Source organism: Nonomuraea sp. NPDC049714 (assembly GCF_044465295.1).
Taxonomy (GTDB): domain Bacteria; phylum Actinomycetota; class Actinomycetes; order Streptosporangiales; family Streptosporangiaceae; genus Nonomuraea.
Genome location: NZ_JBITLM010000012.1, coordinates 55670 through 277751 on the forward strand (window position 1 = coordinate 55670; position 222082 = coordinate 277751).

Annotated in this window: 220 protein-coding genes (2 of these 220 cut by a window edge); 96 read left to right on the plus strand and 124 right to left on the minus strand. The window is 71.2% G+C overall.

Going from position 1 to position 222082, the window contains the following annotated elements:
* From ACIBQX_RS37120 to ACIBQX_RS37150, 7 genes are all read right to left on the minus strand, one after another.
* A protein-coding gene (locus ACIBQX_RS37120) for a rhamnogalacturonan lyase (RefSeq protein WP_397012997.1) crosses the window boundary here: on the minus strand, window positions 1-1357 show its 5' portion. The gene continues 962 nt to the left of window position 1, outside the view; the window shows 1357 of its 2319 coding nt (coding positions 1-1357); the start codon lies at window positions 1355-1357; the stop codon falls past the left edge of the window.
* 175 nt (window positions 1358-1532) lie between these two features.
* Window positions 1533-3161, minus strand: a complete 1629-nt coding sequence (locus tag ACIBQX_RS37125) for a Coagulation factor 5/8 type domain-containing protein (RefSeq protein WP_397012998.1) — start codon at window positions 3159-3161, stop codon at window positions 1533-1535.
* Between the two features lie 104 nt (window positions 3162-3265).
* On the minus strand, window positions 3266-4174 hold the full coding sequence (locus ACIBQX_RS37130; protein WP_397012999.1) for a lytic murein transglycosylase: 909 nt from the start codon (window positions 4172-4174) through the stop codon (window positions 3266-3268).
* Between the two features lie 41 nt (window positions 4175-4215).
* Complete coding sequence (locus tag ACIBQX_RS37135) at window positions 4216-5412, minus strand: site-2 protease family protein (protein ID WP_397013001.1); 1197 nt, start codon at window positions 5410-5412, stop codon at window positions 4216-4218.
* Between the two features lie 75 nt (window positions 5413-5487).
* Window positions 5488-6315 carry an NAD(P)H-binding protein gene (locus tag ACIBQX_RS37140; RefSeq protein ID WP_397013002.1) on the minus strand — a complete coding sequence of 276 codons (828 nt, stop codon included), beginning with the start codon at window positions 6313-6315 and terminating at the stop codon, window positions 5488-5490.
* A 127-nt stretch (window positions 6316-6442) separates the two neighbouring features.
* Window positions 6443-7294: a phosphotransferase enzyme family protein gene (locus tag ACIBQX_RS37145; protein WP_397013003.1), complete on the minus strand. Its 852-nt coding sequence runs from the start codon at window positions 7292-7294 to the stop codon at window positions 6443-6445.
* 100 nt (window positions 7295-7394) lie between these two features.
* The gene (locus tag ACIBQX_RS37150) at window positions 7395-7973 is read right to left on the minus strand and encodes a CGNR zinc finger domain-containing protein (protein WP_397013005.1); all 579 of its coding nucleotides are present in this window, start codon (window positions 7971-7973) and stop codon (window positions 7395-7397) included.
* 37 nt (window positions 7974-8010) lie between these two features.
* Between ACIBQX_RS37150 and ACIBQX_RS37155 the strand changes: the two genes are divergently transcribed.
* Window positions 8011-8889: a hypothetical protein gene (locus tag ACIBQX_RS37155; protein ID WP_397013006.1), complete on the plus strand. Its 879-nt coding sequence runs from the start codon at window positions 8011-8013 to the stop codon at window positions 8887-8889.
* Here ACIBQX_RS37155 and ACIBQX_RS37160 read toward each other — a convergent pair whose 3' ends face one another.
* The gene (locus ACIBQX_RS37160; RefSeq protein WP_397013007.1) at window positions 8890-9231 is read right to left on the minus strand and encodes a VOC family protein; all 342 of its coding nucleotides are present in this window, start codon (window positions 9229-9231) and stop codon (window positions 8890-8892) included. It lies immediately after the preceding gene.
* A gap of 85 nt (window positions 9232-9316) precedes the next feature.
* Here ACIBQX_RS37160 and ACIBQX_RS37165 point away from each other — a divergent pair, with 85 nt between their 5' ends.
* Together ACIBQX_RS37165 and ACIBQX_RS37170 are read left to right on the plus strand one after the other, a co-directional pair.
* Window positions 9317-9646: an ArsR/SmtB family transcription factor gene (locus tag ACIBQX_RS37165; protein WP_397013009.1), complete on the plus strand. Its 330-nt coding sequence runs from the start codon at window positions 9317-9319 to the stop codon at window positions 9644-9646.
* Window positions 9643-10062 carry an SRPBCC domain-containing protein gene (locus tag ACIBQX_RS37170; protein WP_397013010.1) on the plus strand — a complete coding sequence of 140 codons (420 nt, stop codon included), beginning with the start codon at window positions 9643-9645 and terminating at the stop codon, window positions 10060-10062. The genes ACIBQX_RS37165 and ACIBQX_RS37170 overlap by 4 nt, the downstream gene beginning before the upstream one ends.
* Here the strand turns inward: ACIBQX_RS37170 and ACIBQX_RS37175 are convergent.
* The 4 genes from ACIBQX_RS37175 to ACIBQX_RS37190 are packed head-to-tail and all read right to left on the minus strand — an operon-like array spanning window position 10059 to window position 12625.
* On the minus strand, window positions 10059-10271 hold the full coding sequence (locus ACIBQX_RS37175; protein WP_397013012.1) for a hypothetical protein: 213 nt from the start codon (window positions 10269-10271) through the stop codon (window positions 10059-10061). The two genes, ACIBQX_RS37170 and ACIBQX_RS37175, sit on opposite strands and share 4 nt — an antisense overlap.
* A gap of 3 nt (window positions 10272-10274) precedes the next feature.
* Complete coding sequence (locus tag ACIBQX_RS37180; protein ID WP_397013013.1) at window positions 10275-11003, minus strand: alpha/beta fold hydrolase; 729 nt, start codon at window positions 11001-11003, stop codon at window positions 10275-10277.
* Entirely contained in the window at window positions 11000-11611 is a 612-nt protein-coding gene (locus ACIBQX_RS37185) for a LysE family translocator (RefSeq protein WP_397013015.1), read from the minus strand. Before ACIBQX_RS37185 ends, ACIBQX_RS37180 begins: the two co-directional genes overlap by 4 nt.
* An 18-nt stretch (window positions 11612-11629) precedes the next feature.
* Window positions 11630-12625, minus strand: coding sequence for a helix-turn-helix transcriptional regulator (locus ACIBQX_RS37190; protein ID WP_397013017.1), 996 nt, complete (start codon window positions 12623-12625; stop codon window positions 11630-11632).
* A gap of 43 nt (window positions 12626-12668) precedes the next feature.
* Between ACIBQX_RS37190 and ACIBQX_RS37195 the strand changes: the two genes are divergently transcribed.
* Together ACIBQX_RS37195 and ACIBQX_RS37200 are read left to right on the plus strand one after the other, a co-directional pair.
* The gene (locus ACIBQX_RS37195) at window positions 12669-13430 is read left to right on the plus strand and encodes a DeoR/GlpR family DNA-binding transcription regulator (RefSeq protein ID WP_397013019.1); all 762 of its coding nucleotides are present in this window, start codon (window positions 12669-12671) and stop codon (window positions 13428-13430) included.
* Complete coding sequence (locus ACIBQX_RS37200) at window positions 13427-14569, plus strand: MFS transporter (RefSeq protein ID WP_397013021.1); 1143 nt, start codon at window positions 13427-13429, stop codon at window positions 14567-14569. The genes ACIBQX_RS37195 and ACIBQX_RS37200 overlap by 4 nt, the downstream gene beginning before the upstream one ends.
* Here the strand turns inward: ACIBQX_RS37200 and ACIBQX_RS37205 are convergent.
* Both ACIBQX_RS37205 and ACIBQX_RS37210 read right to left on the minus strand, forming a co-directional pair.
* The gene (locus ACIBQX_RS37205) at window positions 14566-15327 is read right to left on the minus strand and encodes a sulfite exporter TauE/SafE family protein (protein ID WP_397013023.1); all 762 of its coding nucleotides are present in this window, start codon (window positions 15325-15327) and stop codon (window positions 14566-14568) included. The genes ACIBQX_RS37200 and ACIBQX_RS37205 overlap by 4 nt on opposite strands.
* Window positions 15328-15398: 71 nt before the next feature.
* A complete protein-coding gene (locus ACIBQX_RS37210) occupies window positions 15399-16157 on the minus strand; it encodes a TetR/AcrR family transcriptional regulator (protein ID WP_397013025.1) in 759 nt (252 codons plus the stop codon).
* Window positions 16158-16202: 45 nt separating this feature from the next.
* Here ACIBQX_RS37210 and ACIBQX_RS37215 point away from each other — a divergent pair, with 45 nt between their 5' ends.
* From ACIBQX_RS37215 to ACIBQX_RS37255, 9 genes are all read left to right on the plus strand, one after another.
* Window positions 16203-17189, plus strand: coding sequence for an ATP-binding cassette domain-containing protein (locus tag ACIBQX_RS37215; RefSeq protein ID WP_397013027.1), 987 nt, complete (start codon window positions 16203-16205; stop codon window positions 17187-17189).
* A 74-nt stretch (window positions 17190-17263) separates the two neighbouring features.
* Entirely contained in the window at window positions 17264-18067 is an 804-nt protein-coding gene (locus ACIBQX_RS37220) for an ABC transporter permease (protein WP_397013029.1), read from the plus strand.
* 216 nt (window positions 18068-18283) lie between these two features.
* Window positions 18284-18514 (plus strand): thiomuracin/GE37468 family thiazolyl RiPP peptide, encoded by a 231-nt coding sequence (locus ACIBQX_RS37225; RefSeq protein WP_397013031.1) that lies wholly within the window; start codon window positions 18284-18286, stop codon window positions 18512-18514.
* 63 nt (window positions 18515-18577) lie between these two features.
* Complete coding sequence (locus ACIBQX_RS37230; protein ID WP_397013033.1) at window positions 18578-21094, plus strand: lantibiotic dehydratase; 2517 nt, start codon at window positions 18578-18580, stop codon at window positions 21092-21094.
* A gap of 1 nt (window position 21095) precedes the next feature.
* Window positions 21096-21950: a lantibiotic dehydratase C-terminal domain-containing protein gene (locus tag ACIBQX_RS37235; RefSeq protein WP_397013035.1), complete on the plus strand. Its 855-nt coding sequence runs from the start codon at window positions 21096-21098 to the stop codon at window positions 21948-21950.
* The gene (locus tag ACIBQX_RS37240; RefSeq protein WP_397013037.1) at window positions 21947-23275 is read left to right on the plus strand and encodes a SagB family peptide dehydrogenase; all 1329 of its coding nucleotides are present in this window, start codon (window positions 21947-21949) and stop codon (window positions 23273-23275) included. The genes ACIBQX_RS37235 and ACIBQX_RS37240 overlap by 4 nt, the downstream gene beginning before the upstream one ends.
* Window positions 23272-24939: a hypothetical protein gene (locus ACIBQX_RS37245; RefSeq protein WP_397013039.1), complete on the plus strand. Its 1668-nt coding sequence runs from the start codon at window positions 23272-23274 to the stop codon at window positions 24937-24939. The genes ACIBQX_RS37240 and ACIBQX_RS37245 overlap by 4 nt, the downstream gene beginning before the upstream one ends.
* Window positions 24932-26854, plus strand: a complete 1923-nt coding sequence (locus tag ACIBQX_RS37250; protein ID WP_397013041.1) for a TOMM precursor leader peptide-binding protein — start codon at window positions 24932-24934, stop codon at window positions 26852-26854. The genes ACIBQX_RS37245 and ACIBQX_RS37250 overlap by 8 nt, the downstream gene beginning before the upstream one ends.
* Before the next feature lie 23 nt (window positions 26855-26877).
* On the plus strand, window positions 26878-28530 hold the full coding sequence (locus ACIBQX_RS37255; RefSeq protein ID WP_397013043.1) for an ABC transporter ATP-binding protein: 1653 nt from the start codon (window positions 26878-26880) through the stop codon (window positions 28528-28530).
* Between the two features lie 328 nt (window positions 28531-28858).
* Here ACIBQX_RS37255 and ACIBQX_RS37260 read toward each other — a convergent pair whose 3' ends face one another.
* Window positions 28859-29476: an ATP-dependent Clp protease proteolytic subunit gene (locus ACIBQX_RS37260; RefSeq protein WP_397013045.1), complete on the minus strand. Its 618-nt coding sequence runs from the start codon at window positions 29474-29476 to the stop codon at window positions 28859-28861.
* A 1-nt stretch (window position 29477) separates the two neighbouring features.
* Window positions 29478-30041, minus strand: a complete 564-nt coding sequence (locus ACIBQX_RS37265) for a ClpP family protease (protein ID WP_397013047.1) — start codon at window positions 30039-30041, stop codon at window positions 29478-29480.
* Window positions 30042-30183: 142 nt separating this feature from the next.
* Here ACIBQX_RS37265 and ACIBQX_RS37270 point away from each other — a divergent pair, with 142 nt between their 5' ends.
* Window positions 30184-31536 (plus strand): sensor histidine kinase, encoded by a 1353-nt coding sequence (locus ACIBQX_RS37270; RefSeq protein ID WP_397013049.1) that lies wholly within the window; start codon window positions 30184-30186, stop codon window positions 31534-31536.
* On the plus strand, window positions 31533-32171 hold the full coding sequence (locus ACIBQX_RS37275; protein WP_397013051.1) for a response regulator: 639 nt from the start codon (window positions 31533-31535) through the stop codon (window positions 32169-32171). The genes ACIBQX_RS37270 and ACIBQX_RS37275 overlap by 4 nt, the downstream gene beginning before the upstream one ends.
* Window positions 32172-32230: 59 nt before the next feature.
* Here ACIBQX_RS37275 and ACIBQX_RS37280 read toward each other — a convergent pair whose 3' ends face one another.
* Together ACIBQX_RS37280 and ACIBQX_RS37285 are read right to left on the minus strand one after the other, a co-directional pair.
* A complete protein-coding gene (locus ACIBQX_RS37280; protein ID WP_397013053.1) occupies window positions 32231-33079 on the minus strand; it encodes a DUF2268 domain-containing protein in 849 nt (282 codons plus the stop codon).
* Window positions 33080-33118: 39 nt separating this feature from the next.
* Window positions 33119-33889, minus strand: coding sequence for a hypothetical protein (locus tag ACIBQX_RS37285; protein WP_397013055.1), 771 nt, complete (start codon window positions 33887-33889; stop codon window positions 33119-33121).
* A gap of 55 nt (window positions 33890-33944) precedes the next feature.
* Here ACIBQX_RS37285 and ACIBQX_RS37290 point away from each other — a divergent pair, with 55 nt between their 5' ends.
* Genes ACIBQX_RS37290 through ACIBQX_RS37305 form a run of 4 tightly spaced genes read left to right on the plus strand, consistent with a single transcriptional unit; the run spans window position 33945 to window position 37435 of the window.
* Window positions 33945-34946, plus strand: a complete 1002-nt coding sequence (locus ACIBQX_RS37290) for an AAA family ATPase (protein WP_397013057.1) — start codon at window positions 33945-33947, stop codon at window positions 34944-34946.
* Window positions 34947-34953: 7 nt separating this feature from the next.
* Complete coding sequence (locus tag ACIBQX_RS37295) at window positions 34954-35889, plus strand: DUF58 domain-containing protein (protein WP_397013059.1); 936 nt, start codon at window positions 34954-34956, stop codon at window positions 35887-35889.
* Window positions 35886-36833 carry a VWA domain-containing protein gene (locus ACIBQX_RS37300; RefSeq protein WP_397013061.1) on the plus strand — a complete coding sequence of 316 codons (948 nt, stop codon included), beginning with the start codon at window positions 35886-35888 and terminating at the stop codon, window positions 36831-36833. Before ACIBQX_RS37295 ends, ACIBQX_RS37300 begins: the two co-directional genes overlap by 4 nt.
* A gap of 11 nt (window positions 36834-36844) precedes the next feature.
* Complete coding sequence (locus ACIBQX_RS37305; protein ID WP_397013063.1) at window positions 36845-37435, plus strand: class I SAM-dependent methyltransferase; 591 nt, start codon at window positions 36845-36847, stop codon at window positions 37433-37435.
* Between the two features lie 103 nt (window positions 37436-37538).
* Here ACIBQX_RS37305 and ACIBQX_RS37310 read toward each other — a convergent pair whose 3' ends face one another.
* Window positions 37539-37619, minus strand: a complete 81-nt coding sequence (locus ACIBQX_RS37310; RefSeq protein WP_397013479.1) for a helix-turn-helix domain-containing protein — start codon at window positions 37617-37619, stop codon at window positions 37539-37541.
* A 101-nt stretch (window positions 37620-37720) separates the two neighbouring features.
* Here ACIBQX_RS37310 and ACIBQX_RS37315 point away from each other — a divergent pair, with 101 nt between their 5' ends.
* The 4 genes from ACIBQX_RS37315 (at window position 37721) to ACIBQX_RS37330 (ending at window position 41053) form a co-directional block, all read left to right on the plus strand.
* A complete protein-coding gene (locus ACIBQX_RS37315) occupies window positions 37721-38260 on the plus strand; it encodes a TrmH family RNA methyltransferase (protein ID WP_397013065.1) in 540 nt (179 codons plus the stop codon).
* A 36-nt stretch (window positions 38261-38296) separates the two neighbouring features.
* Entirely contained in the window at window positions 38297-39097 is an 801-nt protein-coding gene (locus ACIBQX_RS37320; RefSeq protein WP_397013067.1) for a glycerophosphodiester phosphodiesterase family protein, read from the plus strand.
* Between the two features lie 14 nt (window positions 39098-39111).
* Window positions 39112-40548, plus strand: coding sequence for an MFS transporter (locus ACIBQX_RS37325; protein ID WP_397013069.1), 1437 nt, complete (start codon window positions 39112-39114; stop codon window positions 40546-40548).
* A 160-nt stretch (window positions 40549-40708) separates the two neighbouring features.
* The gene (locus ACIBQX_RS37330) at window positions 40709-41053 is read left to right on the plus strand and encodes an RNA polymerase-binding protein RbpA (RefSeq protein WP_189140545.1); all 345 of its coding nucleotides are present in this window, start codon (window positions 40709-40711) and stop codon (window positions 41051-41053) included.
* Window positions 41054-41542: 489 nt separating this feature from the next.
* On the opposite strand, the gene ACIBQX_RS37335 is transcribed toward ACIBQX_RS37330, so the two are convergent.
* From ACIBQX_RS37335 to ACIBQX_RS37355, 5 genes are all read right to left on the minus strand, one after another.
* Window positions 41543-42043, minus strand: a complete 501-nt coding sequence (locus tag ACIBQX_RS37335; protein ID WP_397013071.1) for an FxsA family protein — start codon at window positions 42041-42043, stop codon at window positions 41543-41545.
* A gap of 74 nt (window positions 42044-42117) precedes the next feature.
* Window positions 42118-42861: a polyprenol monophosphomannose synthase gene (locus tag ACIBQX_RS37340; RefSeq protein WP_397013073.1), complete on the minus strand. Its 744-nt coding sequence runs from the start codon at window positions 42859-42861 to the stop codon at window positions 42118-42120.
* Window positions 42862-42863: 2 nt separating this feature from the next.
* Window positions 42864-44456, minus strand: a complete 1593-nt coding sequence (lnt, locus tag ACIBQX_RS37345; protein WP_397013075.1) for an apolipoprotein N-acyltransferase — start codon at window positions 44454-44456, stop codon at window positions 42864-42866.
* A 104-nt stretch (window positions 44457-44560) separates the two neighbouring features.
* Complete coding sequence (locus ACIBQX_RS37350; protein WP_397013077.1) at window positions 44561-44686, minus strand: hypothetical protein; 126 nt, start codon at window positions 44684-44686, stop codon at window positions 44561-44563.
* Window positions 44687-45036: 350 nt separating this feature from the next.
* The gene (locus ACIBQX_RS37355; protein WP_397013480.1) at window positions 45037-47205 is read right to left on the minus strand and encodes a HelD family protein; all 2169 of its coding nucleotides are present in this window, start codon (window positions 47203-47205) and stop codon (window positions 45037-45039) included.
* A gap of 350 nt (window positions 47206-47555) precedes the next feature.
* Here ACIBQX_RS37355 and ACIBQX_RS37360 point away from each other — a divergent pair, with 350 nt between their 5' ends.
* The 5 genes from ACIBQX_RS37360 (at window position 47556) to ACIBQX_RS37380 (ending at window position 54823) form a co-directional block, all read left to right on the plus strand.
* Window positions 47556-48803 carry an ROK family protein gene (locus ACIBQX_RS37360; RefSeq protein WP_397013079.1) on the plus strand — a complete coding sequence of 416 codons (1248 nt, stop codon included), beginning with the start codon at window positions 47556-47558 and terminating at the stop codon, window positions 48801-48803.
* Window positions 48804-48839: 36 nt separating this feature from the next.
* A complete protein-coding gene (locus ACIBQX_RS37365) occupies window positions 48840-50099 on the plus strand; it encodes a 6-phospho-beta-glucosidase (protein WP_397013080.1) in 1260 nt (419 codons plus the stop codon).
* A 77-nt stretch (window positions 50100-50176) separates the two neighbouring features.
* Window positions 50177-51193 carry an N-acetylglucosamine kinase gene (locus ACIBQX_RS37370; protein WP_397013082.1) on the plus strand — a complete coding sequence of 339 codons (1017 nt, stop codon included), beginning with the start codon at window positions 50177-50179 and terminating at the stop codon, window positions 51191-51193.
* A gap of 49 nt (window positions 51194-51242) precedes the next feature.
* A complete protein-coding gene (locus ACIBQX_RS37375) occupies window positions 51243-53525 on the plus strand; it encodes a hypothetical protein (RefSeq protein WP_397013084.1) in 2283 nt (760 codons plus the stop codon).
* 50 nt (window positions 53526-53575) lie between these two features.
* A complete protein-coding gene (locus ACIBQX_RS37380; RefSeq protein WP_397013085.1) occupies window positions 53576-54823 on the plus strand; it encodes a cation:proton antiporter in 1248 nt (415 codons plus the stop codon).
* A 24-nt stretch (window positions 54824-54847) separates the two neighbouring features.
* Here ACIBQX_RS37380 and ACIBQX_RS37385 read toward each other — a convergent pair whose 3' ends face one another.
* The 3 genes from ACIBQX_RS37385 to ACIBQX_RS37395 form a co-directional block, all read right to left on the minus strand.
* Window positions 54848-55318 carry an Lrp/AsnC family transcriptional regulator gene (locus ACIBQX_RS37385; RefSeq protein ID WP_397013086.1) on the minus strand — a complete coding sequence of 157 codons (471 nt, stop codon included), beginning with the start codon at window positions 55316-55318 and terminating at the stop codon, window positions 54848-54850.
* Between the two features lie 23 nt (window positions 55319-55341).
* The gene (locus ACIBQX_RS37390; protein ID WP_397013088.1) at window positions 55342-55935 is read right to left on the minus strand and encodes a GTP-binding protein; all 594 of its coding nucleotides are present in this window, start codon (window positions 55933-55935) and stop codon (window positions 55342-55344) included.
* Window positions 55936-56195: 260 nt separating this feature from the next.
* Window positions 56196-57059: a hypothetical protein gene (locus tag ACIBQX_RS37395; RefSeq protein WP_397013089.1), complete on the minus strand. Its 864-nt coding sequence runs from the start codon at window positions 57057-57059 to the stop codon at window positions 56196-56198.
* A gap of 113 nt (window positions 57060-57172) precedes the next feature.
* On the opposite strand from ACIBQX_RS37395, the gene ACIBQX_RS37400 reads away from it, so the two are divergent.
* Window positions 57173-57313, plus strand: coding sequence for a hypothetical protein (locus ACIBQX_RS37400; RefSeq protein WP_397013091.1), 141 nt, complete (start codon window positions 57173-57175; stop codon window positions 57311-57313).
* A 474-nt stretch (window positions 57314-57787) separates the two neighbouring features.
* Here the strand turns inward: ACIBQX_RS37400 and ACIBQX_RS37405 are convergent, their stop codons facing one another.
* Window positions 57788-58897: a M24 family metallopeptidase gene (locus ACIBQX_RS37405; protein WP_397013092.1), complete on the minus strand. Its 1110-nt coding sequence runs from the start codon at window positions 58895-58897 to the stop codon at window positions 57788-57790.
* A gap of 143 nt (window positions 58898-59040) precedes the next feature.
* On the opposite strand from ACIBQX_RS37405, the gene ACIBQX_RS37410 reads away from it, so the two are divergent.
* Genes ACIBQX_RS37410 through ACIBQX_RS37425 form a run of 4 tightly spaced genes read left to right on the plus strand, consistent with a single transcriptional unit; the run spans window position 59041 to window position 63862 of the window.
* Window positions 59041-60276, plus strand: a complete 1236-nt coding sequence (locus tag ACIBQX_RS37410) for a PP2C family protein-serine/threonine phosphatase (protein WP_397013094.1) — start codon at window positions 59041-59043, stop codon at window positions 60274-60276.
* Window positions 60276-61169 (plus strand): 5'-3' exonuclease H3TH domain-containing protein, encoded by an 894-nt coding sequence (locus ACIBQX_RS37415; protein WP_397013482.1) that lies wholly within the window; start codon window positions 60276-60278, stop codon window positions 61167-61169. Before ACIBQX_RS37410 ends, ACIBQX_RS37415 begins: the two co-directional genes overlap by 1 nt.
* A gap of 29 nt (window positions 61170-61198) precedes the next feature.
* Entirely contained in the window at window positions 61199-62620 is a 1422-nt protein-coding gene (locus tag ACIBQX_RS37420; protein WP_397013095.1) for an RNB domain-containing ribonuclease, read from the plus strand.
* A 39-nt stretch (window positions 62621-62659) separates the two neighbouring features.
* The gene (locus ACIBQX_RS37425) at window positions 62660-63862 is read left to right on the plus strand and encodes a flavin-dependent oxidoreductase (protein ID WP_397013096.1); all 1203 of its coding nucleotides are present in this window, start codon (window positions 62660-62662) and stop codon (window positions 63860-63862) included.
* Between the two features lie 103 nt (window positions 63863-63965).
* On the opposite strand, the gene ACIBQX_RS37430 is transcribed toward ACIBQX_RS37425, so the two are convergent.
* On the minus strand, window positions 63966-64508 hold the full coding sequence (locus ACIBQX_RS37430; RefSeq protein ID WP_397013098.1) for a hypothetical protein: 543 nt from the start codon (window positions 64506-64508) through the stop codon (window positions 63966-63968).
* Between the two features lie 49 nt (window positions 64509-64557).
* On the opposite strand from ACIBQX_RS37430, the gene ACIBQX_RS37435 reads away from it, so the two are divergent.
* Window positions 64558-65022, plus strand: a complete 465-nt coding sequence (locus tag ACIBQX_RS37435; RefSeq protein WP_397013099.1) for a MarR family winged helix-turn-helix transcriptional regulator — start codon at window positions 64558-64560, stop codon at window positions 65020-65022.
* On the opposite strand, the gene ACIBQX_RS37440 is transcribed toward ACIBQX_RS37435, so the two are convergent.
* From ACIBQX_RS37440 to ACIBQX_RS37470, 7 genes are all read right to left on the minus strand, one after another.
* On the minus strand, window positions 65004-67727 hold the full coding sequence (locus tag ACIBQX_RS37440) for a DEAD/DEAH box helicase (protein WP_397013101.1): 2724 nt from the start codon (window positions 67725-67727) through the stop codon (window positions 65004-65006). The two genes, ACIBQX_RS37435 and ACIBQX_RS37440, sit on opposite strands and share 19 nt — an antisense overlap.
* 91 nt (window positions 67728-67818) lie before the next feature.
* The gene (locus tag ACIBQX_RS37445) at window positions 67819-68706 is read right to left on the minus strand and encodes a diacylglycerol/lipid kinase family protein (protein ID WP_397013103.1); all 888 of its coding nucleotides are present in this window, start codon (window positions 68704-68706) and stop codon (window positions 67819-67821) included.
* Between the two features lie 16 nt (window positions 68707-68722).
* Window positions 68723-69580, minus strand: a complete 858-nt coding sequence (gene tatC / locus ACIBQX_RS37450) for a twin-arginine translocase subunit TatC (RefSeq protein WP_397013105.1) — start codon at window positions 69578-69580, stop codon at window positions 68723-68725.
* Between the two features lie 31 nt (window positions 69581-69611).
* A complete protein-coding gene (tatA, locus tag ACIBQX_RS37455) occupies window positions 69612-69959 on the minus strand; it encodes a Sec-independent protein translocase subunit TatA (protein ID WP_397013107.1) in 348 nt (115 codons plus the stop codon).
* Window positions 69960-70022: 63 nt separating this feature from the next.
* On the minus strand, window positions 70023-70190 hold the full coding sequence (locus ACIBQX_RS37460) for a hypothetical protein (RefSeq protein ID WP_397013109.1): 168 nt from the start codon (window positions 70188-70190) through the stop codon (window positions 70023-70025).
* Entirely contained in the window at window positions 70187-71152 is a 966-nt protein-coding gene (locus ACIBQX_RS37465; protein WP_397013111.1) for a helix-turn-helix transcriptional regulator, read from the minus strand. Before ACIBQX_RS37465 ends, ACIBQX_RS37460 begins: the two co-directional genes overlap by 4 nt.
* Complete coding sequence (locus ACIBQX_RS37470; RefSeq protein ID WP_397013113.1) at window positions 71149-72111, minus strand: helix-turn-helix transcriptional regulator; 963 nt, start codon at window positions 72109-72111, stop codon at window positions 71149-71151. The genes ACIBQX_RS37465 and ACIBQX_RS37470 overlap by 4 nt, the downstream gene beginning before the upstream one ends.
* 37 nt (window positions 72112-72148) lie before the next feature.
* Between ACIBQX_RS37470 and ACIBQX_RS37475 the strand changes: the two genes are divergently transcribed.
* On the plus strand, window positions 72149-73249 hold the full coding sequence (locus tag ACIBQX_RS37475; protein WP_397013115.1) for a DUF3866 family protein: 1101 nt from the start codon (window positions 72149-72151) through the stop codon (window positions 73247-73249).
* Here the strand turns inward: ACIBQX_RS37475 and ACIBQX_RS37480 are convergent.
* From ACIBQX_RS37480 to prcB, 9 genes are all read right to left on the minus strand, one after another.
* On the minus strand, window positions 73195-73674 hold the full coding sequence (locus ACIBQX_RS37480; protein ID WP_397013117.1) for a DUF3291 domain-containing protein: 480 nt from the start codon (window positions 73672-73674) through the stop codon (window positions 73195-73197). The two genes, ACIBQX_RS37475 and ACIBQX_RS37480, sit on opposite strands and share 55 nt — an antisense overlap.
* 32 nt (window positions 73675-73706) lie before the next feature.
* Window positions 73707-74396: a helix-turn-helix transcriptional regulator gene (locus ACIBQX_RS37485; RefSeq protein ID WP_397013119.1), complete on the minus strand. Its 690-nt coding sequence runs from the start codon at window positions 74394-74396 to the stop codon at window positions 73707-73709.
* A 32-nt stretch (window positions 74397-74428) separates the two neighbouring features.
* The gene (locus ACIBQX_RS37490) at window positions 74429-74665 is read right to left on the minus strand and encodes a hypothetical protein (RefSeq protein ID WP_397013121.1); all 237 of its coding nucleotides are present in this window, start codon (window positions 74663-74665) and stop codon (window positions 74429-74431) included.
* Between the two features lie 154 nt (window positions 74666-74819).
* Window positions 74820-75680 (minus strand): FKBP-type peptidyl-prolyl cis-trans isomerase, encoded by an 861-nt coding sequence (locus ACIBQX_RS37495; protein WP_397013123.1) that lies wholly within the window; start codon window positions 75678-75680, stop codon window positions 74820-74822.
* A gap of 107 nt (window positions 75681-75787) precedes the next feature.
* The gene (locus ACIBQX_RS37500; RefSeq protein WP_397013125.1) at window positions 75788-76729 is read right to left on the minus strand and encodes an FKBP-type peptidyl-prolyl cis-trans isomerase; all 942 of its coding nucleotides are present in this window, start codon (window positions 76727-76729) and stop codon (window positions 75788-75790) included.
* Between the two features lie 77 nt (window positions 76730-76806).
* A complete protein-coding gene (gene pafA / locus ACIBQX_RS37505; RefSeq protein WP_397013127.1) occupies window positions 76807-78165 on the minus strand; it encodes a Pup--protein ligase in 1359 nt (452 codons plus the stop codon).
* 95 nt (window positions 78166-78260) lie between these two features.
* The gene (locus tag ACIBQX_RS37510; protein ID WP_397013129.1) at window positions 78261-78782 is read right to left on the minus strand and encodes a hypothetical protein; all 522 of its coding nucleotides are present in this window, start codon (window positions 78780-78782) and stop codon (window positions 78261-78263) included.
* 102 nt (window positions 78783-78884) lie between these two features.
* Window positions 78885-79661: a proteasome subunit alpha gene (gene prcA, locus ACIBQX_RS37515; RefSeq protein ID WP_397013131.1), complete on the minus strand. Its 777-nt coding sequence runs from the start codon at window positions 79659-79661 to the stop codon at window positions 78885-78887.
* Between the two features lie 21 nt (window positions 79662-79682).
* A complete protein-coding gene (gene prcB / locus ACIBQX_RS37520) occupies window positions 79683-80531 on the minus strand; it encodes a proteasome subunit beta (RefSeq protein WP_397013133.1) in 849 nt (282 codons plus the stop codon).
* Window positions 80532-80700: 169 nt separating this feature from the next.
* Between prcB and ACIBQX_RS37525 the strand changes: the two genes are divergently transcribed.
* Complete coding sequence (locus ACIBQX_RS37525) at window positions 80701-82068, plus strand: extracellular solute-binding protein (protein WP_397013135.1); 1368 nt, start codon at window positions 80701-80703, stop codon at window positions 82066-82068.
* Between the two features lie 19 nt (window positions 82069-82087).
* Window positions 82088-83140: a DNA polymerase IV gene (locus tag ACIBQX_RS37530; RefSeq protein WP_397013137.1), complete on the plus strand. Its 1053-nt coding sequence runs from the start codon at window positions 82088-82090 to the stop codon at window positions 83138-83140.
* Here the strand turns inward: ACIBQX_RS37530 and ACIBQX_RS37535 are convergent.
* Together ACIBQX_RS37535 and ACIBQX_RS37540 are read right to left on the minus strand one after the other, a co-directional pair.
* Window positions 83101-83796 (minus strand): endonuclease VII domain-containing protein, encoded by a 696-nt coding sequence (locus ACIBQX_RS37535; RefSeq protein WP_397013139.1) that lies wholly within the window; start codon window positions 83794-83796, stop codon window positions 83101-83103. The two genes, ACIBQX_RS37530 and ACIBQX_RS37535, sit on opposite strands and share 40 nt — an antisense overlap.
* Window positions 83797-84143: 347 nt before the next feature.
* Complete coding sequence (locus ACIBQX_RS37540) at window positions 84144-84353, minus strand: ubiquitin-like protein Pup (RefSeq protein WP_327104592.1); 210 nt, start codon at window positions 84351-84353, stop codon at window positions 84144-84146.
* A 150-nt stretch (window positions 84354-84503) separates the two neighbouring features.
* Between ACIBQX_RS37540 and ACIBQX_RS37545 the strand changes: the two genes are divergently transcribed.
* Entirely contained in the window at window positions 84504-84917 is a 414-nt protein-coding gene (locus ACIBQX_RS37545) for a hypothetical protein (protein ID WP_397013142.1), read from the plus strand.
* 624 nt (window positions 84918-85541) lie between these two features.
* Here the strand turns inward: ACIBQX_RS37545 and dop are convergent.
* Window positions 85542-87056: a depupylase/deamidase Dop gene (gene dop / locus ACIBQX_RS37550; protein ID WP_397013144.1), complete on the minus strand. Its 1515-nt coding sequence runs from the start codon at window positions 87054-87056 to the stop codon at window positions 85542-85544.
* Window positions 87057-87141: 85 nt separating this feature from the next.
* Complete coding sequence (locus ACIBQX_RS37555) at window positions 87142-88221, minus strand: acyltransferase family protein (RefSeq protein WP_397013146.1); 1080 nt, start codon at window positions 88219-88221, stop codon at window positions 87142-87144.
* Window positions 88222-88405: 184 nt separating this feature from the next.
* Between ACIBQX_RS37555 and ACIBQX_RS37560 the strand changes: the two genes are divergently transcribed.
* Genes ACIBQX_RS37560 through ACIBQX_RS37580 form a run of 5 tightly spaced genes read left to right on the plus strand, consistent with a single transcriptional unit; the run spans window position 88406 to window position 93303 of the window.
* Entirely contained in the window at window positions 88406-89272 is an 867-nt protein-coding gene (locus ACIBQX_RS37560; protein ID WP_397013148.1) for an ABC transporter substrate-binding protein, read from the plus strand.
* Window positions 89269-90111 (plus strand): amino acid ABC transporter permease, encoded by an 843-nt coding sequence (locus ACIBQX_RS37565; protein WP_397013150.1) that lies wholly within the window; start codon window positions 89269-89271, stop codon window positions 90109-90111. Before ACIBQX_RS37560 ends, ACIBQX_RS37565 begins: the two co-directional genes overlap by 4 nt.
* A complete protein-coding gene (locus tag ACIBQX_RS37570; protein WP_397013152.1) occupies window positions 90108-90869 on the plus strand; it encodes an amino acid ABC transporter ATP-binding protein in 762 nt (253 codons plus the stop codon). The genes ACIBQX_RS37565 and ACIBQX_RS37570 overlap by 4 nt, the downstream gene beginning before the upstream one ends.
* Entirely contained in the window at window positions 90866-92461 is a 1596-nt protein-coding gene (locus ACIBQX_RS37575) for an amidohydrolase family protein (protein ID WP_397013154.1), read from the plus strand. Before ACIBQX_RS37570 ends, ACIBQX_RS37575 begins: the two co-directional genes overlap by 4 nt.
* Window positions 92458-93303, plus strand: a complete 846-nt coding sequence (locus ACIBQX_RS37580) for a serine hydrolase (protein WP_397013156.1) — start codon at window positions 92458-92460, stop codon at window positions 93301-93303. Before ACIBQX_RS37575 ends, ACIBQX_RS37580 begins: the two co-directional genes overlap by 4 nt.
* Window positions 93304-93383: 80 nt before the next feature.
* Here the strand turns inward: ACIBQX_RS37580 and ACIBQX_RS37585 are convergent, their stop codons facing one another.
* From ACIBQX_RS37585 to ACIBQX_RS37595, 3 genes are all read right to left on the minus strand, one after another.
* Window positions 93384-94307 carry a LysR family transcriptional regulator gene (locus tag ACIBQX_RS37585; RefSeq protein WP_397013158.1) on the minus strand — a complete coding sequence of 308 codons (924 nt, stop codon included), beginning with the start codon at window positions 94305-94307 and terminating at the stop codon, window positions 93384-93386.
* Between the two features lie 74 nt (window positions 94308-94381).
* On the minus strand, window positions 94382-96145 hold the full coding sequence (gene arc, locus ACIBQX_RS37590; RefSeq protein WP_397013160.1) for a proteasome ATPase: 1764 nt from the start codon (window positions 96143-96145) through the stop codon (window positions 94382-94384).
* Window positions 96146-96349: 204 nt separating this feature from the next.
* A complete protein-coding gene (locus ACIBQX_RS37595; protein ID WP_397013162.1) occupies window positions 96350-97201 on the minus strand; it encodes a tRNA (adenine-N1)-methyltransferase in 852 nt (283 codons plus the stop codon).
* A gap of 55 nt (window positions 97202-97256) precedes the next feature.
* Between ACIBQX_RS37595 and ACIBQX_RS37600 the strand changes: the two genes are divergently transcribed.
* Window positions 97257-98354 carry a GNAT family N-acetyltransferase gene (locus ACIBQX_RS37600; RefSeq protein ID WP_397013164.1) on the plus strand — a complete coding sequence of 366 codons (1098 nt, stop codon included), beginning with the start codon at window positions 97257-97259 and terminating at the stop codon, window positions 98352-98354.
* Between the two features lie 411 nt (window positions 98355-98765).
* On the opposite strand, the gene ACIBQX_RS37605 is transcribed toward ACIBQX_RS37600, so the two are convergent.
* Both ACIBQX_RS37605 and ACIBQX_RS37610 read right to left on the minus strand, forming a co-directional pair.
* On the minus strand, window positions 98766-100190 hold the full coding sequence (locus tag ACIBQX_RS37605; protein WP_397013165.1) for an FHA domain-containing protein: 1425 nt from the start codon (window positions 100188-100190) through the stop codon (window positions 98766-98768).
* Window positions 100191-100529: 339 nt separating this feature from the next.
* Window positions 100530-101666: a site-2 protease family protein gene (locus tag ACIBQX_RS37610; protein WP_397013167.1), complete on the minus strand. Its 1137-nt coding sequence runs from the start codon at window positions 101664-101666 to the stop codon at window positions 100530-100532.
* A gap of 114 nt (window positions 101667-101780) precedes the next feature.
* Between ACIBQX_RS37610 and ACIBQX_RS37615 the strand changes: the two genes are divergently transcribed.
* The 3 genes from ACIBQX_RS37615 to ACIBQX_RS37625 are packed head-to-tail and all read left to right on the plus strand — an operon-like array spanning window position 101781 to window position 104556.
* Complete coding sequence (locus ACIBQX_RS37615) at window positions 101781-102641, plus strand: RecB family exonuclease (RefSeq protein ID WP_397013168.1); 861 nt, start codon at window positions 101781-101783, stop codon at window positions 102639-102641.
* 59 nt (window positions 102642-102700) lie between these two features.
* Window positions 102701-103876: a sensor histidine kinase gene (locus tag ACIBQX_RS37620; RefSeq protein ID WP_397013170.1), complete on the plus strand. Its 1176-nt coding sequence runs from the start codon at window positions 102701-102703 to the stop codon at window positions 103874-103876.
* Window positions 103873-104556 carry a response regulator gene (locus ACIBQX_RS37625; RefSeq protein ID WP_397013171.1) on the plus strand — a complete coding sequence of 228 codons (684 nt, stop codon included), beginning with the start codon at window positions 103873-103875 and terminating at the stop codon, window positions 104554-104556. Before ACIBQX_RS37620 ends, ACIBQX_RS37625 begins: the two co-directional genes overlap by 4 nt.
* A gap of 34 nt (window positions 104557-104590) precedes the next feature.
* Here ACIBQX_RS37625 and ACIBQX_RS37630 read toward each other — a convergent pair whose 3' ends face one another.
* The 8 genes from ACIBQX_RS37630 to metH form a co-directional block, all read right to left on the minus strand.
* Window positions 104591-105613, minus strand: a complete 1023-nt coding sequence (locus tag ACIBQX_RS37630; RefSeq protein ID WP_397013173.1) for an ABC transporter ATP-binding protein — start codon at window positions 105611-105613, stop codon at window positions 104591-104593.
* Window positions 105610-106635: an ABC transporter ATP-binding protein gene (locus ACIBQX_RS37635; RefSeq protein WP_397013174.1), complete on the minus strand. Its 1026-nt coding sequence runs from the start codon at window positions 106633-106635 to the stop codon at window positions 105610-105612. Before ACIBQX_RS37635 ends, ACIBQX_RS37630 begins: the two co-directional genes overlap by 4 nt.
* On the minus strand, window positions 106632-107645 hold the full coding sequence (locus ACIBQX_RS37640) for an ABC transporter permease (RefSeq protein WP_397013175.1): 1014 nt from the start codon (window positions 107643-107645) through the stop codon (window positions 106632-106634). The genes ACIBQX_RS37635 and ACIBQX_RS37640 overlap by 4 nt, the downstream gene beginning before the upstream one ends.
* An 83-nt stretch (window positions 107646-107728) precedes the next feature.
* On the minus strand, window positions 107729-109495 hold the full coding sequence (locus ACIBQX_RS37645; protein WP_397013177.1) for an ABC transporter substrate-binding protein: 1767 nt from the start codon (window positions 109493-109495) through the stop codon (window positions 107729-107731).
* A gap of 46 nt (window positions 109496-109541) precedes the next feature.
* A complete protein-coding gene (locus ACIBQX_RS37650) occupies window positions 109542-110534 on the minus strand; it encodes an ABC transporter permease (protein WP_397013178.1) in 993 nt (330 codons plus the stop codon).
* 225 nt (window positions 110535-110759) lie between these two features.
* The gene (locus tag ACIBQX_RS37655; protein ID WP_397013179.1) at window positions 110760-111266 is read right to left on the minus strand and encodes a cellulose synthase; all 507 of its coding nucleotides are present in this window, start codon (window positions 111264-111266) and stop codon (window positions 110760-110762) included.
* Window positions 111267-111555: 289 nt separating this feature from the next.
* Window positions 111556-112200 carry an HAD family hydrolase gene (locus ACIBQX_RS37660; RefSeq protein WP_397013181.1) on the minus strand — a complete coding sequence of 215 codons (645 nt, stop codon included), beginning with the start codon at window positions 112198-112200 and terminating at the stop codon, window positions 111556-111558.
* A gap of 153 nt (window positions 112201-112353) precedes the next feature.
* Window positions 112354-115815 carry a methionine synthase gene (gene metH, locus ACIBQX_RS37665; RefSeq protein WP_397013182.1) on the minus strand — a complete coding sequence of 1154 codons (3462 nt, stop codon included), beginning with the start codon at window positions 115813-115815 and terminating at the stop codon, window positions 112354-112356.
* A 147-nt stretch (window positions 115816-115962) separates the two neighbouring features.
* Between metH and ACIBQX_RS37670 the strand changes: the two genes are divergently transcribed.
* Together ACIBQX_RS37670 and ACIBQX_RS37675 are read left to right on the plus strand one after the other, a co-directional pair.
* Window positions 115963-116817, plus strand: coding sequence for a PAC2 family protein (locus tag ACIBQX_RS37670; protein WP_397013184.1), 855 nt, complete (start codon window positions 115963-115965; stop codon window positions 116815-116817).
* An 84-nt stretch (window positions 116818-116901) separates the two neighbouring features.
* Complete coding sequence (locus ACIBQX_RS37675) at window positions 116902-117456, plus strand: hypothetical protein (RefSeq protein WP_397013185.1); 555 nt, start codon at window positions 116902-116904, stop codon at window positions 117454-117456.
* On the opposite strand, the gene ACIBQX_RS37680 is transcribed toward ACIBQX_RS37675, so the two are convergent.
* Both ACIBQX_RS37680 and ACIBQX_RS37685 read right to left on the minus strand, forming a co-directional pair.
* Window positions 117453-118148, minus strand: coding sequence for a sirohydrochlorin chelatase (locus tag ACIBQX_RS37680; protein ID WP_397013187.1), 696 nt, complete (start codon window positions 118146-118148; stop codon window positions 117453-117455). The two genes, ACIBQX_RS37675 and ACIBQX_RS37680, sit on opposite strands and share 4 nt — an antisense overlap.
* Window positions 118145-119320: a uroporphyrinogen-III synthase gene (locus ACIBQX_RS37685; protein WP_397013189.1), complete on the minus strand. Its 1176-nt coding sequence runs from the start codon at window positions 119318-119320 to the stop codon at window positions 118145-118147. The genes ACIBQX_RS37680 and ACIBQX_RS37685 overlap by 4 nt, the downstream gene beginning before the upstream one ends.
* 230 nt (window positions 119321-119550) lie before the next feature.
* Between ACIBQX_RS37685 and ACIBQX_RS37690 the strand changes: the two genes are divergently transcribed.
* Window positions 119551-120033: a peptide deformylase gene (locus ACIBQX_RS37690; protein ID WP_397013191.1), complete on the plus strand. Its 483-nt coding sequence runs from the start codon at window positions 119551-119553 to the stop codon at window positions 120031-120033.
* Here ACIBQX_RS37690 and ACIBQX_RS37695 read toward each other — a convergent pair.
* Genes ACIBQX_RS37695 through ACIBQX_RS37705 form a run of 3 tightly spaced genes read right to left on the minus strand, consistent with a single transcriptional unit; the run spans window position 119969 to window position 121801 of the window.
* The gene (locus ACIBQX_RS37695; RefSeq protein ID WP_397013193.1) at window positions 119969-120256 is read right to left on the minus strand and encodes a WhiB family transcriptional regulator; all 288 of its coding nucleotides are present in this window, start codon (window positions 120254-120256) and stop codon (window positions 119969-119971) included. The genes ACIBQX_RS37690 and ACIBQX_RS37695 overlap by 65 nt on opposite strands.
* Before the next feature lie 28 nt (window positions 120257-120284).
* The gene (locus ACIBQX_RS37700; protein WP_397013195.1) at window positions 120285-121205 is read right to left on the minus strand and encodes a glycosyltransferase; all 921 of its coding nucleotides are present in this window, start codon (window positions 121203-121205) and stop codon (window positions 120285-120287) included.
* On the minus strand, window positions 121202-121801 hold the full coding sequence (locus ACIBQX_RS37705; RefSeq protein ID WP_397013197.1) for a D-glycero-alpha-D-manno-heptose-1,7-bisphosphate 7-phosphatase: 600 nt from the start codon (window positions 121799-121801) through the stop codon (window positions 121202-121204). Before ACIBQX_RS37705 ends, ACIBQX_RS37700 begins: the two co-directional genes overlap by 4 nt.
* Window positions 121802-121976: 175 nt before the next feature.
* Between ACIBQX_RS37705 and ACIBQX_RS37710 the strand changes: the two genes are divergently transcribed.
* From ACIBQX_RS37710 to ACIBQX_RS37750, 9 genes are read left to right on the plus strand one after another with little or no spacing between them, the layout of a single operon-like run.
* Window positions 121977-123605 carry a carbamoyltransferase gene (locus ACIBQX_RS37710; protein ID WP_397013199.1) on the plus strand — a complete coding sequence of 543 codons (1629 nt, stop codon included), beginning with the start codon at window positions 121977-121979 and terminating at the stop codon, window positions 123603-123605.
* On the plus strand, window positions 123605-124585 hold the full coding sequence (locus ACIBQX_RS37715) for a glycosyltransferase family 2 protein (protein WP_397013201.1): 981 nt from the start codon (window positions 123605-123607) through the stop codon (window positions 124583-124585). The genes ACIBQX_RS37710 and ACIBQX_RS37715 overlap by 1 nt, the downstream gene beginning before the upstream one ends.
* Entirely contained in the window at window positions 124582-125688 is a 1107-nt protein-coding gene (locus ACIBQX_RS37720) for a glycosyltransferase family 9 protein (RefSeq protein ID WP_397013203.1), read from the plus strand. The genes ACIBQX_RS37715 and ACIBQX_RS37720 overlap by 4 nt, the downstream gene beginning before the upstream one ends.
* A complete protein-coding gene (locus ACIBQX_RS37725) occupies window positions 125685-126884 on the plus strand; it encodes a glycosyltransferase (RefSeq protein WP_397013205.1) in 1200 nt (399 codons plus the stop codon). Before ACIBQX_RS37720 ends, ACIBQX_RS37725 begins: the two co-directional genes overlap by 4 nt.
* 2 nt (window positions 126885-126886) lie before the next feature.
* Window positions 126887-127435 carry an SIS domain-containing protein gene (locus ACIBQX_RS37730; protein ID WP_397013207.1) on the plus strand — a complete coding sequence of 183 codons (549 nt, stop codon included), beginning with the start codon at window positions 126887-126889 and terminating at the stop codon, window positions 127433-127435.
* Window positions 127435-128781 (plus strand): PfkB family carbohydrate kinase, encoded by a 1347-nt coding sequence (locus tag ACIBQX_RS37735; protein WP_397013209.1) that lies wholly within the window; start codon window positions 127435-127437, stop codon window positions 128779-128781. The genes ACIBQX_RS37730 and ACIBQX_RS37735 overlap by 1 nt, the downstream gene beginning before the upstream one ends.
* A complete protein-coding gene (locus ACIBQX_RS37740; RefSeq protein ID WP_397013211.1) occupies window positions 128778-129452 on the plus strand; it encodes an SDR family oxidoreductase in 675 nt (224 codons plus the stop codon). The genes ACIBQX_RS37735 and ACIBQX_RS37740 overlap by 4 nt, the downstream gene beginning before the upstream one ends.
* A complete protein-coding gene (locus ACIBQX_RS37745; protein WP_397013213.1) occupies window positions 129443-130315 on the plus strand; it encodes a glycosyltransferase family 9 protein in 873 nt (290 codons plus the stop codon). The genes ACIBQX_RS37740 and ACIBQX_RS37745 overlap by 10 nt, the downstream gene beginning before the upstream one ends.
* The gene (locus ACIBQX_RS37750) at window positions 130312-131274 is read left to right on the plus strand and encodes a UDP-glucuronic acid decarboxylase family protein (RefSeq protein ID WP_397013215.1); all 963 of its coding nucleotides are present in this window, start codon (window positions 130312-130314) and stop codon (window positions 131272-131274) included. The genes ACIBQX_RS37745 and ACIBQX_RS37750 overlap by 4 nt, the downstream gene beginning before the upstream one ends.
* A gap of 73 nt (window positions 131275-131347) precedes the next feature.
* Here ACIBQX_RS37750 and mshC read toward each other — a convergent pair whose 3' ends face one another.
* Genes mshC through ACIBQX_RS37775 form a run of 5 tightly spaced genes read right to left on the minus strand, consistent with a single transcriptional unit; the run spans window position 131348 to window position 135261 of the window.
* Window positions 131348-132571, minus strand: coding sequence for a cysteine--1-D-myo-inosityl 2-amino-2-deoxy-alpha-D-glucopyranoside ligase (mshC, locus tag ACIBQX_RS37755; protein WP_397013217.1), 1224 nt, complete (start codon window positions 132569-132571; stop codon window positions 131348-131350).
* A 10-nt stretch (window positions 132572-132581) separates the two neighbouring features.
* Complete coding sequence (locus ACIBQX_RS37760) at window positions 132582-133232, minus strand: NRDE family protein (protein WP_397013219.1); 651 nt, start codon at window positions 133230-133232, stop codon at window positions 132582-132584.
* 23 nt (window positions 133233-133255) lie between these two features.
* Window positions 133256-134020: an SCO1664 family protein gene (locus ACIBQX_RS37765; protein ID WP_397013221.1), complete on the minus strand. Its 765-nt coding sequence runs from the start codon at window positions 134018-134020 to the stop codon at window positions 133256-133258.
* On the minus strand, window positions 134017-134565 hold the full coding sequence (locus ACIBQX_RS37770; protein WP_397013223.1) for a DUF3090 domain-containing protein: 549 nt from the start codon (window positions 134563-134565) through the stop codon (window positions 134017-134019). The genes ACIBQX_RS37765 and ACIBQX_RS37770 overlap by 4 nt, the downstream gene beginning before the upstream one ends.
* Window positions 134566-134574: 9 nt before the next feature.
* Window positions 134575-135261, minus strand: a complete 687-nt coding sequence (locus ACIBQX_RS37775; RefSeq protein ID WP_397013225.1) for an MSMEG_4193 family putative phosphomutase — start codon at window positions 135259-135261, stop codon at window positions 134575-134577.
* 64 nt (window positions 135262-135325) lie between these two features.
* On the opposite strand from ACIBQX_RS37775, the gene ACIBQX_RS37780 reads away from it, so the two are divergent.
* Together ACIBQX_RS37780 and ACIBQX_RS37785 are read left to right on the plus strand one after the other, a co-directional pair.
* A complete protein-coding gene (locus ACIBQX_RS37780) occupies window positions 135326-136273 on the plus strand; it encodes an aldo/keto reductase (RefSeq protein ID WP_397013227.1) in 948 nt (315 codons plus the stop codon).
* A 126-nt stretch (window positions 136274-136399) separates the two neighbouring features.
* The gene (locus tag ACIBQX_RS37785) at window positions 136400-137266 is read left to right on the plus strand and encodes a hypothetical protein (protein ID WP_397013229.1); all 867 of its coding nucleotides are present in this window, start codon (window positions 136400-136402) and stop codon (window positions 137264-137266) included.
* A gap of 26 nt (window positions 137267-137292) precedes the next feature.
* Here ACIBQX_RS37785 and fabI read toward each other — a convergent pair whose 3' ends face one another.
* A complete protein-coding gene (gene fabI / locus ACIBQX_RS37790) occupies window positions 137293-138057 on the minus strand; it encodes an enoyl-ACP reductase FabI (RefSeq protein WP_397013231.1) in 765 nt (254 codons plus the stop codon).
* Between the two features lies 1 nt (window position 138058).
* Window positions 138059-138754 carry a 3-oxoacyl-ACP reductase FabG gene (gene fabG, locus ACIBQX_RS37795; RefSeq protein ID WP_397013233.1) on the minus strand — a complete coding sequence of 232 codons (696 nt, stop codon included), beginning with the start codon at window positions 138752-138754 and terminating at the stop codon, window positions 138059-138061.
* 77 nt (window positions 138755-138831) lie between these two features.
* Between fabG and ACIBQX_RS37800 the strand changes: the two genes are divergently transcribed.
* Both ACIBQX_RS37800 and ACIBQX_RS37805 read left to right on the plus strand, forming a co-directional pair.
* A complete protein-coding gene (locus ACIBQX_RS37800; protein WP_397013235.1) occupies window positions 138832-140325 on the plus strand; it encodes a TldD/PmbA family protein in 1494 nt (497 codons plus the stop codon).
* Window positions 140322-141692 carry a metallopeptidase TldD-related protein gene (locus ACIBQX_RS37805; RefSeq protein ID WP_397013237.1) on the plus strand — a complete coding sequence of 457 codons (1371 nt, stop codon included), beginning with the start codon at window positions 140322-140324 and terminating at the stop codon, window positions 141690-141692. Before ACIBQX_RS37800 ends, ACIBQX_RS37805 begins: the two co-directional genes overlap by 4 nt.
* A gap of 43 nt (window positions 141693-141735) precedes the next feature.
* On the opposite strand, the gene ACIBQX_RS37810 is transcribed toward ACIBQX_RS37805, so the two are convergent.
* Window positions 141736-142746, minus strand: a complete 1011-nt coding sequence (locus ACIBQX_RS37810) for a linear amide C-N hydrolase (protein ID WP_397013239.1) — start codon at window positions 142744-142746, stop codon at window positions 141736-141738.
* 53 nt (window positions 142747-142799) lie between these two features.
* A complete protein-coding gene (locus ACIBQX_RS37815) occupies window positions 142800-143012 on the minus strand; it encodes a dodecin (RefSeq protein ID WP_397013241.1) in 213 nt (70 codons plus the stop codon).
* Between the two features lie 98 nt (window positions 143013-143110).
* Between ACIBQX_RS37815 and ACIBQX_RS37820 the strand changes: the two genes are divergently transcribed.
* Entirely contained in the window at window positions 143111-143425 is a 315-nt protein-coding gene (locus tag ACIBQX_RS37820) for a DUF3099 domain-containing protein (RefSeq protein WP_397013243.1), read from the plus strand.
* A gap of 311 nt (window positions 143426-143736) precedes the next feature.
* Here ACIBQX_RS37820 and ACIBQX_RS37825 read toward each other — a convergent pair whose 3' ends face one another.
* The 3 genes from ACIBQX_RS37825 to ACIBQX_RS37835 all read right to left on the minus strand — a co-directional run bounded on the left by ACIBQX_RS37825 (window position 143737) and on the right by ACIBQX_RS37835 (window position 145971).
* Window positions 143737-143994, minus strand: a complete 258-nt coding sequence (locus ACIBQX_RS37825; protein WP_397013245.1) for a DUF6457 domain-containing protein — start codon at window positions 143992-143994, stop codon at window positions 143737-143739.
* A 103-nt stretch (window positions 143995-144097) separates the two neighbouring features.
* Window positions 144098-145087 carry a GTP 3',8-cyclase MoaA gene (gene moaA, locus ACIBQX_RS37830; RefSeq protein ID WP_397013246.1) on the minus strand — a complete coding sequence of 330 codons (990 nt, stop codon included), beginning with the start codon at window positions 145085-145087 and terminating at the stop codon, window positions 144098-144100.
* A gap of 89 nt (window positions 145088-145176) precedes the next feature.
* The gene (locus ACIBQX_RS37835; RefSeq protein WP_397013248.1) at window positions 145177-145971 is read right to left on the minus strand and encodes a phosphotransferase; all 795 of its coding nucleotides are present in this window, start codon (window positions 145969-145971) and stop codon (window positions 145177-145179) included.
* A gap of 105 nt (window positions 145972-146076) precedes the next feature.
* Here ACIBQX_RS37835 and ACIBQX_RS37840 point away from each other — a divergent pair, with 105 nt between their 5' ends.
* Both ACIBQX_RS37840 and aroQ read left to right on the plus strand, forming a co-directional pair.
* Complete coding sequence (locus ACIBQX_RS37840) at window positions 146077-147231, plus strand: RtcB family protein (protein WP_397013250.1); 1155 nt, start codon at window positions 146077-146079, stop codon at window positions 147229-147231.
* Window positions 147232-147278: 47 nt separating this feature from the next.
* Complete coding sequence (gene aroQ, locus ACIBQX_RS37845) at window positions 147279-147734, plus strand: type II 3-dehydroquinate dehydratase (RefSeq protein WP_397013251.1); 456 nt, start codon at window positions 147279-147281, stop codon at window positions 147732-147734.
* Here the strand turns inward: aroQ and ACIBQX_RS37850 are convergent.
* The 7 genes from ACIBQX_RS37850 to ACIBQX_RS37880 all read right to left on the minus strand — a co-directional run bounded on the left by ACIBQX_RS37850 (window position 147721) and on the right by ACIBQX_RS37880 (window position 154027).
* The gene (locus tag ACIBQX_RS37850; RefSeq protein WP_397013252.1) at window positions 147721-148998 is read right to left on the minus strand and encodes a ferric iron reductase; all 1278 of its coding nucleotides are present in this window, start codon (window positions 148996-148998) and stop codon (window positions 147721-147723) included. The genes aroQ and ACIBQX_RS37850 overlap by 14 nt on opposite strands.
* Window positions 148999-149061: 63 nt before the next feature.
* A complete protein-coding gene (locus tag ACIBQX_RS37855) occupies window positions 149062-150207 on the minus strand; it encodes an alanine racemase (protein WP_397013254.1) in 1146 nt (381 codons plus the stop codon).
* Between the two features lie 273 nt (window positions 150208-150480).
* A complete protein-coding gene (locus ACIBQX_RS37860) occupies window positions 150481-152178 on the minus strand; it encodes an endo-1,4-beta-xylanase (RefSeq protein WP_397013255.1) in 1698 nt (565 codons plus the stop codon).
* A 270-nt stretch (window positions 152179-152448) separates the two neighbouring features.
* On the minus strand, window positions 152449-152940 hold the full coding sequence (locus tag ACIBQX_RS37865; RefSeq protein WP_397013257.1) for a hypothetical protein: 492 nt from the start codon (window positions 152938-152940) through the stop codon (window positions 152449-152451).
* Window positions 152937-153554, minus strand: a complete 618-nt coding sequence (locus ACIBQX_RS37870) for a TIGR00645 family protein (RefSeq protein ID WP_397013258.1) — start codon at window positions 153552-153554, stop codon at window positions 152937-152939. Before ACIBQX_RS37870 ends, ACIBQX_RS37865 begins: the two co-directional genes overlap by 4 nt.
* Window positions 153555-153704 (minus strand): hypothetical protein, encoded by a 150-nt coding sequence (locus ACIBQX_RS37875; protein ID WP_397013259.1) that lies wholly within the window; start codon window positions 153702-153704, stop codon window positions 153555-153557.
* A 116-nt stretch (window positions 153705-153820) separates the two neighbouring features.
* Window positions 153821-154027 (minus strand): hypothetical protein, encoded by a 207-nt coding sequence (locus ACIBQX_RS37880; protein WP_397013261.1) that lies wholly within the window; start codon window positions 154025-154027, stop codon window positions 153821-153823.
* Between the two features lie 242 nt (window positions 154028-154269).
* Here ACIBQX_RS37880 and ACIBQX_RS37885 point away from each other — a divergent pair, with 242 nt between their 5' ends.
* Genes ACIBQX_RS37885 through ACIBQX_RS37910 form a run of 6 tightly spaced genes read left to right on the plus strand, consistent with a single transcriptional unit; the run spans window position 154270 to window position 160305 of the window.
* On the plus strand, window positions 154270-155361 hold the full coding sequence (locus ACIBQX_RS37885; protein ID WP_397013262.1) for an ABC transporter ATP-binding protein: 1092 nt from the start codon (window positions 154270-154272) through the stop codon (window positions 155359-155361).
* A complete protein-coding gene (locus ACIBQX_RS37890; protein ID WP_397013263.1) occupies window positions 155354-156442 on the plus strand; it encodes an ABC transporter ATP-binding protein in 1089 nt (362 codons plus the stop codon). The genes ACIBQX_RS37885 and ACIBQX_RS37890 overlap by 8 nt, the downstream gene beginning before the upstream one ends.
* Complete coding sequence (locus ACIBQX_RS37895) at window positions 156439-157401, plus strand: carbohydrate ABC transporter permease (RefSeq protein WP_397013265.1); 963 nt, start codon at window positions 156439-156441, stop codon at window positions 157399-157401. Before ACIBQX_RS37890 ends, ACIBQX_RS37895 begins: the two co-directional genes overlap by 4 nt.
* A 5-nt stretch (window positions 157402-157406) precedes the next feature.
* A complete protein-coding gene (locus tag ACIBQX_RS37900; RefSeq protein WP_397013266.1) occupies window positions 157407-158225 on the plus strand; it encodes a carbohydrate ABC transporter permease in 819 nt (272 codons plus the stop codon).
* A gap of 2 nt (window positions 158226-158227) precedes the next feature.
* Entirely contained in the window at window positions 158228-158512 is a 285-nt protein-coding gene (locus ACIBQX_RS37905; protein ID WP_225277217.1) for a DUF2160 domain-containing protein, read from the plus strand.
* A gap of 14 nt (window positions 158513-158526) precedes the next feature.
* A complete protein-coding gene (locus tag ACIBQX_RS37910) occupies window positions 158527-160305 on the plus strand; it encodes an ABC transporter substrate-binding protein (protein WP_397013268.1) in 1779 nt (592 codons plus the stop codon).
* A 90-nt stretch (window positions 160306-160395) separates the two neighbouring features.
* Here ACIBQX_RS37910 and ACIBQX_RS37915 read toward each other — a convergent pair whose 3' ends face one another.
* On the minus strand, window positions 160396-161934 hold the full coding sequence (locus ACIBQX_RS37915; RefSeq protein WP_397013483.1) for an MFS transporter: 1539 nt from the start codon (window positions 161932-161934) through the stop codon (window positions 160396-160398).
* A 143-nt stretch (window positions 161935-162077) separates the two neighbouring features.
* On the opposite strand from ACIBQX_RS37915, the gene ACIBQX_RS37920 reads away from it, so the two are divergent.
* The 7 genes from ACIBQX_RS37920 to ACIBQX_RS37950 all read left to right on the plus strand — a co-directional run bounded on the left by ACIBQX_RS37920 (window position 162078) and on the right by ACIBQX_RS37950 (window position 168713).
* A complete protein-coding gene (locus tag ACIBQX_RS37920) occupies window positions 162078-162656 on the plus strand; it encodes a TetR/AcrR family transcriptional regulator (protein WP_397013269.1) in 579 nt (192 codons plus the stop codon).
* Between the two features lie 173 nt (window positions 162657-162829).
* Window positions 162830-163723, plus strand: coding sequence for an STAS domain-containing protein (locus tag ACIBQX_RS37925; protein ID WP_397013271.1), 894 nt, complete (start codon window positions 162830-162832; stop codon window positions 163721-163723).
* Window positions 163723-164088 (plus strand): STAS domain-containing protein, encoded by a 366-nt coding sequence (locus tag ACIBQX_RS37930; protein ID WP_397013273.1) that lies wholly within the window; start codon window positions 163723-163725, stop codon window positions 164086-164088. The genes ACIBQX_RS37925 and ACIBQX_RS37930 overlap by 1 nt, the downstream gene beginning before the upstream one ends.
* Window positions 164085-164486 (plus strand): anti-sigma regulatory factor, encoded by a 402-nt coding sequence (locus ACIBQX_RS37935; RefSeq protein ID WP_397013274.1) that lies wholly within the window; start codon window positions 164085-164087, stop codon window positions 164484-164486. Before ACIBQX_RS37930 ends, ACIBQX_RS37935 begins: the two co-directional genes overlap by 4 nt.
* The gene (locus ACIBQX_RS37940; RefSeq protein ID WP_397013275.1) at window positions 164487-165488 is read left to right on the plus strand and encodes an ATP-binding protein; all 1002 of its coding nucleotides are present in this window, start codon (window positions 164487-164489) and stop codon (window positions 165486-165488) included.
* Complete coding sequence (locus ACIBQX_RS37945) at window positions 165485-167140, plus strand: ATP-binding protein (RefSeq protein WP_397013276.1); 1656 nt, start codon at window positions 165485-165487, stop codon at window positions 167138-167140. Before ACIBQX_RS37940 ends, ACIBQX_RS37945 begins: the two co-directional genes overlap by 4 nt.
* Window positions 167133-168713 carry a SpoIIE family protein phosphatase gene (locus ACIBQX_RS37950; protein WP_397013277.1) on the plus strand — a complete coding sequence of 527 codons (1581 nt, stop codon included), beginning with the start codon at window positions 167133-167135 and terminating at the stop codon, window positions 168711-168713. The genes ACIBQX_RS37945 and ACIBQX_RS37950 overlap by 8 nt, the downstream gene beginning before the upstream one ends.
* A gap of 31 nt (window positions 168714-168744) precedes the next feature.
* Here ACIBQX_RS37950 and ACIBQX_RS37955 read toward each other — a convergent pair whose 3' ends face one another.
* On the minus strand, window positions 168745-169077 hold the full coding sequence (locus ACIBQX_RS37955) for a YnfA family protein (protein WP_397013279.1): 333 nt from the start codon (window positions 169075-169077) through the stop codon (window positions 168745-168747).
* Window positions 169078-169125: 48 nt separating this feature from the next.
* Window positions 169126-169467: a YciI family protein gene (locus ACIBQX_RS37960; RefSeq protein WP_397013281.1), complete on the minus strand. Its 342-nt coding sequence runs from the start codon at window positions 169465-169467 to the stop codon at window positions 169126-169128.
* A 175-nt stretch (window positions 169468-169642) separates the two neighbouring features.
* Here ACIBQX_RS37960 and rfaE2 point away from each other — a divergent pair, with 175 nt between their 5' ends.
* Window positions 169643-171103: a D-glycero-beta-D-manno-heptose 1-phosphate adenylyltransferase gene (gene rfaE2 / locus ACIBQX_RS37965; RefSeq protein ID WP_397013283.1), complete on the plus strand. Its 1461-nt coding sequence runs from the start codon at window positions 169643-169645 to the stop codon at window positions 171101-171103.
* A gap of 5 nt (window positions 171104-171108) precedes the next feature.
* A complete protein-coding gene (locus ACIBQX_RS37970; RefSeq protein WP_397013285.1) occupies window positions 171109-172257 on the plus strand; it encodes a glycosyltransferase family 9 protein in 1149 nt (382 codons plus the stop codon).
* Window positions 172258-172318: 61 nt separating this feature from the next.
* On the opposite strand, the gene ACIBQX_RS37975 is transcribed toward ACIBQX_RS37970, so the two are convergent.
* Window positions 172319-172522, minus strand: coding sequence for a cold-shock protein (locus tag ACIBQX_RS37975; protein ID WP_189140445.1), 204 nt, complete (start codon window positions 172520-172522; stop codon window positions 172319-172321).
* A gap of 322 nt (window positions 172523-172844) precedes the next feature.
* On the opposite strand from ACIBQX_RS37975, the gene ACIBQX_RS37980 reads away from it, so the two are divergent.
* Entirely contained in the window at window positions 172845-174905 is a 2061-nt protein-coding gene (locus ACIBQX_RS37980; protein WP_397013287.1) for an ATP-binding protein, read from the plus strand.
* On the opposite strand, the gene ACIBQX_RS37985 is transcribed toward ACIBQX_RS37980, so the two are convergent.
* Window positions 174802-175953 carry an acyltransferase family protein gene (locus ACIBQX_RS37985; protein ID WP_397013289.1) on the minus strand — a complete coding sequence of 384 codons (1152 nt, stop codon included), beginning with the start codon at window positions 175951-175953 and terminating at the stop codon, window positions 174802-174804. The genes ACIBQX_RS37980 and ACIBQX_RS37985 overlap by 104 nt on opposite strands.
* 70 nt (window positions 175954-176023) lie before the next feature.
* On the minus strand, window positions 176024-176965 hold the full coding sequence (locus tag ACIBQX_RS37990; protein ID WP_397013291.1) for an alpha/beta fold hydrolase: 942 nt from the start codon (window positions 176963-176965) through the stop codon (window positions 176024-176026).
* A gap of 247 nt (window positions 176966-177212) precedes the next feature.
* Here ACIBQX_RS37990 and ACIBQX_RS37995 point away from each other — a divergent pair, with 247 nt between their 5' ends.
* Entirely contained in the window at window positions 177213-178001 is a 789-nt protein-coding gene (locus ACIBQX_RS37995; protein ID WP_397013293.1) for a lytic polysaccharide monooxygenase, read from the plus strand.
* Between the two features lie 79 nt (window positions 178002-178080).
* On the opposite strand, the gene ACIBQX_RS38000 is transcribed toward ACIBQX_RS37995, so the two are convergent.
* Window positions 178081-179358 carry an ROK family protein gene (locus ACIBQX_RS38000; RefSeq protein ID WP_397013295.1) on the minus strand — a complete coding sequence of 426 codons (1278 nt, stop codon included), beginning with the start codon at window positions 179356-179358 and terminating at the stop codon, window positions 178081-178083.
* The gene (gene xylB / locus ACIBQX_RS38005) at window positions 179351-180772 is read right to left on the minus strand and encodes a xylulokinase (protein WP_397013297.1); all 1422 of its coding nucleotides are present in this window, start codon (window positions 180770-180772) and stop codon (window positions 179351-179353) included. Before xylB ends, ACIBQX_RS38000 begins: the two co-directional genes overlap by 8 nt.
* A gap of 90 nt (window positions 180773-180862) precedes the next feature.
* Between xylB and xylA the strand changes: the two genes are divergently transcribed.
* The 3 genes from xylA to ACIBQX_RS38020 all read left to right on the plus strand — a co-directional run bounded on the left by xylA (window position 180863) and on the right by ACIBQX_RS38020 (window position 183631).
* A complete protein-coding gene (gene xylA, locus ACIBQX_RS38010) occupies window positions 180863-182038 on the plus strand; it encodes a xylose isomerase (protein WP_397013299.1) in 1176 nt (391 codons plus the stop codon).
* A 249-nt stretch (window positions 182039-182287) separates the two neighbouring features.
* Window positions 182288-182599 carry an STAS domain-containing protein gene (locus ACIBQX_RS38015; protein ID WP_397013301.1) on the plus strand — a complete coding sequence of 104 codons (312 nt, stop codon included), beginning with the start codon at window positions 182288-182290 and terminating at the stop codon, window positions 182597-182599.
* Between the two features lie 240 nt (window positions 182600-182839).
* Complete coding sequence (locus ACIBQX_RS38020) at window positions 182840-183631, plus strand: CAP domain-containing protein (RefSeq protein WP_397013303.1); 792 nt, start codon at window positions 182840-182842, stop codon at window positions 183629-183631.
* A 150-nt stretch (window positions 183632-183781) separates the two neighbouring features.
* Here ACIBQX_RS38020 and ACIBQX_RS38025 read toward each other — a convergent pair whose 3' ends face one another.
* From ACIBQX_RS38025 to ACIBQX_RS38075, 11 genes are all read right to left on the minus strand, one after another.
* On the minus strand, window positions 183782-184189 hold the full coding sequence (locus ACIBQX_RS38025) for an Atu4866 domain-containing protein (RefSeq protein ID WP_397013305.1): 408 nt from the start codon (window positions 184187-184189) through the stop codon (window positions 183782-183784).
* Window positions 184190-184264: 75 nt separating this feature from the next.
* Window positions 184265-185008: a hypothetical protein gene (locus ACIBQX_RS38030; RefSeq protein WP_397013307.1), complete on the minus strand. Its 744-nt coding sequence runs from the start codon at window positions 185006-185008 to the stop codon at window positions 184265-184267.
* An 82-nt stretch (window positions 185009-185090) separates the two neighbouring features.
* Window positions 185091-185912 carry an SAM-dependent methyltransferase gene (locus tag ACIBQX_RS38035; protein WP_397013309.1) on the minus strand — a complete coding sequence of 274 codons (822 nt, stop codon included), beginning with the start codon at window positions 185910-185912 and terminating at the stop codon, window positions 185091-185093.
* Between the two features lie 75 nt (window positions 185913-185987).
* Window positions 185988-187097: a pyridoxal phosphate-dependent aminotransferase gene (locus ACIBQX_RS38040; protein ID WP_397013311.1), complete on the minus strand. Its 1110-nt coding sequence runs from the start codon at window positions 187095-187097 to the stop codon at window positions 185988-185990.
* A gap of 102 nt (window positions 187098-187199) precedes the next feature.
* Entirely contained in the window at window positions 187200-188243 is a 1044-nt protein-coding gene (locus tag ACIBQX_RS38045) for a LacI family DNA-binding transcriptional regulator (protein WP_397013313.1), read from the minus strand.
* Between the two features lie 233 nt (window positions 188244-188476).
* Complete coding sequence (locus ACIBQX_RS38050) at window positions 188477-189271, minus strand: ABC transporter permease (RefSeq protein ID WP_397013315.1); 795 nt, start codon at window positions 189269-189271, stop codon at window positions 188477-188479.
* On the minus strand, window positions 189268-190152 hold the full coding sequence (locus tag ACIBQX_RS38055) for an ABC transporter ATP-binding protein (protein ID WP_397013317.1): 885 nt from the start codon (window positions 190150-190152) through the stop codon (window positions 189268-189270). The genes ACIBQX_RS38050 and ACIBQX_RS38055 overlap by 4 nt, the downstream gene beginning before the upstream one ends.
* Window positions 190149-190505 (minus strand): hypothetical protein, encoded by a 357-nt coding sequence (locus ACIBQX_RS38060; protein WP_397013319.1) that lies wholly within the window; start codon window positions 190503-190505, stop codon window positions 190149-190151. The genes ACIBQX_RS38055 and ACIBQX_RS38060 overlap by 4 nt, the downstream gene beginning before the upstream one ends.
* A gap of 198 nt (window positions 190506-190703) precedes the next feature.
* Complete coding sequence (locus ACIBQX_RS38065) at window positions 190704-191207, minus strand: hypothetical protein (protein WP_397013321.1); 504 nt, start codon at window positions 191205-191207, stop codon at window positions 190704-190706.
* Window positions 191208-191366: 159 nt separating this feature from the next.
* Window positions 191367-192752, minus strand: coding sequence for a hypothetical protein (locus tag ACIBQX_RS38070; RefSeq protein WP_397013322.1), 1386 nt, complete (start codon window positions 192750-192752; stop codon window positions 191367-191369).
* Window positions 192753-192838: 86 nt separating this feature from the next.
* Window positions 192839-194680, minus strand: a complete 1842-nt coding sequence (locus ACIBQX_RS38075) for an AMP-dependent synthetase/ligase (protein ID WP_397013324.1) — start codon at window positions 194678-194680, stop codon at window positions 192839-192841.
* A gap of 138 nt (window positions 194681-194818) precedes the next feature.
* On the opposite strand from ACIBQX_RS38075, the gene ACIBQX_RS38080 reads away from it, so the two are divergent.
* The 4 genes from ACIBQX_RS38080 to ACIBQX_RS38095 all read left to right on the plus strand — a co-directional run bounded on the left by ACIBQX_RS38080 (window position 194819) and on the right by ACIBQX_RS38095 (window position 197639).
* Window positions 194819-196309, plus strand: coding sequence for a peptide MFS transporter (locus ACIBQX_RS38080; RefSeq protein WP_397013325.1), 1491 nt, complete (start codon window positions 194819-194821; stop codon window positions 196307-196309).
* Between the two features lie 11 nt (window positions 196310-196320).
* A complete protein-coding gene (locus ACIBQX_RS38085) occupies window positions 196321-196929 on the plus strand; it encodes a trimeric intracellular cation channel family protein (RefSeq protein WP_397013327.1) in 609 nt (202 codons plus the stop codon).
* Between the two features lie 70 nt (window positions 196930-196999).
* Window positions 197000-197236 (plus strand): hypothetical protein, encoded by a 237-nt coding sequence (locus tag ACIBQX_RS38090; RefSeq protein ID WP_397013490.1) that lies wholly within the window; start codon window positions 197000-197002, stop codon window positions 197234-197236.
* A gap of 19 nt (window positions 197237-197255) precedes the next feature.
* Window positions 197256-197639 (plus strand): type II toxin-antitoxin system VapC family toxin, encoded by a 384-nt coding sequence (locus ACIBQX_RS38095; RefSeq protein ID WP_397013484.1) that lies wholly within the window; start codon window positions 197256-197258, stop codon window positions 197637-197639.
* On the opposite strand, the gene ACIBQX_RS38100 is transcribed toward ACIBQX_RS38095, so the two are convergent.
* On the minus strand, window positions 197623-199053 hold the full coding sequence (locus tag ACIBQX_RS38100; protein ID WP_397013328.1) for a PLP-dependent aminotransferase family protein: 1431 nt from the start codon (window positions 199051-199053) through the stop codon (window positions 197623-197625). The two genes, ACIBQX_RS38095 and ACIBQX_RS38100, sit on opposite strands and share 17 nt — an antisense overlap.
* Window positions 199054-199115: 62 nt before the next feature.
* On the opposite strand from ACIBQX_RS38100, the gene ACIBQX_RS38105 reads away from it, so the two are divergent.
* A complete protein-coding gene (locus ACIBQX_RS38105; protein WP_397013330.1) occupies window positions 199116-199718 on the plus strand; it encodes a YitT family protein in 603 nt (200 codons plus the stop codon).
* Window positions 199719-199856: 138 nt separating this feature from the next.
* Complete coding sequence (locus ACIBQX_RS38110; protein WP_397013331.1) at window positions 199857-201644, plus strand: glycoside hydrolase family 15 protein; 1788 nt, start codon at window positions 199857-199859, stop codon at window positions 201642-201644.
* Here the strand turns inward: ACIBQX_RS38110 and ACIBQX_RS38115 are convergent.
* Entirely contained in the window at window positions 201616-202482 is an 867-nt protein-coding gene (locus ACIBQX_RS38115) for a hypothetical protein (RefSeq protein ID WP_397013332.1), read from the minus strand. The two genes, ACIBQX_RS38110 and ACIBQX_RS38115, sit on opposite strands and share 29 nt — an antisense overlap.
* A 41-nt stretch (window positions 202483-202523) precedes the next feature.
* Window positions 202524-203417, minus strand: coding sequence for an LD-carboxypeptidase (locus tag ACIBQX_RS38120; RefSeq protein ID WP_397013334.1), 894 nt, complete (start codon window positions 203415-203417; stop codon window positions 202524-202526).
* 154 nt (window positions 203418-203571) lie between these two features.
* Here ACIBQX_RS38120 and ACIBQX_RS38125 point away from each other — a divergent pair, with 154 nt between their 5' ends.
* Window positions 203572-204456, plus strand: a complete 885-nt coding sequence (locus tag ACIBQX_RS38125; RefSeq protein ID WP_397013335.1) for a sulfotransferase — start codon at window positions 203572-203574, stop codon at window positions 204454-204456.
* Here the strand turns inward: ACIBQX_RS38125 and ACIBQX_RS38130 are convergent.
* From ACIBQX_RS38130 to ACIBQX_RS38155, 6 genes are all read right to left on the minus strand, one after another.
* Window positions 204428-206317 (minus strand): ABC transporter ATP-binding protein, encoded by a 1890-nt coding sequence (locus ACIBQX_RS38130; RefSeq protein ID WP_397013336.1) that lies wholly within the window; start codon window positions 206315-206317, stop codon window positions 204428-204430. The two genes, ACIBQX_RS38125 and ACIBQX_RS38130, sit on opposite strands and share 29 nt — an antisense overlap.
* An 80-nt stretch (window positions 206318-206397) precedes the next feature.
* Complete coding sequence (locus ACIBQX_RS38135) at window positions 206398-207231, minus strand: enoyl-CoA hydratase/isomerase family protein (protein WP_397013338.1); 834 nt, start codon at window positions 207229-207231, stop codon at window positions 206398-206400.
* Window positions 207232-207348: 117 nt separating this feature from the next.
* Entirely contained in the window at window positions 207349-207564 is a 216-nt protein-coding gene (locus ACIBQX_RS38140) for a helix-turn-helix domain-containing protein (protein ID WP_020547488.1), read from the minus strand.
* 113 nt (window positions 207565-207677) lie between these two features.
* Complete coding sequence (locus ACIBQX_RS38145) at window positions 207678-209276, minus strand: ABC-F family ATP-binding cassette domain-containing protein (RefSeq protein WP_397013339.1); 1599 nt, start codon at window positions 209274-209276, stop codon at window positions 207678-207680.
* 253 nt (window positions 209277-209529) lie between these two features.
* Window positions 209530-210549 (minus strand): LacI family DNA-binding transcriptional regulator, encoded by a 1020-nt coding sequence (locus ACIBQX_RS38150; protein WP_397013341.1) that lies wholly within the window; start codon window positions 210547-210549, stop codon window positions 209530-209532.
* Window positions 210550-210648: 99 nt separating this feature from the next.
* On the minus strand, window positions 210649-211302 hold the full coding sequence (locus ACIBQX_RS38155; RefSeq protein WP_397013342.1) for an acVLRF1 family peptidyl-tRNA hydrolase: 654 nt from the start codon (window positions 211300-211302) through the stop codon (window positions 210649-210651).
* Window positions 211303-211421: 119 nt separating this feature from the next.
* Here ACIBQX_RS38155 and ACIBQX_RS38160 point away from each other — a divergent pair, with 119 nt between their 5' ends.
* Together ACIBQX_RS38160 and ACIBQX_RS38165 are read left to right on the plus strand one after the other, a co-directional pair.
* Window positions 211422-212447 carry an EAL domain-containing protein gene (locus ACIBQX_RS38160; protein ID WP_397013344.1) on the plus strand — a complete coding sequence of 342 codons (1026 nt, stop codon included), beginning with the start codon at window positions 211422-211424 and terminating at the stop codon, window positions 212445-212447.
* Between the two features lie 64 nt (window positions 212448-212511).
* Window positions 212512-213807, plus strand: a complete 1296-nt coding sequence (locus ACIBQX_RS38165) for an aminotransferase class V-fold PLP-dependent enzyme (protein WP_397013345.1) — start codon at window positions 212512-212514, stop codon at window positions 213805-213807.
* Window positions 213808-213912: 105 nt separating this feature from the next.
* On the opposite strand, the gene hisG is transcribed toward ACIBQX_RS38165, so the two are convergent.
* The 10 genes from hisG to sufB all read right to left on the minus strand — a co-directional run.
* Window positions 213913-214758 carry an ATP phosphoribosyltransferase gene (gene hisG / locus ACIBQX_RS38170; protein WP_397013347.1) on the minus strand — a complete coding sequence of 282 codons (846 nt, stop codon included), beginning with the start codon at window positions 214756-214758 and terminating at the stop codon, window positions 213913-213915.
* A 59-nt stretch (window positions 214759-214817) separates the two neighbouring features.
* Window positions 214818-215081 carry a phosphoribosyl-ATP diphosphatase gene (locus ACIBQX_RS38175; RefSeq protein WP_397013349.1) on the minus strand — a complete coding sequence of 88 codons (264 nt, stop codon included), beginning with the start codon at window positions 215079-215081 and terminating at the stop codon, window positions 214818-214820.
* Between the two features lie 228 nt (window positions 215082-215309).
* Window positions 215310-217103, minus strand: coding sequence for a DEAD/DEAH box helicase (locus tag ACIBQX_RS38180; protein WP_397013351.1), 1794 nt, complete (start codon window positions 217101-217103; stop codon window positions 215310-215312).
* 316 nt (window positions 217104-217419) lie between these two features.
* Window positions 217420-217779, minus strand: coding sequence for a metal-sulfur cluster assembly factor (locus ACIBQX_RS38185; RefSeq protein WP_397013353.1), 360 nt, complete (start codon window positions 217777-217779; stop codon window positions 217420-217422).
* Complete coding sequence (gene sufU / locus ACIBQX_RS38190) at window positions 217776-218216, minus strand: Fe-S cluster assembly sulfur transfer protein SufU (RefSeq protein WP_397013355.1); 441 nt, start codon at window positions 218214-218216, stop codon at window positions 217776-217778. The genes ACIBQX_RS38185 and sufU overlap by 4 nt, the downstream gene beginning before the upstream one ends.
* A 2-nt stretch (window positions 218217-218218) precedes the next feature.
* Window positions 218219-219481: a cysteine desulfurase gene (locus ACIBQX_RS38195; RefSeq protein ID WP_397013357.1), complete on the minus strand. Its 1263-nt coding sequence runs from the start codon at window positions 219479-219481 to the stop codon at window positions 218219-218221.
* On the minus strand, window positions 219478-220224 hold the full coding sequence (gene sufC, locus ACIBQX_RS38200; RefSeq protein ID WP_397013359.1) for a Fe-S cluster assembly ATPase SufC: 747 nt from the start codon (window positions 220222-220224) through the stop codon (window positions 219478-219480). The genes ACIBQX_RS38195 and sufC overlap by 4 nt, the downstream gene beginning before the upstream one ends.
* Window positions 220225-220229: 5 nt before the next feature.
* The gene (locus ACIBQX_RS38205; protein WP_397013361.1) at window positions 220230-220550 is read right to left on the minus strand and encodes a non-heme iron oxygenase ferredoxin subunit; all 321 of its coding nucleotides are present in this window, start codon (window positions 220548-220550) and stop codon (window positions 220230-220232) included.
* Window positions 220547-221671: a Fe-S cluster assembly protein SufD gene (gene sufD / locus ACIBQX_RS38210; RefSeq protein WP_397013363.1), complete on the minus strand. Its 1125-nt coding sequence runs from the start codon at window positions 221669-221671 to the stop codon at window positions 220547-220549. Before sufD ends, ACIBQX_RS38205 begins: the two co-directional genes overlap by 4 nt.
* A protein-coding gene (gene sufB / locus ACIBQX_RS38215) for a Fe-S cluster assembly protein SufB (RefSeq protein WP_397013365.1) crosses the window boundary here: on the minus strand, window positions 221671-222082 show its final stretch. The gene runs 1001 nt beyond the window's last position; only the last 412 of its 1413 coding nucleotides appear in the window; the start codon falls outside the window, past its right edge; its stop codon occupies window positions 221671-221673. Before sufB ends, sufD begins: the two co-directional genes overlap by 1 nt.

Below are 222082 nucleotides of genomic sequence, written 5' to 3' on the forward strand. Positions count from 1 at the left end.
CGCTGTCGACGTACCAGACCTCCTTCAGCCTCCGGCCGTTCCAGTCGTAGGCCACCAGCGTGGCGCGGGTGTAGTAGCCGCGGGCGAAGATGGCCGACGGGCGCTTGCCGTCGAGGTAGCCGACGGCCGACAGGAAGCGGTCGACGCGGTTGCCCGGCTCGATCCGGGACATCGCGTAGTCGCCCCACAGGAGGCCGTCGTCGCCACGGGCGGGCTTGTACGGGATCGTCTGCAGCTCCCTGCCGGTGGCGCCGTGCAGCACCGACAGGTACTCCGGCCCGGTGATGACGAAGCCGGCGAACTCCCGCAGCCGGTTGTTGCCGCTGCGGCCCGGGGCGTAGACGTCGACGAAGTAGGTGGCGAGCTCGGTGGCGGCCTGCCGGGAGAGCGGGTAGTCGTGCGCGGGTTCGATGCCGAAGGCCTGCTCCAGCGTCGCCGGCCAGCGTCCGGCGACCACCTCGGGATGCTCGTGCCAGCCCAGGAACATCTCGACGACGTGCTCGAAGTAGTCCTCGGCGCTCTTGCGGTGGTCGTCGGTGTGCGCGTGCCCCGCCTTGACGTCCTGCCTCGGCAGCGTGATGTGGCGCTCGGAGACCACCTCGCCGCCCGGCGCGTACCGAATGATCTTGGTGCCCGGGGCGGTCTTGACCATCATCTCCGAGCGGCCGTCACCGTCGAAGTCGTACACGAGGAACTGCGTGTAATGGGCGCCGGATCGGATGTTGACACCCAGGTCTAGCCGCCAGAGCAGGGTGCCGTCAAGGGTGTAGGTGTCGAGATAGGTATTTCCGGTGTAGCCGCGCTGGGAAACGTCCTTGGCATTCGACGGATCCCATTTGACGACGAACTCGTAGCGCCCGTCGCCGTCGGCGTCACCGACGCTCATGTCGTTGGCCGCGTAGGTGTAGGCCTCCCCCGCCGGCGTGACCCCGTCGGCCGGTTTCCGCAGCGGCAGGTCATAAAACGATTCAAGCCACGGCGCGACCGGAGCGCTGCGCCGGCCCTCCCTACCCTGGACGACGGGGGCCACGCGGTACTCCGCGGAGCCGGTGCCCGCGGCGTCGTGGTAGTTGGTGCCGCCGGTGACGGTCGCGATCGGCCGGCCGTCGCGGTAGACGCGGAAGTCCGGCCCCGTCATGCCGTCGTCGCCGTGCCCGGTCACCTCGTCGCCGAGCAATCGCCAGCTCAGGAAGACGCCCTCGCCGGTGGAGGCGGCGACCAGCCCCCGGTCGAGACGCTCCATCCGCGGTCCGTGCCGCCCCCCGGCCGCCGCGTCCGCCGGAACGGCCGGCGGCGTCGTGCAGAGCAGGGCGGCCACGGCGGTGACGAATGCGCGACGGATGCTGGGGCGGCTCATGGCACAGGCTCCTCGCGTCCCAAAAGGATTGAATCGATATAAGCAGACGGGACGCTATTGGCGTGTCACGCCCCTGTCAAGGGCCCAGTCATCGGCGTTGTTCACGGTGATGAACGTGCCGCGCTTATGCCTTCCGGCCGATTGACGCGGCCATTGACGGTCGTTCGGGTGAATGTCAGAAGGATTCCCCGGTCAAACGCCCTGACGCGGCGGCGGGCCGGGTTGCGGCCGCCTCCCAGGTGCGCAGGTAGGACTCGGCTCCCGCTGCCAGGTCCTGGACGATCTCCGGACCGGCGAGAAGCCGCATGTCCTCGATCCAGTCGGGCACCAGTCCGTAGTGGGCGACGCCGTCGGTGTTGACGTCCCAGACCCGCTCGCCGGTGCGCTGCCGGTCCAGACGCACGCTGCCGTCGAAGGAGGTGAAGGGGTACGTGACCGGGCCGACGGCGCCAGGGGTCCGGGGGCCCGGCAGCCGGCCCATGCCGTTGACGTCCAGGCCGTAGCCGTAGCCGGCGACCTGGTGCGCCTGCCGGAGCGGCTCGGTGCGCCGCCATTCGGCGACGAAGTGCTCCGAGTCGTGCCCGTACTGGGTGATCATGCCGCCGAGGGCGTAGATCCTGCCGAAATAGCCGGGATCGGCCCAGCTGTGGGAGGAGATCACGCCGGGGTAGTCCGCGGCCTCCAGGAGGTCGAGGGCGCGGTCGGCGGCCTTCACGCTCATGTGGTCGATCTCCACCAGCATGCCGCGCCGCATCATCCCCTGCACCATGTGCTCGCCGAGCCCGCTGAGCCCTCTGGTGTTGCAGTGCGGGGCGGGGGGATACAGCGGCAGCGAGACCCCCGGCGGCAGCAGCCCGGCGAGCTGGTCGGGCAGGACCCCGCCGGGCTCGATCGGGTTGTCGTGCTCGGCCCCCGTGCAGGTGCGGGCCTGCCAGAAGGAGCCGGTGCTGAGCAGGTTGCCCAGGTTGACGATGGCGCCCTGGGTGCCGGAGTCGAAGCGGACGCCGCACAGCGCGTTGTCGTACTTGTGGCAGACGTACATGCTGCGCACGCCCAGCTCGTACAGCTCGTCCAGGCCGCGGTCGATCTGTGCCCTGGTGCAGTGCGGGATGCCGAAGGTCTGGCGGCAGCCGAACGGCTCGGAGGCCTCGACGCCCAGGACGACGGCGAGCTTGCCGGCCGCGACGGTCCGCCTGGCCTCCGCCGCGTCGTGCACGATCCTGAACCAGCCCAGGCCGGGCCCGCCGTGCTCGGCGTCGATGTGCTCCTGCAGCTCGCGGGCTCGCTGGGCCTGGAGTCTGAGGGTGTCCATCTCGTCGCAGGAGTTGCGCCTGAGCGGGTAGATGGCGCACAGCTGGCGGTTGGCCACCAGGTGATTCACCATGATCCGCAGCCCGCCGCGCCAGGCCCGTTCCACCCAGGTGTAGTGGGCCTGCTGGTGGGTCAGCGAGTCGTGGGCCGGCCAGTCCGCGAAGGTGGGCCAGCCCACCGGGTCGTGGGTGCCGGTCGGCGAGCCGGTCCTGGTGAAGTTCTCGAACCAGGCGAGCTCGCCGTTGGGGTGGTGGTCGGCGCAGTCCTTCAGCGCCTCCTCGATCCCGTCGGGGTCGAACGGCCTGCCGCACATCAGCCTGCCGCCGAATGCCTCGTAGGAGAACAGGTGGCTGTGCGCGTCGACGAACCCACGGACCTCCGCGGCGGCCTGCGCCGGGCCCGCCTGCGCGGTGGCGCCCGTGGACCCGGAGACCAGCGAAGCGGCCAGGAGGAGCACGACGGCGAGTGTCCTGGCGGCGGAACGACGACACATCACGGACACCTCACCGGGCCGGGTATCAATCCGCCGCCAGCATCCCCTGCCTCAGTGGGCCCGGCAAGACCCAAACATGAGCCTGTCTCAGCCGGGCCGCCGGCTCACGGACCGGTCAGGCGGCGCTCCCCGTCCGTGGTCAGGACGAACACCTGCCAGTTGTAGTAGACGTAGTAGTTTCTGGCGTCCCGCTTGATCTGGCGGGCGTGCAGGAGGATGGCGTCCACGTACGCCTGCGACGGGTTGTAGGCGTGCAGCGCCCGCTGATAGTCGCGCGGCGCGCCGGTGGCGCGCAGATAGTTGGCGGCGGCCATGACGGCGTCGCGCGGGTCCTGGATGTCACCGCCCAGGCCGTACGCCTTCCAGGTCGCGGGCATGAACTGCATGGGGCCCTGGGCTCCGGCGTGGCTGTCCGACTTCACCCTGCCGAACTTGGTCTCGGCCAGCATCACCGCGGCCAGCACCTCCCATTCCACCCCGAAGCGGCGCTCGGCCTTCTTGAAGTGGCGCAGCAGGTCGGCGGCGGGCAGCGCGGGCTGGACCTTGAAGGTGGCCGAGCCCTTGATGGGCCGGGCCAGGGCGAGCAGCTCCTGGATGGCCGCGGTCTCGTCCTTGGACTGGGCGGCGAGCGTGCGCGGCAGCTTGGCGAAGGCCTTGGCGGCCACCTTGGGGTGGCGGGCGGCATACCGGAGAATGCGCTGATGGTAGAGCGCCAGGAGCTCGACGTCCTGCGGCGGCTTCTCGCTGTCGCCTTCGGTCCACGCGTCGATGGCGTCGTAGAGCGCCTCGGCGGTCGTCTCCAGCGCCTCGGCCAGCCGCGCCGCGTCCTTGGGGATCACCTCGTTGGGCCCGGGGAGCGCCACCGCCGGATCGGTGGTGGCCGACGGCAACGCGGACGCGAGCGACGGCGAGGGGACGGCTACGGGCTGCGGCTCCTGCCCGCCGCAGCCCGCCACGGCGACGAGGGCCGCGACCGCCACGGCGGTTATCCGGTCAAATGGACGTTGCTCCATGACCGCCCAACTTACCCGGTCGAGATCTCCCAGGAGCCGGGTCAGACCGCCCGGCCATGATCATCGTGGTACGGCCCGGCGAGGTCGGCGCCGCGTGTTCTCAGGGCCGGGTTCCCCCCGTGCAGCTCGGCGGTCTGGATCATCCGGCTGATGTCGGTGGGGGTGAGCAGCCCGACCAGGCGGCCGTCGGAGTCGAGCACCACGGCCCGCCCGTCCGCGCTGCCGCTCATCCGGGTCAGCAGCTCGGTCAGCGCCTCCTCTGGCCGGGCCCGCGGCACCTGATCGGGCGGGCAGGCGATGTCCCGCAACCTCAGGGAGGCCCGCCGGGCGGGGGCCACCTCACGGATGCGGTTGAGCGTCACCAGCCCGGCGAAGCCGCCGCCGGCGTCGACGAGGGGGTAGGTGGACAGGCGCTCGCGCATCACCACCCGGTCGATCAGCTCGTCCACGGTCTCGTCGGGATCGGCCACGATGGGCCGCGCCGTCATCGCGTCCGCGACCCGGACCCCGTACAGGGCGGTGCCGATCCTGCTCTGCTGCTCCTCGGCGCTGGCCGCGTTGACCAGGAAGAGGCCGATCAGGGCGAGCCACAGCCCCTCGAAGCCCAGACCGCTGACGACCTGCATGAAGCCCAGGGCGATGAGGACGTAGCCGAAGACGCGGCCGGCGCGTGCGCTGGCGATCGCCGCCCTCGCCCTGTCCCCCCATCGCGCCCACAGCGCCGCGCGCAGCACCCTGCCGCCGTCCAGCGGCGCGGCCGGGATCAGGTTGAACACCGCCAGCAGCACGTTGACGCCCGCCAGGTAGCCGAACATGCCGGCGACCAGGGGCGGGCCCACGGCCGCCGACAGCAGCGCCAGGCCGCCGAAGACCACCCCGGCCGCCAGGCTCGTCAGCGGGCCCACCACGGCGATCTTCAGGTCGGCGCCGGGCGAGCGGGGCTCTCCGCGCAGCTCGGCCACACCGCCGAGCAGCCACAGGGTGATCTGTGACACCTCGATGCCGTGCCGCCGGGCCGTCAGCGCGTGCGCGAGCTCGTGCGCCAGGAGCGAGGCCAGGAACAGCACCGCCGACGCCAGCCCGGCGAGCACGTAGGCCACCGGGGACAGGCCCGGGTACACGGCGGGGAAGCGCCCGAAGGCCAGCCCGAACACCAGGATCACCACGATGAACAGCACGCTGATGTTGAGCCCGACCGAGACGCCCCCGATGCGGCCCAGACTGATCGACGAGCGCATCTCTCCTCCACGGATATCCGAGTCAGCTCCCATTACCCCCATTCGGGGGCAACACGCGAGGTCGGAGGAGGTTCGTCACGGGCCGCCGAAAGCGGCGGCGTGCTCCCGGACCCACTGCGCGAACGTCCGCGCCGGCCTCCCGGTGACCTCTTCCACCGTCGGCAGCACGGTGTAACCGGCCACCGGCGGATCGGTGCGCATGGTCAGGAAGAACTCGACGTCCTCGTCCGAGTAGCCCGCCTGCCGCCACTCCTTGACGATCTCGTCACGACTCAACTCGACATAACGCACCTCACGCCCGAGAACCTCGGCGATGGTGCGTACCTTCTCCGGCGGGGTGAGCGCCTGCGGACCGGTCAGCCAGTACTCCCGCCCCGCGTGCCCGTCCCCGGTCAGCGCGACGGCGGCCACCGCGGCGATGTCCGCCTCGTGGATCATGGCGCTCCTGGCGTCCGGGAACGCCTCACGCACCACCCCCTCGGCCTTGACCGACCCGGCCCACTCCAGGGCGTTGGACATGAACTCCACCGGGGCGAGATGAGTCCACTCCAGACCGCTCGCCTCGATCGCCTCCTCCAGCGGGCCCTTGGTCACCTCGCCCCGCAGCACCGTCACCTTGCGCACGCCGGCCTTCATCGCCTGGTCCACGATGTCGGGGCCGTTGGCGAGCGGGCTGAAGTCCGCGCCGTTGAAGCCGATCAGGTGCACGGCGGTGGCGCCCTCGAAGGCGGCGGCCAGATCGGCGGTGGCCGTCAGATCGGCCGCCACCACCTGCGCGCCCGCCGGCAGGCTCGCCCTGGCGGGGTCACGGGTGAGGGCGCGGACCTGATGCCCGGCGACCAGCAACTGCTCGACGAGAGGGCGTCCGACGTTGCCGGTGGCGCCCGCCACGACAATGGTCATGGAGATCTCCTTCCGTTTCGGCACGACGTTAGGACGAATCGCGGTCAAGTCGTGTCCGCGATCGGTTACGAGCCTGGTTCCGGGGATGGAGACTTCGGCGCTGCCGCTCCGCTTGCTCGCCCCTCACTCAGCCAGGGGTATCCGGCCCTTCGCGATCGAGCGCCGCTCTGATCTGGTCGAGCCACTCTGTGCCCAGCCGGCGCCCGTTCGGGAGCTGGTCGTCCCGGTCCCAGCGCCATGCCGTGATCATCGCCAGCACGAGGATCCGGCACTCGCGCAGCAACTCCTGATCGACACCCGGATAGTGGGCGCCGACCTCTTCGGGCGCATGGGCGAGGTCGAATTCGACGGGCCCGCGGCAGCACGTCTCGAAATCTATGAACAGCGGCCCGTCCCGCGTGGTGAGCAGGTTGCCAGGGTGCGGCTCGCCGTGCAGCAGTTGTTCGGCGCCGCCGCGCTCGCCGATCGTTCGCCTCAGGCGTCGTAAGGTCCCGGCGAGCAGCTCACGGTCCGCGTCGGCGAGCGCCGGAGTGCGGTCGGGGCTCGCCACGAGTCGCCGGGCCTGCTCGACTCGATCCATGAAGTGCGGCGTCGGGACATCGAGCGTGCGCATGCCGGCGTGCAACCGCTCGAGCGCCCCGGCGTAGTCGGCCGGTGGGACCTCTTGAGGTGATCCGGGTTCGTAGTAGGTCCACAGGGTGACCTCGAAACCATCACGCTCATGGACACCTGGCGGCACCCGAGGCTCCAGGGCGGCCACGGGGCACCCGGACTCGGCGAGCCGCTGAGCGAGCTCGACCTCGAACCGCAGGACCTGATCGCCCGCATGGGCCACCCGGGCGAGCACGTCACAGGGCAGCAGACGCAGAGCGAGCTTGTTCGAGTCGTGGAGGACGATGGCGTCGTCGACCGTCAGATCGAGTGATGAGGCCGTCGACATGGCCGCGGCCATCGCACGCGAGACATCTGACGCCCGCATCGTCGCCCGGCCACCTCTCCCTTGAACGCTTCCGGGACTCTCCCAGCGTGCCGCCTGGGCACCCTACCAAGTCGCCGACGATGACCGCCGACACGGGCGATCAGGCTCTGCGGCGGGCCCGGTAGGCGCTGGCCTTGGCGCGGTTCTGGCAGGACAGGCCGCAGAACCTGCGGGAGGCGTTGCGGGTGACGTCGAAGAAGACCAGGTCGCATCCGTCCGCCTCACACGAGCGGAGCCGTACCCCCTGACCGACGCCGATCACCATGGCCAGGGCGGTGGCCGCGCTCGCGGCCCAGGCGTCGACCAGGCCGGCGTCCTCGCGGTGGAAGGTGAGCACCGGAGGATCCCCCTGGACGTGGGGGACGGCGTCGTGCCGGGTCAGGGCCGCGTTCAACGCGTCCAGCTCCGGGGCCGGGCCGAAGACCGGGCGCAGCTCCGCCGCCACCTCCGCCAGCCCGTCGGCGTCGGCCGCCGTCAGCGGCCCGCGCGGGCTCAGCTCGCCTGCGTTGTCGCCGATGGCGGACAGGCGGGCGGACCGGTCGGCGGGCGGCTGGACCAGGCGGCCGTGCGCCCGGTCGACGGTCAACGTGTTGATCAGCGTGACCGCCACCTCCACCCAGCGGCCGACATAACTGTCTATTTGGGATTGACCAGTGATGCGCCACGCCTCTATCGTCACTGTCATATCTTATCTAGACAGTGAGGGATTTTTCGCGATGTCTGATGTTTCGCGGCTCGCCCGCAGCATGTGGCACCAAATGGAGCCGATCCACGCCGTGTTGTATTTCTCGCCGGAGGGCTTCGAGGAGGCCGCGGCGCTCGGCTACGACGTGGAGACGCGCTGGCCCAGCTACTTCGCCTACCGCACCGCACCGCTGGGGGCCGTGGGCCTGAGAGCGACCGCCGCGGCCTGCTACAGCTTCAGCCCGAGCATGATCCAGGAGCACGTGACCGGCCTCTGGGACACCGCCTCGCCCGCCCAGGTCCTGCGGGCCAGGCTGACAGCGGTCGAGCGTACGTACCGCGCGCTGCTGGGCGATCGGATGGCGGGGCCGGAGGTGGCGGAGGCGGCCGAGCTGGCCAGGCGGGCCGCCGAGAGCACGGCCGTGGCCGCGCGGCCGTTCGCCGCCGCCAACCTCGACCTGCCCTGGCCCGAGGAGCCGCTGCTCGCCCTCTGGCACGCGGCCACGGTGCTGCGCGAGCACCGTGGCGACGGCCACCTGGCCGCGCTGCTGACGGCGGACCTGGATCCGTGTGAGTCGCTGGTCTCCTTCGCCGCGATCGGCGCGGCCCCCGTGGCGAACTTCGCCGGGCGCGGCTGGAGCGAGCAGGAGTGGGCCGAGGCGCACGAGCGCCTCACCGCGCGCGGCCTGGTCGACCCCTCGGGGCAGGCGACCGAGCGGGGGCGGGCGCTGCGCGACCAGGTGGAGCGGATGACCGACGAACTGGCCGCAGCACCGTGGCGGGCCCTGGGCGAGGAGCGCGCCCAGCGCCTGGCCGTACTCGCCGGGCCGGTCCTGGGCGCCGTCTTCGGCGCGGGCCTGCTGCCGATGACCAGCACCCTCGGCATCGCGACCGTCAAGGCCCCGGACTGATCACGCGAACCCGGGGGCCGGCTGCCAGAGCCCGATGACGGTGCCCTGGTCGTCGGTGCAGGTGCAACCGCGGCCGGATTTGCTGTCCAGCATCTCCCCTGTGGTGCCGCCGAGCCGGCGCGCCCGCTCGGCGGACGCGTCGATGTCGGCCACGTGGTAGTAGAGGTTGGGCTGCGACGACGGGCCGCCCGCGGTGAAGCCCATGGGCACCGCCGTGTTGGTGACGTGCAGGTACGTCTCGTGCTCCCGGCTGAACTCCCAGCCGAACAACGCGCCGTAGAAGGCCGCCGCCCGGTCGAGGTCGCCGACGGACAGGGTGTAGTAACCGAGCTCGACGGCCATATGGTTCCTCCGCAATGATTAGCGCTATCGTGAACTATTAACACCATAGCGAAAGCAGTCAACGATTAACAGCAACGTTAACCATGTGGACGCGACCCTGGCCGCGCTGGCCGATCCCACCCGGCGCAAGGTGATCGACCTGCTGCGCGACGGCCCGCGCCCGGCCGGCGAGCTGGCCCAGGCCGTCCAGATGAGCGCGCCCGCGCTGAGCAGGCACCTGCGCGTGCTGCGGGCGGGCGGCCTGGTGCGGGCGGAGGCCGGCGGTGACGACGCCCGCCTGCGCCTGTACTCCCTGCGGCAGGAGCCGTTCACCGCCTTGCAGGCGTGGCTGGACCAGGTGCAGGCGTTCTGGTCCGAGCAGCTCGGCTCGTTCAAGGACCACGTCGAAGCCGCCCGGGAGGGCGATGCGCGATGAGCTCGGTCCAGGCCGTCGTCACCGTGCCGGTCGACCCCGGCACCGCCTTCCGCGTCTTCACCGACGAGATCGACCGCTGGTACGTACGCGGCCCGTACAGCTGGACCGACCCGGAGCGCGCGGTCGGGATCCGGTTCGAGGACGGGTTCCTCCGCGAGATGTGGTCGGACGGCGGCCATGTCGACACCGGCCGGATCGTCGCCTGGGAGCCGCCGCACCGCCTCGTCTGGGCGGACCTGCTCAACCCGACCGGCCGGATGGAGATCGAGGTCGCCTTCACCGCCGTCGAGGGCGGCACGCGGGTGCTGCTGGAGCACCGGGGGCTGGACACGCTGCCCCCCGCCGTGGCGGCGCGGATCAGGCGCGGCTACTCCTGGAACATCGTGCTCGGCTGGTTCGCCGGGCAGTGGAGCTAGCGTTTGCCGTACTTCTTGTGCACGGCCTGCTTGCTCACCCCGATCGCGTTCGCGATCTGCGCCCAGGCCAGGCCGGCCACCCGGGCCCGCCGCACGTGGACGGCCTCGATCCGCTCGAGCTCGTGGCGCAGCGCGGTGGTGGCCTCCAGCGCGCGCAGCGGATCGTCGTCCTGGGCCTGCCGCATCAGCGTCGCCAGATCGCTCGTCATGCTCTAAAGGTAGTCCAGCAGCAGCCCGGTGACCTCCGCAGGCCGTTCCAGCGCGGGCAGGTGGCCGGCCCAGTCCAGCTCGACCAGCTCGGCGTGCGGCAGCTCGGCGGCGATGTGGCGGGCGCTGCGCCGGAAGAACTCCAGGTCGTACGGGCCGGTGACGACCAGCGCGGGCGCCTGGACAGAGCCGAGGTCGTAGCCGGGCCGGAACTGCGACGGCTCGGGGTCGGCGGCGAGCTGCATGGTGAAGGCGTGGTGCTGCATGGCGATCACCCGCCGCCTGGTCTCGTCGTCGGCCTCCGGGCCGAGCCAGGTGCGGGCGTTCAGCTCGGCGGCGCCCTGCGCGTCGCCCGCCTCCAGCAGCCGGTCCTCCTCCTCGGCGAACGCCGTGAGGTCCGGGGTCCTGGGCAGGTCGGAGCCGGGATTCATGAGCACCAGCCGGGTGGCGAGGTGGGCCAGCTCCAGGGCGACGGAGCACCCGTACGACGCGCCGACCAGCGCGGCCCGCGACACGCCGAGCTCGGCGAGGACCTCCGCCACGTCACCCGAGTCGCTGTACGGCTCCGCAGCCGCGTAGGGCGTGTGGCCGAATCCGCGGTAGTCCACTCTGATCACCCGGAAGCGCTCGGCGAGCGGCTGCCACTGCGCGTCCCACATGCCGGCGTCGGCCGCGCTCGAAGCCAGCAGCACCACCGGCTCGCCGGAGCCCGCCTGTTCGTACCAGATCGTCACTTGGCCTCCAGGACCAGTCGTATGCCGAAACCGATGAGCACGACGCCCGAGACGCGCTCCAGGCGGCGCCTGACCTCCGGGCGGCCGAAGAAAGCCTTGGCCGTGGCCACCGCCCAGATGAGCGCGGCGTACCAGAGCAGGTCGACCAGCACCCACACGACGGCGAGCACGGCCAGAGTGAGGGGGATGTTCTGCCCCTGCGGCACGAACTGCGGCAGGAACGACATCGCGAACACCGCCGCCTTGGGGTTGGCCAGGCAGGTGCCCAGCCCGACGAGGTAGGACCTGCCCCGGCCGGGCACGGCCAGGGGCTCGGCCGCCGGCCGGTCCTTACGCGCCTGCCAGAGTGCCTGCGCGCCCATCACGACCAGCACGATCGCGCCGACGACGCGCATCAGGTCGTAGGCCGCCTGCGAGGCCAGCAGGAGCGCGGACAGCCCGAAGGCGGCGGCCAGCCCCCACAGCAGGATGCCGCTCTCGTTGCCGAGCGTGGCCGCCAGGCCGGAGCCGCGCCCGGCGCGCAGCGTCTGTCTGAGGATGATCGCGGTGCTGACGCCCGGGACCATGGCCACCAGCAGGCACGCACCGATGAAGGCGACGAGGTACATGCCGGGCATCGTTTCAGATCAGGCCGGGATTCCCCCATACATTTTTCCGAGCTCCGCGACCGACTCGGCCATGAGGGCGCGCAGTTCGGGCGGGCCGAGCACCTCCACGCTCGCGCCCATGCGCAGCAGCAGCCAGCGGGCGTAGGTGAGGGACTCGACGGGCACGGTCAGGGTCCGCCAGCCTTCCGCGTCGGGCGCTGTGTCGGAGGCTGTGCCGTCGGCCAGCGCCGCGGCCACCACGTCGGCGCCCATCGTGTAGGAGAGCAGCTCCTCCATGCCGGGGGCCAGCTTGATCTGCGCCGTCGCGGTGTACATCCGCTCGCGGAACTCCGCCGCGTACGCCTTCCAGAACTGTCCCAGCTCGAAGTCCGGCGGCGGGTCGAAGTGGCCGGGCAGCGTCCGCACGGTGAGGACGCGCGCCACCCGGTAGGTGCGCGGGCTCGCGCCGGGCGGGGCGGCGACCATGTACCAGGAGCCGCCCTTGAGCACCAGCCCGTACGGGTGGACCACCCGCTCGACCTCCTGCTTGCCCCAGCGCCGGTAGGTCATCAGCAGCGGCCGCTGCTCCCACACCGCCTCCGACACCTCGCTCAGATGCGGCACGTCGTCGGCGCTGCGATACCAGCCCGGCACGTCCAGCAGGAACCGCTCACGCATCCGTGCGGCGTGTGAGCGCGGCTCGGGCGGCAGCGCGGCCAGCAGCTTCAGCTCGGCGTTGGCCGCCACCTCCGCGAGCCCCAGCTCGGCGGCCGGCCCCGGCAGCCCGGCCAGGAACAGCGACGACGCCTCCGCTACCGTCAGGCCGTTCAGCCTGGTGCGGTAGCCGTCGAGCAGCTGGTAGCCGCCCGCGGGCCCCCGGTCGGCGTAGACCGGCACGCCGGCCGACGACAGCGCCTCCACGTCGCGGTAGACCGTCCGGACCGACACCTCCAGCTCTTCGGCCAGCTCGGGCGCGGTCATGCGGCCGCGCGTCTGCAGGAGCAGCAGGAGGGAGAGCAGACGGCTGGCACGCATGCTGTCATTGTATTGCGCACATCGCCTGTGTTTATATGAACATATGGATCGTTTACATCTCATCATGAACAGGCTGCGCACCAACGACACCGTCTCCGTCGCCGAGCTGGCCGAGGAGCACGGCGTGTCCGACATGACGATCAGGCGTGACCTGGACGAGCTCGCCCAGCAGGGCGTCGTCCGCCGGATCAGGGGCGGCGCGCTGTCGCTGCTGCTGCGCGGCGAGGAGCCGCCGTTCGGCATCCGCGAGCGGGAGGCGGTCGAGGCCAAGCAGCGGATCGGCGCCGAGACGGCCGCGTTGATCGCCGACGGGGAGGCGGTGGTACTCGACGGCGGCACGACCGCGCTGGAGGTGGCGCGCAGCCTGGTGGACCGCCGCCTGACCGTGCTGCCGCTGGCGTTGCAGGCGGTGTCGCTGCTCGCCTCCGCGCCGCGCGTGCGGCTCGTCCTCCCAGGAGGAGAGGTACGGCCCGGCGAGCTGAACTTCATGGGCCCGCTCGCCGAGAGCTCGATCAGGGCGCTGCGCTTCGACACGGCGGTCATCGGCTGCTGCGGGCTGTCGTCCGAGCACGGGCTGACCGCGCACGACCTGCCCGAGGTGGCGGTCAAGCAGGCGGCCATCGCCGCCGCCCGCCGGGTGATCGCGGTCTGTGACTCGGGCAAGTTCACCCGGACGGCGTTCGGCGCCGTGTGCCCCATCTCGCGGCTGGACGTGGTGGTGACCGACGACGCCGTCCCGCGTGACCAGCACGACGCGCTGCTCGCCGCGGGCGTCACCGTGCGGCTGGTCAAGGAGCTCGCGTGACGCCGCTGCGGCGGGCCCGCGTCGCCGTCTATCTGCTGTTCCTGCTCGCCGGGGCGGCCGTCGGCACCTGGACGGCCCGGATCCCGGCCATCAAGGAGGGGCTCGGGATCGGCGACGGGCAGCTCAGCCTGGCGCTGCTGGCCATCGCGGCCGGGGCCGTCGCCGGCATGCAGGGGGTGGGCCGCCTGGTGGACCGCTACGGCAGCTCCCATGTCATGCTCCCCGCCGCCCTGCTGCAGGGCGTGATGCTGGTGCCCGCCGCCTACGCGCCGAACCTGCTCACGCTGGCGGTGGCGTTGTTCGGCTTCGGCATCGTGCACGGGGTGCTGGACGTGTCCATGAACGCCAACGCCGTGGAGGTGGAGCTGGCGTGGGGAAAGCCGATCATGTCGTCGTTCCACGCCGTGTTCAGCATCGGCGGGTTCGCGGGCGCCACGCTCGGCGGCGTGTCCGCGCATGTCGGGCTGTCCCCCGCCGCGACGTTCTGGACGGGCGGCCTGGTGATCGCCGCGCTCGCCGCGTGGGCGGCCCGCTGGGCACTGCGCTCGGCCCCGGCGCGCACGGCCACGGCGGGAGAAGGGGCCGGGCATCCCCGGGGGATCGTGTTCCTCGGCGTGCTGGCGTTCTGCTGCCTGGTGGGCGAGGGCGCGGCGGCCGACTGGAGCTCGGTCTATCTGCGCGAGGACCTGGGCTCCTCCGCCGGGTTCGCCGCCGCCGGGTACGCCGCGTTCGCCGCCATGATGACGGCCGGGCGGCTGGCCGGGGACCGGCTGGCCGCGCGGTTCGGCCCGGTGCCGCTGGTGCGGGCCTGCGGGCTGCTGGCCGCCTCCGGGCTCGGCGTGTCACTGCTGGCCGGGCATCCGGTGGCGGCGGTGATCGGGTTCGGCTGCTTCGGCGCGGGCCTGTCGTGCATCGTGCCCCAGGTGTTCTCCGCCGCCGGCCATCGCGAGCCGGCGTACGCGGGCAGGGCGCTGGCCAGGGTGGCGAGCATCGGCTATCTGGGCTTCCTGTCGGGGCCGGTGCTCATCGGCGCCGCCGCCGAGCTCACCGGCCTCCCGCGCGCCCTGGCCCTGCCGGCGCTGCTGGCCGCTTTCGTGGCCCTGGCCGCCACCGCGCTGCGCGCACCGGTGCGGGCCTAGCCGAACTGCTGCCAGGCCATCCTGGTCACCATCGCCGCCACCACGCACAGCAGGATGATCCGGACGAATCCCGTACCGCGTCTGATGGCCATCCTCGCGCCGAGCTGCGCGCCCGCGATGTTGAACGCGGCCATACCCAGTCCCAGGCCCCACAGGACGTGCCCCTGCGCCCCGAACACGAAGAGCGCGCCCAGGTTCGTCCCGGTGTTGATGATCTTCGACGTGGCGGACGCGGACACGAAGTCGAGCCCGAGGATCGTGGTGAACGCGATGATCAGGAACGTCCCCGTACCCGGCCCCATGATCCCGTCGTAGAACGCGATGCCGACGCCCGCGACGGCCACCGCGACGGCGACCCGCGCGTTGGTGCGCAGGTGCGGATGCGCCACCGCGCCGAGCGCCGGCCGCAGCGTCACGAAGGCGGCCACGCCGAGCAGGATCACCATCACCGCCGGCCGCAGCACCTCGGCCGAGATCGCCGCCGCGGCCGAGGCGCCGAGCCCGGCGCTCAGCATCGCCAGCCCGGCTCCCGGCAGTGCCACCTGCCGGTCGAACTTGGCGGTCAGCGCATAGGTGACGGCCGCCGAGGCGGTCCCGAAGACGGAGGAGAACTTGTTGGTCGCCATGGCCTGCACGGGCGGGATGCCGGCCACCATCAGCGCGGGCAGTTGCAGCAGCCCGCCGCCGCCCACGACGGCGTCCACCCATCCCGCTCCCGCCGCCGCCACCAGCAACACGAGCACCTGTTCCAGCGGCACGCGACTCTCCGATTTCCCCCGATAAACCCCCAAGAGACCCTATAGCCCCTCCTTTTTTCGCCGGATACCGCCTAGGGACGTCGTGCGTTGAGCGCCTCGATCCCGTCGAGCAGCAGGTTGAGGCCGAACACGAAGTCGGCGTCCTCCACCCAGCCCTCGGCTCCCCGGAAGACCCCTGAGTGCACCGCGGCCGACAGGGCGGGATAGCTCAGCGGATCGAGCACCTCGGCCAGCACCTCGCCGTATTCGGCCGCCCCGCCGATCCCGCCCTCGTCCGGCCCGCCCGCCTCCGCGTTCATGCCGTGCGCGCTCATGCCATGCGCGAGCGTGGCGTCGGACAGCGCGTAGCCGGTCAGTGCCGTGGCCGCCCTCACCTTCTCCCCCTCGTCGAGCGCGGTGCCGGCGAGCGCGTCCAGTGCCCGGTCCAGCCACAGCATGCGCCTGGGCCCCACCGGCGGGGTCATCCGGTCGAGGGACAGCAGCCACGGGCGTTCGAGCAGGAAGTCGCGGTTGGCCCGCGTCCACAAGGCGAGATAGTCACGCCAGGGCAGCTCGCCGCGCTCGGGCGGCGCGGGGACGGCGCTGTCGGCCATCACGGTCAGCAACTCGTCCTTGCTGCCGACGTACCGGTACAGCGCCATGGTCGCCACGCCCACCCTGGCCGCCACACTGCCCATGGAGACCCCGGCCAGCCCCTCGGTGTCGGCGAGCTCGATGGCGGCGGAGACGATCCGGGCCAGGTCCAGCCGTGGACGCGGCCCCCGGCGCGTCAGCGGCTCCCGCCCCCACATGCGCGCCACGACGGGTGGCAACGCGCGCTCCTGTGCCATCTGACTCCCTTCACAGAACTGCGTACGTCATATAGCTTAGTATCTATGTACGACATACACAGTACGACGCACGCAGTAGGCGGGGCGGCGATTCAGGCCCGCGGCCTGCACAAATCCTTCGGTGCCACCCACGTCCTCAACGGCGTCGACCTGACCGTCCCGGCGGGCACCCTGCAGGCCCTTCTCGGGCCGAACGGGTCCGGCAAGACGACGACCGTCCGGATCCTGACGACCCTGCTCGCCCCCGACCGCGGCACCGCCACCGTCGGGGGCCACGACGTCACCCGTGACAGCGCCGCCGTGCGCCGCGACATCGGCCTGACAGCCCAGCAGGCCACCGTCGACGGCCTGCTCACCGGCAGGGAGAACCTGGAGTTGTTCGCCGGCCTCTACCACCTGGGCAGACGCGAGGCCCGCCGCCGGGCGGCCGAACTCCTCGACCGCTTCGACCTCGCCGCCGCCGCCGACCGCCGGGCCGCCACCTACTCAGGCGGCATGCGCCGCCGCCTCGACCTCGCGGCCAGCATGGTCGCCGCCCCCAGGATCCTCTTCCTGGACGAGCCCACCACCGGCCTCGACCCGCGCAGCCGGGCCGAGCTGTGGTCGGTGATCCGCGAACTGCTCGCCGCCGGCACCACCATCCTGCTGACCACCCAGTATCTGGAGGAGGCGGACCAGCTCGCGGACCGCATCGCGGTGATCGACGCCGGCCGCGTCGTCGCCGACGACACCCCCGCCGCGCTCAAACGCCAGGTGGGCTCCGAACGCCTGGCTCTCCGCCTGGCCCACGCCGACGACCTCCCCCGCGCCGCCGCCACCCTGACCTCGGGCGACGCCGGCCCGCACCTCGACCCGGACGCCCGCGAGCTCACCCTCGCGGTCCAGAACCCCGACCACCTGCGCCACACCCTCGACCTCCTCCACCGGGCGGGCATCACGGTCGACCAGGTGGAGCTGCGCACCCCCACCCTGGACGACGTCTTCTTCGAGCTCACGGCGGCCACCACTCCCCTGACCTCCGCTACCCCATGACCCTGACCGCGTGACCCGCTCGCACGAACCCGCGTCGCACCACCCTCTTCCCGCCAACCCGAATCGGAGCCGGCATGACCACCACCACGGCGCCCAACCGCGCCCCCTCCCTGGCGGCGAGCCTCGCCGACCTGCGCCGCCTCGTCACCCGCACACTGCGCCACGAGGCCCGCACGCTGGACGCCCTCATGGTGAACATCGCCCTGCCGGTCCTCATCATGATCATCTTCGTGTACGTCTTCGGCGGCGCGATCACCACCGGATCCAGCGGCCTGGCGTACATCGACTTCGTCGTCCCCACCGTCCTGCTCATGGCCGGCGGTTACGGCGCCGCGCTGTCCGCCGTCAACATCGCCGAAGAGATGACCGGAGGCATGATCGACCGCTTCCGCACCCTCCCCATCAGCGCCTGGACCCTCCCCGCCGGCCACGTCATCGCCTCACTGGTCCGCAACGTGGCCGCGACCGCGTGCGCCCTGACCGCGGCCGTCCTCCTGGGCTTCCGCCCCAACGCCTCCGCCACCGACTGGGCCCTCGTACTGGCCCTCATCACCGGCTACATCCTGGCGGTGTCCGCCATCGCGATGCTGTGGGGCCTGCTCGTCACCTCACCGCAGGCGGCGGGTGCCTTCAGCTTCGTCGTCATCTTCTTCCCGTACCTGTCCGACGGCGTCGTACCGGCGGAGACCATGCCGCCACTCCTGCGCGGCTTCGCCGAGCACCAGCCCACCACCCCCATGGTGGAAACCCTCCGAGCCCTGCTGCTCGACCTGCCCCTGGGTGACGCCGGCTGGCTATCGGCAGCCTGGCTGACTGCGGGCGTGGTCCTCAGCATGCCCATCGCCGCCTTCCTCTTCCGCCGCCGCACCACGACATGACACCCACCCGCTGGGCGATGGCCTCGGCGTCGGCATCGCTGAAGTCAGGCTTTGGAGAGCGTAGGCACACAGAACCAGCTGGTTCGTCTGCCGGACCCCTGGACCCCGGGGTGTGGACTACCCCCATAGCGCCGCCATACCTCTGACATACCGCCGGTCCCTAGCATCGGCAGCGCACGAGCTCACATTCCGGCTAGGTGAACAAGAGGGGTATCGATGCCACCCGTTCCGACGCTCGACTTCGATGTGCACGATCTTCCGATGGACGTGTTCGACCTCACCGTCAGTGGGTTGGAGGTGCAGACCCTCACGCTCGGCCGCGGCTATGACGTCGTGGCGTCCTGCGCGGCGACCAAGTGTGCCGGACCCAGCGGCTGCGGGTGCTGCTCGGGGTGTACGGATGACCCGTACTCCGAGCCCGATGCCGACGTAGACGCCGAGGAGTAGCGGACAGCGCCGCGGGCTGTCTTGGGAGCAGGACAGCCCGCGGTTCATCAGGTGAGGTGAGGGATGATCGCTGTTCCATTGATCCGGCTGGCCGGCCTGCCGGCCGCTGTCCTGCGGGAACTGCGTTTCCACGAGGTGGGACAGGCCGTGCAGGACCGGCTCTCGGTGCGGCGGTGGGTGCAAACCGAGGGTGCGACGCTGAGTGACGAGCTGTACCAGGTGATCGCACGTGTGGCGGCGCACCCGGCCAGGCCGCAGCTGGTCGGCCTGCGGCGGGCCGTCTACCAGGGGCGCAGGCCCACTGCGCGCGAGTGGAGCCCGGCGACGCGGGAGCTGCTCAGCTGCGACCTCGCGGACAGGGTGCGCCGCTGGCTGACCGCTTGTGACGAGTGGCGTGGCGGCGGGCAGGATCTGGACGAACTGATCAGATCGGAGACGGCGGTCTTGGAGAGCCGGCTGCGGGACCTCGCGTCCGCCCCGGTCTTCCGACGGGCGCTCCTGCAGGCGAGCCCCGATCTCTCCGCGGACCTGGACAAGTGGCTGGCCGACCCGGGCCGCGCCACCCGGCGGCTGGCGCCCGCCCTGGCCAAGTACCTGGTCCGGGCCACGGCGAAGACCAGCCCTTTCAGCACGTTCATGGTGACGGGACGCGGTACGTGGACGGACGACGATGCGGCGGTCCGTCAGTGCGCAGACGGCCTGGGCGGCGTGATGGGCGTGCTCGACCTCGGTCATGTCGCGCGGTCAGAGCTGCACGCGGCACTGGTCACGGGCGGACGGCTGCGGCACGGCATGATCACCCGCGTCAATCCCAGTGTGGTCGCCGCCGGTGACCGGCTGCGTTTCCTGGGTCCTCCTCCGGCGGAGGCGATGCTCACGATCGATGGCACCCCGGCGATCCGCGCCTGCCTGAAGCTGATCCCCGACGACGCCGCGATCACCTTCGGTGAGCTCGCCGGCGAGCTGGAGGTGGCGGGAGACGCCCAGCCCGCGCAGGTGGAGGCCTTCCTTGATCATCTCGTCGAGATCGGCTTGCTGCAGATCGTGCCGCAGCCGGGCGGGCAGATCACCACGCCGGGCGAGGCGGGGCACTGGTTACGGTCACTCGGTGCGGAGTTCGCGCAGGAGGGCTCACTTCTCCTGGCCGTCGACGAGGCCGTGCGCGCGGCCGTACCGGTCGAGGATGTCGCATTGCATCGGCGGCGACTGGATTCGGTGCGCCAGGCGGTGGGCAGCCTGTCCGGCCACCTGGGGCAGCCGATCACGAGCCTGACCTTCGACACGGCCGTGGCCCGGGAGCCCTTGGCCGAGTGCGGCCGTCGCGCGTGGCAGCCGGTGCTGGCCGACCTGCAGGTCATCCGCCGGTGGCTGGCGCTGTTCAGCTTCGGCCAGGACTTGAAGATCGCGCTGAACTCCTGGTGGGGGCAGCGGCCCCCGACTCCTTTTCTGGCCTTCTACCACGAGGTCATGAAGGAGATCGCCAGCGGTTCTCCGGCGGGCAGGGAGATCGGCCGGTTATGGCATTCGTCCGGAAACGGGCGAGCAAGCGTGTTCGACCGCATCCACGAACTGCACACCCTGCGCGACACCGCGGCCGACCTGCTGTGGCGGGACGCCGGACCTGACGGGGTCGTCAGCGTCGATCCCGGCGAGCTGACCGACGCGGTGGCCGGATTCCCCCACTGGCTGGACGACCTGCACTCGGTGGGGGTGTACGGGCAGCCGCTGGCGGACGAGTCAGGCCCCGCATTCGTGATCAACAACATCTTCACCGGATACGGCAAGGGCCACAGCCGCCTGGACCACCTGACCGGTGTCCGCACCGAGGCGTGGGCACAGCCTCCCGGCGACTATCCGGTGTTCGCCGCTCTCGGCGGGTCACTGGGAACCTCACTGAACGTCCGGGAGCCCTGCGCTCCGTACGAGATCACCTATCCGTGGCACGGTGACGTGCGGCCGGGGGCCGGCCGGCTCGATCTGCGCGACCTGTGGGTGGAGCGGGACCACACGCGCGAACTGCTGCGACTGCGGTCAGGAAGGCTCGACCGGCAGGTCTGGCCGCTGCATCTCGGCAGCAGCGCCCCATGGACGCTTCCGCGCGCCGCGCACCTGCTCGTCAGGGCGTTCGGCGAAGAACCTCCCCAGCCCGTCATGGGCATCGCGCCGCGGGGACACTGGACGGCCACGCCCGAGGTGACGGTGACCCCGCGGGCGCGGGTGGGGCGCGTCGTGGTGCGCCGGGCGAGCCGTCACATGACGCCGGCGAACATCCCCGCGCGGCGCGCGAACGAGCCGATGGCCGGATATCTCGTACGGCTGACCGCCTGGCGGCAGGAAGCGGGCATTCCGGAGACGTGCTTCGTCAAAAGCTTCGCCAGAAAGCGTCCCCATGAGCACAAGCCGCTCTACCTGGATTTCGCCAACCCTTTCCTCATGCATGCCTTCAACGAATTGTTGCGACAGCCGAACGAAGCGGTCCTCTTCGAGGAGGCACTGCCCGATCCGATGTCAGCACACGAGAACTACGGCGGGGACCACGTCATGGAGATGGTGATCGATGTCGCGGCGTGGAGCGATTGACGTGGGCCACGACGAGTGGGTGAGCGCGCATCTCTTCTATCACGGCGACCAGGATTCCGTGATCGTCCATGTGATTCCCCCGATCGTGGCGGAACTGGCGGACGGGGGCGACCGTCCGGACTTCTTCTTTCTCCGCTACTGGGACGCCGGACCACACGTACGCCTGCGCGTGAGAGCGAAGCCGGGCGACCACGACCGGGTACGGCGCGTCATCGAGGCCCAGTGCCGTACCTTCTTCCGTGCCCGCCCCTCCGCCGGCACCATGCGCCAGCAGGAGTATGAGAAGACGGCCGCTCTGCTGGCCCACGGGGAAGGGATGGCGGGCTTCACCCGCGAACTGGCGCCGAACAATTCCGTGTCGTTCATTCCCTACCGCAGGGAGAATCGGCGCTACGGGCGAGCCGCGATGGCGGCTGTGGAAAAGCACTTCGTGGATTCCAGCAGGATCGTCCTGTCCATGCTCTCGGCAGGGGTCACGCCCAGGCAGCGGATTACCGCCGTCGTGGCGATGTACCTCATCGTCTGGTTCCGGCTCGGGAGAAGCGCGCTGCGGGAGGGGGATCACGCCGACCTCTTCGCGCGGCAACGCGACATCCTGCTGCCCCTGGGCCGGCGCATGCGGGCGCTGGTCGAGCAGACGGATCGGATGCCGCCGGACGACGGTTTGGCGGGCTGGTCGCAGACCATGGCGGGGTTGCAGAAGGAGTTGGACCTCCGGCGGCAGCCCGCGGTGATGACGACGTGCGCACACCTTGCGGCCAACCGCCTGGGGGTCGACCTGCTGTCCGAGCGGTACGCCTCCTCCCTGGCCACGCGGACCGTCCTGGACATGTGTGAGGGAGAGCAGCCGGCATGACATCGCAGATCGAGGAAAGCGTCCGGATCCGCCCGGGCGTGTCGGGGGGCGTTACTCCGGACAGCTCTTACTACCTGCTCAGCTGGCCGCACAGCACGGCGCTGGGTCGCTTGAACACGGCGCAGCAGGCTCTGCTGCACCGGCTGGCCCAGGAACCGGTCCCGGTGGAAGAGCTGGTGGAGCAGGACCTGAGCCTGCTGCGGAGCGAGGGGTGGCTGCACGCCACCGTGACCTGGTTCGGGAAGGACATCTACACCGTGGAGCCGGAAGGACCGGAGGACCTGCCCAAGGGTGAGATGCCCGAGGACCTGGTGCTGTCGCGGTTCGCGGTCGCCCGCAGCGACGGGAGCGAGGTGGTCCTGGAGTCTCCGCGCTCATGGTGCCGCGTGCGGCTGCACGACTCTCGTGCCCTGGCCTGGCTCGGGCCGTCGCGGCTGGCCGACGACGACGTCCCGGCTCTGCGCCGGCTCCGCCGCGACCTGTGGGCCGGTGGCATGGCGGTCGCCCGGGCCGACGACGAGGACGACCGGTTGTCGACCTGGCAGCCGCACGAGCTGTGGTTCCATCACCGCAGCCGCACGCGTCTGCCCGGCATCCCGTACGGCAAGGGCGACTGGGCCGCCGGGAGGTCAGCCCCGCAGGCGGCCCTCCGCGAGCCGTTCGACGGCGAGATCGTCGAACTCGCCCGCCCCGATCTGAGTCGCGTGCGCGCCGGCGACCTCGGCCTGACCACTGTGCTGGAACAGCGGCGCTCGATTCGCCGGCATGACGGGTCGAACCCGCTGACCGCGGCGGAACTCGGGGAGTTCCTCTACCGCTGCTCGCGTAACCGGGACGTCTACCGCGTCGACGGCGTCGACCATGTGAGCCGGCCCTATCCCAGCGGCGGGGCCTTGCACGAGCTGGAGATCTACCCGGTGGTCCGGCAGGTCTCCGGGCTGGAGCAAGGGCTCTATCACTACGATCCGCAGCACCACCGGCTGGAACGGATCTGCGGCGCCATCCCCGAGGTGCGGCGGCTCCTGCGCACCGCTGCCGCATCGGCGACGGTGCGCCAGGAGCCGCAGGTGCTCCTGGTGATCGCGGCACGGTTCGGACGCGTCATGTGGAGCTACCAGTCGATGGCGTACTCGCTGATCATGAAGAACGTCGGCGTCCTCTTCCAGACGATGTACCTCGTGGCGACCGCTATGGAGCTGGCGCCCTGCGCGCTCGGCGGCGGGAACGCCACCGCGTTCGCGGCGGCCACCGGCCTGGACGCGATGGAAGAAGGCTCGGTGGGCGAATTCACACTCGGCTCCGTCCCGCGGGGAGCGAAGCGATGAGGCTGCGGTTGCGTGACGACGTCTACCTGGCCCCGACCGGCGACGGCGTCCGCATTCTCACGCATCGCGGGCTGGCACGGATCGATGGGACAGCAATCGCTAGATGGGTCGATCGGCTCACGCCGTTTCTCGACGGCACGTACACGATCGAGGAATTGACCGCCGGGTTGCCGCCCGACCGGGAGAAGGCGGTGACGCAGGTCATCGAGCTCCTGCGGACCTGCGACGCCCTCGAAGAGGAGCGGGATGCCCGCTACGTCGAACGCGCCGTGGTGGTGGCGGGCGTCGAGCCGATGCTGGGACAGCTGCACCGGGCGGCGTCGGCGTCCGGCTTGCGGGACATCACGGTGCTGGACCTCTCCTTCACTGCGGTGACCGATCTGCCCGAGGGCATCGACCTGGTGTTCTATGCGGGCGACGGGCCGACTGCCTTACCGCTGCAGCGCGCCTGCGAAGAGCGCGCGATCCCCCTCGCCCTGATGGTCCTCACGGGCGATGCCACCTGGCTGCTCCCGCCCGGGGCGCCGGGGTGGGACGATGCGAGCCGGCGGATGGGCGCCGCCGCGGCGGAGCAGGGCGGAACCGCGCCGCCGGGAGCGGCCGCGAGTCTGGTCCAGGCCGCTTACCGTGAGCTGACCGGCGCCATGCCGCCCGCCGAACGCGGCCGCGTGGTCCGGATCGAGCAGGGTACGTGGCGGCGTACGCGGCACTCGTACCTGCCCCACCCCCTCGCCCGCCCGGCGTCCGCGCGTTCCCGCGAGGAGTTCCTTCAGCGGGTACGGGAACTCCTGACAGGCGAACACCTCGACCACGGCTCGTTCCTGCGCAGGATCGCCCCCTGCGTCGACGAGCACCTGGGGGTCGTCAGGCTCACCGATGCCGACGCGCCGCAGGTGCTGGTGAACCTGTGCCGAGCCGCACTGCCGGACGGGGAGGCCGAGATCGGCTCCGGATTCGGCCATGACGCCGCGCACCGCGACGCCGCGCGCCGGGCGCTGGCCGCCTACGGAGCGCGCACAGTGGATCCCCGGAGGCTGATCGGATCCGACGTCTGGGCGCACGAGATCGACCGCCCGGAGAGAGCTCGGTTGATCCCGGCCGCCGACGTGTTCGGGAGTGGACGCGCCGGGCTCGCGGCCGGGGACAGCTGGGAGCACGCCCTCGGCAAGGGACTGGCCGGCCGGTTCCTGCATATGATCACGGCCGGCCTCGCCTCGCGCGCCGAGCCTTTTCCGCGGATCGACGTCACGGCCGTCGACCTGCACGAGGAGGGGCGCAGATGCCGCGATGTCCTCGCCCGCCTCAACGAACTGCCCGAAGTGTACGACCTCACTGGTTCGCTGGGGATCCCGGCCTTCGCGTACTGCGCCGGCGAGGTCACGATCGGCTACTTCGCCGACCTGGACCCGGCCGAGGCACTGGGAGAGGGGCTGAGGTCCGCGCTCGTGCGCGTGCAATCCACCCTGTACGGCCAGGCGGAACCGCTGCCGGCTCGGTTGCGCGGCCCATGGCGACGAACCCCGACCCCGGCAGGAGACCTGGCAGAGGTGGCGTCGCGGCTACGCGCCGGCGGGCGGGTGGCGCTGGCCGTACCTCTTGATCATGATCAGGAAGTAGCCGCGATCATGCCCTATCTGACCCGGGTGGTGGTGGGTGATGCGTGAGGTGGCGCTGATCGGGCGCGGGCTGATGCGCGACGCGATCGCCGATCAACTGGCGGCCGGCCGGCAGGTCAGCTGTCATGACACGGCGGCGCAGGTGTCCGGCGGCCCGTGCCTGCTGATCGCGGCCGACGACAGCTGGAACACCGCTCGCACCGCGGAGATGCGGGCGGCCGCCACCGCGCTCGCGGTGCCCTGGCTGCGCGTCCGCGCGGAGGTCGGCCAGGTGGTGATCGGCCCCATGGAGACCCCAGGTGACGCGGGCTGCGTGTCCTGCGCCGAGCGGCGACGGCGCCGCGTCCGTGCCGACCAGGAGGGGCACCGAGTCATCTGGCGAAGGCACGGCCAGGCGCTGCGCGAACGCCCGTCGTCCTGGCTCACCCGGCTCGCCGCCACGCAGGTGGCCGAACTCGTCGCGGCCGAGGTCGCCCTGCTGTCAGAAGGGGCCACGCCCCGAACGCGCCAGGCCCTTCTCCTGGTGAATCTGGAACGCCTGGATGTCAGCGTGCACCCGTTCCTGCCGGATGCGTTCTGCGGCACCTGCGGTGACGCGCCGCATGACACCGCCCAGCTGGCAGACCTGGTCCTGGAACCACGGCAGATGCATCGCGAAGGGAGCTTCCGGACGCGAGAGGTCACCGAAGACCTGGAGGCGCTGTATGTCGACCCAGAATGTGGACTGATCGGCTCGATCTCGGAATGGGTGGCAGGCGTACTGGCCGTCGCATCGGCCAGCGTGGGCGGGCGCGTCGGCAAGGTGGCGGGCTACGGGCGCGCGGAGACGCGCGCCGCCGGCAGGCGCATAGCCGTGCTGGAAGGACTTGAGAGGTACGGCGGGGCCCCGGGCGCACGCAGGCAAGCGGTGCGCGCGAGCTTCGCCGAGGTGGCCGGGCACGCACTCGATCCGCGAACCCTGGGCCTCTACCCCCCGGAACGGTACCGCCTGCCCGGCTTCCGGTATCGGCCGTTCGACGTGAGCGAGACCTACACCTGGGTGTGGGGCTACTCCTTCGCCCGGAAGGAGCCGATCCTGGTGCCGGAGTCCTGCGCCTACTACCAGAACGGGCACGAGCTGGTCTACGAGATCTCCAATGGATGCGCGCTCGGCGGCTCCCTCGAAGAGGCCGTCCTGCATGGCGTCCTGGAGGTCGCGGAGCGCGATGCCTTCCTGCTGACCTGGTACTGCAGGATGCCCGCACCGCGCATCGAACTGGCCGGGGTCGCCGATCGCCGGCTGCTGTTGCAGCACGCGTCCGTGGAGGCGGAGACCGGATACGACGTGTCCTTCCACGACATCAGCGTCGAGCAGCAGATCCCTTGTGTGTGGGCCATCGCCGTGAACCCGGTCGATGACGGCCGGGCGGCGACGATCTCCGCGGCCGGGTCCAGCCCCGACCCCGAACGCGCCATGGCCAACGCGCTTTCGGAAGTCGCGTCGAGCATCGTTCCCGTAGGTGAGAAGTACGCCGAGCACAGTGATCGGGCGCGGCAGATGGTGGCCGATCCCGGGCTCGTCCGGGACATGGAGGACCACGCCCTGCTGTACGCGCATCCGGCCGCCGCGCAGCGGCTCGGCTTCCTGACCGAATCGCCGGGCCGCCGCACGCCGGCCGACATCGGAGCCGCGCGGGCCTTCACCGGTACGGACCTGACGAGTGTGCTCACCGAGACGGTCAAGCGCTATCTCGACACCGGGCTCGATGTGATCGTGATCGACCAGACCGGCTCCGAGCACAGGGCCGGCGGCTTCGCCTGCGTGAAGGTGCTGATTCCCGGCACACTGTCGATGACCTTCGGGCACGACCACCGCCGTCTCGACGATCTGCCCCGGCTGCTGACGGTGCCGCGGCTGCTCGGTCATCGTGACCGGGACCTGGCGCCAGAAGAGCTCACCTCCGACCCGCACCCCTTCCCATGACGGCCACCGCCGTACTCCGGCGCATGCTCACCTGGTTCCGCCCGCATCGGTGGCGGATGGTGGCCTCGCTGATCATCGTGGTGATCACCGTGCCGCTGGGAGTGGCCAACCCGCTGCTGACCCGCATGGTCATCGATCAAGGGCTGCTCCAGGGCGACGTCGTGCTGCTGACGCTGCTATGCGCGCTCATGGTCGTCCTGGGGGTCGCAAGCAGCGCTCTGGACGTCGGCAACGTGGCGCTCACCAACATCATCGGCCAGCGGGTGACGACCACCCTGCGCGCCACCGTGTACGGCCGAGCCCAGTCGCAGGAGCTGGCCTTCTACACCGAGGAGAGCACCTCGGAAGTGCAGGCCCGGCTGGTCAGCGACATCGAGGGGATAGACCGGTTCGTCACCAGCACCGTGCAGCAGGCACTGGGCTCCTTCACCGCGCTGGCCGCCTCGGGCATCGCGATGCTGGTGCTGAGCTGGCAGCTGGCTCTGCTCTCGTTCGCCATGGCGTACATGCTGGCGCTGCTCAACCACCGCTTCGCCAAGCGGCGCCAGGACCTGGCCAGGCAACGGCAGCGCCACATCACTTCACTGCTGCGTTTCGCCGCCGAGGACCTCAGCCTGGGCGGGGTCATCCTGGGCCGGACGCTGCATCGTTCGGGCCGACAGCTCGAACGGTTCGTCGAGGTGTGCCGGCAGCTGAGTGAGATCACGGTGCGGCAGCGAGTCGTGGGCGCCACCGCCTACGTGATCATCGGGGCGTCGTTCGCCTGTGTGCCGCCCCTGGTGTTCTGGGTGTCCGGTACGGCGGTCTCCGGACTGAGCATCGGAACCGTGATCGTCATGGTGATCCTGCAGATGCAGTTGGCCCAGCCCATCCAATCTCTTCTGCACCTGTCCAGCAGCCTGCATGTCTCGCTGGCCAAGTTCGAGCGCGTCATCCAGTACCTCGACCTGCCGGAGCCGCTGTCGATCCACGAGGGCCCGGCCCCCGTGCCGGGCACCGGGATCAGTGTGACTCTGCGCGAGGTGGGCCACCGGTACGGCGACGACGGGCGGACCGTGCTCAGTGGAATCGACCTGGACCTGCCCGCAGGATCCGTCACCGTCGTGCGGGGACGCACCGGGTCGGGCAAGAGCACTCTGGGGTTGATCGTTGCCGGTCTCCTGCGCCCGGCCACCGGAACCGTCCAGGTCGACGGCGCCGGCGGCGCGGAGTTGCGCGATGTGGCGACGATCGTGCCGCAGCACACCACCCTGTTCGACGCATCGATACGGGAGAACCTGATGTTCGCCCGCGACGCTGTGACCGAGGAGGACATCGTCCGGGTGATCGCCGCCGTCCGTCTGGACGACCTGGTGTCCAAACTGCCGCACGGCCTCGACACCCCCATCGGCGTGGAGGGGCACCAACTGTCCGGCGGCGAGCGTCAACGGCTGGCGGTGGCCAGGGCACTGCTCGCCAGTTGGCAGGTGCTCATCGTCGACGAGATCACCAGCGCCCTCGACGGCGTCACCTCGGACGAGGTGTACGACGCCCTCCGGGCGCACTGCCGGGGGAGAACCCTGGTGATCATCGCGCACCGGCTTCCACGCATCCAGCCAACAGACCAGGTGGTGCTGGTGGACCATGGACGCATCATCGATCATGCGGTGGAACGGCCGTCGGTGCCAAGACCTTGACTGCGCCCGGGCCGGATCGCCGGACGGGCGCAACCCTGGACGAGGGTCACCCAAGCGTTCCTCCGGGACCGCGGCGGGCATGGAGATCTGCCAGGCGACGAATCCGGCCCCGGTGCGAGTCGGGCGTCCCACCGTCCGAGATCCTTCTGCCTGATGTCACTCCGCCGCAGATCTACCCGCCGCCCGCCCCGGCACCGCATCCAGCCTCTGTGTCACGTCAGTCCCGGCCGGGGCCGGCGCCATCGGACCAGACGTGGGGTGACCGGGGGTGTCTCGATGGGCAGGCGTCCGGGGCGTTCACGAGCGCGTGGAGGCGGGCGCGAGGGGGTCAGTGGGTGGTCGTCAGGGTGCGTTTTCTGGAGGCGTAGATGTCATCGATCAGGTGGTAGGTGCGGGCCTGCTCTGCCGTGAAGATGCGGTCTCGTTCGATGTCCTTGCGGATCTCCAGTGGGGTGCGGCCGGTGTTTCTGGCCAGGATCTCCTCCTGCTGGTCGCGCATGCGGAGGATCTCTCTGGCGTGGATCTCCAGGTCGCTGGACTGGCCGCGGCCGCCTTCCGTGGCGGGCTGGTGGAGGAGGATGCGGGCGTGGGGCAGGGCGGCGCGTTTGCCGGGGGTGCCCGCCGACAGCAGGACCGCCGCCGCCGAGGCCGCTTCGCCGATGCAGACGGTGTGGATGTCCGGCCGGATGAACTGCATCGTGTCGTAGATGGCCGTCATCGCGGTGAACGATCCGCCGGGCGAGTTGATGTAGAGGTTGATGTCCTGGTCGGGGTCGATCGACTCCAGGGTGAGCAGCTGCGCCATCACGTCGTTGGCCGCGGTGTCGTCGATGGGGCTGCCGATGAAGATGACCCGGTCCTCGAAGAGCTTGTTGTACGGGTTCATCTCCTTGATGCCGTAGGAGGTGCGCTCGGTGAAGGAGGGCAGCACGTAACGTCCGCTCATGTCAGTTCATCCCTTCGGCGATGTGGTCGACGAAGCCGTACTCCAGGGCCTCCCGGGCGGTGAACCAGCGGTCCCGGTCGGAGTCGGCCTGGATGCGCTCCAGCGGCTGGCCGGTGTGGTGGGCGATGAGCTCGGCCATCAGGCGCTTGGTGTAGAGGAGGTTTTCGGCCTGGATCTGGATGTCGGTGGCCGAGCCGCCGATGCCGCCGAGCGGCTGGTGCATCACGACCCGGGCGTGGGGCAGGGCGTAGCGTTTGCCAGGAGCACCGGAGCAGAGCAGGAACTGGCCCATGGACGCGGCGAAGCCCATCGCGACCGTCGCCACGTCGCAGGGAATGAACTGCATCATGTCGTACAGCGCCATCCCGGCGGGCACGGAACCGCCCGGGGAATTGATGTAGAGAGTTATGTCCGCCGTGGGATCCTCGGCCGCCAGCAAAAGGAGCTCGCCACACAGCTTGTTGCAAATATCGTCGTCGACCTCCTGGCCGAGAACGAGGATGCGCTGCTGCAGCAGGCGCTGACTGAGCTGGTCAGGCCACTGCGGGCGCAGAGTCTCCGTCATGGGCATCGCCTTTCCGTGGATCAATTACACCGATGACGCTAGCCCCGGACGTCGCGCATAAAGGAATCTTTTCGCTGGCGGCGCATTTCTCTCAAGGCGCATTACTCCATGAGCGAATTAAGGTCGACATACAATCACTGCTGTGAGATGGAACCTCTTGCTGGCCCGGCGCTGGGCATGCCTGATCCTGGGCGGAGCCCTGTTGATGCCGTACATGATGGCGGGGGTCCTCATCTCAGGGCTGGCGCAGGGCGAAGCGGCCAACCTGCTGTTGCCCACGCAGATCGGCGTCTTCGGCGCGGTGCTGCCCGTGGTCGCGCTCACCGGGCTGTTCCTGCCGGTGCGCTCGCTGGAGGTGAACGCCGCCCAGGGGCTGCTGGGCGCCCGTGTCGAGTTCGCGTCCGGGCCCGCGCACGGTCGCCGGTCGTGGCAGGAGCGGCGGCGCACGGCCGCCTGGTTCACGCTGCACCTGGCGATCGGCGGTCTGGTCAGCGGGTTCACGCTGGCGGTGGTTCCGTTCACCCTGTTCTCCCTCTCGCTGCCGTTCGTCAGCCTGTCCACGGAGGTGCTGGGCCTGGCGGTGGAGCCCGGCTGGCCCGGGGTCGGCTGGGCGCTGCTCGGGCTGGTGACGCTCGGGCTGCTGGTCGTGGTGGCGGCCGGAGCCGGGGCGCTGCTGGCCCGGCTCGCTCCCGCACTGCTCGGCCCCACGCCCGCCGAGCGGCTCGCCACCGCCGAGGAGCACGCCCGCACCCTGGCCGAGCGCAACCGGCTGGCACGGGAACTGCACGACTCGGTGGGTCACGCGCTCAGCGTCGTCACCCTGCAGGCCGCCGCCGCGAGCCGCGTCCTCGACCGAGACCCGGCCACCGCGAGGACCGCCCTGGCGGCGATCGAGCAGTCCGCCCGCGCCGCCCTGGAGGACCTCGACCACGTCCTGGGCGTCCTGCGTGCGGGCGAGGATCGAGACGGGGACGTGCGAGGCGAAGGCGGGCAGCGGGGTGGCTCCCCCACCGCCGAAGACCGTCCATCAGGCGCTGCCGAAGAGGGCCGTGGAGGCCGGGGCAGCGGCGAGCCGGTGTCACAGGGCAGGGCGCCGCAGGCGACGCTGGCCGATCTCGACGCGCTCGTCGCCGCATCGGGCGCCGAGGTGCGGCGGGAGGTGAGCGACCTGTCCGGCGTCCCCGCCATGGTCTCCAGGGAGGCCTACCGCATCGTCCAGGAGGCACTCACCAACGCGATCAAACACGGTCAAGGTCCGGTGGACCTGACGGCCGGCGTACGAGAGGACGTGCTGGACCTCCAGGTGACCAACGCGACAGGCCGCTACGCTGAAGACGGCGCCGAGCATGACGGCGGGGGCCGCGAGCTCAGGGGTGGCAGGGGGATCACCGGGATGGCGGAGCGGGTGCGGCTGCTGCGCGGTGAGCTGGACGCCGGCCCGGTGGAGGGTGGCTGGAGGGTGTCGGTGCGCCTGCCGCTACGGTCGCTGTCATGACAATCAGGGTCGTGATCGCCGACGACGAGGACCTCATCCGCACCGGTCTGCGCATCATCATCGACTCCGAGCCCGGCCTGAGCGTGGTCGGCGAGGCCGCTGACGGCGCGGCGGTGCTGCCGGTGGTGCGCCGCGAGCGGCCCGACGTGGTGCTGATGGACGTACGGATGCCGGCGGTGGACGGCATCCAGGCCACCAGCCGCCTCATGGAGCTGGAGGCGCCGCCGAAGGTGCTGGTGGTGACCACGTTCGAGAACGACGACTACGTCTACGACGCGCTCCGGGCGGGCGCCGACGGATTCCTGCTCAAGCGCACCCGGCCGGACGAGCTGGTGCGGGCCGTCAAGCTGGTGGCCGCCGGCGAGTCGCTCCTGTTCCCGGCCGCGATCCGCACACTCGCCGGCCGCCGGCCCGTCGCCGAGGTGCCCGGCATCGGCCGGCTGACCGGGCGCGAGGGTGACGTGCTGCGCCTGATGACCAAGGGGCTGTCCAACGGCGAGATCGCCGCCGAGCTGGTGGTCAGCCCGGAGACCGTCAAGACGCACGTCGGGAACGTGCTCACCAAGCTGGGCGCCCGCGACCGCACCCAGGCGGTCATCGCCGCTTACGAGTCCGGCTTCGTCTCACCCCGCTGACGTCCCGGGGGGCGAACCGTACAAGGGGCACGCGATCCGTACGGGCCGGAACCCCGCGACTACCTCCGCACGAGCTCCGCGACCGGCAGTCCCGTGGCCTGTGCCGCCGTCATGCCGGTGGCCGCGAGGTGCTCCTCCACCAGGCGCAACCCCACCGCATATCCCGACATATCCGGAATGCCGCGCGGCTCTTGGCCGAACAGCCGCATCGCGCTGTCCCCCAGCACGTACGCGGACGTGTGCTGCATGCCCGCCAGCTCGAAGTCCGCCATGATCAGCTCGTAGGCCCGGTCGTACTCCTCCCCCCGCACCATGCCCGACCAGGGTCCCATGGCCTCCGGCCCGGACAGCTCCCTGACGAAGGCCTCCGCCAGCCCTTCCGCCACGACGTGTTCGCCGACCGTCACGGTCGCCGGGTTCCACTCGACGTTGGTGTAGCGAACGTTGTGGTGGAACTCGTGCACGGCCAGGTGCGCGATCCGGCCGATGATCTCCTCGTCGGGCCAGGCCAGCAGGTACAGCCAGCCGGGCGCGCCGCCCATGCCGTAGTAGCCGCCGCTGACCTTCATCAGGTGCTCGTCGTCCGGGTTCCCCAGCACGAACATCACCTGCAGCGTCTCGGCCTGCTTCAGGTGGCTCAAGGCGCCGGCGGCGCGGGTCAGCTCCCGCTCGACCTGCCCGAGCACGTCGGCGGCGGCCAGCCGCTGGACGGCGTCGAGGTAGCGTGGGTCGTCGGCGTCGACGCGGAAGCCGCCGCCCTGGTGGTGGATGTCGACGATGTCCCCCGGCATCGGGATGGCGGAGCGGATCGGCGCGAGCAGCTCGCGGAGCGCGTCGGGCCGCCGATCCAGCGGCAGCCGCAGCAGTCCGGCCATGGCGGCGACGGTGTCGTGAACGATGAATCTCATGCCGTGGACGCTAGAGCCTCACGTCACGGGAGGCTCAACTCACAATTGCGGCTCCTGCGGCGGCTGGTCCCCCGGCGACCGTCCGGGCGTCGGCTCGCCACTGCGCGGGGGCGACGGGGACGGCGACGGCTCCTGCGGGTAGGGCGTGGTGGGGATCGGCGGCGGCGTCGGCAGGAAGACCGTCGGCGGCAGCTGCCTGGGCATCGGATCGCTGCCGGACCTGCCCAGCAGCATCAGCAGCACGATCGTCACCAGGAGCAGCAGCAGCGCCAGGAGCACGGCCGTGGCGATCAGCACCCGCCGCCGCGTCTCGGTGAGCGGCCGGCGGCGCACCGGCGGCGCGAGCGCGGGAGCCCGGTCGGTCAGCCAGTAAGGGACGAAGTCGGGGCCGTGCGCGACGCCGATGAGCGTCCCGCCGACCATCACCGGCTCCAGGAACCGCTCGGCGCCCGGCCTGCCCGGCACGTACGCGACCGCGACCCAGGGCGCGTGCCCGGTGTTCATGTCGAGCACCGGCGGCGCGTCCTCGGTGACGGTCGCCCGCGTCCTCGCGCCCAGCCCGAGCCAGCTCCGCACGCCCGACCGGTCCCCCGCCGGCGCGGCCTCGCGCAGCGCGGTCACGAACCGCTCGCGGGCGGCCGCGTCGATCGCCGCCCCCCGGGTCAGTACGGCCAGCGAGACCGCACGCCCGTCGGGCGCCTGGCCGAGATAGACGAACCCCGCCGGGGCCGATTGCAGGCGGGCCTGCACCACGAACGGCCCCAGCCGTGGCGGATCACCGTACTGCAGCGGACTTGCCACATCTGCCATGAAAGCACAGACGTGGCGTCGTGCACGTTTGCGGCACGTTTGGTGGAATAGCGTCATGAGCGTCGCCGAAGAGCAGCCAGGCGGAACGGACGCGGCTCTGCTGCGTCAAACCCTCGACGAGGTACGGCGTGTCATCGTGGGGCAGGACCACATGGTGGAGAGATTGGTCGTCGCCCTGTTGGCGCGCGGCCACTGCCTGCTGGAGGGGGTGCCCGGTGTGGCCAAGACGCTGGCCGCCGCCACCTTGGCCACGGTCGTGGGCGGCACGTTCGCCCGCATCCAGTTCACCCCCGACCTGGTGCCCAGCGACATCGTCGGCACCCGTGTCTTCCATCCCTCCACCGAGAAGTTCGACGTCGAGCTGGGCCCGGTGTTCGTCAACTTCCTGCTCGCCGACGAGATCAACCGCGCCCCGGCCAAGGTGCAGTCGGCACTCCTGGAGGTCATGGCCGAGCGTCAGGTCACGCTCGCGGGTGTCACCCACCCGCTGCCCAGGCCGTTCATCGTGCTGGCCACCCAGAACCCGATCGAGTCCGAAGGCGTCTACCCGCTGCCGGAGGTGCAGCGCGACCGCTTCCTGTTCCGGGTCCGGGTGCCCCATCCGAGCGCGCACGAGGAGCTGGAGATCCTGCACCGGATGAGCGTCACCCCGCCCACGCCCGCGCGGGTGCTCGACCCGCAGCAGCTGATGGCGCTGCAGGCGGCGGCCGAGCAGGTCTCGGTGCACCAGCTCGTCGCCGACTACGTGGTCCGCCTGGTCATGTCCACCCGCGCCCCCGCCGAGTACGGCCTGGCCGACCTGACCGACACCATCGAGATCGGCGTCAGCCCGCGCGCCACCCTGGGCCTGGTCGCGGCCGGGCGCGCGCTGGCCGTACTGCGCGGCCGCGACTATCTGCTGCCCGACGACGTGCGCGACGTGGCCGTGGACGTGATGGCGCACCGCCTGATGCTCACCTTCGACGCGCTGGCCGACGGCGTCGATCCCGAGCAGGTCGTCAAGCAGATCCTGCACGCCGTGCCGCCGCCCCTCGTCGTCTGGAACCAGAACCGGTGAGCGACCTATGAATACCGCCGAGCAGGCGCTGCGCCGGCTGGAGCTCACGGTGACCAGGCGGCTGGACGGCCTGCTGCACGGCGCGCACCAGGGCCTGCTGCCCGGCACCGGCAGCGAGGCCGGCGACAGCCGCGTCTACGTGCCCGGCGAGGACGACGTGCGCCGCATGGACTGGGCGGTCACCGCGCGCACGACCGTGCCGCACGTCCGCGACCTGATCGCCGACCGCGAGCTGGAGACGTGGGCGCTGGCCGACCTGTCGCCCAGCATGGACTTCGGCACCGCCGACACCGACAAGCGGGATCTGGTGGTGGCCGCGGTCGGCGCGATCGGCTTCCTGTCCAGCAGGATGGGCGACCGGTTCGGGGCGCTGGTGCTGCACGACGAGTTCCTGCACCGCATGCCGGCCCGCACCGGCAGGCCCGCGCTGTACGGGCTGCTGCACTCGCTGATGGACGCGCCTCGCGGCCAGGTGGTGCCCGACCCGCCCGACCTGGCCGAGGGCATCGACGTGCTGTCGGCCTCGCGCAGGCGGCGGGGCATGCGGGTGGTGGTGTCGGACTTCCTCGACGCGGAACCGAGCCTGGACCCGGAGGTGGAGCGCCCCTGGGAGCGGCCGATCAGGCGGCTGGCCGCCCGTCACCAGGTGCTGGCGGTGGAGGTGATCGACCCGCGCGAGCTGGAGTTGCCGGACGTGGGCCGCGTCGCGTTCGCCGACCCCGAGACCGGGAAAGTACGCGAAGTGCACCTTTCACCCAAAATCCGCCACGCGTACGCCGAGGCCGCCGCCCTGCAGCGGGACGGCACCCGGATCGCCCTCCGCCGCGCCGGCGTGGCCCACCTCGTGCTCCGCACGGACCGGGACTGGGTGTTCGACATCGCGCAGTTCGTCATGCGCCAGCGGCGCACCCGCCACCTGGCACACCGGAAGGTGACCTCTTGACTTTTCTGTCGCCTGGCTGGCTCTGGCTGTTCGCCCTGATGGCGTTGCTCCTGGCCGGATATGTCGCGGCGCAGTTCGCGCGGCGCCGCTACACCGTGCGCTTCACCAACCTGGCGCTGCTCAACCTCGTCGCGCCGGCCGGCCCCGGCTGGCGGCGGCACGTGCCGCCGGTCCTGTTCCTGCTCATGATGTCACTGCTGGTCGTCGGCGCCGCCAGACCCGCCGACGAGGTACGCGTGCCGCGCGACCGGGCCACCATCATGATCGCCCTCGACGTGTCGCTGTCCATGGACGCGGCCGACGTCGACCCCGACCGGATCAGCGCCGCCAAGGCCGCGGCCCAGGCGTTCGTCGAGGAGCTGCCGGACCGGTTCAACGTCGGCGTCGTCTCCTTCGCCCGCTCCGCCAACGTGGTCGTCTCCCCCACCACCGACCACCAGGCCGTGGCGACCGCGATCGGCAACCTGACCACCCGGCCCGGCACCGCGATCGGCGAGGCGGTCTTCAACTCGCTCGACTCGGTGCGCTCCTTCGACCAGGACGCCGCCACCGACCCGCCGCCGGCCGCCATCGTGCTGCTGTCCGACGGCGACAACACCTCCGGCCGCTCGGTCAAGGAGGCCACCGACGCGGCCCAGCAGGCGAGCGTGCCGGTCAACACGATCGCGTACGGCACCCAGGAGGGCACGGTCTCCATCGACGGCCGGCCGGTGAACGTACCGGTCAACAAGCAGACCCTCCAGGCCCTGTCCGACGGCACCAGCGGCCGCGCCTACAGCGCCGAGTCGGGCAGCGAGCTGCGCGACGTCTACGAGCAGATCGGCACCTCGCTCGGGTTCAAGCTGGTCAACCAGGAGATCACCCAGCAGTTCATCGTGGCCGCGATCATACTGGGCCTGCTGGTCGCGGGCGCCGCGGTCCTGTTCGGTACGCGTATCCCGTAACGTTTTCCCACGTGGCCCATTACTTCTCCGAGGACCCGGCGACCGCGAGCCGCCCCGGCTCGGTCGACCTGGTCCTGCCCGACCTGCACCTGCGGCTGGAGACCGACAGGGGCGTGTTCTCGCCCGAGCGGGTCGATCTCGGCACCCGGGTGCTGCTGGAGACGGTGCCGCCGCCGCCCCAGCACGGCGACCTGCTCGACCTGGGCTGCGGTTACGGCCCGATCGCGCTGACCATGGCGACCCGGGCTCCCGAGGCGACCGTCTGGGCCGTGGACGTCAACCGCCGCAGCGTGGAGCTGACCGAACGCAACGCACGGGCCGCCCGCCTTTACAAAGTACGGTCGGTGCATGTGGATGAGATGCCCCCGGACGTCACGTTCAAGGCCATCTGGTCCAACCCCGCCATCCGCATCGGCAAGGCGGCCCTGCACGACATGCTCACCAGGTGGCTGTCGCGGCTGACGCCCGACGGCGTCGCCCACCTGGTCGTCCAGAAACATCTCGGCTCCGACTCCCTGCAGCGCTGGCTCGGCGAGCAGGGCTGGCAGGCCTCCCGCGAGGCCTCCCGGGCCGCCTACCGAATCCTGAAGGTGCACCGTTGACTTCCTCCCCCTCGTGAACGAGGCGGATTCCCACGGTTGCCCGCAGGGTTTCCTGCTTCACCGCCGACTGCCCGCCAGAGAGGACTCTCTGTGAGGTCTTACGTCAGCTCCACAGGCGTTGCTCAGAGGTCGGGTAGAAGCGGTACTTGAACGCCCGCTTCACGAGCTGCGCCACGCCTCGCATCGTATCGCGCGATCACCTGACAGTCGCGCGTTTGTTCGAGGCACCGTCCCACGTTTCCTCCCCGCCCTGAAGGACGGGGTCTCCGAGCTCAAGGAGATTCGATGAGAAGGCAACTGCGCCCCACCGACGTCAAGCGGCTCAACCGCACCTGGCGCAGAAACACCGGGAACAGGCTCGCGCTGATCCTGGAGTCGGTCACCGGCCCGTTCAACGTCGGCTCGATCTTCCGCAGCGCCGCCGCGTTCGGCGTCGACACGATCTGGCTGGCCGGCAACGCCACCCCGCCGACCAACCCGAAGGCGGGCAAGACCGCGCTCGGCACCGAGCGCCTGGTCACCTGGCACGACGCGGTGCCCGCCACCGAGGCCGTCAAGGCCGCCAGGGACGACGGCTACACCGTGCTGGCCATCGAGCTCACAGGCGACGCCGTCCCGCTGCACCGCGCGGACCTGGCCCGCGACGTGTGCCTGGTGGTCGGCAGCGAGGACCACGGCTGCTCCCCCGCCCTGCTGGACGCCTCCGACGGCGTCTGCTACATCCCGCAGGTCGGGCGGGTCGGCTCGTTCAACGTCTCGGTGGCGGCGGCCATCGCGCTCGCCGAGGCCCGCCGTCAGGAATGGCAGAATCTCCCTGATTCGTAACCTCATTGTTCACCCGCGAAAGGCATACTGCAGACCGTGCTCAGCCGTCGATTCTCCTTTCTGGACCACCCGGGCCCGCTCGCCTTCGCCCACCGCGGCGGCGCCGCCGAAGGCGCCGAGAACTCGGCGGCGGCGTTCGAGCGGGCCGTGCGGCTCGGCTACACCCACCTGGAGACCGACGCGCACGCCACCGCCGACGGGGTGTTGCTCGCCTTCCACGACCACACCCTGGACCGGGTGACCGACCGCCGCGGCCGCATCTCCGAGCTGCCCTACAGCGCGGTCAAGCGGGCCCGCATCGGCGGCACGCACGAGATCCCGCTGCTGGAGGACCTGCTCGGCACCTGGCCGGACATCCGCTTCAACATCGACGTCAAGGAGGCCGCCGCCATCGCGCCGCTGGCCGAGGCGGTCAGGCGCACCGACTCCTACGACCGGATCTGCCTGACCTCCTTCTCCGACGAGCGCCTGGTGCTGGCCAGGGCGGCGCTCGGCCGCGAGGTCTGCTCGGCGCTCGGCCCGCGCGGCGTCGCCACCCTGCGCGCCGCCGCCACCACCTCCGGCTACGGCCGCCTGCTGGCCCGCCTGTCCCGGGCGGGCATCCCGTGCGCCCAGGTCCCGATGGGCTTCCGCGGGCTGCGCGTGACCACCCGGAGCCTGGTCCGCACGGCGCACGCCGTCGGCATGCAGGTGCACGTCTGGACGATCAACGACGCCGCGCAGATGGAGCAGCTGCTCGATCTGGGCGTCGACGGCATCATGACCGACAACATCACCGGGCTGCGCGACGTGCTCGAGCGGCGCGACCAGTGGCATCCCGGCCGCATGGCCGCTTAGGAGCGACTCGACACATGCCCACCACCGCACCCCCCGCGGACCCCACCGCCGAATCCCCCGCGGCACGCAGGCGCGAGCAGCGTGGCTGGTATCTCTACGACTGGGCCAACTCCGCCTTCTACACCACGATCATCTCGGTCTTCCTCGGCCCGTACCTGATCCCGGTCGCCAAGACCGCGGCCTGCGCCAAAGACTTCCCGCAGATCGCGTCCGCGACCTGTGTGGCCGGCTTCGACGAGCTGGCCGTGCAGAATCCCGGGCTCGGCTACGTCGACGTGCTCGGCATGGACATCAGGCCGGCCGCGTTCTTCGGGCTGATCACGACCGTGGCGGTGCTGGGGCAGATCCTCATCCTGCCGATCGTGGGCGCGCTGGCCGACCACATCGGCCGCAAGCGGGAGATGCTCGGCGTCTTCGCCTACGCGGGCGCGCTGGCGGCGATGGGCCTCTACTTCGTCGAGGGCGACCGCTACATGCTCGGCGGGGTCCTGTTCGTCCTGGCCAACCTGGCCTACGGCGCCTCGATCGTGGTCTACGACTCGTTCCTGCCGCAGATCTCCACGCCGCAGGAGCGCGACCACGTCTCCTCGCGGGGCTGGGCCATCGGCTATCTGGGCGGCGGCCTGCTGCTGGCCCTCAACCTGGCGCTCTACCTCAACCACGAGGGTCTCGGCCTGACCGAGGGCGAGTCGGTGCGGATCAGCATGATGTCGGCGGGGCTGTGGTGGGCCACGTTCACGATCGTCCCGCTGCTGAGGCTGCGCAACCGGCCGGTCCCGGCGCACGAGCACACCACGCGGGCCGCGGTCGGCGGCAGCTTCCGCCAGCTCGGCCGCACGCTCAAGGGACTGCGCCAGTATCCGCTGACGCTGCTGTTCCTGGTGGCCTACCTGGTCTACAACGACGGCATCCAGACCGTCATCGGCAACAGCGCGGCCTTCGCCTCGGAGGCGCTCAAGCTGGACCGGACGGTGCAGATCAGCGCGATCCTGATGGTGCAGTTCGTCGCCTTCTTCGGCGCGCTGCTGCTGGGCACGCTGGCCCGCCGGTTCGGCACCAAGCGCACGGTGCTGGCCAGCCTGGTGCTGTGGACGGTCATCGTGGTGATGGCGCTGTTCGTACGCGAGGGCGACGCGCTGCAGTTCTATCTGATGGCCTTCGCCATCGCGATCGTGCTCGGCGGCAGCCAGGCGCTGTCGCGTTCGCTGTTCTCCCAGGTGATCCCGAAGGGCAAGGAGGCGGAGTACTTCAGCCTCCTGCAGATCAGCGACAAGGGCTCGGCCTTCATCGGCGCGCTCACCGTGACGATCGCGCTGCAGCTCACCAACAGCTACCGCATCGCGATCCTGTCGATGATCGTGTTCTTCGTGCTGGGCTTCGTCCTGCTGGCCCTGGTCAACCTGCCGAAGGCCATCCGCGCCGCGGGCAACGAGGTCCCCGAGGGGATCTGAGGCCGGGATCTCGACGCCTCAAGAGCCCCCGCCGTCCAACTGCTAGCCGGTAGCGCGATTGGATCACGCCGTGGATGGGAATCCCATCACGGTACCAAGCGTTACACACCGTGGGAGACAGACCCCCCACGCATGGGGGCCCTGTAGGAGGCATTTAAACATGGGCGAGCGCGCGCTTCGTGGCACCCGGCTCGGGGCAACCAGCTACGAGAACGACCGTAACACGGATCTGGCCCCCCGCCAGGAGGTGTCCTACACCTGCCCAAAGGGTCATCACTTCGACGTTCCGCTTGCCGCCGAGGCCGAGATCCCCGCTACCTGGGAGTGCCGCATGTGCGGCGCGACCGCGCTGCGGGTGGACGGCGAGCAGCCGGAGTCGAAGAAGACGAAGCCCCCGCGGACACACTGGGACATGCTTCTAGAGCGGAGGTCCATCGAGGACCTGGAAGAGGTGCTCAACGAGAGGCTGGCGGTCCTGAGGGCCCAGCGTCGCAAGAGCGCCTGACGACATCTCACGGTGAAAACCCCCGGGCCCATGGCCCGGGGGTTTCTCTCTGCCGTGACCACGTGCCGGTCGCCGGATAGGTGTCTCGGGTGAGGCGCGTGGGGCGGCCCAGGTGGGACCGTTCGCTCACCGTGCGGCCGGCCGAAGAGCCGCCCGGCCAGGTCGACGCCCACGATCGCGCCGCCGTCGTCGCGGGTGAAGAAGCCGCGCTGCCCCTTCAGACCGCCCTCGGTTCTTGGTCACCGAGGCCAGTTGGAACAGCGTCCGCTCATCGGCCGGCAGTGGATTGTCCAGGCTCGTCACACCGTGGGACGCGTAGGCTCCCGGCCGCCCGTCAGCACCCCGGCGGACACCCCCGGCACGAGATCGGACAGCTTCTCCTGCGACATGAATGCCCGCCCTCCGCCACTTGGACTATGTACAAGTGGCGGCTACGCAGACCTCGAACAATGTGCAAGTAGCTGCTTGAACCTTGTTCGAGCTGGGCGGTCAGGCGTCGCGGTCCTCGCGGATGACCTCGCCGTGCACGACCCGGCCCTGCGGCGACTCCGCTCGCGCGGCGCCCGCGGGCGCCGCACCGGGCGGCGCCGGGAAGAGGTTCGCGTACGGCGAGGCCGCCGCCATCCTCTTGACCCGCCGGTCGAAGAACCACATGCCGAGCCGCCGCATCGCCGGCCGGGTGAACGGCATGATGCACAGCAGCCCCAGCACGTCACTGAAGAAACCGGGCGTCAGCAGCAGCACGCCGCCCACCAGGATCAGCCCGCCGTCGGCCAGCTCGCGGTCGGGCATCCGGCCCGCCTGCAGCGAGCTCTGCAGGTTGTTCCAGGCCCTGCGCCCCTCGCGGCGGACCAGCCAGGTGCCCAGCAGGCTGATGATGACCAGCAGGCCCACGGTCGGCCAGCCGCCGATCACCGTGCCCACCTGAATGAGCAGCCAGATCTCCAGCACGGGGATCAGCAGGAAGGCCAGGAAAAGCAGGAGCCGCATCGTCGCCTCGCTTCAGCATTCGTCTACATCAAGGACAACGCCCGGTGCGGCCGATGCGTTCCGGAGGACCGGGATCAGACCCGCCGTCTGCGCAGCCTGGCCGGCAGGCCGGTGATCCCCCACTGGGTGACGCGCCAGAACGCCTCGGCCATGACCCGGCCGCTCATCTTGCTGGTGCCGACGGTGCGCTCCACGAACGTGATCGGCACCTCGGCCACCCGCAGCCCGTGCCGGGCCGTACGCAGGGTGAGGTCGACCTGGAAGCAGTAGCCCTGCGACTCCACATCGGCCAGGCCGACCTTGTCCAGGGTGGCCGCCGGGTAGGCGCGGAAGCCCGCCGTCGCGTCGCGGACCGGCAGGCCGAGCATGATCCGCGTGTAGAGGTTGGCGCCCCTGGACAGGAACTCCCGCGAGGCCGGCCAGTTGGTCACCCGGCCGCCGGGGACGTAGCGCGAGCCGATCGCCAGGTCGGCGCCGTCGACCAGGGCCGCGAGCAGCTTGTGCAGCTCCTCGGGCTGGTGCGAGCCGTCGGCGTCCATCTCCACCAGCACGTCGAAGCCCTCCGACAGGCCCCAGCGGAATCCGGCGATGTAGGCGGCGCCCAGCCCCTGCTTGGCGGGCCGGTGCAGGACGTGGACGTGATCGTCGCCGGCGGCGAGCGCGTCGGCGATCTCGCCGGTGCCGTCGGGGCTGCTGTCATCGGCCACCAGCAGGTGCGCCTCGGGCAGCGCGGCCCGCAACCGCTCGGCGATCTTCGGCAGGTTGTCGCGCTCGTTGTAGGTCGGGACGACGACCAGCACCCGCCCAAGAGTCTCCATCGTCACTCATTCCCCATCCGGTCGTGCCGCCGCCTGCGCCATACGGCCGCGAAGGCCGCCGCCGCTCCCAACCCGATCAATGCCCACTCGGGTGCCGCTCCGACCTTGGTGGCGACCGTCATTTCGGTCCGCACCGGCACCTTCACCACGGTCATGTCCGCGACCAGCTCGCGAGTCTGCCAGGAGACTTTACCGTCAGGGGTGACAAACGCGGATATACCGGTGGTTGCGGCGGTGACGAAGGCCCTGTTGTGCTCGACCGCCCGCAGCTTTGACATGGCGAGTTGCTGCGCGGGCAGATTGGTCAGCGCGTAGGAGGCGTTGTTGGTCTGCACCACCATGGGCGTGGCACCGGTCCGCACGGTCTCGCGCACGGTGTCGTCGTAGGCGACCTCGTAGCAGTTGACCGCGCCGATGGTGACCGGCCCCAGCTTCAGGTCGCCCGGCCCCACGCCGGGGACCGACTGCCTGCCGACCATCGCGGCCCGGTCGTACAGGGCCATCACGAGGTCCTTGAACGGGGTGTACTCGCCGAAGGGGACCAGCCGCTGCTTGTCGTAGTAGGCGCCCGGTCCGGTGGCCGGGTCCCAGACCAGGCTGCGGGTGGCCCGGTGTTCCTCGCCGACCGCCACCACGGCGCCGACCAGCGTGGGCACGCCGACGTCCTTCACCGCCTCGTCGATCGTCCGGTAGGCGGAGGCGTCGCGGTAGGGGTCGATGTCGGTGGAGTTCTCCGGCAGGACCACCACGTCGGGCTTGGGCAGCTCGCCGGCCCGCACGGCCCGCGCCAGCCGCTTGGTCTCCTCGGCGTGGTTCTTCAGCACGACGGCGGGCTCGTCGCCGAGGAAGTACATGCCCCGGCCGGGCACGTTGCCCTGGACGATGCCCACGTTGACGGTGCGCCCCTCGTCGCCGTGCCGCGGCACGGCCAGGCCGAGCAGCGGCACGGCCAGGGCGAGCGCCAGCGGGATCGCCTGCCGCAGGCCAGCGGCGGGCCGCAGGAGCGCGTAGGCGAGCAGGGCCCCGCACAGGGCCACGGCGAACGACACCAGCGGCGCGCCGCCCAGCGCGGCGTAGGGGGTGAACACCGACTCGCCCTGGCTGAAGGCGATCCGCGCCCAGGGGAAGCCGCCGATCGGCACCAGGCCGCGGATCCACTCCATGGCCACCCAGAGCGCGGCGAAGTAGACCGGCCACAGCCGCAGCCTGAACACCAGCGAGACCGGCACCGCCAAGGCGGCGTAGAACAGGCTCTCGACGCCCACCAGCATCAGCCAGACGTCGTCGCCGATCGGCCGCACCCAGGACAACGCCGGCAGCAGGAACACCACGGCGCCCACGTAAGCCACCCAGGCCGCCCGTCCGGGCCTGGCGCCGTAGAGCGAGGCCACGACCAGCCCCAGCCCCAGCGGGGCGCACAGCCACCAGTCCAGCGGCGGGAAGGACAGGAAGAGCAGCACGCCCCCGGCGACGGCGGCGGCCACCCGGCCGGACAGGATCCACCTCGACTCGGGAGCAGGCGCGCGGCGACGCGGCTCGGCGGCAACCGAACCGGGCGCGAGGGTGGGCGATGTGCCCGTCTTTTCCTGCACCACTCAGGCTCTCCTCGCGACTCGCACGCCTTCTCAGCGAAAACGCTACCGCCCCGGGGCCGCGCTCAGGTCACGGCACGACGAAGGGATCCGGCCGTCATCGGCCGTCATCGGGCGGTGTCGTACCGGATCGGGCTCCGGCGAGCGGCGCGCGGCGAGACGCCGGGCGCGAGGAGCGGCAGGGTGATCCCGTCGCTGACGAGATCACCCGGCGCGCTGACGATCCCGCGCACGAGAGCGGGAAGAGGGCCCGAGAACCCTTCGGACCGGATCCGTCTCGTCGGCGGCGAGCGCGAAATTCCGTTGTCTACTGGGCTCCCGGGCCCGTCCCGGGTCCAACCCCCCGCCCGGCTGGGGTGCCCCGACTCGACGGACCGACGGCCCTGCACCTGGCTGTGTGGACGGAGCTCGCTCCGTCACGGGCGCAGGATCCGACGATGTCAGAGACGGCCAACCGGCCAAGTCCCGTGCTGGACTGGGCAGCAAACTACCGACTCCACCTCAGATGTCAACCGTGTCCCGATCAGCGAGAACATCAAGTTTTCGCAGGTGGGAGCGTCTGGGCCAGCGCCACTAAAGCACGTTAATCACCATTTGCAGGCCCGTTCGAGCGGCTTGGCAAGCCGCTCAACGCCTGCGACAGGGGCCGTTCGTGGACGACTCCGAGCCGTTGCGTGGCACGGGTGAGAGCGACGTAGAGGTCGCTCGGCCCGCGCGGCGACTGCCCGGCGATGAGGTCGGGCTCGGCGACGATCACCGAGTCGAACTCCAGCCCCTTGGCGTCGGCCACCGCGAGCACGGCCACCGGGGCGTCGAGCGCCGCCGCGCCGTGCGCCCGGCCCGCCCCCGGCGCGATCACCACCGCGCCGTCGACCGCGCCGAGGACCGCCTCGCCCAGCTCGGCGAGCATCGCGTCGGGCACCACCACGGCCACCTTGCCGCCCTCCCCGACCTCCGCCTTGACCAGCTCCGGCAACGCCGCCAGCGGCGCCGACCAGGGCTCGACACCGCCTTCGCGGACCGAGGTCGGCGGCTCCAGCTCCGGATCGATGGTGGCGAGCACCCGGGAGGCCAGCGCCATCAACTCCACCGGCGTGCGGTAGTTGACGCTCAGCCGTTCCTGCCGCCAGCGCCCGGCCACGTACGGGTCGAGCACGTCGGCCCAGGAGCGGGCCCCGGCGGTCGAACCGGTCTGCGCGATGTCGCCGACGATCGTCATCGAACGGGTGGGGATGCGGCGCATGATCGAGCGCCAGGCCATCGGCGACAGCTCCTGCGCCTCGTCCACGATCACGTGCCCGTAGGCCCAGTTGCGGTCGGCCGCCGCGCGCTCGGCGGTGGTCAGATAGGGGCCGTCACCGCGGTGCCGCTCGGCGAGGCGTTCGGCCTCCATGACGTCCGACAGGCCCGTCAGCTCCAGGACCTCGCGGGCGTAGGCGAGTTCGGCCTCGCGCTCGTGCTCCTCGGCCTCCCGGGCCGCGGCGAGCTCCTCCTCGGCCTGCATCGCGCTGGCGCGCAGCACCTGCTCGTCGATCTCGCCCAGCAGCTCGGCCGCCTCGTCGAGCAGCGGCACGTCGGACTCGGTCCACTCGGCGGCCCCGTCGCGCCGCAGCAGCTCCCGCTCCCGCGGGGACAGCGCCGAGGCGGCGTGGTCGAGCCGCTCCGCCGAGCCGTACAGGCTCAGCAGCAGGCGCTGCGGGGTGAGATAGGGCCACAGCCGGTTGAGCGCGGCTCTGACGACCGGCTCGGTCCGCAGTTCCTCGCGCAGGTCGGCGAGCTCGTCGTCGTCGATCAGGCCCTTGCCGAGCTTTCTGGCCACCTGCCTGGCCAGGGCGTTGAGCAGGGACCTGACGAAGGTGGCGCGCGCCTGGTTGTGCGGGCGGCGGGACCGGGTGGCCTTGCCGCGTGCCGACTCCAGCATGTTGCGGTCGATGGTGAGGGTGTAGCGGCCCAGGTTCAGCTCGACGGGCTTGCGGGGCACCCGCTGCCGCTCGCGCACGGCCTTGGCGAGTACCTCGGCCATGCGCAGGTCGCCCTTGAGCGCGGCCACCTCGGGCCGCTCCCTGGCGCCGGCGACCAGGCCGGGGTAGAGCTCGCCGACGGTGGACAACAGCACGTCCGTCTCGCCGAGCGAGGGCAGCACCTGCTCGATGTAGCGCAGGAAGGTGAGGTTCGGGCCGAGGATGAGCACGCCGCGGCGCTCCAGGCGCTCCCGGTGCGTGTAGAGCAGGTAGGCGGCGCGATGCAGGGCGACGACGGTCTTGCCGGTGCCGGGGCCGCCCTGGACGACGAGCACGCCGTTGAGGTCGGACCTGATGACGCGGTCCTGCTCGGACTGGATGGTGGCGACGATGTCGCGCATCCGGCCGGTGCGCCGCTCGTCCAGCGCGGCCAGCAGCGCGGCCTCGCCGTTGAGCGTGGCGCGGTCGTCGTCGGTGAGCGCGTCGAAGTCGAGCAGGTCGTCCTCGACGGCCTTGACCACACGTCCCTTGGTCTGCAGGTGGCGGCGCCTGGTCACGCCCATCGGCGCGGACGGGGTGGCGCGGTAGAACGGCTGCGCGATCGGCGCCCGCCAGTCGATGAGCAGCCGCTCCTGCTCGTCGTCGCTCAGACCGAGCTTGCCGATGTAGAGCCGGCCCTCGTCGACGTGGTCGAGCCGGCCGAAGGCCAGCCCGCGCTCCACCGCCCACAACCTGGCCAGCCTGGTGGCGTACATCTCGGCGAAGGTGTCACGCTCCGACCTGTTCTGCATCGTCCCGACGGCGCCGGCCGCCAGCACGTCCTTGAGTTGCCCCTGGGTGCGCTCACGCAGCACGTCGAGACGGTCGTAGAGGCGGGTGACGTACGCCTGCTCCTTGGCGAGCTCTGTTTGACGCGTTGCCGCCAGACCATTAATGTGGGTAATGGGACACTCCGGGCTATTCTGCTTGTTGTTACGACAAACGATGACATTAGCATGCCCGTCGAGGGACGCCCACTCTTTCGCGTGATCCCCCCTTCCGCCGGTGATCACGGCTCGGTTTCGACTCTTGACCGAACCCCCTCGCACTCCTTACGTTCCTTTTCGTTAGGAAAGTTTCCTAACGTTGCGAAGGGGTGACAGTGAGCGCTCCCGTACCGGGCACTCCCAGTCTGCTACGCGCCATCAATGATCGCGCCGCTCTGCGCGTGCTTCTGGAGCGCGGCCCGCTGACCCGCCCCGAGATCGGCACGCTGACCGGCCTGTCCAAGCCGACGGCCTCCCAGCTCCTGTTCCGGCTCCAGGAGGCGGGCCTGGTGGTCCTGGACGGCGTCCGGCACGGCCTGCCGGGCCGTACGGCCGAGGTCTACCGCATCAACCCCGCGGCGGCGTACGCGGCGGCGCTCGACGTCACCGCCACCCGCGTCGAGGCCAGGGTGGCCGACCTGTCCGGCGCCGTCGTCGGCGAGCACACCCTCGCCACCGGGCCGCGCCCGCGCGGCACCCTGATCGACCGGTTGCGCGCGGCGCTGGCCGGCGCGAACCCGCCCGCGCCGCCGCGCCGCGTGGTGATCGGCGTCGAGGCGGCGCTCGACCCCGCCACCGGCAGGCTCGGGTACGCCACCGCGCGGGACATGCCGGGATGGCACATCGACGACCTGGAGCCGGCCCTCACCGAAGGGCTGGGCGTGCCGGTCTCGGTGGAGAACAACGTCAACCTGGTGGCCCTGGCCGAGCAGGCGCACGGCTCGGCACGCGGCACGCCCGACTTCGTGCTGCTGTGGGCCGACGAGGGCATCGGCGCGGCCATCGTGCTCGGCGGCCGGCTGCATCGCGGCGCCACCGGCGGCGCGGGCGAGGTCGGTTACATGCCCGCGCCGGGCGCGCCCACGGCCCGCGAGACCGGTCAGTACGCCGACCACGGCTACCAGGCGCTCACCGGCGGCGCGGCCGTGCTGCGCGTGCTGCGCTCCCACGGCGTGCCGGGCGCCGACCTCCGCCAGGCCGTCGCCCACGCGGCGGCCGCGGCCGCGGGCCCCGCGACGGTCAGCCCCACAACGGTTCGCCCCACGGGGGTCGGCCCAGCGACGGTGGGGGCCGAGGTGGCCGGGGTGGCGTTGCGGGAGGTCGCGGCGCGGCTGGCGGTGGGGCTGGCCGCGATCACGTCCGTGGTGGATCCGGGGCTGATCGTGCTGACCGGCGGGGTCGTCCTGGCCGGTGGGGAGACGCTGCGCGGGCTGATCGAGGAGGAGCTGCACGCGCTGACGATCGCCCGGCCCCGGGTGCGGTTGTCGGCGGTGCGGGGGAACCCGGTGCTGGCCGGGGCGCTCGACCTCGCCCTGGCGACCGTCCAGGACGAGATCTTCGACTCCACGGGGCCCAGACGGTGAGCCTCCCGGGAGCGCGACCATGACAGGAGTGAACGGGTGAGACTGGCTGTGGTCGGGGGCGGTTCGACGTACACGCCCGAGTTGATCGACGGTTTCGCGCGGCTCAGCGATGAGCTGCCCGTCACGGAGATCGCCCTCATAGATCCCGATGGATCGAGACTCGACGTGGTGGCGGGGATGGCGCGGCGGATGCTCGCCCAGGCCGGGCATCCGGCCCGGATCGTGGCCACCTCCTCGGTCGAGGAGGGGGTCGCGGGAGCGCGCGCCGTGCTGTTCCAGCTCCGGGTCGGCGGCCAGGCCGCTCGCGACGTGGACGAGACGCTGCCGCTGCGCTGCGGCTGCGTGGGACAGGAGACGACGGGCGCGGGCGGCCTGGCCAAGGCGCTGCGGACGGTCCCGGTGGTGCTGGAGATCGCCGACGTGGTCCGGCGCGAGGCCCCCGGCGCCTGGATCGTCGACTTCACCAACCCGGTCGGCATCGTGACCAGGGCGCTGCTGGACGCGGGGCACCGGGCGATCGGGCTGTGCAACGTGGCCATCGGCCTCCAGCGGCGTTTCGCCGCCACGCTGGGGGTCGAGCCCGCGCGGGTTTCGCTCGGCCACGTCGGGCTCAACCACCTGTCCTGGGAGCGGGCGGTGTTCCTGGACGGGCGGGACGTGCTGCCGTCGCTGCTGGCCGGCCACGCCGAGGAGATCGCGGCCGACGTGGGCCTGCGCGCCGGGCTGCTGCGCAGGCTCGGCTCGGTGCCGTCCTACTACCTGCGGTACTTCTACGCCCACGACGAGGTGGTGGCCGAGCAGCGCGTCAAGCCGTCGCGCGCGGCGGAGGTGGCGGCGATGGAGAGGCGGCTGCTGGCGATGTACGCCGACCCGGCGGTGGTGACCAAGCCCGAGCTGCTGTCGGAGCGGGGTGGCGCCTTCTACTCCGAGGCCGCGGTCGCGCTGATCGCCTCCCTGCTGGGCGATCGGGGTGACACCCAGGTGGTGAACGTGCGCAACGGCGGCACGCTGCCGTTCCTGGACCCGGAGGCGGTGATCGAGGTGCCGGCGACGGTCAGCGCGTCGGGGGCCGCGCCGCTGCCGGTGACGCCGGTGGAGCCGCTGTACGCGGGACTGATCGCGCATGTGTCGGCGTACGAGACCCTCGCGCTGCGCGCGGCCCTGCACGGCGGGGCGGACCGCGTGCGGGACGCTCTGCTGGCGCACCCGCTGGTCGGCCAGGACGCGGTCGCGCAGGAGCTGACCGGCCTGCTGCTGGAGGCCAACCGCGACCACCTGCCGTGGGCGGTGGGCTAGTGGCGGGCTCGCGGGACGCTGCCTTGGGCGCTGGGGTGGCGGCGGGCTCACGGGACGCTGCCGCGGGCGGTGGGCCGGTGGCGGCTCGCCGGCTGCTGCTGGCGGTGGACGGCGGCAACAGCAAGACCGACGTGGCGGTGGTGGCCGAGGACGGCGAGGTGCTGGCGACCGGCCGCGCAGGCCCCTTTCTCCCGCAGAGCGCGGGCGTGGCGGCGGCGGTCGACGTGGTGGAGCAGGCGCTGGCCGCCGCGCGGGCGGACGGTGGGCCGGCGGGGGCGCTGTCGTCGGCGTGGCCGGGTGGGGTGGCGTTCGATCATGTGGCCGCGTTTCTGGCGGGGGCGGATCTGCCGGTGGAGGAGGAGGCGCTGGCGCGGGAGTTCGCCGCGAGGGGGTTCGGCGCCGACGTCGTGGTCCGTAACGACGCCTTCGCGTTGCTGCGCGCGGGTGTGTCGGGTTCGTGGGGTGTCGCGGTGGTGTGCGGGGCGGGGATCAACGCGGTCGGCGCCTCCCCCACCGGGCAGGTCGCCCGCTTTCCCGCGCTCGGGCGGCTCAGCGGCGACTGGGGCGGCGGCGAGGGCCTCGGCCAGGAGGCGCTGTGGCACGCGGTCCGCGCCGAGGACGGCCGGGGCCCGGCGACCGCCCTGGCCGAGCTGGTGACGACCCACTTCGCCGCCGCCACGGTCGAGCAGGTCGTCCTGGCGATGCACTTCGGCGAGCTGGACGTGAACCGGCTGCACGAGCTCGCCCCCGGGGTCTTCGCCGCCGCCGAGGCGGGTGACGAGGTGGCGGGCGCGCTGGTGGACCGGCTCGCGGACGAGGTGGTGGTGCTCGCGGAGGTGTGCCTGCGCCGCCTGTCGTTGCTGGACACGCCCGCGCAGGTGGTGCTGGGCGGCGGGATACTCACCGCCGGGCATCGGCGGCTGACGGGCCGTCTGGAGGCCGCGTTCGCGTCCAGGGCGCCGAAGGCGGAGCTGGTGCCGGCGCGGCTCGCGCCCATCGCCGGAGCCGCGCTCAGCGGCCTGGACCACCTGGGCGCCACGCGGGCCGCCAAGGCGCGGCTCCGCGCTCACTACGCCACCGGGGGCTCCCGGTGAATGGGCGATTGTGCGGCGCGAGTGCCCTGACCGGCGTCATCCTGCGGTCATGGACGGGTTTCTGGACACCAGCACCGCGGGCGTGACCGAGTTGCGCGTGCACGGCGTCTCCGGCACGCCGCCGAACTCGATGCTCAACCATCCCTATCCCCGGCCGGTGGCCGGCGACCGGACCACCGGGTTCTACCGCCGCTGGTGGCCGTCCGGCAGGCCCGCCGGGCGGGACGCCGACGTGCCGGGCGTGCGGCATCGGGAGGCGTACGCGTGGGGCGGGCTCACCTCCGGCGGGCGGACCATCGCGCTGTGGCTGCTCCTGCTGCCGTTCTCGATGGCGAACCTGGCGTACTTCATGCTGCCGCGACCGGAGGGCGGGCGGCGGCTGCGCCATGCCGTCGAGGCGGCGCAGCGGCTGTTCGCGCTGCTGCTCACCGGGACGCTCGTCGGCGCCCTGGTCCGGGCGAGCGTCGATCTCGTCGGCTGGCAGTGCACGGCGGCCGGGCGGGCCTGCTCGCGGGAGGGCGCGCCGGTGTGGGTGCACTGGATGAGCCAGTTGTGGGGGACGGAGGAGTCCCGGCGGCTGGCCGTCACCGCGCTGGTGCCGCTCGTGGTCGTCGGGGTGCTGTGGGCGATCGCACGGCGTACGTGGCGGCGGGACGAGCGTACGGTGCTGCCTCCCGACGGGTTCGGGCATCCGGGGGTGCTGCTGGCCCGGCGGCGGCTGTGGCACGGTGGCGCCCCGGTGTGGCGGCTGCGGAGCGTGCACATCGCCTTCGCGCTCGGCGCGATCGGGCTGGCCGTGTCCGCGCCGTTCGCCCGTTCGGCGGGCGGGGCGGCGCTGACCGTGGCGAACGCGGCCGTCCAGGTGGCCGCGGTGGTGCTGGTGGTGCTGCCGGGGATCGGCCGCCGGGTGGATCCCGAGGCCGGCGACGCGGACGGCGGGTGGCTGGCCCGTGCCTGCCGGGCGCTGGAGATCGCGGCGCCTGTGCTTTTCCTGGTGACGTTCGGGTGCGCGCTGGCCGGGCTGCCGCTCGGCGTGCCGCGCGAGGCGCTGAGCGCGCAGCTGCCCGGGGTCGGGGCTGGAACGGTCCAGCTCGGGATGACGATGGTGCTGGCGGTGGCCATCGGGGCGGGGACCTGGGCGCTCGCCCGGATGGACCGGCCCGCCGGTCGTGCGGCGGACCGGATCGGCCGGGCGGCGGATCCGGGCGAGCGGCGCGCGATGGGCGGGATGGCAAGCTGGTTCACGCTGATGGCGGCCGCGGGCAGCGCCAATGCGCTGGCGCTCGGCCTGATGTTCTGGACGGCGTCCTTCTTCGGCATCCCGGAGTCCCCCTCCAGGCCCGCGGACCTCGGCACCGACCTCTTCCTCGACGACCCGGTCTGGTGGACGGCGGCGCTGGTCCCGGTCATGGTGGCGGGCGTCGTCCTGGTCGCGGTCGTGCTGTGGCGGATCCGCGAGGCGGCCACCGCGAAGCTGGCCCCGAAGCTGGCGGCCTCCTACGGGCCGCACGCCGCCGAGGTGGCCGGGAAGTGGTCGCTGGCGGCGCTCTCCGATCGGGCCGGGCTGCTGCTGGGGCTGCTGGTGGGCACCGGGCTGACCGGGTTCGCCGTGGTGACCGTGATCTACCGGTTGGGGCTGGTCACGCCGGTGGAGGGCACCGCGGGGCTGTTCGCGACCCTGGGCAGCTGGGCGATGGCGGCGTTCGCCGTCGGTCTGGTGCTGCTGGGGCGGCGCACGTACAGCGACTCCCGGCTGCGCAGGACCGTCGGCATCCTGTGGGACGTCTCCACCTTCTGGCCGCGCGCCATTCACCCGCTGGCGCCGCCCTGCTACACCGAGCGGGTCGTGCCCGAGCTGGTCGCCCGGCTGGACGCGCTCACCCGGGACGAGGAGGACCAGGTGCTCATCTCCGGACACAGCCAGGGCAGCGTCATCGCCGCCGCCGTGGTGCTGCAGCTCAGGCCGGCCGTACGGGAACGGGTCCGGCTGCTCACGCACGGCTCGCCGCTGCGCCGGTTGTACGCCTCGTTCTTCCCCGCGTACTTCGGCCCGGCGAGCCTGTCGGCGGTGCGCGACGCGGTGCGGTGGGTGAACCTCTACCGGCTGAGCGACCCGATCGGCGGTCCCGTCTTCGACCGGGCCGACCCGTTCGGGCCGGAGGGTGAGCCGGAGGGCGGGCGGGAGCGGGGTGAGGGGGAGGTGGACGTGTTCTGCTGGGACCCGCCGCTGTGGGAGGCGGGCGAGCCGCTCGCCGCGGCGCGCTGGCATGTCGGCTACTGGTTCGACCCGCCGTACGACGAGGCGCTGGGCCGGCTGACGAGCCGATCCTGAAATTTCCCCCATAGGGGATGTGCGGTGATCTATGGGGCACTAGGTCATCGATGCCGACACCAGACCTCCTCCTCGCCATCGGCGGCGGTGCCGCCCTGCTCGCCGCCCTGCTGCCCGGCATCCTCGCCAAGCGGGCGATCTCGCTGCCGCTGGCCTATCTGATCGGCGGCGTGCTGCTGTTCCTGCTGCCGATCGGGTTACCCACGCCCGATCCGATCGCGTACCGGGTGGCGCTGGAGCACATCACCGAGCTCTGCGTCGTCATCTCGCTGATGGGCGCGGGCCTGGCGATCAACCGGCGGACCGGGCTGCGCGGCTGGGCCACGACGTGGCGGCTGCTCGGCTGGGCGATGCCGCTCACCATCGCCGCCGTCGCCGCCGCGGCCCTGTTCCTGCTGGGCTGGCCGATCGGGGCGGCGCTCCTGCTCGGGGCGGTGCTGGCGCCCACCGACCCGGTGCTCGCCTCCGACGTCAACGTCGGCGAACCGGTCGACGCGGCCAACGCCGACGACGAGGTCCGCTTCTCGCTGACCTCGGAGGCCGGGCTGAACGACGGGCTGGCCTTCCCGATCGTGTACGCGGCCATCGCCGTCGCGGCGGTCGGCGGCGTGGGCTGGGTGGGCGAGTGGGCCCTGGTGGACGTGCTGTACCGGACCGCCGCCGGGGTGATCTGCGGGCTGTTGCTGGGCCGCCTGCTCGGCCGGCTCTTCTTCCACGCCGGGGTGGAGAAGCTGCGGCTGGCCGAGCACCGCGACGGCTTCGTCGCCCTGGCCGCCACCCTTCTCACCTACGGCCTGACCGAGCTCGTGCACGGCTACGGCTTCGTCGCGGTCTTCGTCACCGCGTGCACCATCAGGAGCGCCGAGCACGGCCACGGCTACAACAACGTCCTGCACGGCTTCGTGGAGCAGATCGAGCGGCTGCTGACCGCCTGGCTGCTGCTCCTTCTCGGCGGCTTCGCCGCGACCGGCGGGCTGGCGGCGCTCACCTGGCGGGGCGCGGCCGTCGGCCTCCTGCTGGTGCTGGTGATCCGGCCGGTGGCGGGGTGGCTGACCCAGCTGGGCGGCGCGGCCGGGCCCCGGGAGCGCATCGCGATCTCGTTCTTCGGCGTGCGCGGCGTCGGCTCGCTGTTCTATCTGGCCTACGCGCTGGGTCAGGCGGACTTCGGGGTGGCGGCGGAGGAGCTGTGGGCGGTGGTGGCCTTCGCCGTGCTGGCCTCCGTGGTGCTGCACGGGATCACCGCCACCCCCGTCATGAACCGCCTGGACAACATCCGCGACGGCCGGGCCGGCGGTTGAGCACGGCCCTCGACACCCGGCGCGTCACTCCGCTTCGGGCGGTTCGTCCGTGCCCTTCACGTCGGGGGCGCGGTGCTCGTACGGGGTGCTGAGCACGACCGTGGTGCGGGTGGAGACGTTGGCGAGGGCGCGGATCTGCTGCAGCAGCTCCTCGAGCCCGACCGGCGAGGCGACCCGCACCTTGAGGATGTAGCTCTCGTCGCCCGCCACGCTGTGGCACGCCTCGATGGCCGTCAGGTGGGACAACCGGTCGGGGGCGTCATCGGGCGCGGCCGGGTCGATCGGCTTGATCGACACGAACGCGGTCATCGGCAGCCCGACCGCGTCGTAGTCGATGATCGCGGCATATCCCCGCAGCACGCCGCGCTTCTCCAGGCGGCGCACCCGCTGATGCACCGCCGAGACCGAGAGCCCGGTCTCCCTGGCCAGCTCGGTGAAGCTCATCCGGCCGTCCTCGGCCAGCAATGTGACGATCCTGCGGTCGATCTCCTCCATCGGTCAAAGGTAGCCGGTAGAGGTCACGACATCGTCCCGACCGGGGAGGCGCCCATGCGCAGCGCGTGCTCCACGAGCGTGACCAGGACGTCCCTGCTGGAGTCGCGCCTGCGGGCGTCGCAGCGCACGATCGGGACACCCGGATCCAGGCCCAGCGCCTGCCGCACCTCGCCGACGGTGAACGGGCGGGCGCCGTCGAAGCAGTTGAGCGCCACCACGAACGGCTGGCGGCGCTTCTCGAAGTAGTCGATGGCCGGGAAGCAGTCGGCCAGGCGGCGGGTGTCGGCCAGCACCACGGCGCCGAGCGCGCCCATGGCCAGGTCGTCCCAGACGAACAGGAACCGCTCCTGACCGGGGGTGCCGAACAGGTAGAGCATGTAGTCGCCGCGGATGGTGATGCGGCCGAAGTCCATGGCCACGGTGGTGGTCGGCTTGGCCTCGACGCCGGACAGGTCGTCGATGTGCCGGCCGATGTGGGTGAGCGCCTCCTCGGTGCGCAGCGGCCGGGTCTCCGACACCGCGTCCACCATGGTGGTCTTGCCCGCGCCGAAGCCGCCCGCGATCAGAATCTTGATCGGGGTGGGCAGCCTCCACCGCTCAGAGCGACCGAAGTCCATCCAGCACCGCCTGCACTTCCCTCCACGTCCGCGCGACCCTCAGCCTGCGGTGCCGTGGTCAGTGGCTTCTGTCAAGGCGTCGAGAAGATTGATCCACTTGCCTGGCATCGAGACACCCTAGCAACGCGACATATTCCACTCAAGCGCCCAAGACCCCCGGGACATCGATATGTCACCGTTTGTCGTCTATAACCTCTTTGGTGGGGCAAAAATGGGCGCTGGTTAAAACGAGTTGTCATGCTATCTGACATCTCGGTTACTCATAGACGTCCATAGTCCGAAATGTTGTTATATCCAGCGTTAAAACCCATTTGTCGCCATAAGTAGTCGGCTGCACGCGGGCTACGTTGCCGTACCCCGTCGATCAGCTCGGCCGCCTCGCCCGCGAGGCCGGCCATCGCGTCCGTCACCTCGCCCCTGCTGACGCCCAGCGTGAGCACGTTGAGATCGCCCCAGCTCACGTCCCGCCGGTAGGAGGCCAGGTCGCCGAGCAGGTGCAGATAGCGCTGCACCCGCTCGCTGGCCGCCCGCAGCTCCTCCAGGTGCCCCTTGGCCCACGCGTCGCCGGCGTAGATCCAGTGCGACAGATCCACGAAGCAGGTGCCGCGGCTGTCGGCGTTGCCGACGAACCGCGCCAGCGTGATCTCGGCCCGGGTGTCCCGCCACACCCAGGCCCTGGCCATCCCGGCCAGCATCCTGGCGAGCTGGTCCCGCCAGAGCCGGTGCAGCTCGGCGAACTCCTCGACGGTGGCCAGTTCGTCACGCAGATCGGCCAGGAAACGGGTGACGGCCGCCCGCGGCGTCCCGCCGTCGGCGACCGCCAGGCAGTCGCGGATCAGCGTGTTCACCTGCTCCAGGCCGGCGGTGGTGTGGTCCACGAGCCGGTCCAGGGCGAGCACCCACAGCGCGGTACGGCCCGCCATCTTCAGCCGGTCGGCGCTCGCCCAGGGCGCGCAGAACGCGGCGGTCAGCGAGTGCGCGGTGTAGAAGTCGCCGTCGAAGGTCGCCGCCGGGAACAACCCGGCGTACATCTCGGCGCAGCGCCGCAGGTCCCTGCCGCACTCGGCGGCCAGCGCGCACGTCCTGCCCAGCTCGAACGCCTCGTCCGGCAGGCCCCCCGGCATCCTAGGTCCGCTCGATCGGCACTCGGATCATGCGAGACCCCCCAACACCCGCGGTTACCCCTTTGTGATTAATTGTCACATGATCACAAGCCCCCGATCAAGGTGACAGCAGGGTGGCCGGATCCCCGCCGCCGGCCCTGGGCGTACGACGCGGGTGGCCGGCCTGGACCCTCGCCACCGGGCCGGCCATCACGCCGGAGACCACCGCGGCCGCGCCGGGGAGGTGGCGAGCGTCGCGTACGGGCGCGCAGTGAATGTCCCAGGGTGTGCTCGCGCGACCGCTCGGCCCGTTCGGACAGCGGCCGCCCGGAGACTGCCGACCCCTCCGGCGGCAACTCCGGCGCACCTGCCGGGTCGGCTCCCGGCTCCCTGGGATCTCCCGCCCGTCGCTCACCGCCTCCCTGGCGTCGTCCTCAAGGCGGCGAGCCTCCCCAGGCCCGCCGCCTCCCCGGCACCCCCGCGGCCCGGCCGGGGTGAGGGTGCGGCGTGTCAGGGCCGATCCCCACCGCCGGCCCTTCGATCACCACCGTGCGCGCGGCTTCGTCCCGGGCCAGGCGTGGCGCCGCGCACGGCGAGGCGACAGACGCCATCCGTCCGACGCGCATCCCGCCTCCCTTGCCCTCGCACTCTCAGAGCGCGCGGCGCCGGATTTGATACACCGGAATGCCGGCGAAGTACGACGGAACTTTCCCAGAAGGCGAAAACGGGAGCGGCGGCGTCACGAGCGCCTAGACGATCACCAGCTCGCGGGTGGTGTTGTTGAGGCGCTCCCCGCCGGACTCGGTGCACACGACGATGTCCTCGATGCGCGCGCCGTGCCGGCCGGCCAGGTAGATGCCCGGCTCGACGGAGAAGGCGAACCCGGCCTCCATCGGCTCGCCGTTGCCCGCGACGATGTACGGCTCCTCGTGCGTCTCGATGCCGATGCCGTGGCCGGTGCGGTGGATGAAGTGCTCGCCGTGGCCGGCGTCGGCGATGATCTCCCGGGCGGCGGCGTCGATGGACTCGCACGGCACGCCGGGCCGTACGGCGTCGCAGGCGGCGGCCTGGGCGCGGCGCAGCACCTCGTAGTAGGCGGCGAAGTCGGCGGGCGGCTCGCCGACGCTGTAGGTGCGGGTGGAGTCGGAGCAGTAGCCGTTGTGCAGCTGGCCGCCGATGTCGACGACGACCGGCTCGCCCGGCTGGATGACCCGGTCGGAAACCTCGTGGTGCGGGCTGGCCCCGTTGGGACCGGAGGCGACGATGACGAAGTCGACCGTGTCGTGGCCGGAGGCCAGGATGGCCTCGGCGATGTCGCGGGCGACCTCACGCTCGGTGCGTCCGGCGCGCAGGAACCCGGGCACCTGCCGGTGCACGGAGTCGATCGCCTCGCCGGCCTCGCGCAGCGCCGCCACCTCGCCGGGGGACTTGCGCATCCGCAGCTCCCGCAGCACGCTGCCGGCCAGCACCTGCTCGGCGCCGGGCAGCGCGTCGCGGAAGCGCAGGGAGGACATCGCCCACATCCGGTCGGCCAGCCCGACCCTGGCCACCTCGCCGAGGCGGCGGGCGGCGATCCGGTAGGGGTCGTCGGTCTCGTCCCAGGCCACGAAGTCCAGGCCGAGCCTGGACGCGGGCGAGGCCTGCGCGGCCGGCAGCTCCAGGCGGGGCACCATCATGTACGGCTCGGCGGTGGCGGGCACCACCAGGCACGTCAACCGCTCCAGCGGCTTGGCGTCGTAGCCGCTGACGTAACGCAGGTCGGGGCCCGGGGTCAGCAGCAGCGCGTCCAGTCCGGCTTTGGCGGTGGCCTCCTGGACGGCGGCGAGGCGGGACACGGGGTACAGGTCTGAAGCGGTCACAGGCCCCAATCTACTCGGATCGCGCATCCTAAAATCCGCGAAAAGCTCTCACAACACGGCAAGCTCTAGCTACACTCCGTTGAGGATCGATCACGTATTGTGAGGTCAATTGTCCTGTTCCCGCGCCGTTTGAGAGTGAGATCATGGTCGATGCCATCGGAGGTCACCAGCACGGTCACCGGCATCGCCCGATGAACGCGGCGACCGGGGTCGGCGGCCACATCGACTCCGAGCTGCTCGCGGTGCGGCTCGCGCACGCCCAGCGGCTGGGCAACATGGGCTGGGCCGAGTGGAACCTGCGCACCGGCTGCATCATCTGGTCCGACCAGGCGTACGCCATCTTCGGCCGCGATCCGGACGACGGGCCGCTGTGCCTGTCCGAGCTGGCCGACTACGTCGAGCCCGCCGACCTGGCCGCGCTGGACGAGCTGCTGTGGACGGTCGGGCAGGGCGTGGAGCCGGTGCAGGCGGAGTTCCGCATCAGGCGCGGCGCCGGCGACGTGCGCAACCTGCGCATGGTGCTGGAGCCGCTGATGGCCCCCGGTGGGCCCACCGGCGTGCACGGCGTGATCCAGGACATCACCGGCCGCCGCCGCGCCGAGCGGATCATGTCCGAGTCGCGCCGCCAGCTCCTGGAGGCCCGGGTGCAGGCGGCCGAGGAGCGGCACGTGATGCTCGCGTTGCGCGAGGCGATCCTGCCCGAGCCGGTCGGCTGCCTCGATCTGCCGCGCACCCGGATCGCCGTCCGGTACGTCCCGGCGGAGAAGACGGCCAGCCTCGGCGGCGACTGGTTCGAGGCCGCGGCCCTGCCCGACGACCGGGTGCTGCTGGCCATCGGCGACGTGTCCGGGCACGGCCTGCCCGCCATCGCGCACATGGCGCAGCTCCGCCACGCCCTGATCGGCCTGACCATGACGGGCGCGCCGCCCAACCGGCTGCTGGCCTGGCTGAACGACCTGGTGCTGCACCGGCTGGCCGACACCACGGCCACCGCGATCGTCGGGCATCTCGACACCGCGGCCGGGGTGTTCACCTGGGGGCAGGCGGGCAACCTGGCGCCGATCCTGGTGCGTGACGGCGTGGCCTCCCAGCTCACGCCGCCCAGAGGGGTGCTGCTCGGCGCCGCCTGCGACCGGCCGTACCGGCTGGCCACGACCGAGCTGCGCGACGGCGACCTGCTGCTGATGTTCACCGACGGGCTGGTGGAGCGGCGTGACCGCGACATCGACGAGGGCCTGGACCTGGTCATGACGGCGGCCTGCAAGCTGCCGGGCTGCGATCTCGACGAGGGGCTGGACCGGCTGCTGACCGACATCGGCGGTCCCAATCCGGAAGATGACGCGTGTTTGCTGGCGGTGGGCATACTGGGCTGGTGCTGATGCTTCTGGACACCCCGTCGCTGTACTTCCGGGCCTTCTACGGCATCCCGGAGTCGATCACCGCCCCGGACGGCATGCCCGTCAACGCCGTGCGCGGCCTCATCGACATGATCGCCACGCTGGTGCGCGGCCACTCCCCCAGCGAGCTGGCGGCGACCATGGACGCTGACTGGCGGCCTGCCTTCCGGGTGGCCGCGATCCCCACGTACAAGGCGCACCGGGTCGCCCACGGCGACACCGAGGAGGTGCCCGACCTGCTGGTGCCGCAGATCCCGGTGATCGAGCAGGTGCTCGACGCGGTCGGCGTCGCCCGGCTGGAGTCGCCCGGCTACGAGGCCGACGACGTCATCGGCACCCTCACCCACCAGGCGTCCGGCGCGGTCGACATCGTGACCGGCGACCGTGACCTGTTCCAGCTCGTCGACGACGCCCGCCCGGTCCGCGTCCTCTACACCGCCCGCGGCCTGCGCAACCTGCAGCTGGTCGACGAGGCGTTCGTGACGGCCAAGTACGGCGTGCCCGGCCGTGCTTACGCCGACTTCGCCACGCTGCGCGGCGACCCCAGCGACGGCCTGCCCGGTGTCGCGGGGGTGGGCGACAAGACCGCGGCCGCGCTCATCACCCGCTTCGGCTCGCTGGACGCGCTGCTGGCGGCGCTCGACGAGGGCGTCACCGACGGCTTCCCGGCGGGCAGCCGGACCAAGCTGGCGGCCTCCCGCGACTACCTGGCGGCCGCGCCCGCGGTGGTCCGGGTGGCGCCCGACGCGCCGCTGCCGGACGCCGACCTGACGCTGCCGGTCAAGCCGCGCGACCCGGAGGCGCTGGTGCGCCTGGCCGACCGCTACGGCCTGGACGGCCCGCTCAACCGCCTGCTGGAGGTCCTGGGGCGGTAGGCGTGCGACCCCGGTTGTAGGTTGAGCGCGTGTCGAGTACGAGCATCCACGTTCCAGGCGAGGTTCCCGCCCGCCTCGAAGACGGTTTCGACCGCGTCCGCCGCGAGCTCAAGCTGCCCGCGGACTTCCCCCAGGCCGTGCTCGCCGAGGCGGAGTGGGTCGCCGAGGTGCCCCGGCTCAGCGGCCTGGACCTGACGGACCTGCCGTTCATCACCGTCGACCCGCCCGGCTCGATGGATCTCGACCAGGCCCTGCACCTGGAGCGGCTGCCCGGCGGCTATCGCGTCTGGTACGCCATCGCCGACGTGGGCGCGTTCGTGCGGCCGGGCGGCGTGATCGACGCCGAGGCCCACGCCCGGGGCGCGACGGTCTACCTGCCGACCGGCAACGTGCCGCTGCATCCCCGGGTGCTGTCGGAGGGCGCGGCCAGCCTGCTGCCGGGCGCGACCAGGCCGGCCGCGGTGTGGCGGGTCGACCTCGACCCCGACGGCCGCACGGTGGGCGCGGACGTGCAGCGGGCGCTGGTGCGCAGCCGCGAGCGGCTGGACTACGCGTACGTGCAGGCGGCCGTCGACACCGGCACCGCCGACGGCACGCTCGGCCTGCTCGCCGAGATCGGCCGGCTCCGGCTGGAGCTGGAGCGCGAGCGGGGCGGGGTCACGCTGCCGACGCCGGATCAGGAGATGGTGCCCGCCGAGGGCGGCTACCGCCTCGAATACCGGCTGCCGCTGCCGGCCGAGGCGTGGAACGCCCAGCTCTCCCTGCTCACCGGCATGGCCGCGGCCGCCATGATGCTGGACGCGGAGATCGGTGTGCTGCGGGTGCTGCCCGCGCCGCGCCCGGCCGACCTGGCCAAGGTCCGGCGGGTGGCCGAGGCGCTGGAGGTGCCCTGGCCCGAGGGGGCCGCCTACGGGTCCGTGGTGCACGACCTCGACGCGAAGATCCCGCAGCAGGCGGCGTTCCTGCACGAGGCGAGGGTGCTGCTGCGCGGGGCCGGTTACGTGGCCTTCGACGGCGCCCCGCCGAAGCTGGCCGACCACGCCGCGGTCGCCGCGCCGTACGCGCACGTGACGGCGCCGCTGCGGCGGCTGGCGGACCGCTACGCGACGGAGGTGTGCCTGGCGGTCGCCGCCGGGGAGCCGGTCCCGGCGGACGTGCGGGCGGGGCTGGCGGCGCTGCCGGAGGCGATGTCGGTGAGCGGGCGGCGGGCGGGGGCGGCCGAGCGCGCCTGCGTGGACCTGGTGGAGGCGTTCCTGCTGCGCGACCGGGTCGGGCAGGCGTTCAGCGCGATGGTGATCGACACCGACGAGCGGGGCGGCGGGCTGGTGCAGCTCGCCGATCCCGCGGTGATCGCGCGCTGCGACGGCGAGCTGCCGCTGGGCGAGCGCGTGACCGTGCGGCTCGTCCAGGCCGACCCGGCGGCCCGTGCGGTCCGCTTCACACTCTCTTGATCGAGCTCCTGTGCTCCTCACACCGATTACGGCAATGTCATGGCCGTCCAAACGGGAGGTGTTCTCATTCGCATTCTTGTCGCGGGAGCCGGTATCGGCGGGCTGACCACAGCCCTGAGCCTGCACGCGGCCGGTTTCACCGACGTCGTCGTCCACGAGTCCGTCAAGGAGATCCGCCCGCTCGGTGTCGGCATCAACATCCTGCCGCACGCCGTACGCGAGCTGACCGAGCTCGGCCTGGGTGAGCGGCTGGCCGCCATCGGCGTGGCCACGGCAGATCTCACCTTCGTCAACCGCTACGGCCAGGCCATCTGGTCGGAGGTGCGGGGGGTGGCCGCCGGCTACCACTGGCCGCAGTACTCCGTCCATCGCGGGCGGCTGCAGTTCATGCTGCTGGAGGCGGTCAAGGAGCGGCTCGGGCCGGACTCCGTCGTCACCGGCTCGCCGGTCACCGGGCTCGACCACGACGCCGACCTGCTGGTGGGCGCCGACGGCATCCGCTCGGCCGTGCGGGCGGCGATGTTCCCCGAGGAGGGCGAGCCGCTGTGGAGCGGCCAGGTGTTATGGCGCGGCACCACCATCAGCAAGCCGTTCATGACCGGCAGGTCCATGCTGATGGCCGGTGACGACGTGCAGAAGGTCGTCGTCTACCCCATCGCGCCGCCGGACGAGGACGGCAACGTGCTCATCAACTGGGCCATCCAGCGCCAGGCCGAGGAGACCGTGCCGCGGGGCGACTGGAACCGGGAGGTGTCCATCGACACGTTCTTCCACCACGTGGCCGACTGGCGCTTCGACTGGCTCGACATCCCCGCCCTGGTGTCGAACGCGCAGGCCGTCTACGAATATCCGATGGTCGACCGCGACCCGCTGCCGCACTGGTCGACGGACCGGGTCACGCTGCTCGGCGACGCCGCGCACCCCATGTACCCCACCGGATCCAACGGCGGCACGCAGTCCATCGTCGACGCCCGCGTGCTGGCCAACGCCCTGGCCGGCGGGCGAGGGCTCGACTTCTACGAGGAGCAGCGCCGGCCCATGTGCACCGCCATCGTGCACGCCAACCGCAAGGACGGCCCGGAGGTCGTCATGCGGCTCGCGCACGAGCGCGCCCCGGAGGGGTTCGACGACATCGACGAGGTCATACCCCTGGCCGAGCGTGAGGAGATCGCGCTGCGTTACAAGCAGATGGCCGGGTTCGATCCGGCCACGCTGAACGAGCGCGCGTCCTGGTCGGTCTGAACGGCCCGTACCCGCGGGAACGAGCCGCGCGCCGGGCGGCGCGCGGCTTCGCCTCTCCGGGAAGCGGAGCGAGCGCTGCCTCCGGGAGGATCGCCTTCTACGCTCACGCCACCGGCCGGTCGACCCGCGGGCGGCCGTCCAGCATGAGGCGGCGCCCCACGCCCGTCATCCAGATGAAGGTGAAGGCGATGACGGTGGGATTCTTCACCGAGACGAGCACCGCCGTGACGAGTTCGCGCCGCTCCTCGGCGACCCACTGTGCGATGGCCAGGCCGGGCAGCACGTCCAGCAGGACGAAGGCCAGGCCGAGCACGGCGAACTGCACGGCGAAGCCGAGCCGGCCACGGTCGATCCCGGCGCCCAGCCGCTGCCAGAGGGCCTGAAGGGTGAGCCCCCGCAGCTCCGGCTCGGACCGTACGGCCAGCCGGAGGATCACGTACAGCAGCACGAGGCGGGTGGCCCCGGTGAGCACCTCGGCCGCGACGTTGACCGCGCCGGGGAGCTCCGCGCCCCAGCGGACGGCGACGAACCGCTGCACCGTGGGGATCAGCGACAGCCCGAAAACCAGGAGGAAGTGCCGCGCGTACAGCCGCCCTCCCCAGACGGCGGCGTCACGGGACAGGGCGAGTCCGGCTCGAAGAGTCATACCCGCTAAAATACTTCATTGGATTGAATTATTCACTACGTTGAATCATATGGGGAGCGGCATGGACGGCGCGGAGATGGGATGGGAGCTCAGCACGGCGGTCGTGCTCTTCCACGAGGCGGTCGCGCGCAGGCTCGGGCTGAGCGCCGTCGACCACAAGGCGCTCGGCGTGATCAGCCGCACCGGGCCGCTGCCCGCCGGGGCGCTCGCCGCGCGGCTCGGCATGAACGCCAGTGCCGTCACCGCCCTGGTCGACCGGCTGGAGCGGGCGGGCCACGTCCGCAGGGTCCCCGACCCCGGCGATCGCCGCCGCGTGCTCGTCGAGGCCGCCCCCGGGCGCCGGCCCGACCTCGCGGGCGTCTTCGCCGAGCTGGGCAAGGAGATGAACGCCTTCATGACCCGCTACGACGAGGACGAGCTGGCCGCGATCGCCGACTACCTCACCCGGACGATCGCGGTGCTCAGGGCCCAGACCGAGCGGCTGGCCGAGGATCCTCAGGTCAGCGACGAGTAGGCGACCACGCCCCGGCGCATTCCGTCCATGGCCTTGGCCGCCGTCTGCCTGATCTTGCTGCCCTCCGGGGCGGCGCCGCCGAGCTGACCGAGCAGGTCCATGAGCTGCTTGATCCACCGGACGAAGTCACCGGCCGCGAGCTCGTTGCCGTTGACGCCGTCCATCAGCACGGCGTCCAGGTTGTGGCCCTTGGTCCAGCGGAACGCCGCCCAGGCGAAGCCCAGGTCCGGCTCGCGGATGGTGGACAGCCCGTGGTCGGACTCGATGCCCTCCAGCTCCGCCCACAGCCGCGTCATCGCCGTCAGCGCGTCCTGGGCGCGACCGGCCGGGATCTTGGGCCGCCTGGCGTCCTCCGACTGGCGCGACTCGAACACCAGCGCCGACACGCACGCCGCCAGCTCCGCCGGCTCCAGCTCCTCCCACAGCCCGCTGCGCAGGCACTCGGCGGTGAGCAGGTCGAGCTCGGTGTAGATGCGGCCCAGCCGGCGGCCCTCGTCGGTGACGGCCTCTTCCTGCAGATAGCCGAGCTGCTCCAGCACCGAGCAGATCCGGTCGAAGGTGCGCGAGATGACGTGCGAGCGGCCCTCCACCCGGCGACGCAGCCCCTCGGTCTCGCGCAGCAGCTTGTGATAGCGCTCGGCCCAGCGGGCGTGGTCCTCCCGCTCGTCGCAGCCGTGGCAGGGATGCTGCCGGATGCGCCGCCGCAGCTCGTTGATCTCGTCGTCCTCCATCGCGTGGTCGCGCGCCCTGGCCGGCTTGCCCAGGTCACGGTCGCCGATCTTGGCGAGCAGCGTGGAGACGAGGTTGGCGCGCTCCTTGGGGGCGCGGGCGTTGAAGTTCTTCGGGATGCGCAGCTTCTCGATCGGCTCGACCGGGACCGGGAAGTCCGCCGGGTCGAGCTTCTTGACCTGCTTGCCGATCGTCAGCACCAGCGGGTTGGGGCCGTTGCCACGCGGGTTGCGGCCCGGGTCGAGCACGATCGCCAGCCCCGCGCGCCGCCCGCCCGGCACCCGGATCACGTCGCCCGGCTGCAGCGCCTCCAGCGACCGCACGGCCGCCGCCCGGCGCGCGGCCCCGCGCTGCTTGGACAGCTCCGCCTCGCGGTCCGACAGCCGCCTGCGCAGCCCGGCGTACTCGGTGAAGTCGCCCAGGTGGCAGGTCATCGCCTCCTGGTAGCCCTCCAGCGCCTCCTCGTGCTTGCGCAGCTGCTTGGCCAGCCCGACGACCGCCCGGTCGGCCTGGAACTGCGCGAACGACTCCTCCAGCAGCGCTCTGGCCCGCTCGCGGCCGAACTGGCCGACCAGGTTGACGGCCATGTTGTAGGAGGGCTGGAAGCTGGAGCGCAGCGGGTAGGTGCGGGTGCTCGCCAGGCCGGCCACCGACAGCGGGTCCATGCCCGGCTGCCACAGCACCACGGCGTGGCCCTCGACGTCGATGCCGCGCCGCCCCGCCCGGCCGGTGAGCTGGGTGTACTCGCCCGGGGTGAGGTCGGCGTGGGTCTCGCCGTTCCACTTGTCGAGCTTCTCGATCACCACGCTGCGGGCGGGCATGTTGATGCCCAGCGCCAGCGTCTCGGTGGCGAACACCGCCTTGACCAGGCCGCGGGTGAACAGCTCCTCGACGACCTCCTTGAAGGCCGGCAGCATGCCCGCGTGGTGGGCCGCCAGCCCGCGCTCCAGGCAGTCGCGCCACTCCAGATAGCCCAGCACCGCCAGGTCCTCGTCCGGCAGGTGCGCGGTCCGCTCGTCGACGAGCTGCCTGATCTCGTGCCGCTCCCGCTCGGTGGTGAGCCGGATCCCGGCGTACAGGCACTGCTTGACGGCCGCCTGGCAGCCCGCCCTGGAGAAGATGAACGTGATCGCCGGCAGCAGCCCCTCGGCGTCGAGCTTCTCGATCACCTGGGCCCGGTCCGGCGGCCCCGACCTGCCCGGCCTGCTGTAGCCGCGCCGCCCCCGGCCGCCGTTGAGCCGCTCGGCGTCGCGCGTCACCCGCATCAGCGTCGGGTTGATGCGCGGGGTCTCGTCGTCGGTCATGAACAGGTCGTAGATCCGGTTGGCGATCATCATGTGCTGCCACAGCGGCACCGGCCGGACCTCGTCGACGATCACGGTCGTGTCGCCGCGCACCTCGCCGAGCCACTCGCCGAACTCCTCGGCGTTGCTCACCGTCGCCGACAGCGCCGCCAGCCGTACCGACTCGGGCAGGTGGATGATGACCTCTTCCCACACCGCGCCGCGGAAGCGGTCGGCCAGGTAGTGGACCTCGTCCATGACGGCGAACCCCAGCCCCGTCAGCGTGGCGGAGCCGGCGTAGAGCATGTTGCGCAGCACCTCGGTCGTCATGACGACGATCGGGGCCTCACCGTTGACGCTGTTGTCGCCGGTCAGCAACCCCACCTTGGCGGTGCCGTACCGCTTCACCAGGTCGTTGTACTTCTGGTTGGACAGCGCCTTGATGGGGGTGGTGTAGAAGCACTTGCGGCCCTGCTCCAGGGCGAGGTGGACGGCGAACTCCCCGACGACCGTCTTGCCCGACCCGGTGGGCGCGGCCACCAGCACCCCGTCGCCGGCCTCCAGCGCCCGGCAGGCGTCGATCTGGAAGTCGTCGAGCTCGAAGTCGTACAGGCCCCGGAACGACCTGAGAGCGGCCCCGTCGTCGGCGTATCTCTGACGGAAGGCCGCGTAGCGTTCCGCTGGCGTTGTCATAACCGCCAGCCTACCGAAATCGGTATTCCGGTCGGCCCTCACGGGCCTGTTGAGATCATCCTCCCGCCCCGACGCCTTTACAAAGTACGGCTCAGGTCAGGACGCGTAAGGCGCCTGGCCGGATCTCGCACGTGACCGGGACCGGCCCGATGCGTTCCCCGTCGGCGTAGGCCACCACGCCGGGCGCCTCCAGCGTGACGCTCCTGGCCTGCCACACCGACACGGCCGGGTGGGCGATGTGCGAGCCGCGGTAGACGCTCGGGAACACTCGCAGGAACTGCCGCTTGGACACCGCCTCCACCATCACCACGTCCAGCAGCCCGTCGTCGGGCAGGGCGCCGGGGCAGACGCGCATGCCGGCGCCGTAGGAGCAGGTGTTGGCCACCGCGACCATCATGGCCTCCCGCTCGATCGGCTCGCCGCCGTCCAGCGTGACCCGGAACGGCACGGGCTCGAACGCCCGCAGCTCCCGCACGGTGGCGACCAGGTAGCGGGCCATCCCGGGGGGCCAGGTGAGCGCGTTGGCCCGCTCGTTCACCCGCGAGTCGAACCCGCCGCACAGCACCCCGGCGAACAGCTCCCACCCGGCGCCGGAGCTGACGGACGCCGCGTCGACCACCCGCGGCCGCATCCGCAGCACGGTCCTGGCCGCGGCGATCGGATCCCGGCCCGGCAGGCCGAGCGCGGTGGCGATGTCGTTGCCCGTCCCGGCGGGGATGATGCCGAGCGGCACGTCGGTGCCCGCCACCGCCTGCACGGCCAGGTGGACCAGGCCGTCGCCGCCGAAGGCCACGAGCGCGTCGGGCCGCTCGGCCACCGCGGCGCAGGCCCGCTCCAGGGCGTCGGCGGCGTCCACGCCGACGATCACCGAAAGCTCGGCGCCGCCCGCGCGCAGGCGGCGGGCCACGGGATCGAGCAGGCGGAGCGTCCTGCCGCCGCGGGCGGCGGGGTTCACGAGCAGGGCTAGGTGAGGGGCCACGCCCGGAACTTATCGCCTATCGAGTGGAACTGGAATCCTCTTCTAGTGGCGAGGCCTCGTCATCGTCCAGACCGGCGAACTCGTCGGCCGGCAAGCGCCTTTCGCGGACGTACATGAACAGCTCCGCCACGAAGTACAGAGCGATCATGGGCAGGGCGAGAGCGATCATCGCGAACGGATCGCCGCCGGGCGTGATGACCGCGCCGAAGGCGAACATCGCCACGATGATGGTGCGCCGGTGCTTGGTCACGGTGGCCCGCGACAGCGCGCCGATGACGTTGAGGAACACCAGCAGCAGCGGCAGCTCGAACGAGATGCCGAAGATCACCAGCATGATGAGGACGTAGTTGACGTAGTCGTCGATCTGGATCGTGGCCACCGCGTCGCTGGGCGAGAAGCCCAGCATGATCGCCAGGCTGGTGTCCATGATCAGGTAGGCCAGCACGGCGCCCAGCAGGAACAGCGGGATCGCCACCGCCAGGAACGTCAGCGAGTAGCGCTTCTCGTTGCGGTAGAGGGCGGGGGTGACGAAGGCCCAGAGCTGGTAGAGCCAGACCGGCGAGGAGACGACGAGGCCCACCATCGCCGAGACCTTCAACGTCAGGAAGAAGGACTGGAAGATGCCGCTGTAGGTGAGCGTGCAGGTGCCCTCGCGCAACTGCTGGGCCTGCGGCGTCTCGCAGAAGGGCGCCTTGATGAACGCCCACACCGGGTCGAAGACGAACCAGCCGACGATGATGCCGACGACCACGGCGATCGTCGCGATCAGCAACCGGTTACGCAGCTCACGCAGGTGCTCCATGAGCGGCATGCGACCCTCGGGGTCGGCGTCGGCGGCCGGTGCTTGTGGTCGTGACCGTTTGAGCAGCGCCATCTAGCGGTCCAGGTGATGAGGAGGGATGAGGTCAGGCTTGCTTGTTGGCCTGCCCGGCCCCGGCGCGCAGCCTGGCCGCCTGCTCCTCGAGCTGGCGGGCCTGCTCCTCGGCCGAGACCACCGGCGCGGCGGCCGGGATCTGCTGGGGCGCGGCCGGCTGCGGCTGCGGGGTGGTGGTCTGCGTGGCCTGCACGGTGGGCTGCGCCTGCGCGGCCGGCTGGGCGTCATCGTCGTCGTCGCGCAGCTTGGCGGTCTCCGACTTGAAGATGCGCAGCGACCTGCCGACACCTCGGGCCACGTCCGGCAGCTTCTTGGCGCCGAACAGCAGGACGAGCACGCCTGCGATGATCAGAAGTTCGGGAACTCCGAGTTGCGACATGGGACGTCCTTATGATGCGAAGGCTCTTATCAGCCACGATCGTACGCTGCCCTGGGGGTGGTCTCACCCCTGAGGGCCGCCCGATCTGACCTGCCTCGGCTCGAGCTGAGCCCGCGCCTCGGCTATTTCTCTGTCAAGAGTACGTGCCGCGACCGCCACACGGCCACCCGCGATCGCGAGCACGACGAGTCCCGCCACGCCGAGACCCGTCGCCAGGAAGATCACCGTCATGCCTGATGAGCGTACAGGGACAGGGCCCGCTCGGCCTCCTGCCGCACCCGGACGGCCATCGCGGCGGGCGCCACGACCCTGCCGGTGTCGCCCAGCCGCAGCGCCAGCTTGACGATCCAGTCCTCGTCCCGGGCGCGCAGCGTGATCCGCAGCCGGCCCTCGCCCAGCTCGGTCACCTGCTCGCAGGGGTAGTACTCCGCCACCCACCGCCCGGCGGCGGTGACCTCCAGCTCGACCAGCTCGTCGGTCGGCGACGGCCGGAAGACCCCCTGGGCGACGTCGATGGGCTCGGCCCCCGCGGGCGGGTCGGCCGGCACGTCCAGCACCTGCACGCCGAGCATCCGGTCCAGCCGGAACAGCCGCATCGCCTCGGCGCGGTAGCACCAGCACTCCAGGTAGGTGCGGCCGTCGGCGACCACGATCCGCATCGGGTCCACCTCGCGCGGCGTCACCTCGTCGCGGCCCGGCACGTAGTAGGACAGGGACAGCCTGCGCCGCAGGGTCAGGCCCTCCCGCACCCGCGGCAGCGCGTCGGGGGCGGCGTCCACGTCCACCGCGACCTGGTTGCTCACCTGGGCGGCGCCCTCTCCGGCGGCCTGCTCCAGCTTGGCCACCACGCGGGGCAGCGCGTCGCCGCGCACCTCGGCGAGGTCCGGGCTGGCGGCCAGCATGCGCAGCGCCACCAGCAGGGCGCTGGCCTCGTCGATGCCCAGGCGCAGCGGCCTGGCGATGGTGTCGGCGTTGTCGATGAGGATCTCACCGCCGTCCCACGACACGTCGATGAGGTCGCCGGGGGTGTGCCCCGGCAGCCCGCACATCCACACGAGCTGCAGGTCGTCGATGAGCTGCTTCTCGCTCAGCCCGAACACCTCGGCCACCTCGCCCACCTGCGCGCCCGGGTGGGACATCAGGTAGGGGACGAGCGCGAGGAGTCTTGGCAGCCGGTCGGCGGATCCACTCACGCCAGCGCCCCCTTCAGTCGGCGGATGACGGCTTCGCGGGCGTCCGGCGGCTCGACCACCTCGACGTCCGCGCCCAGGCTGGCCATCCATCCGGCCAGCCGGTCCGGGTCGGTGAAGGACAGCTCGGCCTCGTCCCACCCGCCGGCACCCGCGCGCACGGCGCCGGACAGCTGGCGCAGGCCTTCACAGGTGCCCTGCCGGACCCGCACGAGCGCGGTGCGCGCCCGCGCGGGCTCGTCCGGGAAGTTCACCATGGCCCGCAGGTCGACGCCCTGTGGCACCTCGACGGCGCCGCTCCTGCCCACGGTGGAGACCGGGCCGGTGATGCGGCTCAGCCGGAAGGCCCGCGGCGCGTCGCGGCCCCGGTCGAACCCGGCCAGATACCAGCGGCCGCGGCGGCTCACCACGCCCCACGGCTCGACGGTGCGGGTGTGCACGTTCTCGCTGCCCGCGCCGCGATAGTCGAAGCGCACCACCCGCCGGTCGCGTACGGCCTCCCACAGCGCGGGGAAGGCCGGATCGCGGGTGTCGACCCGCAGCTCCAGCGCCCCTCCCCCGACGCTCCCGCCGACCGTCTCGTCGGTGGCGACGCCGCCGGCGCGCAGCTTCAGCAGCGCGCCCGAGGCGGCCTCGGCCAGGCTGGCCCGCTGCCACACCTGCGCGGCCATGCCCAGCACCGCCGCCTCGTCGGGCTCCAGGACGATCTCCGGCAGCTCGTAGGACTGCCGCTCGATGCGGTAGCCCGGCTCGTCCTCCCACGGGTCGCGCACCACGTCGATCGGGATGCCGATCTCGCGCAACTCGTTCTTGTCCCGCTCGAACATCCGCTGGAACGCCTCGTCGCCGTCGCGGTCGTAGCCGGGGACGGCGTGCCGGATCTGCTCGGCCGACAACGGGCGGCGGGTGGCGAGCAGGCAGATCACCAGGTTCAGCAACCGCTCGGTCTTACGGCGCGACATCTGCTCACTCCTCCTTCGACGACGCTACCCTGCCCCCGTGATCAGATGGCGCAAGGGCGAGGTTGTGCGGATCCGGCGCGAGTGGCCGGGAGCGATGGAACTGGATGTCGCCGTCCCCGAAGGGGACAACCCGCCGGGCGTGGAGCCCGGCGCGTTGTACCGGGCACTGGCCTATCCAGCGTTGGTGGGCCGCCCGGAGCCCGGCGACGAGGTGCTGCTCAACACGACGGCACTCGCAATGGGTCTCGGTACGGGAGGTTACGCCATGGTGGTGGCCGTGCCGAACCGTTTGCCGCAAGATCCGCAGGGCCCCGGTCATCTGGTGAAGGCCCGCTACACGCCGCTGCAGGCCACCGTGCTGGGCGCGGACGAGCAGGACTCCCCGTTCCATGACCGGTTGCGCGAGGCGGACAGCGTGGACGGGATGCCGGTCGTGGTCGCCGACCTGCACTCGGCGCTGCCGCCGATCCTGTGCGGGCTGTACGACGCGGCCGCGCGGGACCTGCGGGTGGCGTACGTGATGCTGGACGGCGGGGCGTTGCCCGCGTGGTTCTCCATGGCGGCCGCCCGGCTGCGGGAGATCGGCTGGCTGTCCGGGGTGGTCACGGTCGGGCAGGCGTTCGGCGGCGACGTGGAGGCCGTCACCACCCACACCGGGCTGCTGGCGGCCAGGCATGTGCTGGAGGCCGACGTGGCGATCGTCGCCCAGGGCCCCGGCAACCTGGGCACGGGCACCCGCTGGGGGTTCTCCGGTGTGTCGGCGGGCGAGGCGGTCAACGCGGCGTCGGTGCTGGGAGGGCGGCCGGTGGCGGCGTTGCGGGTGAGCGAGGGCGACCTGCGCGAGCGTCACGTCGGCGTCTCCCACCACTCGCTGACCGCCTACGGGCGGGTGGCGCTGACGCGGGCGCAGGTGCCGGTGCCGATGCTGCCGGGCGCGTTCGGCGAGCGGGTCAGGGACCAGGCGGAGCTGCTGGCGGTCCGGCACGAACTGGTGCCGGTGCCGATCGACGGCCTGCACGAGGCGCTGCGCGCCTCGCCGGTCAGGCTGTCGACGATGGGCCGGGGGCTGGAGGAGGACCTGGCCTACTTCGTGGCCTCGGCGGCGGCGGGCAGGTTCGCCGCTTCGCTGCTGGCGTAGGAGTCCTTGAAAGTGAACGCCTCGGGGCCCGGCCCCTCGGCCCTGAGGCGTTCGAGGCGGCGCATCCCCTCGTCGAGCGCCGGGATGTGGCCTTCGGGGATCCACCACATCACGGTGTACGGCTCCGCCACCCGGTGGAACCACTCCCGGCGGCGGCGAAGCACCTCCAGGTGGCCGCTGCGGTAGACGTAGTTCCACAGCGCGTCCCGGGACTCCCACACCGAGAAGTTGACCAGCAGGTGGTCGCCGTAGTCGTGCGTGACGGTGGCGGTCGGGTCCTCTTCGCTCTCCTTGAGCCGCCACACGAAGCCCGGGGACCGGTCGGCGAGGTCGTTGAGGGGCTCGAGCAGGGCGACGAACTCGGCGAGCTCGGCGGAGTCGATGGGCGCGCGCAGGTGGCCGATGTTGAGCTGGGCGAGATGCATGACGCTCAGCACACCACCCCCCGCCTTCTATGTCAATCCTCATTTGTTTTAGAGAGGATGACGCAGCACTCCCCCGGGCGCGGATCCAGCCGCGCCCGGCCGGGATCCTCGCCGAGCCCCTCCAGCAGCCCCTGGCACAGGGCCAGGTTCATCGAGCACACCAGCAGCGGCTGCTCGTCCGACAGCACGTGGAAGGGGCAGTTGCGCATGCGCAGGGCGCCGTTGTCGGAGTACGGCTCGTAGCCGCGCCCGCGCAGCACCGACTCCACCGACTCCGCCGCTTCCCCCGGCTCCCCGGGCTCCCGGTCCTCCCCAGGCCCGCCGCCGTGCCGCCCGGCCAGCCGCCGCCCCGCCCTGCGGGCCGCCCGCTCGGCCCGCTCCTCGGCGCCCAGCTCGTCGACCACCTCGGCCAGCACCGCGGCCAGCGAGACGTAGTCGCGCGGCGGCAGGCTCACCACCCGCTCGCCCGCGGCCCTGCGGTAGACCTTGGCGGGGCGGCCGCTGCCCGGCCCCTTTCGCTCCTGGGGGCGGAACCCGCTCTCCAGCAGCCCCGCCTCGACGAGCTTGTCCAGGTGGTGACCGGCGAGGGCCCTGGACACCCCGGCGGCCTGCGCCGCCTCCGTCCGGCCCACCTCGCCGCCACGGGCCGCCACGGCGTCGTACAGGCTCCGCCGGACGGGATCCTGCAGCAGCCCCAGCGCCTGGAGGTCGTCGTCGCTCACAGCCGCAGTCTAGGGGAGCCCGCGCGACGGGCTCAGAGCCGCTTCTGGATCCCCTTCAGGACGCAGGCGCGGCTCGGCCTGGCATCCGACGCGCCGTACTCACGCCGGCACACGCCCTTTTTGATCACGTAGATGGTCGCTCCCGGCGGCGCGCCGTACCTCTTGTGCACGGCCCCGGCGTTGCGGAGCAGACGCGCGGCCACCGAGCGGCCCGTGCGCCGGGAAGTGGCGGCGTGCACCCACGTCCAGCCCGCGTCCCCGCCCACCACGCGGGAGCGCACCTTCGCGCAGAAACGGCGGCGGCGCGGCGGCCGAGGCGGCGGGCGTCAGGCCGAGCACGAGCGCACAGGCGGCGAGCACCGCCGCCAGGACACGGATCGTGCCGCCCCTTCGACCCCGGTCATCCAGAATCGCGCAAGAGGCTCAGTACGCCGCCAGGACGTCGACCACGAAGACCAGGGTGTCCTGCGGGCGGATGCCGGACGGTGGGTGGCCGGAGGCGCCGTAGCCGTCGGCGGGCGGGACGATCATCAGGACGCGGCTGCCCACCGGGACGCCGAGCAGAGCCCGGTCCCAGCCTCTGATCACGCTCCCGTCGCCGATCGTGAAACTCTTCGGCCGGCCGGTGCTCCAGGTGGAGTCGAAGACCCGCCCGCCGTCCCAGATCGCGCCCGCGTACTGGGCGACGAGGTGCTGCCCGGTCTGCGTGGCGGGGCCGGTGCCGCGGGACAGGACCGTGGCGGCGAACCGGGCGGGGGCGGCCGTCCTCGGCACCGTCAGCCGCGGCCGGGAGTCACCGGTGACGCGTACGCCCGCCAGCGACCCGCCGTCCGCCTCCACCGTGGCGTCCGCGCCGTGTACGCCGAGGATGTCGACCACGTAGACCAGCTCGTCGCGCAGGCCGTCACCCGGCGGGATGGCGGCGACGACGCGGCTGCCCACCCTGCGCCCCCGCAACGCCCGGTCCAGGCCGGGCAGCAGGCGGCCGACGGGGAACGCCGCCGGGGCGCCGCGGTTGAAGCTGGAGTCCACGAGCCGGTTCGCGCCGCCGTCCCACACGTGCGCGGTGTACTGGACGATCGCCAGGTCATCCTGCTCCAGCGTCGCGCCCTGGCCCGCGGCGAGCTCGTGGATCCGCAGCCCGGCCGCCGGCCTGCCGGCAGGGAAGACGACCGTGGGCCGGGCGCCGAACGCGCCCGCCACTGTCGGCTCGGGAGGCGAGCCGGTGCACGCCCCCTGAGCCAGCAGCGGGATCAGCAGCAACGCGATGGTGCGGCGGCGCATCGGCGACCTCCCGTGCGGCGAGGCCCGGCGGCGTCATGCCACCGGGCCTCGCGATGCTACCGCTCGCCGTGACCGCCGGTCAGCAGACCGCCGTCAGTAAGCGCCGATCAGTAGGCCGACAGGATGTCCACCACGAACACCAGCGTGCTGTTGGCGGGAATGCCCTGCTGCTCCTGAGCTCCGTAGCCGAGGTCCGGCGGGATGCTCATCACGACCCGGCTGCCGACCGGCACCCCGGCCAGGCCCTTCTGCCAGCCCTGGATGACGTTGCCCAGCGGGAACGCCGCCGGCTCGCCCCGGGTCCAGCTGGAGTCGAACTCCTTGTCGGTGCCCCAGATCTTGCCGGTGTAGTGGACGGTGAGCGTCTGCGTCGCCTTGACCTTCTCGCCGGTGCCCTTGATGAGGGTCTTGACGACGAGCTCCTTCGACGGCTTGTCACCCGTCTTGGTCGTCAGGGTGGGGGCCTTGTCGCCGCCCGGGTTGTCGACCTTGACGCCCTTGAGCTTGTCGCCGGTCTCCTTGCCGGTGGCGGCCTTCAGCGCCTCCGGCGGCGCGCCGACCACGTCCAGCACGAACACCTTCGTCGGCTGCGCGGGCACGCCCGCCTGCTGCTGCGGAGCGGAGTCACTGGCCATCACGGCCAGCAGGCGGCCGCCGTGCTTCACCTTGGTGAAGCCGTCCCGCAGCACCTGCGGGAGCTGCTCGTTGACCGGGATGGTCTCCGGAGCCTTGGTGTCGTAGGAGGACCCCTGGAAGGCGTTCTGCTTACCGTCCCAGTTGTAGACGGTCAGGTTGACGATGACCTTGTCACCGGCCTTCACGGCCGGGCCCGTGCCCGCCGTCAGCACCTCGAAGGAGGACTTGGTGGCGGGCGAGCCGGAGGGGAAGGTCACCGTGGGCTTGGCACCCACCTCACCGGCGACCTTCACCCCCGCGCCGGCCGCCGTGGACGAGCCCCCGGCGGCCGGAGCCGCCGGGGTGTCGGAGCCGCACGCGGCGGCGAAGAAGATCAAAGGCACGGCGGCCAGGACGGCCAGAGCGCGGCGCATGGACTTCCCTCGGAAAAAGACGTCAGATTCGCGTCACACTATCTGACTCCCGGTAGGGCTGAGGTAAACCGCTTTCTTTACATGCCCGCGATGAGTTTGTCGACCCTTTCGTCCACAGATCGGAACGGGTCCTTGCACAGAACCGTTCGCTGCGCCTGGTCGTTGAGCTTGAGATGCACCCAGTCGACGGTGAAGTCGCGCCGCTTCTCCTGCGCCTTACGGATGAACTCGCCCCGCAGCCGCGCCCTGGTCGTCTGCGGCGGCACCGACTTGGCCTCGAAGATCTTCAGGTCGGAGGCCACCCGCTCCACCGAGCCGCGCTTCTGCAGCAGGTAGAACAGGCCCCGCTTACGGTGCACGTCGTGATAGGCGAGGTCGAGCTGCGCCACTCGCGGCGACGACAACGGCAGGTCGTACTTCTTGCGGTAGCGCTCGATCAGCTGGTATTTCGTCACCCAGTCGATCTCACGGGCCACCAGGTCGAGATTGCCCGTCTCGACCGCGCGCAGCGTACGCTCCCACAGCTCCAGCACCCGGCGGGCGATGGCGTCGCCGCCGCGCCGGTCGACGAAGTCCTGCGCCTTCGACAGGTACTCCTGCTGGATCTCCAGGCTGGAGGCCTCCCGGCCGTTGGCCAGGCGCACCCTGCGCCTGCCCGTCATGTCGTGGGAGACCTCCCGGATGGCCCTGATAGGGTTCTCCAGCGACAGGTCCCGCATCACCACGCCCGCCTCGATCATGCGCAGCACCAGGTCGGTGGCGCCGACCTTGAGCAGCATGGTGGTCTCGCTCATGTTGGAGTCGCCCACGATGACGTGCAGGCGGCGGAACCGCTCGGCGTCGGCGTGCGGCTCGTCCCGGGTGTTGATGATCGGCCGGGACCGGGTGGTGGCGGACGAGACGCCCTCCCAGATGTGCTCGGCCCGCTGCGACACGCAGTAGACGGCCCCGCGCGGGGTCTGCAAGACCTTGCCGGCGCCGCAGATGATCTGCCTCGTCACCAGGAACGGGATCAGCACGTCGGCCAGGCGGCCGAACTCCCCATGCCTGCCGACCAGATAATTCTCGTGGCAGCCATAGGAGTTTCCGGCCGAATCGGTGTTGTTCTTGAACAGATAGATGTCCCCGGCGATGCCCTCTTCGCGCAGCCGTTTCTCGGCGTCGACCAGAAGGCCCTCGAGGATGCGCTCACCGGCTTTGTCGTGCGTGACGAGCTCGATGACGTTGTCACATTCAGGTGTTGCGTATTCAGGGTGGCTGCCCACGTCGAGATACAGGCGTGCGCCATTGCGGAGGAAGACGTTGCTCGATCGGCCCCAGGACACGACCCGCCGGAACAGGTAGCGCGCGACCTCGTCCGGGGACAGCCTGCGCTGTCCCCTGAACGTGCAGGTCACGCCGTACTCGTTCTCCAGCCCGAAGATGCGACGATCCATCACCTCACACTATGCCCACGGATCGGCCAGCGGGAGAGATCTCCCCGGGTGTTTTCCGCGCGCCCCCGCCCACCTGCGGTTACGCCCCCTGGCCGTCAGGGCGTGAAGATCTCCTGCAGCTTGACGATCTTGCCCTGGTGGACGGTGATGAGCGCCGGCCGCCGGCCGTCCTTGGACCGCTTGATCAGGTCCGCCCTGGAGCAGCGCTTGCTGCCGAGCCCGCTCCTGCGGTCGACCGTCAGGCTGGTCATCTTCGACCCGCAGCCCAGCGCCGACAGGAAGACCACGTCCTTGGCGATGGGCGAGGCGTAGGCCCGCACGTCGCCCTCGGCCGGGCCGACGAACTGGCCCTCGGTCACCTTGCCCTTCTTCCACCTGATGGGCTCGTACTCGGCGACGGAACCGCGGAGATAGGTGATCCAGCCGCGCAGGACGCCGTTGTGCCGGGGACGGATCCGCTTGGTGAAGTCGTGCTTCGGATCGGCCTGGAAGCTCGTCCCGAAAATCTTCGGGGCCTTGTACTTCGGGATGGCGGCGGCATCGGCAGCCCCACCGGACGTCAGGATCATCGCCGCGGCGGCACCGGTCGCGAGGAGGCTACGCGTAAGAGTCTTCACGGATCATTCGATGGCCGCCCGTGTCGCCGGGTTCAGCTCGAACATAGTGATACAAATCACACTCGACGGGCCGCCGGCACCTCGATGCCGGCGGCCAGGGACCTACAGCGGCGAAGAGCCGTCGTCCACGTCGCCCTCGGGACCGGTGGGCGGCGGCTTCTCGCCCTCCTCCGCGGCGGGCGCGGGCGCCGCGGCGTCGGACGAAGGCAGCAGACGCTCCAGGCGCGAACCCGCCAGACGCTGGAACTTACGGTGCTCGCGATTGCGATCCAGCACCGCCACCTCCAGCTGCGTCGCCGGCGGCCGCTCCCCACCGGGCTCGGTCAGGGCCGCCAGCGCCACCTCCAGCGCCGCCGACAGCGACATCGACTCCCGGTAGCGCTCCTTCAACCGCGACGACACCGCCTCCGCCTGTCCGCCCATCGCCGCGAACCCGTGCTCGTCGAACACCGAGCCGTCGAACGTCAACCGGTAGATGGCGTCACCGTCGGGCTCGTCACCCACCTCGGCCACCACCACCTCCACCTCCAGCGACTTGATCGAGTCGGTGAAGATCCGGCCCAGGTTGGAGGCGTACAGGTTGGCCAGGCCACGGCCCGTCACATCGGAGCGGTCGTAGGTGTAACCGTTGATGTCGGCGTAGCGGATGCCGCCGAGCCGCAACTCCTCGAACTCGTTGTAGCGGCCCACGGCCGCGAACCCGATGCGGTCGTAGATCTCACTGATCTTGTGCAGCGCCTTGGAAGGGTTGGGCGCGACGAACAGGATGCCGTCGACATACTGCAGCACGACGACGGAGCGGCCCCGCGCGATCCCCTTGCGCGCGTAGTCCGCCTTGTCCCGCATGATCTGCTCAGGGGACGCATATCCGAAAGGCATCGACACGTGGGGTGGTCCTTTCTAACGCAGCGGGGCGATGGGGCCGTCAGGGGAGATCAAGCGATCCTCGAGCATCCGCTCGACATAACCGGTCACCTGCTCCTCGCTCAGGCGCCGGAAACCGTCGGCGTCGACCACCGACACGATCGGCCAGATCTTCCGCGTCACATCAGGACCACCGGTCGCCGAATCGTCGTCCGCCGCGTCGTACAGCGCCTGGATCAGCGTCATCGCCATGTCGTCGGCCGAGGCGCCGTCACGGTAGAGCTTCTTCAGCGAACCCCGCGCGAAGATCGAACCAGAGCCGATCGCGTCGAACCGCTCCCGCTCGTAAGGCCCGCCCGCCACGTCATAGCTGAAGATCCGCCCGGCGTCGGCATCGGGGTCGTAGGCGGCGAACAGCGGCACCACCACCAGCCCCTGCATCGCCATCGCCAGGTTGCCCCGGATCATCGTCGCCAGCCGGTTGGCCTTACCGGCCACCGACATGGTGCGGCCCTCGAGCTTCTCGTAGTGCTCCAGCTCCACGCGGTAGAGCCTGGCCATCTCGATGCCGGTGCTGGCCGTGCCCGCGATGCCCATGCAGGAATAGTCGTCGGTGCGGAACACCTTCTCGACGTCACGCTGGGAGATGATGTTGCCCGACGTCGCACGCCGGTCACCGGCCATCACCACACCCCCGGCGAAGGTCGCGGCGATGATCGTGGTCGCGTGCGGGACCTGGTCGCCGATCGGCGTGGCCAGCATCTCATTCCGAAGCGGCAACAGCTCTGGCGCATATGAGCCGACGAAATCGGTGAACGAGGAACTCCCTGTGTTCTGGAAAAGCTGGTTTCTCAAGCCGGCGGGCAGATCCCTGTGCGATGCCACGCGACTCCCTCCAATGTCAGTGTCCCTGAAGCGACCCTACTGTTCTTGCGTCGCTGTCTGCACTTCCCACGATCAGCTCACGGCGAACCGATCACCAGATCGTTTCTTTACGCCCACGACAGCCCGTGCGATCGTCGATATGTCCGGACATCCTCAACAGGAGGCCGCCATGCGACTCCCGAGCCGCTTCGCGACGATCGCGGCCATCGCCGTCCTGGCGCTCACCTCCTGCGGAACCGGCACCCCCGCCCAAGGCGGCGGCATCACCCTCACCATCGCCGCCAACTCCATCTCCGGCGGCAAGAACTCCGAATCCGCCGACTGGATCAAACAGTGGGTCATCCCCCAGTTCGAGAAGACCCACCGCAACGTCAAGGTGCTCTTCCAGCCCAGCGGCGTCGACGACGAGCAGTACAAGACCAAGGTCGCACTCGACCTCAAGGCCGGGACCGCCGCCGACGTCATCGACCTCGACGGCATCTGGATCGGCGAATTCGCCCAGGCCGGCTACATCGAACCGCTCGCCGACGTCGGCGGCGCCACCGTCGACTCCTGGAGCGGCTGGTCACAGATCCCCCAGGCGGTCCAGGGGCTCGGCGTCTTCGACGGCAGGAAGTACGGTCTGCCCCAAGGCACCGACGGCCGCGTCCTGTTCTACAACAAGACCCTGTTCGCCAAGGCGGGCCTGCCGGAAACCTGGAACCCCGACAGCTGGCAGGACATCATCGACGCCGGCACCGCGCTCAAAGCCGCGGGCGTGCCCACCCCCATCCAGATCAACGCCGGCAGCGCCATGGGCGAGGCCACCACCATGCAGGGCGTCCTGCCGCTGCTCGCCGGCGCCGGAGCGGAGATCTACGCCCAGGACAAATGGACCGGCAGCGGCCAGGCCCTGAAGGACGTGCTCCGCTTCTACCAGCAGATCTACGGCGGCAGCGGCCTCGGCGACCCCGAGCTCCAGCAGGAGGCCAAGGGCCGCGACAAGTCCTTTGCCCGGTTCGCCGACGGCAAGATCGCCATCCTCGCCGAAAGCGACTACTTCTGGCGCTCCGTCATCGAACCAGGCGCCGGCGTCGCCCCCATGAAGGACCGCGACCAGGCCGTCGGCTACACCAGGATCCCCGCCAGGACGCCCGGCGCCGGCATCCGCGGCCAGGACCACGTCAGCATGTCGGGCGGCGCCGTACGCGTGCTCAACCCGTCCTCCGAGAACCCCAGACTCGCCTGGGAACTGCTGTCCTTCATGCACTCCGCCGAGGCCACCACCTCCGAACTCGCCGGCCGGGCACGCGTCAGCTCCCGCACCGACGTCAACGACGAAGTCCTCGCCGGCGACCCCATGCTGAGCTACATCGCCGACGAGGTGCTGCCCGTCACCGCCTACCGGCCCGGCCTCGCCGTCTACCCCCGGGTCTCCGTCCTCCTGCAGGAAGCCACCGCCGCCATCGTCAGCGGCAAGAGCCCCGACGAGGCGGCCGCCGCCTACCAGCGGGATCTGGAGGACCTGGCCGGCGCGGCCCACGTCTCCACCTCCTGACCAGGTGATACTGGACAGCATGAGGGACTGGATCCTGCACCTCGACCTCGACCAGTTCATCGCCGCCGTCGAACTGCAACGCCACCCCGAACTCCGCGGCAGACCCGTCGTCGTCGGCGGCGACGGCGACCCCACCCGCCCACGCACCGTCGCCGCCACCGCCACCTACGAAGCGCGCGAACACGGCGTCCACTCCGGCACGCCCCTGCGCACCGCCCTGCGCCGCTGCCCCGACGCCGTCTTCCTGCCCAGCGACCCACCCGCCTACGACGCCGCCTCCGCCCGCGTCATGGCCACCCTGCGCGACTTCCCCGTCGACGTCGAAGTATGGGGCTGGGACGAAGCCTTCATCGGCGCCCGCACCGACCGGCCGGAGACCCTCGCCACCGCCATCCAGCGAGCCGTGCGCGACCGCACCGGCCTCGACTGCTCCATCGGCATCGGCGACAACAAACACCAGGCCAAACTCGCCTCGAACCTCGCCAAACCCGCCGGCGTCCACCGCCTCACCAGCGACAACTGGGCGCACGTCATGAACGACCGGCCCACCGACGCCCTCTGGGGCATCGGCGCCAGAACCTCGGCCAAACTCGCCGAGCTCGGCCTGCGCACCGTCGCCCAGCTCGCCGCCGCCGACCCCCGCGACCTCGCCGCCCGCTTCGGCCCCACCAACGGGCCCTGGCTCCGCTACCTCGCCCTAGGCAAGGGCGAGACCGAGGTCGTCACCACCCCGTGGATCCCCAGGGGCCACAGCCGGGAGACCACCTTCACCCACGACCTCACCGAGGCCGCCGACATCACCGCCGCGGTCGCCGGCCTCGCCGAACAGGTCGCCGCCGACACCGCCGACGCGGGCCGCCTCGCCACCCGCGTCACGGTCAAGGTCCGCTTCACGCCCTTCCTCACCCGGACCCGCCAGACCACGCTCCCGGCCGCCACCGCCGACCCGGCCACTCTCACCCACGCCGCGCTCACCGCACTCGGGCGCTTCGACCTCACCCGTCCAGTGCGCCTCCTCGGCGTCGCCGTCGCCTACGACATGCCCGAACAGACCCGCACGGCCCGCTCGTAGAACGCCGACCGCGCCTCCTCCTCAGCCGCGATCAACGCCCGCACCTCCTCATCGAAGACCTCGGGCGCCTCGTCGAGCTCTAGCGAGGCCTCCACGTACGCCAGCGCCCGCCATACGACCGCCGGGTCATCCCTGAACTGCCCGATCCCGGTGTTGCACGGCAGGCAGAGCGCGTACCGCACATCCCCGGTCCGATGACAGTGATCGACATGCTCGGGCGGCCGGACCCAGCACACCACGCACAACCCGTGCTGCCCGGCCACCATCCGCTCGACATCCTCATGCCGCATCCGGTAGCGCCGGGCCAGGTGATAGGACCGGGTGCGCGCCACCGCCCCCTCCGGCCCCCGCTCGGGCGGCACCACGAACTCCGGCCAGAGAATCTCCCCCTCCAGGTAGAGGGCGGCCCGCTCCAGCACCGCCATGTCGTCCTCGAAGTGACCGAGCCCGTTGTTGCAGTTGAAACAGAGAACGCCGCGCACCTGCCCACTCGCATGACAGTGATCGACGAACGTCCCCGGCACGGCCTTGCAGATGGCGCAGAGACCGCCCTGCTGAGCGAGCACCCGCTCGAAGTCGTCCTCGCTGATGCCGTAACGGTAGCGAAGGAGGTAATTCCGCTCGCTACCGTGCTTTTTGATCTTGTTTTCCCGCATGACGGAGGTGTGGCAGGCTCGGCAATAGTTCGTCAGCCCATCCCGTGTGGCACGGTTGCTCCCGAACTCTGCCTTCGTCAACACCTCCTTGCAGCGAGGACAGTGCTTGAACCCTTCTGCCACCTGCACCGCCTCGCGCACCGCCTTGCCCTGGGCAGCCATGCGCTTGCGATAGCTCTCCGTAGAACGCTTCCGAAAGCAAACCTTGCAATACCGCGCGCGCCCATCACCCATGCGCCTATTGACCCCGAACTCAGAGACCCCCTTCCCCTCCCCACAGTCCGGGCAGACCTTCACTCCCTCCGGCGTTTCCACCCGATCCACCCTTTAAGTCTGTCCGCTTTGCCCTACTCTCCGCCCTTCTGGACGTAGCTGCGCACGAATTCCTCTGCGTTCTCTTCGAGAACTTCGTCGATTTCGTCCAGAATCGAGTCCACGTCGTCAGTGAGCTTCTCCTGACGCTCCTGCACCTCCGGCGCCGCCGACGCCTCGGTCTCCTCGACCTCGGACTCACGCCGACCGGTCTGCTTCTGTCCGCCGGTGTCCTTGCTGGCCATGTCCTACCTCCACGGTGGGGGACTACCTCTCTAGCCCATATCTTCCCCGAACGGGGCGACATTTCGCGCCGATCGTCCCGCGATCTTGCCGACTTGACTGGATAGTCCGGCTATCCAATACTGGAACCCCGCCCCACTAGGAGGTTCACCATGTCACCGCTGTCCCCCGCATCCCTGAGCACGGCCGGTGTGCTCCTCATCACGGTCCCGACGATCGCCTTCGGCGGCGTCTCGCTGCTGTCGTTCCTCATGCGCGACGTCCCCGGCTACCTGGACAACCCGGTCCGGCGCGGCCTGTGGCGGGCCGGGCACGCGCACGCCGGCGTCCTGGTCCTGCTCAGCCTGGTGGCGATGCTGTACGTGGACCAGGCCGACCTGTCCGGCGCCTGGAAGAGCCTGGTGCGGACGTCGGTCGTGGCCGCCCCGATCCTGATGCCCCTGGGCTTCTTCCTGTCGGTGGCCCGCCCGAGCGACACCAAGCCCAGCAAGCTGATCTATCTGACGATGGCAGGCGGGGTGTGCCTGGCGGCGGGCACGCTGACCCTCGGCATCGGCCTCATCTGACGCCGCCTTTACGATGTAGATCAACCTGTGGGCAACAGTCCGAAGCGCGCCAGGTGACAGTACGGCCGAAGCACCTACGAGTCCTGGCGCTCCCTGACCATGGCGTACGTCAGACCGGGTGTGTTCTCGCTCGCACCGAGCGCAGCGGCGCCGTCCCGGCGAGGGCTGCCATGAGCGCCTCATGCGGGCCGCCGCCCAGGCGAGGGCGCCGAGCGGCCCGGAACCACGGTCCCGACCGGAGGCGCCGGACCGCAGAGACCCACCCACAGGCGCCACCCGTAGGCGCCCCACCCGCAGGGCGCCTGGCCCACAAGTGCCGAACCCGCAGGCGCCAGACCCGCAGGCGTCAGACCTAGCCTCCGCTGACGCTCCGCTCACGCAGGGTCCGTACGCCCGCGACGGGATGTACGACGGCGTCGAGGCCCACGCCTGGCGGTTCGGCAGGCGGCCGCGGTCCCGGCTCGGCCAACGCCGGTCGGGGGCGGGGATACTCGATCGGTGGCGTAGGACGGAAGCCAGCCGTTGTATCGATCAGGGGCCGATGGGACGCAGGTGGCCGATGAGACGGAAGCTAGCCGATCGGTGGGTGCCCGATGGGACGGAAGTCGGCCGGTGGGACGGGGGCTAGTCGCCTCCGGTGAGGGCGGCGACGAGGTCGGCGGCCGTGCGGCAGCGGTCGAAGAGTTCGCCCACGTGTGCCTTGGTGCCGCGCAGTGGCTCCAAGGTGGGGACGCGCTGTAGCGACTCCCTGCCGGGGATGTCGAAGATGACGGAGTCCCAGGAGGCGGCGGCGACGGATTCGCTGTACTGGCGCAGGCAGCGGCCGCGGAAGTAGGCGCGGGTGTCGGTGGGCGGGTTCTCGACGGCCCGGTCGACCTCGTCCTCGGTGATGAGGCGGCGCATGCGGCCGCGCGCGACGAGCCGGTTGTACAGGCCGCGGTCGGGGCGGATGTCGGAGTACTGCAGGTCGACGAGGCCGAGGCGGGGGTGGGACCAGTCGAGGCCGTCGCGGCTGCGGTAGCCCTCGAGGAGTTCGAGTTTGGCGACCCAGTCGAGCTCGCCGGCCAGTTGCATGGGATCTTCGGCGAGGCGGGTGAGGACGGACTCCCAGCGGTCGAGGATGTCCTTGTTCATCTCGTCCTGGGCGGTGCCGCGCTCTTCGACGTACTTGCGGGCCTGTTCGAGGTATTCCATCTGCAGCTGGATGGCGGTGAGCTTGCGGCCGTCGCGCATCGGGATCTCGTAGCGGCAGGTGGGGTCGTGGGAGACGGCGCGCAGGGATTGGACGGGATTGTCGACGGCGAGGTCGCGGGTGAGGAAGCCGTCTTCGATCATGGCGAGGACGAGCGCGGTCGACCCTAGCTTCAAATATGTCGAAATTTCCGACATGTTGGCGTCACCGATGATCACATGGAGGCGCCGGTACTTCTCCGGGTCGGCGTGCGGCTCGTCCCGGGTGTTGATGATCGGCCGCTTCAGCGTGGTCTCGAGACCCACCTCGACCTCGAAGAAGTCGGCCCGCTGGCTGATCTGGAAGCCCTCGCCGCGCGAGTCCTGCCCGATGCCGACCTTGCCCGCTCCGACGACCACCTGCCGGGAGACGAAGAACGGGGTGAGGTGGCGCACGATGTCGGCGAAGGGCGTGGCCCGGCGCATGAGGTAGTTCTCGTGGCAGCCGTAACTGGCGCCCTTGGCGTCGGTGTTGTTCTTGTAGAGCTGGATCGGCGCGTTGGCGGGGATGGCGCTGGCCCGCTGGGCCGCGTCGTACATGACCCGCTCGCCCGCCTTGTCCCAGATCACGGCGGCCCGCGGGTTGGTGCACTCGGGCGTGGAGTATTCGGGGTGGGCGTGGTCGACGTAGAGCCTGGCGCCGTTGGTGAGGATGACGTTGGCCAGGCCGAGGTCCTCGTCGGTGAGCTGGGTCGGGTCGGCTACCTCTCTGGCCAGGTCGAAGCCCCTGGCGTCACGCAGGGGGTTCTCCTCCTCGAAGTCCCAGCGCGCTCTGCGTGCCCGGGCGGCCGAGGCCGCCAGGTAGGCGTTGACCACCTGTGAGGAGGTCACCATCGCGTTGGCGCCTGGCTGACCTGGTACGGAGATGCCGTACTCGGTCTCGATGCCCATCACCCGACGCACCGTCATGCGCACCCTCTGTTCGTCCGGATCTGTCTATCCGCCGTTTATATGCCCGAGCCTATGCCCTTCACAGTGCCCCAGGGTCACAGAGTTATGGCACCGACGCCTTTTCATCCCGTACGACCGGCGTTGATGTGATTTGAGGTGTTCTGCGGGGCTTGAGTAGCCGCTGGATGGGGCGTTCGGCAAAGAAGTAGACGGCATACGACAGCAGGACCGCCACGAGCGTGGTGACCGAGGCCACCACCCAGGGCGGCAGATCGCCGACCAGCAGGGGGATGAGCGCGACCGCGATCGTGGAGTGGAACAGGTAAAGCGGGTAGGTCGTGGCGCCGAGCGCGGTGAGCCAGCCGCGCGGCCGCACGCGTAACAACCCGAGGGCGACCAGGGCCATCACGGTGAAGATGACCGTGATGGTGATGATCACGCTCAGGTCGGTGACGGGCATGTTCCTGAACCCGGCGAGCTCGATGCGCCCGTGCACGCGTTCGAGCGCCGAGTGCAGGGACATGGCCCAGCCGGCGACGACGTAGACCCACGGAAGCCAGGCGCTGCCGTGCTTGTGGATGAGGTAGAGGGCCATGCCGGCGACGAAGTACGGCGCGTAGCGGGGCATGACGATCTCGTTGAGCAGCGGGTCGCCGAGCAGTTCGGCGCCGAGCGCGGCGGCCAGCCAGACGCCCCCGAAGACCAGGACGCGGCCGTAGGTGACGCCCACCAGCACCAGGATCGCGATGAGCAGGTAGAAGCGCAGCTCGGCCCAGAGCGACCAGTAGACGCCGGCGGCGTCGGTGACGTTGAACAACCGCTGGAGCATGCTGGCGTTCACCAGGTAGTCGGCTGGTGAAAGTTTTGGATTGAGCGCGGTGGCGCCGGTCAGCCCGTAGAGGGCGGCGACGGCGATCAGGCTGAGCCAGTAGGCCGGGTAGAGCCGGACGAGCCGGGAGCGGGCGAACGCGCCGAGCCCGCGCCCCCAGGCGCTCATGAGGATGACGAAGCCGCTGATGATGAAGAACAGCTCGACGCCGAGGATGCCGAGCCCGGCGATGGGGGCGACGGCGGGGAAGAGCTCGGCGGGCCGGTCTCCCCAGACGGAGGCGTACGCGATCAGGTAGTGGAAGGCCAGCACGGCCAGGGCGGCGGCGAACCGCAGAAGGTCGAGCTCGGCCAACCGGCCGTCTCCGTGAGCGTGCTTCGGCCGGTTGGGATGGTGCACGGCCACTTAGACGCCCCATAGATCACTTCGGTTCCCCTCATTCACATCTGGCACAGCGAGCATCGATGTTTTCGTCGCTGAGAGCCGTAAGGCATCACGATCGTTGGGCTCCCGGACATCCGCTCGTCACCATGTCGCCATGCGAAATCACCTGGTCATCGCGTTGGTGGCGGTCTCCCTGATCGGGGCGGGCTGCGGCAGGTCCACTTCTGGTACGGCGGCGCCGTCCGCCCCTCCCCCGAACGGCACAAGCACGGAGCTGGTCCCCGAGGCGATCCGCGCCTCGGGGGTGCTGCGGGTGGCGACGGCGGAGGGGTATCCGCCGATGGAGATGTACAAGCCGGGCACGCAGGAGCTGACGGGCGTGGACATCGACCTGGCGAAGGCGATCGGGAAGCGGCTGGGGCTGACGACCCAGGTGACGAACGCCGCGTTCGACGGGCTCATCCCCGGCCTGCAGGCCGGGCGGTGGGATCTGGCCGTGTCGTCGATGAGCGACACCGAGCAGCGCCGCAACGCGGTGGACTTCGTCGACTACTTCCAGGCGGGCGGCTCGATCCTGGTCAAGAAGGGCAACCCGGAGGGCATCAAGGGCCTGGACGACCTGTGCGGCAGGAAGGTCGTGCTGGCCAAGGGCAGCTCCAACCTGGACATCGGGCTGCGGCAGAACGACAAGTGCGACAAGAAGATGGAGATCCTGCAGAGCGAGGACGCTCCGACGGGCCTGCTGACGATGGACTCGGGCCGGACCGTGGCGACGATCGTCGACTCCCCCGTCGGCCACATGTACGCCAAGGAAACCGGCAAGTACGAGGTGCTGGCGGAGCAGTACGACGCGGGTCCCTGGGGCATCGCGATCGACAAGAAGAACACCGGCCTGCGTGACGCCGTGGCCAAGGCGCTGCAGGAGCTGATGGACGACGGCGAGTACCAGAAGATCCTCGACGGCTACGGCGTCGGCGCGAACGCGGTGCCCAAGGTCACGATCAACACGGGCGTGTCGTGACGGCTCCCGAACTGCCGATCGACGCGGTCCGTCCGGGCCGTCCCGGCAGGCTGGCCGCGGCCGGCCTGGCGGGGCTGGTCCTGGTCTGGCTCGCGTACACGATCATCGTCAACGAGAACCTGCATTGGGACGTGATCGCCGCGTTCCTGTTCGACGGCCGGATCCTGAACGGGTTGTGGATCACGATCGCGCTGACGATGCTGTCGATGGTGGTCGGGGTGGCGCTGGGCGTGGCGGCGGCGGTGATGCAGCTGTCGGACAGTCCGGTGCTGCGCGGCGCGGCGGGCCTGTACACGTGGTTCTTCCGTGGCACGCCGCTGCTGGTGCAGCTGATCTTCTGGTTCAACATCGGGCTGGTGTTCCCGGTGATCGGGATCGGGGTGCCGTTCGGCGGGCCGATGCTGGTGGAGTGGCAGGCGAACGCGCTGATCACGCCGTTCGTGGCGGCGGCGCTGGGCTTGACGATCAACGAGGGCGCCTACATGGCGGAGATCGTCCGGGCGGGCATCCGCTCGGTGGATCCGGGCCAGCGGGAGGCGGCGGAGGCGCTGGGCATGTCGCACCGGCAGATCCTGCGCCGGGTGGTGCTGCCCCAGGCGATGCGGGTGATCATTCCGCCGACCGGCAACCAGTTCATCTCGATGCTGAAGACGACGTCGATGGTGTCGGTGATCGCGGGCGCCGAGTTGCTGACGGTGGCGCAGCGGATTTATCTGGGGAACTTCGAGGTGATCGCGCTGCTGGTGGTGGCGTCGATCTGGTACGTGGTGCTGACGAGCGTGGCGAGCGTGGGCCAGCACTTCCTGGAGAAGCGGTTCAGCCGTGGGGAGGCCGAATGAGCGGCATGGTGCGGGTCCGTTCGGTGCGCAAGCGGTTCGGCGCGCTGGAGGTGCTGAAGGGGGTGAGCCTGGACGTGCCGGAGGGCGGTGTGGTGTGCGTGGTGGGCCCGTCGGGTTCGGGCAAGTCGACGTTGCTGCGGTGCGTGAACCGGCTGGAGAGCATCGATTCGGGGCGGATCTGGGTGGACGGGGAGCTGATGGGCTTCCGTGAGGTGGGCGACCGGTTGCATCTGCTGAGCCCGGCGGAGCTGTGCCGCCAGCGTCGGAAGATCGGCATGGTGTTCCAGCGCTTCCATCTGTTCCCGCACATGACGGCGCTGGAGAACGTGATGGAGGGGCCCTGCACGGTGCAGGGTGTCTCGCGGGCGGTGGCCTCCCGCCAGGCCGGTGCGCTGCTGGACCGGGTGGGGCTGGCGGATCGCGCGCACCACTACCCGGCGCAGCTCTCGGGCGGGCAGCAGCAGCGGGTGGCGATCGCGCGGAGTCTGGCGATGGAGCCGAAGGTCATGTTGTTCGACGAGCCGACGAGCGCGCTCGATCCCGAGTTGGTGCAGGAGGTGCTGGGGGTGATGCGGGATCTGGCGACGAGCGGGATCACGATGGTCGTGGTCACGCACGAGATGGGGTTCGCCAGGGAGGCGGGCGATCATCTGGTGTTCATGGACGACGGGATGATCGTGGAGGAGGGGCCGCCGCGCGAGGTGCTGGCCCATCCCGCTCACGAGCGCACCCGCGCCTTTCTTGGGCAGGTGCTTTGAACGCCGAGGTGCTGATCCGCGGCGGGCTGCTGGCCGACGGCACGGGCGCCCCGCTGCGCCCCGCCGACGTGGCCGTGTCGGGCGGGCGCGTGGTCGTCCTGCCCGCGAGCCCGGACGACGGTACTGGCGGGTCCGGGGCGACGCGTGAGGTGGTGGACGCGACCGGGTCGGTGGTGGCGCCGGGGTTCATCGACGTGCACACCCATTCCGACGCCGTCACCCTGCTGGGTGAGCGGGCGTGGGAGCTGGCGGTGGCGCCGGTGCGGATGGGCGTGACGACGGAGATCTGCGGCAACTGCGGCTCGGGCCTGTTCCCCGGGTTGCCGGAGCGGCTGGCGGAGATGAGGGGATCGAGCCGGGTCACCTTCGGCGGCCAGGTCCCGATATTTCGTGACTTCGAGGGGTTCGCGGAGGCGCATCGGGCCGCCCCCCGCTCCAACCATCTGAGCTCCCTCGTCGGCCACGGCACGCTGCGGGCGGGCGTGGTCGGCTACGCGGACCGGCCGGCCTCGCCGCGGGAGCTGGACCTGATGTGCGGCCTGCTCGGCGACACGCTCGAAGCGGGCGCCACCGGCCTGTCCACGGGCCTGATCTACACGCCAGGCACCTACGGCGGCACCGACGAGGTCGTGGCCCTGGCGGCGGTGGCGGCCCGGTACGGCAGGCCGTACGTGACGCATCTGCGTGACGAGATGGCGCGCGTGGAGGAGGCGCTGGAGGAGGCGGTGCTGATCGCCCGCAGGAGCGGCGCGGCGCTGCACGTCTCCCACCACAAGACGGCGGGCCGGCACGCGTGGGGCAGGACGGAGCGGACCCTGGCCAGGATCGCCGGCCTGCGCGCCGACGGCATGGACATCACCTGCGACGTCTACCCCTACACCGAGGCCAGCACGTCGCTGTCTGCGATGCTGCCGCCGTGGGCCAACGACGGCGGCACGCGCGCGCTGCTGGACCGGCTCAAGGACGCCGGGCAGCGGGAACTGATGCGGCACGCGATCGCCGACGGCGTGCCCGGCTGGGAGAACACCGTGGGCAACGGCGGCTGGGACCGCATCTCGGTGGCGTGCGCGCCCCGCAACCCGGCGGTGGAGGGCCGTACCATCGCCGAGCTGGCCGGCGATCCGGTGGACGCGGCGGCGGAGCTGCTGCTGGCGGAGGACGGCGAGGTGACGATCATCAGCCATTCGATGCGGGAGGACGACGTGCGGCGGGTGCTGGCGAGCTCGTTCTCGATGATCGGCTCGGACGGGGTGCCCAAACCGGGCCACCCGCATCCGCGGCTGGCGGGCACGTTCCCGCGTGTTCTGGGCCGGTACGTGCGCGAGCAGGGATTGATCTCGCTGGAGGCGGCCGTGCACAAGATGACCGGGATGGCGGCGGCCAGGTTCGGCCTGCGCGACAGGGGGGTGTTGCGGGACGGGGCGCACGCGGACCTGGTGGTCTTCGATCCGGCGACGGTCGCGGACGGCGCCACGTACACGGACCCCCTGCTGCCGCCGTCGGGCCTGAGCCTGGTGATGGTGGCCGGCGAGGTGGCCGTGCGTGACAACGCGGTCACCTCCGCCCGGCCGGGAAGGATCGTCACGCCATGACGGCCCTGGCGCGGATAGCCGCCGCCTCCCCCGGCACCCTGGCCGTCGCGGTACGGCCCATCGCGGTGCCGCCCGTCGCGGTGCCGCCCCTCGGGGAGCCGCCCCTCGCTCCGGGGGATCTCGCGGCCCCTGCCCGTCCGCCCGGCGGTCTGAGCCTCAACGAGGACGTGGAGCTGCCGCTGGCGAGCGTGGGCAAGCTGCTGCTGCTGGCCGAGGTGGCGATGAGCGTGGACGGCGGCATCCTGGACCTTGAGGAGCCGGTGGTCCTGCACGAGGACGACTACTGCGGCGGGTCCGGCCTGCTGCCGAGCCTGGCGGCGCGGACCTGGACCGCCGGCGACCTGGCGCTGCTCACGGCGGCGGTGAGCGACAACACGGCGACGAACGCGCTGCTGCGCCGGATCGGGCTCGACCGGGTGAACGCCGCCGCGGCGGCGCTCGGGCTGACCCGGACCCGGCTGCTGGACCGGATCAGGGAGCCGCGCGGGCCCGGACACCCGCCGACGTTCGCGCTGGGCACCGCCGGGGAGCTGGCGGGCCTGGCGGCGCTGGTGGCGGGCGAGGAGGGCTGGCAGGTGCTGATGCGCGGCTGGATGCTGGCCAACACCGACCACGGCCTGGTGCCGGCGCTGCTCGGGCATGACCCGGAGGGCGGCCGGGTGGCCAACAAGACGGGGACCGACGACGGCACCCGGGCCGATGTGGGCCTCATGGGCTCGCTGGCGTACGCGGTGCTCGCCTGCGGCCCGCCGGGCTCCGACACGGGCCTGGTGCGGGCGGTCCGCAGGGCGGGCGTGCTCATCGCCACCCAGGCGGGAGCGCTGACGCACACCCGGCCCTGAGTGACAGGGCCACGAATGACCCCGCTCGGACCGACCCGCTCCGAGCGACCCGCCTCGCATGACGCCGCGCCGGGACCGCGTCAGCGCAGCATGGGGTCGAGGGAGTTGCGGAGCTGGGCGGAGGCGGTGCGGAGGTAGGCGACGAAGGAGCGGGCCGCCGGGTTGGGGTTGGTGGGCCGCCGCGCGACGCCGATGCGGCGGAACAGCTGCGCGGTCTGGAGGCGGCGCAGCTGGACGCCGGTGACGCCCTGCAGGCCGAGGCTGGGCACCAGGGCCACGCCGAGCCCGGCCCTGACCAGCCCGACCGTCACCTCGTAGTGGTCGCTGCGGCAGCGGATCCGCGGGGTGAAGCCTTCGAGCGCGCCGGCCCGCTCCAGGATGGAGACGGGATGCTCGGCCCCGAAGGTGGTGATCCACGGCTCGTCGGCCAGGTCGGCGAGGCGGACCCGGGGCCGCTGCCCGGCCTGGTGGCCGTTGGGGACGACCAGGAGCTGCGGCTCCTCGAACAGCGGGAGCACCTCCACCCCTTCCGGCGGCGTCCACGGGTCGAGCGCGTGCTCGAACACGACGAGGATGTCCAGGGCGCCGCGTTCGAGGTCGGGCAGCAGCTCGAACGGCTGCCCCTCGACGAGGTCGAGCGCGACGCGCGGGTAGCGGGCGGCGAACCTGGACAGGGCGAGCGGCAGCAGCCGGTATCCGGCGGAGGCGAAGAACCCGATCCGCAGCCCTCCGGCGTCGACCCGGGCCTGGGCGCCCAGGTCCTGCTCGGCGGCCTCGATGATGTCGACGACCTCCTGCGCCCGGTGCGCGAGGCGCAGCCCGGCCTCGGTGAGCCGCAGGCTCTGCGCGTTACGTTCGACGAGGCCGACGCCGGCCTCGTCCTCGAGGCGGGCGAGCTGGTGGGAGACGGCGGAGGGAGAGAGTTTCAGCACCCGCGCCGCCGCGGCGATGCTGCCGGTGCGGAAGACCTCAAGGAGGACGCGGAGCCGGTTGCTGCTGAGCACGCCCCCACATTATGAGCCCGCGACCAGCGATGATGACGCCGGAAGGGGCTTTTCGGCCCCTTCCGGCGACGGTGCTACAGATACTGGCCGGTGTTGGCGACGGTGTCGATCGAACGACCGGCTTCGGCGCCCTGCTTGCCGGAGACGAGCGTGCGGATGTAGACGATCCGCTCGCCCTTCTTGCCGGAGATGCGGGCCCAGTCGTCGGGGTTGGTGGTGTTGGGCAGGTCCTCGTTCTCGGAGAACTCGTCCACGCAGGCCGTGAGCAGGTGCTGCACCCGCAGGCCCTTCTGGCCGCTCTCCAGGAACTGCTTGATCGCCATCTTCTTGCCCCGGTCGACGATGTTCTGGATCATCGCGCCGGAGTTGAAGTCCTTGAAGTAGAGGACTTCCTTGTCGCCGTTGGCGTAGGTCACTTCGAGGAAGCGGTTCTCTTCGCTCTCGGTGTACATGCGCTCGACGACGCTCTGGATCATGCCGTGGATGGTGGCCTCACGGGAACCACCGTGCTCGGTCAGATCTTCCGGATGGAGAGGCAGCTCGGAGACGAGGTACTTGGAGAAGATGTCCTTGGCCGCCTCGGCGTCCGGCCGCTCGATCTTGATCTTGACGTCCAGGCGGCCGGGCCGCAGGATCGCCGGGTCGATCATGTCCTCGCGGTTGGAGGCGCCGATGACGATGACGTTCTCCAGGCCCTCGACACCGTCGATCTCCGACAGCAGCTGAGGGACGATGGTGTTCTCCACGTCGGAGGACACGCCCGAGCCGCGGGTGCGGAAGATCGAGTCCATCTCGTCGAAGAACACGATCACGGGGGTGCCCTCTGAGGCCTTCTCGCGAGCACGCTGGAAGACCAGGCGGATGTGCCGCTCGGTCTCGCCGACGTACTTGTTGAGCAGCTCGGGACCCTTGATGTTGAGGAAGAAACTCTTGCCGGACTGGCCGGTCTTCTCCGCGACCTGCTTGGCCAGGGAGTTGGCGACGGCCTTGGCGATGAGCGTCTTGCCGCAGCCGGGCGGGCCGTAGAGCAGGACGCCCTTGGGCGGGCGCAGCTTGTGCTCGCGGAACAGGTCGGCGTGCAGGTAGGGGAGCTCGATGGCGTCCCTGATCTGCTCGATCTGCCGCATGAGGCCGCCGATCTCCTCGTAGGAGATGTCCGGGACCTCTTCGAGCACGAGCTCTTCGACTTCGGACTTGGGAATGCGCTCGTAGACGTAACCCGAGCGAGGCTCGAGCAGGAGTGAGTCGCCCGCCCTGATGGGCTGGCCGACCAGCGACTCGGCCAGTCGCACGACGCGCTCCTCGTCGGCGTGCGAGATGACCAGGGCGCGCTTGCCCTCGTCGAGCAACTCCTTGAGCATCACGATCTCGCCGACCTCTTCGTAGCCGAGAGCCTCGACCACGTTGAGCGCCTCGTTGAGCATGACCTCCTGGCCACGCCGCAGCGAGTCGACGTCGACGGCTGGGCTGACGTTCACCCGCAGCTTGCGGCCGCCGGTGAACACCTCGATCGTGCCGTCTTCTCTGGTCTCCAGGAAGGTGCCGAATCCGGATGGCGGCTGCGCCAGCCGGTCGACCTCCTCCTTGAGAGCGACGATCTGGTCCCGGGCCTCCTTGAGTGTGGACACCAGGCGTTCGTTCTGGCCGGTGACGGCCGCGAGGTTCGCCTGTGCCTCATGGAGACGTTCTTCCAGGACCCTGGCCTGACGGGGTGACTCGGCCAGCTTCCGCCTCAGCGCGGTGATCTCCTCCTGGAGGAAGGAGACCTGTGTTGAAAGATCAGCGACCTCCCGTTCGCGCTGCGCGGCTCGAGCCTCAGCATCATCGCGAGCTGCCACGCCCCGTCACCTCCTTCCCAGTCGAGGGCGACTACTAAGGACCTTACCTATCTCGGGCCCCTCCGTAACCTGGCCGGGCAGTGTTCGTAGAGTGACAATCAGTATTCGGTGAATAATCCCCAATAGGGCGTTTAATACTTCCAGCATATGAACACGGCGAAGTGTTCCCGTGTCACGCACCAACGCACCCTTGTGGCCAAATTGTCATAGTTCTTCGGTGGTTCCCTTCGGTCGTCGACGGCGCGGCGGCGGGGTGACGCCGTCGGCCATGCGGCGGGCGGTGACGAGGAACCCGGTGTGCCCGATCATCCGGTGATCGGGCCGAACGGCGAGCCCTTCGACATGCCAGTCGCGAACCAGGGTCTCCCACGCATGAGGCTCCGTGAAACTCCCGTGATCGCGAATCACCTCGACGGTTTTCGACAGCTGGGTCGTCGTGGCCACGTAACAGCAGATCACGCCGCCCGGTGTGAGGGCCTTGGCGACGGCGTCGACGCACTCCCAGGGAGCGAGCATGTCCAGGATCACCCGGTCGACGTCGGAGGTGTCCAGGGCGGACACCAGGTCGCCGACGACCAGGCGCCAGTTGTCGTCCATCGAGCCGCCGTAGAACTTCTCCACGTTCGTGCGGGCGATGTCGGCGAAGTCCTGGCGGCGCTCGTAGGAGGTGACGTGTCCCTCGGGACCGACGGCACGCAGCAGGAAGCACGTCAGCGCGCCGGAGCCGACGCCCGCCTCGACCACCCGGGCGCCGGGGAAGATGTCGGCCATGCCGACGATCTGCGCCGAGTCCTTCGGGTAGATCACGGCCGCGCCGCGCGGCATCGCCAGGGTGTAATCCTGCAGCAGATGGCGGAAGGCGAGATAGGCCGTGCCGCCGGAGGAGCGGACCACGGAGCCTTCGGGCTGCCCGATCAGTTCGCTGTGCGGGATGGCGCCCTTGTGGGTGTGGAAGACGCCGTCGTCCTTGAGCGTGATCGTGTGGCGCTTGTTCTTGGGGTCGGTGAGCTGCACCTGATCCCCCGCCTGAAACGGCCCATGCCTGCGGAAACCCATGGCGGCAAGGTTATAGGGCTTTCGAGTACGTCTTGACGCGCGATATCTATGGGGGATGTTCCCGCGTGAAGTGATCGCCGTCGGCCCCCTGATACTCCGTCCCCCGGTCGATGACGACGTGGAGGCCATCGTGGCCACCTGCGACGATCCCGTGACGGCCCGGTTCCTGCCGCTGATCCCGTCGCCGTACACCGCGCAGGACGCGCGTGAGTACGTACGCAGCTCGCGGGCGAAGTGGGACGGCGGCGGGACGGAGTACTCGATCACCGAGGACGGCCGCTACATCGGCTCCATCGGCACGAGCGCGCCGTCCGCGTGGGGCTCGGTCGAGCTCGGCTATCTGGTGGCGCCGTGGGCGCGCGGCAAGGGCGTGGCCGGGGCGGTGGCGCGCGGGCTGGCCGAGTGGCTGCTGGACCGGGGCGTGGAGCGGGTGGAGCTGATGGCCGAGGTGGCGAACCTGCCCAGCCTGCGGGTCGCGTACAAGGCCGGTTTCCGCGAGGAGGGGCGCAAGCGGGACGCCAAGGCGCTGCGCGACGGACAGCGGGTGGACCACGTGATGTTCGCCAGGCTCGCCCGCGACGCGGGCGAGGCGGTGGAGCCCTATCTGCCGTTCTTCGAGGGCGGCGAGCTGAGCGACGGCGTGGTGCGGCTGACGCCGCTGGACGAACGGGACGCCGCGGACTTCCACCGGATGATGGCCGAGCCGAGCGTCGCCCAGTTCGGCATGGGCCCGCTCGGCACGCTGGAGGACGACGAGCGGCGCTGCCGGTGCACCGGCTACTTCTGGCTGTCGGGGCAGCGGGTCGAGCTGGTGGTCAGGGACGCGGCCACCGGCGAGTTCGCCGGCCACCTGCAGCTGACGCGGATCGTCCCGGCGTTCGGGGAGGCCATGGTGGGCTACTCCCTGGTGCCGCGTTTCCGCGGCCGCGGGTTCATGACGCGCGCGGTCGGGCTGCTGGGCGACTGGACCTTCGCCCGCACCCCGTTGCACCGGCTGGTCGCCGGGACCGACGTGGCCAACGCCGCCTCGCAGGCGGTGCTGCGCCGGGCCGGGTTCGTCCAGGAGAGCGTGCGCAGGCAGGTGTTCCCCAAGCCGGACGGCTCCCGCTCGGACGAGATCGAGTGGTGCCTGCTGCGCCCCGGCACTCCCTGAGCGGGGCGCGACGCGCCTCCCGCTCCGAGCAGGCGCGCCTCCGGCGCCGAGCGGCGCGGCTCCGGCTCCGGCTCCGGGCTCCGAGCGCGTGGCCCGCCTCCGGCAGGCCCCTGGAGGCCTCCAGGGGCTGGACGCCGTCCCCTGGCTCCCGCTCCGGCGCGCGGGCCCTCATCGGGCGCGCACGGCCCTTCTGGTACGTGCGCGGCCGTCCTCTGCGCGGCGTATGCCGGCCACGCCATCCGGCCACGCGATCCGGCCGCACGCGCCCGGCGCCAGGGCTCGCTTCCTCGCCCAGGCGCCTCCAGGGGACGCTCAAGCCGGAAATGTCATCTCCTGCGCTGTGAACCGGCGGCGATGACGTACCGGCAGATCAAGGAAGGACTCCCGCGCCCCGGGCGGGGCGCGGGGTGGTCAGCCGCGGTGCGCCTCGAAGCGCAGGGTGCGGGAGACGCCCACGCGCACGGTGGTGCCGGGCGCGATGGTCACGGGCTCGTTGGGCGGGATGTCGTAGAAGTTCGGGTCGCCGGGCGGCTGGATCTGGGTGCCGTTGACGGAGCCGAGGTCGACCAGGTTGACGTCCCAGCCGTCCAGGGCCACCCGCAGGTGCCTGCGGGAGACCGACCCGTCGGGGCTGGTGACCTTGGCGGGCCGGGCGGTGCCGCCGGCCACCTCGGGGGCCCGCTCGGGGTCGCGGCCCAGGAGGTAGTCGCTGTCGAGCGGCAGCGCGGTGCCGTCGTCCAGGACGAGGACGCCGAGCGGCGGGCGCGGCCCCTTGTAGGGGACGAGCGTGCGCTGGACGAGGGCGATGCCGCACACCGCGCAGTAGGGGGCGCGCGGATCGTTGAAGTGGTCGTTCTTGCAGTCGACTCCGTAGACCAGTGGCCGGTCGCCGTGGTCCTGCTGCTCCTGTGACGCGGGCGGCGGGCCCTGCTCGAAGTGCTCCTGCGGGGGCGGCCCCATGAGCGGCGGCGGGCCAGGGTCCTGCGTCGGCGGGCCCATGAGGGGCGACGGCCCGGGGTCGAAGTGGTCCTGCGGCGGCCCCATGGGCTGGTCGTACGGCTCGGGGACCGTGCCGTTGCCTGCGGGGGCGGGCTCGTCGTAGGAGGGGAAGGAGACGGGCTCCGGCGGCGCGGGGGGCTGCTCCAGCACGGGCTGCGGCTGGAACTGCGGGCCGGAGACCGGCTGCTGCCGCAGGGGCGGCTGCTGGTCGGCTCCGGACATCGGGTAGGGGGGCGCCTGGACGGGCTGCGGCGACGGCCGGCTCGGCGGCTCGGCGCGCGGCGGCAGCAGGTCGGCCTCCATGTGGTAGGCCGTGTTGGGCATCTCCTCGGTGAGCGGCCGGGACGGGCCGGCGGAGGCCCGCTCGCCGAGCCGCGCGGCTACGCCGCCGCCGTGCACGACGCCGCCGCCGTCGAAGCGGACGGCGGGGTGCGGGCTGCCGGCGCCGGGCAGGCTCAGCTCCACGCTCTCGACGGGACCGCCGATGAGCCGGTCGGCCCAGGTGAGGGAGTCGCTGCCGGCCAGGCGGGTCTGGCCCGCCGGGGTGGTGATCGTGGCCGAGGCGGAGCCGCTCACCAGGACGGCCACCCCGTCGCCGACGGGGCCCGCCACGGCGCAGGTGGCCGGGTCGCGCGCCATGTTGGCGGCGAGCACCTGGGCGGCCCGCCGGGCCAGGGCCCTGCCGTCGCCGCCGGAGGCGGCCGTCTCGCGCAGCGCCTCGAGCAGGCCGGTGTCCGCGGTCTCGTCCGCGTCGCACACCAGCAGCAGCCCGCCCTCATAGGCGACCAGCCCGTTGCCGGGAAGCGGGCGCACCGCTTGGAAACCCTGGTCCGTCATGAGTCCTCCCTCATGACCGTGCTGCGCTCATCGGTGCCCTCGCTGCGCTCGGTCACTCAACTCTCCTCCCCGGAAGCCGGCGATGTGGCGGCACCCGCACCGCCGTGCCGGCCCAGCCATACGCATACCCAGACGACGGGGCGGTGTCGCGGTCGCCCCATCTCGATTCGGTGAACCGGCGGGCCACGGCAAACCCCCCACCTGTGCAAGCTTGGCCGAACAGCACACTATCGGCCAGAGGTCACATCTTCGAATCGCCGGGGGTGTGAACGGGCCGCAGCGTCCTGATCACTGGACATGACATTAGCCGGGGGCCGCCGCTAAGACGAGTGGGACAAATCAGACGCCGGTGAAGACGCGGTTGACGTCTGCGGTGGCCAGCACCCCGTAGATCTCGCCGCCCCGCTCCACGAGGAGGTACTCCCCCGCCGGGGCCTCGCGCATGGCGTCGATCAGCGGCTCCCCCACCAGGTCGGCGGCGAGCACCAGGGACGGCTCCAGGGACTTGGCCATGGAGCCCACGTTCACCCAGGGGCGGCGGTGCTCGGGGGTGGCCTGCACGGCCGACTCGTTGACGATGGCGAGCGGCCGGCCGTCGTGGTCGACCACGACCAGGGCTCCCGCCCCGCTCTCCGCGGCCTGCCGCAGCGCCTCGGCCAGCGGTGTCTCGGCCGTCACCGGGATCGCCCTGCGAGCCAGGTTACGCGCGTTGACCTGCGGAATCCTGGCGCGGACACGGGCGACGCGGAGCGACTGGGTGGCGCCCATCCAGATGAAGGAGGCCAGCACGAGCGGCCAGATCAGGTCGCGGTAGTCGACCTCCCGCCCGGCCGACAGCGCCATGGCGAAGGGGGCCGCGATGAGCAGCACCGCGAGCACCCGGCCGCCCCAGGCCGCGGCGACGGTGCCGGTGCCGGGGTTGCTGGTGAGCTTCCACACGCCGGCGCGCAGCATCCGGCCGCCGTCCAGCGGCAGGCCGGGCAGCAGGTTGAAGACGCCGACGATGAGGTTGGCGACCCAGAGCTGCCAGATCAGCACCTCCGGGATGCCGCCGCCGTTGATGAGGAAGACGTCGGCGAGCCAGCCCGCACCGGCCAGGCCGAGCGACAGCAGCGGCCCTGCGGCGGCCACCAGGAACTCCTTGGCGGGCGTCGGCGGCTCCTTCTCGATCTCCGACACGCCGCCGAGGAGGTAGAGGGTGATCCGGCGGACCGGCAGCCCGTAGGCCTTGGCCAGGACGCTGTGCGCCAGCTCGTGCAGCAGCACCGAGAGGTACAGCAGCACCGCGAAGGCGAAGGCGACGGCGTAGGCGGCGGCGGAGGACAGCTCGGGCAGCATGGCGCGCACGGTGTCGCCGAAAAGCCAGGTGATGAAGGCCGCGACGATGAACCACGTCCATGACACGTAGACGGGAATGCCGAAAGGACTGCCCATCCGGATGCCGGAGAACTCCTGTCGGGGGCTCTGCTCGCTCACCGCGCTCCTTGCCGTTCACCAGTGCCTGTCGCTGCCTTGATGCTACGCGCCGGAGCGAGTGATCCCGGACTCACGAGCCCGGTTATGTCGGGCCGGTGACCTAGAGTGCCGTGCATGACGTTGACCGATCCGGTGATCATCGGAGCCCTCTCCCCGTCCCGGGCGGGCGACTTCATGACCTGTCCGTTGCTCTACCGGTTCCGGGTGATCGACCAGCTGCCGGAGAAACCCTCGCAGGCGGCGGTGCGCGGCACGGTGGTGCACGCGGTGCTGGAGCGGCTCTACGACCTGCCCGCGCCGCGCCGCTCGGTGGAGGCGGCGCTGGGGCTGCTGGAGCCGCAGTGGGAGCGGCTGCTGGCCGAGGACCCCGCCTACGCGGAGATGTTCGCCGACGACACCGAGCGGGCCGAGTGGCTCTCCCAGGCGCGGGGGATGCTGGAGCGCTACTTCACGCTGGAGGACCCGACCCGGCTGGAGCCGGCCGAGCGGGAGCTCTACGTGCAGGCGGTGCTCGACGGCGGGCTGATGCTGCGCGGCTACGTCGACCGTCTGGACGTGGCGCCGACCGGTGAGGTGCGGGTGGTCGACTACAAGACGGGCAGCGCGCCGGGGCCGGACTTCGAGGCCAAGGCGCTGTTCCAGATGAAGTTCTACGCCCTGGTGCTGTGGCGGCTGCGCGGCGAGGTGCCCAGGCTGCTGCAGCTGGTCTATCTGGGCGGCCGCGGCGAGGTGCTGCGCTACGCCCCCGACGAGGCCGACCTGCTGGCGACCGAGCGCAAGGTGCGGGCGCTGTGGACGGCGATCGAGCGGGCGCTGGAGACGGGCGAGTGGCGGGCCAGGCCGAGCCGCCTGTGCGACTGGTGTGATCATCAGGCGCTCTGCCCGGAGTTCGGCGGCACTCCCCCGCCGGTGCCGGCGCGGCAGCCGGGTGACACGGTGCGCAGCAACCGGCGTTCGGCCACCGACGAGCTGTAGCCGCGTTCTCCTCCTTGGGGAGGAGGTTCCCGGCTCTCACCTGGGCCTACAGTGAAGCGGTGCGCGCAGACCGAACCACGTTCCACGACTCGGTCCTGGCGGTGCTGGTGGCCGCGGTCTCCGTGGTGCTGTTCCTGGCGCAGGACGCCGAGCGGCTGGAGCCGCCGGGCCTGTTCCCGGCGGAGGTCCGCGCCCCCGACGCGGTGGGCGTCCTGCTCGTGCTGCTGATGTGCGTGCCGGTGGCCGTGCGCAGGCGCTGGCCGCTGGCCGGGCTGTGCGCGAGCCTGGTGCCCGAGACGCTGCTGTCGGCCCTCGGCTACGGCATCGGCCTGGCGGGGGTGGCCGGCGTGGTGCTGCTGTACTCGGTGGCGTCGCATCGCGGGCTGGCGGCGGCGCTGGGCGGGCTGCTGCTGTCGCTGGTCGTCTACGGCGTGGGCGTGTCGGCCGGTCCGCTCTCCACGGCCCGCTGGAGCGATCATGTGGCGGCGATCGTGGTGCTGGTGGCCGTCTGGGGCGGCGGTCGCAGCCTGCGGCTGCGCCGCGCGTACCTGGAGGAGCTGAAGGACCGCGCCACCCGCCTGGAGCGGGCGCACGCGGCCGACACCCGGGCGGCCAGGGCGGAGGAGCGTTCGAGGATCGCCCGCGAGCTGCACGACGTCGTCGCCCACCATGTGAGCGTGATGACGGTGCAGGCGGCGGCGGCGCGCAAGGTGCTGGCCGCCGATCCGGAGCTGGCCCGTGAGGCGCTGTCGGCGATCGAGTCGACGGGCCGCACCGCGATGGCGGAGATGCGCGACATCGTCGGCGTGCTGCGCGCGGACGCCCGTGCCGAGCTGACGCCGCAGCCGGGCATGCGGGACCTGCCCGCCCTGGTGGAGCAGATGCGGGAGGCCGGCCTGATCACCACGCTGTCGGTGGAGGGCGAGGCGGAGCCGGTCCCCGCCGGGGTGGACCTGGCCGCCTACCGCCTGGTCCAGGAGGGCCTGACCAACTCCCTGCGGCACGCGGGCACGGGCGCGCGGGCCGTGGTGACCGTGCGGCGCGGGCGGGACGAGCTCGAGGTGCGGGTGGAGGACGACGGGCTGGGGGCGGCCGCCTCACCGCGGCGGCCGGGCCATGGTCTGGTGGGGATTCGCGAGAGGGTCGCCCTCTATGGTGGAATCCTGACCATCGGCCCGAAAGCCGGAGGCGGTTTCAAGGTGCGGGCGACGTTCCCGTTGAAGGACGGACAATGACCATCAGAGTGCTGCTGGTCGACGACCAGCCGCTGCTGCGTACGGGGTTCCGCCTGATCCTGGAGGCCGAGCCCGACATCACGGTCGTGGGCCAGGCCGGCGACGGCAAGGTGGCGCAGGAGCAGACACGGGCGCTGCTTCCCGACGTGGTGCTCATGGACATCCGGATGCCGGGTGTCGACGGCATCGAGGCGACCCGCAGGATCGTGCGGGAGGCGGCGCCGAGCGCGCACGTACCCAAGGTGCTGGTGCTGACGACCTTCGACCTGGACGAGTACATCGTGGAGGCGCTGCGGTCCGGCGCGTCCGGGTTCCTGCTGAAGGACGTGCCGCCGGACGAGCTGGTGCAGGCGATCAGGGTGGTGGCGGCGGGTGACGCGATCGTGTCTCCGAGTGTGACCCGGCGGCTGCTCGACCGGTTCGCCGCCAGGCTGCCGTCGGCCTACGAGCAGAGCACGCCCGCCCGGGTGGACCGGCTCACCGAGCGGGAGCTGGAGGTGCTGCGGCTGATCGCCAAGGGCATGTCCAACGCGGAGATCGCGGCCAAGCTGGTGGTGAGCGAGACCACGGTCAAGACGCACGTCGGCAACGTGCTGACCAAGCTGGGGTTGCGCGACCGGGTGCAGGCGGTGGTGCTGGCCTACGAGACCGGCCTGATCACCCCGGGCGCCCTGTCCTGAGCCGACGGCCAGGACAGGGCCGGGTGGGATCCCGTCAGGCCTTGGCCGCGTCCTCGGAGGCGACGGCGACGGGCACGTTCTCCGGGAAGTGGCAGGCGACGCGGTGGCCGCCGGCCAGCTCCTCCAGCGGAGGCTCGACGGTCTTGCAGATCTCCTGCGCCTTCCAGCAGCGGGTGTGGAAGCGGCACGCGGGTGGCGGGTTGAGCGGGCTCGGCACGTCGCCGGTGAGGCGGATCCGGTCGCGGTCCCTGCGCGCCTTGGGGTCCGGCACCGGCACCGCCGACAGCAGCGCGTTGGTGTACGGGTGCATGGGCGCGGTGTAGAGGCGCTTGCGGTCGGCGATCTCCACGATCTTGCCGAGGTACATGACGGCCACTCTGTCGCTGATGTGGCGCACCACCGACAGGTCGTGGGCGATGACCACGTACGTCAGGTCGAGCTCGCTCTGCAGGTCTTCGAGCAGGTTCACGACCTGGGCCTGGATCGACACGTCGAGCGCGGAGACCGGCTCGTCGGCGATGATGAGCTTCGGCTTGAGCGCGAGCGTGCGGGCGATGCCGATGCGCTGCCGCTGACCGCCGGAGAACTCGTGCGGGTAGCGGTTGTAGTGCTCCGGGTTGAGGCCGACCATCTCCAGGATGTCCTGTACGGCCTTCTTGGTGCCGTTCTCGGTCTTCACACCCTGGATGCGGAACGGGGCGCCGACGATGGCGCCGACGGTGTGCCGCGGGTTGAGCGACGAGTAGGGGTCCTGGAAGATCATCTGCATGTCGCGGCGGAGCGGGCGCAGCTTGCCCTGGCCCATGTGGCTGATGTCGCGGCCCTCGAAGACGATCTTGCCTCCGGTGGGCTCCAGCAGCCTGGTCACCAGCCGGCCGGTGGTGGACTTGCCGCAGCCCGACTCACCCACCAGGCCGAGCGTCTCGCCCTTGATCACGTCGAAGCTGATCCCGTCGACCGCCTTGACGGCGCCGACCTCCCGCTTGAACAGGCCTTTGGTGACGGGGAAGTGCTTCTCGAGGTTCTGTACCGAAAGAAGCGGCTCGTTCTCGCTCACTGGATCTCCAGCACTGGCTTGATCTCGGTCTCCCACAACGTCCGCCGTTCGGTCCTGCTCATGTGACAGCGCACCAGGTGCCCGCGCTCGGTCGGGGCGAGGTCCGGCACCTCGGTGGAGGCGCGGCCGTCGGTGCGGTCGGCGTACGGGCAGCGGGGATGGAAGGCGCAGCCCGGAGGCACGTTGATGAGGGACGGCGGAGAGCCCTTGATCGGCAGCAGCCGTTCGGTGCGCTCCCGGTCGAGGCGGGGCATGGAGCTCAGCAGACCCCAGGTGTAGGGGTGCTCGGGCTGGTAGAAGATGTCCTCGGCCTTGCCGTACTCGATGCACTTGCCGCCGTACATGACCAGGATGTCGTCCGACAGCTCCGCCACGACGCCGAGGTCGTGGGTGATGATGATCAGCGCGGAGTTGAACTCGCGCTGAAGGTCGCGCATCAGGTCGAGGATCTGCGCCTGTACGGTCACGTCGAGCGCGGTGGTGGGCTCGTCGGCGATGAGCAGCTCGGGGTCGCACGACAACGCCATGGCGATCATCGCGCGCTGGCGCATGCCGCCGGAGAACTCGTGCGGATAGCTGTCGACACGACTGGCCGGCGTGGGGATCCCGACGCGGCCGAGCAGGTCGATCGCGTGCTTGCGCGCCACCTGCTTGCTGACGTCGTGGTGGATCCGGTAGGCCTCGATGATCTGGTGGCCGACGGTGTAGTAGGGGTGCATCGACGACAGCGGATCCTGGAAGATCATCGCCATCTTCTTGCCGCGCAGCCCACGCACCGCCTCGGCCGAGGCGCCGACGAGCTCCTCGCCGTCGAGCCAGATCTCTCCGGAGATCTGGGCCCGGCGGCCCCTGTGCAGGCCGAGGATGCCGAGGCTGGTCACGCTCTTGCCGGAGCCCGACTCGCCGACGATGCCGAGGGTCTGGCCGCGCTCGATGCTGAAGGTCAGGCCGTCGACGGCTCTGACGATCCCGTCGTCGGTGGGGAACTGGATCCGCAGATCCTTGACGTCCAGGAAGCTCACGACAACCTCACCCTCGGGTCGACCACCGCGTAGAGGAGGTCGACGACGAAACTCGCGACCACCACGAAGCCGGCGGCGAACAGGACCACGCCCATCACCTGGGGCAGATCCTGGTTTCTGATGGCCAGGATGGCGAACTGGCCGAGTCCGGGCAGAGTATAGGTCGTCTCGGTCAGGATGGCGCCGCCGATCAGCAGTCCGAAGTCGATGCCGAACAGGGTGAGGATCGGTGTCAGCGCGGCGCGCAACCCGTGTTTGACCACGACGTCGCGTTCGCGCAGGCCTTTGGCCCGGGCGGTGCGGATGTAGTCCTCACCCATGGTCTCCAGCATGCCCGCGCGGGTCAGCCTGGCGTAGGTCGCCGCGAACAGGAACGCCAGCGTGATCCAGGGCAAGAGCAGGTTGTACGCCCATTCGGCGGGATTCTCCGTCAGGTCGGTCCACGCGCCGCCCGGCGGGGTCCAGCCGAGGCCGTAACTGAAGACGACCAGGGAGACCATGCCGGTGAAGAAGATCGGCAGCGACACCCCGGCGAGCGCGGTGCCCATCGACAACCGGTCGAAGAAGGTGCCGCGTCGCAGCGCGGAGAGCACGCCGACGGACACGCCGAAGACCACCCACAGGAAGGCCGCCCCGATGGCCAGGGAGAAGGTCACCGGCATACGGTCGAGCAGGTCCGGCCAGACGGGCTGGCCGCTGATGAAGGAGTAGCCCAGGCAGGGCGCCGGGCACTGCTCGACGCCGGCTCCGTAGTCGTACTCGGCACCGGTGAAGATGCCCTTGAGGAACCGGCCGTACTGCACGACGATCGGATCGTTGAAGCCCAGCCGCTCGGCGACCAGGTGCACCGTCTCGGGTGTGGCCGCGCGGCCGACGTACCGCGAGGCGAGAGCCTCCGGGGAGGAACCGGCCCACTGCGGCACCACGAAGAAGATGCCGAAGGTGACCATGCTGATGACGATCAGCATGGCGATGGCGCCGATGACTCGTCTGATGATGTATGTGAACACCGCGTCGGCCGGATGGCCTGCCCGTCTCCGGACAGGCCATCCCTGCCTTCACCTTCCTTCGTTAGATCCCGGACCGCGCCTGGTCACTCGACGCCGAGCAGCACGTAGTCGTACATGCTCTGGCCCTCGTTGTAGGCGACATTGGTCACGCCCTGGCCGCGCAGCAGCAGCGACTTGGCCCAGACCACCGGGAGGAGGGAGGCGTCCTCCATGACGGCCTTGTCGACGTCGACCCACAGCTTGTTGCGGGCGGTCTCGTCGAGCTCGGCGGAAGCCTGGTCGATCAGACCGTCGACCTTGTCACTCTTGACGCTCAGGTTGTAGTTGCCGGCGTCGCGGATGGTGCGGCTGTCGACGATGGCCTGCAGGAAGCCGTAGCCGTCAGGCCAGTCGGAGCCCCAGCCGTGGGTGGCCAGGCCGATGCCGTTCTTCTTGACGTACGCGGTGTTGCCGGCGTAGTCGGAGAAGTAGCTGGAGGCCGGGAAGCCCTTGAGGGTGAGCTTGATGCCCACCTTGGACAGCGCCTGCTCCATGGCCTCGGCCAGCGCCTTCTCACGCGGGCGGTCGGCACGGAAGGTCATCGTGGTGGCGAAGCCGTTGGGCTGGCCACAGGCGGCGAGCGCCTCCTTGGCCTTGGCGATGTCGCCCTTGTTGCCCTCGGACGGGTAGATGTCGAACTTCTCCTGGCCGACGATGGGCGGCGGCATCACGTTGGTCGCGATCTCGCCACCGGCGACCTCGCCGCCGAAGGCGGTCTGGTTGGCGACACGGTCCGCGGCGAACATGACGGCCTTGCGGCAGTCGATGTTGTCCAGGGGCGGGTTGTCCGGGATGACGGAGACGTACCAGAGCCTGGGGATCGTCGGGTTGTCCGTGCGGGCCTTCAGGGCCGGGTCCGGCAGGACCTTGCCCAGGGCGGCCGGCTGCATGCCGGTGCCCGGGATGTCGAGGTGGATGTCTCCGGCGATGAGCTGGTTGTCCAGGTCGTCGGCGTTGACGTTGAGCTGGACCTCGATCCGGTCCGGCAGCGCGGGACGGTTCGGGTCGGTCGCCGGGTCCCACTGGTCGTTGCGGACCAGCGCGAACTTCTTGCCGATCTCGTTCGACTCGAACTTGTACGGCCCGGAGGAGATGACCTTCTCGCGGTACTTCGCGCCGGTGTCCTTGTCCTTCGGCACCGGGGCGGTCATCGGCATCTGGACGATGTAGTCCATGGACGCGAACGGCTTCTTCAGGTGGAAGACGACCGTGGTGTCGTCCGTCGCCTCGACGGCCGACTTGTAGTCGACGTCAGGGGTCTTGTAGACGCCCTTGAAGTCCTTCGGCCAGTCCAGCAGCTCGTTCAGGTAGGACGGGCCGTGCGGGAAGGTCTCCTTGTCGAAGGTCCTGGCCACCGCGTAGGCGACGTCCTTCGCCCCGATCGGGGTGCCGTCCTCGAACTTCAGACCAGACTTGATCTTGTACGTCCAGGTCTTGCCCCCGTCGCTCGGCTCACCCAGCGACTCGGCCAGGTCGGGCACGACGGTGTTGCCGTCGGGGCCGGGGCCCGTCTTGTACATCGTCAGCGTCCGCCAGTAGAGCCGGCCGAAGTTGAACGAGTAGCCGTAGTAGGTATCGCCCGGGTCGAGGCTGTCCCAGTCGGCGGAGTGGGCCGCCTTGAGCGTGCCGCCCTTCTTGGTGGAGGGGTTGAAGATCTCGGTCAGCGCGGTGTTGGCCACGGGTTGCGCGGCAGCGCCCGAAGCGGACTGGGCGGGCTGCTGGGTTGTGCCGCCCCCTCCGCCGCCACAGGCGGAGAGCACCAGGGCCAGCGCCGCTGTCGCGGCGGCGGCCAGTGCGGATTTCCTTCTCATTGACTACCCCTTGTTAGTGGAGATGGGGATGGAGCGTGGGCGAAGGTCAGTGCGCCCGTGGGTCGAAGGCGTCCCTCAGACCGTCGCCGAACAGGTTGAACGCCAGGACCGTGATGAAGATCGCCAGGCCGGGGAAGATCACGAAGTGCGGGAGCGTGTAGAAGCGCACCGCCTCCGAGAGCATGCCACCCCAGGTGGGGGTGGGCGGGTTGATGCCGACGCCGAGGAACGACAGGGCGGCCTCGAACAGGATGTTGGCCGGGATGAGCAGCGTCGCGTAGACCAGGATCGGCGCGATCAGGTTGGGCAGGATCTCGCGGAACAGGATGTAGCCGTTACGGGCGCCCAGGCTCCGCGCGGCGTCGACGAACTCGCGCTCGCGCAGGGACAGGGTCTGGCCACGGACGATGCGGCCGATGCTGGGCCAGCTGAAGAAGCCGATGATGAAGATCAGCATGGCGATGCGCAGCCCGTTGCCCTCCAGGCCGAACCCCTTGTCGGGGACGACGCCGGCCAGCGCGATGGCGAAGACCAGCAGCGGGAAGGCGAGGAAGACGTCCATGAGGCGGCCGATGATCTGGTCGACCCAGCCGCCGAAGTAGCCGGCGATGACGCCCATCACGGTGCCGATGAGGACCGACACGAGCGTGGCCAGGAAGCCGATCAGCAGCGAGACGCCGGCGCCGGCGACGATCCGGCTGAAGATGTCACGGCCGTTGACGGGCTCGACGCCGAGCAGGTATTCGGAGCCCATGCCGCCGAAGTCGCCCTTGGGCAGCAGCGTGGACGAGTCGATCATGTCCTGGTGGAACTCCAGGGGCGGATGCCCGAACACCGCGATGATCGGTGTCGCGAAGACGGCCACCAGGATCAGCAGGACCACCGTGATCCCGCCGGCCAGCGCGATCTTGTCTCGCCGCAGCCGCATCCAGGCGATCCCGGTGAGGGATCGTCCCTGTACAGCTTGGCCCGCTCCCGAGAGCACGACCTCCGGCTGCGCTTCGGAAGCCGAACCGGAAACGTCTAGCGGTGCGGTCATGCCGGAATGCCCCCTGATTTTCAGACGACGTTGTCTGTGAGTTCTTGATACAGACCGCTCGTCGCGACCTCAGGAGGCAGGATCTATGGCCTGAGCTGCGCTGACTAGTCCCTAGGGCACCTATGTGGCTCAACTGTGATTGTCGCGAAACTCATTCGTATCGATCTTGAGGGGTTTGTCTGGGACCAGTCTCGGTTACGTCCCGGAACTGTGACACAGCGGGCTTCAGCTGATGCCCCGCTTCTTGAGGATGTCCTCGATGTCGGAGAAGTCGTCGTCGGCGCTCTTCTTCTTCGACTCGACCGCCGGCTTGGGCGCAGACTTCGGCGCGGACTTGGCCGCCGCGGGTCCCGCCGCCGGCGACTGCCGTCCGGAAGGGGCCTCGGCCGCCGCGTCGCCGGCCTTCTTGCCGCCGCCCGCCTTGGCCAGCTTGCGCCCGCGCAGCACCCCCGACACCACGAACAGCACCACCGACAGCCCGGCCACGGCCACGCCCGCCCACACCAGCGGGTTGAACACCAGGCTCGTCACGAAACCCACGAGGGTCGAGCCGATGGTCCACAGCGCCTGCAGCGCGTTCGTCAGGTAGGCCGCCAGCGGCAGCAGCGCCCACGCCATCATCCGCATCCCGGACGCCGCGCCCCGGCGCCGGAACGCCATGAAGCTCAGCACCAGCCCGGCCACGGTCAGTCCCACGCACAGCGGGAACCATGCGATCTGGTCAAAAGGCATTCGGGGTCACCCCTCCGTCTTCGGCTACGCCTCCATCCTGGCACGCGATATGGCGCGTGTTCCTCCTCCGCGAGAACCACCCTTCCCCTAGGGGACGGACAGGCCATCCCGTACGGGGCCCAGGTCACCGTACGGCTCGCCAACGTCACGCACGGTGAGCGGGGCGGGCCCCGGAGGTCAGGACCCGGACCAGCAGGAAGGGGCCCCGGACGTCAGGATCTGGACCAGCAGGACGGGCTTCGGGCTTCGGGCTTCAGGGCCCCGGGCCAGCGGGGCGGGAGGGGGCGCGTCAGACGGGGACGTGGGCGCGCAGGGTGGCGACGGTGACCTCGGTGAGGGAGGGGACGACGAGGCGGCCAGGGGCCGCCTCGATGGGCAGGAGGCTGGGCACCGCCACCACGGCGCAGCCCGCCGCCGTGGCCGCGGCCACCCCGGTGGGCGAATCCTCCAGGACCACGCTGTGGACCGGCTCCGCGCCGAGCAGGCGGGCGGCCGTCAGGTAGGGCTCCGGGTCAGGCTTGGGACGGACCACGTCGCCGGCCGTGACGATGGCGTCGAAGCGGTCCCGGCCGACGCTCTTGAGCACCGCGTCGGCGATCTCCGGCAGGGACGAGGTGACCAGCGCCACCGGCACCCCCTCGTCGCGCAACGCCTCGAGCAGCTCGTCCGCGCCCGGCATCACCCGCACGCCGCCCGCCAGCCGCGCCACCATGCCGGTGATCATCGACTCGCGCACCTGCGCCGGGGAGACGGAGGAGCCCGACACCGCGAGCATGTAGCCGACGGTGCGCTCCATGGAGCCGCCGACCAGGTGCGTCTGGTGCTCCGGCGTCCACTGCCCGCCGAGCCCCGCCATCACCTCGGTCTCGACCTCCAGCCACACCCTCTCGGTGTCGACCAGAAGCCCGTCCATGTCGAAGAAGACCGCTTCCATACATCCCCCGATCGCCCGCACCCTCGGACCCACTGGTGGACCCGCTGGTGGACCCGCTGTCGTATCCACTGTCCTGTGGATCCACTGTCCCGCCCGGACCGTCCACACCGGCCGGACGCTCACCGCCTGCCCGGCTCGCCGGGCAGGCGGACGTCAGACGTTGAAGTACTTGGCCTCGGGGTGGTGGACGATGAGCGCGGAGGTGGCCTGCTCGGGGTGGAGCTGGAACTCCTCCGACAGGGTCACCCCGATCCGCTCCGGGTCGAGCAGCTGGAACAGCTGCCGCTGGTCCTCCAGGTTGGGGCAGGCAGGGTAGCCGAAGGAGTAGCGGCAGCCCTGGATGTTGACCTTGAGCATGTCGTCGAGCGACTCGTCGCCGCCGATCCCCCACTCCGACCTGGTCCGGGCGTGCCAGTACTCGGCCAGCGCCTCGGTGAGCTGCACCGACAGGCCGTGCAGCTCGAGGTAGTCGCGGTAGGCGTCCTTGGCGAACAGCTCGGCCGTGGCGTCGGAGATCTTGCTGCCCATGGTGGCCACCTGGAAGCCGACCACGTCGACCTCGCCGGTGTCCTTGCCGCGGAAGAAGTCCGACAGGCACAGGTGCCGGTCGCGGCGCTGGCGCGGGAAGGTGAAGCGGGTGCGCTCGTCGCCGTCCTCGTCGAGGATGATGAGCGAGTCGCCGTCGGCGACGCACGGGAAGTAGCCGTAGACGACCGCCGCCTCCAGCAGCCCCTCGGTCTGCATGCGCTGCAGCCACATGCGCAGCCGGGGGCGGCCCTCGGTCTCGACGAGCTCTTCGTAGCCGGGGCCGTCGCCGCCCCTGGTCGGCTTGAGCCCCCACTGGCCCAGGAACAGCGCCCGCTCGTCGAGGAAGGCCGCGTAGTCGTTCAGCGGGATGCCCTTGACGATGCGGTCGCCGTGGAAGGGCGGGCGGGGCACCGGGTTGTCGGCGGCCACGTCGGAGCGGGACGGCAGCTCCTCGACCGGGGTGCGGGCCAGCACGGCGCCGGTCTTGACCCGGCGCTCGCGCAGCGGCGGCAGTTTGGCGCCCTCGACGCCGCGCTTGACGGCCATGAAGGCGTCCATCAGGCGCAGTCCCTCGAAGGCGTCGCGGGCGTAGCGGACCTCGCCGGTGAACACCTCGGCCAGGTCCTGCTCGACGTAGGCGCGGGTGAGGGCGGCACCCCCGAGCAGCACCGGGTAGTCGGACATGCCCCTGGAGTTCATCTCCTCCAGGTTCTCCTTCATCACGACGGTGGACTTGACCAGCAGGCCGGACATGCCGATGACGTCGGCCTTCTGCTCCTCGGCCGCCTCCAGGATGGTGGTGACGGGCTGCTTGATGCCGAGGTTGACCACCTGGTAGCCGTTGTTGGACAGGATGATGTCGACGAGGTTCTTGCCGATGTCGTGCACGTCGCCCTTGACGGTGGCCAGCACGATGCGGCCCTTGGTCTCGCCCTCGACCCGGTCCATGTACGGCTCCAGGTAGGCGACGGCGGTCTTCATCACCTCGGCCGACTGCAGCACGAACGGCAGCTGCATCTGGCCGGAGCCGAACAGCTCGCCGACCGTCTTCATGCCGTCGAGCAGCACGTCGTTGATGATCTCCAGGGCGGGGCGCTGGGAGAGCGCGTCGTCCAGGTCGGCTTCGAGGCCCTTCTTCTCGCCGTCGATGATGCGCCGCTTGAGCCGCTCCCACAGGGGCAGCGCGGCGAGCTCCTCGGACCTGCCGGCGCGCACCGCCGCCGCGTCGACGCCCTCGAACAGGTCCATGAAGCGCTGCAGCGGGTCGTAGCCCTCGCGGCGGCGGTCGTAGACCATGTCGAGCGCGACCTGGCGCTGCTCGTCGGGGATGCGCGCCATCGGGACGATCTTGGAGGCGTGCACGATGGCGGAGTCGAGGCCGGCGTTGACGCACTCGTTGAGGAAGACGGAGTTGAGCACCACGCGGGCGGCCGGGTTGAGGCCGAAGCTGATGTTGGACAGGCCCAGCGTGGTCTGCACCGCCGGGTAGCGGCGCTTGAGCTCGCGGATGGCCTCGATGGTCTCCAGGCCGTCGCGCCGGGTCTCCTCCTGGCCGGTGGCGATGGGGAAGGTGAGGCAGTCGACGATGATGTCCTCGACCCGCATGCCCCAGTTGCCGATGAGGTCCTCGATCAGGCGGGAGGCGACGCGCACCTTCCAGTCGGCGGTGCGGGCCTGGCCCTCCTCGTCGATGGTCAGCGCGACGACGGCGGCGCCGTGCTCGCGCACCAGCCTCATGATCTTCTGGAAGCGGGAGTCGGGGCCGGTGCCGTCCTCGTAGTTGACGGAGTTGACGACCGCGCGCCCGCCCAGCATCTCCAGCCCGGCCCGCAGCACCGCGGGCTCGGTCGAGTCCAGCATGATCGGCAGGGTGGAGGCGGTGGCGAGGCGGAAGGCCAGCTCCCTCATGTCGGCGACGCCGTCGCGGCCGACGTAGTCGATGCACAGGTCGAGCATGTGGGCGCCGTCGCGGGCCTGGTCGCGGGCGGTCTCCACGCAGTCGTCCCAGCGGCCCTCCAGCATGGCCGCCTTGAACGCCTTGGAGCCGTTGGTGTTGCAGCGCTCGCCGATCGTCAGGTAGGAGGTGTCCTGGCGGAACGGGACGGTCTGGTAGAGGGAGGACGCGCCGGGCTCCGGGTGCGGGCGGCGGGCCACGGGCTGCCGTTCGCGGACCCGCTCGACCACCTGGCGCATGTGCTCGGGGGTGGTGCCGCAGCAGCCGCCGACCAGGGACAGGCCGTAGTCGCGGGTGAAGGTGTCGTGCGCGCCGGCCAGCTCCTCGGCGCTGAGCGGGTAGTAGGCGCCGTCGGAGGTCAGCACCGGCAGGCCGGCGTTGGGCATGCACGACAGCTTCAGGCGCGAGTGGCGGGCGAGGTAACGCAGGTGCTCGCTCATCTCGGTGGGGCCGGTGGCGCAGTTGAGGCCGAGCACGTCGACGCCGAGCGGCTCGATCGCGGTGAGCGCGGCACCGATCTCGGAGCCGAGCAGCATCGCGCCGTTGGTCTCGATCGTCACCTGGGCGATGATCGGCACGTCCCGGCCGGCCGCCTCGATGGCCCGCTTGGCGCCGACGACGGCGGCCTTGACCTGGAGGAGGTCCTGGCAGGTCTCGATGATCAGCGCGTCGGCGCCGCCCGCGATCAGGCCGGCGGCGTTGTCGCGGTAGGCGTCGCGCAGGCTCTCGTAGGGCAGGTGGCCGAGGGTGGGGAGCTTGGTGCCGGGGCCCATCGAGCCGAGCACGAAGCGCGGCTGCTCCGGCGTGGACCAGTGGTCGGCCCGCTCGCGCGCGATCCGCGCGCCCGCCTCGGAGTATTCGAACACCTTGGCGCCGATGTCGTACTCCGCCAGGGCGGCCAGGTTGGCGCCGAAGGTGTTGGTCTCCACGCAGTCGACGCCCACCGCGAAGTAGGCGTCGTGGACGCCCTGCACGATGTCGGGCCGGGTGACGTTGAGCACTTCGTTGCAGCCCTCGTGGCCTTCGAAGTCGTCGAGCGTCGGGTCCTGGGCCTGAAGCATGGTCCCCATCGCGCCGTCGGCGACGATCACGCGCTGGGACAGTGCTGCACGGAAGGACGTGGAGAGGCTCATGCGGCAAGCTTATCGGCTGCGCCGAGGCCATCCGGCGACGCCCGTGGCACCGCCGACCTCGGGCGCCCGCGGATCGCGGTCACCACGTGACACGAGTACCACCTCAACGCATAGGCTTAGCGTGATGGCTGAGACAGGAGGCGACACGTGATCGAGCTCGAAGGGCTCCCCGAGCTCGTCGACCCGGTGCTCATTGCCGCGTTCGAAGGGTGGAACGACGCGGGCGAGGCCTCGAGCGGTGTGATCGCCCATCTCGAGTCCGCCTGGAAGGCCGAGCCGCTGGCCCAGCTCGACCCTGACGACTATTACGACTTCCAGGTGACCCGTCCCCTGGTGGAGATGGGCGAGGGCCTGACGCGGTCGATCGTCTGGCCGACGACCCGGCTGCTGCACGCCCGCCCACCCGGCGTCGAGCGCGACGTGGTGCTGCTGCGCGGCATCGAGCCCAACATGCGGTGGCGGTCGTTCTGCGCCGACATCGTGGCGGTCTGCCGCGAGCTGGGCGTCGAGTTCGCGGTGATGCTGGGCGCGCTGCTCAACGACTCGCCGCACACCCGCCCGGTGCCGATCCTGGGCAGCGCCACCGACGAGGCCCTGGCGCGCTCGACCCATCTGGAGCTCAGCCGTTACGAGGGCCCGACGGGCATCGTGGGGGTGCTGCAGCACGCCTTCGGCGAGGCGGATCTCGACGCCATCACGCTGTGGGCGTCGGTGCCCCACTATGTGGCCCAGCCGCCCAACCCCAAGGCCACGCTGGCGCTGCTGCGCCGGATGGAGGATCTGCTGGAGATCCCGATGCCGCTGGGCGATCTGGACGAGGAGGCCCGCGCCTGGGAGCTGGGCGTGGACGAGCTGGCCTCGCAGGACACCGAGGTGGCCGAGTACGTCAAGGAGCTCGAGGAGCGCAAGGACGCCGCCGAGCTGCCCGAGGCCAGCGGCGACGCGATCGCCGCCGAGTTCGAGCGCTACCTGAGACGCCGGGACCGCGACACCGACAGCTGACCCCACAAAATCCCCGAAGGCCGTGCATTTACGGCAATTGGGGTCATAATCGAGTTTTACGTGTCTGCGCACGTTAGGCGGATCATGGCGACTTCCCCCGGTGACCCGCACCAGACCGGCCAGGACACCAGACGACGCGTGCTCCAGATGGCCGTCCCGCTCAGGGAGAACCGCGTCGACGGCTCGGTCGACCACTTCCTCGCCCTGCTCCAGGACCGGCTGCCGCTCTGGATGCGGATCCTCAACGAGCTGACGCACCGCGCCGGCAAGGGCCGGGTGCCGGACAACCTGGTCCCGGTGGCGCGGGCGGGCATCGACTACTACCTGGACGTGCAGTCGGCGGCGCTGCCCGCCTTCACCTCCCCGGCGGTCACGGTCCGCTTCCGGCAGGCGCTCAGGGACAACGGTCTCGGCCCGCCCGCGGAGATCAGGCCGCTGGCCGCCTACCTGGTGGCCGAGCAGCGGCTCGGCCGCGTCGTGGCGCGGGTGGATCCGGAGGCGAGCGCCCGGCTGCTGCTGGCGGGCTGCTTCCACCACGCCTACATCGAGATGTTCGTGGGCGCCGACGCGGGCCCCACGCGCGACGCGTGCGCCGAGGAGATCGTCCGCGAGCTGCGCCTGGAGCCCGTCCCCGGCTAGGAGATGAGCCGGGTGGCGAGCCGCCTGGCCTCGTCGTGGCGGCGCCAGACCAGGGCCGCCACGGCGGGATCGGCGCCGAGGGGGGCGCTGACCAGGTCGGCGCCCGCCGCGCCCAGGCGGGAGTGGAAGTGGCCGGGTGCCAGCAGGTAGGAGGCGACGGCCACCCGGGCGGCCGGGCCCGGGCGGAGGCGTTCCATGGCCTCCTCCAGGGTCGGCGCGCCCGCCGAGGCGAACGCGGCCGTGACCGGGCGGCCCAGGCGTAAGGCGAGCAGGTGCGCGGCGGCGCGCACGTCGGCCAGCCCGGCCGGGTCGGAGGAGCCGGCCGCGCCCAGGATGACGGCGTCGGTGGCGCGCAGGCCGGAGCGTGCCAGCGCGCGGGCGAGCGCCTCCGTGAGCAGCGGGTGCGGCCCGAGCTTGGGGGCGATGAGCGCGTCGGGACGGTGCTCGGCGATGGCGTTCGGCAGGTCGATGTGGACGTGGTAGCCGCCCGCGAGCAGCAGCGGGACCACGACGACCGGGCCGGGGACGGCGGGCAGCACCCGCGCCAGCGGCGGTGAGCTGATCTCCAGGTAGCTCAGCTCGACCCGGTGGCCGGGGCGGCCCCGCCTGACGGCCTCGGCCAGCGCGGCCAGGGTCCGCTCCCCCTGCTCGCTCCTGGTGCCGTGGGCGGCCAGCACGAGGGTGGGCGTCACGGGCCCGCCTCGAAGCCGTAGGCGCAGGCCAGGCGGTAGCCGCGCTTGACGACCGTCTCGACGATCCCGGAGGCGCCGAGGGCGCGGCGCAGGCGGGTGATGGCCATCTCGACGGCGTGCTCGGCGGTGTCCCTGGCGATGCTGCCGGGCAGCACGAGGCGCAGGTCGGCGCGGGACACGACGTGGCCGGGCTTGTCCGCCAGGCGTTTGAGCACCGACATCGGGGCGGGCGGGAGCGGCCGGAGGTCGCCGTCGACGACCACGGCGTGGCCGCGGATCTCCAGCCGGTGCCCGCCGGCTTCGAGGCGGGTGACGGACCGCTCGGGCAGGTGCCTGGCCAGCGAGCGGGCCAGGGCGCCGAGCCGGGCGCGCTCGGGCTGGAGCGTGGGCACGCCGCGTCCCTCCAGCGGGGCGGCGGTGACCGGGCCGACGCAGGCGGCCACCACGGACCCGGAGAAGGCGGCGATCAGCGCGTCCTCCACGCCTTCGGCGCGGGCCGCGCCGAGCATGGCGTGCACGGCGGGCGCGCTGGTGAAGGCGACCGCGTCGACCGCGCCCGAGACGGTCTGGGTGATCAGGCGGCGCAACGGCGACGGGTCGCGGTACGGCAGCCACCGGTAGACCGGGATCTCGATCACCTCGGCCCCGGCTCCCCGGAGGTCGGCGACGAAGTCGGTCAGCGGCTCACCGTGCTGCTGCACCGCGATGCGGCGGCCGTGCAGGTCCTGGGCGAGGAGATACTGCTTGACCTCTTCGCACGATTCGGTGGCGGGGGTCCAGTGGTCGTTCAGCCCGGCGGCGCGCACGGCTCCCCTGGCCTTGGGCCCGCGGGTGAGCAGGCGGGCCTTGGCCAGGTGGTCGCCCAGGTCGCCGGACAGGCCCCAGCCCTCCGCCGCCGCCATCCAGCCGCGAAAGCCCACGCCGGTGGTGATGACCACGTCGTCGACGGGGCGTTCGAGGCTCTGCCGGGTGGCGGCGAGCAGGTCGGTGTCCTCGGCGAGCGGCACCAGCCGGATCGCGGGGGCGCTCAGCACGCGGGCGCCGCGCCGTTCGAGCAGCGCGCCGAACTCCTCACGCCGCCTGGTGGCGGTGACGCCCACGGTGAAGCCCGCCAGGGCGTCGGGCGCGGTCTCCGGTGAGGAGGCGGCCCCCTCGATGGGTTGCGCGCTCATGCGAACTCCTCGTCATGGGGGACGCCTGGCCGGGCCCCGAGCACCCGGCCAGGCATCACAGGCACGTGAGCCGATAGTGAGATCACGCACCCGATAGTGCTTTCGGGGGGTTTCCGGGTTGGGTCCCTTCTGTTACCGCTGTGCTACAAGCCGGATCCCGCACGGTTGGCGAGCCCCGGGGGCGGGAAACCACTCCGGTGTGCGACCGGTGATCTCTCGGGGAGTTGCGGGTGACAGAGCCCATTCGGACGTTCGACGACCCGGTGCTGCGGACGGTGGCGACGCCGGTGCGGGACTTCGATCGTGAGCTGCGCAGGCTCGTCAAGTCGCTGACGTTGACGATGCGCGCCGGCGCGGGCCGGGCCGGGCTGGCCGCACCCCAGCTGGGGGTGCCGCTGCGGGTGCTGGTCTACTCCTACGACGGCGCGTCGGGCCATCTGGTCAATCCGCGGCTGGAGCTGTCGCAGCGGCGGATCACGGCCGACGAGGCGTGCCTGTCGGCGCCGGGCGTGTGGTGGCCCCTGGAACGTTCCTACATGGTCACGGCGCGTGGCCGGGACATGTTCGGCAAGCCCGTGACCGTGCGCGCGCTGGGCGTGCTGGCCAGGGTGCTGCAGCACGAGGCCGACCATCTCGACGGCGTGCTGTTCAGCGACCACCTCGAAGCGAGCGAGCGGGAGCGGTTCCTGGCGGCGGCATTGCCCTCGGAATGAGGGTCCGGCGCTGTTCGGGGTCGGTTCCGCCCCAGACGCCGTGGGTCTGGCCGCTGCTGATGGCGTAGTCGAGGCAGGGGCGGCGCACCGGGCAGCCCCGGCACACGGCCTTGGCGCGTTCGACCTGCGACTGGCCGGCGCCTTGGAGTGAGATCGGAAAGAACAGCTCTGGGTCCAGGTCCAGGCAGGCGGCGCTGCGAGACCATTCCAGCTTCATCACCATGGTCCGCGCCTACCCACGCGAAATCGGGTCATACCTCTTCGAGGAGGCGGTCCCAGTCATCGTGGAACCTGGCGAGCCCGTAGCGGGCCAGCGCGGCGGCCCGCGCCGCCTTGCCCGCCTGGGATGCGCGCTCGGGGTCGTGGACGAAATCCGCCAGCGCCCGTTCGAGCACGTCGGTCCTGGTGGAGATGACGCCCGCCTCGGGTGGCACCGCCTCGATCGCCTCGGTGGCGGCCAGCGCGACCACGGGCATGCCGAGCGTCATCGCCTCGATGAGCGCCAGGCCGAGCGAGGTCCACCGGTAGGGGTGCAGGTAGGCGCGCCGCCTGGCGAGCTCGGCGTGCATCCGCGCCTGCGGCAGGTCCTCGTAGGTGCCGTACGGCAGGCCCTGGACCTTCATGCCGAACACGTCGAGCGGCACGCGGGCGGCGAACCGCGGCAGCAGGTCGGTGCCCGCCACGCGGGTGCGCCGGACGGGCTCGTTCACCACGACGCCGGCCCTGGCCAGCTCGCCGGTGTAGAGGTGGCCGGGGTCGGGGACGCCGTGCTCGATCACCCGCGTGGGCGCCCTGCCGTTGTCCCAGAACAGCTCGTTGAAGTGGGTCACGTGCACCAGGGGGATGTCGTCCCGGCCGGCCAGGGGGTGCCTGGTGCGGGGCACGTCGCCGACGGGGGTGTTGTGCTCGACGTAGACGCCGGGCAGGTCGCGGCCCAGCCATTCGCGGGCCAGGTCCAGCTCGTGCGGCCGCTGGTAGACGACCAGGTCGAGGGGCTCGTCGCGGAGCCGGTCCCAGGGCACCTCGCGGGCGGTGGGCGGCCAGTCGTAGGTGGCGGCCCGTCCCCGGCCGTCGGGCCCGCGGCCGGGGACGAGGGGCAGCGTGCAGTCGTGGCGGCCGCGTACGAACGAGGTGGTCCACGAGCCGTGGACATGCCACAGCAGGATCCTCACCAGCGGCTCCAGCCTGTCGTCCGATCCCAGGTGGCGGAGGTCCCCGCGGTGACGGGGGTGGCGGTCACGGTGCCGGTCAGCACCCGGTCGACGGCGTCGAGCAGGTCGTCGGCCACCTCCGGGGCGCGTCCCACCTCCTCGCGCAGCGTCTGCGGGGTCGGCACCAGGATGCCGCGGGCGCCTGCGGCCCTGGCGGCGTCCATGTCCCGGCCGATGTCGCCCACCACCACGCAGTCGCGCGGGCTCACGTCGAGCACGGCCGCGGCCCTGATCACCAGGCCCGGCGCGGGCTTGCGGCAGGTGCAGCCGTCGTTGTCGTCGTGCACGCAGATGGCCCAGGCGTCGAACGGCCCGAGCAGCTGCTCGACCCTGGCGTTCACCTGCTCCATCTCGTCGGCCGTCAGCAGGCCCTTGGCGACGCCCGACTGGTTGGTCACGACCGCCACCGGCACGTCGGCCCGCCGCAGCCTGCCCAGCGCCTCCTGCGCGCCCGGCATGACCTCCACGCGCGCCGGATCGCCGTTGTACGGGACATCCCTGATCAGGGTTCCGTCCCTGTCGAAGAGCACGGCTCCGGGACGTCGTTGTTCGAACACCACTCACCTCCGGTCGCGTCCTCGCCAGCTACCCGGCGGGTCCTCCGGCAAACAACGCTACTTTCCGTGACCGACCCCAGACGGTTCAGCCCTTTCACGCACCTCAGGAGCCTCCCCGGTGTTTGAGAGTCGCTTCTCTCGGTAGCGGTTCTCCCATGCTCAGGGGGAGGGACCAATGAGATTTCTCGGCATCAACGCGATCTTCCACGACCCGGCCGCCGCCCTGGTGGCCGACGGGAAGGTGGTCGCCGCCGCGGAGGAGGAGCGCTTCAGCCGGCGCAAGCACGGCAAGCGGCCGCTGCCGTTCTCGGCGTGGGAACTGCCGGAGCAGGCGGCCGCCTGGTGCCTGCGCGAGGCGGGGATCGGGCCCGAGGATCTGGACGCGGTCGCCTACTCCTACGATCCGGCCCTGGTCCGGCAGCGTCCCGACGGCGACTGGGAGGATCTGCGCACCAGGTACGCCGTGCGCGCGCCGCTGTTCCTGTCCACGGCGCTGCCCGGCCTCGACCCGGCGCGGGTGCGTTTCGTGCCGCACCACGTGGCCCACGCCGCCTCCGCGGGGCTCGCCTCGCCGTGGCGGGACTGCGCGGTGCTGGTGTGCGACGGCCGCGGCGAGGACGTCTCCCACCTGGCCGGCCGCTACCGCGACGGCGAGCTGGAGGTGCTCGCCGCGCAGCGGCTGCCGCACTCCCTCGGGCTGATGTACGAGGACGTGACCGAGCATCTGGGATTCCTGCGCTCCTGCGACGAGTACAAGGTGATGGCGCTGGCCTCCTACGGCCGGCCCCGGCATCTGGAGGCGCTGCGCGAGCTGATCCGCCCGACGGACGACGGCGGCTTCCGCGTCGAGGCCGTCGACTGGAACGGCTACGCCAAGGCGCTGGCCCGAGGCGAGCCGTGGACCTCCGACCACGCCGATCTGGCCGCCAGCGTCCAGGTCCGGCTGGAGGAGGTGCTGCTGGAGCTGGTCCGCTGGCTGCACGAGCGCACCGGGGAGCGCCGGCTGGCGCTGGCGGGCGGGGTGGCGCTGAACTGCGTGGCCAACACCCGGCTGCTGGCCGAGGGCCCGTTCGACGAGGTGTGGGTGCAGCCGGCCGCCGGCGACTCCGGCACCGCGCTCGGCGGCGCGCTCCACCTCGCGCAGGCGCACGGCGAGCCCGCCGCCCCCATGCCGGGCGCGGCGCTCGGCCGTGGGTTCACCGACGAGGAGCTCGGCGCCTGGCTGGACGTGGCCAAGGTGCCACACTCGCGGCCCGCCGACCTGGCCGCCGCCGTGGCCGCCGAGCTGGCGGCCGACCGGATCGTCGCCTGGTTCCAGGGCAGGTCGGAGTACGGCCCACGGGCGCTGGGCAACCGGTCGCTGCTGGCCCATCCCGGTCACGCCCGCAACACCGAACGGCTCAACGACGTCAAGGGGCGCGAGCAGTTCAGGCCGATCGCGCCGATGGTGCTGGAGTCGCGGGCCACCGAAATCTTCGGCCGGGGCCCGACGCCCTCCCCGTACATGCTGTTCGTGCACGACGTGCAGCCGTCGTGGCGGCCGCGGATCCCCGCGGTGGTGCACGTGGACGGCACCGCCCGCGTCCAGACGGTCTCCCCCGCCGCCCACCCGCTGCTCGCCCGGGTGCTCGCCGAGTTCGAGTCGCGCACCGGCCTGCCGGTGGTGGTCAACACGAGCCTCAACACCGCCGGCCGGCCCATGGTGGACGACCCGCGTGACGCGCTCGAATGCTTCGGCTCCTCCCCGGTGGAGGTGCTCGCCCTGGGGCCGTACCTGGTGCGGCGCGGGGAGGTGTTCGCCTAGTGATCACCGTCGTGATCCCGACGATCGGCCGCCCGAGCCTGCGGGCCACGCTGGCCGCGCTCGGACCGGACGTGCCGGCCGTCGTGGTGGACGACCGCCCGGACGCGCACGCCGCGCCGCTGGAGGTGCCGGAGCACGTACGGGTCGTCCGCTCCGGCGGTCACGGGCCCGCGGCGGCGCGCAACGCCGGCTGGCGGGCCGCCGACACGGCGTGGGTGGCCTTCCTGGACGACGACGTGGTGCCGGAGGCCGGGTGGGCGCAGGCCGTGGGGAAGGACCTGGCGGACCTGGCCGACGACGTGGCCGGCAGCCAGGGGCGCATCGTGGTGCCGCTCCCCCGCGACCGCCGCCCCACCGACGCCGAACGCCACACCGCCGGACTGGCCGGCGCGGACTGGCCGACCGCCGACATGGCCTACCGCCGCACCGCACTGGAGCGGGTCGGCGGGTTCGACGAGGGCTTCCCGCGCGCCTACCGGGAGGACGCCGACCTGGCCCTGCGGATGTTCGAGGCGGGCTACCGGCTCGTCAAGGGGGACAGGGTGACGGTCCACCCGGTGCGGGCGGACGGGTTCTGGTCCAGCGTGCGCTTCCAGCGGGGGAACGCCGACGACGCCCGCATGCGCCGCCGCTTCGGCCCCGGCTGGCGGGAGGCCATCGGCGGCGGACCCACCCGGCTGCGCCGCCACGCGCTCACCACCGCCTTCGGCCTCACCGCCGTCGCGGCCTACGCCGCCTGCGCGCTCACCCCCGTACGCCGCCCCCGCACAGCTCCGATCGCGATCCCGGTTTCCAAGGCGGTCGTCGCGACGGCCGCCGCCGCCGGGTGGGCCGTGCTCACCGCGGAGTTCGCGTGGGCCAGGGTGGCGCCCGGTCCCCGGACCCCCGGGGAGGTGCTGCGGATGGTGGTCACCAGCGTGGTGATCCCGCCGGTCGCCTGCGCGCACCGGCTTCGGGGGGAATGGAGGGCACGGCGATGAACGGTCGCTTGGGGGTGCTGTCGCGGCCCAGACCGGCGGCGGGTGAACAACCGGCCGCCCAGCGGTCGCGGCGCCGGGAGCGGGTGCTCGTGGCCCGGCTCGACGACGCGGGGGACGTGCTGCTGGCCGGACCGGCCGTACGGGCCGTACGGGAGGGCGCGCGTGAGGTGGTGATGCTGGCGGGGCCTAACGGCAGGGCGGCCGCCGAGTTGCTGCCCGGCGTGGACCGGGTGATCGAGTGGCGGGCCCCGTGGATCGACGGCGACCCGCCGCCGGTGGACGTCGACCGGGTCACCGAGCTGGTCCAGCAGCTCAGGGGGTTCGGCGAGGCGCTGATTCTCACCTCCTTCCACCAGTCGGCGCTCCCGCTGGCGCTGCTGCTGCGGCTGGCCGGGGTGCGGCGGATCGCCGCGATCAGCAACGACTACCCGGGCTCCCTGCTCGACGTCCGCCACGTCGTGGACGAGAGCGTCGACGTGCCCGAGGCGGAGCGGATGCTGACGCTCGCCCGCGCCGCCGGATTCGAACTGCCACCCGGCGATGACGGCAGACTCGCAGTTCGCAGGCCCCTTCCGGATATCGGCCGGGATCTGGGGCAGTCCCTGGGCGTCGGCGGCGCTGCCGACGCAGGCGCGTATGTCGTGGTACACCCAGGGACTTCCGCTCCCGCCAGGACCTGGCCGGCCGAAAGGCACCGGCAGGCCGTGCGGGAGCTGGTCGAGGACGGCCATCGGGTCGTCGTCACCGGCAAGGAACGCGAGCTCACCGCCTTCGTCGCCCACGGGGTCGCCGTCGACCTGGGCGGCAGGACGACGCTGGGCCAGCTGGCCGCCGTGATCGAACGCGCCGGTGTGCTCGTGGCCGGCAACACCGGCCCCGCGCACCTGGCGGCGGCTGTCGGCACCCCCGTCGTGAGCCTGTTCGCGCCGGTCGTCCCCGCAGCCCGGTGGGCCCCGTACCGCGTGCCGACGGTGTTGCTCGGCGACCAGCAGGCCCCCTGCCGGTTGAGCAGGGCGCGCAGCTGCCCGGTAGCCGGGCACCCGTGCCTGTCCGAGGTGTCCAGTGAGCAGGTGGTCAAGGCAGTGAGGGAGTTGATGCAGTGAAGATCGACCTCGTCTCCGAGCACGCGGATCCGCTGGCTGCCATCGGCGGCGTCGACTCAGGCGGCCAGAACGTGTACGTCGCCAAGCTGGCCGCCGCGCTGGGAGCCCGCGGGCACACGGTGGTCGTGCACACCCGTCGCGCCGATCCGATGCGGCCCGCCTCGGTGTGGCTCGCGCCGCGCGTCACGGTCGCCTACGTCCCGGCCGGTCCGGCCGCGCCGCTGCCCAAGGACGAGTTCCCGCAGTACATGCCGGAGTTCACCGAGCGCTTGGCGGATCACTGGGCCCGCCGGCGGCCGGACATCGTGCACGCGCACTTCTGGATGAGCGGCCAGGCGGCGCTGCGTGCCACGGAGAGAATCGTGGTGGGAATTCCGGTGGTGCAGACCTTCCACGCCCTCGGCACCGTGAAGCGGCGCTGGCAGGGCGACGCCGACACCAGCCCGGCGCACCGGATCGAGACCGAGCGCGAGATCGGCAGGCGCGCGGACGCGGTGCTGGCCACCTGCGGCGACGAGGTGGACGAGCTGCGCGCCATGGGGGTGCCCGAGCGGCGCATCACGGTCGTGCCGTGCGGCGTCGATGTGGACATGTTCCGCCCGGACGGTCCGGTGGCACCGCGCACCGGCGGGCCGATGGTGCTCAGCATCGGCCGCCTGGTGCCGCGCAAGGGCGTGGACACGGTGATCGCGGCCCTGCGGCAGCTGCCGGACGCCGAGCTGGTGATCGCGGGTGGCCGGGCCGACGACGAGGAAGCCGTGCGGATGCGGGAGCTGGCCGCCGGATACGGGCTCGGCCACCGCGTGCACGTGATCGGCAGTGTGCCGCGCGAGCAGGTGCCGCCGCTGATGCGCGCGGCCGACGTGCTGGTCACGGTGCCGTGGTACGAGCCGTTCGGCATGGTCCCGGTGGAGGCGATGGCGTGCGGCGTGCCGGTCGTGGCGTCGGCGGTCGGCGGGCACCTGGACACGGTGGCGGGCTGCGGCCTGCTGGTGCCGCCGCGTCGGCCCCGGGCGCTGGCCAGAGCGCTGAGGGAGGTCCTGGACGATCCGGGCAGGCGGCGGGCGCTCGGCGCGGCCGGGGTGCGCCGGGCCCGTGAGAGGTACGCCTGGCCTCGGGTGGCCGAACGCATCGAGACCGTGTACACGCAGGTCATCGACGGGCAGCTGAGCCGTCTGACCGCACTGGGGGGTTAGCCATGGACGCGCATCTGCGGAAGCTCCGTACCGCCCTGACCCAGGTCGACGACCACGCGGTCACGATCCGCGTCTGGGGAGGCAAGCTCGCCGGCGTGCTGTCCGCCGGAGGCAGGCTGCTCGCCTGCGGCAACGGCGGCTCGGCGGCGGAGGCCCAGCATCTGACGGCCGAGCTGGTCGGCCGGTTCCGGGCCGACAGGCAGCCGTACGCGGCGATCCCGCTGCACGCCGACAGCTCCTCGATGACCGCGATCGCCAACGACTTCGGCGCCGACGAGGTCTACGCCAGGCAGGTGCGCGCCCACGGCCGCCCCGGTGACGTGCTGGTGTGCCTGTCGACGAGCGGCGGCAGCGCCAACGTGATCGCCGCCGCCCACGCGGCCCTGGAGCACGGCATCCTCGCCTGGGCGCTCACCGGCCCCGCGCCGAACCCGCTGGCCGGCCTCTGCGACGAGACGGTCGCCGTCCCCGCCGACGACACGGCCACCGTGCAGGAAGTGCACCTGGCGTTGATCCACATGCTCTGCGACGCGGTAGAGGAGGCGCTGTGATGAATCCCGCGCTGGGGCCGCTCGTGGTCATCGGGGACACGCTGCTGGACGTGGACGTCGAGGGGGACACCGACCGGCTGTGCCCGGACGCGCCCGTGCCGGTGGTGGACGTCGCCGCCGAGCACGCCCGGCCCGGCGGCGCGGGCCTGGCGGCGCTGCTCGCCGCCCGCGACGGCGCCGAGGTGGTGCTGATCACCGCGATCGGCGACGACCCGGCCGGCCGCCGCCTGTGCGGCCTGCTGTCGAACGAGCTCGATCTGGTACGGCTTCCGCTGCGCGGCGGCACCGTACGCAAGACCAGGATCAGGGCCAGGGGCCAGACGCTGCTGCGCGTGGACACCGGCGACGGGACGGTCACCCGGCCCCCTGAGCACGCCAAGGCCGCCGAGGCGGTGGCGAGGGCGGGCGCGGTACTGGTCGCCGACTACGGCAGAGGCGTCGCCCGGCTGGCGCGCGCGCTGCTGCCCGGCTGCCGCGTGCCGATCGTCTGGGACCCGCACCCACGAGGAGACACCCCCGTGGACGGGTGCACGTTGCTGACCCCGAGCGAGGCGGAGGCCAGGCTGCTGTGCCCCGCCCCCTACCCCGGCCCCGACCGGGCGGCCCGCCGCCTGGCGCGGGAGCTGCGGGCCGGGGCGGTGGCCGTCACGCTGGGCACGCGCGGCGCGGTGCTGGCGCTGGCCGACGGCTCACTCACCCGGATCCCCGTTCCCGTACGGGCCACCGGCCAGGACGTGTGCGGAGCCGGCGACCGGCTGGCGAGCGCGGCGGCGCTCGCGCTGCGCGCCGGGGCGAACGTGGAGGAGGCGGTCACCATCGGGGTGGGCGAGGCCTCCCGGTTCGTCGAGCGGGGTGGCGCCGCCGCCGTCCGCATCCAGGAGCAGCGGCTCGGCGACCGGCCGCGCACCGCGGTCGAGGTGGCCGAGCTGACCCGGGCCTCCGGTGGCCGGCTGATCGCCACCGGCGGCTGTTTCGACCTGCTGCACGCCGGGCACGTCAGCCTGCTGCGGCGGGCCAGGGCGCTGGGCGACGCGCTGGTCGTCTGCGTCAACTCCGACGACTCGGTCCGCAGGCTCAAGGGCCGCACCCGGCCGGTCGTGGACGCCCTCGACCGGGTGGAGGTGCTGCGCGCGCTGAGCTGCGTGGACGCGGTGCTGGTGTTCGACGAGGACACCCCCGCCCGCGCGATCGAGCTGCTCCGCCCCGACGTGTGGGTGAAGGGCGGCGACTACGAGGGCGAAGACCTGCCCGAATCCGAGGTCCTGGACCGGCTCGGCGCGGAAACGGTCGTGCTGAGCCTGCTGCCGGGACGTTCGACCACCAACCTGATCAGGGAGATCCGATGAACGTTCTCATCACCGGCGGCGCCTCCGGGCTCGGCCTGGCGACCGCCGAGGCCGTGGAGAAGGAGGGCTGGCGGCCGCTGGTCGTCGACGTGCGCGCGGGCGACCAGCGCTTCGAGCACGTCACCGCCGACCTGGCCGACCGGGGCCAGGCCGAGCGGGCGGTACGTGAGCTGGCCGAACGGGCCGGCGGCCTCGACGCCGTGGTCACCGCGGCGGGCATCGACGCGTGCGGCCGGCTGGAGGACGTGCCGCCCGACGACTGGGAGCGGGTGATCCGGGTGAACCTGCTGGGCACGGCCGCGGTCGTGCGCGCGGCGCTGCCGTACCTGAAGCGGACCCGCGGCCGGGTCGTCACCTGCGCCTCCACCCTGGGCCTGCGCCCGCTGAGCGACGCCTCCGCCTACAGCGCGTCGAAGTTCGGCGTCGTCGGTTTCACCAGGGCGCTGGCGGTGGAGCTGCGCGGCGAGGTGGGGGTGACCCTGCTGGTGCCCGGCGGCATGCGCACCGCCTTCTTCGACGGCCGGGCCGAACAGTACAAGCCGGGACCCGAGGCGGGCCTGAACGACCCCGCCGACGTCGCCGCGACCGTGGTGTTCGCGCTCGGCCAGCCGGCCGGCTGCGAGATCAGGGAGCTCGTCATCTGCCCCGACACGGAGACGTCATGGCCCTAGAACTCCTGGCACTGCGCGGGCTGGGGCTGGGCGACCTGCTCACGGCCGTCCCGGCGCTGCGCGCCCTGCGCCAGGCCTTCCCCGAGCACCGGGTCACGCTCGCCTGCCCGTCCGCGCTGGACGCGCTGCTGCCGCTGATCGGCGCGGTGGACGACCGTCTCGACGTGTCGGGCCCCGGCCCGGTGCCGTTCGAGCGGCCCGACATCGCGGTCAACCTGCACGGCAAGGGCCCGCAGAGCATCGACGCGCTGCGCCGTACCGAACCCGGCACGCTGATCAGTCACGGTTCGGGACCGCCGTGGCGGGACGGCGTGCACGAGGTGCGGCGCTGGTGCGACCTGCTGGAGTGGTACGGCATCGCCACCGACCCGGAGGACCTGACCCTGGGCACCTCCGACAGGTCGGGGCCGGTGATCGTGCATCCCGGCGCCGCCTTCCCCGCCCGCCGCTGGCCGCCGGAGCGCTTCGCCAAGGTCGCCTCGGTGCTGGACGACGTGGTCGTCACCGGCAACGCCGAGGAGGTGGGGCTGGCCCGGCGGGTGGCCGAGCTGGCCGGGCTGCCGGACGAGCGGGTGCTGGCCGGCCGCACCGACCTCGCGCACCTGATCGACCTGGTCAGCCGGGCCCGGCTGGTCGTCTGCGGCGACACCGGCGTCGCGCATCTGGCCACCGCGTTCTGCGTGCCGTCGGTGGTGCTGTTCGGGCCGGTGTCACCGGCGCTGTGGGGGCCGCCACCGGGCTGGCGGCACGTGGCCCTGTGGGCGGGCCGCAAGGGGGACCCGCACGGGGCGCGGACCGATCCGGGACTGCTGAAGATCGAAGTATCCGAAGTCGTCGACGCGGCAATGGAGGTCACGTCATGAAGGCGCTTGTCACCGGCGGAGCCGGGTTCCTCGGCTCCCACCTGTGCGAGCGGCTGCTGGACGAGGGGGCGGACGTGGTCTGCATGGACAGCTTCCTCACCGGTGGGCCGCGCAACGTGGAGCATCTGATCGACCGGCCGTCGTTCCGCATCATCGAGTGCGACCTGACCGGGTACGTGCACGTACCGGACCGGCTGGATCTCGTGCTGCACTTCGCCTCGGCCGCCTCGCCGGCCGACTACCTGCGCTACCCGATCGAGACGCTGCGCGTCGGCAGCGTCGGCACGCTGCACGCGCTCGGCCTGGCCAGGGAGAAGGGTGCCCGGTTCGTCCTCGCCTCGACCAGCGAGGTGTACGGGGATCCGCTGGAGCATCCGCAGCGGGAGACCTACTGGGGCAACGTCAACCCGGTGGGCCCGCGCAGCGTCTACGACGAGGCCAAGCGCTTCGCCGAGTCGCTGACCACGGCCTACCGCCACTCGCGCGGCACCGACACCGGCATCGTGCGGATCTTCAACACCTACGGGCCCCGGATGCGGCCCTTCGACGGCCGGGCCATCCCGACGTTCATCCGGCAGGCGCTGCTGGGCGAGCCGATCACCGTCACCGGCGACGGCTCGCAGACCCGCTCCATCTGTTACGTCGACGACACGGTGCAGGGGATTCTGGCCATGGCCGAGAGCGGCTTCGACGGCCCGGTGAACATCGGCAACCCGGGCGAGCTCACCATGCTGGAGCTGGCCACGATGATCAAGGAGCTGAGCGGGTCGTCGTCGCCGATCGAGTTCATCGACCGGCCGGCCGACGATCCCCGGGTGCGCAGGCCCGACACCGCGCTGGCCGGCGAGCGGCTCGGCTGGCAGGCGCGGGTGCCGGCGCGGGAGGGTCTGCGCAGGACCATCGAGTGGTTCTCGGCGGAGCTGACGGGCTACCGACGACTGACCCCGGCCCCCGCCTGACACCCGCCCGACACCGCGCCGGGCCGGCCAGACCGAGGTCGGGCCGGCCCGGCGCGGGCGGCGGGTCAGCCGGTCAGAGTTTCAGGCCGAGCAGGGCGTCGGCCAGGTCGCGCACGAGGCCGGGCGCGGAGGCGGCCGTGCCCTGGCCGGCCGTCGCCCGCTCCGCCCAGGCGTCGATCGCGGCCAGCGCGCCCGGCGCGTCCAGGTCGTCGGCCAGCCGCTCACGGACCTCGGCCAGCAGCTCGTCCGCGGGCGGGGCGGCGGCGAGCGCCGTCGCGGCCCGCCAGCGCGCCAGCCTGGCCTCGGCCGCGGCGAGCTGATCGGGGGTGTAGGCCCAGTCCTCGCGATAGTGGTGGGCGAGCAGGACGAGCCGGACGGCCATCGGGTCGTGCTCGGCCCGCAGCTTGGAGACGAACACCAGGTTGCCCTTGGACTTCGACATCTTCTCGCCGTCGAGCGCCACCATGCCCGCGTGCGTGTAGAACTTGGCGAACGGCCACTCCCCCGTGGCGGCGTGCCCCTCGGACGCGCCGCACTCGTGGTGCGGGAAGATCAGGTCGGTGCCGCCGCCGGCCACGTCGAAGCCGGCGCCGAGGTTGTCCAGGGCGATCGCGGTGCACTCGACGTGCCAGCCGGGCCGGCCCCTGCCGAGCGGGGAGTCCCACGCGGGCTCGCCGGGCCGCTCGGCCCGCCAGAGCAGCCAGTCGAGCGGGTGGCGTTTGCCGGGCTTGTCGGGGTCGCCGCCGCGCTCGCCGAACAGGTCCAGCATCGTCTGCTCGTCGTAGCCGGACACCTGCCCGTACTTGGGGGCGTCGGCGACGCTGAAGTAGACGTCGCCGTCGAGGGTGTAGGTGACGCCCTTGGCCGCCAGCTCGGTGATGAGCCCGGCCACCCGGTCGACGACCTCGGTGACGCCGACGTACTCGCGGGGCGGCAGGATGCGCAGCGCCTCCATGTCCGTGCGGAACAGCTCGATCTCCCGCTCGGCCAGGCTCTGCCAGGCGACGCCGGTCTGCTCGGCCCGCTCCAGCAGCGGGTCGTCGACGTCGGTGGCGTTCTGCGTGTAGTGGACCTCGTGGCCCGCGTCCAGCCACAGGCGGCCGACCAGGTCGAAGGCGAGGTAGGTGTTGGCGTGGCCCAGGTGGGTGGCGTCATAGGGGGTGATCCCGCACACGTACATCGTCGCGACCGGCCCGGGGTCGCTCTGCCGCACCTGGCGGGCCGCCGTGTCGTAGAGCCTCAGCGGGACGCTGGCGCCGGGCAGGTGGGGGACGTTGGGGGCGGACCACGATCTCATGTCTTTGAGCCTATCCGTCCTGATCAGATGTCATGTCGGTGAAGTCGTAGTTGACGCCCTCCGGAGTGAGGGTGAGCAGCGTGACGGAGAGTGTGGCGAAGACGCGGCCGTCGGGCAGCTCGTGCCGGACGATCAGCGCGCCGGGGTCGGCGGAGGGCGGGTCGGTGATCAGCTCTCGCCAGTCGGTGTCGCCGGCGAATCTCGGCCGGAAGGCGGCCACCCGGTCGTTGGCCGGGTCCAGCCCGGTGTTGACGATCATGGTGGTGCCGTCGGGCAGCTCGGCGGCGCTGAGCCGTACACCGTCCCAGCTGAACAGCCGTGTCCGGGTCAGGTCGGCGAGCACGAGATGGAAGGGGTCGTAGCGGGTGAAGTCCAGGTCGGGGAGTTCGCCTGTGGTCACGGCGAGCAGTGGCAGCCCGCCGCGGGAGATCTTCGTCGCCTCGGGGGCGGCCTGGCCGTGCCCGTTGAGCAGCGCCGCCGCGCGTCGGGCGGCGGGGTCGACGGCGAGCCAGGTGCCGCCCGCCTTGAGGTCCAGGCCGCCGATCACGCCCGGATGGTCGGGCCAGTGCTCACCGGGGCCCTCCCAGGGCCGGTCGGTGAACTCGTCCCGCACACCCATCAGGGTGAGCGGCTGCCCTGTTCTCACGATCACCGTGCACATGGGGCAAAGCGTACAAAATCGGTTTAGATGGGTGGCCAGGGGATGGCAGGCCAGCCTTCCGAGGGGGACGGATGCACGCCGGTGTCGAGCAGCCGGCGCACCCGCTGCCAGGTGGCCTCCACCTCCGCCAGCGTCAGCAGGTCGCGCAGCCTGCGGCCGAGCGAGCCGGACTCCAGGTCGCGCTCCAGCTTGGCGAGCACCGCCACCGCCTCGCGGGCCAGCGGCTTGCCCCGCCACTGCCACAGCACCGTGCGCAGTTTGTCCTCGGCGGCGAAGCAGACGCCGTGGTCGACGCCGTAGACGTGGCCGGTGGGCAGCGGCAGCAGGTGACCGCCCTTGCGGTCGGCGTTGTTGACCACCGCGTCGAACACCGCCATCCGGCGCACCACCGGGTTGCGGCTGCGCACCAGCCGCATCAGGTCGACCTCACGCTCGGTGTCGATCCACAGCTGGCACATACCGGGCCCGAACGGCCCCTCGCGGTAGACCGTGGGCGGCACGATGTGCCAGCCGGTCGCCTGGGACACCTCGAACGCGGCCACCTCGCGGGCGGCCAGGGTGCCGTCGGGGAAGTCCCACAGCGGGCGCTCGCCACGCACGGGCTTGTAGACGCAGGCCGCGCTCCGCGTGCCGAGCTTGACCGAGCAGTAGAGGGTCATGTTGGTGGCCTCGACGAGCCGGCCGGCCACCTCCAGGGTGCCGTCGCGCAGCAGCTTGAGAGTCTCCTCCTCGTCCATGGCCGAAGGGGGGGCGGGCCTGATGGCCGGCTCGCTCTCGGGAGCGGTCATGAAGCCGCCTCACCTCCGCGGTAGCCGTTGAGTCGGACACAGACGTGGCCCCCGGCGTCCAGGGGTTGCGCGCACAACGGGCACGGCGGGCGGCCGGCCGCGACGACCTTGAGCGCCCGCTGCGTGAACGCGCGGGCGGCCCCGGCGCTGATCCGCACCCGCAGCATCGCGGGCTCGGGCGCCTCGAGGTCCTCCTCGTCGATGACCTCCTGCGCCTCGATGACCACCTGCGCGGTGTCGGGGTCCCAGGCGAGCGCCATGGTGCCCACCCGGAAGTCCTCCGCCAGCGGGGCGTCGAGGGGCGCGTCGTCGGAGAGGTCGGCCGGCGCCATCGCGGGCACGTGGGCGGTGCCACCGCTGCGCCGCAGCACCTCGTCGAGCAGCTCGTCCAGCCTGCTCGCGAGCGCGGCCACCTGCAGCTTCTCGAGCGCCACCGTGGTCAGTCTGCCCTCGGCCCTGGCCTGCAGAAAGAAGGCGCGCGCGCCTGGCTGCCCGAGGGCGCCTGCCACGAACCTCTCTGGTGGGTCGTAGTCGAAGACCGGCATAGCCTGACCTTACGTGGTTCCGGGCCCGCCGCCGACGGCGGCATCGCTCCCGGTGGTGTTTTCTCCCCCGTCTTTCTCCTCCGAATCCTCGGGGAGCCGCAATTCCCCCATATCGTTAAGCCTGATAACAAAGGGACGCAAGGGGGCATAGCGAATCACGGTGAGCGCCGCCGGATCAGCAGTAATCCGCTGAAAATGATCGAGGTGGAGCCCCAGCGCGTCGGCGACGATCGCCTTGATCACATCCCCGTGACTGCACGCCAGGTAGACACTCTTCTCCCCCAGGCGGCTATTCCACTCCCGGACCGCGGCGACCGCCCGGTGCTGCATCGCCGCCATCGACTCCCCTTCGGGGAAGGTCGCGGCGCTCGGATGCGCCTGCACCACTCCCCACAGCGGCTCCTTGGCGAGCTCCTTCAGCTCGCGGCCGGTCCATGAGCCGTAGTCGCACTCCAGGAACCGCTCGTCCGTCGTCACCGTCATGCCGCGCCCCCCGGCGATGGCCTGGGCCGTCTCCTGGCAGCGCTCCAGGGGGCTGGAGACGATGGCGTCGAGCCGTACGGCCGCGATCCGCTCGGCCAGGGCGGCCGCCTGTGCCCGGCCCGCCTCGCTGAGATGGACGCCGGGGGTGCGGCCGGCCAGGACCGGCCCGGTGAGGTCGGTGAGCCCGTGGCGGGCCAGTAGCAGGGTGGTCACCGGACAAGTGTCTCAGGCGTGGATCACGGCGTTTCCCCCACCCGGACGGTAACCTGGCGGGATCATGGAGCAGCGCTATGTCGGCCGCAGCGGCCTGTCGGTGTCCCGGATGGGCCTCGGCACGATGACGTGGGGGCGTGACACCGACGCGGACGACGCGGCGGCGCAGCTGCGCACGTTCATGGACGCGGGCGGCACGCTGGTGGACACCGCCGACGTCTACACCGGCGGCGACGCCGAGCGGCTGCTCGGCCGCATGATGCGCGACTCGGTGCCGCGCGCGGAGCTGGTGATCTCCACCAAGGCCGTGGTGACTCCGCTGGGCCACCGGCCGCGCGACGCCTCCCGGCGTCACCTGATCGCCGCCGTCGACGACTCGCTCAACCGGCTCGGCCTCGACTACGTCGACCTGTGGCAGCTGCACACCTACGACTCCGAGGTGCCGCTGGAGGAGACCATGGCCGCGCTGGACGCGATCGTCTCCTCGGGACGGGCCGTCTACGCGGGCGTCTGCGACTACACCGGCTGGCAGCTCGCCGCCGCGGCCGTCACCCAGCGGGCGATCCCCGGCCGCATTCCCATCACGGCCGTGCAGGCCGAATACTCCCTGCTGGCCCGCGAGCCCGAGCGTGAGCTGCTGCCGGCCGCCCACCACACCGGCGTGGGGGTGCTGGCCTGGTCGCCGCTCGGCCGGGGCGTGCTGACCGGTAAGTACCGCACCGGCATCCCGGCCGACTCGCGGGCCGCCACCCCGCACTTCTCCGAGTTCGTCCGCCCCTACCTCGACGAGCGCAGCCGGCGGGTGGTGGAGTCGGTGATGACCGCCGCCGAAGGGCTGGGCGTCTCACCGCTGGCGGTGGCCCTGTCATGGGTGCGCGACCAGCCCGGCGTGGCCTCGGCCATCGTCGGCGCCCGCACACTCGCCCAACTCAAGGGCACACTCCTCGCCGAGGACATAGTGTTGCCGATAGAGATTCGAGAGGCTCTGGATGACGTGTCGTCGCCGGACTGACGGTCAACGAGAGTCACACTCACGTGTCACTAGTCGATACCGAATCGCAACTTTAGCGGGAAATCGCCTGCATCATATGGCCCAGTCCATCAGGATTTCCTCCGGAGGCGACGCAGGAGGGGACGGATGGGGAGCAGGACCGCGATCTCGGCCGGGATTCTCGCGGTAGCGCTGGCGACCGTCGCGGTGGCCGCGCCGCCCGCGATGGCCTTAGCCGGAGACTGCGAGCGCGGCGGCGGCCTGCTCTCGGGAGTGACCGACGGCCTGTGCGACACCCTCGACGCGGTCACCGGCACGGTAGACGACCTGACCGGCGGCCTCACCGAGCCCGTGACCAAGGGCCTCGACAAGACCACCGACACCGTGCTCGGCAAGGTCGGCGAGGCGGTGCCGACGTCGCGGCCCTCCTCCAGGCCGGACCGGCGCTCGCCCCGGCCCAGCGACTCGGCCGAGCCCAGGCGGACCGAGCTGCTGCCGGAGACGCTCGGCGAGGTCTGCCTGCCGGTGCTGGCCTGCGAGGACCAAGCCGTGCTCGACGGCATCGCCACCCCCACCCCCACGCCCACACCGGACTCGCGGCGGTCGGACCGGGCCACCCCGTCGCCGGAGGCCGAGCGTGAGCGCGGCGACGACCGCGAGCACGCCGACGTGCTGGCGACCGACGCCGCCACCCCGCCCGACACCCGGCCGCACACGCTGGACGAGCGCGAGCCGGCCACCGAGCGGCGGGCGGACCCCGAGGACCTGCGGTTCGACCTGCTGTGGCCCAACCCGTTCGCCGACGAGCTGGCGCTGCCGGTGCAGAAACAGCGCATCGTGCGGCCGAGCGCCCCCGCCTCTGACGTCGTCGGCACGGCGCTGACCATCATCCTGCTGGCCACGGCGGTGCTGGCCACCCGCATCGTGCAGCAGCGCAAGCAGCGCAGCGAGCAGCCGGACTCCATCCCGTTCGAGCCGGCCAGGCAGGGCAACAGCCGCCACCGCCTGGCCTGAAAGGCGCCCGGCGCTCCGCGGAGCGGCTAGCCGCCGATCGCGTGAACGCCGCCGTCCACGTGCACGATCTCGCCCGTGGTGGCGGGGAACCAGTCGGACATCAGCGCCACGCACGCCCTGGCGGCGGGCAGGGTGTCGGACAGGTCCCAGCCGAGTGGGGCCTTCTCCGGCCAGCTGTCCTCGAACTCCTTGAAGCCCGGGATCGACTTGGCCGCCATCGTGCGCAGCGGACCGGCGGCCACGAGGTTGGCGCGGATGCCGTGCTTGCCCAGGTCGCGGGCGAGGTAGCGGTTGCAGGACTCCAGGCCGGCCTTGGCCACGCCCATCCAGTCGTAGACGGGCCAGGCCCTGCTGGCGTCGAAGTCGAGGCCGACGACCGCGCCGCCCTGCTTCATCAGCGGCAGGCAGGCCACCGCCAGCGACTTGTAGGAGTAGGTGGACACGTGCAGGGCGGTCGCGACGTCCTCCCACGTGGTGTTGAGGAAGTTGCCGCCGAGAGCGGTCTGCGGCGCGAACCCGATCGAGTGCACCACGCCGTCAAGGCCGTCGACGTGCTCACCGACGCGGGTGGCCAGGCTGTCGAGATGCTCGGTGTTCTGTACGTCGAGCTCCAGCACCGGCGCCTTCTCCGGCAGCCGCTTGGCGATCCGCTCGACCAGGCTCAGCCTGCCGAACCCGGTGAGCACCACGGTGGCGCCCTCCTGCTGGGCCAGCTTGGCGACCGAGAACGCGATGGAGGCGTCGGTCAGCACACCCGACACCAAGATCCGCTTACCTTCGAGTATGCCCATGTCAGTGCCCCATTCCGAGTCCGCCGTCGACGGGGATCACGGCCCCGGTGATGTAGGAGGCGTCGTCGCTCGCCAGGAAGCGAACCACGCGCGCCACCTCGCCGGGGGTCGCCTGCCGCCCCAGCGGGATGTTCTTGACGATGGCCTCGGTGTCGAGGTCGGCCGTCATGTCGGTCGCCACGAACCCGGGCGAGACCACGTTGACGGTGATGTTGCGCGAGCCGTACTCGCGGGCCATGGAGCGGGCGAAGCCGACCAGGCCGGCCTTGGAGGCGGCGTAGTTGGTCTGCCCGGCCTGGCCGGACAGGCCGACGACCGAGGAGATGAGGATGACCCGGCCGCGCTTGAGCTTCATCATGGGCCGGATGGCCCGCTTGGCGACGCGGTAGGCGCCGGTCAGGTTGGCGTCGATGACGTCGGTGAAGGTGTCCTCCTTCATCATCGCCAGCAGGGTGTCCTTGGTCATGCCGGCATTGGAGACCAGCACCTCGACCGGGCCCTGCTCGGCCTCGACCTTGTCGAAGGCGGCCTCGACGTCGGCCATGCTGGTCACGTCGCACCTCACCCCGAACAGGCCGTCCGGCGGCTCTCCCGATCGATAGGTGACGGCCACGGAGTCGCCGGCCGCGGCGAGTTCGCGGGCGATCGCGAGGCCGATGCCGCGATTGCCTCCGGTGACGAGTACTGAGCGTGCCATGACACACGACGCTATCTCCTACCCGCCGGTATGCGCTTGTCCGGGGGATACAAGATCACGGCGCTAGGATCGTGGACATGCGCCAGATCGATTCCGATTTCCTCGCGCTGCCGCTCAGGCGGCTCGCGGACGCCGCCCTGCAACGCGCACGCGAGCTGGGAGCCGAGCACGCCGACTTCCGGCTGGAGCGTGTCAGAGCCGAGACGCTCAGCCTCTACGACACCCGGTTGGAGGGCGCCTCCGACGCCGATGACCTGGGCTACGCCGTCCGGGTCGTCAAGAACGGCACCTGGGGGTTCGCCTCCGGCATCCACCTGACCCCCGAGGCGGCCGTGCGGGTCGCCGAACAGGCGGTGCGGGTGGCCGAGGTGAGCGCGCCGATCAACACCGAGCCCATCGAGCTCGCGCCCGAGCCCGTGCACGCCGACACCACCTGGGTGTCGGCCTACGACGTGGACCCGTTCGAGGTGCCCTCGGCCGACAAGGTCGCGCTGCTGGCCGACTGGTCGGCCGGGCTGCTCAAGGGCGCCGACCACGTCTCGGCCCGGCTGCTGCAGGTCAAGGAGCAGAAGTTCTACGCCGACACGGCCGGCACCGTGACCACCCAGCAGCGGGTGCGGGTGCATCCGAAGCTCAACGCGATGAAGGCCTCCGAGTCGGGCTTCGACGACATGTCGACGATCGCGCCCCCGGTGGGCCGCGGCTACGAATACCTCACGGGCACCGGCTGGGACTGGGCGGCCGAGCTGGCCAAGCTGCCGGAGCTGCTGGCGGAGAAGCTCGCGGCGCCGTCGGTGGAGGCGGGCGACTACGACCTGGTGGTCGACCCGTCCAACCTGTGGCTGACGATCCACGAGTCGATCGGCCACGCCACGGAGCTCGACCGGGCGCTCGGCTACGAGGCCGCTTACGCCGGCACCAGCTTCGCCACCTTCGACCAGCTCGGCGAGCTGGTCTACGGCTCCACCCCGATGAACGTGACCGGCGACAGGACCGTCACCCACGGGCTGGCCACGATCGGCTTCGACGACGAGGGCGTGCAGGGGCAGAGCTTCGACATCGTCAAGGACGGCATCCTGGTCGGCTACCAGCTCGACCGCCGGATGGCGCTGATGAAGGGCCTCGGCAGGTCCAACGGCTGCGCCTTCGCCGACTCCCCCGGGCACATGCCGATCCAGCGGATGGCGAACGTCTCGCTGGCGCCCGCCCCGGGCGGACCCGACACGGAGGAGCTCATCTCCGGCGTCGAGCGGGGCCTCTACATCGTCGGAGACAAGAGCTGGTCGATCGACATGCAGCGCTACAACTTCCAGTTCACCGGGCAGCGGGCGTACAAGATCTCGCACGGCCGGCTCGCCGGGCAGGTGCGCGACTTCGCCTACCAGGCGACGACGACGGACTTCTGGCAGTCCATGGAGGCCGTCGGCGGCCCGCAGACCTACGTGCTGGGCGGCGCCTTCAACTGCGGCAAGGGCCAGCCGGGCCAGGTCGCGCCGGTCAGCCACGGCTGCCCCTCCGCGCTGTTCAGGAACGTCCGGATCCTCAACACCGTTCAGGAGGGCGGAAAGTGACTCCCCAGGAGATGGTGGAAAGGGCCCTGGAGCTCTCCACGACCGACGGGTGCGTGGTGCTGGTGGACGAGGAGTCCACGGCCAACCTGCGCTTCGCCGGCAACACCCTGACGACCAACGGTGTGGCCCGCTCCAGCCGGCTCACCGTGATCTCGATCGCCGGGCAGGGCGTGGGCGTGGTCTCGCGCGCGGCCGTGCGCCCCGAGCAGCTCGCCGACGTGGTGGCCGCCGCCGACGCCACCGCCCGCGACGCGCAGCCCGCCGAGGACGCCCGCCAGCTCGTCGAGGGCGGGCCGGCGAGCGCCGGCTGGGACGCGCCGGTGACGCCGACCGACATCGAGGTGTTCCAGGGCTTCGCGCCCGCGCTCGGCGAGACCTTCGCCACCGCCAAGGCCGGCGGCAGGAAGCTGTACGGTTTCGCCGAGCACACGCTGACCTCCACCTTCCTCGGCAGCTCCACCGGCCTGCGACTGCGCCACGACCAGCCGACCGGGCGGCTGGAGCTCAACGCCAAGTCCGCCGACCTCAAGCGCTCGGCGTGGACCGGGGTGGCCACCCGCGACTTCACCGACGTGGACGTGGCCGTGCTCGACGCCTCGCTGGCGCAGCGCCTCGACTGGGCCAAGACGCGGGTGGACCTGCCGGCGGGCCGCTACGAGACGCTGATGCCGCCGAGCGCGGTCGCCGACCTGATGGTCTACCTGTTCTGGTCGGCGCAGGCCAGGGACGCCGTGGACGGCCGCTCGGTCTTCGCGAAGCCGGGCGGCGGCACCCGGGTGGGTGAGCGGCTCGCCACCATGCCGGTGACGCTGTCCAGCGACCCGGCCGCGGCCGGCATCGGCTGCGCGCCGTTCGTCATGGCGCACGCCTCCAGCCGGGGGAGTTCGGTGTTCGACAACGGGCTGCCGCTGGGGGCGACCGACTGGATCAGGGACGGCCGGCTGGAGGCGCTGCTGCAGACCCGCTACTCGGCCGAGCTGAGCGAGCTGCCGGTGACGCCCGCCATCGACAATCTGATCATGAAGGGGCCGGCGGACGGCCGCTCCCTGGAGGAGATGATCGCCTCCACCGAGCGCGGCCTGCTGCTCACCTGCCTGTGGTACATCCGCGAGGTCGATCCGCAGACGCTGCTGCTGACCGGCCTGACCCGGGACGGCGTCTACCTCGTCGAGCACGGCGAGGTGGTGGGCGAGGTGAACAACTTCCGGTTCAACGAGAGCCCGGTCGACCTGCTCGGCCGCCTGACGGAGATCGGCTCGGCCGAGCCGACGCTGGCCCGCGAGTGGGGCGACTACTTCACCCGCACCGTCATGCCCGCCGTGCGGGTGCCCGACTTCAACATGTCGACGGTCAGCCAGGCGAGCTGAAACACGCCGACGGTCAGCCCGGCGGGCCTGACCACATCGACGGTCAGCCGGGCCGGCCGACGGTGAGCTCGTGCACCCGGCTCCACCGCTGGCCGGTGACGAGCCGGGCGGTGCCCGCCTTCATGTCGTAGACGATCGACCAGCGGGTGTGCGGCTGAGCCACCTGGCGCAGCAGGTCGAGGGCCTCGGTCTCGGTGCCGATGCCCTCGGCCAGCCTGCGGTAGCGCGCGTCGGCCATGCGGGTGCGGCGGTCGGCGCCGGCCATGGTGATGTTGGTGAGGATCCGGTCGTCGATGACGTGCAGTTCGCCGCCGCCGTACTCGACGACGACGGATCGGCCCGACCGGTCGGCGATCAGATAGTGCACCTGCGGGCCGTCGGTGAACTCCACGTCGTAGCGGCGCATGAGGGCGACGGCCTCGTCCACGGTGGCGGCGCGGTCGAGCATCAGCCGGATGATCCGCGTGGTGCCCACCAGAGTGCGGCCCGGGGTCCTGGCGGGCAGCTCGGCGTCCGGCACCTGGGCCAGGCCGACGGTGAGGCCCTGGTCGTTCATGCCGTCGAACGGCAGGAGCACCGCGTGCCCGAGCCGCCGCCGGTCGGCGGCGTCCTTGAGGTCGGGCGCGCCGCCGTCGAGCACGTACGAGACGTCCGACAGCGACAGGGAGGCGTAGCCGCCGGGCGGGCTGACGTGCACCACCATGGCCGGGTTCGGGTCCCAGTCGAAGTTTCTGCCGAACTCGGCGCCGCGCACGAACAGCGAGCACGCCCAGTCGTCGTCGCGGCGGGCGAGCTCCGCGTCGGTGAGCGGCGCCTCGGCGTCGTAGCCGCCGTGATAGGTCATCTCGTACAGCGGCAGGTCGTCGACCTGCCGCAGGCTGCTCACCGTACGAGCGATCTCGTCGGAGTTCTGGCGTAACACCCCTTGCCCCTGCTCGTGCGCGGACTTCTGGGCCGGGTCGCCGGCTGCGGGTGTCCCTCCCGAGCAGGCCATGACCGCGGGCATGATGAGGACGAGCAGTGCCGACAACACCCCTGCCGTACGGCTACGCATATTGGCAGTTTGTCGTCTGAGGTGTCATCTGTCACCCATGCGGCGCAGGATGCCTAGGAGTCCTCCAGCCGGAACCCCACCTTCATGCCGACCTGAAAGTGGGCCACCTCTCCCCCTTCGATGTGTCCGCGCACCTCGGTCACCTCGAACCAGTCGAGGTGGCGCAGCGTCTCGGAGGCCCGCCTGATCCCGTTGCGGACGGCCTGGTCCACGCTCTCCGACGAGGTGCCGACGATCTCGGTCACCCGGTATGTGCGATCCGTCATCTCCACATCCTCCTTACTCCCCGGCCATGATCGCATGACCTGCGCCGATGACCGGGAGCGCCGTCCCGACCGGCTGGTCCGAGGTCTACGGTGGAAGTATGAAAGGTTGGCGGAGGAAAAGGGATGTCCACCAGGTCACGGACGCCAGGCCGTCGCTGACCGCCGACATCCGCCGGCGCGAGATCAGCTACCTCATCAAGATGGGGATACGCACGATCTGCCTGATCCTGGCGGTGGTGCTGCCCCTGCCGTGGCCCTACCGCATGCTGTTCATCGCGGGCGCAGTTCTTTTGCCATACATAGCCGTAATCGGGGCCAATGAGAGGGGCCAACCCGCCCCTCCTCCCACCTTTCACAGCCCTGATCCTGACCAAAGTGAGATACCGCTGCACCGACGCGAGATCGGGTCGTGACTAAGTCTTGACGCATCCCACGGGTTGTAGGTGTACGCTTTAGACAAGCGCTCCGGTCCCCCGTCGGAGCGCTGGTGCCGGCGTTCCGGGCCCCCGTCGGAACGCCGATGAAGCGACGCCGGGTGGTTTGCCCCCGTAACCACCCGGCGTTGCCCCTTTTCCGGGAAAATCTTGGATCTAAATGATCTGTCCCGTTACGGGGCGCAGTCGGATAGGGCCGCTTTCCCGAAATCGTTTACACCCCGCCTTCCCCACATTTCACAGGAAACGTTCAGGTTCGGGCGGGGTTGACACTGATAGTTCGTCATATGTCAGCTGTCAGTCAGTGTCTCCTTCGTCGCCTGGCCCCAGTTGCCGGCCAGCGTCGTCAATCGCGCCACCGCGTCGTCGGGGGCGGTGCCCGATCCTTCGGCCAGACCCAGCAGATAGGCGGTCAACGGCGCAGCCGGCCTGGCCACCCCGTGTGCCACCTCCTTGGTCAGCTCCAGGATCACGTCCCGGTCCACCCGGGCGGGGTCGATGCCCAGCTCCTTGCAGGCCAGCGCGGTCCACTCGGCCAATACGTTCATACGAGCCTCCTCCAGATGTCCCTAGTGTCGCAGCCGGACCAGGTCGGCCCGAGCGTCGGCGGCAAGGACACCATGAAGATCAGGGGCCGAGTGGGCCGGCAGGCTAGCCGCCGATCGCGGACATGGGGCGGGAGGGCTGGAGGAAGGCCGGGTCGTCGATGCCGTGGCCGGCCTTCTTGCGGGAGACGGCGGTGATCCACCGCTCGGCCAGCTCGTCGTCGGTGGCGCCCGCGCGCATCGCGGTCTTGAGGTCGGACTCCTCGGTGGCGAACAGGCAGTTGCGGATCTGCCCGTCGGCGGTGAGGCGTACGCGGTCGCAGGCGCCGCAGAACGGCCGGGTGACCGAGCCGATCACGCCGACCCGGCCGGGGCCTCCGTCGACGAGGAACCGCTCGGCGGGGGCGCTGCCGCGCTCCTCCAGGTCGTCGGCCGCCAGGTCGAACGAGGCCGACAGCAGCTTGAGGATCTCGTCCGCCGTCACCATGGTGTCGCGGCTCCAGCCGTGCTGGGCGTCGAGCGGCATCTGCTCGATGAACCGCAGCTCGTAGCCCTGTTCCAGGCAGAAGCGCAGCAGCGGCACGGCCTCGTGCTGGTTGACCTCGCGCATCAGCACCGAGTTGACCTTGACGGGGCGCAGGCCGGCCTCGTGGGCGGCGGCCAGGCCGGCGATCACGTCGGGGAACCTGTCGCGGTGCGCGAGCCGCTTGAAGGTGTCGCGGTCGAGGGTGTCGAGGGAGACGTTGACCCGGTCCAGCCCGGCGGCGGCGAGCGGCGCGGCGACACGGGCCAGGCCGATGCCGTTGGTGGTCAGCGACACCTGCGGCCGGGGTTCGAGCGCGGTGGTCCGGCCGACGATGTCGACGAGCTCGCGCCGCAGCAGCGGCTCGCCGCCGGTGTAGCGGACCTCGTGGATGCCGAGCCGTTCGACGCCGATCGTCACCAGCCTGACGATCTCGTCCGCGGTGAGGAGCTGCGCGTTGGGCAGCCACTCGAGTCCTTCGGGGGGCATGCAGTAGGAGCAGCGCAGATTGCACTTGTCCGTGAGGGACACCCGCAGATCCGTCGCCACCCGTCCGAACGAGTCTCGCAACATGGGGCGTCACCTCCTGTCGTTCTTCAGACGGCCAGCCTACGTCTCCCGGCCCTCCTGTCCCAAAACGGGTATATGGCCGCGACTTCCGTTCAATCCGGGCGCAGGAGTCCGGCGTGCGCCGTGACGTGCCGGGCGTCGCGAAGGTAGAGCTCATGGTGGCCGTCTGCGAGGTGGCCCGCGAAGGCGGCGCTGCCGGCCGCCGCCCGCTCGCGCATGAACGCCACCAGCGCGTGCAGCCGCTCGACGACCGCCTCGGGCAGGGCCCGGCGGTCACCTGGTGCCAGGTCGTAGGCGTCGCAGAGCAGCCGCAGCCGCCGCGCCTGCTCGGTGACCGGCAGCGCCGCCTCCCCGTTGCCGTCCACATCACCGTCGCCGGCGGCGCAGGTGAGCGGCACGAACCGGTAGGCGGCGTAGGCCACGTCCCACAGTCTCGGGCCCGGGTGAGCGGTGTCGAAGTCGATGAAGGCGACGGGCAGGCCGTCGCGGAAGACGCAGTTGTACGGCGCGACGTCGCCGTGGCAGATCACCTCGGCGGGCTCCCGGGCGGGAAAATACCAGGTGGCGTCGTCGGCGGGCGTGTGGCCGGCGGTGGCGTCGTGATACTCGCGCAGCAGCGTGGCCAGCCGTCGCAGGGCGCCGTCGCTCCGCAGGTGGCCGGGCATCGGGTGGTGACCGACGACGCCGGGCACGAAGTCGAGGATCTCGCGGCCGCGCTCGTCCAGGCCGTGCGCCCGCGGCGCGCCCGTGAAGCCCCGGGCAGCGAGGTGGCCGAGCAGTCCGTGCACGGCGGGCGTCCACGGTCCCACCGGCCGCCGCACGGTCGCGCCGACCCGTACCACCTCGTTGACTCCCCCGCCGGTGAGGATCTCCTCCCGTTGCGTCACGAACCGATCGTACGAGGCGGGCGTAAAGCACGCGACGGAGATAAATGAGTGGGCATTTACCCACGACGGCGGCAGACTTGGATCAAGGACGAACGAGGAGTTCTCATGCCGAACCAGCCCGCACCCAACCTGTTGTCGTGGGCCAGCGAGATCGACGAGGGCACGGTCATGCAGGCCGCGCGCGCCGCCCGGATGCGGATCGTGTCCGGCCACGTCGCTCTCATGCCCGACGCGCACGTGGGCATCGGCGCGACCGTCGGCTCGGTGATCCCCACCGAGGGAGCGATCATTCCGGCCGCCGTCGGCGTCGACATCGGCTGTGGCATGGTCGCGACCGAGACGACGCTGACCGCGGCCGACCTGCCGGACACGCTCGACGCGCTGATGCGGCTGGTGGAGCGCCGGATCCCGGCCGGCGTCGGCAAGGGGCACGAGGACCCGTCCGTCGACCGGGCGCTGAGCGAGCTCGGCAGCCCGCACACCGCCCTGACCGGCAAGCAGGAGACGACGGTCGCCCGGCAGTTCGGCACCCTCGGCTCCGGCAACCACTTCGTCGAGGTCTGCCTGGACGAGCGGGACCGGGTCTGGACGGTGCTGCACTCCGGCTCGCGCGGCATCGGCAACCAGCTCGCGACCCGGCACATCGTGGACGCGAAAAAGCTGATGAAGCATCAGGCGATCGGCCTGGAGGACCCGGACCTGGCTTACCTGGTGCAGAACACCCCGGAGTTCGACGCCTACATCGCCGACATGCTGTGGTCGCAGCACTACGCGATGGCCTCGCGTGCCCGCATGGACAAGGTGCTGATCAACGCCCTGTTCGGGGTGGTCGGCCACGGCTCGCGGGTCCGCACGATCAACTGTCACCACAATTTCACCCAGCTGGAGACGCATCACGACAAGCGCCTGTGGATCACCCGGAAGGGCGCGATCAAGGCGGACACCGGTGACGAGGGCGTCATCCCCGGCTCGATGGGGACGCGCTCGTACATCGTCAGCGGCCGGGGCAACCCGCTGTCGTACAACTCGTGCGCGCACGGGGCGGGCCGCCGGATGTCGCGCAGCAAGGCCAAGCGGCAGCTGTCGGCCACGTCGCTGAAGGCGGCGATGCGCGGCCGTACGTGGAACTCCGACCGCGCCGACGCGCTGGTGGACGAGCACCCGGAGGCCTACAAGCCGATCGACGTCGTGATGGAGGACCAGAAGGACCTGGTGATGGTCCAGCACACGCTGCGCCAGGTGTTCAACTACAAGGGCTGAACCGGCGGTAAGATCGTCGACCAGTCCTGGCGAACGGAGCGAGCGGCGTGACATCGGTCTACGTGTTCAACGGTCCCAACCTCAACCTGCTCGGCACCCGCGAGCCGGAGATCTACGGGACGACCACGCTGGCCGACGTGGAGACGATGTGCCGCGAGGAGTGCGAGGCGGCCGGCCTGGAGCTGGTCTTCGGGCAGTCCAACCACGAAGGCCAGCTCATCGACTGGATCCAGGAGGCGGGCGCCGAGGTGAAGGCGGGCCGGGCGATCGGGGCGGTGTTCAATCCCGGCGCCTTCACCCACACGTCGGTGGCGCTGCACGACGCGATCGAGGGGGTGGAGCTGCCGGTGGTGGAGGTGCACATCTCCAACGTGCACCGGCGCGAGCCGTTCCGGCACCGCTCCTACGTCTCGCCGGTGGCGCGCGGGATCGTGGTCGGGTTCGGCGTGTACGGCTATGTCATGGGGCTTCGGGGGCTGCGGCACGCGGTCACGGCGGGCTGACGCGCCAGGCGGGCCGCTCGCCGGTGTCGACCAGGTTCCAGCGGCCGTCCGGGTTCAGGCGGTCCTCGTAGTAGTAGGTGGTGGCGGGCAGGGGCACGGCGGCGCCGCCGTGCGCGGCGAACGCCTCGCGGGCGGCCTGCCTGAGCCGCTCCGGCGGCACGCCGAGGGTGTCGGCGGCGACCTGGGCGAGGCGTTCGAGGGCGTGGTGGCCCATGAAGCTGTCGTAGGTGAGGCTGAGGACCCGCTCACGCGGCTGCCGGATGTCGCGGGAGATGACGTTGACCGGCGGCAGCTCGCGGTTCAGGCCCCGCTCACGCCGGATCAGCGGGTCGACGTAGACGCCGCAGTCACGATAGAGGATCGCGGTGCGGCGGGCGTCGGGGTCGAAACCGAAAAGGGTGTTCTGGCCATGGAGTTCGAGCGTGCACCCGGTGCGGGTGACGGCTCGCAGCCACAGCCGGACCATGGGGGTGACGACCCGCCGCGCCAGCCAGCTCGCCGGGTCCTCGCGGCTGCGGGCGACGAGCTGCTCCAGCAGTGTCGGGTCGCCGGGGCGCCGGACGTCGCCGCCGTACAGCGCGAACAGCGGCACGGTGTGGTGCGGCGGGCCGGCCCCGAAGCCGGGCTCGTCCGGCAGGTCGCCGTCCGGGCCGGTCGCCGTGCCCGAGCGCGGCCGGGACTCGCGGATCAGGAAGCCCCACGCCTCCTCCGGCCGGTCGCCGAGCACGCCGCCCCCGACCTCGGGCAGGACGGGCAGCCCGGCGGCCAGCAGTTCCTCGGCGGCCCACAGCTGCACGGAGATGATCGGCCGGCGCAGGCGGCGGGTGAAGCGGGACAGGCGCTTCGGGTAGTGCAGCTTGACGAAGTGCGGCTCGACGGGGTCGCCGCCGATACGCTCGACGAAGACGGTACGGGCGTTGGCGGAGGGCACCACCACCAGGTCCGGCCCGCGCTCACGCAGGGCGTCGCGGCCCGGCAGGCCGGGGAAGGCGAGCGTCTCGGGGTGGACGGGCAGCAGGAAGGTGTCGCCGCCCCGATACAGCTTGGTCAGGGTGGACTCCACCGCGTTGCTCAGGAACGTCCCCTCCCCTGCCGCCACCCTGAACGTCGGCACCACGAACCGCTCGGAGCCGCGCTGCGGATGGTAGGGCTCGGAGATCTCCGAGTCGCCGGAGAACCTGCTGTAGGCGCGGGTTCCCACGCCCAGGTAGCGCTCCGCGTACTGCCAGGACGGCAGCGGATCCGATGCGTCGTCGAGGATCATTCAGTGGATTCCATCCGGCTAATGTCGAAATCGGGTACTTACCCGCGCCTGCCCGCTCGACGCCTACGGGCCGTCCACGTAGTGGAACGAGGGCTGCGGATGCATGAGGAAGTCGTGGTGGGACAGGTTCCAGGCGTAGGCGCCGGCCAGGCCGAAGGCGACCAAATCGCCCACCCGCAGGCCGTCGACCTCGGCGTTGCGGTTGAGCACGTCCTTGGGTGTGCACAGCTGGCCGACGAGGGTGGCCGTCCCGGTCAGGGCGGGGCCGGACGTGGCCCGGTGGATGACGGTGAAGGGCTGGTCGTGCCCCCTGGCGACGGGGGTGCGCAGGTGGTGGGTGCCGCCGCGGAGCACGGCGTAGTGGCGGCCGTGGGTGCGCTTGACGTCCAGGACGTCGGTGACGTACCAGCCGTCGTAGGCGGTCAGCGAGCGTCCCGGCTCGATCCGCAGCCGCGCGGAGCCGCCCAGATCCGCCAGGGCGGCGCTGTAGGCCTTCCAGTCGAACCGGGTGTGCGGGGCGCCGTAGTCGACCCCCATGCCGCCGCCGAGATCCAGCTCCGGCTCGGTCACCTCCGGCAGGTGCTCCCGCAGCCAGGGCAGCGCCCAGGCGGCGACCCGGCGGGCCAGATCGGCCATCGCGGGGGCGTCGTGCCGGCCCCAGGTCAGGTGGGCGTGGATGCCGTGCGGCGTGATCCGGGGCGCGTCACGCAGCAGCCGCACGCAGGCGGCCAGCCCGTCCGGGTCCATGCCGAACGGGCTGTCCGCCGCCTGCCGGACGTCCTCCCCGGGCAGGTCGGGGTTGGCGCGCAGCAGGATGTCCAGCCGGGCGCCGGTGGCGATCAGCCGGGCCAGCTCGCCGGGGCTCTCCACATGCAGCCGCTCGACGCCCGGATCCAGGGCCAGCGCGAGCTCGGCGTCGGTCTTGCCCGGCCCGCTGAACACCACCGGCGCGTCCGGCAGCAGCTCCCGCACGAGGGCCAGCTCGCCGCCCGAGGCGACCTCGAAGCCGTCCACGAAGGGTCGCAGCGTCCGCAGGATCTCGGCGGCGGGATTGGCCTTGACCGCGTAGAAGACCTCGGCGCTGCCGGCCATCGCCGCCTGGACGGCGCCGGCGTGCGCGCGCAGCCCCGGCAGGTCGTAGACGTAGGCGGGCAGGTCTCCCACCGCCGCCAGCCGCACCGCCCGCGCCCGCACCGACTCCACCACCATCGCGCCCCCGCAAGACCAGACATCTCGTACGGAACCGTACGGACTTCATCCCGTATGGGAAAGCCCTCGGTACGAAACCGTACGAGAGATGACAAAACTAGGCGTGAAGGGCGAATGGCTACTTGCAGCAATCCGTACGTCCGCAGGCGGCGGATCTCCTACGGGTGGAGGGCGGAGGCGCGACACCGTCTGCCGCGCCTCCGCTGATTCCGCGCGGGCCGTACGGCACCCGACTGCCGCTCCTCCCTCGGCCCGCGCGGAGCTTGTCAGGTGTCAGGGTGAGGCGCAGGTGTAGCCGGAGGGGGTCTGGGTGTTGCCGCCGGGCCGGCTCACCTGGAAGCCGAAGCTGGTGGCGGCCCCCGCGGCGAGGGTGCTGTTGTGGTTCACGCTCTTGGCGGTGACCGTCTGCCCGCTGGTGGTGATGGTGGCGTTCCAGGAGCCGGTCAGGGAGTGGCCGGCGGGCAGGGTGAAGGTGACGGTCCAGCCGTTGATGGCAGAGGTTCCGGTGTTGGAGACGGTCGCGGGCTGCACGACGTAGCCGTTGTTCCACTGGGTCTGCACGGTGCCGGTGGCGGTGCAGGGTCCGCCGGGTCCGCCGCCGCCGGAGGTGGTGGTGAAGGTGGCGGTGGCCGACGGGGTGGACAGGTTGCCGGCGCCGTCCCGGGCTCGCACGTAGACCTGGTACTGGGTCTGCGGGCTCAGGCCGGTCAGGGTGATGGAGTTGGTGGAGCTCTGGCCGAGCTGCTGGTCGGTGCTGCCCTGCTCACGGTAGACGGTGTAGCCCGCCAGCCCGCTGCCGCCGGAGTCGGTGGAGGCCGTCCAGGTCAGCGTGGCGGAGGTGCCGGTGATGTTGGCCGCGGAGGGGGTGCCCGGCGTGGTGGGCGCGGTGTCGTCATCTCCCCCGCTGCCACCGGCCAGCGCGTCGTGCACGGCGGTGTAGGCGGGTTTCTGCTGGTAGTTCTCGTTGTAGATCAGCGCGGCGCCCTCCCCGCTGAAGGTGTCGGGCACCCAGGAGTGCTTGTCGGTGAAGCCCCAGATGGTGACCCCGGCGCAGGCGGTGACGGCCATGCAGGCGTTGACCACGTTGCGGTAGTAGGTGGCCTGGGTGGCGTCCTTCGAGGAGTCCCTGGGCATCTGCATGCGGATGTCCACCTCGGTGATCCGCACCTGGACGCCGAGGTCGGCGAAGCGCTGCAGGTTCTGCTGGAGGTCGTTGGGGAAGCCGTACTGGATGGCCAGGTGGCTCTGGAAGCCGACGCAGTCCACCGGTACGTTCTGCTGCCTCAGCGTCCGGACCAGGTTGTACATCGCGGTGCTCTTGGCGTTGATGCCCTCGACGTTGTAGTCGTTGATGCACAGCCGCGCGTCGGGGTCGGCGGCTCGGGCGGCGCGGAAGGCGTCGGCGATGAAGCTCTGCCCGAGCGTGTTGTACCAGAACGAGCTGCGCATGCCGCCGTTGTCGTCGAAGACCTCGTTCACCACGTCCCAGGAGACCACCGTCGGGTTGTCGGCGTAGCGGCCGACGACCTGGCTGATGTGGTTCTGCATGGCGGTGCGCATCGCGGTGGCGCCGAGGCCCTGCACCCAGCCGGGGGTCTGGTTGTGCCAGACCAGCGTGTGCCCGTGCACCTCCTGGTCGTTCTGGGTGGCGAAGTCGACGATGGCGTCGGCGCCGGAGAAGGTGAACTGGTTCTGGTTCGGCTCGGTGGACTCCCACTTCATCGCGTTCTCGGCGGTGATCTGGTTGAACTCGGTGGCCGCGATGTTCCTGTACTGGGTCTCGTTGGACAGCGGGCCGGTGGCCAGCGCGGTGCCGATGAACTTGCCGCGACTCGCGGCGTGCTGGCGCAGGGGCGCCGAGGCGTCGGCGGGGGTGACCGGCATCAGGAACACGACGAGCAGCCCGAGCAGGGCGGCCGCGGCGAGAGTCCTGGTGCGGGCCCCGGATCTGACGAGCGATGACGAAAGCACGAGCACCTACCTCCGGAAGCGTGCCATGACTCGATCCCGAAACTTTCGACCCCTTCGGGATCCATGTCGGGACGGTATTGACATGCAGTGGAACGGGTCAATGCCGGAAGCGGGACGGCGCTGTTTGGGCAGGTGGCGAGCGGAAATTATCAGACCTTACGTGAAACTTTCAGATGCCGGGCGGAAACGCCGCGTGCCCGCCTCGCTGGGGGGGCGGGGGCGGGCACGGTCCCGGGAGGTACCCGGCCTTCCGGGAGAATGGGGTGGCGCTCAGGCGTCGTCGTCGGACACCCGGGAGGCGTCCTGGCAGACGTTGCCGCCACCTTTCGTGAGCACCGGCAGCAGGGCCCCGCAGGTGCTCACCGGCGCGGACACGGGCTCGACGATCTCATCGTTGAAGACGATCACGTCGCCGATGACTGGCGGCGGCCCGGCGGGCGCGGCCGGCTCGACCGGCTCAGGCGGCTCCGCCGGTTCGGCGGGCTCGGCGGCAGGCGCCGGCTCGGCCGCCTCCGCCGCAGGCGCCGGCCCGGCCGCCTCGGCGGCGGGCACGGCGGGGACGACCGTCTCCGCGGCGGGCGGCGGCGCGACCGCCGCTGACGCAGGCGGAGGCGCGACCACGGATGAGGCGCGCGGCGCAGCCGCCGCCTCGGCGAAGGGCGCGACGGCCGCCGAGGCGGGCGGGGGTACGGCCGTTGTGGCCGGGGGCTGGGGTACGGCCGCCTCGGCCGGGGCCGCCAGTGCCAGCAGGCCGGCGATCATGCCACCGACACCCGCGACGGCGCGTTTGCCGGTCCGCCCGCCTGTTGCCCGAAACGCCCGGGACGTCCGCCCAGCATGATGCGATCGATGATCGCGAGCGCCACCGCCGAGAGGATGAAGGTCAGGTGGATCAGTGTTTTCCATAGGAGTTCCCTGTCGGTCACGGCCGGTCGCGCCGCGTTGATGAAGATCTGGAGAAGGTGAATGGAGGAGATGCCGATGATCGCCATGGCGAGCTTGACCTTGAGCACGTTGGCGTTGACATGCGACAACCACTGGGGCTGGTCCGGATGCCCCTCGATGCGCAGTCGCGAGACGAACGTCTCGTAACCGCCGACGATCACCATGATCAGCAGGTTGCTGATCATCACCACGTCCACGAGGCCGAGGACGATCAGCATGACGGTGGTCTCCGCGGGCTTGCCGCCGAATCCGAGCTGGACGAGGTGGATCAGCTCAGCCATGAACCGCCATACGTAGACCACCTGGGCCACGATGAGACCGAGATAGAGAGGAGCCTGGATCCAGCGGCTCAGGAACATGACATAGCCGAGGCGCCGTAGTGGACTGCGATACCCGTTCGGCGGGCCACCCACGGACTGTAGCTGGTGCATCTACGACGTGAACACGTTCACATGCTGGATGACGGTCTCCATGCCGAATAGCGCTTTCTCACCGGTCAGCTCGGCCACCACGGGCGGCAGCGTGCCGGCGGCGACCGTGACGGCGGCGGCGATCGCGACGGTCAGGGCTCGAATGCTCAATGCGACTCCTTCGGTATCTGTTCGGATGCTCCCGTCAGGATTCAGGGGAGCCTGGAGGCCGGGGCGGCACGGCGGCGATCAACCGCGCCGCCCCTACCCGTGGCCGGTCGGCAGGGTCAGGGCGCCAGGCAGGCGGTGGCCGGGATCTCGGTGGGGAGGCCGGGGGCGGTCGGGTCGACCAGCGAGCCCACGTCGGCGGCGCTGCTGGTCAGGCAGCCGATCACGGTGATCGGGTCGACGACGGCGTGGGCGGCGGGGGCGACGGCCATGAGCAGCCCGCCGGCCACCAGCGTGGCCACGGTGAGGCGGCGCGTGCGGTGCATGAGACCTCCTGGGTCTGGTGTCAACGTTGGGCACTCAACGTATTGCTTCGGTAACGCTAAGTACAGGATGAGCCCACGCCTTCACCCAGAGTTTCTCTATTGTTTCCCTGCGTTACACCAAAAGGGCTGGGCCATATCCTCTTATGCGGGCCCTTTGCACTCCTATCTAGATCATGTTAGATGGATGAGTAAGGGTGCCTATCGTCGCGATATCCGACATGCTCCGGGAAGGACCGGGCACAGTGACGCTGATCATCGATGGCGTCTCCGTACGGCAGCGCGGGGAGATCTGGCTCGACGACATCCGTCTCGAGTTACCGAGTGGGATGACGACGCTTCTCGGCCCGATGGCGGCGGGGAAGACGACATTGATGCGGGTCGCCGCGGGCCTGTTGCCCCCCGACCGCGGGCGCGTGGCGGTGAACGGGCGCGACGTCACCTCGGTCTCCGTACGCAAGCGCTCGGTCGCCTTCGTCTACCAGCAGTTCATCAACTATCCCTCGCTGTCGGTCTACGAGAACATCGCCTCGCCGCTGCGCCTGGACGCCTCCTTCCCCAAGGGCGACGTGGACCGGCGGGTACGCGAGGTGGCCGAGCTCATGGGCATCGGCGGCCTGCTCGGGCGCAGGCCCGCCGAGCTGTCGGGGGGCCAGCAGCAGCGCACCGCCATCGCGCGGGCGCTGGCCCGGCCGGTGGACGTGCTGCTGCTGGACGAGCCGCTGGCCAACCTCGACTTCAAGCTGCGCGAGCAGCTCAGGGCCGACCTGAAGAGCATGTTCGCCCAGGCGCCCGGCGTGGTGCTGTACTCCACGGCCGACCCGAACGAGGCGCTGTCGTTCGCGGCGCCCACGGTGGTGCTGGGCGAAGGGCGGGTGCTGCACACCGGTGACGTGGCGGACATGTACGCCGAGCCGCCCACGCTGGCGGTCGCGGCGACGCTCAGCGACCCGCCGCTGAACCTGCTGCCGGGCGTGGTGCGTGAGGGCAGGATCGACTGCCTCGGCGCCTCCTTTCCCGCGCCGGGGGCGCACGGGGACGGCCGGAGCGTGGTGCTGGCCGTACGCCCTCATCAGGTGAGCATCGAGCGCGGCGGGCCGGACATGCTGGAGTTCCCCGCGGAGATCCGGCTCGCGGAGGTGACCGGGAGCGCCACGTTCCTGCACCTGGTGCCGGTCGGTGGCAGGCACCTGGTCGCGCATCTGGAGGGGACGCGGCTGTTCGACCCCGGCGAGCCGGCGACCGCGTTCGTGGATCCGGCGCACCTGTTCGTCTTCGACGAGGTCGGCGGCCGGCTGCTGGCCACGTCCGCGGCGGAGGTCGACCTGCATGGCTGACATCCGGCTGGAGGGCGTGGGGCACAGCTATGACGGCGGCCGGACGTGGGCGCTGCGCCCGATGACGTGGACGTGGCGGGCCGGCCGGGCGTACGCGCTGCTCGGCCCGAGCGGGTGCGGGAAGACCACGCTGCTCAACATCATCTCCGGCCTGCTCTCCCCCACCGTGGGACGCGTCTGGTTCGGCGACCGCGAGGTGACCGGCGTGCCGACCGCGGGCCGCAACATCGCGCAGGTCTTCCAGTTCCCGGTGCTGTACGAGGAGATGTCCGTCTACGACAACCTGGCCTTCCCGCTGCGCAACCGCCGCTTCCCGAAGGCGGACGTGGACCGGCGGGTGCGCGAGGTGTCGCGGCTGCTGGGCCTGGAGGAGCACCTGCGGCGCCGGTCGCGGCGGCTGGACCCGGGCCGGCAGCAGATCGTCAGCCTGGGCCGCGGCCTGGTGCGCGCGGACGTGGCGGCGGTGCTGCTGGACGAGCCGCTCACCGTCGTCGACCCGGCCATGAAATGGACGCTGCGCAGCAAGCTCAAGCAGATCCACCGCGACACCGGGCACACGCTCATCTACGTCACCCACGACCAGACCGAGGCGCTGACCTTCGCCGACGAGGTGGTGGTGCTCAACGACGGGGCGATCGTGCAGGCGGGCGAGCCGAGTGAGCTGTTCCTGTCGCCCGCGCACGAGTTCGTCGGCCACTTCATCGGCTCGCCCGGCATGAACGTGCTCCCGGCCGAGCTGGTGGACGGCGTGGTGCGCCTCGGCGACGCCCCGCTCGGGCGGGCGTCCGGCGACCTGCCCTCGGGACCGGTGCGGGTCGGGGTCCGGCCGGAGTTCGTACGGATCGAGCAGGACGGCGCCGGGCCGGCGGCGCGCGTGACGGGCGTGGACCGGATGGGCGCCTACAACCTGGTGCACGCCCTGGTGAACGGGGATCCACTGATCGTCAAGACCGATGCCGGGGCCAGGTTCGACCCTGGCGCCACGTGTGTCCTGCGCTTCGCCGAGGGCCGCGCGTTCCTGTTCAGGGACGCGGTCAGGTGCGGCGTGATCGAGCCGCTGGACGGGAGGGCCGGGGCATGAGCGAGCGGACGGCGACCGTCGGCGCCGACGACCCACCGGCAGAGGAGGCGGCGGCAGAGGCGGCGAGGAAGGCGGAGGCCGGAGAGCGGCGGGCCGACCCCAGGCGCAGGAACAACCGGGCCTGGCTGCTGGTGCTGCCGGTCGTCGTGTCGGTGGCGTTCACGGCCGTGATCCCGCTGATGACCGTGGTGAACTTCTCCGTGCAGGACATCTTCAGTCCCAGCGACCGGCTCTTCGTCGGGCTGGAGTGGTTCCGGTCGGTGGCGCGTGACCCGGAGGTGCGGGCCGCGTTCGTGCGCACGCTGCTGTTCTCGGCGCAGGTGCTGCTGCTGGAGATCCCCCTGGGCGTGCTGCTCGCGGTGTCGATGCCGCGCCGGGGCGTGTGGGTGTCGGTGTCGCTGGTGCTGGTCGCGCTGCCACTGCTGATCCCGTGGAACGTGGTGGGCACCATCTGGCAGATCTTCGCCCGCCCCGACATCGGGCTCGGCGGCTGGGCCGTCAACAACGTGCTGGGGCTGGACTTCAACTACACGCTGGACGCCACCGACGCCTGGATCACCGTACTGGCCATGGACGTGTGGCACTGGACGCCGCTGGTGGCGCTGCTGGCCTACGCGGGACTGCGCTCGATCCCGGACCCGTACTTCCAGGCGGCGCAGATCGACGGCGCCTCCGGCTGGGCCACCTTCCGCCACATCCAGCTCCCCCGGCTGCGCGGCGTGCTGACGATCGCGATCCTGCTGCGCTTCATGGACAGCTTCATGATCTACACCGAGCCGTTCGTGGTGACGGGCGGCGGGCCGGGCAACGCCACGTCCTTCCTCAGCATCCTGCTGTCGAAGATCGCCGTCGGGCAGTTCGACCTGGGGCCGGCCGGGGCGTTCTCGCTGCTGTACTTCCTGGCCGTGCAGATCGTCTCCTACGTCTTCTTCACCGTGCTGACCAGGACCGGGAGGTGAGCGCGATGGCGCGGGGCGACAGGCGGCTGCCCTGGGCGCGGACGGTGTTCTGGCTCTACGGCATCACGCTGCTGCTGCCGCTGCTGTGGATGTTCGGCATGTCCATCCGCCCCAACCAAGACATTCTCGGCAGCTTCTCGCTCATCCCGCAGCGTGTCACCTTCGACAACTACGTCACGTTCTTCACGAACTCGGTGTGGTACTCGAGCTACCTCAACTCGATCATCTACACGTCGATGAACGCGGTCATGTCGCTGGTGGTGGCGCTGCCCGCCGCCTACGCCTTCTCCCGGTTCAGGTTCGCCGGCGACAAGCACCTGTTCTTCTGGCTGCTGACGAACCGGATGGCGCCGCCGGCGGTGTTCCTGCTGCCGTTCTTCCAGATCTATCAGGCGGTGGGCCTGTTCGACACGCATCTGGGGGTGGCCATCGCGCACATGCTGTTCAACGTGCCGCTGGCGGTGTGGATCCTCGAAGGGTTCATGTCGGGCATCCCCCGCGAGATCGACGAGACCGCGGCGATCGACGGCTACTCGCTGCCGCGGTTCTTCGTCAAGATCTTCCTGCCGATGATCCGCTCCGCGATCGGCGTCACGCTGTTCTTCTGCTTCATGTTCAGCTGGGTCGAGCTGCTCATCGCGCGGACCATCACCTCGGTGAACGCCAAGCCGATCGCCGCCACCATGACGCGCACGGTCAGCGCGGCGGGCGTCGACTGGGGGCTGCTGGCGGCGGCCGGAGTCCTGACGATCGTGCCCGGCGCGATCGTGATCTGGTTCGTCCGCAACTACATCGCCAAGGGCTTCAGCTTGGGGAGGGTCTAGCCGTGCTGCCAGGACTGGAGTGGATGGTGTGGACCGGGCCCACGGCGGCCGTCTTCATCGGGCTCGGGCTGCTGCTGTGCGGGATGGCGGTCTGGGCGAAGATCTCCCCGCCGGTGGCGCGGCGGGGGTTCCTGCGCATCGAGACCGATCGGGGGGACCGGCTGTACATCGGCCTCATCAGCGCGGCCGTCGTACTCGCCGGATGGATCGCGGTCACCGACCTGTCCATGTGGCTGGCGCTGGCCTGCGCGTTCCTGGTGGCGCTGACGATCGGGTTGTGGGGCTGACGAAGGAGGCGGCGATGCCGTTCGACAGGAAGATCCCCTACAGGAGCACGGCCTGCGCGGCGGTGCTCATGCTGCTGGCCGCGGCCTGCTCGCAGGGCGGAGGCGGTGGTGGCGGCGGCGACTTCCGGGAGGCCGACGCCAAGGCGGCCGCCCAGCGCTGGGTGTCCACCGAGTTCACGCCGAGCACCCTGTCCAAGGAGCAGCAGCTGGCCGAGATGGACTGGTTCATGAAGGCCGCCGCGCCGTACCGGGGCATGGAGATCAACGTGGTGTCGGAGACGATCACCACGCACGAGTACGAGTCCAAGCAGCTCGCCAAGGCGTTCACCGAGATCACCGGGATCAGGCTCAAGCACGACCTGATCCAGGAGGGCGACGTGATCGAGAAGCTGCAGACGCAGATCCAGGGCGACCAGAACATCTACGACGCCTACGTCAACGACTCCGACCTCATCGGCACGCACTCGCGCGGCGACTACGTGGTGCCGCTGTCGGACTACATCGCCGGGGAGGGCAAGGCGGTCACCTCGCCCACGCTGGACCTGCAGGACTTCATCGGGATCAGCTTCACCACCGGCCCCGACAAGAAGATCTACCAGCTGCCCGACCAGCAGTTCGCCAACCTCTACTGGTTCCGCTACGACTGGTTCACCGATCCGGAGGTCAAGAAGCAGTTCAAGGACGCCTACGGGTACGAGCTCGGCGTGCCGGTCAACTGGGCGGCCTACGAGGACATCGCCGACTTCTTCACCAACAAGGTCAACGGGGACGGCACGATGGACGGCAAGAAGGTCTACGGCCACATGGACTACGGCCGTAAGGACCCCTCGCTGGGCTGGCGTTTCACCGACTCGTGGCTGTCGATGGCGGGCAACGGCGACCCGGGCCTGCCCAACGGCCTGCCGGTGGACGACTGGGGCATCAGGGTGGAGAACTGCCGCCCGGTCGGCTCGTCGGTGACCCGCGGCGGCGACACCAACGGCCCGGCTTCGGTGTACGCGCTGACGAAGTACGTGGACTGGCTGAAGAGGTTCGCGCCGAAGGAGGCGGCCGGGATGAACTTCAGCGAGTCCGGCCCGGTGCCCGCCCAGGGCAACATCGCCCAGCAGATCTTCTGGTACACGTCGTTCACGGCCGACATGACCAAGGACGGGCTGCCGGTCGTCAACGGCGACGGCACGCCCAAGTGGCGCATCGCGCCGAGCCCGCACGGCGCGTACTGGAAGGACGGCAACAAGCTCGGCTACCAGGACGCCGGCTCGTGGACGCTGCTGAAGAACACGCCGAAGGAGCGGCGGGCGGCGGCCTGGCTGTACGCGCAGTTCGTCACGTCGAAGGCGGTGTCGCTGAAGAAGTCGATCACGGGTCTGACGTTCATCCGCGACTCCGACATCAGGAGCGACTACTTCGAGCAGAACGCCGAGAAGTACGGCGGACTGATCGAGTTCTACCGAGGGCCGGCGCGCGAGCAGTGGACGCCGACCGGGACGAACGTGCCGGACTATCCGCGGCTGGCGCAGCTGTGGTGGCAGAACGTCGCCACCGCCGTCACCGGCGAGACCACTCCGCAGCAGTCCATGGACAACCTGGCCAAGCAGCAGGACGACATCCTGTCGCGGCTGGAGCGGCGAGGGTACGGCGGCGCCTGCGCGCCCAAGCTGAACCAGGAGCAGGACGTCCAGTACTGGCTGGACCAGCCGGGCGCCCCGGCTCCGAAGCTCGCCGACGAGCGGGGCAAGCCGGAGACGCTCGACTACGACCGGCTCGTCGCCCAGTGGAAGAAGGCCGACTGAAGCGCGGATCAGGTTGAGGCAGGGTCAGGCTCTGGCGCGGATCAGGTTGAGGCAGGGTCAGGTTGAGGCGAGGTCAGGCGGAAACGCGGGTCAGGCTGAGCGCGCCGGTTCGCCATCGGTGACCGGCGCGGCCGGCTCCAGGTCGAGGGTGTCGCGCAGCTTGACGGGCGGCAGGAACAGCGCCGCGATGACGCCCACCGCGGCGATGCCCGCCGAGACGAGGAAGATGTGCCCGGTGGCGTCGCCGTAGGCGACCTGGACGATCGCCCTGATCGGCGCGGGGAGCGCCGCGATGTCGAGGCTGTCGCCGCCGGAGCCGGAGACCGGGATGCCCGCCTTGGTCAGGCCCTGCGCGATGCCGGTGGCGACCTGGCCCGCCAGGATGGCGCCGAGGACGGAGACGCCGATGGTGCCGCCCAGCGAGCGGAAGAAGGTGATCGCACCGCTGGCGGCGCCGAGCTCGTTCAGCGGGACGGTGTTCTGGATGGCCAGCACGAGGTTCTGCATGGACAGGCCGACTCCGGTGCCGACCATCAGCATGCCGACGCTGATGACGAGCAGCGACGTGTCGTGGTCCATGGTGCCCATCACCAGGAATCCGGCGGTGAGGACGAGGGAGCCGGTGACGATGTACGGCTTGACGTTGCCGCTGCGGGAGATCATGCGGCCGCTGATCGTCGAGGAGAGCAGCACGCCGGCCATCAACGGGATGGTGAGCAGGCCCGCCTCGGTGGGGGTGTAGCCGCGGCCGACCTGGAAGTACTGACCGAGGAAGACGGCGCCGCCGAACATCGCCATGCCGACCGCGAGGCTGGCCACGATCGCCAGCGCGGGGGTACGGCGGCTGATCACCTTGAGCGGCACGACCGGCTGGGCGGCCCGCGCCTCGACCAGGGTGGCGATCACCAGGATGGCGACGCCGCCACCGGCCATGGCGGCCGTCTGCCAGGAGAGCCAGTCGAAGGAGTTGCCCACGAAGGTGACCCAGATGAGCAGCACGCTGACGCCCGCGGCGATCAGGGTCGCGCCGAGGTAGTCGATCTTGACGTCGGTGCGGCGCACGGTCGTGACGTGCAGCGTCTTGTGCAGCAACGCGAAGGCGGCCAGGGTGAACGGCACGGCGACGAAGAAGCACCAGCGCCAGCCGAGCCAGGAGGTGTCGGCGATGAGCCCGCCGAGCAGCGGGCCGCCGACGGTGGCCACGGCCATGACGCCGCCGAGGTAGCCGTTGTAGCGGCCGCGCTCCTTCGGGCTGATCATCGCGGCGATCACCACCTGCACGAGCACCTGCAGGGCGCCCATGCCGAGCCCCTGGATCGCGCGGAAGGCGATCAGCTGCTCGGTGTTCTGCGCGAACCCGCAGGCCAGCGAGCTCACCATGAAAATCCCGATGGAGATCTGGAGCAGCAGTTTCTTACTGAACAGGTCGGCGAGCCGGCCCCAGATCGGGGTGGCGGCCGTGGCGGCCAGCAGCGAGGCGGTGACCACCCAGGTGTACTGGGACTGACTGCCGTCGAGCGCGCCGATGATCTGCGGCAGCGCCACCGAGACCACGGTGCTGCTGATCATCGCGACGAACAGGACGAGGAGCAGGCCGCTGAGCGCTTTGAGGACCTGCTTGTGGGTCATCGGCTCGGCGGTCGTGCCGGCGGTTGCGCTCACGCGCGTCCTCCAAAAGGGGGAGTTCCATAACGAACTGGGACACTCTACATGCCCACTGGGCAACTTTGCGCATTGAGCATGTATGCCCAGCCGGTAGAGTTGTCCGCACTATGGACAGCACGCTGGGACTCCGTGAGCGCAAGAAGGCCGAGACGCGTCAGAGCGTCCATGAGGCGGCCGTGCGCCTGGTGGAGGAGCACGGCCTCGACGCCGTCACGGTCGAGGCCATCGCCGACGCCGCCAACATCTCCCGGCGCACCTTCTCCAACTACTTCGACGGCAAGGAGGCCGCGATCCTCTGGGGCGAGGAGCGGCGCTTCCACACCCTGCTGGCCGAGGTCCGCGCCCAGCCGTCGTCCGTTCCCGCCTGGCAGGCGCTGCGCACCGCCGTCCAGGACCTCAGCGTGCGCATGGGGCCGCCCGGGGGCGAATGGGCCACACGCACCCGGCTGGCCAAACGGCACCCCGCGCTGCTGGCCAGGCAGCTCGCCAACCACGCCGCGCTCGAACGCGAGCTGGCCCAGGCCATCTCCGAGCACCCCGGCCCCATCCAGCCACGGGTGATGGCGGCGGCCTGCCTGAGCGCGCTGCGCGTCGCCGTGAACGCGTGGGTCGAGGAGCAGCAGACCCGCACGCTCGCGGAGGTCTGCGACGAGATCTTCGAGGAGATGGGGCGCTCGTTCACCTGAGCGGTGCACGGCGAACGCGCAGGTGGCGCCCGTCCCGAGAGTTATTCGCCGCGTTGGGGGAATCCCCTCTAGCGGAGCACGCGCTCGCGGCATGCGCGGCAGACATGGTCGCCCCGGCATCGCTTGGGCAAAATGCCGCATCTGTACCTGGGCCCAGCACAGCCGCCAATAGCATGCCCGTCAGTACCGTCGCCCACTTCATCCAGGAGTCACCTTTGACCGTCCAGTCCGATGCAGCGAAGCGACGCATCGAAGAGCTGCTACGCACTGACGAGGAGCAGATCCTGCCCCGGTGGCACGCGATCGCCAAGGCACCCGTCGACGAGCTCCAGGAGATTTACCACGCCCTGCTGTCGGCGTTGCAGGAGGGCGAGGACCTGGCGGAGGTCCGGGGCGCGCTCGCCGAGCTGTCACGCACCCGCGCCCGGCAGGGCTACACGCCCTCCGACACCGCCAGGGCGGTGTTCGGCCTCAAGGAGGCCGTCTACGGGACCGTCGAGCGCGATGGGACGGCCGAGGCGCTGCACGGCTTCACCTGGTTCTCCCGGCTGATCGACGATCTGGGCCTGTTCACGTTCGAGAGTTACGCCACCGCCCGCGAGAAGATCATCATGGATCAGGCCGAGCAGCTCCTGGAGCTGTCGACCCCGGTCGTCAAGCTCTGGGACGGCATCGTGGCGGTGCCCCTGGTCGGCACGCTGGACTCCGCCAGGACCCAGGTGGTGATGGAGAAGCTGCTGCAGACGCTGGTCGACACCGGCGCCGAGCACGCCGTGATCGACATCACCGGAGTCCCCGCGGTGGACACCCAGGTGGCCCAGCACCTGCTGAAGACCGTGGTCGCCGCCCGGCTGATGGGCGCCGAGTGCGTCATCTCCGGCATCCGCCCGCAGATCGCCTACACCATCGTCACCCTCGGCATCGAGTTCGGCGACATCGTGACCAAGGCCTCGCTGGCCGACGCGCTGGCCTACATGCTGCGGCGCCGCGGCATCGAGATCAGCCAGACCGGGCAGACGAGGCAGACCGGGCAGACCCGCGTCGCGGTGCGGGCGGAGGACCGCTGATGGAGCGCATCCCCATCCTCAAGCTCGGCGACACGCTGATCGTGTCCATCCAGGGGGACCTGGAGGACCAGAGCGTGCTCGCCCTCCAGGAGGACCTGGCCGACAAGGTGGTCGCGGCCGGCGCGCGGGGCGTCATCATCGACATCTCCGCCGTCGAGATCGTCGACTCCTTCATCGGCAGGATGCTCGCCACCATCGCCGACATGCTGCGGGTGCTCGACGCCGACACCGTTGTCGTCGGCATGCGCCCGGCCGTGGCGATCACCCTCGTGGAGCTCGGCCTGTCGCTGGGCGGGGTGCGCACGGCCCTCAATCTGGAGAAGGGCGTGGCGCTGCTGAACCACGTCAGGAGCATGCCACGATGATCAGCGGCGGGCCGCTGCCCATCGGCAGCAACGCCGACATCGTCGCGGTCCGGCAGCAGGTCAGGACCGCGGCCGTGGAGTCGGGGTTCTCCCTCATCGACCAGACCAAGGTGGTGACCGCGGCGAGTGAGCTGGCCCGCAACGCGCTGGTCTACGCCGGAGGCGGCCAGGTGAGCATCGAGATCGTCGAGGCCGGCCGGCGACGCGGTCTGCGGCTCGAGTTTCGCGACGAGGGACCGGGTATTCCCGATGTTGACCAGGCCCTCACAGACGGCTGGACGACCGGGACCGGCCTCGGACTCGGTCTCAGCGGGTCGCGGCGGCTGGTCGACGAGTTCGACCTGACCTCCGTACCAGGAGAGGGCACGACGGTGACCGTGACGAAATGGGCCAGATAGGTGGACCAGGTCAGGCAGACCCGAGATGACGTCTGGGTGCGCGCCGAGGACTCCAGCGCGGTCGGCGCCGTGCGCAGGATGGCCACCCACCTGGCCGAGACCTCGGGATTCAGCCCCGAGCGCACGGGGCAGATCGCGGTGGCGGTCACCGAGGCCGTCTCCAACCTCGTCAAGCACGCCGTCCAGGGCATGGCCCTGGTCCGGCCGTGCCCCGGAGCCCCGGCCCTGGTCGAGCTGATCACCCTCGACCGGGGGCCGGGGATGCCCGACGTCGCGCGCGCCCTGCGCGACGGCTACTCCACCTCGGGGACGCTGGGCATCGGCCTGGGCGCGATCGCCCGCATCGCCTCCCGCTACGACGTCCACTCCGTTCCCGGCGAGGGGACGGCGCTGGCCATGCAGTTCGCCGACGGCGATCTGCCCGCGCTGCCACCCGCCAGCGGCCTGACCCGCCCCATCGGCGAGGAGGTGGAGACGGGCGACTCCTTCGCGATCAACGTCGGCGACGAGGCCACCACGGTGATGGTGTGCGACGGGCTGGGCCACGGGCCGCTCGCCGCGCGGGCCTCCCATGAGGCGGTCGAGCTGTTCCTGGGGGCGCCGGACGACGACCCGGCGGCGATCCTGCGCAGGCTGCACCACGGGCTCGGCCACACCAGGGGCGGCGCGGCGGCGGTGGCCCGCGTCACCGCCGGCTCCGTGACCTACACCGGCATCGGCAACATCTCCGGCTGGATCGTCCACGGCGACCACCGCCAGGGCATGATCTCGGCGCCCGGCATCACCGGCCACCAGGGACGGCGGCCCCGGCAGTACGTCTACGAGCTGGACGCGCACGCGACCGTGGTGCTGCACTCCGACGGCCTGACCGACCGCTGGAACCCGGCCGCGCTGCCCGGCCTGTTCGCCCGCTCCCCCGCCGTGGTCGCCGCCACGCTGCTGCGCGAGGCGGGCAGCCGCCGCGACGACGCGTGCGTGGTGATCGTGAGGCCTCGGTCATGACCGCGACCGAGCTGGCCAGGATGCGCCTGTCCAGGGAGCAGGACGTCTTCGCGCTGCGCCGGCTCGGCCGGGCCGTCGCCGAGCTGAGCGGGCTGGAGGCGCAGGACCAGATCCGGGTCGCCACCGCGCTCAGTGAGATCGGCAGGGAGGTGGCCGCTTCCGGGGCGGGGGTCGTCTTCACGCTGGACCGCGGCGAGCTGCGCATCGCCATCGAGCACGCCGCCTCGACCGACCCGCGCGGCTGGGAGGGGCTGGCGCTGGCCGGCCGCCTGGTGGACTCGGTCACCACGGACACCGAGCCGGGGCGGATCACGATCACCAAGCGGCTGCCCGCCCACCCGTCCAGGCCGCCGGCCGAGCACATCCACGAGCGCCTGGCCCACCTCGCGCCGATCACCGCGCTCGACGAGCTGCGTGAGCAGAACAAGGAGCTGGCCGAGACCCTGGAGGACGTGCGGCGGCTCAACGCCGAGCTCCAGGAGACCAACCAGGGGGTCATGGCCCTGTACAACCAGCTCTCCAGCGAGCTGGAGGAGACCAACAGGGGCGTGGTCGCGCTGTACGCCGAGCTGGACGAGAAGTCCAGCCAGCTCCGCCAGGCGGCCGAGGCCCGCAACCGGTTCTGGACCACGGTCAGCCACGAGCTGCGCACCCCGCTCAACTCCATCATCGGCCTGGTCAGGCTGCTGGTCGGGCCGGGCGGCGAGCCGCTGACGGAGGAGCAGACGCACCAGGTGGGACTCATCGGCGGCTCCGCCGGGACGCTGCTCTCTCTGGTCAGTGAGCTCCTTGACATGGCCAAGGCCGAATCGGGACGCCTGCGCCCCGAGCTGGCGACGGTGGACCTGGGCAGGCTCGTGCACCAGCTCCACCTGACGATGCAGGCCACCAGCGACGTCGCCCTGCGCACCGAGGTCACCGACGAGGTCACCGAGATCTACACCGACGAGGTGATGCTCACCCGCGTCCTGCGCAACCTGCTGTCGAACGCGCTGAAGTTCACCCGGCAGGGCGAGGTTCGGCTGAGCGCCCGCCTGGACGAACCGGCCGGCCAGGTGGTCATCACCGTCGCCGACACCGGCATCGGCATCCCCCAGGAGTACCTCAGGCAGGTGTTCGAGGAGTTCTTCCAGGTCCCGTCCCCGGCACAGGCCGAGAGCAAGGGGACGGGCATCGGGCTGTCGTACGCGGCCAAGCTCACGGAGATGCTGGACGGCGCGCTGGAGCTCGCCAGCACCGTCGGGGAGGGCACGACCGCGACCGTGCGGCTGCCGTACCACGGAGGACGTCCCCAGGTCGGGCGGTTGCTGATCGCCGACGACGACGAGGGCTTCCGCGCCGCGGCCCGTAGAATGCTGTACGGGTTCGCCGGGCAGGTGGACGAGGCCGCCGACGGGGTCGAAGCGCTCGAAGTGATGAAGGACAGACGCCCGGACGTCGTCGTGCTCGACATGCTCATGCCCCGCCTCGACGGTAACGCTCTGCTGCAGCGCATGTCGGAGGACGATGATCTGAGGGAGGTGGCGGTGGTGGTGGTGACGGTGGCGCCGGGCAAGGCCGCGGAGGGGCATCCCGTGCTGTCCAAGCTCGACCTCCGACGCGAGGAGCTGCTGCGCGCGGTGCTCCAGGCGGCCGGGGCCGACCGTGCCTGAGTCCACCGCCTGTGTCCTGGTCGTGGACGACACCCCCACCAAGCGTTACGTCCTGTCGAGCTGGCTGCGGCGGTCGGGCCACCGGGTCATCGAGGCGGCCGGCGGCCAGGAGGCGCTGACCGTGCTGCGGGAGCAGCGCCCGGACCTGGTGGTGCTGGACGTCCTGCTGCCCGACCTCAACGGCTTCGAGGTGTGCGAGCGGATCAAGGCGAACCCGGCGACGGCCTCGATCCCGGTCATCCAAGTGTCGGGCAACGCCATCACCGTGGCCGACCGCACCGAAGGGCTGGAGCGCGGCGCCGACGCCTATCTGGCGGAGCCGATCGAGCCGAGCGAGTTCGCCGCCACGGTGGAGGCGACGCTGCGCTACTCGCGGGCGCGCCGGCAGGCCGAGGTGATGGCCGACCGGCTGGCCATGCTGGCCGAGGTGACCTTGCGGATCAACCGCGCCGACTCCTTCGAGCGGCTGCTGACCGTGGCCGTCCAGGGCACGGTCGACATCATGGGCCGCCACTCCGGCGCGCTGGCGGTGCCCGCCGACGGCCGGCTGCGCAACTACCGCGCCCGCCCCGGCGAGGCCCCCAGCAGTAAGAGCGCCACGCCCAACCTGCTGGACCGGCTGTGCCGGCTCGCCCTGGGCGACGCCGCCGGGGCCGAGGTGCTCACCGTCGAGACCGGCGAATGGGTCACGCTGATGCCCGACATGGAGCTCAGCCGGCCGATCACCGGCGTGCTGTGCCGGACCAAGAAGGGCAGGCCGCCGGTCTTCCTGGGGCTGGAGGCCGCCCCGGAGCTGGACGCCGACGAGCTCAACCTGCTGCTCCAGCTCTCCCAGGAGCTGGCGCTCGCGGTGGACGCGCTGCGCGCCTACACCGAGGAGCACACGATCTCGCTGACCCTCCAGCGTAGCCTGCTGCCCTCGCGGGTGCCGGACGTGCCCGGTCTGACGATGGGCCTGCGCTACCAGCCCGCGGTGGACAACATCGAGGTCGGCGGCGACTTCTACGAAGTGCTCATGATCGACCACCGGGTGCTGGTGGCGATCGGCGATGTCATGGGGCATTCCCTGCACGCCGCGACGATCATGGCCGAGCTGCGCCACGCGCTGCGGGCCTCGTTGATCGACGGCGTGGACCTGGCGGCCTCGATGGACCTGCTGAACAAGATACTGCGCCGCTACCACCCCGGCATGACGGCCACCGTGTGCATACTGCTGCTGGACCCGAGGACGGGCGAGATCGAGCTGGCCAACGCCGGGCACATCCCGCCGCTGCTCGCCGGCCCGCAGGGGCACTACCACGGCCTGGGCAACCTGCTGCTCGGCGTGACCACCGAGGACTACAAGGTGGAGCACCTGCTGCTGCCGCCGGGGGGCACCCTCATGCTGTTCACCGACGGGCTGGTGGAGGACCGCCACATCCTGCTGGACGACAGCCTGGAACGGGCCAGAACGCTGGCGGAGACGGTCGAGGACGACCTGGAGGCGTTCTGCGACCGCATCCTGGCCGCCTTCGGCTCGCGGGAGGACGACGTGGCCTTCGTCGTGCTCCGCCGCGACGCGGCTCAGCCCTGACGGGCGGCGGCGGCCGGGCCGGGCCGGCCGGTCAGCCGCGCGGGGTGTACATGATGACGAGCACGCCGACCAGGCAGATCGCGGCGCCGATGAGGTCCCAGCGGTCAGGCTTGAAGCCGTCCATCAGCATCCCCCACAGCAGCGAGCCGGCCACGAAGACGCCTCCGTAGGCGGCCAGGACACGGCCGAAGTTCGGGTCGGGCTGGAAGGCGGCGACGAATCCGTAGGCGCCCAGGGCGAGGACGCCGCCGGCGATCCAGAGCAGGCCGCGCTGCTCCCGCAGTCCCTGCCAGACGAGCCACGCGCCGCCGATCTCGGCGACGGCGGCCAGCACGAACAGCAGCAGGGACTTGACGATCGTCATGGGACGACTGTACGCAGCCACCCGGCATGGCAGGCGATCAGCGCCGGATCAGCCGGGCCGCATGGTCTGGAAGCCGATCAGCGGGCGGACCTCCACGCCTCCCCTGACGATCGGGGTGAGCTCGGCGAGCTTGACGGCGTGGTCGTGATCCCGGGCCTCGAGCACGAAGACGCCCGCCACCGCCTCCTTCGTCTCGATGAACGGGCCGTCGGTCACCAGGCCCCCGCGCACGGTCGTCGCCGTCTCGGGCTGTTCCAGCGCCAGCCCCGCGACGATCCGGCCGCCGTTCTCGGCGATGAGGTCGGGCAGCCGGTCGTGCGCGTGCTGGACCTCCGATGGAAGGTCGGCCGGCGCCACGGCCTCGTAGATGAGCACCGCGTACTGGGTCATCACGCCACCTCCTCGTGAGGGGAGAAGCTCCTCAGCCTTCCGTCCTGCCCCTGCGGGAAGACCCATCACCGGATCAAGGCGACGGAAGACCATAAAGATGGATATTTACGGACTGCACGCGGGTCAGCCCCGCGACCGTTTGTTTGAGAGTCGTCTCTCCAGGTAGTCGCCCGGTATGGACAGCGACATCATGGACGGCGACATCGACGCCGTGGTCGTGGGAGACGTGATGCTCGACTCCTGGCTGCGCGGGCCGGTCAGGCGGATCGCGCAGGAGGCCCCTGTGCCCGTGGTCAGCGTCGAGGCCACCGAGGAGGCGCCCGGCGGCGCCGGCAACACGGCCGCCAACCTGGTCGCGCTCGGCGCCCGGGTCCGGCTGGTCGGCGCGGTCGGGGACGACGCCTGCGCCGACCGGCTCGGCCAGGCCCTCGCCCTGCTCGGCGTCGAGGCGCGCACGGTGACCGTGCCGGGCCGCCGTACCCCCCACAAGCAGCGGCTCATGGTCGGCGAGCAGCTCATCGCCCGTTACGACGAGGAGGACCGCGAGCCGATCGCCGGTGAGGCGGAGGCGCGGATCCTCGCCGAGCTGGAGCAGGCGCTCCCGGGCGCCGACGTGGTGATCGCCTGCGACTACGGAGGCGGGGTCTGTACGCCCGCCGTCCGGGAGGCGCTGGCCGGGGTGCCCCTGCTGGTCGTGGACGCGCACGCGGTCACGCCCTGGCGCGCGTGCGGGCCCGCCGTCGTGCTGCCGAACTACGGGGAGGTACTGCAGCTCCTGCGTGAGGACGGCGACGTGGCCGACCGGGTGAGCTTCCTCACCCGGCGCTCGGCGCGGCTGCTGGCCGCGTCCGGCGCCGGCATGGTGGTGACGACGCTCGACGGCGAGGGAACGCTGCTGCACCGGCCGGGGCGGCGGCCCTACCGCACATATGCCGAGCCCGCGCCCGACCACATGGCGACGGGGGCGGGCGACACCTACACGGCCGCCTTCGCGCTGTGGCTGGCGGGCGGCGCCGCTCCCGAGCAGGCCGCGGAGGCGGCGCAGGCCGCCGCGGCGGTGGTGGTGCGCCGGCCCGGCACCGCCACCTGCACCCGGCAGGAGCTGCTACGGGAGCTGCGCAGGGCCGGCGGGCACGAGGACGGGCTGGTGCAGGCCGCCGACCGGCTGGCGCAGCGGCTGGACGGGCACCGGCGGCGCGGGCAGCGGATCGTGTTCACCAACGGCTGCTTCGACGTGCTGCATCGCGGGCACGTGAGCTACCTGGAGGAGGCCTCGCGGCTCGGGGACGTCCTGGTCGTGGCGGTCAACAGCGACGCGAGCACGGCGCGGCTCAAGGGGCCGGGACGGCCGATCAACTCCTGCGAGGACCGCATGTCGGTGCTGGCCGCGCTCACCTTCGTCGACTACGTGACCAGCTTCGACGAGGACACGCCCGAGCGGCTGCTGCGGATGGCCCGGCCCGACCTGTACGTCAAGGGCGGCGACTACACCCCGGACATGCTGCCCGAGGCCCCGCTGGTCAGGGCCATGGGGGGCGAGGTCAAGGTGCTGGAGTACGTCTCCGACCGGTCCACCACGGCCCTCATCGAACGCGTGCGCTCGCTGCCCGCACCGGGCTCTCCGGGATCTCTGTGACCGGCATGGGCCACGGTTCGCGCGCCGGTGACGAGCGTGCCGGGGACGCCGGGGGCGGGCGTGCCGGGGGCGGGCGTGCCGGGGGCGGGCGTGCCGCAGCGGGTGGGAGCGCGAGGCTGGACGGGATCGAGCGGATCGTGGTGCTGCGCGCCAACGCGCTGGGCGACTTCCTGCTGGCGCTGCCGGCCCTGGAGGCGATCAGGAACGCCTGTCCGGGCGCCACGATGACGCTGCTCGGGACGGCGTGGCACGCCGCGTTCCTGGACGGGCGTCCCGGACCGGTGGACGAGGTGGTGGCGCTGCCGCCGATCACCGGCGTGTCCACCATGGCGGCCGGTCATCGGGCGCCGCCGGAGCTGTTCGAGCGGTTGCGGGAGCGCCGGTTCGGGCTGGCGGTGCAGATCCACGGCGGCGGGCGGCACTCCAACCCGTTCGTCCGCGCGCTGGGGGCCCGGACGACCGTGGGCCTGCGCACCCCCGACGCGGAACCGCTCGACCGCTGGGTGCCGTACGCGCCGTACCAGCATGAGACGTTGCGTTTCCTGGAGGTGGCGGCGCTGGTCGGCGGGGTCGCGGACCGGCTCGAACCGCGGGTGGCCCTGACCGGGGCCGACGCCGCCGAGGTGGCGGCGGCGCTCGGCGAGCCGCCCGCCGGTCTGGTGGCGCTGCATCCCGGCGCCATGGATCCGCGGCGGCAGTGGCCGGCGGAGTGCTTCGCGGCGGTCGGCGACCGGCTCGACCGGCCGATCGTGGTGACCGGCACCGAGGCGGAGCGCGGTCTGGTGACGCGGGTCGTCAGCGCCATGCGGCGTCCGGCGGTGCCGCTCGTGGGCGCGCTCGGCGTCGGCGGGCTGGCCGCGCTGTACCAGCGGTGCGAGCTGCTGGTCGCCAACGACACCGGGCCCCGGCACCTGGCCGCGGCCGTCGGCACGGCGACGGTGGGGATCTACTGGTGCGGCAATCTGATCAACGCCGGACCGCTCACCAGGGCCCGGCACCGGCCGCTGGTGTCCTGGACCGCGGCCTGCCCGGTCTGTGGCGCGAGCGGGCTCGATCCCGACGCGGAGCGCTGCGAGCACGACCCGTCGTGGGTGGCGGACATCCCGGTCGACGCGGTCGTCGAGCAGGCCCGGGAGCTGCTGGGCGGGGCGTGACAGCACGAAGGCCCGCACCTTCGGGAAGGTGCGGGCCCCAGGTCGTGCAGGTGCGTCGTCCTTAGACGGGAACGATGTTCTCCGCCTGCGGGCCCTTCTGGCCCTGGGTGACGTCGAAGCTGACCTTCTGGCCTTCCCGCAGCTCGCGGTAGCCCTGAGAGGCGATGTTGGAGTAGTGAGCGAAGACGTCGGCGCCGCCGCCGTCCTGCTCGATGAAGCCGAAGCCCTTTTCGCTGTTGAACCACTTAACGGTGCCAGTCGCCATGTCGATCTCCTTCATAGGCGCAAAAGACGGAATCCGCAGGTCACGAACTCCATGTCGCCGCAATCGACCCATCCGGAAATGACCGGCGAAAAGACAAATGCGCCCGAGGGCTTACATCCCGTCAGGCGCACACGAAATCCATGGGTACCAGAACTGCGAACACAGGACCAGCTTACCACGACCTCCCCTCCCCCACGCCACCTCGGCAAGTGACCAGTTCAGGGGACCGAGATGGCGCCCAAGCGAACAAATGTCGAAAAATATACAAATGTGTCGCTGGTTTACGCAATCCTGACCAGAAGCGAAAAGTTAGGGTTGCTGCATGTTGTCCAGTCTTGACGGGGAATATTCATCGCTGGGGCAGCGCATACAGGCCGCACGCGACCGCGCGTTCGTGGGACGCGGCGAGGAACTGGCGCTTTTCCGGGCGACGCTCGGCACGGACGGATCGTTCGGCGTGCTGTACGTCCACGGCCCTGGCGGCATCGGCAAGTCGGCGCTGTTACGGCGCTTCGCCGCCGAGGCCAGAGCGGCCGGCCGGCGGGTGGTGACCGTGGACGGGCACACCGTGGACCCCTCGCCCGCCGCGTTCGAGGCGCAGGCCGGCGAGGTGCTGACCGGCGAGCGAGTGGTGCTCCTGGTGGACACCTTCGAGCTCTGCCAGGGCTTGGCGGGCTGGCTCAGAGAGCGCTTCCTGCCGCGCGTGCCGGTGGGGGCGCTGGTCGTCGTGGCCGGGCGGAACCCGCCCGACCTGCGCTGGCAGGCCGACCCGGGCTGGGCGGAGGTGCTGCGGGTGATCCCGCTGCGCCCGCTGGCGCCGGACGAGGCCATGGAGCTGATCGACGCCCGCGGCGTGGCGTCCGAGCTGCGCGAGCCGTTACTCGCCTTCGCCGGCGGCCACCCGCTGGCGCTCTGCCTGGGCGCGGCGGTCGCGGCCAAGGACGAGCGGGCGTCGGCGCGCTGGACGCTGCGCAAGGACGTCGCGGAGACGCTGCTGGACCAGCTCGTCGGCGAGGTGCCGTCGCCGGCCCACCGCCACGCGCTGGAGGTGTGCGCGCACGCCCGCACGACCACCGAGGAGCTGCTGCGCGCGGTGCTGCCGCAGGACGCCGGGCCGCTGTTCGAGTGGCTGCGCAGGCTGCCGTTCATCGAGGCGAACAGGCACGGGCTGTTCCCGCACGACGTGGTCAGGGACGCGCTGGAGGCCGATCTGCGCTGGCGCGACCCCGAGGGGTACGCGGACATGCACCGCCGCATCCACGCGCACCTCGCCGGGCAGGTGCGGGTGGCCTGCGACCAGGCCGCGCCGACGGCCATGGGCTCGCTGTTCTACCTGCACCGCCACGACGGGGTGACCTCGAAGTTCCAGGGCTGGCGGGGCGACGGCGAGGTGCACGAGGAGCCGTACCGGCCCGAGGACAGGGCGCAGCTGCTGCGGATGGCGGCCGAGGCGGAGGGCCCGGAGTCGGCGGCCGACGCCGCCTTCTGGATCAGCAGGCGACCGGAGTCCTTCTGGGTGCACCGCGACACCGAGACAGGCGAGCCGGTCGGCCTGATGTCGTGGATCGTGATGGCGGAGCCCAGCGAGGAGGAGCTCGCGGCCGACGTGATGCTGGGCCCGGCCTGGGAGCACATCCGGGCCACCGCCCCGCTGCGGCCCGGGGAGTACGTCGCCTTCTGCCGCGCCTGGGTGATGCCCGCCCATCAGGGCCCCTCGCCGGTGATGGACCTGGTCCAGTGGCGCGCCATCGGCGAGTGCCTGCGGGCCGACCGGCTGGCCTGGGCGTTCATGGTGATGCGGGACCCGGAGTCCTGGCGCCGTTACCTGCGCCACCACGACCTGCACGACCTCGCCGTACGCCTGCGCCGGGGCAGGGAGACCTACGGCCTGTTCGCGCACGACTGGCGCACCACGACCGCGGAGGCCTGGCTGGAGCGCATGGGCCGGCGCGGGCAGTCCGGGCCCCGGGCGGCCCCGCCGCCGGAGCCGCCCGGCCTGCTGGTGCTGTCGCGGCCGGACTTCGACTCCGCGGTACGCGATGCGATGCGCAGCCTGTCGCGGCCGGGGGCCCTGATCGGCAATCCGCTGACCCGCAGCAGGCTCGTGGCCGACCACCCTTCGCCGGATCCCGCCCAGGCGCTGCGCGAGCTGCTGGAGGAGGCGGTCGAGCAGGTCGGCAGGGATCCGCGGGCGGCCCGCCAGCATCAGGCCGTGGTCTCGGCCTACCTCAGCCGGGTCCCCACCCAGGAGGCCGCGGCCGAGCGTCTCGGCCTGCCGATCAGTACGTTCCGCCGCCACCTGGCGGGCGGGCTGGAGCGAGTGGCGGAGACGCTGTGGCACCGGGAGGTGTACGAGGCTCCCGAGGCCCTGCCAGACGCCTGATCAGCGGGCCGATCGGCCGTTCCACCCAGCGGTTCACCGCGTAGGCGGCCAGGCACATCACCGCGATCAGCGCGGCCAGCACCACGTACCGGTTCACCGCGTCGCCGACCAGGTTGATCAGGATGAACCCGATGTGGGCGTGCAGGAGGTAGAGCGGGTACGTCAGCGCTCCGGCGGTCGCCTGCCAGGGCCGCGCCAGCCGCCGGAGCGCGCGCAACGCGATCAGCGTCATGACGAGGAAGATCGTCGCGACCACCGCGACGATCACCACCGGGTCGTACTCCACCCCGTAGCGGGTCCCGACCGCGTCGGCGTAGCCGATGCCCCGGTAGACGGCGTTGCCCAGGCAGAGGGGGATGATCAGGGCGAGCTGCCAGTTGATCCCGTACTCGTACAGCAGGAACAGGGCCATCCCGGCGATGAAGTAGTGGGAGAACTCCGACTGCACGACCAGGTCGGCGACCCCCGGCACCGGCGCGAACTGGACCAGGGCGGTCAGGCCCAGCCATCCCCACAGCATGATCATGACCCGGGTCCTGGTCATGCCGACCAGGGTCAGGAGGCCGATGAGGAAGTAGAACCGCATCTCGGTCCACAGCGTCCAGTAGACGACGTCCACGTTGGCCACGTTCGGCACGGCCTGGAACATGGTCAGGTTGACCAGCACCTGCCCGATCGAGACGTCGAACAGGCCGGCTCCGAGCGTCACGGTCACCAGCGTGGTGGCCGCGATCCCGACCCAGTAGGCCGGGTAGAGCCGGGCCAGCCTGGACACCGCGAAGGCGCGGGGGCTCCTCCCCCACGCGCTCATCAGCACCACGAATCCACTGATCAGGAAGAACAGGTCGACGCCCAGATAGCCGTACTGCGAGAGGCCGGCGAGCTCGGGGAACGCCACCGTGGTGGTCTCGCCCACCGGTCCCGAGAAGGTGTAGTGGAACACCACCACGCACAGCGCGGCCAGCAGCCGTAACCCGTCCAGCTCGTACAGCCTGTCCGCTCGCCGCCTCCGGCTGACGTACGGGACTTGTTCTCTCCCCCTGATCACGGAGGTCAGGATGGGACCGATCGGCTCTCAGTTCCCAGACCGTTTCGCTACCAATGTGCGCTCAGTCCGCTCACTCCCAGCGTCCGGCCACCGCCGCGTAGGCCTCGGGCAGCTCCAGCGGCAGCAGGTGCCCGGCGTCCTCGAACACGTGCCGGTCCCAGCCGGGCCGCCGGGTGCCCGGCTCGCCGAACGAGCCGTCGACCGTCAGCTGGTCCTGCCCGCCCAGGCACAGCAGCGTCGGCATGGTCAGCCTGGCCATCATTGCGCGCACCGGGCGCTGGTCGACGTACACGGCCGTCAGGAGCGAGGCCACGGCCGTGACGGCGTGGCCGAGCCGGTCGGGCCGGGCGCTGCGCAGCTCGGCGGCCAGCAGCGAGGCCATGTCCGGACTCAGCCGGGAAAGGTCACCGCCGAGGAGCTCGTTCGTCCGCGCGCTGCGCTCGGCGTACACCCTCAGCTTGTAGTCCAGCAGCGGACGGGCGGTCAGGCGCAGCGCGGCGCGGGCGAGAGGCGCCCCGGCGGCCATGATCAATCTTCCCTCGGTACGCCACCACCGCGCCTCCTCCTCGGACAGCGGGCCCGGCAGCGGCGGCGTGACCAGCAGCAGCCGGTCGACCCGCGCCGGCGCCAGGTCCGCGAACATCAGCGCGACCAGGGCGCCCATGGACCATCCGTGGAGGATCACGCCGTCGAGGCCCAGCCTGGCGGTGAACGCGCGCAGGAAACGCGCGTTCGGCTCGGCCCTGGCGGCGCGGGGGTGCGGGGTGCCGGTGTGCCCGAAGAGCGTGCCGGGCAGGTCGGGAGCGATGACCGTGCCCAGCCGGGCCAGCGGGGGGATGGCGTCGAGCCACAGGGTGGCGCTGCCCGCGAGCGGGTGGACGAGCAGATGGGTGGGTCCGTCGGCGGGCCCGTCGGCCCTCAGGTAGTGGACGGTCGTGCCATGGACCTCGGTCTCCTCACTGCGGACCCCGGCCCAGCGGGGGGACAGGACACTCCAGTCGGCGTGGCGCATGCCCGCATTATGATCCCGCCCACGGCGTGACGCGCGGGGCTTGATCGAATCGGCCTCGCGCGGACGCGCGCGCGGGCCGAACCGGCCTTGGCCGGCGCCCGGTCTGTCGCGGCCGCGCCCTCGGCCTTTCCGCCCCGTTCTCTCCCACCCGGTCGAGGACCGCGTCACTCCGTGCCCTGGTGAACTTGTACGACAGGCGGCTCGTACCTGTTCCCGACGGGTGTTGACTCGCTGAGGGGGCTTCGACGTGGCCGTGCGACACCGGATCGTGGGCATGGTCGCCACCGTGCTCGGCGCGGGCCTGCTGCTGCCCGTCTGGGCCACCGGGGCGGCCGGGGCGCACGGGGCACACGGGGCGTTGGAGCGTCCTGTCAGCCGGGCGGCGGCCTGCGGCGCGGAGAGCGGGCTGAAGGCGGGGCCGGCCTGCGTGGCGGCCGCCGGGGTGAGCGGTCCGGGGATGGCCGAGCGATGGGACGACCTGCGGGTGGCCGACGTCGCGGGCAGGGACCGCGAGCTGATCCCCGACGGGAAGCTGTGCAGCGGCGGCCTCGTCCGGTTCAGCGGCCTCGACCTGGCCCGCGCCGACTGGCCCGCCACCGAGCTGACGCCGGGCGCGGACTACACCTTCCGGTATCGGGGCACGATCCCGCATCAGGGGACCTTCCGGATGTACGTGACGACGGACGGCTACGACCCGTCCCGGCCGCTGGCCTGGTCGGACCTGGAGCGGAAGCCCTTCCTCAAGGTCACCGATCCACCGCTGACGGACGGCTCGTACGCCATGGAGGGCCGGCTGCCCGCCGGCAAGACCGGCCGCCACCTGATCTATACGATCTGGCAGAACTCCGACACACCAGACACCTACTACTCCTGCTCCGACGTGATCTTCGGCGACGCCGCCGGGCCGGGTGCCGAGCCCGCCGCCACGGGCGCGCCCGCCGTGCGGGACGGCGACCTGGTGTGGGTGATCGGCGCGGCGGCCCTGCTCACCGCCGCCACGGCGGGCGCGATCGTGGTGCTCCTACGCCGCCGCTGACGACCTCACGTCGCCGTCTCCGTCTCGGCCTTCGGAGGCGTACGCCCCGACGAGCCGAGTGGCACAGGGCCGGGGACGGTCAGGACCACAGGGCGGCCGGATCCTCCAGGATGGCGCGGACCGTGACCAGCGCCGCGCCCAGCAGCGGCCCGCGCCTGCCCAGCTCCGAGACGGTCAGCGCGCCGGGATCCCACGAGCGTACGGTGACCCGCTCGGCCAGCTCGCGGCGCATCGACGGCAGCAGCCACGTGCCCAGCTCGGCGTAGGCGCCGCCGAGCACCACGGCCGCCGGGTCGAGCAGGTTGACCGCCCCGGCGAGCGCCGTCCCCAGCGCGGTGCCCGCCCGGTGCAGCGCGTCCAGCACCAGGGGCTCCCCCTCCCCCGCCCGGACCGCCAGCGTCTCGATCACGTCATACCGCCCTCCGGAAGCCTCCCGCTGAGCGAGACCCCCGGCGTCAGCGGCCAGGCCCGCCATGCGGAGGACCGCCGACTTGCCCGCGTACTGCTCCAGGCAGCCACGGGCGCCGCAGGTGCACGGGTGGCCGTCCGGGTGGACGGGCATGTGACCGAGCTCGCCCGCCAGCCCCCGCGCGCCGCTGAACAGGCGCCCGCCGACGACCAGGGCGCCGCCGATGCCGCTCTCCGCCGAGACGTGCACGAAGTCGGCGGCCACCGGATGCGCCCACAGCTCGGCGAGCGCGCCCAGGTTGGCCTCGTTCTCCACCCGGAGCGGCAGCTCCCCCGGCCACAGCTCGGCGACGGCGACGTCGTGCCAGCCGAGGTTGGGGGCGTGGTCCACGCGGCCCGGCGCGTCGCCGACCAGGCCGGGCACCGCCACGACCGCCGCCACCGGCCGCAGCCCGAGAGAGGCGGCCTGGCGGGTGGCGTCGTCGGCCAGGGCGGACAGGCGGGTCAGCGCCTCGGCGGGGGTGAGGGCCGCGTTGGCGCTCTCCACCCGTGTCCAGACCCGGACCTCGCCGCGCAGGTCGGTGACGCAGGCGCCGAGGTGTTCGACGCCGACTTCGAGGCCGAGCCCGGCGGGACCGCGCTCGCTGACCGCCAGCGCGCTCCCCGGTCGCCCGACCCGGCCGTTCGAGGCGGGTCCGAGCTCCGTCAGCAGCCCGCCGGCGAGCAACTCGTCCACCAGGCTGGACACGGCCGCCCTGGTCAGCCCGGTCCGCCCGGCGACGGCCGCCCTGGAGACCGGACCGTCGGCCGCGACGGTGCCCATCACCAGGGCGAGGTTGTGCTGCCGCATCCCCTGCTGCGAGGCGGGCCTGCCCGCCGGACGCCCGGAGCCGGGCCGTACGCGCAGGATTGTTGAACGATCCGGTTCGGCCCCGGTGGGGTCACTCATGCCCAGGCGCGGCGAAGAGCTGTCCGGCCCGGGGCAGCGTGGCGGCGATCCGCTCCACCGTCTCGACGTCCCTGGGCAGCGGGTCCAGCAGCTCCCCTCGCGCGGTCCCCCAGCGGCGGGACACCTCGTCCGCCGCCTCGCCGGTGAGCAGCGCGGCCGCCTGCGCCGCGGCCCCCAGCGCGACCAGCTCGCCCGCCTCGGGCACCAGCACCGGCCGCCCCGACAGCCTGCGGATCGTCTGGCGCCAGGCGGTGCCCTTGGCGCCGCCTCCGATGAGCAGCAGCGGCACGTCGTGATCCGGCTGCTCGCCGCCCGCCCGCAGGACGTCGTCCAGCGCGCCCAGCAGCGCGGCCGCGGCGCCGTCGTAGGCCGCCTGGAGCAGCTGCCCGGCGGTGGTGTCGTGCCGCAGGCCGTACAGCAGTCCGGCGGCGTGCGGCAGGTTGGGCGTCCGCTCGCCGTCGAGGAACGGCAGCACGACCGCCTCGCCGCCGGGCTCGACGGCCTCCCGGTCACGCCCCAGCAGCTCGGCGATCTTGTCGACGGCCTGGGTGCAGTTGAGGGTGCAGGCGAGCGGCAGCCAGTTGCCGAGCGCGTCGGCGAAGCCGGAGACGATACCGGTCGGATCCTGCGGTTGCCGGCGGGAGACGGCGTAGACGGTGCCCGAGGTGCCGAGGCTGAGCACCGGCGTCCCCGGCCGCACGCCGAGGCCGAGGGCGGCGGCCATGTTGTCGCCGGTCCCGGAGGCGACCCGGGTGCCCTCGGCCAGCGGACCGCCCGCCCGCACGGTGCCCGCCAGGCCGGAGACCACGCGCGGCAGCATCGCCGGGTCCAGCTCGACGTCGCGCAGCAGCTCGGCGTCGTAGCCCTGGGACGTCCACCAGCCGGTGCCGGAGGCGTCGCCCCGGTCGGTGACGGCCTCGCCGGTGAGCCGCTCGGTGAGGTAGTCGTGCGGCAGCCGGACCGCCGCGACCCTGGCCGCCGCGGCGGGCTCGTGCTCGCGCAGCCACATCCATTTCGCGATGGTGAACGCCGCGGTGGGCACGCTGCCGGTGCGCCGGGCCAGCTCGTCCGCGCCGTACTTGACGGCCAGGCTCGCGGCCTGGTCCGCGGAGCGGACGTCGTTCCAGAGCAGCGCCGGGCGCACCGGCGCGCCGTCGGCGTCCAGGGTCACCAGCCCGTGCTGCTGGCCGCCGACGGAGACCGCCTGGGCGTCCGCGGCGTGCCCGGTGCCCTCGACGGCCGCGCACAGCGCCTGCCACCACTGCTCCGGGTCGCTCTGCCTGCCCGCCCCCGAGCTCACGACGTGCGAAGCACGTCCCTCACCCAGAACCTCGCCGGTGTCCACGTCCACGGCGAGGGCCTTCGACGACTGGGTAGAGCTGTCAATGCCGATGACGACGCGCTGTGCCGACATGCCTCACTCCTCACGATCATGGGGGGTGGTCTTCCCACCACCACCCTTCGCATATTAATTTGTTTTCTGCCCTTACGAATAGGAGTCCCGATGACTGACAGTCTCACGCCCCGCCCGGAACACAAGTTCACCTTCGGCCTCTGGACGGTCGGCTGGCAGGGCCGCGACCCGTTCGGCGACGCCACCCGCCCCGCCCTCGACCCGGTCGAGAGCGTCAACAGGCTCGCCGAGCTCGGCGCGTACGGCGTGACCTTCCACGACGACGACCTGATCCCCTTCGGATCCACCGAGGCCGAGCGGGAGAACCACATCAAGCGGTTCCGCCAGGCCCTGGACTCGGCGGGCCTGAAGGTGCCGATGGCCACCACCAACCTCTTCACGCACCCGGTCTTCAAGGACGGCGGGTTCACCGCCAACGACCGCGACGTGCGCCGCTTCGCGCTGCGCAAGACCATCCGCAACATCGACCTCGCCGTCGAGCTGGGCGCTCAGGTCTACGTCGCGTGGGGCGGCCGTGAGGGCGCCGAGTCCGGCGGCGCGAAGGACGTGCGCGTGGCGCTCGACCGCATGAAGGAGGCCTTCGACCTGCTCGGCGAGTACGTCCTCACGCAGGGCTACGACCTGCGGTTCGCCGTCGAGCCGAAGCCCAACGAGCCGCGCGGCGACATCCTGCTGCCGACCGTCGGCCACGCGCTGGCGTTCATCGAGGAGCTGGCCCACCCCGAGCTCGTCGGCGTCAACCCGGAGACCGGCCACGAGCAGATGGCCGGCCTCAACTTCACGCACGGCATCGCCCAGGCGCTGTGGCACGGCAAGCTCTTCCACATCGACCTGAACGGCCAGACCGGCGTCAAGTACGACCAGGACCTGCGCTTCGGCGCCGGCAACCTGCGCGACGCCTTCTGGCTGGTGGACCTGCTGGAGACGGCCGGTTACGCGGGCCCGCGGCACTTCGACTTCAAGCCGCCGCGGACCGAGGACATCGACGGCGTCTGGGCGTCGGCCGCCGGCAACATGCGCAACTACCTGGTGCTCAAGGAGCGCGCGCTGGCCTTCCGCGCCGACCCCGAGGTGCAGGAGGCGCTGAAGGCCTCCCGGCTGGACGACCTGGCCAGGCCCACCCTGGGGGCCGGCGAGTCGCTGTCCGACCTGCTCGCCGACCGCGCCTCCTACGAGGACTTCGACGCCGACGCGGCGGCCGCCCGGGGCATGGCCTTCGAGCGGCTCGACCAGCTGGCGATGGACCACCTCATGGGTGCTCGCTAGGCGGATCACGCCCCGGGCCCGTCTCCTCCTGAGGCGGGTCCGGGCGCCGGCCCGTCCCGGAAGAACTAATGCGAATCGCACCGGAAAGGTCGCTTTCCGTAACGGACGGGGAAGACCGGTAATAGAAACTCGTATATGAGATGACTTCGCCAGAGATTCCGGCGCTGAACCGGTTTCGACGGTACGTGCCCGAGCAGTCACGTATGAACTCGGTGCCTGCCGGCCCCGATCGGCGAAGGAGGAATCGACATGGACGTGGTGTCGGTCGGCACGGTGACGGACGGCACGCTTCCGGTGGTGTTGCGTGGCGAGCTCGACTACACCAACGCGCCCCGGGTCCGGGAGACGATCTCCGCCGCCATCGCCGGGCAACGGCCCTCGGCGGTGCGCGTCGACATGGCCGCGGTGGTGTTCCTGGACTCCTCAGGCGTCGGGGTGCTGGTCGACGCGATGAAGGCGGCCTGGGAGGTCGGGGCCTCGTTCCAGGTGGCGGAGCCCACCCCGAGGGTCCACGACCAGCTGCGCATCGCCGGGCTCCTGAACGCCTTCGGCCTGTCCTGATCGGGCCATTAGACGCCTCTCCTGACACTTTGGTTTACCCCAATATCCGAAATTTCAGGACAGAGGCCTTACCTACTCGACAGAATGCGGATTCCATCCAGCGTCTACCGCAACTGGAGGGATTCCCTTATGCGTAGACCCTTAGGGGTACTCGCGTGCCTCGTAAGCGTTGCCGCACTGTCGGCGCCCGTCGCCACGGCTCACGCCGCGACGGTGCCGCAGGCCGCGTGTCGCGTCTCCGTGGCCAAACCGCTCGTCAACGACGACGGCAGGATCCAGGCGACCGCCACCCGGCGTGGCTGCCTGTTCAACGCCGTCGTCCGGGTCCGGGTCAAGCGGGCCCAGCCCGGCGCGGACCCGGTCGTCAAGAGCGGCGCCAGGAAGTCCCGCAACGCCCGGGTCACCATCGCCCTGCCCTGCAAGCCGGGCGTCTACTACGCGGTGGCCACGGACTATCGCGGCCACAGCACCAAGTCCCGGCCGGTCAGGCTGTCCTGCCACCCCACGGACACCCCCACGGACAGCCCCTCGCCGTCCCCCACGGCCACGTCGGTCCCCACCCCCAAGCCGACCACCACGCTGACCCCCCGGCCGATCCCGACGCCGACGAAGACCTCGACCGCGCCTCCGTCGGACACGGTCGGATCAGCCGAGGAGAACGAGGTCGTCCGGCTCACCAACGCCGAGCGCGCGAAGGACGGCTGCCGGCCGCTCAAGCATGAGGCGCAGCTCCGTAAGGCCGCCTTCGGCCACTCCTCGGACATGGCCGTCAAGAACTACTTCAGCCACACCTCTCAGGACGGCCGCAGCTTCCTGGACCGCATCAGGCAGGCCGGCTTCACCGGTGGCTCCGGCTGGGCGGAGAACATCGCCAAGGGCCAGCGGACCCCCGCCGACGTGATGCGCAGCTGGATGAACAGTTCCGGCCACAGGGCCAACATCATGAACTGCAAGTACAACCTGATCGGTGTCGGCGCGGTCAAGAACAGCCAGGGCCAGATCGTCTGGACCCAGGTCTTCGCCGCTCGCTGACAGAACCTGCACGATGGCTCCCCGCGCCTGATGCGGAGCCCCGGCGACGCCTCGCGGCCCCCTGGCCGCGAGGCGTCGCGCTCGCCCGCGACGGTCAGCGCTCGTACGGTCAGCGCTCGTACGGTCAGCGCTCGTACGGAGCTCGTACGGTCAGCGCTCGCGGTGCATGACCATGCCGCCGTGGTGGAGGACGTCGGGGCTGACGAAGGTGCCGTCGGCGGTGAAACCCGTGTCGTCCACGTAGTCGATGTGGTCACCGGTCACCGTGTAGCCACCGGTGTAGGCGCGCTTGCGCCCGTTCCGTTCCTCCTCGTAGCGCCCGTCGGGCAGCAGCTCCTGCCGGATCCGCCCGTCGGCGGTGACCCACATCCCCACATACGGATGCCCGGAAGAAGCAGGCGAGGACGGCGGATGCCCGGGGGAAGCAGGCGAGGACGCCGGATGGCCGGAGGAGGCAGGCGAGGACGGGCGATCACAGGCGCTCAGGACGCCCACGGTGACGAAGAGGAGGAGCAGTCTTCTGATCATGGTCAGTGCCTTCCAAGGTGAGCCGGTCATCCCCTCCACTCTGATGGGACGCCGCCGGGAGGACCAGGCCGCCGTTCTCCAGGGTGGGACGCACCCACCCTCGGCTCACTCGACCAGGATGCGCGGCAGCACGCCGGTGATCGCCACGTGCACGACGAGGGTGGCCAGGTTGTAGGCGATGTGCACCGCGATGGCCGCCACCAGTCCGTGCTCGAACATGATCAGGAACAGGAACATGCCCAGGTACCAGGACCAGATCCACCCGAGTAACCCCTGGTAGGTGTGGCTGTTGCGGAAGCGGCCGTTGCTGGTCAGGATGGCGGCGGCGACCGTCCACGGGGCGGTGGTCAGCACCTCGTGCAGCCGCCCGGCCGTGGCGAAGTCCGCCAGCGGGATGAACACCTCGGTGAAGATCCACGGGATCGGGTGCAGGCCGGCGAAGCCCAGCACCACGAAGTCCGCGATGACCGCCCCGGCGATGGCCGCGTAGAACAGCAGCCACCGGAAGAGGATCTCTTCCAGAGTGCTGTGGAAGAGGAGCTGGAACGGGCCGAGCGTGATGATCCGCCCTGGTTGGGCGACGTCGCCCCAGGCGAGTTGCCGCTGGACGTGGCGGTGGCGCGGCAGCCGGATCAAGGTCATCAGCAGCCCGGCGGCCATGGGAGGCCAGGCCAGCAGCAGCGAGTCGGTGAAAGCGGTCCAGAACGGCTGCTCGACGGTCCAGAACGTGCCGAGCTCGTAGGGGATGACGTCGGGTCGCAGCCATTCCAGCAGCAGCACCAGGAGGATGGAGAGCCCGAATCCGAACGGCAGGAGGGAACAGGACACAGCGAAGCCTGAACGGGGCATGCGCGGACCTTTCGGGGGGTTCAGCCTCCTTCCATCATGCCCATCGCGAGGCCGTTCCGAGCGGGGTGAGCAGCCGGGGCGCTCAGCCGGTCCTGAGGCGGGCCACGGCGCCCTCGACGCGCATGTGCGGCCGTCCCTCCAGCAGCGGGATCGGCTCCTCGTCGCCGGGGACCCGCCAGTCCTGAACGGGGACGAGGCCGGGTTCGAGCAGGTCGAAGCCGGCGAAGAGCGCCATCACCTCCGCCCGCGTCCTGAAGGTCGACTGCGCGGGGGTGTTGGCGGTGGCCAGGATGAGCTGGGCGATGGCTTCGGGATCGCTCTCGGCCATGGCGTGGGAGAGCACCACGTGGCTGCCCGGCGCCATCCGCCGCCGGAACGCCGCCACGATCCCCGCCGGGTCCTCCTCGTCCATGACGAAGTGCAGCACCCCGACCAGCAGCACGACGACGGGCTGGTCGAAGTCGATCAAGCCGGTGACGTGCGGGTCGGCGAGGACGTCGGCGGGGCGGCGCAGGTCGGCCTGCACGCTCGCCACCCCGGGGGCGTCGGCCAGCAGCACCTGCGCGTGCATCCGCACGACCGGGTCGTTGTCGACGTAGATCACCCGGCAGGCCGGGCTCACCTCGCGGGCCACCTCGTGCACGCTGGGCGAGGTGGGGATGCCCGCCCCGATGTCGATGAACTGCCGCACGCCCTGCTCCGCCAGGTGGCGTACGGCGCGTACTAAGAAGAGCCGGTTCGCGCGGGCGACCAGGCGCGCGTCGGGCGCGGCCGCGAGCAGCTTCTCCGCGACGGCCCGGTCGATCGCGACATGGTCCTTGCCGCCGAGGAGGTAGTCGTACACCCTGGCGGAGCTGGGAACGCTGGGGTCGACACCAGGCGGGACGCGTTCGAGCTCGGTCACGGGGGCATGTCTCCTTGGCCTGACGAGCAGCTTGATCGTCATGCTACCCGTCGCGTCCCGGCCTTGACACGGCTGTCAGGCGGACAGCGGGTTCACATGCCGGTGGTGCAGGCCGACGACCGGCGTCTCGTGCAGACTGCCGGAGTAGAGGAACTGCGTCATGCCGACCAGCAGCCGCCGCACGTCCTCCTGCGGGCGCACCACCAGGCGCAGGAACCGGCTGGTCGTGCCCAGCTTGTTGCCGCATTCGCGCACGTACACGCCGTGCTCGGTCAGCAGGTGGTCGCGCAGCGGCACCCCGTCGAACCCGGCGGGCAGCTTCACCAGCAGGAAGTTGCCCTGAGAGGCGAAGACCGACAGCTCCGGCATGCAGCTGAGCTGGTGGAACATCGCCCGCCTGTCCTGGGCCAGCCGCCTGAGGCTCTCCTGGTACTCGCCCATGAACTGCTTCATCATGAACACGACGACCTCGGCGAAGGAGTTGAGGTTCCACTTGGGCAGCGCGTCGCGCACCTTGCCCGCCAGCGCCGGGTTGGCCACCATGTAGCCGAAGCGGATGCCGTGCAGACCGAAGTTCTTGCCCAGGCTGCGCAGCACGATCACGTTCGGCCGCACCGCCGCCTCCGCGGCCACGCCGGGGAACGGCTCGGCGTCGACGAAGTCGCCGAACGACTCGTCCACGATCACCAGGTCGAGGTCGATGAGCTCGTCCAGCAGCCGCAGCACCTCGTGCTTGGGCAGGTAGCCGCCGTCGGGGTTGTTCGGGTTGCAGATCACCGCCACCCGGGAGCCGCGCATCCGGATGAAGGAGACGTACTCGTTGACGTCGAGCCCGAAGTTGCGGTTCTCCAGCAGCGGGAACATGTCGACCCGCTTGCCGGTCTCCAGCGGCTGGTCGGTCCAGCGGCCGAAGGTGGGGATGGGCACCGCCAGGCTCTCCCGCACGAGCAGGTGGTCGATCCAGGTGATGAGCTCGGTGGAGCCGTTGCCCATGGCGACCGTCTTGGGGTGCAGGCCCAGCGTGGAGCTGAGCTCCGCGGTGATGGTGTCGGCGTCGCTGGGGTAGAACTTCAGGATCGTCTCCAGGTTCCTGCCCAGGTGCTCGAAGATGTCCGGGGTCGGGAAGTACGGGTTGCACGGGATGCAGAAGTCCACCGGGGCGCTCTGTCCCACCGCACCCCTCATCAGCGAAAAGTACGAGGGGCTGTGCGCCTGGGCGCGCAAAAGGCTGAGCTCCACCACACCTCCATGGGCACACTGTGTCCGATGTGTGTAGATACGCGCTGATCAGGCGACCGGTTCAGCGCGGCGGGGCGGTGGCGCGGTGGAGCGGCGCCGGACCAGCTGGACCGCCAGCTCGGTGTCACGGCTGGTCATGTCGGGCCGCTGGATGCGCTGCACCAGATGCCAGACCGCCTGGGCGCCCAGCAACTCCTTGTCGGCCGCGATCGTGGTGAGCGGCGGCGAGGCGTGCGCGGACATGGCGACGTCGTCGTAGCCGATGACGCTGACGTCGCCAGGGGCGCTCAGCCCGCGGTCGCGCAGCGCGTCCAGCGCGCCGAGGGCCGACTCGTCGTTGGCGCAGAACACGGCGGTCGGCGGCTTCGGCAGCGCGAGCAGGGCCGCCATCTGCTCGTAGCCGAGCTTGGAGCTGAAGTCGCTGCGCCTGACGTAGGACGAGGGTGCGCGCAGCCCGTGCCCGGCCAGCGCCCGCCGGTATCCGGCCAGGCGGCGGGCGGCGGGCACGATCCGGTCGTCGGCCGTGATGATGGCGGGCGGCGGGTCGGTGTGGCCGAGCTCCAGCAGGTGGCGGGTGGCGAGGTAGCCGCCGGTCTCGTCGTCGTGGCGGATGTAGTCGACGGGCAGCTCCTCGACGGCGTGCTCCAGCAGTACGCAGGTGACGCCCGCGTCGAGGATCCGGCGCAGGTAGTCGCGGTCGGGCGCGAAGCTCAGCACCAGCAGCCCGCTGACCTGCTCACGCTCCACGCACAGCGGCAGCCGGTCGCCGCCGGGGTGGACCACCTCGTACGTCATCGACAGCCCGAGCTCCGCGCAGGCCTGCTGCGCCCCGGAAAGGACAGGGGCGTAGTACGGGTTGGACGGCGAGAACATGTCGCTCACCGAGGAGACGAACCCGATCAGCCCGCTCTCCCTGACCGCCTTGCGCGCCCGCGGCCGATAGCCGAGCTCCTCGGCCGCCAGCCGCACGGCGGAGCCGGTGTCCGGCGAGACCCAGGACTTGCCGGAGAAGACGGCGGACGCGGTGCCGATGGACACGCCCGCCCGATCGGCCACCTCCTTGAGCGTGGCCCGCCCAGGCACCCGTCCCATGGACCCCCCTATCACTGAACTTCACTTCACCGTACTGAAATTTCAGCATTACAGGGAGGAAAGCACGCATCTGGGAAGTGCGACATCACCTGTCCTGCGAACCATCGGACCCCTGTCGCGCTCCGCACGTCCCTCACCGCGTACCTGGCCAGTCCAGGCAGTTCCGGGACCTGTTCGAGCTGCCCGCGGACGCCACCGCCCGCACGGTGCGGATCGCGAGCTTCGGGTGCCCGTCAGGTGATGTCGCGCCGCAGCGGCACCATGACGGCGATCGCCGAGGCGACCAGCGCGTAGCCGAGCAGCAGCAAGCCGCCCGCCGGAGCGGACAGCAGGCCGACGGCGGCGCTGCCGGTCTGCTCGGCGATCGCGTCGGCCAGCTGGGTGAACCCGGTCAGCGCCGAGGTGGCGCCACCCGGCAGGAAGGGGTAGAGCGAGCGGACGCCCGGAACGAGCATCAGCAGGCTTTCGACCAGGTAGAGGTACGCGCCGACCACGGCGAGCGCGGTCACCTGATTGCGCAGCAGGGCGCCCGTCGCCACGCCGAGCAGGGTGTAGACGGCCATGGTCACGGCGATGCGGGCCAGCAGCGCCAGCACCGCGCCGGCGGGCAGGCCGAGTTCGACGCCCTTGAGGGCCGCCGCGCCGAACAGGCCCGCCGCCGCCACCGCCGTGGCCACGAGGCCGTAGGCGAGCCCGCCGCCGGTGTAGGCCGCGAGTTTGGCGACCAGCCAGGTCCAGCGCCTGGGCGCGAACAGCGCGGTCGTGGAGACGGTGCCGTGCCGGTATTCGCCGGCCACGGCGGCCGTGCCGAGCAGGGCGGGGACGAACGCGGTGAATCCGAGCAGGCCGAGCAGCGCCGTGGCACCCTCGGCGGTGTGCAGGCCCGGCATCGGCGGGGTGAAGTTCTCCGGGCCGACGAGCGCGAGCAGGCCGGTCAGCCCGCCGCTGGCGAGCGCGGCCAGCAGCCCCCACAGCCAGAGCCTGGTGGTGGTCAGCCGCTGCCACTCCGCAGAGATGAGCGCGATCATCGGGACTCCTTCGTGAGGTGCAGGAACGCCTTCTCCAGCGTGGGGCGCTCGGGGGTGATCTCGTGCAGGGGCACGCCATGGGCCGCGGCGGCGGTGGCCACCTGTTCGGCGGTCAGGCCGTGGACGCGCAGGGCGTCCGATCCGGCCTCTTCCACCTCGCCGCCCTCGGCCGGCAGGCAGGCCCGGAGCAGGTCCGTCCGTGGTGACCGCACCAGCACGCTCCGCGCGCCGGACAGCTCGGCGGTGGAGGCGGTGGCGACCAGCCGCCCGTCGCGGATCACCACGACCCGGTCGGCCACCTGCTCGACCTCGGCGAGCTGGTGGCTGGAGACCAGCACCGCGCAGCCCTGCTCGGCCCGCTCGCGCAGGAATCCGCGCAGCCAGGCGATGCCCTCGGGGTCGAGGCCGTTGCCCGGCTCGTCGAGCACCAGCACCCGGGGGTCGCCGAGCAGGGCGGTGGCGAGATTGAGCCGCTGCCGCATGCCGGTGGACAGGCCGCGCGTGCCGCGCCGGGCGAACTCCGACACCCCGGTCCGCTCGGCCACCCACTCGACGCGGCGGGCGTCGTACCCGCCCATCCGGGCGTAGAGCCGCAGGTGGTCCAGGGCGGTGTGGGAGGGATGGAAGCCCGAGCCGTCCAGCAGCGCGCCGACGGTGGCCGTGGGCCTGGGCAGGTCGGCGTAGCGCCTGCCGCCGATCGTGGCGGTGCCGGAGGTCGGGGTGACCAGGCCGAGCAGCATCCGCATGGTGGTGGTCTTGCCCGCGCCGTTGGGCCCGAGGAAGCCGGTGACCGTCCCCGGCGCGACGTCGAAGCTGAGGTCGGTGACGGCCGCGACGGATCCGAACCGCTTGGTCAGGCCGCGCACCTGGATGCCGGTCACGCGGCCACCGAGGCCAGGGCCCGGCGGATGCCCTCGGCGTCGCGGACGCTGAGGATGAGCTCGTCGTAGCCCGATCGCCTGTCCCGCATGACGATCCGGAGGCCTGGCTCGCCGCCGCGGGCGGCGACCAGCCGCCTGACGCCGCCGAAGGAGGTCCAGACGCCGACCTTCATGACTCCGCTGACGAGCAGGCCGGCGCGCCGGCCGGTGGCCGCCGCGAGCGGCCGGTCGAGGTGGTGCACCTCGCGGATGCCGTCGACCGGCACGCTGACCGCGGCCGCCCTGCTGAACAGCCTGGCCCATGGAGCGAAGTGCACCGTCAGCGTCCCTTGCCGGATCGTCACCTGGATCATGTGTCCTCCTCAGGACCTTGGCTCCATGTTCTATCTGTTCTACTAGTTGTATATCAGCTAGGCTTAGGCCGTGCAATTCATCCCGATCCGTGAACTGGTGCGGCGATCGTGGCCCGACAACGCCGAACGCCCGGCCCCCCGTCGTGCGGGGCCGGGCGTTCGAGCTCACTTCCACGGGCGGTGGCCGCCCGGTGGAGGCTAGTGGTGGTGCCTGTCGCGGTGGTGACGCTGGCCGATGACCTTCACCCAGTCGGTGGCCGTGGAGGACTCCAGGTATCGGGAGCCCTCGAAGACCGCGCGCCAGGTGCCGGACTCGTAGGCCCGGACCCTGGTCTGGAAGTAGCCGTCGCGCCCGGTCTTCACCGACTCGACGTGGTGCCACTGGCCGCTGCCGGCCGGCTGGAAGAGGATGGCGACCCGCTTCCAGCCGAGGCGGTGCCAGCTCCCCTCGTTCTCGCAGTGGTTCGCGTGGTGCACCACGACGAAACCGCTGATGTAGTCCTCGTCACAGCGAACCGACAGCTTGCCCGAGACCGTCACCGGCTGACCGCGCCAGGCGGGCTCGGGGTTGACGTCGAACGACAGGCTGGTGTGACCGCCGTCGTTGCCGGGACTGGCTGCCATGGCCGGCGCTGCGGCCCCCGCGAGCACGGTGGCGCCCAAGGCGGCCGCCGCCGCGCCGGCGGCGAGACGTCGCATCATGAAGGTGACTTCCTTCCCCGTGTGGAACGCACACCGAACGGTGTGCGTCAACGCGAATGACGCGTTCGGGTAAACAAAAGTTGCAGAAAGTCGGATCACGGTTTAACAACGACATTCATGGCGTACGGCTTTTGTCGCCTTTAGGTTATTTTTATGGTGCTATTGGCTGATTTGTTGAACTCGTGAGGCATCTGCGGCGTAGTGTCCGGTTCCTAGGTAGCGGACACGCCACTCGCCGCCGGCCCGGCCGGAGACGGTGCGACGGAACGCGCCGTTGGCCGTGGTGGTGGCCTCGGCGACCCGCTGCCACGTCCCCGACGAGTCCTGCCGCCAGAGGATCTCCACCCGCTGCCGGGCGAACGGCGAGAAGCCGGCGGCGCCGCGCGGGTCCAGCCTGGTGAGCGAGCCGCTCAGCCGCACGCCCTGAGCGTCACCGGCCCTGGCCACCCGTACGGATCCCAGCTTGCTCTCCCTTTTGAGCTGGAACGACGCGTACGACGTCACGCTCGTCCCGTTCGGGCCCTTGGCGGTCGCGGTGATGGTCCAGGTGCCGGCGGGGTAGTACCGGTTCAGCGCCTTGTCGGGCAGGAACCGCCACGTCTGCCACCCGTCGCGCATCCGCATCGGGCTGGGCACGGCCCGCCAGACCGGCCGCGCGGACGCCGCCTGCTCCAAGGCCGGCACCTCCTGCGTGGCCTGACCGGCCCCGGCCTTGACCGGCTCGGACGGCGCGGCCTGCTCCTCCGTGGAATCGGCGGGCGAGCCCTCCGCCGCCCCGGGCGGGGAGACCCCCTCGGCCGAAGAGTCGTCCCCGGACCCGGAGGGCGGGACTTCCTCACCTGAAGAGTCCTCCCCGGCCCCGGAGGGCGAGCGCCCCTCCGCCGACGACTCTCCCTCAGACCCCGAAGGCGAACGCCCTTCCGCCGATGACTCTCCCTCAGACCCGGAGGGTGAGACTTCCTTCTCCGCGGGGTCGTCCGAGGAGCCGGCGCGCGGGGCCTTCTTCTTGCGTTCCTTGGCGGAACGGTCGCCGGTCGGCGACTCGGCGTCCGGCCGGGCCTTTGCCCCGGTGGGTGGTTTCGCGGGCTGCTCGGCAGACGGCTCTCCGCGCGACTCGTCGCGCGTGTCGGTGGACGAGTCGCCCGATTCGGACCAGTCCTCCCAGTCCTCCGAGGATGGCTCGTCCTGGTTGGACCACTTGTCCCAGGTTTCCGAGGACGGCTCGTTACCCGAGTCCCCGGTGTCCCCGGGGTCGCCGGAGTCGTCCGAGGGCGGCCGTGGAGACGGGGACGGCTCCCCGGTGGGGCTGATGTCCGGGCCGGGCGGCGCCCCCGGTTCGACCTTGACGCTCACCCCGTCACGCCTGCTCACCCCCTTGGCGACCACGTCGATCACCAGGCGGACGGAGTTCCCGGCTCCGACCACGGGGGCGGCGGGCCGTACATTGATCTGACGGATGGCGAGCTCGGTCGCAGCGGAGGACGCAGGCATGGGAACCGTGAGCGCCCCCGCCGCGAGCGAGACGAGAAGAAGGCTTCTGGTCATGATCAAGACGGTAGGAACCATCCGGTAATGACCAGGACCACGACACACGCCCCGGATGGCAAAAACCGCCGCCGGGAACCTTCGGGTCAGCCGGCGTAAAGCCGTTCGATGAGCTCGGCGTACTTGGCGTGCACGACGCGCCGCTTCAGCTTCAGGCTGGGGGTGAGTTCCTCGGTCTCGATCGTCCACTCGGTGCCCAGCAGTGCCCACTTCTTGACCTGCTGGACCCTGGCGAGCTTGGTGTTGGCCGTCTCGACGGCCGCCTCCACCTCCTTGAGCACCTCCGGGTGCTCGGCCAGGTCGGTGAGGTCGGTGAAGGTGATGCCGCGCGCCTGCGCCCAGCCGGGCGCGATCTCGCCGTCGAGGGTGAGCACGGCCACCGGGTGGGGCCGGTTGTCGCCGTAGGCGAGGGCCTGGCCGATGAGCTGGTGCTCCTTGAGGTGGTTCTCGATCTCGGCCGGGGAGATGTTCTCGCCGCCGGCGGTGATGATCAGCTCCTTCTTACGGTCCACGACCCGGTAGAAGCCGTCGTCGTCCACGGTGCCGATGTCGCCGGTGTGCAGCCAGCCGTCGGCGTCGACGAGCTCGGCGGTGGCCTCGGGGCGGTTGAGGTAGCCGCCGGTGTTGAGCGGGCTGCGGGTGAGGATCTCGCCGTCGTCGGCGATGCGCACCTCGACCCCCGGCTCGGCCCTGCCGACGGTGCCCAGGCGGTAGCAGGCGGGACTGTTGCCGGTGAACGCGCCCGTCGTCTCCGTCATCCCGTACACGTCGATGACCTTCAGCCCGAGCCCGGCGTAGAAGCGCTGCACCTCGTCGGAGAGCGGCGCGGCACCGGTGGCGGTCCACTGGGCCCGGTCGAAGCCGATCATGCCGCGGATGATCGACAGGAGCGCGCCGTCGGCCTGGTCGTAGGCGGCCTGGATCTCGGGGGTGACGGTGCCGCCCCACTGCCCGGCCTCGACGTAGGCGACCCCCGCCGCCATGGCCTGGCGGGCGGCCTCCTGCTGCTCGGCGGGCTGGGTGGAGAGCACGGCGTTCAGGCGGGCCATCATCTTCTCCCACACGCGCGGCACGCCGAAGAACATCATCGGCCTGACCTGGCCGAGCGTGGCGCCGAGATTGGCCAGGTCGGTGCAGAAGTACACGTGGGAGACCTTCACCAGCGGCAGGTAGAGGCTGAGCACCCGCTCGGCGATGTGCGCGTAGGTGAGGTAGGAGATCTGGGTGCCCTGGACGGGCAGCGCGGTCATCCTGTCGGTGGACTCGACCTCGTAGAAGACGTTGGTGTGGGTGAGCGGGACGCCCTTGGGCATGCCGGTGGTGCCCGAGGTGTACAGGACGGTGACGATGTCGTCGGCCGCGACCGCCCGCCACCTGGCCTCGACACCGGCGGGGTCCTCGGCGAGCCGGGCGCGGCCCAGGTCGAGGAAGTCCTGCCAGGCCATGAACCGGTCGTCGTCGCCGGGTGCGCCCTCCAGCATGATGATCTTGCGGAGGTCGGGCAGCCGGTCGAGGACGGGCGTCCAGCGGGCGAGCTCGGCGGGCCCGCCGAGCACGGCGAACCTGGCGCCCACGTCTGCGGCGACGAAGGCGATCTGGTCGGGCGCGAACGTGGAGTAGACGGTGCAGCCCAGGCCGCCCGCGTGCACCGCGCCGAGGTCGGCCAGGACGTGCTCGCTCCTGTTGACCATCATCATCGCCACCGACTCACCCGGCTCCAGCCCGAGGGCGGCTAACCCGGCGGCGATCTCCAGCACCCGGCCGCGCGCCTCGGCGTAGGTCAGGGTGTCCCAGCCGCCGCCCTCGACCGGGTCGGAGTAGGCGGGTGCGTCCGGGTGACTCTCCGCCACCTGCCTGAGCTGTTCGCAGACGGTGCGACCGGCTATCCGCCGCTCGATCTCCGCCCGGACTCCGAGGACATCGGCCATGGCACCCGCCTCCAGTCAGTAACCACTTGCACGGTTGGGATGCATCGCACCACACCGCGCGGGTAGCGGCAAGAGTCTGATCCACTCGTCACGTACAGTGATGAACCGCACGCATTTCGCATCCTTGGGGGGGCTGGGATGACCAACGGCGGCAGGACGTTCTTCGGCCATCCGTGGGGCCTGGCGACGCTGTTCGGCACCGAGATGTGGGAGCGGTTCAGCTGGTACGGCCTGCGCGCCATCCTGGCCACGTTCCTGGTGGCCTCCCCCGTCCAGCAGGGGCTGGGGATGACGGAGGAGACGGCGCAGGCGGTCGTCGGCGTCTACGGCGCGCTGATCTATCTGGTGGCGCTGCCCGGCGGGTGGATCGCCGACCGGATCCTCGGCCCGCGCAGGTCGGTGTTCTGGGGCGGGTTCGTCATCATGTGCGGCCACATCAGCATGGCCGTCCCGGTGCCGACGCCGTTCTTCGTCTGGCTGGGCCTGCTGCTCATCATCGCCGGCACCGGCCTGCTCAAGCCGAACATCTCCGTCATGGTGGGCAAGCTCTACCCGGAGGACGACGACGCCCGCAGGGACGCCGGGTTCTCCCTGTTCTACCTGGGCATCAACCTCGGCGCCTTCTTCGCGCCGATCGTGGTGGGCCGGCTGGCGGCCGGGGACCGGTGGCACCTGGGCTTCGGCGCGGCGGCGGTCGGCATGGCGCTGGGCCTGGCGCAGTACGCATGGGGTGGCCGCGGCAGCCTGCGGGGCGTCGGCGAGCGGCCCAACGTGCCGCTCACGCCGCAGGAGACGCGGCGGTTCGCCCTGGTGGTCTCGGCCGCCGTGGCCGTGGCGGCGATCGCGCTGGGCGCCTGGGCGGCGAGCGGCACCTTCACGCTCAGCCGGTTCACGCTGGTGATGACGGTCCTGATCCTGGCGGTGCCGGTCCTCTACTTCGGCTACATCATGTTCGGCAGCCACAACCTCACCGAGGACGAGCGATCCAGGATGAAGGCGTACATCTGGCTGTTCGTCGCGGCCTCGATCTTCTGGATGATCTACGATCTGGCGCCGAGCAAGCTGCTGTTCTTCGCGCAGAACCATACCGACCTGTCGCTGTTCGGCATCCCCATCCAGGCGGCGACCACGCAGTCGTTCAACCCACTGTTCATCATGATCTTCGTGCCGGTGTTCGCGGCGCTCTGGGTCAAGGTCGGCACGCGAGTGAGCACGCCGCAGAAGTTCGCCTTCGCGCTGGTCATGGTGGGCCTGAGCTTCGTAATCATGGCGCTGGCCGCCGCCCTGGCGCAGGGCGGCAGGGTGTCGGTCTGGTGGCTGGTGCTGGTCTACCTCATCCAGGTCTTCGGTGAGCTGTCGCTCAGCCCCGTCGGGCTGTCGGTCACCACCAAGCTGGCGCCGCTGGCGTTCAAGGGGCAGATGCTCGGCATCTGGTTCATCGCCGTGTCGGTCGGCGACGCGGTCGGCGGGCAGACCGGGCGGCTCGGCGACGTGCTGTCCGATCCCGCCTACTACCTTCTGCTGGCCGCGATGGCGATCGTCGCCGGGCTGGCGCTGTTCATGTTCACCCGCAGGCTGCGGGCGATGATGTCCGAGCACCACGTTCCCGCGACGCCGCCGATCCGGTAGACATTGCCACCGTGGCTGAACTCCTCGATCTCGTGGGCATCTTCGTCTTCGCCCTGTCGGGCGCGCTCATGGGCGTGCGCAAGCGGCTCGACGTGGTAGGGATGGCGGTGCTGGCCGAGATCACCGCGCTGGGCGGCGGCATCGTCCGCGACCTGGTCCTCAACGTGCGCCCCACCGCGTTCCAGAGCGTCGGCTACGTCGTGGTGCCACTGGTGGCGACGGTCGTGGTCTTCTTCTTCCATCCGCACGTGGCCCGGGTGATGCCCGCCATCCTGGTGTTCGACGCCGCCGGGCTCGGGCTGTTCTGCGCGGTCGGCACGGCCAAGGCGCTGGAGTACGGCCTGAGCCCGCTGCACGCGACGCTGCTCGGCGTCACCACGGCGGTGGGCGGAGGCATGCTGCGGGACATGCTGGCCGGCGAGATCCCCACCTTGCTGTACGACCGGCAGCTCTACGCCCTGCCCGCCCTGCTGGGCTCGGCCACGCTGGCCGGCCTCTGGGTCGCCGGCGTGTACGGCTGGCCCGCCACCCTGGCCGCCGCCCTGCTCGCCTTCGGCCTCCGCTTCGCCGCCATGCGCCTCAACTGGCGCGCCCCCCTGGCCAGAGGCCTCGGCGAGTAAGACCGCCAGATTGCGGGAAACCCTCGCTGTCGCACTCTGGATACGACTAACTCAGGGAGTGATGCAGACAGTGACGAAGTCGATACGCATTGACGATATCCCCGACGACACCTACGAGGCGCTTCTGGCGCAGGCGGAGGTCGAGGGCCTCACCGTCTCCGACTATCTGCGTCGACAGCTACGACTCATCACCCGGCCCACCGTCGCGGAGGTCATCGCTCGAGCCCTCAGCCGGCCCAGGGACCACGGCCCGACGAACCAGGACGTCCTGGAGGCGATCTGGGAAAGCCGCGGCGACCAGCGGTGATCGTCGTCGACGCCTCCGCCTGCGTGCACGTCCTCCAGGTGTCGAACCCCGACCCGGACCTCATCGACGCCTTCAACGGACCATCTCCCTACACGCGCCCGCGATCGTCGACGCGGAGGTGCTCAGCGCTCTCCGAGGCCTGGTCGTCAGCGGAAAGCTCCCGCTGCACCGAGCCAACACGGCGCGCAGGGACTTCGCCGACCTCCCGCTGATCCGCTACCCGATCGATAAACTGGCCGACAGGGTCTGGGAACTGCGCAACAACCTGACGGTGTACGACGCTTCCTATATCGCTCTGGCGGAGGCGTTGGACTGCACTCTGGTGACGACCGACGACAAGCTGCGCAACGCGTGCGGTCACCACGCGGCCGTCGAGGTCTACGCGCTCAGACCATCGGGCTGAGTGAGTCCGGCAGGGGGACGGAGCCGACCCGGCCGCGGTGGCAGGCCTCGGCGATGCGGGTCACCGCCTCGCGCAGCACCTGGGGCGGCTGTGTGTACGGCAGGCGCAGGTGGCCCTCCAGCGTGCCTTCGAGGCCGAACCAGGGGCCGGGCGCGAGTCGTACACCGTGGCAGGCCGCGGCTTCGGCGAGGGTGACGGCGGAGCCGGTGCCGAGCCGGATCCAGAGCGTGCCGCCGCCGCGCGGCACCGCGAACTCCCACGCGGGCAGGTGCTCGCGCAGCGCCGCCACGAGCGCGTCGCGTGAGGCGCGCAGGGTGCGGCGGCGTTCGGCCCTGGTCTCGTCGAGCCGGTCGAACAGCCGGGCCACGACGAGCTGGTCCAGCACGGGGCTGGCGATGTCCTTGGACGCCCGGTGCAGGGCCATCCGGCGGGCCAGCGCGGCAGTGGTGCGGATCCAGCCGATGCGCAGCCCGCCCCACCAGAGCTTGGACGCCGACCCGATGGTGACCACCCGGCCGTCGTGGCCGAAGGCGGCCATCGGGGCCGTGCCCGGCACCTCGTCCAGGGCGAGCTCCGCCCAGGCCTCGTCGATGAGCAGGAGGGTGTCGGCCCGCCTGGCGGCCTCGGTGACGGCGGCGCGGGCGGCGTCGTCCATGAGGGCGCCGGTGGGGTTCTGGAAGTCGGGCATCAGGTAGGCCAGCCGGGCCGAGGACTGCCGCATGGCACCGGACACCAGGTCGGTCCCCCAGCCCTCGGAGGAGACGCCGACGGGCACCAGTCTGGCGCCGCGCAGGCGGGCCGCGTCGATCGCGTGCGGGTAGGTGGGCGACTCGACGACCACCGCGTCGCCGGCGCCGATGAGCACGCCGAGCACGAGGTTGATGGCGTTCTGGGAGCCGGTGGTGACCAGGATCTGCTCCGGCCGGGTGGCCACCCCGCGCGCGGTGTAGTAGGCGGCGATCCGCTCGCGCAGGAGGGGCAGGCCCAGCGGGTGGTAGCCGTTGCCCATCCCGTACCGGGGCATGTCCTCGACGGCCTCCAGCATCGCCTCGCGCAGGGCGCGGGGTGCGGCGGGGGCGGCGGCGTGCAGCTGGATCAGGCCGTCGTCGTAGGCGGCGAGCCAGGGGTTGTCGGAGCTGACGGCCGGGTCCGGCAGCGCGGTCCAGCTTCCCGAGCCCTGCCTGCTCTCCAGGAAGCCGCGCTCGCGCAGCAGGTCGTACGCCGCGGTGACGGTGTTGCGGCTGACCCGGAGAGTCTCGGCGAGGTGGCGCTCGGCGGGCATGCGCACCCGCACCGGGATCTGCCCGTTCATGACCAGGGTGCGCACGGCGTCGGCGAGCGCGCGGTAGTAGGGCCGGGCCTCGCGGCTGACGTCGACGAGCCGGGCCACCTGACCGGCGGACAAATGCCTCACAGGGCCACTTTCGATGATTGGCCCTGTTTTGGCAAGTTCTGCCATGTCACGCTGGGGTCATTATGAGCGAAGCGACAATTCCGGCCGTCAGCGGCCTGCCCGGCCGGCTGGCCCGCCTCTACGGAGGCCTGGCCCTCTACGGCGCCGGCATCGGCCTCCAGGTGGGGTCCGGGCTCGGCAACGGCCCCTGGGACGTCTTCCACCAGGGCGTCGGCCTGCGGGCTGGCCTGTCGATCGGGACCGTCATCATCGTGGTCGGCGCCCTGGTCATGCTGGCCTGGATCCCGCTGCGGCAGCGGCCGGGCTTCGGCACGGTCAGCAACGTCATCTTCGTCGGCCTGTTCGCCGACGCCGCCATCCTGCTGCTGCCGCCCTCCGGCCACCCCGTGCTGAGCTGGCTCTACGTGGCGCTCGGTGTGGCATCGGTCGCCCTGGCCACCGTGCTCTACATCAGCGCGGGCATGGGCGCGGGACCTCGCGACGGGATCATGACCGGCCTGGTCCGGCTGGGCCTGTCGGTCCGGCTGAGCCGCTTCCTCATCGAGGTCACGGTGCTGGCGGCCGGCTGGCTGCTCGGCGGCACGGTCGGCCTGGGCACGCTGGTGTTCGCACTGGCCGTGGGCCCGCTGACCCAGCTGTTCGCCCGCTGGTTCCCACTGAGGTGAACCACTGAGGTGAACCACTGAGGTGAATGTCCGCCCCGCACGGGCAGGACCCAGATCTGATCACGTGGCCGGACCGGCATGACGCGACATGCCCGGACTCGGCCGCGTGATCACCCTTCCTCCGAGTAGCGTCGGGGCATGCGGATCGAGGACTACGCGCTCATCGGGGACATGCAGTCGGCGGCACTGGTGGCCAGGGACGGCTCCATCGACTGGCTCTGCCTGCCCAGGTTCGACTCACCGGCCTGTTTCGCCGCGCTGCTCGGCGGTGATCGCAACGGTCACTGGTGGCTCGGCCCCGAGGGCCGCCGGCCCGCCACCCGGCGCCGCTACCGGCCCGACACCCTCATCCTGGAGAGCGAGTGGGACACCCCCACGGGCACCGTCCGGGTGATCGACTTCATGCCGCCGCGCGACGTCAACCCGGACGTGGTCCGCATCGTGGAGGGCGTCTCCGGCACCGTGCGGATGTCCACCCAGCTGCGGGTCCGCTTCGACTACGGCCGGATCGTGCCCTGGATCCGCCGCTTCGAGGGCCACCTGCAGGCGGTCGGCGGCCCCGACTCGGTCTGGCTGCACTCCCCCATCCCGCTGAAGGGCGGCGACTACGCCCACGTGGCCGACTTCGAGGTGAAGGAGGGGCAGCGGCTGTCGTTCGTCTTCACCTGGCATCCGTCGCACGAGCCGATGCCCCGGCAGATCCACGGCGAGACCCAGCTGGCCGAGACCGAGGAGATGTGGAAGGACTGGGTCAGCACGTGCACCCACCAGGGCCCGTGGCGCGAGGCCGTGATCCGCTCGCTGATCACGCTGAAGGCCCTCACCTACTCCCCCACCGGCGGCATCGTCGCCGCGCCCACCACCTCGCTGCCCGAGGACCTGGGCGGGGTGCGCAACTGGGACTACCGCTTCTGCTGGCTGCGCGACGCCACGATGACGCTCGACGCGCTGATCGGCAACGGCTATCTGGAGGAGGCCGGCGCCTGGCGGTCGTGGCTGCTGCGGGCGATCGCCGGCAGACCGCAGGACCTGCAGATCATGTACGGCGTCGCGGGCGAACGCCGCCTGCCCGAGCTGGAGCTCGACTGGCTTGAGGGCTACGAACGCTCCCGCCCGGTCAGGATCGGCAACCAGGCGGTCAACCAGCTCCAGCTCGACGTCTACGGCGAGGTGATGGCCTGCCTGTTCCTGTCGCGCACCTCCGGCCTGGCGCCCGACGACCGCGCCTGGGCCATCCAGCGGGAGCTGATCAACTACGTGGAGGAGCACTGGGACGAGCCCGACGAGGGCCTGTGGGAGGTGCGCGGCCCACGCCGGCACTTCGTGCACTCCAAGATGATGTGCTGGGTGGCTCTCGACCGGGCGGTCCAGTACGTCGAGCGGTTCGATCGGAAGGGGCCCGTCGAGCGCTGGAAGGCGCTGCGCGAGGCCGTGCACGCCGAGATCTGCGCGAAGGGCTTCGACCCCGAGCGCAACACCTTCACCCAGTCCTACGGCTCGCACGAGCTGGACGCGGCGCTGCTGCTGATGCCGATGGTGGGCTTCCTGCCGGTGGACGACCCCCGCGTGACCGGCACCGTGGCGGCGATCGAGAAGGAGCTGATGGCGGAGGGGTTCGTGCTGCGCTATCCGGTGGCGGCCGACAACGACGTCGACGGCCTGCCGGGCGGCGAGGGCGCGTTCCTGGCGTGCAGCTTCTGGCTGGTGGAGGTGATGGCCATGCAGGGGCGCAAGGACGAGGCCGAGGAGCTGTTCGGGCGGCTGCTGGCGCTGCGCAACGACGTCGGGCTGCTCGCGGAGGAGTACGACCCGCGCTACGACAGGCTGGTGGGCAACTTCCCGCAGGCCTTCTCGCACGTCCCGCTGATCCACGCCGCGCGGGCGCTGTCGAAGGACGTCACGCGGCCAAGCGGGCCAACACTCTAGCGAACTCCGGCGGCGGGGCCACGACCAGGCGCGTCTGGCCCCGCTGCAGCACGAGGTCGGCCCGGATGAGCGTCAGCCGCCCGTCGTGCCACCAGTAGACCTGGGCGCTGAGCCCGCCGGTGCGGGCGGCGTGCACGCGCAGCCGCTCGATGGCGCGCACCACGCCGATCCCGTCCACGGGGTGCACGAGCAGGGTGTACGGGTCCGGCAGCACGACCAGGGCGCCGTCGGCGGGGATCGGCAGATAGTCCTCCAGCCAGCGCAAATGCGTGGCGGCGGACGGAGTGTGCCCGGTGAGCCGGGTGACCGGCGTGCCGGACAGCTCGATGGACTCCACCGAGAGCTTGTCCGCCCGCCTGACGTTGGCGACGGCCAGATCGATCGCCTGCGCGGTCGGCAGCGGCCAGCAGCCGGCCTCCTCGGGACGGACCGGCCGGGACCCTACGGAGAGCAGCTCCACCAGGTCGCCGTTGAGGTGACGGCCCACCACCCTGGTCAGGTCGGCCACCTCGTCCACGGCCTCGACCCGGGTCGACAGCAGCGTCCTGACCTGCTCCAGGTCGCACACGTCGAGCAGCTCGTCGGCGGCGGCGACGGCGTGCGCCAGGTGCTCGGAGACCAGGATCGGCCAGTCTTCCCTGGGCCGGCGGCCCACCTCGCGGCGCAGCCCGGTCAGCCGGACGAGGATCTCCCGGCTGCCACCGAGGGTCAGCGATCCGCCGTCGGCGGCGAACGTACAGGTGTAGCCGTGCGAGTCCGCGACGAGCGCGAGCAGGGAGTCGAGGTCGACGTCCTCGGTACGGCGCGGGGACTCCCGGTCACGTTTGAATAGATTCACGCGCCGTGTCCCTCTCTGTCGGTTTCGTCCGCATGTGCGTTCTACCTTGCCTGCTCCTCGTTCCAGAACGGACCAGACAGCGAGCACGATTCGGTATCGATAACCCCAAGAGCCCCAAGCCACACACTCATTTGTGGAGACCCATGGCCGATGGGAAGCCCCGCCAGGATGGGCACCCCGAGCGGCAGCAGCCGGTCGCGCAGCACCGGGAGGGGGTCGCCGCAGTCGACCCAGGAGCCGAGCGCGATCCCCCGCACGCCGGCGAACGCCCCCGACTGCAGGAGCTGGGTGAGCAGGCGGTCCACCCGGTAGGGCTGCTCGCCGATGTCCTCCAGCAGGGCGATCTTGCCGGCGAACGACGGCTGGTAGGCGGTGCCGCAGAGGGATGCCAGCAGTGACAGGTTGCCGCCGTGGAGCACCCCGGCGGCGCGGCCCGGCGCGAGCACCAGGTCACCGGTGACCGGCGCCGGCGCGCCGAACAGGGCCGCCCGCAGATGCTCCCACGTCGCGGGCTCCGGCCCCTGCTCACCGCCCATGAGCAGGCCGCCGGGCATCGGGCCGTGCAGCGTGGGCACCCCCAGCTCGGCGGCGAACGCGTGGTGCAGCGCGGTGATGTCGCTGGAGCCGATGAGGGTCTTCGGCCCGGCCGCCCGCATGGCGTCCCAGTCGAGCAGGCCGAGCAGCCTGGCCGCGCCGTAGCCGCCCCTGGCGCAGAAGACCGCGCCGACCGCCGGATCGCACCACGCCGACCGCAGGTCGGCGGCGCGCGCGGCGTCCGCACCGGCCAGATAGCCCAGGTCCTGACGGTCGAACACGTGCGGGCCGACGACGACCTTCAGCCCGAGCCCCTCCAGCCGCTCGACGCCGCGGCCGAGCAGGAGGGCGTCCACCGGACCTGACGGGGCGACGACGGCGACGGTGTCACCTGACTGCATCGATCAACTCCATGACGAGCGGGGGCGGTGCCGCCGACCGGCCCAGCTGCGCGGCCGACCGGCGAAGGCATCGTACGGTCTGCGCGGGCGTCGCTCACGACCGGCCCGGCGCTGGCTCGCCCACCTGCCAAACGGTGCCACACTTACCTGTCGTATGCGACTTCCGCCCCACATCCTCGTGGTCAACGGCATCAAGGTCCGCAGGCCGGTCTTCCTGCTCGGTGCTCCGCATTCCGGCGCGGACCTGCTCGCCCGTGCCCTGAAACGCGCGCCGGGCTGTCACGTGACCATGGGCCGCGCCTGCGTGGCCCACGTGGTCTACGCCTTCGCCCGCAAGCCGTCGATCGGCCGCACCTCCGGCGCCGTCCGGGTGCTGCGCGACGCGCTCGCCGAGTCGTGGCAGGTGCTGGGCGGCTCGTGCGGCCTGTGCTCCGAGCCGTGCCGGGAGGCCGGGGGCGTCACCACCACCGGGCCGTGCGTGTCGACGGACGAGGTGACCAGGTTCGGCGACGCCAGCCCCGACCTGATCTACAGCGCCCCGGTGCTGCTGCGGGCCTTCCCCGACGCCCGGTTCGTGCAGCTCATCCGCGACGGCCGTGACGTGACCGCCGACATGCTCGACGATCCGGCCAGCCTCGCCTGGTTCAAGCCGGTGATGCTGCCGGAGGACACCGAGTTCCCCAACGCCTTCCTCGGCGTCAATCGCGACGAGCACCGCGACCGGTGGAAGACCATGCCCGTGGCGGGCAAGAGCGCGCTGCGCTGGCGCAGCGCGGTGCGGCTGAGCGCCACACTGCGCAAGGAGCTGCCCGAGGACCAGCTCCTCACCCTCCGCTACGAGGACCTGGTCCAGCAGCCCGCCCGGTCGGTGGCCACCCTGTCGGAGTTTCTGGAGACGCGGGTGTCCAAGATCGCCCTCTACGGCCCCCGCGTCCCCGAGGTGGGCTCCTGGCGGACCCGGCTCCGCCCCGCGGACCTGGAGCTGGTGGAGAAGGTGGCCAAGCAGGAGCTCACCCGACTGGGCTATCTGAAGAGCTGAACTGGGTGCGGTAGAGCTCGGCGTACAAACCGCCGCGCGCCAGCAGCTCCTCGTGGCGGCCCCGCTCGGCGATGCGCCCGTCGTGCACGACGAGGATCTCGTCGGCCTCCCTGATCGTCGACAGCCGGTGCGCGATCACCAGCGAGGTGCGGCCGCGCAGCGCGGTCTTGAGCGCCTTCTGCACCGCCGCCTCCGACTCCGAGTCCAGGTGCGCGGTGGCCTCGTCGAGCACGACCACGCGCGGCGCCTTCAGCAGCAGCCGGGCCAGCGCCAGGCGCTGCTTCTCGCCACCGGACAGCCGGTAGCCGCGGTCGCCGACGACCGTTTCCAGCTGGTCGGGCAGCGCCTCGACCAGCTCGCCGATCTGCGCGGCGCGCAGCGCCGCCCACATCTCCTCCTCGCTCGCCTCCGGGCGGGCGTAGCGGAGGTTGGCGCCGATGGTGTCGTGGAAGAGGTGCGGGTCCTGCATGACCACGCCCACGGTGTCGCGCAGCGAGGCGAGCGTGGCGTCCCGCACGTCCATCCCGTTGATCCGGACCGCGCCCTCGTTGACGTCGTAGAGCCGGGAGACCAGCGAGGTGATCGTGGTCTTGCCAGCGCCGGAGTGGCCGACCAGGGCGATGAGCGAGCCCGGCGCGGCCGTGAACGACACGCCGTTGAGCACCGGCTGGGACGGGCCGCCCGTCTCCGCCCTGGCGACCGACTCCAGTGAGGCCAGCGACACCTCCTCGGCCGACGGGTAGCCGAAGCGCACGTCGTCGAACTCGATCGTGACGGGCCCGCCGGGCAGCGGCCGGGCGTCCGGCTTGTCCGCGACCATCGGCCGGAGGTCGAGGATCTCGAAGACCCGGTCGAAGCTCACCAGGGCGGTCATCACGTCCACGTGCACGTTGGACAGCGAGGTCAGCGGCCCGTACAGGCGCATCAGCAGGGCCGCCAGCGCCACCAGCGTGCCGAGCTCGAAGACGTCGCCGACGGCCATCACCCCACCGATGCCGTAGACGAGCGCGGTGGCCAGCGCCGCGACCAGGCCGAGCGCGACCCGGAAAATGGTGGCGTACATGCCGACGGTGACGCCCACGTCGCGGACCCTGGCGGCCCGGTCGCTGAACATCCGCGCGTCGTCCTCGGGCCTGCCGTAGAGCTTGGCCACCATCGCGCCCGCCACGTTGAAGCGCTCGGTCGTGACCGAACTCATCTCGGCGTCGAGCTGCATCTGCTCGCGGGTCAGCGCCGACATGCGCCGGCCGACCCATTTGGCCGGCACGATGAAGATCGGCAGCAGGATCAGCGCGACCAGCGTGACCTGCCACGACAGCACCAGCATGGCGCCGAGCACCAGGACGAGGCTGACCACGTTGGACACCACCGACGACAGCGTGCTGGTCAGCGCGCGCTGGGCGCCGATGACGTCGGTGTTGAGCCGGGAGACCAGCGCGCCGGTCTGCGCGCGCATGAAGAACGCCACCGGCATCCGCTGGACGTGGTCGAACACCTCGGTGCGCAGGTCGAAAATCAGCCCCTCGCCGATGCGGGAGGAGAACCAGCGCTGCACCAGGGTCAGGCCGGCGTCGACCAGCGCGAGCACCGCGATCGCCACGGCCAGGCCGATCACGACCTCGCTGCGCTCGGCCAGGATGCCGTCGTCGATGATCGCCTTCATCAGCAGCGGGTTGGCGACCACGATCACCGCTCCCGCCACCACCAGCAGCAGGAAGGCGACGATCTGCTTGGTATAGGGCCTGGCATAGCCGGCGATGCGCCTGACCGTGCCAGGCGAGAGCCGTTGTTTGGTCACCGAGCCGTCGCGCCGCAGCGAGGCCCACACCGACGGACCGAAACCGCCGCCCATCATCGCCATATAGGGAGTCCCTCCTCCCTCAGCAGAGCGTCACAGCGCCGTCCGGCGATTCCCACATCAGCTCAAGGCGAAAACGGGCCTCACGAGCCGCCCGCGAACAGGGCCCTCAGGCGCTCGGCCTGCTCGGCGCCCTCCGCGGCGCGCTGCTCCTCCAGGGTGCGCCCCTGCGCTCCCTGGAGGAGTCGCTTGGTCGCCGCCGCCGCGTCCCGGTTGGTCGACAGCAGCTGCGCGGCCTTCTCCTGTACGGCCTTCGCCAGGTCCCCCCCGGCGACCACCCGCTCGGCCAGGCCGATGCGGTAGGCCTCGTCCGCCTCCACCACCCTGGCCGTCAGGCAGATGTCGATCGCCTTGGCCAGGCCTACCAGGTCCACCAGCGGCTTGGTGCCGGTCAGATCGGGCACCAGCCCCAGTGCGGGCTCTTTCATGCAGAACTTGACATCGTCGGCCACGATGCGCAGGTCACAGGCGAGCGCGAGTTGAAATCCCGCGCCGATCGCGTGACCCCGCACGGCCGCGATGGAAACTATCTCTGGGCGGCGTAGCCACAGGAACCCCTGCTGGGCCTGCTCGAGCAGCTCCTCGAACGATGCGCTGTCGAGCCGCGCCGCCGAGCTGAACGAGCCCTGGCCGGGCACCCCCTCAGGGGTGAACATGCGCAGGTCGATCCCCGCCGAGAAGGACGGTCCCTCACCGTTCACCACGACCACGCGAACCCGCTCCGGCAGATTGTCACCGATACGAGCCAGGGCCGACCAGGTAGCGAACGTCTGAGCGTTCCGCTTGTCCGGCCGGTCCAGTGTGATCGTCGCGATCTCACCGTCCACCTCGAAGCGCAGTCCGATCTCCGCCAGTCTTTCGGCGGAAACGTCCTCCGTATACCCCCCGCGCTGTTGTGGCGCCTTCGCTTCCGACATCGCCCGCTCCCTCGTCCACTGTCCGTCGCGCCCGAGCTTACAGAATATGATTCTGGCTCGGGCGCGACGTCGGCGGCTAGGGACGAGCGGCTGCGGTCGCACGTTCCGAGGCGGCCGTCAGCGCTTGGACTTACCTCGGGTCGCCCCGCCGCGCCCGCGCAGAGTCACTCCGGACTCGCTCAGGATGCGATGGATGAACCCGTAGGACCGGCCGGTAGAAGCGGCCAGGGCGCGGATGCTCTCACCCGCGGCATAGCGCTTCTTTAGATCTCCGGCCAGCTTCTCACGATCGGCCCCGGTGACCCGGGTGCCCTTCTTCAGTGTCTCGGCCACGAGTACCTCCTGTAGTGCCGGACTTCCGCAGCGTTACTCCGCCATGATCAGTCATTTCAGCGGGATCGGCTACCTACTCCACGGGAAAAGATCCGTACCCACCCAAATTAAGATCAGGCAAGTGCCACAAGATCGGAAAATTCCTCGCTCCACGCGTCTTCAGTTCCGTCTGGCAGCAAGATCACCCTATCCGGTGAAAGGGCATCAACGGCACCCTCGTCATGGGTAACCAGGACGATCGATCCTGAATACGACCTCAGAGCGGTGAGAACCTGCTCCCGGCTGACCGGATCGAGGTTGTTGGTGGGCTCGTCGAGCAGCAGCACGTTGGCGCTGGAGAGCACCAGCATGGCCAGCGCCAGGCGGGTTTTCTCGCCGCCGGACAGGACTCCGGCGGGCTTGTCGACGTCGTCGCCGGTGAACAGGAAGGAGCCGAGGACCTTGCGCAGCTCGGTGTCAGTGAACGTTCCGCCTGCCGAACGCATGTTCTCCAGAAGCGTTCTGTCACTGTCGAGCGTCTCGTGCTCCTGGGCGTAATAACCGACCTTCAGGCCGTGGCCGGGCTTGATCGCGCCGGTGTCGGGGCGCTCGATCCCGCCGAGCAGCCGCAGCAGCGTGGTCTTGCCGGCGCCGTTGAGCCCGAGGATGACAACCCTGTGACCTCGATCGATGGCCACGTCGACGTCGGTGAAGACCTCCAGGGACCCGTAGGACTTCGACAGGCCCTCCGCCATCAGCGGGGTGCGCCCGCACGGCTGGGGGTCGGGGAAGCGCAGCTTGGCGACCTTGTCGCCCTGGCGCACCTCCTCGGTGCCGGACAGCAGCCGGTTGGCGCGGCGCATCATGTCCTGGGCCGCCTTGGCCTTGGTGGCCTTGGCGCGCATCTTGTCGGCCTGCGCGAGCAGCGCGCCCGCCTGCTTCTCGGCGTTGGCCCGCTCGCGCTTGCGGCGCTTCTCGTCGGTCTCCCGCTGCGCCAGATAGGTCTTCCAGCCGACGTTGTAGTGATCGACCGAGGACCTGTTGGCGTCGAGGTGGAGGACCTTGTTGACCGTGGCTTCAAGAAGCTGGACGTCGTGGCTGATGATCACCAAGCCGCCCTGATGAGAGCGCAAAAAATCACGAAGCCACCCGATTGAGTCCGCATCTAGGTGGTTTGTCGGCTCATCGAGAAGGAGAGTTTCCGCTCCGCTGAAAAGAATTCTCGCCAATTCGACGCGTCTGCGCTGGCCCCCGGAAAGCGTCTTCAACGGCTGTCCCAGGACCCGGTCCGCGAGTCCCAGGCTGGAGGAGATGGAGGCGGCCTCCGACTCCGCGGAGTAGCCGCCCAGGACGTGCATCTGGTCCTCGAGCCGGCCGTACTGCCGCACGGCCTTCTCCTGCGTGCGCTGGTCGGCCGAGGACATGCCGGCCTCGGCCTCGCGCAGCCTGCGCAGCACCTCGTCGAGGCCGCGGGCCGACAGGATGCGGTCGCGGGCGAGCACCTCCAGGTCGCCGGTGCGCGGGTCCTGGGGCAGGTAGCCGACGTTGCCGGTGGTGGTCACGGTGCCGGCGGCGGGCAGCGCCTCGCCCGCCAGCACCTTGGTCAGGGTCGTCTTGCCCGCGCCGTTACGGCCGACAAGGCCTATCTTGTCGCCGGGGTTGACGCGGAAGGAGGCACTCTCGATGAGCAATCGCGAGCCCGCACGCAGTTCGATGTCAGTAGCAATGATCATGGCGAAGGAAACACTCCCGAGGTAGGAAACGAGGGATTGGGCGCGCGGCGCCGGTCAATCGGGAGTGTGCATACCGATCAGTGTAGGCCCCTGATCGGGAGCCCCACCTCTGCTTTCTGTGTCCCCCGAGGCCCGGCGAAGATCACCGGACCTCGCTGGTCAGGCCCCTGACAGCGCCCCACGTACAACGTCCGGAGACGGCTTCTGATTTCCCGCGCCGCCCGCCGGTTTTGAAACGATTCACCTCGCGGTCTCAGCCGGTCCTACGCGCTCCGCTCGACTCGCGTACGACCAGGTCCGGCTGGAAGATGACCTGCCGGTGCCGGTGCCGCTCAGGGGCGGTCACCTCTTCCAGCAGCAGGTCGATGGCGGTGCGGCCGAGCAGCTCGCGCGGCTGGCGCACCGACGACAGCGGGATCGCCGCGGCGGCGGCGAAGTCGATGTCGTCGTAGCCGACGATGGCCATGTCCTCGGGCACCCGCAGCCCGCACGCCGCCATGGCCTGCAGGAACCCCAGGGCCAGCACGTCGTTGGCGCACAGGGCGGCGGTGGGCCGCTCGCCGTCCGGCAGCGCCGCCAGGCGCTCACCGGCGGCCCGCCCGGCCGCGACGCTCAGCGTGGGCGTGAGGCGGTCGATCAGCTCGACGCCGTCACCCGCCGCGTGGACGGCGTCGCGGACGCCCGCGCGGCGGTCGGCCATCTGCTTGATCGACAGCGGCCCACCGACGAACGCGATCCGCCGGTGCCCCCGCTCGACCAGGTGCGCCCCGGCCGCGTGGCCGCCGAGCCGGTCGTCGACCGCCACCGAGCACTGCGGGCCGGGAGCGGGGCTGTCGACGAGCACCACGGGCGTGCCTCGGGCGGCGAGCTCGGCCAGGTGGGGGCCGGCGGCGTCGACCGGGGTGATCAGGATGCCGAGGACCCGCTGCTGTTCGAGCTGGTCGAGGTGGCGGCGCTCGCGGGCCGGGTCGGCGGCGCTGTTGCAGAGCACCAGCATCGTGTCGTGCTCGTCGGCGAGCGCCTCGGCACCCCGCGCGACGTCGGTGAAGAACGGGTTGGACACGTCGAGGACGACCAGCCCGACCGTGCGGCTGCGCCCGGCCCGCAGGTGACGGGCCACCTCGTTACGGACGAAGCCCAGCTCGCGGATCGCCGTGAGGACCCGTTCACGCGTGGCGGGCGAGACGACCTCGGGGCGGTTGAGCACGTTGCTGACCGTGCCGACCGAGACGCGCGCCAGCCGCGCGACCTCCTTGATGCTCGTGGTCGCCATTGATCCCCGTGAGCCGTGCCACTGTGAACGCGCTCATCATAGCCACGTTGAATCGTCTCAAGCGGATCGTCCCAACCGGATCGTCCCAACCGGATCGTCTCAGGCCGGGTCCACCACCCGGATCCTGACCGCGCGGAACAGCTGCGGGGTGTCACGCAGGATCGCCAGCCTCGGGTCCGGCACGACGAGGAACGGCTCTGCCTCCAGCGCCAGCAGCGGCGCCAGCCTGCGGTCGGAGCGCAGGGAGTCGACCGCCTTGCGGTCGCCGCCCAGCACCACCGCGTCGAGCTCCCCCAGATGGGGTGACAGCACGCGCAGCGCCGTGTCGGCCGCCACCTCGAAGACCTTGCTCGCCTGGTTGTCCCGGCGCCTGGCGAAGCGCTGCTGCGACCAGCCGCCCGCCGCCGTCCGCCCCTGGACCAGGCGTGCGCCCACCTTGGACGCCACCAGCGAGCCGCCGTGGAAGACCCCTGCCGCGTAACCGCCGAGCCGCACCAGCACCACGCCCACCCGCCGCTCGGCCCGCGCGTGCTCGACCAGCCTGGTGACGTGCGGCGGCCCGGGCCTCATCGGCGGGAAGGGCGCGTGCAGCTCCGCCACGCCGCCGTCGGCGGCCACCAGCCGCACCGTCCGCTCGTCACCGGACGCCTCGAACGGTCCGTGCCGCCCGGCGAACCCGTCGATCCATGGGTGCACCCGCTCCGGCGGCACCGAGACCCACCGGCCGCCGCCCTTCGCCGGTCGCGTGCCCATGCCGGAAGGCTAGCCCATGCCGAATCCCAGCCGACGAAGTATGGAATACACGGAAAATGTCGGTAAATTTCATTTCACCAGGGTGTCGCCGTAGCCCACCCAGCCACCATCATCACTACGTGTCCTCCCTGCTCACCGGCCCCATCGTGGATCTCGACACCGGGGCCGTCATCGCTTACCCAGCGGCGCTGGACGCCTCAGGTCACCTCCGGGCGGCCCCCTTGCCCATGATGCTGGACCTTCCCATGCGCGTCGCCCTGGCCGGGGCCGGCGCGATGGCACCCCTGCACGACGCGCTGCACCGCGCCGGACGCCATCCCCGCGAGGCCATCCTGCTGTTGCACGGCCCGTGCGCCGAGAGCGACCGGCCGGTGCTCCGGGTCGTGCTCGAAGCCCTGCGCAACCACGGCTACCTGGTGGGCTTCGGCGGCGCCGGCGGCCAGAGCGCGCCCCTCGACCTGATCGCGGACGCCGCGCCGTACCTGGTGGGGCTGGCGCCCGACGTGGTCGCGCGGGCGCCGCGCGACCACCGGGCGACGGCGGTGATGCGGGCGGTGGCGTCCCTGGCGCGGGGCGTCGGCGCGCACGTGCTGGCGCCGGGCGTCACGACCGAGGCGGAGCTCGCGGCGGCCCGCGCGCAAGGGGCACGGCTGGCGCACGGCCCGCTGCTGGCGCCGGGGCCGGACGGGCGGATCCGGGTGCCGTTGCCGCCCCCCGTCGAGTCGTCCGCCACGGTCACGCTCGGCCCACGGGTGCAGGAGCTGCTGCTGCCCGCGGTGACGCTGCCCGTCGCGGCGAAGGCGGAGGATGCGGTGGAGGCGTTCGGGCACGAGCCGACGATCACCAGCGTGATCCTGGTGGACGAGTACCAGCGGCCCGAGGGCAGCCTGGACCGCAGCCGGTTCCTGCTGTCGATCGCCTCCCGGTACGGGCACGCGCTGCACGGCTCGAAGCCGGCCCGGCGGCTGGCCGACACGCCGCGCACGGTGCCGAAGAGCACTCCGGCGGTCGCGGCGATGCAGGTGGCGGGCCGGGACGGGCTGCGCGTCTACGACGACCTGGTGGTCACCGACGAGCTCAATCGCTGCCTGGGGATCGTCCGGGTGTCGGATCTGATCCGGCAGGTGGCGACGGCGCATGTCTGACGGCGCGTAACGACTGTGCGCGCCCTCTGGGCACGGGGACCCGGGCCAGGGTAGGAAAGGAGTCGTGACTCGGCAGCTGAACAGACGGGCCCTGCTCGGCGCGGGAATGCTGGCCGGTGTGGCCGCGTGCACCGCCACGCCGTCCCCCACCCCCGAGGGATCGCCCTCCTTCGCCCCGGACGACTGGGCGTCGGTCCGGGCGCAGTTCACGCTCGATCCGGCGTACGGGCAGTTCGCGGCGTTCGTCCTGGCGCCCGCGCCCGCCACCGTGCGGGAGGCGATCAGGCGGCATCGTGACGGCCTCGACGCCGACCCGCACTACCTGCCCGGAGGCAACGCCTCGCCGGACGACTCCGTCCTGGAGACCGCCGCGCGCTTCATCGGCGCCGACTCCCGCGACATCGCCCTGACCGACAGCACCACGATGGGCCTCGGCCTGCTCTACTCCGGCCTGAGGCTGCGCCCCGGCCAGGACGTGCTCACCACCGAGCACGACTTCCTCGCCACCCACGAGGGCGTGCGGCTGCTCGCCGACCGGACGGGCGCGAAGGTGCGCAGGATCAGGCTGTACGACGATCCCGCGCACGCGTCGGCGGACCGGATCGTGAGCGCGATCAAGGATGGCCTGCGGCCGCGCACCCGGGTGGTGGCGGTCACCTGGGTGCACTCCAGCACCGGGGTGCGACTGCCGATCCGGGCCATCGCCGACATGCTGGCCGAGGCCAACAAGGGCCGCGACGAGCAGGACCGGGCGCTGCTGTGCGTGGACGGGGTGCACGGGTTCGGCGCGATGGCCGACGAGGTCGGGGACCTGGGCTGTGACTTCCTGGCGACCGGCACGCACAAGTGGCTGTTCGGGCCGCGCGGCACCGGCTTCCTGTGGGGGCGTGCGTGGGACGCGCTCGCGCCGGTCATCCCGGGGTTCGGGCGGGCCTCGTTCGTGGCCTGGCAGCGGCGTGAGGGGCCGCTCGACACCACGGCGCAGCTGGCGACCCCGGGCGGCTACAAGGCGTTCGAGCACCGGTGGGCGATGACGCAGGCGTTCAACTTCCAGCAGGCGATCGGCAAGGACCGCATCCAGCGGCGCACCCAGGAGCTGGCGACCCGGCTGAAGGCGGGCCTGCGCGACATTCCGCACGTCCGGCTGGTCACCCCCGAATCCCCCGACCTGTCGGCGGGCCTGGTGTGCTGCACGATCGACGGCCTCCAGCCCGAGGAGGCGGTGAACCGGCTGCACGACCAGAAGGTGATCACCAGCACCACCCCGTACTTCCCGCCGCTGCTGCGCTTCGGCACCAGCATCGTCACCGACCCCGACAAGGTGGACCTGGCCATCGCGGCGGTGAAGGGACTCACCTGACCGCTGACGAGCCGGGCTCGCCCCGCTGGAGCGGGGCGAGCGGCCTGACAACGGACGCGCCGATCCCGGACGGTGAGCTCCGTCCGGGATCGGCGGTGACCTTCGTCAGATGCGGCAGGCGTAGATGTCGGTGACCAGGATGGCCCGCGCGCCGAGGTCCCAGAGCTGGTCCATGACCTGCTGGTGGCCCTTGCGGCGGACCATCGCGCGCACGGCCACCCAGCCCTCGCGGTGCAGCGGCGAGACCGTCGGCCCCTCCATGCCGGGAGTGAGCGCGATGGCCTCCTCGATCCGCTCGGCGCGGATGTCGTAGTCCATCATGACGAAGTCGCGGGCGTGCACGACCCCCTGGAAGCGGCGGACGAGCTGCTCGGCCGCCGGCGTCTCGGGCGAGCTCTGGCGCTTGATGAGCACGGCCTCCGAGCGCATGATCGGCTCGCCGAACACCTCGAGGCCGACGTTGCGCAGGGTGGTGCCGGTCTCCACGACGTCGGCCACCGCGTCGGCGACGCCGAGTCTGATCGCGGTCTCGACGGCGCCGTCGAGCTTGATGACGCGGGCGTCGACGCCCTCCTCGGAGAGGTACTTGTCGAGCAGGCCGGCGTAGGAGGTGGCCACGCGCAGTCCCTGCAGGTCCTTGACGGAGGTCATCGTGCCGGCGTTGCAGGCCAGGCGGAAGGTGGATCCGCCGAAGCCGAGCGGCATGATCTCCTCGACCGGCGCGCCGGAGTCGATGAGCATGTCCCGGCCGGTGATGCCGACGTCGAGGGTGCCCTCGCCGACGTAGACGGCGATGTCGCGGGGGCGCAGGAAGAACAGCTCGCAGCCGTTGTCCTCGTCGACGACGACGAGCTCCTTGCTGTCTCTTCGAGACCGGTAGCCGGCCTCCTTGAGCATGATCTGGGCGGCCTCACTGAGTGCGCCCTTGTTCGGTACGGCCAGACGTAGCATGTCTGTTCCTCGGTGTCGTCCATGTTCGCGGGTGTGGGCGGAGGCGGGCGCGGGGCGCCCTAGAGATGCTTGTACACCTCGTCCAGCCCGATCCCTTTCGCGATCATGAGCACCTGCACGTGGTAGAGAAGCTGCGAGATCTCCTCGGCGGCCCGGTCATGGGACTCGTGCTCGGCCGCCATCCAGCTCTCGGCGGCCTCCTCCACGACCTTCTTGCCGATGGCATGGACGCCGGCGTCGAGCGCGGCCACGGTGCCCGAACCAGCGGGCCGGGTCTGCGCCTTCTCGGACAGCTCGGCGAACAGCTCTTCGAAGGTCTTCATGATCTCTCTCGTCGGTCGGCTGACGTGCGAGTCAAGCCTAGTCTGCGCGGGCACCTGGCGATGCCGCGCGTCCGCCAGGCGAGACCAGGCACACTCATACGCCGCTCTTGGCGCAACCCATACCGACATGACGAACGGCGCCGCCCGCCGCACCCCGCGAAGGGGTACGGCGGGCGACGCCGCAGATCAACACGAGCCGATCAACACAGCCAGGCGCACCTCAGCCGGTCAGCGCTCGAAGCGGCGGCCACCCGAGGCGCGGCGGTCGTCGGAGCGGAAGCCGCCCCTGGCGCCACGGTCGTCCGGACGGGAGCCGCCGGAGCGGTAGCCGTCACGCGGGCGGTCGTCGGAGCGGACGCCGTGGTCGGCCGCGAACGGCCGGGCCCGGTCGCCGAACGAGCGGCCACGGTCGTCCGACCGGTAACCACCCGAGGCGCCCTCGCGAGCGCCACCGCGATCTCCCTCACGGGAGCCGCCGCGGTCCTCGGAGCGGAAACCGCCACTGGCGCCACGGTCGTCGGAGCGGAAACCGCCACGCTGGCCGCGGTCGTCCCGGCGGAAGCCGCCGCGGTCGCCGGCCGGCCTGCGGTCACGGTCCTCGATGGGAGCGGCCGTGGCCGGACGGTCGCCGTTCTCGTGACGTCGAGGGCGCCGGTCGTCAGCCGACGCGCCCCCGAAAGGGCGCTCACCACCGTCATGGCGACGGGGGCGACGCTCGCCACCGTCGAACTCGCGGCGGGGACGGCGGTTGCGACGGTCGGAGGAGCCGCTGTGACCGCCCTCGCGGCGGGCGCGCAGCGGCTTGCGGACGTCGGGCTCCCAGACGGGGATGGCCTCACCGCTGGGCGTGCGCGCCCCGGCGACCTCGGCCAGGCGCGGGTGCCCGGGAGCGGCCTTGAGCCGGAACGGCTGGATGCCGGCCCGCTTGGTCAGCGCGTCGGTGGAGCGGCGCTCGTTCGGCAGCACCAGGGTGACGACGGTGCCCTTCTCGCCGGCACGCGCCGTACGGCCGCCGCGGTGCAGGTAGCTCTTGCTGTCCTGCGGCGGGTCGACGTGCAGCACGAGGCTGATGTTGTCGACGTGGATGCCGCGGGCGGCGACGTCGGTGCAGACGAGCACGTTGACGGAGCCCTCGCGGAACTCGGCCAGGATGCGGGTGCGCTGGTTCTGGCGCTTGCCGCCGTGCAGTCCGCCGGCCTTGACGCCGACCCGGGCGAGCTGCTTGCACAGGCGGTCGACGCCGTGCTGGGTCCGGACGAAGATGATCGTACGGCCTTCGCGGTTGGCGATCTCGGCCGTGACGTCGAACTTGTCGTCCCTGCTGACCTGCACGACGTGGTGCTCCATCGTGTCGACCGGGGAGGTCGCGGGGGCGACGGAGTGCGTGATCGGGTTTCTGAGGAAACGCCGCACGAGCTTGTCCACGTCGCCGTCGAGCGTCGCGGAGAACAGCAGCCGCTGCCCGTCGGTCGGGGTCTGCGCGAGCAGCTCGGTGACGACGGGGAAGAAGCCGAGGTCGCACATGTGGTCGGCCTCGTCGAGGATGCTGATCCGCACCTCGGCCAGCGAGCACTCACCCTGGCGGATGAGGTCGCCGAGACGGCCCGGCGTGGCGATGACGATGTCGACGCCGCGGCGCAGCGCCTCGATCTGCTTGCCCATGGACATGCCGCCGACGATGACCTTCATGCGCAGGCCGAGTCCGCGGCCGAGCGGCTCAAGGGCGTCGTGCACCTGGAGCGCGAGCTCGCGGGTCGGCACCAGGATCATCGCGCGGGGACGGCCGGGGGTCGGCCGGACGCCTGCCAGCCGTGCCATGGTGGGCAGACCGAAGGCGAGGGTCTTGCCGGAGCCGGTCTGGCCGCGGCCGAGGACGTCGGCGCCGGTGAGCACGTCGGGGATCGTCGCGCTCTGAATGGGGAACGGGCTGTCGATGCCCTGCTTGGCCAGGCCGGTCACGAGGGGCTTGGGCAGGCCGAGCTCCTCGAAGCCGAGGACCTGCTCGGGGGTCGTTTCGGGCATGACAGCGTCAAGCATGGTCACGAAATTCGTGCCTTTCAGTCGAAGTGGCACGTCACTTCTGCGAAAGGACGAGCCAGGGTCGTACGGCGATCATGCCGTACACATTGCAGTGCGCCCGCCGTGGGGCGGAGCGAGGGGGAAGGCGCACCTGGGGCGCCGGCCGCAGGCGGCGCGGGACGCGCGATGAGGCGTCAGGTGTCCTAAGGTGCCAACACGGGGCGGATCAAGACTATTCCCATGCGGAGCTCGGAAATCCCGAACCCCTCGACACGCTGAAGCGGCTGACGCGGGGCGCCAGCCGTACAGCCTGAAATGATCAGACGTTGAATCCTAGCATACGAAGCTGCTCGCGCCCCTCATCGGTGATCTTGTCCGGGCCCCATGGCGGCAGCCAGACCCAGTTGATCTTCACGTCGGAGACCATGCCCTCGAGCGCGGAGTGGGCCTGGTCCTCGATCACGTCGGTGAGCGGGCAGGCGGCACTGGTCAGCGTCATGTCGATGGTGGCGACGGGCTTGCCGCCGTCGGCGGGATCGAGGTTGAGGCCGTAGATGAGCCCCAGGTCCACGACGTTGATGCCGAGCTCGGGGTCCACGACGTCCTTGAGCGCCTCCATCACCTCCTCGACGGTGGCGTCACCATCGAGGTCGATCGGGGTCTCGACCGGTTTGCTCATCCTGCAGCACTCCTCACAACAGCGTCCTTGTAGGCCATCCAGGAAAGCAGCGCGCACTTCACGCGCGCCGGGAACTTGGCCACCCCGGCGAACGCGACCGCGTCGCCGAGCACGTCCTCGTCGGCCTCCACCTGTCCCCTGCCCTGCATCAGGCGGGTGAACTCGTCGACCACGGAGAGCGAATCCTTGACCGTCGAGCCGGTGGTGAGCTCGTACAGCACCGAGGCCGCGGCCTGGCTGATCGAACAACCCTGCCCGTCGTAGGAGACGTCCTCGATCTTGCCCGCGTCGCCCATCTTGACGCGCAGGGTGATCTCGTCGCCGCAGGTCGGGTTCACGTGGTGAACCTCGGCGTCGTACGGCTCGCGGAGCCCCCGCCCCTGCGGGTGCTTGTAGTGCTCCAGGATGAGTTCCTGGTACATCGACTCGCCGATCATGGCTATGCGAACACCTTCTGTACGTGGTGGAGGCCGCGCACCAGGGCGTCGATCTCCGCCGTGGTGTTGTACAGGTAGAAAGACGCCCGCGTGGTCGCCGGTATTCCGAACCGCAGGTGCAGCGGGCGCGCGCAGTGGTGCCCGACACGCACCGCGATGCCGAACCGGTCATCGAGGATCTGGCCCACGTCGTGCGGGTGGATGCCCTCCAGCGTGAACGACAGCGTGCCGCCCCGCAGGTCGAGCGAGTCGGGACCGATCAGGCGCAGGGTGGGCACCTCGCGCAGGGCCTCCAGCGCGTACGCCGTCAGCTCCCGCTCGTGCGCCTCCACGGCGTCCATGCCGAGCCCGGTGAGGTAGTCGGCCGCGGCGCCGAGGCCGATCGCCTCGACGATGGGCGGCGTGCCCGCCTCGAACTTGTGCGGCACCGGCGCGTAGGTCGAGCGGTCCATCCAGACCGCCTCGATCATCTCGCCGCCGCCGAGGAACGGAGGCATCGCCTCCAGCAGCTCACCGCGGCCCCACAGCACGCCGATGCCCGAGGGGCCGACCATCTTGTGGCCGGTGAAGGCGACGAAGTCGACGCCCAGCTCGGTGACGTTCACGGGGTGGTGCGGCACCGACTGGGAGGCGTCGAGCATCACCAGCGCGCCGACCTCGCGAGCCCGCCCGAGCACCTCGGCGACCGGGTTGACGGTGCCGAGCACGTTCGACTGGTGGGCGATCGAGACGATCTTCGTCCGCTCGGTGACCAGCTCCGCCAGACCGGACAGGTCGAGGCGGCCCTCGTCGGTGACGCCGAACCACTTGAGCGTCGCGCCGGTGCGCTGCACGAGCATCTGCCACGGCACGATGTTGGAGTGGTGCTCCATCTCCGAGATGACGATCTCGTCACCGGGGCCCAGCGTGAAGCGGGGATCGGTGTTGGACCGGTTGCCGAAGGAGTAGGCGACCAGGTTGAGGGCCTCGGAGGCGTTCTTGGTGAAGATCACCTCGTCGCGCGACGAGGAGCCGACGAACGCGGCGATCTTGTCGCGCGCGTTCTCGTACGCCTCGGTCGACTCCGAGCCCAGCACGTGCATGGCGCGCCCGACGTTGCTGTAGTGCATCGCCAGGTGCTCACGCATGGTCTCGATGACCTGGGTGGGCTTCTGTGAGGAGTTGCCCGAGTCGAGGTAGACGAGCGGACGCCCGCCGGGCAGCTCGCGGGAGAGAACCGGGAAGTCCTTCCTGATCCTCTCCACGTCCAAGCTGGTGGAAGTCATGCAGACGCCCTCGTGTACTGCTCGTAGCCCTCGGCCTCGAGCTTGTCGGCCAGCTCCGGCCCACCCTCCTCGACGACCTTGCCGGCGGCGAAGACGTGCACGAAGTCGGGCTTCACGTAGCGCAGGATGCGGGTGTAGTGGGTGATCAGCAGCACGCCCGTCTCGCCGGACTCGCGGAAACGGTTCACGCCCTCGGACACCACGCGCAGCGCGTCGACGTCGAGGCCGGAGTCGGTCTCGTCGAGGACGGCGATCTTCGGCTTGAGCAGCTCGAGCTGGAGGATCTCGTGGCGCTTCTTCTCGCCGCCGGAGAAGCCCTCGTTCAGGTTGCGCTGGGCGAAGGCGGCGTCGATGTGCAGGGCGTCCATGCCGGCCTTGAGGTCCTTGGCGAACTGGCGCAGCTTGGGCGCCTCGCCGTGGACGGCGGTGACGGCCGAGCGCAGGAAGTTGGACACCGACACGCCGGGCACCTCGACCGGGTACTGCATGGCGAGGAACAGGCCGGCGCGGGCGCGCTCGTCGACCGACAGCTCCAGCATGTCGACGCCGTCGAGCAGCACCTGGCCGCCGGTGATCGTGTACTTGGGGTGGCCCGCGATGGCGTAGGCGAGGGTGGACTTGCCGGAGCCGTTGGGGCCCATGATGGCGTGGGTCTCGCCCGACTTCACGGTCAGGTTGACGCCGTTCAGGATCTGCTTGTCCCCGACGGCGACCTGGAGGTCACGGATCTCAAGGGTGGACATGTGTTTTATGACTCCTTCGAGAGCGAGACGAGCACGTCATCGCCGTCGATCTTCACTGTGTAGACGTTCACGGGCTTGGTCGCGGGCGGGCCGGTGGGCTTGCCCGAGTGGATGTCGAAACACGAGCCGTGCAGCCAGCACTCCAGCGTGCCGTCGTAGACGTCGCCCTCGCTGAGCTTCACCTCGGCGTGTGAGCAGACGTCGTGCAGGGCGAACACCTCGTCGCCCTTGCGCACCAGCGCCACGGGGGTCTCCCCCACCTCGACGCCGATCACCCCCTCGTCGGGGATGTCGCTGACCTTGCACACCTTCTCGAATTCACTCATCGTGCGAGCTCCGCCTCCACGGCGCTCATCACGCGGTCGCGGATCTCCTCGATCTGGATCTTCTCGATGAGCTGGCCGAGGAAGCCCCGGATGACCAGGCGGCGAGCCTCGTCGAAGGGGATGCCGCGGGCCTGGAGGTAGAAGATGTGCTCGTCGTCGAGCCGGCCCGACGTGGAGGCGTGGCCCGCGCCGGCGACCTCGCCGGTGAGGATCTCCAGGTTGGGGACCGAGTCGGCGCGGGCGCCGTCGGTGAGGATCAGGTTGCGGTTGAGCTCGTAGGTGTCGGTGCCCTCGGCCTCGACCCTGATGATCACGTCGCCGATCCAGACGGCGTGCGCCCCCTCGCCCTGCAGCGCGCCGCGGTAGTCGACGTTGCTCTTGCAGTTGGGCGTGGAGTGGTCGACCAGGAGGCGGTGCTCCAGGTGCTGGCCCGCGTCGACGAAGTAGACGCCGGCCAGGTCGGCGTCGCCGCCGGGGCCGGTGTAGGACACGCTCGGCGACAGCCGCACCAGGTCGCCGCCCAGGGTCACCACGAAGCTGCGGAAGGTGGCGTCCTTGGCGAGCTGGGCGTGGTGGTGGGAGACGTGCACGGCGTCGTCCTGCCAGTCCTGCAGGCTGACGACCCTGAGCGTGGCGCCGTCGCCGACGAGGAACTCGACGTTGCTGGCGTAGACGGCGCTGCCCTGGTGCTCGAGGACGACGATGGCCTCGGCCAGCGGCTCGACCACGACCACGATGTGGCCGTAGGACGCGCCGTCGACGCCACCGCCCCGCACCTCGACGCGGACGGGCTCGGTGAGCACGGCCTCCTTGGGCACGGTCACCACCAGCGCCTTCTCGAAGGCGTTGTAGGCCTGCGCGCTGACCCGGTCGGCCGGCACGTAGGCGCGGCCGATCCGGGAGTCCTCGCGGCCCACCCACTCGGCGCTGACGCCGGCCGGGGTGTAGGCCTGGGTGAGCACCTGGCCGGTGACCTCGGCCTTGCCGTCGTGCAGGCCGCGCAGGCGTGACAGCGGCGTGAAGCGCCACGCCTCCTCACGACCCGTCGGGACCTCGAAGTCGTCCAGCTCGTAGGACGCCTTCTCGTGCAGGGTCGACAGGGGCTTCTCGTTCAGGCCCATCAGCCGACGGCTCCTTCCATCTGCAGCTCGATCAGCCGGTTGAGCTCGAGCGCGTACTCCATGGGCAGCTCACGCGCGATCGGCTCGACGAAGCCGCGCACGATCATCGCCATCGCCTCGTCCTCCTCGAGCCCGCGGCTCATGAGGTAGAACAGCTGGTCCTCGCTGACCTTGGAGACCGTGGCCTCGTGCCCCATCGAGACGTCGTCCTCGCGGACGTCGACGTAGGGGTAGGTGTCGGAGCGGCTGATCTGGTCGACCAGCAGCGCGTCGCACTTGACGGTGCTGGCGCTGCCGTACGCGCCCTCCTCGATCTGCACGAGACCGCGGTAGGAGGTGCGGCCGCCGCCGCGCGCCACCGACTTGGAGATGACGCTGGAGCTGGTGTGCGGCGCCAGGTGCACCATCTTG

What these genes read in the sequence shown, in the direction of transcription:
- ACIBQX_RS37125 (WP_397012998.1), bottom strand. Translation starts at nt 3,161, where the DNA reads ATGTGTCGTCGTTCCGCCGCCAGGACACTCGCCGTCGTGCTCCTCCTG.
- ACIBQX_RS37130 (WP_397012999.1), bottom strand. Translation starts at nt 4,174, where the DNA reads ATGGAGCAACGTCCATTTGACCGGATAACCGCCGTGGCGGTCGCGGCC.
- ACIBQX_RS37135 (WP_397013001.1), bottom strand. Translation starts at nt 5,412, where the DNA reads ATGCGCTCGTCGATCAGTCTGGGCCGCATCGGGGGCGTCTCGGTCGGG.
- ACIBQX_RS37140 (WP_397013002.1), bottom strand. Translation starts at nt 6,315, where the DNA reads ATGACCATTGTCGTGGCGGGCGCCACCGGCAACGTCGGACGCCCTCTC.
- ACIBQX_RS37145 (WP_397013003.1), bottom strand. Translation starts at nt 7,294, where the DNA reads ATGCGGGCGTCAGATGTCTCGCGTGCGATGGCCGCGGCCATGTCGACG.
- ACIBQX_RS37155 (WP_397013006.1), top strand. Translation starts at nt 8,011, where the DNA reads ATGTCTGATGTTTCGCGGCTCGCCCGCAGCATGTGGCACCAAATGGAG.
- ACIBQX_RS37160 (WP_397013007.1), bottom strand. Translation starts at nt 9,231, where the DNA reads ATGGCCGTCGAGCTCGGTTACTACACCCTGTCCGTCGGCGACCTCGAC.
- ACIBQX_RS37170 (WP_397013010.1), top strand. Translation starts at nt 9,643, where the DNA reads ATGAGCTCGGTCCAGGCCGTCGTCACCGTGCCGGTCGACCCCGGCACC.
- ACIBQX_RS37175 (WP_397013012.1), bottom strand. Translation starts at nt 10,271, where the DNA reads ATGACGAGCGATCTGGCGACGCTGATGCGGCAGGCCCAGGACGACGAT.
- ACIBQX_RS37185 (WP_397013015.1), bottom strand. Translation starts at nt 11,611, where the DNA reads ATGTACCTCGTCGCCTTCATCGGTGCGTGCCTGCTGGTGGCCATGGTC.
- ACIBQX_RS37190 (WP_397013017.1), bottom strand. Translation starts at nt 12,625, where the DNA reads ATGCGTGCCAGCCGTCTGCTCTCCCTCCTGCTGCTCCTGCAGACGCGC.
- ACIBQX_RS37195 (WP_397013019.1), top strand. Translation starts at nt 12,669, where the DNA reads ATGGATCGTTTACATCTCATCATGAACAGGCTGCGCACCAACGACACC.
- ACIBQX_RS37210 (WP_397013025.1), bottom strand. Translation starts at nt 16,157, where the DNA reads ATGGCACAGGAGCGCGCGTTGCCACCCGTCGTGGCGCGCATGTGGGGG.
- ACIBQX_RS37215 (WP_397013027.1), top strand. Translation starts at nt 16,203, where the DNA reads ATGTACGACATACACAGTACGACGCACGCAGTAGGCGGGGCGGCGATT.
- ACIBQX_RS37220 (WP_397013029.1), top strand. Translation starts at nt 17,264, where the DNA reads ATGACCACCACCACGGCGCCCAACCGCGCCCCCTCCCTGGCGGCGAGC.
- ACIBQX_RS37225 (WP_397013031.1), top strand. Translation starts at nt 18,284, where the DNA reads ATGCCACCCGTTCCGACGCTCGACTTCGATGTGCACGATCTTCCGATG.
- ACIBQX_RS37230 (WP_397013033.1), top strand. Translation starts at nt 18,578, where the DNA reads ATGATCGCTGTTCCATTGATCCGGCTGGCCGGCCTGCCGGCCGCTGTC.
- ACIBQX_RS37240 (WP_397013037.1), top strand. Translation starts at nt 21,947, where the DNA reads ATGACATCGCAGATCGAGGAAAGCGTCCGGATCCGCCCGGGCGTGTCG.
- ACIBQX_RS37245 (WP_397013039.1), top strand. Translation starts at nt 23,272, where the DNA reads ATGAGGCTGCGGTTGCGTGACGACGTCTACCTGGCCCCGACCGGCGAC.
- ACIBQX_RS37250 (WP_397013041.1), top strand. Translation starts at nt 24,932, where the DNA reads ATGCGTGAGGTGGCGCTGATCGGGCGCGGGCTGATGCGCGACGCGATC.
- ACIBQX_RS37255 (WP_397013043.1), top strand. Translation starts at nt 26,878, where the DNA reads ATGCTCACCTGGTTCCGCCCGCATCGGTGGCGGATGGTGGCCTCGCTG.
- ACIBQX_RS37260 (WP_397013045.1), bottom strand. Translation starts at nt 29,476, where the DNA reads ATGAGCGGACGTTACGTGCTGCCCTCCTTCACCGAGCGCACCTCCTAC.
- ACIBQX_RS37265 (WP_397013047.1), bottom strand. Translation starts at nt 30,041, where the DNA reads ATGACGGAGACTCTGCGCCCGCAGTGGCCTGACCAGCTCAGTCAGCGC.
- ACIBQX_RS37275 (WP_397013051.1), top strand. Translation starts at nt 31,533, where the DNA reads ATGACAATCAGGGTCGTGATCGCCGACGACGAGGACCTCATCCGCACC.
- ACIBQX_RS37280 (WP_397013053.1), bottom strand. Translation starts at nt 33,079, where the DNA reads ATGAGATTCATCGTTCACGACACCGTCGCCGCCATGGCCGGACTGCTG.
- ACIBQX_RS37285 (WP_397013055.1), bottom strand. Translation starts at nt 33,889, where the DNA reads ATGGCAGATGTGGCAAGTCCGCTGCAGTACGGTGATCCGCCACGGCTG.
- ACIBQX_RS37290 (WP_397013057.1), top strand. Translation starts at nt 33,945, where the DNA reads ATGAGCGTCGCCGAAGAGCAGCCAGGCGGAACGGACGCGGCTCTGCTG.
- ACIBQX_RS37295 (WP_397013059.1), top strand. Translation starts at nt 34,954, where the DNA reads ATGAATACCGCCGAGCAGGCGCTGCGCCGGCTGGAGCTCACGGTGACC.
- ACIBQX_RS37310 (WP_397013479.1), bottom strand. Translation starts at nt 37,619, where the DNA reads ATGCGAGGCGTGGCGCAGCTCGTGAAGCGGGCGTTCAAGTACCGCTTC.
- ACIBQX_RS37315 (WP_397013065.1), top strand. Translation starts at nt 37,721, where the DNA reads ATGAGAAGGCAACTGCGCCCCACCGACGTCAAGCGGCTCAACCGCACC.
- ACIBQX_RS37325 (WP_397013069.1), top strand. Translation starts at nt 39,112, where the DNA reads ATGCCCACCACCGCACCCCCCGCGGACCCCACCGCCGAATCCCCCGCG.
- ACIBQX_RS37330 (WP_189140545.1), top strand. Translation starts at nt 40,709, where the DNA reads ATGGGCGAGCGCGCGCTTCGTGGCACCCGGCTCGGGGCAACCAGCTAC.
- ACIBQX_RS37335 (WP_397013071.1), bottom strand. Translation starts at nt 42,043, where the DNA reads ATGCGGCTCCTGCTTTTCCTGGCCTTCCTGCTGATCCCCGTGCTGGAG.
- ACIBQX_RS37340 (WP_397013073.1), bottom strand. Translation starts at nt 42,861, where the DNA reads ATGGAGACTCTTGGGCGGGTGCTGGTCGTCGTCCCGACCTACAACGAG.
- ACIBQX_RS37355 (WP_397013480.1), bottom strand. Translation starts at nt 47,205, where the DNA reads ATGCAGAACAGGTCGGAGCGTGACACCTTCGCCGAGATGTACGCCACC.
- ACIBQX_RS37375 (WP_397013084.1), top strand. Translation starts at nt 51,243, where the DNA reads ATGGACGGGTTTCTGGACACCAGCACCGCGGGCGTGACCGAGTTGCGC.
- ACIBQX_RS37380 (WP_397013085.1), top strand. Translation starts at nt 53,576, where the DNA reads ATGCCGACACCAGACCTCCTCCTCGCCATCGGCGGCGGTGCCGCCCTG.
- ACIBQX_RS37385 (WP_397013086.1), bottom strand. Translation starts at nt 55,318, where the DNA reads ATGGAGGAGATCGACCGCAGGATCGTCACATTGCTGGCCGAGGACGGC.
- ACIBQX_RS37390 (WP_397013088.1), bottom strand. Translation starts at nt 55,935, where the DNA reads ATGGACTTCGGTCGCTCTGAGCGGTGGAGGCTGCCCACCCCGATCAAG.
- ACIBQX_RS37395 (WP_397013089.1), bottom strand. Translation starts at nt 57,059, where the DNA reads ATGCCGGGGGGCCTGCCGGACGAGGCGTTCGAGCTGGGCAGGACGTGC.
- ACIBQX_RS37410 (WP_397013094.1), top strand. Translation starts at nt 59,041, where the DNA reads ATGGTCGATGCCATCGGAGGTCACCAGCACGGTCACCGGCATCGCCCG.
- ACIBQX_RS37415 (WP_397013482.1), top strand. Translation starts at nt 60,276, where the DNA reads ATGCTTCTGGACACCCCGTCGCTGTACTTCCGGGCCTTCTACGGCATC.
- ACIBQX_RS37425 (WP_397013096.1), top strand. Translation starts at nt 62,660, where the DNA reads ATGGCCGTCCAAACGGGAGGTGTTCTCATTCGCATTCTTGTCGCGGGA.
- ACIBQX_RS37430 (WP_397013098.1), bottom strand. Translation starts at nt 64,508, where the DNA reads ATGACTCTTCGAGCCGGACTCGCCCTGTCCCGTGACGCCGCCGTCTGG.
- ACIBQX_RS37435 (WP_397013099.1), top strand. Translation starts at nt 64,558, where the DNA reads ATGGGGAGCGGCATGGACGGCGCGGAGATGGGATGGGAGCTCAGCACG.
- ACIBQX_RS37440 (WP_397013101.1), bottom strand. Translation starts at nt 67,727, where the DNA reads ATGACAACGCCAGCGGAACGCTACGCGGCCTTCCGTCAGAGATACGCC.
- tatC (WP_397013105.1), bottom strand. Translation starts at nt 69,580, where the DNA reads ATGGCGCTGCTCAAACGGTCACGACCACAAGCACCGGCCGCCGACGCC.
- tatA (WP_397013107.1), bottom strand. Translation starts at nt 69,959, where the DNA reads ATGTCGCAACTCGGAGTTCCCGAACTTCTGATCATCGCAGGCGTGCTC.
- ACIBQX_RS37460 (WP_397013109.1), bottom strand. Translation starts at nt 70,190, where the DNA reads ATGACGGTGATCTTCCTGGCGACGGGTCTCGGCGTGGCGGGACTCGTC.
- ACIBQX_RS37470 (WP_397013113.1), bottom strand. Translation starts at nt 72,111, where the DNA reads ATGTCGCGCCGTAAGACCGAGCGGTTGCTGAACCTGGTGATCTGCCTG.
- ACIBQX_RS37480 (WP_397013117.1), bottom strand. Translation starts at nt 73,674, where the DNA reads ATGCATCTCGCCCAGCTCAACATCGGCCACCTGCGCGCGCCCATCGAC.
- ACIBQX_RS37495 (WP_397013123.1), bottom strand. Translation starts at nt 75,680, where the DNA reads ATGCGCCGCCGCACCATCGCGTTGCTGCTGATCCCGCTGCTGGCTCAG.
- ACIBQX_RS37500 (WP_397013125.1), bottom strand. Translation starts at nt 76,729, where the DNA reads ATGCGCCGCGCTCTGGCCGTCCTGGCCGCCGTGCCTTTGATCTTCTTC.
- pafA (WP_397013127.1), bottom strand. Translation starts at nt 78,165, where the DNA reads ATGGATCGTCGCATCTTCGGGCTGGAGAACGAGTACGGCGTGACCTGC.
- prcA (WP_397013131.1), bottom strand. Translation starts at nt 79,661, where the DNA reads ATGCCTTTCGGATATGCGTCCCCTGAGCAGATCATGCGGGACAAGGCG.
- ACIBQX_RS37525 (WP_397013135.1), top strand. Translation starts at nt 80,701, where the DNA reads ATGCGACTCCCGAGCCGCTTCGCGACGATCGCGGCCATCGCCGTCCTG.
- ACIBQX_RS37530 (WP_397013137.1), top strand. Translation starts at nt 82,088, where the DNA reads ATGAGGGACTGGATCCTGCACCTCGACCTCGACCAGTTCATCGCCGCC.
- ACIBQX_RS37535 (WP_397013139.1), bottom strand. Translation starts at nt 83,796, where the DNA reads ATGCGGGAAAACAAGATCAAAAAGCACGGTAGCGAGCGGAATTACCTC.
- ACIBQX_RS37540 (WP_327104592.1), bottom strand. Translation starts at nt 84,353, where the DNA reads ATGGCCAGCAAGGACACCGGCGGACAGAAGCAGACCGGTCGGCGTGAG.
- ACIBQX_RS37545 (WP_397013142.1), top strand. Translation starts at nt 84,504, where the DNA reads ATGTCACCGCTGTCCCCCGCATCCCTGAGCACGGCCGGTGTGCTCCTC.
- dop (WP_397013144.1), bottom strand. Translation starts at nt 87,056, where the DNA reads ATGACGGTGCGTCGGGTGATGGGCATCGAGACCGAGTACGGCATCTCC.
- ACIBQX_RS37560 (WP_397013148.1), top strand. Translation starts at nt 88,406, where the DNA reads ATGCGAAATCACCTGGTCATCGCGTTGGTGGCGGTCTCCCTGATCGGG.
- ACIBQX_RS37570 (WP_397013152.1), top strand. Translation starts at nt 90,108, where the DNA reads ATGAGCGGCATGGTGCGGGTCCGTTCGGTGCGCAAGCGGTTCGGCGCG.
- ACIBQX_RS37580 (WP_397013156.1), top strand. Translation starts at nt 92,458, where the DNA reads ATGACGGCCCTGGCGCGGATAGCCGCCGCCTCCCCCGGCACCCTGGCC.
- ACIBQX_RS37595 (WP_397013162.1), bottom strand. Translation starts at nt 97,201, where the DNA reads ATGGGTTTCCGCAGGCATGGGCCGTTTCAGGCGGGGGATCAGGTGCAG.
- ACIBQX_RS37600 (WP_397013164.1), top strand. Translation starts at nt 97,257, where the DNA reads ATGTTCCCGCGTGAAGTGATCGCCGTCGGCCCCCTGATACTCCGTCCC.
- ACIBQX_RS37605 (WP_397013165.1), bottom strand. Translation starts at nt 100,190, where the DNA reads ATGACGGACCAGGGTTTCCAAGCGGTGCGCCCGCTTCCCGGCAACGGG.
- ACIBQX_RS37615 (WP_397013168.1), top strand. Translation starts at nt 101,781, where the DNA reads ATGACGTTGACCGATCCGGTGATCATCGGAGCCCTCTCCCCGTCCCGG.
- ACIBQX_RS37625 (WP_397013171.1), top strand. Translation starts at nt 103,873, where the DNA reads ATGACCATCAGAGTGCTGCTGGTCGACGACCAGCCGCTGCTGCGTACG.
- ACIBQX_RS37645 (WP_397013177.1), bottom strand. Translation starts at nt 109,495, where the DNA reads ATGAGAAGGAAATCCGCACTGGCCGCCGCCGCGACAGCGGCGCTGGCC.
- ACIBQX_RS37650 (WP_397013178.1), bottom strand. Translation starts at nt 110,534, where the DNA reads ATGACCGCACCGCTAGACGTTTCCGGTTCGGCTTCCGAAGCGCAGCCG.
- ACIBQX_RS37655 (WP_397013179.1), bottom strand. Translation starts at nt 111,266, where the DNA reads ATGCCTTTTGACCAGATCGCATGGTTCCCGCTGTGCGTGGGACTGACC.
- ACIBQX_RS37660 (WP_397013181.1), bottom strand. Translation starts at nt 112,200, where the DNA reads ATGGAAGCGGTCTTCTTCGACATGGACGGGCTTCTGGTCGACACCGAG.
- metH (WP_397013182.1), bottom strand. Translation starts at nt 115,815, where the DNA reads ATGAGCCTCTCCACGTCCTTCCGTGCAGCACTGTCCCAGCGCGTGATC.
- ACIBQX_RS37675 (WP_397013185.1), top strand. Translation starts at nt 116,902, where the DNA reads ATGGCGACTTCCCCCGGTGACCCGCACCAGACCGGCCAGGACACCAGA.
- ACIBQX_RS37685 (WP_397013189.1), bottom strand. Translation starts at nt 119,320, where the DNA reads ATGAGCGCGCAACCCATCGAGGGGGCCGCCTCCTCACCGGAGACCGCG.
- ACIBQX_RS37695 (WP_397013193.1), bottom strand. Translation starts at nt 120,256, where the DNA reads ATGGTGATGAAGCTGGAATGGTCTCGCAGCGCCGCCTGCCTGGACCTG.
- ACIBQX_RS37710 (WP_397013199.1), top strand. Translation starts at nt 121,977, where the DNA reads ATGAGATTTCTCGGCATCAACGCGATCTTCCACGACCCGGCCGCCGCC.
- ACIBQX_RS37720 (WP_397013203.1), top strand. Translation starts at nt 124,582, where the DNA reads ATGAACGGTCGCTTGGGGGTGCTGTCGCGGCCCAGACCGGCGGCGGGT.
- ACIBQX_RS37730 (WP_397013207.1), top strand. Translation starts at nt 126,887, where the DNA reads ATGGACGCGCATCTGCGGAAGCTCCGTACCGCCCTGACCCAGGTCGAC.
- ACIBQX_RS37735 (WP_397013209.1), top strand. Translation starts at nt 127,435, where the DNA reads ATGAATCCCGCGCTGGGGCCGCTCGTGGTCATCGGGGACACGCTGCTG.
- ACIBQX_RS37740 (WP_397013211.1), top strand. Translation starts at nt 128,778, where the DNA reads ATGAACGTTCTCATCACCGGCGGCGCCTCCGGGCTCGGCCTGGCGACC.
- ACIBQX_RS37745 (WP_397013213.1), top strand. Translation starts at nt 129,443, where the DNA reads ATGGCCCTAGAACTCCTGGCACTGCGCGGGCTGGGGCTGGGCGACCTG.
- ACIBQX_RS37750 (WP_397013215.1), top strand. Translation starts at nt 130,312, where the DNA reads ATGAAGGCGCTTGTCACCGGCGGAGCCGGGTTCCTCGGCTCCCACCTG.
- mshC (WP_397013217.1), bottom strand. Translation starts at nt 132,571, where the DNA reads ATGAGATCGTGGTCCGCCCCCAACGTCCCCCACCTGCCCGGCGCCAGC.
- ACIBQX_RS37760 (WP_397013219.1), bottom strand. Translation starts at nt 133,232, where the DNA reads ATGTGCACGGTGATCGTGAGAACAGGGCAGCCGCTCACCCTGATGGGT.
- ACIBQX_RS37765 (WP_397013221.1), bottom strand. Translation starts at nt 134,020, where the DNA reads ATGACCGCTCCCGAGAGCGAGCCGGCCATCAGGCCCGCCCCCCCTTCG.
- ACIBQX_RS37770 (WP_397013223.1), bottom strand. Translation starts at nt 134,565, where the DNA reads ATGCCGGTCTTCGACTACGACCCACCAGAGAGGTTCGTGGCAGGCGCC.
- ACIBQX_RS37780 (WP_397013227.1), top strand. Translation starts at nt 135,326, where the DNA reads ATGGAGCAGCGCTATGTCGGCCGCAGCGGCCTGTCGGTGTCCCGGATG.
- ACIBQX_RS37785 (WP_397013229.1), top strand. Translation starts at nt 136,400, where the DNA reads ATGGGGAGCAGGACCGCGATCTCGGCCGGGATTCTCGCGGTAGCGCTG.
- fabI (WP_397013231.1), bottom strand. Translation starts at nt 138,057, where the DNA reads ATGGGCATACTCGAAGGTAAGCGGATCTTGGTGTCGGGTGTGCTGACC.
- fabG (WP_397013233.1), bottom strand. Translation starts at nt 138,754, where the DNA reads ATGGCACGCTCAGTACTCGTCACCGGAGGCAATCGCGGCATCGGCCTC.
- ACIBQX_RS37800 (WP_397013235.1), top strand. Translation starts at nt 138,832, where the DNA reads ATGCGCCAGATCGATTCCGATTTCCTCGCGCTGCCGCTCAGGCGGCTC.
- ACIBQX_RS37810 (WP_397013239.1), bottom strand. Translation starts at nt 142,746, where the DNA reads ATGCGTAGCCGTACGGCAGGGGTGTTGTCGGCACTGCTCGTCCTCATC.
- ACIBQX_RS37815 (WP_397013241.1), bottom strand. Translation starts at nt 143,012, where the DNA reads ATGACGGATCGCACATACCGGGTGACCGAGATCGTCGGCACCTCGTCG.
- ACIBQX_RS37820 (WP_397013243.1), top strand. Translation starts at nt 143,111, where the DNA reads ATGAAAGGTTGGCGGAGGAAAAGGGATGTCCACCAGGTCACGGACGCC.
- ACIBQX_RS37825 (WP_397013245.1), bottom strand. Translation starts at nt 143,994, where the DNA reads ATGAACGTATTGGCCGAGTGGACCGCGCTGGCCTGCAAGGAGCTGGGC.
- moaA (WP_397013246.1), bottom strand. Translation starts at nt 145,087, where the DNA reads ATGTTGCGAGACTCGTTCGGACGGGTGGCGACGGATCTGCGGGTGTCC.
- ACIBQX_RS37840 (WP_397013250.1), top strand. Translation starts at nt 146,077, where the DNA reads ATGCCGAACCAGCCCGCACCCAACCTGTTGTCGTGGGCCAGCGAGATC.
- ACIBQX_RS37850 (WP_397013252.1), bottom strand. Translation starts at nt 148,998, where the DNA reads ATGATCCTCGACGACGCATCGGATCCGCTGCCGTCCTGGCAGTACGCG.
- ACIBQX_RS37855 (WP_397013254.1), bottom strand. Translation starts at nt 150,207, where the DNA reads ATGGTGGTGGAGTCGGTGCGGGCGCGGGCGGTGCGGCTGGCGGCGGTG.
- ACIBQX_RS37865 (WP_397013257.1), bottom strand. Translation starts at nt 152,940, where the DNA reads ATGATCGCCGGCCTGCTGGCACTGGCGGCCCCGGCCGAGGCGGCCGTA.
- ACIBQX_RS37870 (WP_397013258.1), bottom strand. Translation starts at nt 153,554, where the DNA reads ATGCACCAGCTACAGTCCGTGGGTGGCCCGCCGAACGGGTATCGCAGT.
- ACIBQX_RS37880 (WP_397013261.1), bottom strand. Translation starts at nt 154,027, where the DNA reads ATGCACCGCACGCGCCGCCTCACCGTGGCCACGCTGGTGGCCGGCGGG.
- ACIBQX_RS37890 (WP_397013263.1), top strand. Translation starts at nt 155,354, where the DNA reads ATGGCTGACATCCGGCTGGAGGGCGTGGGGCACAGCTATGACGGCGGC.
- ACIBQX_RS37895 (WP_397013265.1), top strand. Translation starts at nt 156,439, where the DNA reads ATGAGCGAGCGGACGGCGACCGTCGGCGCCGACGACCCACCGGCAGAG.
- ACIBQX_RS37900 (WP_397013266.1), top strand. Translation starts at nt 157,407, where the DNA reads ATGGCGCGGGGCGACAGGCGGCTGCCCTGGGCGCGGACGGTGTTCTGG.
- ACIBQX_RS37910 (WP_397013268.1), top strand. Translation starts at nt 158,527, where the DNA reads ATGCCGTTCGACAGGAAGATCCCCTACAGGAGCACGGCCTGCGCGGCG.
- ACIBQX_RS37915 (WP_397013483.1), bottom strand. Translation starts at nt 161,934, where the DNA reads ATGACCCACAAGCAGGTCCTCAAAGCGCTCAGCGGCCTGCTCCTCGTC.
- ACIBQX_RS37920 (WP_397013269.1), top strand. Translation starts at nt 162,078, where the DNA reads ATGGACAGCACGCTGGGACTCCGTGAGCGCAAGAAGGCCGAGACGCGT.
- ACIBQX_RS37925 (WP_397013271.1), top strand. Translation starts at nt 162,830, where the DNA reads ATGCCCGTCAGTACCGTCGCCCACTTCATCCAGGAGTCACCTTTGACC.
- ACIBQX_RS37930 (WP_397013273.1), top strand. Translation starts at nt 163,723, where the DNA reads ATGGAGCGCATCCCCATCCTCAAGCTCGGCGACACGCTGATCGTGTCC.
- ACIBQX_RS37935 (WP_397013274.1), top strand. Translation starts at nt 164,085, where the DNA reads ATGATCAGCGGCGGGCCGCTGCCCATCGGCAGCAACGCCGACATCGTC.
- ACIBQX_RS37945 (WP_397013276.1), top strand. Translation starts at nt 165,485, where the DNA reads ATGACCGCGACCGAGCTGGCCAGGATGCGCCTGTCCAGGGAGCAGGAC.
- ACIBQX_RS37955 (WP_397013279.1), bottom strand. Translation starts at nt 169,077, where the DNA reads ATGACGATCGTCAAGTCCCTGCTGCTGTTCGTGCTGGCCGCCGTCGCC.
- ACIBQX_RS37960 (WP_397013281.1), bottom strand. Translation starts at nt 169,467, where the DNA reads ATGACCCAGTACGCGGTGCTCATCTACGAGGCCGTGGCGCCGGCCGAC.
- rfaE2 (WP_397013283.1), top strand. Translation starts at nt 169,643, where the DNA reads ATGGACAGCGACATCATGGACGGCGACATCGACGCCGTGGTCGTGGGA.
- ACIBQX_RS37970 (WP_397013285.1), top strand. Translation starts at nt 171,109, where the DNA reads ATGGGCCACGGTTCGCGCGCCGGTGACGAGCGTGCCGGGGACGCCGGG.
- ACIBQX_RS37975 (WP_189140445.1), bottom strand. Translation starts at nt 172,522, where the DNA reads ATGGCGACTGGCACCGTTAAGTGGTTCAACAGCGAAAAGGGCTTCGGC.
- ACIBQX_RS37980 (WP_397013287.1), top strand. Translation starts at nt 172,845, where the DNA reads ATGTTGTCCAGTCTTGACGGGGAATATTCATCGCTGGGGCAGCGCATA.
- ACIBQX_RS37990 (WP_397013291.1), bottom strand. Translation starts at nt 176,965, where the DNA reads ATGCGCCACGCCGACTGGAGTGTCCTGTCCCCCCGCTGGGCCGGGGTC.
- ACIBQX_RS38000 (WP_397013295.1), bottom strand. Translation starts at nt 179,358, where the DNA reads ATGAGTGACCCCACCGGGGCCGAACCGGATCGTTCAACAATCCTGCGC.
- xylB (WP_397013297.1), bottom strand. Translation starts at nt 180,772, where the DNA reads ATGTCGGCACAGCGCGTCGTCATCGGCATTGACAGCTCTACCCAGTCG.
- xylA (WP_397013299.1), top strand. Translation starts at nt 180,863, where the DNA reads ATGACTGACAGTCTCACGCCCCGCCCGGAACACAAGTTCACCTTCGGC.
- ACIBQX_RS38015 (WP_397013301.1), top strand. Translation starts at nt 182,288, where the DNA reads ATGGACGTGGTGTCGGTCGGCACGGTGACGGACGGCACGCTTCCGGTG.
- ACIBQX_RS38025 (WP_397013305.1), bottom strand. Translation starts at nt 184,189, where the DNA reads ATGACCGGCTCACCTTGGAAGGCACTGACCATGATCAGAAGACTGCTC.
- ACIBQX_RS38030 (WP_397013307.1), bottom strand. Translation starts at nt 185,008, where the DNA reads ATGCCCCGTTCAGGCTTCGCTGTGTCCTGTTCCCTCCTGCCGTTCGGA.
- ACIBQX_RS38040 (WP_397013311.1), bottom strand. Translation starts at nt 187,097, where the DNA reads ATGAGGGGTGCGGTGGGACAGAGCGCCCCGGTGGACTTCTGCATCCCG.
- ACIBQX_RS38045 (WP_397013313.1), bottom strand. Translation starts at nt 188,243, where the DNA reads ATGGGACGGGTGCCTGGGCGGGCCACGCTCAAGGAGGTGGCCGATCGG.
- ACIBQX_RS38050 (WP_397013315.1), bottom strand. Translation starts at nt 189,271, where the DNA reads ATGATCGCGCTCATCTCTGCGGAGTGGCAGCGGCTGACCACCACCAGG.
- ACIBQX_RS38060 (WP_397013319.1), bottom strand. Translation starts at nt 190,505, where the DNA reads ATGATCCAGGTGACGATCCGGCAAGGGACGCTGACGGTGCACTTCGCT.
- ACIBQX_RS38065 (WP_397013321.1), bottom strand. Translation starts at nt 191,207, where the DNA reads ATGATGCGACGTCTCGCCGCCGGCGCGGCGGCGGCCGCCTTGGGCGCC.
- ACIBQX_RS38070 (WP_397013322.1), bottom strand. Translation starts at nt 192,752, where the DNA reads ATGACCAGAAGCCTTCTTCTCGTCTCGCTCGCGGCGGGGGCGCTCACG.
- ACIBQX_RS38075 (WP_397013324.1), bottom strand. Translation starts at nt 194,680, where the DNA reads ATGGCCGATGTCCTCGGAGTCCGGGCGGAGATCGAGCGGCGGATAGCC.
- ACIBQX_RS38080 (WP_397013325.1), top strand. Translation starts at nt 194,819, where the DNA reads ATGACCAACGGCGGCAGGACGTTCTTCGGCCATCCGTGGGGCCTGGCG.
- ACIBQX_RS38105 (WP_397013330.1), top strand. Translation starts at nt 199,116, where the DNA reads ATGAGCGAAGCGACAATTCCGGCCGTCAGCGGCCTGCCCGGCCGGCTG.
- ACIBQX_RS38110 (WP_397013331.1), top strand. Translation starts at nt 199,857, where the DNA reads ATGCGGATCGAGGACTACGCGCTCATCGGGGACATGCAGTCGGCGGCA.
- ACIBQX_RS38120 (WP_397013334.1), bottom strand. Translation starts at nt 203,417, where the DNA reads ATGCAGTCAGGTGACACCGTCGCCGTCGTCGCCCCGTCAGGTCCGGTG.
- ACIBQX_RS38125 (WP_397013335.1), top strand. Translation starts at nt 203,572, where the DNA reads ATGCGACTTCCGCCCCACATCCTCGTGGTCAACGGCATCAAGGTCCGC.
- ACIBQX_RS38130 (WP_397013336.1), bottom strand. Translation starts at nt 206,317, where the DNA reads ATGGCGATGATGGGCGGCGGTTTCGGTCCGTCGGTGTGGGCCTCGCTG.
- ACIBQX_RS38135 (WP_397013338.1), bottom strand. Translation starts at nt 207,231, where the DNA reads ATGTCGGAAGCGAAGGCGCCACAACAGCGCGGGGGGTATACGGAGGAC.
- ACIBQX_RS38145 (WP_397013339.1), bottom strand. Translation starts at nt 209,276, where the DNA reads ATGATCATTGCTACTGACATCGAACTGCGTGCGGGCTCGCGATTGCTC.
- ACIBQX_RS38150 (WP_397013341.1), bottom strand. Translation starts at nt 210,549, where the DNA reads ATGGCGACCACGAGCATCAAGGAGGTCGCGCGGCTGGCGCGCGTCTCG.
- ACIBQX_RS38155 (WP_397013342.1), bottom strand. Translation starts at nt 211,302, where the DNA reads ATGGGCACGCGACCGGCGAAGGGCGGCGGCCGGTGGGTCTCGGTGCCG.
- hisG (WP_397013347.1), bottom strand. Translation starts at nt 214,758, where the DNA reads ATGCTACGTCTGGCCGTACCGAACAAGGGCGCACTCAGTGAGGCCGCC.
- ACIBQX_RS38175 (WP_397013349.1), bottom strand. Translation starts at nt 215,081, where the DNA reads ATGAAGACCTTCGAAGAGCTGTTCGCCGAGCTGTCCGAGAAGGCGCAG.
- ACIBQX_RS38180 (WP_397013351.1), bottom strand. Translation starts at nt 217,103, where the DNA reads ATGCCCGAAACGACCCCCGAGCAGGTCCTCGGCTTCGAGGAGCTCGGC.
- ACIBQX_RS38185 (WP_397013353.1), bottom strand. Translation starts at nt 217,779, where the DNA reads ATGAGCAAACCGGTCGAGACCCCGATCGACCTCGATGGTGACGCCACC.
- sufU (WP_397013355.1), bottom strand. Translation starts at nt 218,216, where the DNA reads ATGATCGGCGAGTCGATGTACCAGGAACTCATCCTGGAGCACTACAAG.
- ACIBQX_RS38195 (WP_397013357.1), bottom strand. Translation starts at nt 219,481, where the DNA reads ATGACTTCCACCAGCTTGGACGTGGAGAGGATCAGGAAGGACTTCCCG.
- sufC (WP_397013359.1), bottom strand. Translation starts at nt 220,224, where the DNA reads ATGTCCACCCTTGAGATCCGTGACCTCCAGGTCGCCGTCGGGGACAAG.
- ACIBQX_RS38205 (WP_397013361.1), bottom strand. Translation starts at nt 220,550, where the DNA reads ATGAGTGAATTCGAGAAGGTGTGCAAGGTCAGCGACATCCCCGACGAG.
- sufD (WP_397013363.1), bottom strand. Translation starts at nt 221,671, where the DNA reads ATGGGCCTGAACGAGAAGCCCCTGTCGACCCTGCACGAGAAGGCGTCC.